The organism is Bradyrhizobium sp. B124 (assembly GCF_038967635.1).
Taxonomy (GTDB): domain Bacteria; phylum Pseudomonadota; class Alphaproteobacteria; order Rhizobiales; family Xanthobacteraceae; genus Bradyrhizobium.
On sequence record NZ_CP152413.1, the window covers coordinates 4,870,887 to 5,101,572 of the forward strand.

Annotated in this window: 204 protein-coding genes, 1 tRNA gene, 1 other RNA gene and 1 riboswitch (2 of these 207 only partly in view); of the genes, 115 read left to right on the forward strand and 91 right to left on the reverse strand. The window is 65.1% G+C overall.

Annotated features, from left to right (window positions below; all coding sequences use genetic code 11):
- Positions 1-346: the 3' portion of a DUF1801 domain-containing protein gene (locus AAFG13_RS23300; RefSeq protein WP_342708335.1), read on the forward strand. It extends 101 nt beyond the left edge of the window; only the last 346 of its 447 coding nucleotides appear in the window; its start codon lies off the left edge, out of view; its stop codon occupies positions 344-346.
- A 216-nt stretch (positions 347-562) separates the two neighbouring features.
- On the opposite strand, the gene AAFG13_RS23305 is transcribed toward AAFG13_RS23300, so the two are convergent.
- Both AAFG13_RS23305 and AAFG13_RS23310 read right to left on the reverse strand, forming a co-directional pair.
- Positions 563-2,755 (reverse strand): EAL domain-containing protein, encoded by a 2,193-nt coding sequence (locus AAFG13_RS23305; RefSeq protein ID WP_212317010.1) that lies wholly within the window; start codon positions 2,753-2,755, stop codon positions 563-565.
- Positions 2,756-3,196: 441 nt separating this feature from the next.
- Positions 3,197-3,634, reverse strand: a complete 438-nt coding sequence (locus AAFG13_RS23310; protein WP_342708336.1) for a L,D-transpeptidase — start codon at positions 3,632-3,634, stop codon at positions 3,197-3,199.
- A 192-nt stretch (positions 3,635-3,826) separates the two neighbouring features.
- Here AAFG13_RS23310 and mepA point away from each other — a divergent pair, with 192 nt between their 5' ends.
- The 6 genes from mepA to AAFG13_RS23340 all read left to right on the forward strand — a co-directional run bounded on the left by mepA (position 3,827) and on the right by AAFG13_RS23340 (position 9,233).
- Positions 3,827-4,774, forward strand: coding sequence for a penicillin-insensitive murein endopeptidase (mepA, locus tag AAFG13_RS23315; RefSeq protein WP_342708337.1), 948 nt, complete (start codon positions 3,827-3,829; stop codon positions 4,772-4,774).
- A 149-nt stretch (positions 4,775-4,923) separates the two neighbouring features.
- Entirely contained in the window at positions 4,924-5,433 is a 510-nt protein-coding gene (locus AAFG13_RS23320; protein ID WP_212317008.1) for a hypothetical protein, read from the forward strand.
- 191 nt (positions 5,434-5,624) lie between these two features.
- Positions 5,625-6,410 (forward strand): molybdate ABC transporter substrate-binding protein, encoded by a 786-nt coding sequence (gene modA, locus AAFG13_RS23325; protein ID WP_342708338.1) that lies wholly within the window; start codon positions 5,625-5,627, stop codon positions 6,408-6,410.
- Between the two features lie 163 nt (positions 6,411-6,573).
- Positions 6,574-7,269, forward strand: a complete 696-nt coding sequence (gene modB, locus AAFG13_RS23330) for a molybdate ABC transporter permease subunit (protein ID WP_342708339.1) — start codon at positions 6,574-6,576, stop codon at positions 7,267-7,269.
- Between the two features lie 2 nt (positions 7,270-7,271).
- Positions 7,272-7,943, forward strand: coding sequence for a molybdenum ABC transporter ATP-binding protein (gene modC, locus AAFG13_RS23335; protein ID WP_212317005.1), 672 nt, complete (start codon positions 7,272-7,274; stop codon positions 7,941-7,943).
- 93 nt (positions 7,944-8,036) lie between these two features.
- A complete protein-coding gene (locus AAFG13_RS23340; protein ID WP_212317003.1) occupies positions 8,037-9,233 on the forward strand; it encodes a hypothetical protein in 1,197 nt (398 codons plus the stop codon).
- Between the two features lie 66 nt (positions 9,234-9,299).
- Here the strand turns inward: AAFG13_RS23340 and AAFG13_RS23345 are convergent, their stop codons facing one another.
- A complete protein-coding gene (locus AAFG13_RS23345) occupies positions 9,300-11,093 on the reverse strand; it encodes a potassium/proton antiporter (RefSeq protein ID WP_342708340.1) in 1,794 nt (597 codons plus the stop codon).
- A gap of 239 nt (positions 11,094-11,332) precedes the next feature.
- Here AAFG13_RS23345 and AAFG13_RS23350 point away from each other — a divergent pair, with 239 nt between their 5' ends.
- Together AAFG13_RS23350 and map are read left to right on the forward strand one after the other, a co-directional pair.
- Positions 11,333-12,649: a mechanosensitive ion channel domain-containing protein gene (locus AAFG13_RS23350; protein WP_342708342.1), complete on the forward strand. Its 1,317-nt coding sequence runs from the start codon at positions 11,333-11,335 to the stop codon at positions 12,647-12,649.
- A gap of 168 nt (positions 12,650-12,817) precedes the next feature.
- Positions 12,818-13,642, forward strand: coding sequence for a type I methionyl aminopeptidase (gene map / locus AAFG13_RS23355; RefSeq protein ID WP_092122802.1), 825 nt, complete (start codon positions 12,818-12,820; stop codon positions 13,640-13,642).
- Between the two features lie 18 nt (positions 13,643-13,660).
- Here map and AAFG13_RS23360 read toward each other — a convergent pair whose 3' ends face one another.
- Positions 13,661-14,380 carry a DNA-3-methyladenine glycosylase I gene (locus AAFG13_RS23360; protein WP_342708343.1) on the reverse strand — a complete coding sequence of 240 codons (720 nt, stop codon included), beginning with the start codon at positions 14,378-14,380 and terminating at the stop codon, positions 13,661-13,663.
- 124 nt (positions 14,381-14,504) lie between these two features.
- Between AAFG13_RS23360 and radC the strand changes: the two genes are divergently transcribed.
- From radC to AAFG13_RS23390, 6 genes are all read left to right on the forward strand, one after another.
- A complete protein-coding gene (radC, locus tag AAFG13_RS23365; RefSeq protein ID WP_342708344.1) occupies positions 14,505-15,218 on the forward strand; it encodes a DNA repair protein RadC in 714 nt (237 codons plus the stop codon).
- A 70-nt stretch (positions 15,219-15,288) separates the two neighbouring features.
- The gene (locus AAFG13_RS23370; protein WP_342708345.1) at positions 15,289-16,650 is read left to right on the forward strand and encodes a prenyltransferase; all 1,362 of its coding nucleotides are present in this window, start codon (positions 15,289-15,291) and stop codon (positions 16,648-16,650) included.
- 360 nt (positions 16,651-17,010) lie between these two features.
- Positions 17,011-19,125 carry a glycogen debranching protein GlgX gene (glgX, locus tag AAFG13_RS23375; protein WP_342708346.1) on the forward strand — a complete coding sequence of 705 codons (2,115 nt, stop codon included), beginning with the start codon at positions 17,011-17,013 and terminating at the stop codon, positions 19,123-19,125.
- A 175-nt stretch (positions 19,126-19,300) separates the two neighbouring features.
- Complete coding sequence (locus AAFG13_RS23380; protein ID WP_342708347.1) at positions 19,301-21,166, forward strand: sigma-54-dependent Fis family transcriptional regulator; 1,866 nt, start codon at positions 19,301-19,303, stop codon at positions 21,164-21,166.
- An 81-nt stretch (positions 21,167-21,247) separates the two neighbouring features.
- Positions 21,248-22,831 carry a hypothetical protein gene (locus tag AAFG13_RS23385; RefSeq protein ID WP_249132082.1) on the forward strand — a complete coding sequence of 528 codons (1,584 nt, stop codon included), beginning with the start codon at positions 21,248-21,250 and terminating at the stop codon, positions 22,829-22,831.
- Positions 22,831-23,235 (forward strand): hypothetical protein, encoded by a 405-nt coding sequence (locus tag AAFG13_RS23390; protein WP_342708348.1) that lies wholly within the window; start codon positions 22,831-22,833, stop codon positions 23,233-23,235. The genes AAFG13_RS23385 and AAFG13_RS23390 overlap by 1 nt, the downstream gene beginning before the upstream one ends.
- A 9-nt stretch (positions 23,236-23,244) precedes the next feature.
- Here the strand turns inward: AAFG13_RS23390 and AAFG13_RS23395 are convergent, their stop codons facing one another.
- The 4 genes from AAFG13_RS23395 to AAFG13_RS23410 all read right to left on the reverse strand — a co-directional run bounded on the left by AAFG13_RS23395 (position 23,245) and on the right by AAFG13_RS23410 (position 28,789).
- Positions 23,245-24,000: an SDR family oxidoreductase gene (locus tag AAFG13_RS23395; RefSeq protein WP_342708349.1), complete on the reverse strand. Its 756-nt coding sequence runs from the start codon at positions 23,998-24,000 to the stop codon at positions 23,245-23,247.
- Between the two features lie 316 nt (positions 24,001-24,316).
- Entirely contained in the window at positions 24,317-24,871 is a 555-nt protein-coding gene (locus AAFG13_RS23400; RefSeq protein ID WP_092122778.1) for a flavin reductase family protein, read from the reverse strand.
- 80 nt (positions 24,872-24,951) lie between these two features.
- Positions 24,952-26,052, reverse strand: a complete 1,101-nt coding sequence (locus AAFG13_RS23405) for an LLM class flavin-dependent oxidoreductase (RefSeq protein ID WP_342708350.1) — start codon at positions 26,050-26,052, stop codon at positions 24,952-24,954.
- A gap of 397 nt (positions 26,053-26,449) precedes the next feature.
- A complete protein-coding gene (locus AAFG13_RS23410; protein WP_212316981.1) occupies positions 26,450-28,789 on the reverse strand; it encodes a mechanosensitive ion channel domain-containing protein in 2,340 nt (779 codons plus the stop codon).
- Between the two features lie 325 nt (positions 28,790-29,114).
- Between AAFG13_RS23410 and AAFG13_RS23415 the strand changes: the two genes are divergently transcribed.
- The gene (locus AAFG13_RS23415) at positions 29,115-30,845 is read left to right on the forward strand and encodes an ATP-dependent Clp protease adaptor ClpS (RefSeq protein WP_342708351.1); all 1,731 of its coding nucleotides are present in this window, start codon (positions 29,115-29,117) and stop codon (positions 30,843-30,845) included.
- A 24-nt stretch (positions 30,846-30,869) separates the two neighbouring features.
- Here the strand turns inward: AAFG13_RS23415 and AAFG13_RS23420 are convergent, their stop codons facing one another.
- On the reverse strand, positions 30,870-32,960 hold the full coding sequence (locus AAFG13_RS23420; protein ID WP_342713380.1) for a tetratricopeptide repeat protein: 2,091 nt from the start codon (positions 32,958-32,960) through the stop codon (positions 30,870-30,872).
- 297 nt (positions 32,961-33,257) lie between these two features.
- On the opposite strand from AAFG13_RS23420, the gene AAFG13_RS23425 reads away from it, so the two are divergent.
- The 3 genes from AAFG13_RS23425 to AAFG13_RS23435 all read left to right on the forward strand — a co-directional run bounded on the left by AAFG13_RS23425 (position 33,258) and on the right by AAFG13_RS23435 (position 36,967).
- Positions 33,258-33,722, forward strand: coding sequence for an Rrf2 family transcriptional regulator (locus AAFG13_RS23425; protein ID WP_342708352.1), 465 nt, complete (start codon positions 33,258-33,260; stop codon positions 33,720-33,722).
- The gene (locus AAFG13_RS23430; RefSeq protein ID WP_342708353.1) at positions 33,709-34,527 is read left to right on the forward strand and encodes a class I SAM-dependent methyltransferase; all 819 of its coding nucleotides are present in this window, start codon (positions 33,709-33,711) and stop codon (positions 34,525-34,527) included. Before AAFG13_RS23425 ends, AAFG13_RS23430 begins: the two co-directional genes overlap by 14 nt.
- Before the next feature lie 304 nt (positions 34,528-34,831).
- Complete coding sequence (locus AAFG13_RS23435) at positions 34,832-36,967, forward strand: Ig-like domain repeat protein (RefSeq protein WP_342708354.1); 2,136 nt, start codon at positions 34,832-34,834, stop codon at positions 36,965-36,967.
- A 57-nt stretch (positions 36,968-37,024) separates the two neighbouring features.
- Here the strand turns inward: AAFG13_RS23435 and AAFG13_RS23440 are convergent, their stop codons facing one another.
- From AAFG13_RS23440 to AAFG13_RS23475, 8 genes are all read right to left on the reverse strand, one after another.
- Positions 37,025-37,201 carry a hypothetical protein gene (locus AAFG13_RS23440; protein WP_342708355.1) on the reverse strand — a complete coding sequence of 59 codons (177 nt, stop codon included), beginning with the start codon at positions 37,199-37,201 and terminating at the stop codon, positions 37,025-37,027.
- Between the two features lie 92 nt (positions 37,202-37,293).
- A complete protein-coding gene (locus AAFG13_RS23445) occupies positions 37,294-37,578 on the reverse strand; it encodes a hypothetical protein (RefSeq protein WP_342708356.1) in 285 nt (94 codons plus the stop codon).
- Between the two features lie 184 nt (positions 37,579-37,762).
- Positions 37,763-38,191, reverse strand: coding sequence for a DUF3597 domain-containing protein (locus AAFG13_RS23450; protein ID WP_171947961.1), 429 nt, complete (start codon positions 38,189-38,191; stop codon positions 37,763-37,765).
- Positions 38,192-38,467: 276 nt separating this feature from the next.
- The gene (locus AAFG13_RS23455; RefSeq protein WP_092122751.1) at positions 38,468-38,968 is read right to left on the reverse strand and encodes a Rab family GTPase; all 501 of its coding nucleotides are present in this window, start codon (positions 38,966-38,968) and stop codon (positions 38,468-38,470) included.
- The gene (locus tag AAFG13_RS23460) at positions 38,968-40,719 is read right to left on the reverse strand and encodes an OmpA family protein (protein WP_342708357.1); all 1,752 of its coding nucleotides are present in this window, start codon (positions 40,717-40,719) and stop codon (positions 38,968-38,970) included. Before AAFG13_RS23460 ends, AAFG13_RS23455 begins: the two co-directional genes overlap by 1 nt.
- A gap of 1 nt (position 40,720) precedes the next feature.
- Positions 40,721-41,083, reverse strand: coding sequence for a hypothetical protein (locus AAFG13_RS23465; protein WP_231168749.1), 363 nt, complete (start codon positions 41,081-41,083; stop codon positions 40,721-40,723).
- Positions 41,084-41,242: 159 nt separating this feature from the next.
- Positions 41,243-41,899, reverse strand: coding sequence for a response regulator transcription factor (locus tag AAFG13_RS23470; RefSeq protein WP_050406118.1), 657 nt, complete (start codon positions 41,897-41,899; stop codon positions 41,243-41,245).
- 46 nt (positions 41,900-41,945) lie between these two features.
- Complete coding sequence (locus tag AAFG13_RS23475; protein WP_342708358.1) at positions 41,946-43,016, reverse strand: histidine kinase; 1,071 nt, start codon at positions 43,014-43,016, stop codon at positions 41,946-41,948.
- 272 nt (positions 43,017-43,288) lie between these two features.
- Here AAFG13_RS23475 and AAFG13_RS23480 point away from each other — a divergent pair, with 272 nt between their 5' ends.
- Entirely contained in the window at positions 43,289-43,564 is a 276-nt protein-coding gene (locus AAFG13_RS23480; protein WP_342708359.1) for a hypothetical protein, read from the forward strand.
- A gap of 56 nt (positions 43,565-43,620) precedes the next feature.
- On the opposite strand, the gene AAFG13_RS23485 is transcribed toward AAFG13_RS23480, so the two are convergent.
- Genes AAFG13_RS23485 through AAFG13_RS23495 form a run of 3 tightly spaced genes read right to left on the reverse strand, consistent with a single transcriptional unit; the run spans position 43,621 to position 47,182 of the window.
- The gene (locus AAFG13_RS23485; RefSeq protein ID WP_212316967.1) at positions 43,621-44,982 is read right to left on the reverse strand and encodes a hypothetical protein; all 1,362 of its coding nucleotides are present in this window, start codon (positions 44,980-44,982) and stop codon (positions 43,621-43,623) included.
- Between the two features lie 33 nt (positions 44,983-45,015).
- Complete coding sequence (locus tag AAFG13_RS23490; protein WP_212316965.1) at positions 45,016-46,173, reverse strand: hypothetical protein; 1,158 nt, start codon at positions 46,171-46,173, stop codon at positions 45,016-45,018.
- A gap of 55 nt (positions 46,174-46,228) precedes the next feature.
- On the reverse strand, positions 46,229-47,182 hold the full coding sequence (locus AAFG13_RS23495) for an alginate lyase family protein (protein ID WP_342708360.1): 954 nt from the start codon (positions 47,180-47,182) through the stop codon (positions 46,229-46,231).
- Positions 47,183-47,432: 250 nt separating this feature from the next.
- On the opposite strand from AAFG13_RS23495, the gene AAFG13_RS23500 reads away from it, so the two are divergent.
- From AAFG13_RS23500 to AAFG13_RS23515, 4 genes are read left to right on the forward strand one after another with little or no spacing between them, the layout of a single operon-like run.
- Positions 47,433-47,885 (forward strand): MarR family transcriptional regulator, encoded by a 453-nt coding sequence (locus AAFG13_RS23500; protein WP_212316961.1) that lies wholly within the window; start codon positions 47,433-47,435, stop codon positions 47,883-47,885.
- Positions 47,886-47,926: 41 nt separating this feature from the next.
- Positions 47,927-48,502: an isochorismatase family protein gene (locus AAFG13_RS23505; protein WP_342708361.1), complete on the forward strand. Its 576-nt coding sequence runs from the start codon at positions 47,927-47,929 to the stop codon at positions 48,500-48,502.
- A complete protein-coding gene (locus AAFG13_RS23510; protein ID WP_342708362.1) occupies positions 48,489-48,818 on the forward strand; it encodes a hypothetical protein in 330 nt (109 codons plus the stop codon). The genes AAFG13_RS23505 and AAFG13_RS23510 overlap by 14 nt, the downstream gene beginning before the upstream one ends.
- A complete protein-coding gene (locus tag AAFG13_RS23515) occupies positions 48,815-50,050 on the forward strand; it encodes an MFS transporter (RefSeq protein ID WP_212316956.1) in 1,236 nt (411 codons plus the stop codon). Before AAFG13_RS23510 ends, AAFG13_RS23515 begins: the two co-directional genes overlap by 4 nt.
- A 36-nt stretch (positions 50,051-50,086) precedes the next feature.
- Here the strand turns inward: AAFG13_RS23515 and AAFG13_RS23520 are convergent, their stop codons facing one another.
- The 6 genes from AAFG13_RS23520 to AAFG13_RS23545 all read right to left on the reverse strand — a co-directional run bounded on the left by AAFG13_RS23520 (position 50,087) and on the right by AAFG13_RS23545 (position 56,661).
- Positions 50,087-51,304 (reverse strand): acyl-CoA dehydrogenase family protein, encoded by a 1,218-nt coding sequence (locus tag AAFG13_RS23520; protein ID WP_342708363.1) that lies wholly within the window; start codon positions 51,302-51,304, stop codon positions 50,087-50,089.
- Positions 51,305-51,394: 90 nt separating this feature from the next.
- On the reverse strand, positions 51,395-51,823 hold the full coding sequence (gene phaP / locus AAFG13_RS23525) for a TIGR01841 family phasin (protein ID WP_143046799.1): 429 nt from the start codon (positions 51,821-51,823) through the stop codon (positions 51,395-51,397).
- Between the two features lie 23 nt (positions 51,824-51,846).
- Positions 51,847-52,797: a poly(3-hydroxyalkanoate) depolymerase gene (gene phaZ / locus AAFG13_RS23530; protein WP_249132077.1), complete on the reverse strand. Its 951-nt coding sequence runs from the start codon at positions 52,795-52,797 to the stop codon at positions 51,847-51,849.
- A complete protein-coding gene (locus tag AAFG13_RS23535; protein WP_342708364.1) occupies positions 52,790-54,493 on the reverse strand; it encodes an alpha/beta fold hydrolase in 1,704 nt (567 codons plus the stop codon). The genes phaZ and AAFG13_RS23535 overlap by 8 nt, the downstream gene beginning before the upstream one ends.
- Positions 54,490-54,966, reverse strand: coding sequence for a MaoC family dehydratase (locus tag AAFG13_RS23540; RefSeq protein WP_342708365.1), 477 nt, complete (start codon positions 54,964-54,966; stop codon positions 54,490-54,492). The genes AAFG13_RS23535 and AAFG13_RS23540 overlap by 4 nt, the downstream gene beginning before the upstream one ends.
- A gap of 42 nt (positions 54,967-55,008) precedes the next feature.
- Complete coding sequence (locus tag AAFG13_RS23545) at positions 55,009-56,661, reverse strand: fatty acid--CoA ligase (protein ID WP_212316952.1); 1,653 nt, start codon at positions 56,659-56,661, stop codon at positions 55,009-55,011.
- Positions 56,662-57,046: 385 nt separating this feature from the next.
- Here AAFG13_RS23545 and AAFG13_RS23550 point away from each other — a divergent pair, with 385 nt between their 5' ends.
- Entirely contained in the window at positions 57,047-58,087 is a 1,041-nt protein-coding gene (locus AAFG13_RS23550) for an AraC family transcriptional regulator (protein ID WP_342708366.1), read from the forward strand.
- 46 nt (positions 58,088-58,133) lie between these two features.
- Here the strand turns inward: AAFG13_RS23550 and AAFG13_RS23555 are convergent, their stop codons facing one another.
- The 16 genes from AAFG13_RS23555 to AAFG13_RS23630 form a co-directional block, all read right to left on the reverse strand.
- The gene (locus AAFG13_RS23555) at positions 58,134-58,310 is read right to left on the reverse strand and encodes a hypothetical protein (protein ID WP_224924689.1); all 177 of its coding nucleotides are present in this window, start codon (positions 58,308-58,310) and stop codon (positions 58,134-58,136) included.
- Positions 58,311-58,425: 115 nt separating this feature from the next.
- A complete protein-coding gene (locus tag AAFG13_RS23560; protein WP_342708367.1) occupies positions 58,426-58,842 on the reverse strand; it encodes a hypothetical protein in 417 nt (138 codons plus the stop codon).
- 105 nt (positions 58,843-58,947) lie between these two features.
- A complete protein-coding gene (locus tag AAFG13_RS23565) occupies positions 58,948-59,754 on the reverse strand; it encodes a transglycosylase SLT domain-containing protein (RefSeq protein ID WP_342713381.1) in 807 nt (268 codons plus the stop codon).
- A gap of 126 nt (positions 59,755-59,880) precedes the next feature.
- On the reverse strand, positions 59,881-60,411 hold the full coding sequence (locus AAFG13_RS23570) for a YbjN domain-containing protein (RefSeq protein ID WP_342708368.1): 531 nt from the start codon (positions 60,409-60,411) through the stop codon (positions 59,881-59,883).
- Positions 60,412-60,424: 13 nt separating this feature from the next.
- Positions 60,425-61,480, reverse strand: a complete 1,056-nt coding sequence (locus AAFG13_RS23575) for a peptidylprolyl isomerase (RefSeq protein ID WP_212316947.1) — start codon at positions 61,478-61,480, stop codon at positions 60,425-60,427.
- The gene (locus tag AAFG13_RS23580) at positions 61,477-62,070 is read right to left on the reverse strand and encodes a hypothetical protein (protein WP_342708369.1); all 594 of its coding nucleotides are present in this window, start codon (positions 62,068-62,070) and stop codon (positions 61,477-61,479) included. The genes AAFG13_RS23575 and AAFG13_RS23580 overlap by 4 nt, the downstream gene beginning before the upstream one ends.
- Before the next feature lie 2 nt (positions 62,071-62,072).
- Positions 62,073-63,971 carry a putative porin gene (locus AAFG13_RS23585; RefSeq protein WP_212316943.1) on the reverse strand — a complete coding sequence of 633 codons (1,899 nt, stop codon included), beginning with the start codon at positions 63,969-63,971 and terminating at the stop codon, positions 62,073-62,075.
- A gap of 63 nt (positions 63,972-64,034) precedes the next feature.
- A complete protein-coding gene (locus tag AAFG13_RS23590) occupies positions 64,035-64,844 on the reverse strand; it encodes a TonB C-terminal domain-containing protein (protein ID WP_342708370.1) in 810 nt (269 codons plus the stop codon).
- A complete protein-coding gene (locus AAFG13_RS23595; RefSeq protein ID WP_342708371.1) occupies positions 64,841-65,374 on the reverse strand; it encodes a hypothetical protein in 534 nt (177 codons plus the stop codon). The genes AAFG13_RS23590 and AAFG13_RS23595 overlap by 4 nt, the downstream gene beginning before the upstream one ends.
- Before the next feature lie 20 nt (positions 65,375-65,394).
- A complete protein-coding gene (locus AAFG13_RS23600) occupies positions 65,395-65,799 on the reverse strand; it encodes a biopolymer transporter ExbD (RefSeq protein ID WP_092122695.1) in 405 nt (134 codons plus the stop codon).
- Between the two features lie 5 nt (positions 65,800-65,804).
- On the reverse strand, positions 65,805-67,838 hold the full coding sequence (locus AAFG13_RS23605) for a DUF2341 domain-containing protein (RefSeq protein WP_342708372.1): 2,034 nt from the start codon (positions 67,836-67,838) through the stop codon (positions 65,805-65,807).
- Between the two features lie 5 nt (positions 67,839-67,843).
- Positions 67,844-69,502: a ShlB/FhaC/HecB family hemolysin secretion/activation protein gene (locus tag AAFG13_RS23610; protein ID WP_342708373.1), complete on the reverse strand. Its 1,659-nt coding sequence runs from the start codon at positions 69,500-69,502 to the stop codon at positions 67,844-67,846.
- Positions 69,503-69,891: 389 nt separating this feature from the next.
- Positions 69,892-70,875, reverse strand: a complete 984-nt coding sequence (locus AAFG13_RS23615) for a FecR domain-containing protein (RefSeq protein ID WP_342708374.1) — start codon at positions 70,873-70,875, stop codon at positions 69,892-69,894.
- A 462-nt stretch (positions 70,876-71,337) separates the two neighbouring features.
- The gene (locus AAFG13_RS23620) at positions 71,338-71,880 is read right to left on the reverse strand and encodes an RNA polymerase sigma factor (RefSeq protein WP_342708375.1); all 543 of its coding nucleotides are present in this window, start codon (positions 71,878-71,880) and stop codon (positions 71,338-71,340) included.
- A 201-nt stretch (positions 71,881-72,081) separates the two neighbouring features.
- Positions 72,082-72,759 carry an energy transducer TonB gene (locus AAFG13_RS23625; RefSeq protein WP_342708376.1) on the reverse strand — a complete coding sequence of 226 codons (678 nt, stop codon included), beginning with the start codon at positions 72,757-72,759 and terminating at the stop codon, positions 72,082-72,084.
- A gap of 47 nt (positions 72,760-72,806) precedes the next feature.
- Positions 72,807-73,577 (reverse strand): STN domain-containing protein, encoded by a 771-nt coding sequence (locus AAFG13_RS23630; protein WP_212316934.1) that lies wholly within the window; start codon positions 73,575-73,577, stop codon positions 72,807-72,809.
- Between the two features lie 419 nt (positions 73,578-73,996).
- Here AAFG13_RS23630 and AAFG13_RS23635 point away from each other — a divergent pair, with 419 nt between their 5' ends.
- The 6 genes from AAFG13_RS23635 to AAFG13_RS23660 all read left to right on the forward strand — a co-directional run bounded on the left by AAFG13_RS23635 (position 73,997) and on the right by AAFG13_RS23660 (position 81,541).
- Positions 73,997-74,704, forward strand: a complete 708-nt coding sequence (locus AAFG13_RS23635; protein WP_212317264.1) for a TetR/AcrR family transcriptional regulator — start codon at positions 73,997-73,999, stop codon at positions 74,702-74,704.
- 18 nt (positions 74,705-74,722) lie between these two features.
- Positions 74,723-75,694, forward strand: a complete 972-nt coding sequence (locus AAFG13_RS23640) for an ABC transporter permease (protein WP_207833677.1) — start codon at positions 74,723-74,725, stop codon at positions 75,692-75,694.
- Positions 75,695-75,735: 41 nt separating this feature from the next.
- Positions 75,736-76,752, forward strand: a complete 1,017-nt coding sequence (locus AAFG13_RS23645; protein WP_342708377.1) for a sugar ABC transporter substrate-binding protein — start codon at positions 75,736-75,738, stop codon at positions 76,750-76,752.
- Positions 76,753-76,830: 78 nt separating this feature from the next.
- Entirely contained in the window at positions 76,831-78,954 is a 2,124-nt protein-coding gene (locus tag AAFG13_RS23650) for an SMP-30/gluconolactonase/LRE family protein (protein WP_342708378.1), read from the forward strand.
- A complete protein-coding gene (locus tag AAFG13_RS23655) occupies positions 78,951-80,048 on the forward strand; it encodes a hypothetical protein (RefSeq protein WP_342708379.1) in 1,098 nt (365 codons plus the stop codon). Before AAFG13_RS23650 ends, AAFG13_RS23655 begins: the two co-directional genes overlap by 4 nt.
- The gene (locus AAFG13_RS23660; protein WP_342708380.1) at positions 80,045-81,541 is read left to right on the forward strand and encodes a sugar ABC transporter ATP-binding protein; all 1,497 of its coding nucleotides are present in this window, start codon (positions 80,045-80,047) and stop codon (positions 81,539-81,541) included. Before AAFG13_RS23655 ends, AAFG13_RS23660 begins: the two co-directional genes overlap by 4 nt.
- Before the next feature lie 18 nt (positions 81,542-81,559).
- Here the strand turns inward: AAFG13_RS23660 and AAFG13_RS23665 are convergent, their stop codons facing one another.
- The 4 genes from AAFG13_RS23665 to AAFG13_RS23680 form a co-directional block, all read right to left on the reverse strand.
- Entirely contained in the window at positions 81,560-81,751 is a 192-nt protein-coding gene (locus AAFG13_RS23665; protein ID WP_342708381.1) for a hypothetical protein, read from the reverse strand.
- Positions 81,752-81,760: 9 nt separating this feature from the next.
- Positions 81,761-82,027 (reverse strand): hypothetical protein, encoded by a 267-nt coding sequence (locus tag AAFG13_RS23670; protein ID WP_092122664.1) that lies wholly within the window; start codon positions 82,025-82,027, stop codon positions 81,761-81,763.
- Positions 82,028-82,220: 193 nt separating this feature from the next.
- Positions 82,221-82,297, reverse strand: a tRNA-Arg gene (locus AAFG13_RS23675).
- Between the two features lie 152 nt (positions 82,298-82,449).
- Positions 82,450-83,928 carry a HAMP domain-containing sensor histidine kinase gene (locus AAFG13_RS23680; RefSeq protein ID WP_212316929.1) on the reverse strand — a complete coding sequence of 493 codons (1,479 nt, stop codon included), beginning with the start codon at positions 83,926-83,928 and terminating at the stop codon, positions 82,450-82,452.
- A 364-nt stretch (positions 83,929-84,292) separates the two neighbouring features.
- Here AAFG13_RS23680 and rpmH point away from each other — a divergent pair, with 364 nt between their 5' ends.
- The 11 genes from rpmH (at position 84,293) to dapE (ending at position 93,934) form a co-directional block, all read left to right on the forward strand.
- Positions 84,293-84,427, forward strand: a complete 135-nt coding sequence (rpmH, locus tag AAFG13_RS23685) for a 50S ribosomal protein L34 (RefSeq protein ID WP_008542748.1) — start codon at positions 84,293-84,295, stop codon at positions 84,425-84,427.
- Between the two features lie 32 nt (positions 84,428-84,459).
- Complete coding sequence (gene rnpA, locus AAFG13_RS23690; RefSeq protein WP_342708382.1) at positions 84,460-84,855, forward strand: ribonuclease P protein component; 396 nt, start codon at positions 84,460-84,462, stop codon at positions 84,853-84,855.
- A 3-nt stretch (positions 84,856-84,858) separates the two neighbouring features.
- Positions 84,859-86,730: a membrane protein insertase YidC gene (gene yidC / locus AAFG13_RS23695; protein WP_342708383.1), complete on the forward strand. Its 1,872-nt coding sequence runs from the start codon at positions 84,859-84,861 to the stop codon at positions 86,728-86,730.
- 158 nt (positions 86,731-86,888) lie between these two features.
- Complete coding sequence (yihA, locus tag AAFG13_RS23700; protein WP_212316924.1) at positions 86,889-87,542, forward strand: ribosome biogenesis GTP-binding protein YihA/YsxC; 654 nt, start codon at positions 86,889-86,891, stop codon at positions 87,540-87,542.
- The gene (locus AAFG13_RS23705; protein WP_342708384.1) at positions 87,539-87,907 is read left to right on the forward strand and encodes a DUF423 domain-containing protein; all 369 of its coding nucleotides are present in this window, start codon (positions 87,539-87,541) and stop codon (positions 87,905-87,907) included. The genes yihA and AAFG13_RS23705 overlap by 4 nt, the downstream gene beginning before the upstream one ends.
- 208 nt (positions 87,908-88,115) lie before the next feature.
- The gene (gene argB, locus AAFG13_RS23710) at positions 88,116-89,009 is read left to right on the forward strand and encodes an acetylglutamate kinase (protein ID WP_092122647.1); all 894 of its coding nucleotides are present in this window, start codon (positions 88,116-88,118) and stop codon (positions 89,007-89,009) included.
- A 71-nt stretch (positions 89,010-89,080) separates the two neighbouring features.
- On the forward strand, positions 89,081-90,067 hold the full coding sequence (locus AAFG13_RS23715; protein ID WP_342713382.1) for a DUF1036 domain-containing protein: 987 nt from the start codon (positions 89,081-89,083) through the stop codon (positions 90,065-90,067).
- A gap of 185 nt (positions 90,068-90,252) precedes the next feature.
- Positions 90,253-90,942: a pyrimidine 5'-nucleotidase gene (locus AAFG13_RS23720; protein WP_342708385.1), complete on the forward strand. Its 690-nt coding sequence runs from the start codon at positions 90,253-90,255 to the stop codon at positions 90,940-90,942.
- Between the two features lie 129 nt (positions 90,943-91,071).
- The gene (gene dapD / locus AAFG13_RS23725) at positions 91,072-91,917 is read left to right on the forward strand and encodes a 2,3,4,5-tetrahydropyridine-2,6-dicarboxylate N-succinyltransferase (protein ID WP_342708386.1); all 846 of its coding nucleotides are present in this window, start codon (positions 91,072-91,074) and stop codon (positions 91,915-91,917) included.
- 213 nt (positions 91,918-92,130) lie between these two features.
- Positions 92,131-92,718, forward strand: coding sequence for a DUF805 domain-containing protein (locus tag AAFG13_RS23730; protein WP_342708387.1), 588 nt, complete (start codon positions 92,131-92,133; stop codon positions 92,716-92,718).
- Positions 92,719-92,767: 49 nt separating this feature from the next.
- On the forward strand, positions 92,768-93,934 hold the full coding sequence (dapE, locus tag AAFG13_RS23735) for a succinyl-diaminopimelate desuccinylase (RefSeq protein WP_342708388.1): 1,167 nt from the start codon (positions 92,768-92,770) through the stop codon (positions 93,932-93,934).
- A 202-nt stretch (positions 93,935-94,136) separates the two neighbouring features.
- On the opposite strand, the gene truA is transcribed toward dapE, so the two are convergent.
- The 3 genes from truA to def all read right to left on the reverse strand — a co-directional run bounded on the left by truA (position 94,137) and on the right by def (position 96,580).
- Positions 94,137-94,874: a tRNA pseudouridine(38-40) synthase TruA gene (truA, locus tag AAFG13_RS23740; RefSeq protein ID WP_342708389.1), complete on the reverse strand. Its 738-nt coding sequence runs from the start codon at positions 94,872-94,874 to the stop codon at positions 94,137-94,139.
- A gap of 110 nt (positions 94,875-94,984) precedes the next feature.
- Complete coding sequence (fmt, locus tag AAFG13_RS23745) at positions 94,985-95,920, reverse strand: methionyl-tRNA formyltransferase (protein WP_342708390.1); 936 nt, start codon at positions 95,918-95,920, stop codon at positions 94,985-94,987.
- Positions 95,921-96,052: 132 nt separating this feature from the next.
- Positions 96,053-96,580 (reverse strand): peptide deformylase, encoded by a 528-nt coding sequence (def, locus tag AAFG13_RS23750; RefSeq protein WP_342708391.1) that lies wholly within the window; start codon positions 96,578-96,580, stop codon positions 96,053-96,055.
- 170 nt (positions 96,581-96,750) lie between these two features.
- Here def and rmuC point away from each other — a divergent pair, with 170 nt between their 5' ends.
- From rmuC to AAFG13_RS23765, 3 genes are all read left to right on the forward strand, one after another.
- Positions 96,751-97,959, forward strand: a complete 1,209-nt coding sequence (gene rmuC, locus AAFG13_RS23755; RefSeq protein ID WP_342708392.1) for a DNA recombination protein RmuC — start codon at positions 96,751-96,753, stop codon at positions 97,957-97,959.
- Between the two features lie 272 nt (positions 97,960-98,231).
- Positions 98,232-98,537: a GIY-YIG nuclease family protein gene (locus AAFG13_RS23760; RefSeq protein WP_342708393.1), complete on the forward strand. Its 306-nt coding sequence runs from the start codon at positions 98,232-98,234 to the stop codon at positions 98,535-98,537.
- Positions 98,538-98,615: 78 nt separating this feature from the next.
- The gene (locus AAFG13_RS23765) at positions 98,616-99,992 is read left to right on the forward strand and encodes an AmpG family muropeptide MFS transporter (RefSeq protein ID WP_342708394.1); all 1,377 of its coding nucleotides are present in this window, start codon (positions 98,616-98,618) and stop codon (positions 99,990-99,992) included.
- Between the two features lie 312 nt (positions 99,993-100,304).
- Here the strand turns inward: AAFG13_RS23765 and AAFG13_RS23770 are convergent, their stop codons facing one another.
- From AAFG13_RS23770 to ffs, 5 genes are all read right to left on the reverse strand, one after another.
- The gene (locus AAFG13_RS23770; protein ID WP_212316902.1) at positions 100,305-100,733 is read right to left on the reverse strand and encodes a hypothetical protein; all 429 of its coding nucleotides are present in this window, start codon (positions 100,731-100,733) and stop codon (positions 100,305-100,307) included.
- A gap of 147 nt (positions 100,734-100,880) precedes the next feature.
- Positions 100,881-101,486 (reverse strand): recombination mediator RecR, encoded by a 606-nt coding sequence (gene recR, locus AAFG13_RS23775; RefSeq protein WP_028335942.1) that lies wholly within the window; start codon positions 101,484-101,486, stop codon positions 100,881-100,883.
- Positions 101,487-101,807 carry a YbaB/EbfC family nucleoid-associated protein gene (locus AAFG13_RS23780; RefSeq protein ID WP_092122614.1) on the reverse strand — a complete coding sequence of 107 codons (321 nt, stop codon included), beginning with the start codon at positions 101,805-101,807 and terminating at the stop codon, positions 101,487-101,489.
- 21 nt (positions 101,808-101,828) lie between these two features.
- Positions 101,829-103,679, reverse strand: coding sequence for a DNA polymerase III subunit gamma/tau (locus AAFG13_RS23785; protein WP_342708395.1), 1,851 nt, complete (start codon positions 103,677-103,679; stop codon positions 101,829-101,831).
- Positions 103,680-103,791: 112 nt separating this feature from the next.
- Positions 103,792-103,888: signal recognition particle sRNA small type (gene ffs, locus AAFG13_RS23790), an RNA gene on the reverse strand.
- 111 nt (positions 103,889-103,999) lie between these two features.
- On the opposite strand from ffs, the gene AAFG13_RS23795 reads away from it, so the two are divergent.
- The 4 genes from AAFG13_RS23795 (at position 104,000) to AAFG13_RS23810 (ending at position 106,979) form a co-directional block, all read left to right on the forward strand.
- The gene (locus AAFG13_RS23795; RefSeq protein WP_212317260.1) at positions 104,000-104,419 is read left to right on the forward strand and encodes an HIT family protein; all 420 of its coding nucleotides are present in this window, start codon (positions 104,000-104,002) and stop codon (positions 104,417-104,419) included.
- Positions 104,420-104,425: 6 nt separating this feature from the next.
- The gene (gene nudC / locus AAFG13_RS23800; protein ID WP_212316896.1) at positions 104,426-105,376 is read left to right on the forward strand and encodes an NAD(+) diphosphatase; all 951 of its coding nucleotides are present in this window, start codon (positions 104,426-104,428) and stop codon (positions 105,374-105,376) included.
- A 78-nt stretch (positions 105,377-105,454) separates the two neighbouring features.
- Positions 105,455-106,402: a sugar kinase gene (locus AAFG13_RS23805; RefSeq protein WP_342708397.1), complete on the forward strand. Its 948-nt coding sequence runs from the start codon at positions 105,455-105,457 to the stop codon at positions 106,400-106,402.
- 76 nt (positions 106,403-106,478) lie between these two features.
- On the forward strand, positions 106,479-106,979 hold the full coding sequence (locus AAFG13_RS23810) for an Lrp/AsnC family transcriptional regulator (protein ID WP_342708399.1): 501 nt from the start codon (positions 106,479-106,481) through the stop codon (positions 106,977-106,979).
- 85 nt (positions 106,980-107,064) lie between these two features.
- Here AAFG13_RS23810 and AAFG13_RS23815 read toward each other — a convergent pair whose 3' ends face one another.
- On the reverse strand, positions 107,065-108,564 hold the full coding sequence (locus AAFG13_RS23815) for a phosphomannomutase/phosphoglucomutase (RefSeq protein ID WP_342708400.1): 1,500 nt from the start codon (positions 108,562-108,564) through the stop codon (positions 107,065-107,067).
- A gap of 668 nt (positions 108,565-109,232) precedes the next feature.
- Between AAFG13_RS23815 and AAFG13_RS23820 the strand changes: the two genes are divergently transcribed.
- Both AAFG13_RS23820 and AAFG13_RS23825 read left to right on the forward strand, forming a co-directional pair.
- Positions 109,233-109,799: a hypothetical protein gene (locus tag AAFG13_RS23820; protein ID WP_342708401.1), complete on the forward strand. Its 567-nt coding sequence runs from the start codon at positions 109,233-109,235 to the stop codon at positions 109,797-109,799.
- Between the two features lie 170 nt (positions 109,800-109,969).
- Positions 109,970-110,362: a hypothetical protein gene (locus tag AAFG13_RS23825; RefSeq protein WP_342708402.1), complete on the forward strand. Its 393-nt coding sequence runs from the start codon at positions 109,970-109,972 to the stop codon at positions 110,360-110,362.
- 184 nt (positions 110,363-110,546) lie between these two features.
- Here the strand turns inward: AAFG13_RS23825 and AAFG13_RS23830 are convergent, their stop codons facing one another.
- The 3 genes from AAFG13_RS23830 to hrpB all read right to left on the reverse strand — a co-directional run bounded on the left by AAFG13_RS23830 (position 110,547) and on the right by hrpB (position 115,352).
- On the reverse strand, positions 110,547-111,059 hold the full coding sequence (locus AAFG13_RS23830) for a TIGR02281 family clan AA aspartic protease (protein ID WP_342708403.1): 513 nt from the start codon (positions 111,057-111,059) through the stop codon (positions 110,547-110,549).
- A 189-nt stretch (positions 111,060-111,248) separates the two neighbouring features.
- Entirely contained in the window at positions 111,249-112,700 is a 1,452-nt protein-coding gene (locus AAFG13_RS23835; RefSeq protein WP_212316887.1) for an NCS1 family nucleobase:cation symporter-1, read from the reverse strand.
- A 183-nt stretch (positions 112,701-112,883) separates the two neighbouring features.
- On the reverse strand, positions 112,884-115,352 hold the full coding sequence (gene hrpB, locus AAFG13_RS23840) for an ATP-dependent helicase HrpB (RefSeq protein WP_342708404.1): 2,469 nt from the start codon (positions 115,350-115,352) through the stop codon (positions 112,884-112,886).
- A gap of 213 nt (positions 115,353-115,565) precedes the next feature.
- On the opposite strand from hrpB, the gene AAFG13_RS23845 reads away from it, so the two are divergent.
- From AAFG13_RS23845 to AAFG13_RS23885, 9 genes are all read left to right on the forward strand, one after another.
- Positions 115,566-116,657: an acyltransferase family protein gene (locus AAFG13_RS23845; protein ID WP_212316885.1), complete on the forward strand. Its 1,092-nt coding sequence runs from the start codon at positions 115,566-115,568 to the stop codon at positions 116,655-116,657.
- Between the two features lie 235 nt (positions 116,658-116,892).
- Positions 116,893-117,504: a sigma-70 family RNA polymerase sigma factor gene (locus AAFG13_RS23850; RefSeq protein ID WP_092122590.1), complete on the forward strand. Its 612-nt coding sequence runs from the start codon at positions 116,893-116,895 to the stop codon at positions 117,502-117,504.
- A gap of 409 nt (positions 117,505-117,913) precedes the next feature.
- Positions 117,914-118,609 carry a cytochrome c biogenesis CcdA family protein gene (locus AAFG13_RS23855; RefSeq protein WP_342708405.1) on the forward strand — a complete coding sequence of 232 codons (696 nt, stop codon included), beginning with the start codon at positions 117,914-117,916 and terminating at the stop codon, positions 118,607-118,609.
- Positions 118,610-118,627: 18 nt separating this feature from the next.
- Positions 118,628-119,206, forward strand: coding sequence for a thioredoxin family protein (locus AAFG13_RS23860; RefSeq protein WP_342708406.1), 579 nt, complete (start codon positions 118,628-118,630; stop codon positions 119,204-119,206).
- Between the two features lie 119 nt (positions 119,207-119,325).
- Positions 119,326-120,732 carry a cytochrome ubiquinol oxidase subunit I gene (locus AAFG13_RS23865; protein ID WP_342708407.1) on the forward strand — a complete coding sequence of 469 codons (1,407 nt, stop codon included), beginning with the start codon at positions 119,326-119,328 and terminating at the stop codon, positions 120,730-120,732.
- Positions 120,729-121,739: a cytochrome d ubiquinol oxidase subunit II gene (cydB, locus tag AAFG13_RS23870; RefSeq protein WP_212316881.1), complete on the forward strand. Its 1,011-nt coding sequence runs from the start codon at positions 120,729-120,731 to the stop codon at positions 121,737-121,739. Before AAFG13_RS23865 ends, cydB begins: the two co-directional genes overlap by 4 nt.
- Positions 121,739-121,870, forward strand: coding sequence for a DUF2474 domain-containing protein (locus AAFG13_RS23875; RefSeq protein WP_342708408.1), 132 nt, complete (start codon positions 121,739-121,741; stop codon positions 121,868-121,870). The genes cydB and AAFG13_RS23875 overlap by 1 nt, the downstream gene beginning before the upstream one ends.
- A 165-nt stretch (positions 121,871-122,035) precedes the next feature.
- Entirely contained in the window at positions 122,036-122,629 is a 594-nt protein-coding gene (locus tag AAFG13_RS23880; RefSeq protein ID WP_176534117.1) for a L,D-transpeptidase, read from the forward strand.
- Between the two features lie 63 nt (positions 122,630-122,692).
- The gene (locus AAFG13_RS23885) at positions 122,693-123,730 is read left to right on the forward strand and encodes an amino acid ABC transporter substrate-binding protein (RefSeq protein WP_092122571.1); all 1,038 of its coding nucleotides are present in this window, start codon (positions 122,693-122,695) and stop codon (positions 123,728-123,730) included.
- Positions 123,731-124,277: 547 nt separating this feature from the next.
- Here the strand turns inward: AAFG13_RS23885 and AAFG13_RS23890 are convergent.
- Positions 124,278-125,417: an acyl-CoA dehydrogenase gene (locus AAFG13_RS23890; protein ID WP_342708409.1), complete on the reverse strand. Its 1,140-nt coding sequence runs from the start codon at positions 125,415-125,417 to the stop codon at positions 124,278-124,280.
- Between the two features lie 164 nt (positions 125,418-125,581).
- Entirely contained in the window at positions 125,582-126,766 is a 1,185-nt protein-coding gene (locus AAFG13_RS23895) for an acyl-CoA dehydrogenase family protein (RefSeq protein ID WP_342708410.1), read from the reverse strand.
- Positions 126,767-126,934: 168 nt separating this feature from the next.
- On the opposite strand from AAFG13_RS23895, the gene AAFG13_RS23900 reads away from it, so the two are divergent.
- Both AAFG13_RS23900 and AAFG13_RS23905 read left to right on the forward strand, forming a co-directional pair.
- Complete coding sequence (locus AAFG13_RS23900; protein WP_212316876.1) at positions 126,935-127,480, forward strand: carboxymuconolactone decarboxylase family protein; 546 nt, start codon at positions 126,935-126,937, stop codon at positions 127,478-127,480.
- A gap of 135 nt (positions 127,481-127,615) precedes the next feature.
- Positions 127,616-128,110 (forward strand): VOC family protein, encoded by a 495-nt coding sequence (locus AAFG13_RS23905; protein WP_212316875.1) that lies wholly within the window; start codon positions 127,616-127,618, stop codon positions 128,108-128,110.
- 137 nt (positions 128,111-128,247) lie between these two features.
- On the opposite strand, the gene AAFG13_RS23910 is transcribed toward AAFG13_RS23905, so the two are convergent.
- Both AAFG13_RS23910 and AAFG13_RS23915 read right to left on the reverse strand, forming a co-directional pair.
- On the reverse strand, positions 128,248-128,751 hold the full coding sequence (locus tag AAFG13_RS23910; protein ID WP_342708411.1) for a DUF2938 domain-containing protein: 504 nt from the start codon (positions 128,749-128,751) through the stop codon (positions 128,248-128,250).
- Entirely contained in the window at positions 128,744-129,607 is an 864-nt protein-coding gene (locus AAFG13_RS23915) for a class I SAM-dependent methyltransferase (protein ID WP_342708412.1), read from the reverse strand. The genes AAFG13_RS23910 and AAFG13_RS23915 overlap by 8 nt, the downstream gene beginning before the upstream one ends.
- A 95-nt stretch (positions 129,608-129,702) precedes the next feature.
- Between AAFG13_RS23915 and AAFG13_RS23920 the strand changes: the two genes are divergently transcribed.
- Complete coding sequence (locus AAFG13_RS23920) at positions 129,703-130,143, forward strand: helix-turn-helix domain-containing protein (protein ID WP_342708413.1); 441 nt, start codon at positions 129,703-129,705, stop codon at positions 130,141-130,143.
- Between the two features lie 78 nt (positions 130,144-130,221).
- Here AAFG13_RS23920 and AAFG13_RS23925 read toward each other — a convergent pair whose 3' ends face one another.
- The 3 genes from AAFG13_RS23925 to AAFG13_RS23935 form a co-directional block, all read right to left on the reverse strand.
- A complete protein-coding gene (locus AAFG13_RS23925; protein ID WP_342708414.1) occupies positions 130,222-131,439 on the reverse strand; it encodes an MFS transporter in 1,218 nt (405 codons plus the stop codon).
- Positions 131,440-131,557: 118 nt separating this feature from the next.
- On the reverse strand, positions 131,558-132,802 hold the full coding sequence (locus AAFG13_RS23930; RefSeq protein ID WP_342708415.1) for an MFS transporter: 1,245 nt from the start codon (positions 132,800-132,802) through the stop codon (positions 131,558-131,560).
- Between the two features lie 293 nt (positions 132,803-133,095).
- On the reverse strand, positions 133,096-133,593 hold the full coding sequence (locus tag AAFG13_RS23935) for a type II toxin-antitoxin system HicB family antitoxin (RefSeq protein ID WP_212316867.1): 498 nt from the start codon (positions 133,591-133,593) through the stop codon (positions 133,096-133,098).
- An 88-nt stretch (positions 133,594-133,681) separates the two neighbouring features.
- Between AAFG13_RS23935 and AAFG13_RS23940 the strand changes: the two genes are divergently transcribed.
- On the forward strand, positions 133,682-134,554 hold the full coding sequence (locus AAFG13_RS23940; RefSeq protein ID WP_342708416.1) for a methyltransferase domain-containing protein: 873 nt from the start codon (positions 133,682-133,684) through the stop codon (positions 134,552-134,554).
- A 123-nt stretch (positions 134,555-134,677) separates the two neighbouring features.
- Here the strand turns inward: AAFG13_RS23940 and AAFG13_RS23945 are convergent, their stop codons facing one another.
- Positions 134,678-135,367, reverse strand: a complete 690-nt coding sequence (locus AAFG13_RS23945) for a DUF938 domain-containing protein (RefSeq protein WP_342708418.1) — start codon at positions 135,365-135,367, stop codon at positions 134,678-134,680.
- 401 nt (positions 135,368-135,768) lie between these two features.
- Here AAFG13_RS23945 and soxX point away from each other — a divergent pair, with 401 nt between their 5' ends.
- The 9 genes from soxX to AAFG13_RS23990 all read left to right on the forward strand — a co-directional run bounded on the left by soxX (position 135,769) and on the right by AAFG13_RS23990 (position 142,287).
- Positions 135,769-136,059 (forward strand): sulfur oxidation c-type cytochrome SoxX, encoded by a 291-nt coding sequence (gene soxX / locus AAFG13_RS23950; RefSeq protein WP_092126535.1) that lies wholly within the window; start codon positions 135,769-135,771, stop codon positions 136,057-136,059.
- 32 nt (positions 136,060-136,091) lie between these two features.
- Positions 136,092-136,586, forward strand: a complete 495-nt coding sequence (gene soxY, locus AAFG13_RS23955) for a thiosulfate oxidation carrier protein SoxY (protein WP_212316861.1) — start codon at positions 136,092-136,094, stop codon at positions 136,584-136,586.
- A 22-nt stretch (positions 136,587-136,608) separates the two neighbouring features.
- Positions 136,609-136,920: a thiosulfate oxidation carrier complex protein SoxZ gene (gene soxZ / locus AAFG13_RS23960; RefSeq protein WP_212316859.1), complete on the forward strand. Its 312-nt coding sequence runs from the start codon at positions 136,609-136,611 to the stop codon at positions 136,918-136,920.
- The gene (soxA, locus tag AAFG13_RS23965; protein ID WP_212316857.1) at positions 136,917-137,777 is read left to right on the forward strand and encodes a sulfur oxidation c-type cytochrome SoxA; all 861 of its coding nucleotides are present in this window, start codon (positions 136,917-136,919) and stop codon (positions 137,775-137,777) included. The genes soxZ and soxA overlap by 4 nt, the downstream gene beginning before the upstream one ends.
- The gene (locus tag AAFG13_RS23970; RefSeq protein WP_212316855.1) at positions 137,774-138,088 is read left to right on the forward strand and encodes a hypothetical protein; all 315 of its coding nucleotides are present in this window, start codon (positions 137,774-137,776) and stop codon (positions 138,086-138,088) included. Before soxA ends, AAFG13_RS23970 begins: the two co-directional genes overlap by 4 nt.
- A 36-nt stretch (positions 138,089-138,124) precedes the next feature.
- A complete protein-coding gene (soxB, locus tag AAFG13_RS23975) occupies positions 138,125-139,873 on the forward strand; it encodes a thiosulfohydrolase SoxB (protein ID WP_212316853.1) in 1,749 nt (582 codons plus the stop codon).
- Positions 139,870-140,325, forward strand: a complete 456-nt coding sequence (locus AAFG13_RS23980; protein ID WP_212316851.1) for a hypothetical protein — start codon at positions 139,870-139,872, stop codon at positions 140,323-140,325. The genes soxB and AAFG13_RS23980 overlap by 4 nt, the downstream gene beginning before the upstream one ends.
- A gap of 136 nt (positions 140,326-140,461) precedes the next feature.
- On the forward strand, positions 140,462-140,920 hold the full coding sequence (locus AAFG13_RS23985; protein WP_342708420.1) for a DsrE family protein: 459 nt from the start codon (positions 140,462-140,464) through the stop codon (positions 140,918-140,920).
- 326 nt (positions 140,921-141,246) lie between these two features.
- Positions 141,247-142,287, forward strand: coding sequence for an MBL fold metallo-hydrolase (locus tag AAFG13_RS23990; protein WP_342708421.1), 1,041 nt, complete (start codon positions 141,247-141,249; stop codon positions 142,285-142,287).
- A gap of 179 nt (positions 142,288-142,466) precedes the next feature.
- Here AAFG13_RS23990 and AAFG13_RS23995 read toward each other — a convergent pair whose 3' ends face one another.
- Genes AAFG13_RS23995 through AAFG13_RS24005 form a run of 3 tightly spaced genes read right to left on the reverse strand, consistent with a single transcriptional unit; the run spans position 142,467 to position 145,116 of the window.
- Entirely contained in the window at positions 142,467-143,297 is an 831-nt protein-coding gene (locus tag AAFG13_RS23995) for an ABC transporter substrate-binding protein (protein ID WP_342713383.1), read from the reverse strand.
- 5 nt (positions 143,298-143,302) lie between these two features.
- On the reverse strand, positions 143,303-144,076 hold the full coding sequence (locus tag AAFG13_RS24000) for an ABC transporter ATP-binding protein (protein WP_342708422.1): 774 nt from the start codon (positions 144,074-144,076) through the stop codon (positions 143,303-143,305).
- The gene (locus AAFG13_RS24005) at positions 144,073-145,116 is read right to left on the reverse strand and encodes an iron ABC transporter permease (RefSeq protein WP_342708423.1); all 1,044 of its coding nucleotides are present in this window, start codon (positions 145,114-145,116) and stop codon (positions 144,073-144,075) included. Before AAFG13_RS24005 ends, AAFG13_RS24000 begins: the two co-directional genes overlap by 4 nt.
- Before the next feature lie 112 nt (positions 145,117-145,228).
- Positions 145,229-145,427, forward strand: a riboswitch (cobalamin riboswitch).
- 180 nt (positions 145,428-145,607) lie between these two features.
- Here AAFG13_RS24005 and AAFG13_RS24010 point away from each other — a divergent pair.
- Entirely contained in the window at positions 145,608-147,824 is a 2,217-nt protein-coding gene (locus tag AAFG13_RS24010; protein WP_342708424.1) for a TonB-dependent receptor, read from the forward strand.
- Between the two features lie 112 nt (positions 147,825-147,936).
- Positions 147,937-148,110 carry a hypothetical protein gene (locus AAFG13_RS24015; protein WP_212316837.1) on the forward strand — a complete coding sequence of 58 codons (174 nt, stop codon included), beginning with the start codon at positions 147,937-147,939 and terminating at the stop codon, positions 148,108-148,110.
- 111 nt (positions 148,111-148,221) lie between these two features.
- Here AAFG13_RS24015 and AAFG13_RS24020 read toward each other — a convergent pair whose 3' ends face one another.
- Positions 148,222-149,511: a hypothetical protein gene (locus AAFG13_RS24020; RefSeq protein WP_342708425.1), complete on the reverse strand. Its 1,290-nt coding sequence runs from the start codon at positions 149,509-149,511 to the stop codon at positions 148,222-148,224.
- Positions 149,512-149,735: 224 nt separating this feature from the next.
- On the opposite strand from AAFG13_RS24020, the gene AAFG13_RS24025 reads away from it, so the two are divergent.
- Positions 149,736-150,968, forward strand: a complete 1,233-nt coding sequence (locus AAFG13_RS24025) for an MFS transporter (RefSeq protein ID WP_342708426.1) — start codon at positions 149,736-149,738, stop codon at positions 150,966-150,968.
- 33 nt (positions 150,969-151,001) lie between these two features.
- Here AAFG13_RS24025 and AAFG13_RS24030 read toward each other — a convergent pair whose 3' ends face one another.
- Both AAFG13_RS24030 and AAFG13_RS24035 read right to left on the reverse strand, forming a co-directional pair.
- Entirely contained in the window at positions 151,002-152,570 is a 1,569-nt protein-coding gene (locus AAFG13_RS24030; protein WP_212316830.1) for a CYTH and CHAD domain-containing protein, read from the reverse strand.
- A gap of 205 nt (positions 152,571-152,775) precedes the next feature.
- On the reverse strand, positions 152,776-153,240 hold the full coding sequence (locus AAFG13_RS24035; protein ID WP_212316828.1) for a helix-turn-helix domain-containing protein: 465 nt from the start codon (positions 153,238-153,240) through the stop codon (positions 152,776-152,778).
- A 74-nt stretch (positions 153,241-153,314) separates the two neighbouring features.
- On the opposite strand from AAFG13_RS24035, the gene AAFG13_RS24040 reads away from it, so the two are divergent.
- Both AAFG13_RS24040 and AAFG13_RS24045 read left to right on the forward strand, forming a co-directional pair.
- Positions 153,315-155,111, forward strand: coding sequence for a chloride channel protein (locus AAFG13_RS24040; protein WP_342708427.1), 1,797 nt, complete (start codon positions 153,315-153,317; stop codon positions 155,109-155,111).
- 365 nt (positions 155,112-155,476) lie between these two features.
- Positions 155,477-157,195 carry an amidohydrolase family protein gene (locus AAFG13_RS24045; protein WP_342708428.1) on the forward strand — a complete coding sequence of 573 codons (1,719 nt, stop codon included), beginning with the start codon at positions 155,477-155,479 and terminating at the stop codon, positions 157,193-157,195.
- Positions 157,196-157,517: 322 nt separating this feature from the next.
- Here the strand turns inward: AAFG13_RS24045 and AAFG13_RS24050 are convergent, their stop codons facing one another.
- Entirely contained in the window at positions 157,518-158,834 is a 1,317-nt protein-coding gene (locus AAFG13_RS24050; protein WP_342708429.1) for an MFS transporter, read from the reverse strand.
- A 245-nt stretch (positions 158,835-159,079) separates the two neighbouring features.
- Here AAFG13_RS24050 and AAFG13_RS24055 point away from each other — a divergent pair, with 245 nt between their 5' ends.
- From AAFG13_RS24055 to AAFG13_RS24075, 5 genes are all read left to right on the forward strand, one after another.
- A complete protein-coding gene (locus tag AAFG13_RS24055) occupies positions 159,080-159,838 on the forward strand; it encodes a class I SAM-dependent methyltransferase (protein WP_342708430.1) in 759 nt (252 codons plus the stop codon).
- 40 nt (positions 159,839-159,878) lie between these two features.
- Positions 159,879-160,532 (forward strand): ABC transporter ATP-binding protein, encoded by a 654-nt coding sequence (locus AAFG13_RS24060; RefSeq protein ID WP_342708431.1) that lies wholly within the window; start codon positions 159,879-159,881, stop codon positions 160,530-160,532.
- The gene (locus tag AAFG13_RS24065; RefSeq protein ID WP_342708432.1) at positions 160,529-162,988 is read left to right on the forward strand and encodes an ABC transporter permease; all 2,460 of its coding nucleotides are present in this window, start codon (positions 160,529-160,531) and stop codon (positions 162,986-162,988) included. Before AAFG13_RS24060 ends, AAFG13_RS24065 begins: the two co-directional genes overlap by 4 nt.
- Positions 162,978-164,063 carry a lipocalin-like domain-containing protein gene (locus AAFG13_RS24070; protein ID WP_342708433.1) on the forward strand — a complete coding sequence of 362 codons (1,086 nt, stop codon included), beginning with the start codon at positions 162,978-162,980 and terminating at the stop codon, positions 164,061-164,063. The genes AAFG13_RS24065 and AAFG13_RS24070 overlap by 11 nt, the downstream gene beginning before the upstream one ends.
- Positions 164,064-164,169: 106 nt before the next feature.
- Entirely contained in the window at positions 164,170-164,559 is a 390-nt protein-coding gene (locus AAFG13_RS24075; protein ID WP_212317256.1) for an MAPEG family protein, read from the forward strand.
- A 276-nt stretch (positions 164,560-164,835) separates the two neighbouring features.
- Here AAFG13_RS24075 and AAFG13_RS24080 read toward each other — a convergent pair whose 3' ends face one another.
- From AAFG13_RS24080 to AAFG13_RS24090, 3 genes are all read right to left on the reverse strand, one after another.
- Entirely contained in the window at positions 164,836-166,026 is a 1,191-nt protein-coding gene (locus AAFG13_RS24080) for an ABC transporter substrate-binding protein (RefSeq protein WP_212316812.1), read from the reverse strand.
- 296 nt (positions 166,027-166,322) lie between these two features.
- Positions 166,323-169,496 (reverse strand): multidrug efflux RND transporter permease subunit, encoded by a 3,174-nt coding sequence (locus AAFG13_RS24085; protein WP_212316811.1) that lies wholly within the window; start codon positions 169,494-169,496, stop codon positions 166,323-166,325.
- Complete coding sequence (locus AAFG13_RS24090; protein ID WP_342713384.1) at positions 169,493-170,731, reverse strand: efflux RND transporter periplasmic adaptor subunit; 1,239 nt, start codon at positions 170,729-170,731, stop codon at positions 169,493-169,495. Before AAFG13_RS24090 ends, AAFG13_RS24085 begins: the two co-directional genes overlap by 4 nt.
- Positions 170,732-171,604: 873 nt before the next feature.
- Between AAFG13_RS24090 and AAFG13_RS24095 the strand changes: the two genes are divergently transcribed.
- The 5 genes from AAFG13_RS24095 (at position 171,605) to AAFG13_RS24115 (ending at position 182,034) form a co-directional block, all read left to right on the forward strand.
- Positions 171,605-179,680 (forward strand): cadherin domain-containing protein, encoded by an 8,076-nt coding sequence (locus tag AAFG13_RS24095; protein ID WP_342708434.1) that lies wholly within the window; start codon positions 171,605-171,607, stop codon positions 179,678-179,680.
- Positions 179,681-179,915: 235 nt separating this feature from the next.
- Complete coding sequence (locus tag AAFG13_RS24100; protein ID WP_342708435.1) at positions 179,916-180,413, forward strand: tail fiber protein; 498 nt, start codon at positions 179,916-179,918, stop codon at positions 180,411-180,413.
- A 12-nt stretch (positions 180,414-180,425) separates the two neighbouring features.
- Positions 180,426-180,929: a tail fiber protein gene (locus AAFG13_RS24105; RefSeq protein ID WP_212316807.1), complete on the forward strand. Its 504-nt coding sequence runs from the start codon at positions 180,426-180,428 to the stop codon at positions 180,927-180,929.
- 9 nt (positions 180,930-180,938) lie between these two features.
- Entirely contained in the window at positions 180,939-181,466 is a 528-nt protein-coding gene (locus AAFG13_RS24110) for a tail fiber protein (RefSeq protein ID WP_212316805.1), read from the forward strand.
- A gap of 7 nt (positions 181,467-181,473) precedes the next feature.
- Entirely contained in the window at positions 181,474-182,034 is a 561-nt protein-coding gene (locus AAFG13_RS24115; protein WP_342708436.1) for a GNAT family N-acetyltransferase, read from the forward strand.
- On the opposite strand, the gene AAFG13_RS24120 is transcribed toward AAFG13_RS24115, so the two are convergent.
- Positions 182,016-182,450 carry a hypothetical protein gene (locus tag AAFG13_RS24120; RefSeq protein ID WP_342708437.1) on the reverse strand — a complete coding sequence of 145 codons (435 nt, stop codon included), beginning with the start codon at positions 182,448-182,450 and terminating at the stop codon, positions 182,016-182,018. The genes AAFG13_RS24115 and AAFG13_RS24120 overlap by 19 nt on opposite strands.
- Before the next feature lie 485 nt (positions 182,451-182,935).
- Here AAFG13_RS24120 and AAFG13_RS24125 point away from each other — a divergent pair, with 485 nt between their 5' ends.
- From AAFG13_RS24125 to AAFG13_RS24165, 9 genes are all read left to right on the forward strand, one after another.
- Complete coding sequence (locus AAFG13_RS24125) at positions 182,936-184,090, forward strand: iron-containing alcohol dehydrogenase (protein WP_342708438.1); 1,155 nt, start codon at positions 182,936-182,938, stop codon at positions 184,088-184,090.
- Positions 184,091-184,204: 114 nt separating this feature from the next.
- On the forward strand, positions 184,205-185,755 hold the full coding sequence (locus AAFG13_RS24130) for an AMP-binding protein (RefSeq protein WP_342708439.1): 1,551 nt from the start codon (positions 184,205-184,207) through the stop codon (positions 185,753-185,755).
- A gap of 122 nt (positions 185,756-185,877) precedes the next feature.
- Positions 185,878-186,576, forward strand: coding sequence for a DUF2270 domain-containing protein (locus AAFG13_RS24135; protein ID WP_249132057.1), 699 nt, complete (start codon positions 185,878-185,880; stop codon positions 186,574-186,576).
- A gap of 79 nt (positions 186,577-186,655) precedes the next feature.
- Positions 186,656-187,543 carry a TauD/TfdA family dioxygenase gene (locus tag AAFG13_RS24140; protein WP_342708440.1) on the forward strand — a complete coding sequence of 296 codons (888 nt, stop codon included), beginning with the start codon at positions 186,656-186,658 and terminating at the stop codon, positions 187,541-187,543.
- Between the two features lie 414 nt (positions 187,544-187,957).
- The gene (locus AAFG13_RS24145; protein ID WP_342708441.1) at positions 187,958-189,553 is read left to right on the forward strand and encodes an ABC transporter substrate-binding protein; all 1,596 of its coding nucleotides are present in this window, start codon (positions 187,958-187,960) and stop codon (positions 189,551-189,553) included.
- 85 nt (positions 189,554-189,638) lie between these two features.
- Positions 189,639-190,586 (forward strand): ABC transporter permease, encoded by a 948-nt coding sequence (locus AAFG13_RS24150; protein WP_229166369.1) that lies wholly within the window; start codon positions 189,639-189,641, stop codon positions 190,584-190,586.
- A 4-nt stretch (positions 190,587-190,590) separates the two neighbouring features.
- On the forward strand, positions 190,591-191,484 hold the full coding sequence (locus tag AAFG13_RS24155) for an ABC transporter permease (protein ID WP_342708442.1): 894 nt from the start codon (positions 190,591-190,593) through the stop codon (positions 191,482-191,484).
- Entirely contained in the window at positions 191,484-192,497 is a 1,014-nt protein-coding gene (locus AAFG13_RS24160; protein ID WP_342708444.1) for an ABC transporter ATP-binding protein, read from the forward strand. The genes AAFG13_RS24155 and AAFG13_RS24160 overlap by 1 nt, the downstream gene beginning before the upstream one ends.
- Positions 192,494-193,486, forward strand: a complete 993-nt coding sequence (locus AAFG13_RS24165; RefSeq protein WP_212316791.1) for a dipeptide ABC transporter ATP-binding protein — start codon at positions 192,494-192,496, stop codon at positions 193,484-193,486. Before AAFG13_RS24160 ends, AAFG13_RS24165 begins: the two co-directional genes overlap by 4 nt.
- Positions 193,487-193,619: 133 nt before the next feature.
- Here the strand turns inward: AAFG13_RS24165 and AAFG13_RS24170 are convergent, their stop codons facing one another.
- The 4 genes from AAFG13_RS24170 to AAFG13_RS24185 all read right to left on the reverse strand — a co-directional run bounded on the left by AAFG13_RS24170 (position 193,620) and on the right by AAFG13_RS24185 (position 199,923).
- Positions 193,620-195,599, reverse strand: a complete 1,980-nt coding sequence (locus AAFG13_RS24170; protein ID WP_342708445.1) for an acetyl-CoA carboxylase biotin carboxylase subunit — start codon at positions 195,597-195,599, stop codon at positions 193,620-193,622.
- Entirely contained in the window at positions 195,596-197,212 is a 1,617-nt protein-coding gene (locus tag AAFG13_RS24175) for an acyl-CoA carboxylase subunit beta (protein WP_342708446.1), read from the reverse strand. The genes AAFG13_RS24170 and AAFG13_RS24175 overlap by 4 nt, the downstream gene beginning before the upstream one ends.
- 129 nt (positions 197,213-197,341) lie before the next feature.
- Complete coding sequence (locus AAFG13_RS24180) at positions 197,342-198,943, reverse strand: AMP-binding protein (protein ID WP_342708447.1); 1,602 nt, start codon at positions 198,941-198,943, stop codon at positions 197,342-197,344.
- A 113-nt stretch (positions 198,944-199,056) separates the two neighbouring features.
- Positions 199,057-199,923 carry a 3-keto-5-aminohexanoate cleavage protein gene (locus tag AAFG13_RS24185; RefSeq protein WP_212316783.1) on the reverse strand — a complete coding sequence of 289 codons (867 nt, stop codon included), beginning with the start codon at positions 199,921-199,923 and terminating at the stop codon, positions 199,057-199,059.
- Positions 199,924-200,138: 215 nt separating this feature from the next.
- Here AAFG13_RS24185 and AAFG13_RS24190 point away from each other — a divergent pair, with 215 nt between their 5' ends.
- Together AAFG13_RS24190 and AAFG13_RS24195 are read left to right on the forward strand one after the other, a co-directional pair.
- Positions 200,139-201,362 carry an ABC transporter substrate-binding protein gene (locus AAFG13_RS24190; protein ID WP_342708448.1) on the forward strand — a complete coding sequence of 408 codons (1,224 nt, stop codon included), beginning with the start codon at positions 200,139-200,141 and terminating at the stop codon, positions 201,360-201,362.
- A gap of 171 nt (positions 201,363-201,533) precedes the next feature.
- Entirely contained in the window at positions 201,534-202,349 is an 816-nt protein-coding gene (locus AAFG13_RS24195; protein WP_342708449.1) for a hypothetical protein, read from the forward strand.
- A 57-nt stretch (positions 202,350-202,406) separates the two neighbouring features.
- Here the strand turns inward: AAFG13_RS24195 and AAFG13_RS24200 are convergent, their stop codons facing one another.
- The 5 genes from AAFG13_RS24200 to AAFG13_RS24220 form a co-directional block, all read right to left on the reverse strand.
- Positions 202,407-203,234, reverse strand: coding sequence for a helix-turn-helix domain-containing protein (locus tag AAFG13_RS24200; protein ID WP_212316779.1), 828 nt, complete (start codon positions 203,232-203,234; stop codon positions 202,407-202,409).
- Between the two features lie 206 nt (positions 203,235-203,440).
- Positions 203,441-204,097, reverse strand: a complete 657-nt coding sequence (locus tag AAFG13_RS24205; protein WP_212316778.1) for a glutathione S-transferase family protein — start codon at positions 204,095-204,097, stop codon at positions 203,441-203,443.
- Positions 204,098-204,196: 99 nt separating this feature from the next.
- On the reverse strand, positions 204,197-205,408 hold the full coding sequence (locus tag AAFG13_RS24210) for an acyl-CoA dehydrogenase family protein (RefSeq protein WP_342708450.1): 1,212 nt from the start codon (positions 205,406-205,408) through the stop codon (positions 204,197-204,199).
- A 50-nt stretch (positions 205,409-205,458) separates the two neighbouring features.
- Positions 205,459-206,616 carry an acyl-CoA dehydrogenase family protein gene (locus AAFG13_RS24215; RefSeq protein WP_097676527.1) on the reverse strand — a complete coding sequence of 386 codons (1,158 nt, stop codon included), beginning with the start codon at positions 206,614-206,616 and terminating at the stop codon, positions 205,459-205,461.
- Positions 206,617-206,757: 141 nt separating this feature from the next.
- On the reverse strand, positions 206,758-207,894 hold the full coding sequence (locus AAFG13_RS24220; protein ID WP_342708451.1) for an acyl-CoA dehydrogenase family protein: 1,137 nt from the start codon (positions 207,892-207,894) through the stop codon (positions 206,758-206,760).
- Between the two features lie 215 nt (positions 207,895-208,109).
- Between AAFG13_RS24220 and AAFG13_RS24225 the strand changes: the two genes are divergently transcribed.
- Together AAFG13_RS24225 and AAFG13_RS24230 are read left to right on the forward strand one after the other, a co-directional pair.
- Complete coding sequence (locus tag AAFG13_RS24225) at positions 208,110-209,651, forward strand: long-chain fatty acid--CoA ligase (protein ID WP_212316774.1); 1,542 nt, start codon at positions 208,110-208,112, stop codon at positions 209,649-209,651.
- A 127-nt stretch (positions 209,652-209,778) separates the two neighbouring features.
- Complete coding sequence (locus AAFG13_RS24230; protein WP_212316772.1) at positions 209,779-210,999, forward strand: ABC transporter substrate-binding protein; 1,221 nt, start codon at positions 209,779-209,781, stop codon at positions 210,997-210,999.
- Positions 211,000-211,241: 242 nt separating this feature from the next.
- On the opposite strand, the gene AAFG13_RS24235 is transcribed toward AAFG13_RS24230, so the two are convergent.
- Positions 211,242-212,066 carry an IS5 family transposase gene (locus AAFG13_RS24235; protein ID WP_342708452.1) on the reverse strand — a complete coding sequence of 275 codons (825 nt, stop codon included), beginning with the start codon at positions 212,064-212,066 and terminating at the stop codon, positions 211,242-211,244.
- Positions 212,067-212,209: 143 nt separating this feature from the next.
- A complete protein-coding gene (locus tag AAFG13_RS24240; protein WP_342708453.1) occupies positions 212,210-212,974 on the reverse strand; it encodes a helix-turn-helix transcriptional regulator in 765 nt (254 codons plus the stop codon).
- 199 nt (positions 212,975-213,173) lie between these two features.
- On the opposite strand from AAFG13_RS24240, the gene AAFG13_RS24245 reads away from it, so the two are divergent.
- The 3 genes from AAFG13_RS24245 to AAFG13_RS24255 all read left to right on the forward strand — a co-directional run bounded on the left by AAFG13_RS24245 (position 213,174) and on the right by AAFG13_RS24255 (position 218,619).
- On the forward strand, positions 213,174-215,444 hold the full coding sequence (locus AAFG13_RS24245; RefSeq protein ID WP_342708454.1) for a marine proteobacterial sortase target protein: 2,271 nt from the start codon (positions 213,174-213,176) through the stop codon (positions 215,442-215,444).
- Positions 215,445-215,643: 199 nt separating this feature from the next.
- Positions 215,644-216,228: a class GN sortase gene (locus AAFG13_RS24250; protein ID WP_342708455.1), complete on the forward strand. Its 585-nt coding sequence runs from the start codon at positions 215,644-215,646 to the stop codon at positions 216,226-216,228.
- Between the two features lie 168 nt (positions 216,229-216,396).
- A complete protein-coding gene (locus AAFG13_RS24255; RefSeq protein ID WP_342708456.1) occupies positions 216,397-218,619 on the forward strand; it encodes an acetate--CoA ligase family protein in 2,223 nt (740 codons plus the stop codon).
- Positions 218,620-218,783: 164 nt separating this feature from the next.
- Here the strand turns inward: AAFG13_RS24255 and AAFG13_RS24260 are convergent, their stop codons facing one another.
- Positions 218,784-219,545 (reverse strand): trypsin-like serine protease, encoded by a 762-nt coding sequence (locus AAFG13_RS24260; RefSeq protein WP_212316761.1) that lies wholly within the window; start codon positions 219,543-219,545, stop codon positions 218,784-218,786.
- 439 nt (positions 219,546-219,984) lie between these two features.
- Between AAFG13_RS24260 and AAFG13_RS24265 the strand changes: the two genes are divergently transcribed.
- Entirely contained in the window at positions 219,985-220,659 is a 675-nt protein-coding gene (locus AAFG13_RS24265) for a response regulator transcription factor (protein WP_212316759.1), read from the forward strand.
- 162 nt (positions 220,660-220,821) lie between these two features.
- On the opposite strand, the gene AAFG13_RS24270 is transcribed toward AAFG13_RS24265, so the two are convergent.
- Positions 220,822-221,121: a hypothetical protein gene (locus tag AAFG13_RS24270; RefSeq protein WP_212317303.1), complete on the reverse strand. Its 300-nt coding sequence runs from the start codon at positions 221,119-221,121 to the stop codon at positions 220,822-220,824.
- Here AAFG13_RS24270 and AAFG13_RS24275 point away from each other — a divergent pair.
- The 9 genes from AAFG13_RS24275 (at position 221,080) to AAFG13_RS24315 (ending at position 229,032) form a co-directional block, all read left to right on the forward strand.
- On the forward strand, positions 221,080-223,470 hold the full coding sequence (locus AAFG13_RS24275) for a S8 family serine peptidase (protein WP_342708457.1): 2,391 nt from the start codon (positions 221,080-221,082) through the stop codon (positions 223,468-223,470). The genes AAFG13_RS24270 and AAFG13_RS24275 overlap by 42 nt on opposite strands.
- 174 nt (positions 223,471-223,644) lie before the next feature.
- Positions 223,645-223,836, forward strand: coding sequence for a hypothetical protein (locus AAFG13_RS24280; protein WP_029080476.1), 192 nt, complete (start codon positions 223,645-223,647; stop codon positions 223,834-223,836).
- Between the two features lie 59 nt (positions 223,837-223,895).
- Positions 223,896-224,075: a hypothetical protein gene (locus tag AAFG13_RS24285; protein WP_092126523.1), complete on the forward strand. Its 180-nt coding sequence runs from the start codon at positions 223,896-223,898 to the stop codon at positions 224,073-224,075.
- 36 nt (positions 224,076-224,111) lie between these two features.
- Positions 224,112-224,453, forward strand: coding sequence for a hypothetical protein (locus AAFG13_RS24290; protein ID WP_212316755.1), 342 nt, complete (start codon positions 224,112-224,114; stop codon positions 224,451-224,453).
- 99 nt (positions 224,454-224,552) lie between these two features.
- The gene (locus tag AAFG13_RS24295; RefSeq protein ID WP_342708458.1) at positions 224,553-225,251 is read left to right on the forward strand and encodes an isoprenylcysteine carboxylmethyltransferase family protein; all 699 of its coding nucleotides are present in this window, start codon (positions 224,553-224,555) and stop codon (positions 225,249-225,251) included.
- Positions 225,252-225,402: 151 nt separating this feature from the next.
- Complete coding sequence (locus AAFG13_RS24300; protein WP_342708459.1) at positions 225,403-226,038, forward strand: HAD-IA family hydrolase; 636 nt, start codon at positions 225,403-225,405, stop codon at positions 226,036-226,038.
- Positions 226,039-226,213: 175 nt separating this feature from the next.
- On the forward strand, positions 226,214-226,537 hold the full coding sequence (locus AAFG13_RS24305; protein ID WP_342708460.1) for a hypothetical protein: 324 nt from the start codon (positions 226,214-226,216) through the stop codon (positions 226,535-226,537).
- Positions 226,538-226,701: 164 nt separating this feature from the next.
- The gene (locus tag AAFG13_RS24310) at positions 226,702-227,649 is read left to right on the forward strand and encodes a MoxR family ATPase (RefSeq protein WP_173639425.1); all 948 of its coding nucleotides are present in this window, start codon (positions 226,702-226,704) and stop codon (positions 227,647-227,649) included.
- 6 nt (positions 227,650-227,655) lie between these two features.
- Positions 227,656-229,032 (forward strand): VWA domain-containing protein, encoded by a 1,377-nt coding sequence (locus AAFG13_RS24315; protein WP_212316748.1) that lies wholly within the window; start codon positions 227,656-227,658, stop codon positions 229,030-229,032.
- 113 nt (positions 229,033-229,145) lie between these two features.
- Here AAFG13_RS24315 and AAFG13_RS24320 read toward each other — a convergent pair whose 3' ends face one another.
- The gene (locus tag AAFG13_RS24320) at positions 229,146-229,673 is read right to left on the reverse strand and encodes a hypothetical protein (protein WP_342708462.1); all 528 of its coding nucleotides are present in this window, start codon (positions 229,671-229,673) and stop codon (positions 229,146-229,148) included.
- Positions 229,674-230,004: 331 nt separating this feature from the next.
- On the opposite strand from AAFG13_RS24320, the gene AAFG13_RS24325 reads away from it, so the two are divergent.
- A protein-coding gene (locus AAFG13_RS24325) for a DUF2235 domain-containing protein (RefSeq protein WP_342708463.1) crosses the window boundary here: on the forward strand, positions 230,005-230,686 show its 5' portion. Its footprint extends 539 nt past the window's final position; only the first 682 of its 1,221 coding nucleotides appear in the window; it begins with the start codon at positions 230,005-230,007; its stop codon lies beyond the right edge, outside the window.

A 230,686-nucleotide genomic window follows, 5' to 3' on the forward strand; every position in this document is an offset into this window, starting at 1 on the left:
GCTGCTGGCGCTGCGGCGCCTGATCTTCGACACCGCGAAGGCAACCAGGGGCGTTGGCGCGCTGGAAGAGACGCTGAAGTGGGGGCAGCCGAGCTACCTTACGCCGGAGACCGGCAGCGGCAGCACGGTCCGGATCGATCAGGTGAAGCCCGCCGCCGACCAGGTCGCGGTCTACTTCCACTGCCAGACCAATCTGGTCGAGACCTTCCGCGAGCTCTATCCCGAGCTCAGCTACAGTGGCAACCGCGCGATCCTGCTCGATGTCGCGGCCAAGCTTCCGGAGCCCGCGCTGCGCCACTGCGTGGCGCTGGCGCTGACTTATCACCTGAAGAAGAAAGCGACGTAGGGCGTGATAGCGACGGCGGCACCTCCCTCTCCCCGTTCTTACGGGGAGAGGGTTGGCGAGGTGCCGTCTCCGCGCAAACGGTGACAGCTGTGTTTGCGGAGGCTCCCCCTCACCCGGAACGCATCTAACGATCCGTTCCGACCTCTCCCCGCACGCGGGGCGAGGTAAGCCGAGCGCAACGCTCGGTCGAGGTAACATTTCTCGCTCAAGGCTTCGCTACGCCGCCGTCGCGACGCGCTGCGCCTTCAGCAGGCTGATGACCTCGGCATTCGGCCGCGCGCGGCTGAACAGGAAGCCCTGGCCCTCGTGGCAGCCCTCGGCGCGCAGGCAGCTCAGCTCCGCCTCGGTCTCGACGCCCTCGGCAGTGATGGTGACGCCGAGTCCCACGCCGAGGCTGACGATCGAGCGCACGATCGCCTGCGCGTCCGGGTTCGCGCCGAGGTCGCGCACGAACGACTGGTCGATCTTGATCTTGTCGAACGGAAAGCTGCGCAGATAGCTGAGGCTCGAATAGCCGGTGCCGAAATCGTCCATCGACATCCGCACCCCGAGCGCGCGCAGCGCATGCAGCGTCGCCAGCACCTGGCTGCTCTTCTCGAGCAGCAGCGTCTCGGTGATTTCGAGCTCGAGCCGCCGCGCCGGCAGGCCGGATTGCCGCAAGGCGTCGGTGATCAGGGCCAGCAGATTGCCGGTGCGGAATTGCAGCGGCGACAGATTGACCGCGACGCGGACGTCGTCGGGCCATTGCGCCGCGTCCCTGCAGGCGCGATGCAGCATCAGCGCGCCCAACGGATTGATCAGGCCGGTCTCCTCTGCCACCGGGATGAACTCGCCGGGCGAGATCATGCCGCGCTCCGGATGCGGCCAACGCACCAGCGCCTCGAAGCCGGTGATGCGTCCGCTGGTGAGATCGACCAGCGGCTGGTAATAGGGCCGCAGACCTTCGTTCTGAATCGCATCGCGCAGATCGATCTCGATCTTGCGGCGGCTCTGAGCGCGTGCATCCATCTCGGCTTCAAAGAAGGAGAAGGTGCCGCGGAATTCGCTCTTGGCACGCGACAGCGCCATGTCGGCGCTCTTCAAGAGCTTTTCGGAATCCTCGCCGTCGCCGGGCGACATCGCGATCCCGATGCTGGCGCCGACCACCACCGAATGGCCATCGAGCAGATAGGGCTCGCCGATCGCATCCAGGATCCGCCGCGCCAGCAGCACCGCGTCCTCAGGCCGCATCACGCCGCCCTGCACGATGGTGAATTCATCGGAGTTGAGCCGGGCCAGCGCGTCTTCCTCGCGCAGCGTCGAGCGCAGGCGCTTGGCGACCCCGCGCAACAGCTTGTCGCCGATGCCGTGGCCGAGCGTGTCGTTGACCGCCTTGAAATTGTCGAGCCCGAGCATCAGCACCGCGACCTTGTCGGTCGAGCGGCGGGTGTGCTGCAGCATATCTTCCATCTGCTGGCGCAGCAGATTGCGGTTCGGCAGGCCGGTCAGGCTATCGTGCTGGGCCATGAAGGCCAGCCGCGCCTCGGCGCGCTTGCGTTCGGTGATGTCCATCAGCGCGAGCAGCATCGCCGGCTGATCGCCATGCATCAATTGGCGCGAATAGATCGCCAGGTCGATCAGCGTGCCGTCCGCGCGCACATGCTTCCAGGTTCGCGCCGCCTGCTCGTCGCTGCTGCGGCCGGCGGCCCAGGGCAGCTCGGCATCGAACGCCTGCAGGCTCTTGATCGTCATCTTCTCGAATTCGGCGCGGACATAGCCGTAATGCGCGATCGCGGCGTCGTTGACTGCGAGGATCTTTTCACCATCGAGCGCGCACAGGATCATCGGCACCGGATTGCCGTCGAACAGCAGGCGGAACGACGCCTCGCGCTGTTTCAGTTCGGTGATGTCGACGCGCAGCCCGACGATGCCGCCATCTGCGGTCAACCGCTCCTCGATCAGGACCACGCGGCCATCGGCCAGGACCTGCTCATGCCGCTCGCCCGGCTGGTACATCTTCTCGAGCCGCTCGGCGATCCACTCCTCTTCGCGACCGGCCGCCTCGGGATAGTCGCCGCGCGCGACGCCGACGCGGATGGTGTCTTCCAGGCGCGCACCTTGCTCGAACAGGTCGGAACTGCGCTTGTAGATTTCCGAGTATTTCTTGTTCCAGAGGGTGTAGCGGCCTTCGGGGTCCAGGAACACGATGCCTTGCGGCAGGATGTCGATCGCCTCACGCAGCCGCGCATTGGACTTGCGGGCCTCGGCGATCGCCGCATCGGCCTGCGCGCGCTGGCGCACCAGTTCGCCGATCTCGACGGCGGTCCGGCGCGAACTGCCGGACATCTTCGGCATCGGCCTGGGCCGGCGGCCCTGAGGACCGGACAGTTTGGCCTGCTTCGGTTTCTTGGTCTTTTTCGGCCGCATCATCGGTATCGCACGCCCCACGCGCATTCCAGTTCGACGGCATTTCTGCGATAAGTGTCTGAAAAATTGGTATCTCTCGGCGAATAGCTGCGCTGCCTGAGAAAGCCGTACCTGCCCGCTTTGCAGGCGAGCTCACGCCGGATGCGAGTAGCTCGCGGGTGTGCACGCGGCGAACAGCGCAGATTTGCGGCGTGGACCCGCCGGAGCATGGTGAAGAAAGGGTAAATCGGCGCGCAACTGCACAATGAACGCGCCGGATGCGGCTCAAGCGCATCAATGTTTGTCAGCGTGTGACAGGGTTATCGCAGGGTTAAGGCACCGCCCGTTTGCGCGCGAGCGGCGAGCCAGAGCTTGGGTTCTGATTGAATCAGAACCGAAGCTCTAGATTCTTGTTTTGACGCGTTTTCCTCACGCGAACCGATGTCCACTTCGCTCGCAAACGCTTTAGTTGGTGATCTCGATCCGCGTGCCGCCGCGGCCACTGCGCTCGACCAGCCCGTAGAGCTGTGCGGCGTGCGAGGGATGCAGGCGCACGCAGCCATGCGAGGCCGGTCCGCCGAGACGCGTGAGTTCGTAGGTGCCGTGGATGGCGAAGCCGCCGTGGAAGAAGATCGCGTACGGCATCGGCGAGTTGTAGTATTTGCGCGAGTACCAGCGGCGCGCCATCATCTGCGGGCGGAACACGCCGTTCGGCGTGCCGTAACCGCGGCGCCCGGTCGACACCGGCCAGTTATAGCGCGTCGCGCCGTCGACGCTGACCGCCATACGCTGCGCTGATTTGTCGATGTGAACGACGACGTCGGCTCGCGCCGGAGAGAGTGCCAATGTCGACGCGGCAATCGCGGCGGCAAACACCGGCCGTACGCAACATACGCTTGTCATCAAAACGCCTGCCTGAAATGATTGCGCGCATGATGTCGCCTGCCACGCGCGCTTGTAAAGTGGCGTGGATCACATGCGCCGGGAAGCCGCGGGTCATCTTGATCCGCCTTGTGGGCGATCAAGCAAATGGGATGAAAGCGCGGTTGGCCTGCTTCGAATCCATGTTAGCCTTGCGCCGACAGAGTGATCCGAATGACACCCCGCCCGCGTCTGATCCCGCTCCTGATCTCGACCCTCCTCGCCTGCAGCATCTCCGCGCGTGCGCAGGACAAGGGCTCGCTCAATCCGCAGCCATTGCCGCCGCTCGCTAACCCCAGCGATCCAACGATCGGGGCGAAGCAGCTGTTCGCGCGCAAGGTGCTGCCGGCGGCGCTGCCGACCCAATCGATCGGCGGCTACACCAAGGGCTGTCTTGCCGGCGCCGCGCAGATGCCGCTCAACGGCGACACCTGGCAAGTGATGCGCCTGTCGCGCAACCGCTATTGGGGTCACCCCAACATGATCGCGCTCCTGAAGCGGCTGGCGGCCAACGCACACAGGGACGCCGGCTGGCCCGGCATCCTGGTCGGCGACATCGGCCAGCCGCGCGGCGGCCCCGCGCTCTCCGGCCATGCCAGTCACCAGATCGGGCTCGACGCCGACATCTGGCTGACGCCGATGCCCGATCGCAAATTGTCGCGCGAGGACCGCGAGGAGATGTCGGCGGTGATGATGGTGCGCGACGACCGGCTCGATATCGATCCGCGCGTGTTCACGCCGGCTCATGTGCTGGTCCTCCGCGACGCGGCGCGCGAGCCTGCCGTGCAGCGCATCTTCGTAAACCCGGCGATCAAGAAGGCGCTATGCCGCGAGGCCAAGGGCGACCGCGGCTGGTTGTCAAAGATCCGGCCGTGGTGGGGCCACGACTACCACTTCCACATCCGCATGCGGTGTCCGTCCGGCAGCCCGGCATGCGAGGGGCAGAAACCGCAGACGGAGGGCGAGGGCTGCAAGCCGTCCGATCTCGCCTTCTGGTTCAAGGACTCGGTGCTGCATCCGAAGCCTCCGCCGAAGCCGCCGAAGCCGCGCCCGCCGATGACGCTGGCGCAGATGCCGGCGGCCTGCAAGACGGTGCTGAACGGAGCCGACGCCAAGCAGTAATATTCAAAGCAATAACATCTTTGTCAGGCGGCTTTTCCGGCCGGCTCGAACTGCGTTATGATTGCGCGTCGTCGCGCCGTAAGCGCGTTCGAGCGATGGATCGGGGCCGCTGATCTCTCTTCATCCGTCACAATTGCATTGGACCAGTCTTGCGCAAATCGCTCCTCGCCGCATCGCTCCTGCTTGCCTCAGTTCCCGCCTTCGCGGCGGAAGAGCCGAGCGGCTGCGACAAATTCAAATGGTCGATCGACCGCGCACGCGCCGCGCTCACCGCGCCCGATCGCGCCAAGCTTGCCTCGGGCAGCGAACAGGCCGCACTGCTGCCGACCGCCATCACGCTGGCGCTGGTCGCGCCCGGCGAGGCCAAACTGCCGAGCCCGCCCGAGCGCGCACCGAAGGACGGCACCTTCGCCGGCTTCACCAGCTTCAAAGCCGCCCCGAAGGCCGGGCTCTATACCGTCAGCCTGTCGGCCGGGGCCTGGGTCGACCTGGTGCAGGACGGGCATTTCCTGAAGCCGAAGGCCTTCAGCGGCGCGACCGACTGCGACGGGATCCGCAAGACCATGAAATATGACCTCGCCGCCAGCCCCTTCGTGCTGCAGGTCAGCGGCTCAAAAGAGAACTCGCTGTCGATCGCGATCCAGCCGTCGGACGAATAGCACGACCGGTTAGACAAACGGTCGCCTTTACCGTAAGTCCCAGCCTGCTATGTTTGCAGTGCGATATCCCCGAGGACCGTAAGTCCTTCGGGGACCAGCGGAACAGCGCTTCCGTCCGTCGCGCCCAGAACCCACCCAACGCCTGGTTTGCGCGCGCTTGTTCGTGCGTGAGCTCGCACGGAGCGCTTTCCATGTCACGACTTGCCGGACTTTTCACTGCCTTCGTCATCCTGCTCGGTGCGATCCATTCGCCCGCGCGCGCCGAAGACAAGACGCTCACCGTCTTTGCCGCCGCTTCGATGAAGAATGCGCTCGACGAGATCGATGCGGCCTATACCGCCAAGACCGGCGTCAAGATCAGCGCCAGCTATGCCGCGAGTTCGGCATTGGCAAAGCAGATCGAGCAGGGCGCCCCGGCCGACGTGTTCGTCTCCGCCGACACCGACTGGATGGACTATGCGATCAAGCAGAAGAACATCAATGAGCCGACGCGGGTGAACCTGCTCGGCAACTCGATCGTGCTGATCGCGCCGAAGGATTCCATGATCGGCAATGTCAGCATCGGACCTGGCTTCGATCTCGCCAAGCTCGCCGGCGACGGCAAGATCGCAACCGGCGACGTCAAGGCGGTGCCGGTCGGCAAATACGCCAAGGCCGCGCTCGAGAAGCTCGGCGCCTGGCAGGCGGCGGAACCGAAATTCGCGATGGCGGAAAGCGTTCGCGCGGCACTGACGCTGGTGGCGCGCGGCGAGGCCGTGCTCGGCATCGTCTATTCGACCGACGCCAAGGTCGAGCCGGGCGTCAAGATCATCGGCACCTTCCCGGCCGACACCCATCCCGCGATCATCTACCCGGTTGCGGCGACCACGACCGCCAAGCCCGAGACCGCTGACTATCTCGCCTTCCTGCGCTCGTCCGCGGCGAAGACGATCCTCGAGAAGTACGGCTTCAAGTTCCTGATCAGCCCGACGACCTGAGCCCAGCGCCGCCGATTTGACGTTCCTCCAGCGATTGCCGCACGCACCGTGAGGAACGTCAAATCGACCAGCGGCACTGGCCTATTGACTCTGACTGGTGTCTGTTCCCGAAGTTCGTAACTGAGGAGCCGCACTTGCATACGAACTTCGGGAATAGACGCTAGTGTTTGAGATCTCGCCGACCGAATGGACGGCGATCCTGCTGTCGCTGCGGGTCGCCGTCATCGCAACGCTGGTGGCGACCCCGTTCGGTATCGCGCTCGCCTGGCTGCTGGCGCGGCGCGATTTCTGGGGCAAGTCGCTGCTTGATGCCGCCGTGCATCTGCCGCTGGTGCTGCCGCCCGTCGTCACCGGCTATCTGCTGCTGCTGACCTTCGGCAAGCGCGGCCTGGTCGGCGGTTGGCTGGCCGATCATCTCGGCATCGTCTTCGCGTTCCGCTGGACCGGCGCTGCGCTCGCCTGCGGCGTGATGTCGTTTCCGCTTCTGGTGCGCCCGATCCGGCTTTCGATCGAAGCGGTCGACCGCCGCCTCGAGCAGGCCGCCGAGACGCTCGGCGCCGCGCCCTGGCGGGTGTTCGCAACGGTGACGCTGCCGCTCGCGCTGCCGGGCGTGCTGGCCGGCATGGTGCTCGGCTTTGCCAAGGCGATCGGCGAGTTCGGCGCGACCATCACCTTCGTCTCCAACATTCCCGGCGAGACCCAGACCATTTCATCGGCGATCTATTCGCTGATCCAGACGCCTGACGGCGACACCGCCGCGGCGCGGCTCGTGATCATCTCGATCGTGCTCGCGGTCGGCGCATTGGTCGCGGCTGAAGTATTTGCGCGCCGCGCCACGGCGCGCCTGCACGGGCAATAGCGATGCTGCGCGTCGACATCACCAAGCAGCTCGGCGAGTTCTCGCTGGCGGCATCGTTCAGCAGCGAGGGCCGTGTCACCGGCCTGTTCGGCGCGTCCGGCTCCGGCAAGACGTCGCTGATCAACACCATCGCCGGGCTGGTTCGTCCTGATCGCGGCACCATCGTGATCGACGGCGAGACGGTCGACGATACCGTAGCCGGCATCCATGTCCCGACCTACCGGCGGCGCATTGGCTACGTCTTCCAGGACGCCCGGCTGTTTCCGCATCTCGATATCAGGCAGAACCTCGATTACGGCCGCCGGATGAACGGGCTCACGGAGGATCCTGCGCAACACAAACGCGTCGTCGATCTGCTCGACATCGGCGCCCTGCTCGACCGGCGCCCCGGAAAGCTCTCCGGCGGCGAGCGGCAGCGCGTCGCGCTCGGCCGGGCCCTCTTGTCCAAGCCGCGGCTATTGCTGCTGGATGAGCCGCTGGGGGCGCTCGACGAGAGCCGCAAGCTCGAGATCCTGCCCTATCTGGTGCGGCTGCGTGACGAGGCCGGCGTCCCGATGGTCTATGTCAGCCACGACGCGGCCGAGCTTCGCCAACTCGCCACCCAGATCGTGATGCTGCGCCGCGGCCAGGTCACCGCGTTCGGCGGTGTTAAGGTGTTGACGGGCGGCGCGTAGCTGGCCGTTTTTCCGAAAGTCGGCATAAGATAGCCCATCTTGTCTGCTAGGCCCGGATCGGGGCGTCCGATCGGGCATGGGGAAAGGTGCACTTTGCGACTGACTGGCTGGGTATTGCTGCTGATCGGCGGGCTGCTGTGCGCCACGATTTCGTGGGCCGCCCTGGGCTTCCTGCTGATGGGCATCGGCCTGATCTCGCTGCAGGTCGCCGAGCGCCGCCGACGCCTCGGTGATGATACCGTGCCGGCCGGGGCTGGGGGATTTACCCCCCCGCGCCTCAGTGCCGGGCTACAGCCGCCGACCCTCGACCCGGTCAACGGCCAAGACACTGGCCGAGACACTGACCAGGACGCCGGACCGCAGCGCCAGCCGCGCCGGGTGGCCTGGCCCGACAAGAACGGCGACGCGCCCTATGACCGGCAGGCCTGGCGCCGGCTGGTCGAGAACGATCCCGATCTCGCCCAGCTTGCCAAGGTGCTGGCCGATTACGGCCCGCAATATGTCGATGAGCTCGCGGCCAGCTATCTCGCCGCCCCCGACAAGAGCCGCCTGGGTGCGATCGTCGACGGCATCATCGCGCGCGCCCGCGACGGCCAGCCGGCGCCGCCGCCCGCACCGGTCGAAGGATCGCGGCCACCGCCGCTGCCGCCCCGGCCGCCTCAGGTGGCCGCCCCGGCCGCCAAGCCAGCGACTTCGGCGAGCAATCCCGCCGATGCGCTGGAAGCGTCCCTGCTCGCCACGGTCGAGCAGGCTTCCGCCAGGGTCGCCGCCGAACGCGCGGGTCTCTTCAAGCCGGTCAAGGAGCCTGGCAAGACCACCGACAGCCGGCCGTCGACGGCGGGCCAGCGAGAACCGCTGTTCGGTCGCGCACCCCGGGACGCGAAGCCCGCCGAGCCGCCGCCGATGCCGGCGGAGACGCCCGCCGACCTCGAAGCATCGTTGATCACGGCCATCAGCGAGGCGGCCGCCAGACGGGCGGACATATTCAAGCCGGAGCCGGTGTCGGAGCTGCCGAAGCCGCCACCAGCGAAGGCCGAGATCGGCGCCAATCCGCCGCAGCCCGTTCCGCCTCCGCCCGCCACCACGCCGCCCGCGAAGACGGCACCTACAAAAACAGCGGCCGACAATCTGGACGAGACGCTGCTCGCAGCGCTGGCTGAAATTTCCGGCCAGAAGTTCAAGGACGAGCCCAAGCCGGACGCTGCGTCCAAAGGGCCGCCGGCGGACGACGGCCTGTCCGACATGATCAAGAAGTTCGCCCCGGATTCGAGCTTCCTGCGCAAGCAGTGACGGCGCGGCTCAGATTCTGACGCGTTTTCTTCACGCGAACCGGCATCCACTTCGCTCGAAAACGCTTTAGACGCCGGCGACCGACGCCCAGATATCGGCGAGCTTGCGCCGGACGGTCTGCATCCGCGTCTGCGGCACGACCTCCTCGTCTTCCTCCGGCAGGCGCAGGCCGACGACATTGACGCGGCCGCCGCTGATGCTGCGCGCCACCAGCACGATCTCGTCGAGCGCGAGCTCCGCACCTTCCTTCGGCGCGCGGTCGAGATTGATGTCGAAATAATCCGCCAGCGTCAGCTTGGCCTGGTGCTCGTCGACCTTGACGCCGTAGATCTCGGCGAGCTCACCGAGCGTATGCTCGCCCGACACCATGAAGTCGCCGAGCAGATGCGGATCGGGCGCGCTCGACGGCGCCATGTCGACGAAGAAGCGATCGAGCGCCTCGGCGCGCTCCGGCGGCGCCAGCAGATAGATGTAGTCGCCCGGCGCGACCGGATCGGCCTCGACAGGCATCAAGATCCGCTGGTCGCGGATCACCAGCGTCGGCTTCGACCACGATGGGATCAGGCCGCGGCGGAAATACAGGCTCTTCGGCCGCACCGGATAGCCGACCAGCTGCTGCTCGAGCTGGCCGGGCAGGTCCAGTTCGACACGGCGCGGACCGCGTTCGGCGCGCGGCAGCGCGACGTGCAGCCGCCGCGCCGCCGGCGCCAGCGTCCAGCCCTGCAGCAGCAGCGAGATGATGACGACGACGAAGGCGACGTCGAAATAGAGATAGGCCTTCGACAGGCCGACCAGCATCGGGATCGAGGCGAGGAAGATCGCGACCGCGCCGCGCAAGCCGGTCCAGGCGATGAAGACCTTCTCCCGCCAGTTGAACTTGAACGGCGCAAGACAGATCAAAACCGCCAGCGGCCGCGCCACCAGCATCAGCGCGAATGCCACCAGCACCGCGCCGCCGGCGCTGGAGAGCAGGCGATGCGGCGACACCAGGAGGCCGAGCAGCACGAACATCACGATCTGCGCCAGCCAGGTCGCGGCGTCGAGGAACGTCACCACCGAATTATGCGCGCGGGTCGGCCGGTTGCCGATGATGATACCGGCGAGATAGACCGCGAGGAATCCCGAGGCATGCACGATCTGGGCGCCGCCGAAGATCACCAGCGCCGCGGTCGTGACGAACGGCGCATGCAGGCCCTGCGGCAGCGCGACGCGATTCAGCGCGATCACCACCAGCCGGCCGCCGATCACCCCGATGATGGCGCCGAGCACGGCTTCCTGGATGAACTCCATTGCGATGTGCGAGGCCGAGCTCTGGCCGACCGAGATGAACTCGACCAGCATCAAAGTGAGGAAGATCGCAAACGGGTCGTTGGTGCCGGATTCCGCCTCCAGCGTCGCGCCGACACGTGGGCGCAGGCGCAGACCCTGGGTGTGCACCAGCAGGAACACCGCCGCGGCGTCGGTCGAGGCCACGACGGCGCCCACTAAAAGCGACTCGGTCCAATTGAGGTCGAGCACATAGCGCGCGACCGGCGCCGTGATCAGCGCAGTCAGCAGCACGCCGGCGGTCGCCAGCATCATCGAGGGCGCCAGCACCGTGCGGATGCTGGCAAACCGCGTCTTCAGTCCGCCGTCGAACAGGATCAGCGCCAGCGCCACCGAGCCGACCAGATAGGTGGTGCGGACGTCGTCGAACTGCAGCCGGCCCGGGCCGGAATCGCCCGCCAGCATGCCGACCAGCAAGAACACCAGCAGCAAGGGGGCGCCGAACCGCAGCGCAAGCAGGCTGGACAGGATGCCGGCCATCACCAGCACCGCACCGAGCAGGATCGCTATACTGACGGAGTCGAGGGATGCCATGCGCCTTTGGAGGTCTCAAGGACTTGGGAGGTCTCAAATACTTGCAATTGCATCCTTATCGTCGCCACACTGGGACGCCAACCGAATTCTGAGATAAGCGGCAATGTGCCCGGTCTTTCCTCCCCTAGGTCGCCTCGACACTGTGTTGTATCGATGGTCGCGTGCGCGCCTTTGTGGGAATCTGCGTGGGCATTCGAATCACATTTGCCTGACCCGCGCTGCAAGTTGAGACTTTGCCGATGGACATGAGCTGGAAGGACGTCCTGGAATCGATCCAGATGGCAGCGCGCTCGGTCGGGGCCGAGGTCGCCTCACCCTGGTTCTATCTGCAGTTCGGCATCATCCTCGCCGCCGCGGGCCTCGCCTACGCCGCCGATACCGCCATTCATGCGCGGGTCAACATGTCGTCGCTGGCGAGCCGCTGGCCGCTGCCGCTCCGGCACTTTGCCCGTGTGATGGTATCGAGCGCCTCCACCGCCGTGTTCGCGATCCTGATGGTGATCTCGCGCATCGTGATGTGGCACGCGACCTGGCCGAGCCGCAGCTATCTGATCGCGGTCTCCGCCAAGTTGGCGCTGGCTTGGCTCGTGATCCGCCTCGTGACCTCGGTGATCGACAACGCCTTCATCGTCAAACTGGTCTCGGTCGCGGCCTGGGTGGTCGCCGCCCTCAGCATCATCGGCCAGCTCGACTGGGCGGCCGATACGCTGGATTCGTTCGCGGTCGTCGTGGGCGGTCTGCGGCTGAGCCCGCTGCTGCTGATCAAGGCCGGCGCGGTGCTGATCCTGGCGCTGTGGCTGAGCAATATCGCCAGCAATTTCATCGACGGCCAGATCACCCGCTCGACCGACCTGACCCCGTCGATCCAGGTGTTGCTGGTCAAGATCATCCGCATCGGCCTGATGGTGGTCGCGGTCGCCATTGCCTTGAGCGCCGTCGGGATCAACCTGTCGGCGCTGGCGGTGCTGTCCGGCGCCGTCGGCGTCGGCATCGGTTTCGGCCTGCAGAAGATCGTCGCCAACTTCATCTCGGGCATCATCCTGCTGGTCGACAAGTCGGTGAAGCCGGGCGACCTCGTCACCATCGGCGACAGCCAGGGCCGCATCAGCGCGATGAAGACCCGCTACATCTCGGTCGCCGCCGGCGACGGCCGCGAGTTCCTGATCCCGAACGAGGACCTGGTGACGCAGAAGGTCACCAACTGGACCTACACCGACAAGAACACGCTGGTGAAGATCGCGTTCGCCGCCAATTACGACGCCGATCCGAGGCTGGTCTGCAAGCTCGCGATCAATACCGCCACCGCCCACGCCCGCGCGCTCAAGGGCAAGCCGCCGAACTGCATCCTGACCGAATTCGCCGAGCTCGGCATGAAGTTCTCGCTGACCTTCTGGATCGCCGATCCCGACGGCATGGACGGCGTGAAGAGCGACGTCATGCTGTCGCTGTGGGACGCCTTCAAGCAGCAGGGCATCAAGGTGCCCTACCCGGTACGGGAACTCCGGATCCGCGGCGGCGCGCTGCCGGTCGAGAGCGTGGTCGAGGTCTCCAGCTAGCGCCTCGTCACGGCTTTTTCGGACAAGCGGCCGCGGCTGTTCCGGATTTGGCCGGAAAATCAAGCCGCTTAAGCATTGTCCCCATGCCCAACCTTGGCTTGCGCCGGGCGCGCCGATCATTAAATTAGGGCCTGAAATCAGCCCCTTGCCCGCAGAAACGCCCCGCCCATGAGCTATATCGACGCCACCGACACCTCGCTTCGCAAGACCGGCCAGATCAAGCTGCACGGACCGAGCGGCTTTGCCGGCATGCGCAAGGCCGGCGCCCTGGTGTCGAAATGCCTCGACGCGCTCACCGACATCGTCAAGCCGGGCGTCCCGACCTCGGTCATCGACGACTTCGTCCGCAAGTTCGCCTTCGACCACGGCGCCTATCCGGCGACGCTGATGTATCGCGGCTATCGCTACTCGACCTGCACCTCGATCAATCACGTGGTCTGCCACGGCATGCCGGGCGACCGCCCGCTGAAGGAAGGCGACATCGTCAATGTCGACGTCACCTTCATCGTCGACGGCTGGTACGGCGATTCCAGCCGCATGTATGCGATCGGCGCCATCGCGCGGAAGGCCGAGCGGCTGATCGAGGTGACCTATGAGGCGATGATGCGCGGCATCGCCGCCGTCAAGCCCGGCGCCACCACCGGCGATATCGGCCACGCCATCCAGAGCTTCGTCGAACCGCAAGGCATGAGCGTGGTGCGCGACTTCTGTGGCCACGGCCTCGGCCGCCTGTTCCACGACGAGCCGAACATCATCCATATCGGCCGCCCCGGCGAAGGCGCGCCGCTGAAGCCCGGCATGTTCTTCACCATCGAGCCGATGATCAATCTCGGCAAGCCGCATGTGAAGATCCTGTCCGACGGCTGGACCGCGGTGACCCGCGACCGCTCGCTGTCGGCACAGTTCGAGCACTCGGTCGGCGTCACCGCCGACGGCGTCGAGATCTTCACGCTGTCGGAGCGCCATGGCGAGAAGCCGTGGGTTCAGGTGTAAGCGCATTCCTCGACGAGTTCAGTAGTCGCTCCGCGTCCGCTCGACGATCTCCTCGGGCGTGTGATTCTCGCCGATCGACATTGCGCAGATCCGCGACAGGTGCAGATAGGAAAGCCCGGTTTCTTCCGCCCAGGCGTTGAACTGCGCCTGCACCTTGGCGAGATCGCGCTTCGACTTGACCTCCTCGGCAATATCGAGCCCGGCATCGCGCAGGCAGGCGACGACGTCGCGCGAGGTGACGAAACCGTCCCAGCCGAGGAAGCGCAGCAGCATCTGCCCGGTGTTGCCGCCGAGCCGGCTGCCGCGCTTGGTCAGCAGATCGAGCAGCCCGACCTCGTCCGATGACGGCCAAGCTGCGAGGAATTTGCCGAAGCTGCCGTGCTCGCGCGCGATCTCCTGCACGAAGCGGCCGTTGTCGCGCACCGACATGATCTTGGCGCCGTTGCGCACGATCCTGGTGTCGCTGGTCAGCTTCTCCCAATATTCGTCGGGCCTGAAGGCGAGCTTGGCGGGCTGGAAGCCGAGGAAGGCGTCCTCGAAGCCCGGCCATTTGGCGTCGATCACGCTCCAGGCGAAGCCCGCGCAGAACACGCGCCTGGTCATCTCGGCCAGCACGCGGTCGTCGCCGAGCTTTGCCAGCGCCTTGGCGCCCGCCGGCGGCCGCAGCAGTTTCTCGAGCGCCTTCGGCCCGCCCTTGCGCTTCTCCGCGCGCGAGCGGATCACCTTGAATGATGTCACGCCGCCCTCCCCCTTTTTGATCCTGAACGTCGCAGGTAACGGTAATTCGCCCGTCGCATCGTGGCAAACCGGGAAGTTGCTTCAGCCCTTGCAAAACGCGGCAGGCACGGCATGGTTGTGGCCGATGCCCGCCAAACCCGACGCCAGCAACGACGACACCAGTGAGACGCCGCATTATCACGGCCATCGCGAACGGCTGCGCGAGCGCTTCTACGCCGCCGGGCCGGACGCGCTGACCGACTATGAGCTGCTGGAGATGGCGCTGTTCGCCGCCATCCCGCGCCGCGACACCAAGCCGCTCGCCAAGGCGCTGTTGAAGAAGTTCGGCTCGTTCGCCGAGGTCGTGCATGCGCCGGTGGCGCGGCTGCGCGAGGTCGAGGGCGTCAAGGATGCCTCGATCAACCAGCTCAAGCTGCTCGCCGCGGCTGCGGGCCGGATCGCCAAGGGCGAGATCAAGCGCAGCATCGCGCTGTCGTCGTGGAACGACGTCATCGACTATTGCCGCACCGGCATGGCGTTCGCCGACAAGGAGCAGTTCCGCCTGCTGTTCCTCGACAAGCGCAACCAGCTGATCGCCGACGAGGTGCAGCAGACCGGCACCGTCGATCACACCCCGGTCTACCCGCGCGAGGTGATCAAGCGCGCGCTGGAGCTATCCGCGACCGCGCTGATCCTGGTGCACAACCATCCCTCCGGCGACCCGACGCCGTCGCAGGCCGACATCCAGATGACGAAAGCCATCGTCGACATCGCCAAGCCGCTCGGCATCGCCGTGCATGATCACATCATTGTCGGCAAGAACGGGCATACCAGCCTGAAGGGGATGAAATTGATGTAGTCTCGCTGCGTTGAGATGCGTCACACCACCGCCGGTCCCTGCCCACATCCAGGCCTCCACGGAGATGATCATGTCGAATGGTCCCAGCGCGGTTCTCTCTTTCGACGAGATCGACGCGATTGCACGTGACGCCGTTGCGGAAGGACAGGCGGACCGCAAGCAGGCTGCATCGGAGAAGATTCAACCGTTGCGAAAGGCCCAGCGTCACCAGCCTGAGGCCGCGATGGCGTTGTTATGGATTGTCGACGAACGAAGCCTCGCGAGGGAAGAGGCGGCAGACGTTCTTTCAGAGATCGCAGACGCTCACGATGACGACATAGGCATCCTCTCAGCGCTTGGCATGTGCCTCGAAGCCGTCCGCGACATTGATGATCTGAACGCGCCGCCGCCGGAACACCCAATATTTCAGACGATGGTCGAGAAGCTGCACCGCTTGTCCAAGCTCAATGAAGGGCGGCCTGAGCAGGAGCGGATCCTGCGCGGGCTCGCCACGTCGGCGCGAATGATGGCGCGCCAGCACGATGCGATCGCCGAGGACAGTCTTCGGAGACTGACCGAAATCGATCCGCAAAAGAGCGCACACCATTACAATCTGGGGCTGTTCTACAAGACGCGCGGCAGATTCGCCGAAGGCGTGGCGGCGAACCGTGCCGCTGCAAGCCTGTCACAGGAGGCTGTCGATAGCACCGAATGGAACCTCGGCATCTGCGCCACGGGCGCAAGCGACGCCGCGACCGCGTTGGGCGTGTGGAAGGGCATGGAGCAGAAAATCGAGCATGGACGCTTTGGGTTGCCGGAGGGTGGATATCCGGCTTGCAAGGTGAGACTTGCCGCGCGACCCCTTGCTGAGCGGACGGCAGATCGTGATGACCCCGGTGAAGAGGAGACCGTCTGGATCGAACGGTTGAGTCCGTGCCATGGCATTATCCGCAGCGTGCTGTACCGCGATCTCGGCGTCGATTATGGCGACGTCATCCTCATCGACGGCGCTCCGATTACGCATCACACCTATGGCGAGCAGCAGATCCCGGTCTTCCCCCATCTGGCAACGCTGCTGCGCCGGAATTACCAGTTCTTCGCTTTCGCGGGCACGCAGCAGACGGCACGGCAATTGGCCGATATCAGCGAAGAATTGGACGGGGACGCCGTGATCTATTCGCACTCGGAGAGCTTCAAGATCATGTGCGCAAATTGCTGGCGCAACCCCGATATCGATCACGCTGAACACGAGACAATGGAAAAGCACGTCGTCGCCGGCCGCATTGCCGCGTCTCCCGACATCGCGCCTGCGCGACTTTTGGATCTGATCGACAAGGCAATCGAAAAGCGAGGAACCTGCCAGCTCTATGCACCCGATCTTTGCGCCGCAGCGGGACAATCGGCGCGCGAGCGGATCGACCGACGGCGGTTTGCGCTGCTGACGGGCAACTAGCGCGATGGCCAAAGCAACAATGGGCTTGCGACTTAAGGGGATGCGGCTGATGTAGCCCCCGTCGTCCTGGCGAAAGCCAGGACCCATTACCACCGCATTCGGTGATGGAGCGGGTCGTCGCCCCAGCGTTACGCGACAATCGAGATTTGGGGTAATGGGTCCTGGCTTTCGCCAGGACGACGCCGAGTGTGTCGAACGGCCTGTGGATCAAACATCGGCATTCTTGCGACATGACGCGCTCGGCCTGCCCGGACGTCATACGAACCACCGGCAACTGCCGCTAAGCTAGCCCATGCAACGTTTTCCGCGCGGCGGCGTTTGTTGCTGGTTGATTTGCCCGTTCCAGAGTTTGGGGGACCGATGTCCGATTTCGTGATTGAGGAAGGGCTGCCCTATCCGCTGGGCACCCATTGGAGCGGCCACGGCACCAACTTCGCGGTGTTTTCCGCCAACGCCACCAAGGTCGAGGTTTGCCTGTTCGACGGCGAGCGCGAGACGCATCGCTTCGAGCTGCCGGAATATACCGACCAGGTGTTTCACGGCTTCATCAACGGCGTACAGCCCGGCACGTTCTACGGCTATCGCGTCTACGGCCCCTACCAGCCCGAGGGCGGCCACCGATTCAATCCGAACAAGCTGCTGCTCGACCCCTATGCCTGTGCCCATGCCGGCAGCCTGACATGGAATCCGGCGGTGTTCGGCTACAAGATGGAAACGGGCGACGACCTGACCTTCGACGAGCGCGACAGCGCGCCGTTCATGCCGAAATGCGTGGTGGTCGATCCCGGCTTCGACTGGGTCCAGGAGGCGCAGCGGCAGGACGTGCACTGGGACGAGACCGTGGTCTACGAGACCCACGTCAAGGGTTTCACCAGGCAGAATCCGGGCGTCGCTGAAAACCTGCGCGGCACGTACGCCGGCTTCGGCTCGAACGCCGCGATCGATCATCTGAAGGCGCTCGGCATCACTTCGGTCGAGCTGCTGCCGGTGCATTCCTTCATCAACGACAGCAATCTGCTGGACAAGCACCTCACCAATTACTGGGGCTACAACACGATCGGCTTCTTCGCGCCGGATCCGCGCTATGCCGCCGACGTGCCGAACAGCCTGCGCGAATTCAAGGAGATGGTGTCGCGGCTGCATGGCGCCGGGCTCGAAGTCATTCTGGATGTCGTCTACAACCACACCGCCGAAGGCAATGAGCGCGGCCCGACGCTGTCGTTCAAGGGCATCGACAATGCGAGCTATTATCGCCTCTTGCCCGACAAGAGGCGCTACTACATCAACGATACCGGCACCGGCAACACGGTGAACCTGTCGCATCCCCGCGTGATCCAGCTGGTGATGGACAGCCTGCGCTACTGGGCCGGCCACATGCATGTCGACGGCTTCCGCTTCGATCTCGGCACCATCCTCGCGCGTGAGGTCTACGGCTTCGACGAGCAGTCCGGCTTCCTGAAGGCAATGAACCAGGACCCGTTGCTGGCCACGGTCAAGCTGATCGCCGAGCCCTGGGACTGCGGCCCCGGCGGCTACCAGGTCGGCGGCTTCCCGCCGGGCTGGGCGGAATGGAACGACAAGTACCGCAACACCGTGCGCGATTTCTGGCGCGGCGAGGCCGCGCCCGGCGCGCTCGCGCCGCGGCTGCTCGGCTCGCACGACGTGTTCAATCGCGAGGGCCGTCGCACCTGGGCCAGCGTCAACTTCATCACGGCGCATGACGGCTTCACGCTGAACGACTGGGCGAGCTACAACAACAAGCACAACGAAGCCAACGGCGAGAACAACAACGACGGCTCGTCCGACAACCACTCCTGGAATTGCGGCGCCGAGGGCCCGACCGACAACCCCGATATCCGCACATTGCGCGAACGCCAGAAGCGCAACATGCTGGCGACCCTATTGGCCTCGCAGGGCACGCCGATGCTGCTCGGCGGCGACGAGTTCGGCCGCACCCAACGCGGCAACAACAACGCCTATTGCCAGGACAACGACATCTCCTGGTTCGACTGGAATTTTTCCGACGACGCCAACAAACTGCTCGCCTTCACCAGGCGGATGATCAAGCTGCGGCGCGACTATCCGATCCTGCGCCGCAGCCGCTTCCTCTCCGGCGATCGCGATCCCCAGCTCGAGATCCGCGACGTGGTCTGGATCAGCACCTCAGGCGTGGAGATGGCGCAGGCCGACTGGACCACCGGCTGGATCAAGTGCTTCGGCGCCGTGCTCGACGGCCGCGCGCGCAAGACCGCGATCGCGCGCGCGGGCGAGGACGACACCGTGCTTGTGATCCTCAACAGCTATGAGGGCGAGGTCGACTTCAAGCTGCCGCCGACGTCCGCGGGACCACAGTGGTCGCTGCTGCTCGATACCAACGCGCCGGAGGAGCCGGCAGGTGCGCAGTTTGCGTTCGAGAGTATGTACAAGACGGCCGGACGTTCGTTCGTGCTGCTCACGGCCGGTGAGATCAGGTAGGGCGGATTAGCCGAAGGCGTAATCCGCCGCAGACCGACCGGGATGGCGGATTACGCTTCGCTAATCCGCCCTACAAACATCCCTCCAAGGTCCCCTCCCCGCGACGCCGTCGGCCAATTGACATTCGCCGTCGGGGTGCCAGACTTCGCGGAAAATGAGGGGTGGAGACCTCTGGATGGCCAATCTTTCGGCCTCGAATCACGTCGCCCGTGTTTTATCGGCGGCCAATCAGGTGGCCGGCGTCGACACCGAGGCGCGGATCGCCGCGTCCTGGCGGCGCTGCGTGGTCAATCACAACCTCGACCCGGCCCGGCGCGGGCCGCCGCAGACCCTGACCGAAGCCGAGGTCCGGCACATCGCCGAACCGATGGAAGATTTGATCCAGGTCGCGATCCCCGAGCTCGAGGACCTTGCCCGGGTGCTCCACGACTCCGGCTACTGCGTCAACCTCGCCGACCCCAACGCCACGATGCTGGTGAGCCGCCTGCCTGGGGGCGACTACGCGCGGATGTTCCTGGAATGGAAGATCTACACCGGCTCGAACTTCGCCGAGACCTTCGAGGGCACCAACGGGCTCGGCACCGCGCTCGCCGAGCAGCGGCCGATCATCGTGCATGGCGACGAGCATTTCCGCGAGCAGTGGCACATGTTCACCTGCGCGGTGTCGCCGCTGTTCGATCATGCCGGGCGGCTGGCCGGCGCCGTCAACATCTCCTCCTGCCGCAGCGATCTCGGCCGCAGCGCGCATGAACTGGCGCTCGCCGTCACCGCGGAGGCGACGCGGCGGATCGAGCAGTCGTTCTTCCGCCGGCGCTACCGCGCCTCCTGGATCGCGACACTGCCCGGCGATGGCCACGGCATGCTCGCCTATGACGACGACCGCCGCGTGGTCGGCGCCTGCCGCACCGCGCGCGGCGAGTTCGGCCTGACCGATGCGATGATCGATGACGGCATCGACCTGTCGCGCCTGATCCAACTGGACGATCGCGCGACGCGGGCCGTTGACGAGCCGGTCACATTGCGCCGGGCCGACGGCACGCCATGGGGTCGCGGCCGCGTGGCGCCACCGGCGCGCGCGCGTGTCTCCCGCCCGCTGCCGGCATCGTCGCGCGAAATGCCGGCCGGACAGTTTTCAGGCCTGCACCGGCTCGCGGGCCGCGATCCCGCGCTGATCAAGGGCGTGAAGCGGCTGATGACGGTCGGCAATCTCGATCTGCCGATCCTGCTGCGGGGCGAGACCGGCGCTGGGAAGGACGTGTTCGCGCGCGCCATTCATGCGGCCAGCAATCGCGCCGGCCGCAACTACGTTGCGCTGAACTGCGCCGCGATGCCCGAGAGCCTGATCGACGCCGAGCTGTTCGGCTACGAGGCCGGCGCCTTCACCGGCGCGCGGCGCGAGGGATCGAAGGGGCTGATCGTGCAGGCCTCTGGCGGCACGCTGTTCCTCGACGAGATCGGCGACATGCCGCTTTCGCTGCAAACCCGGCTGCTCCGCGTGCTGGAGAATCGCGAGGTCTGGCCGCTCGGCGCGCTGAAGCCGGTACCCGTCGACATCCGCCTGATCAGCGCCACCCATCGCGACCTCGCGCGGATGGCGGACGACGGCAGCTTCCGCTCCGATCTGTATTACCGGCTGCGCGGCATGGAGATCCGGCTGCCCGCCTTGCGCGAACGCGCCGACCGCAGGGACATCATCACGCAGATCGCCGGCGAGGAAGCGCCGCACTGCCGCATCTCGCCGGATGCCTGGGCGCAGCTGCTGACCTATCCCTTCCCCGGCAACATGCGCCAGCTTCGTCACGTGCTGCGCCTCGCGGGTGCCACCGCCGAAGGTGGCGTCATCACCGAGGCCGATCTCGACCTGCCGCCGTTCGGCACGCGCAGCGTGGAGGCCGATCACACAGCGAGCGAGCGCGCCGCGATCGTCGATGCGTTGCGGACCAATGACGGAAGAGTGACGGACGCTGCCAAGGCGCTAGGGCTCAGCCGCGCGACGTTGTACCGGAAGATCAAGGCGTTAGGGATCGAGCTGGACAGCTAGACCGGAAGCGCACCTTCTGTTCCGGCCGCGCGGGAACGGTGTTATCATACGCCCTTCATTCAACGCCACGGAGCGGGTCCCATGACACGGTTTCCCCTCGCTGTGGTCGTTGGCCTGGTTGCCGCGACCATTTCGCAGCCTGCCGCCTCGGATTCTACTGAACAACGATTGGGCAAAGTCCATTTTGCGACATCCTGCAAACCGGAGGCGCAGGAGGCGTTCGATCGCGCCATGCTGTATCAGCATTCGTTCTGGTACAGCGCATCGCGACGCACCTTCGAGGAAGTCCTCGAGGCCGACCCGCAATGCGCCATCGCCTACTGGGGGATCGCGCTCAGCTATCTCTACAATCCGCACGGGCCGCCACCGCCGGAGAACCTTCCGCTCGGCCTCGAAGCCGTGAAGAAAGGCCAGGCGCTGAATGCGAGCACGCAGCGCGAGCGGGACTACATCGACGCGATCGCCGCGATGTATGTCGACTATGACAAGGTCGATCACCGCACCCGCGTGCAGAGATTCCTCGCAGCCGAAGAGCAGGTCGCGACGCACTATGCCGACGATGACGAGGCGCAGATCGCCTATGCGATCACGCTCAACGTCGCGGCATCCCCTACCGACAAGACCTATGCCAACCAGCTGAAGGGTGCGGCGCTGCTCGAGCCGATCTTCAAGCGCCAGCCCGAGCACCCCGGCATCGCCCACTATCTGATCCATCTCTACGACTATCCGGCGCTCGCGGAGAAGGGCCTGCCCGCGGCGATGCGCTATGCCAAGATCGCCGAACGCGCGCCGCATGCCCAGCACATGCCGTCGCACATCTTCACCCGCGTCGGCTACTGGAAGGAGTCGATCGCCTCGAACAAGGAATCCGCACGCATCGCCAAGGAAGACGGCGAACAGCAGGATCAGGCGCACGCGATGGACTACCTCGTCTACGCCTATCTGCAGTTGGGCCAGGACAAGGAGGCGCGCGCGGTGGTCGACGAGCTCGGCAGGCTCGAGTTCAAGCTCGACCGGTTCGCCGGCCCTTACGCGGTGGCGGCAAGCCAAGCCCGCTATGTTTTCGAGCGCGGCGACTGGAAGGGAGCTGCTGCGCTTCAGGTCCGTCCGACCAAGTACGCCTACGCGGATGCCATCACATATTTCGCGCGGGCGGTCGGCGCCGCGCGCTCCGGTGACCCGGCCGCGGCCAAGGCCGACATCGCCAAGCTCGTCGGGCTGCGCGACAAGCTGAAGGACGCGAAGGACGCCTACTGGTCCAACATCATCGACATCCAGCAGCAGATCGCGAGCGCATGGGTGCTGTACGCCGAAGGCAAATTCGACGAGGCGCTCAGCGCAATGGATGCCGCCGCGGAGGCGGAAGACAAGACCGAGAAGCATCCCGTCACGCCGGGACCGCTCGCGCCGGCGCGCGAGCTCTATGCCGCCATGCTGCTCGATCGCGGCAAGGCCGCCGACGCGCTCGCCGCCTACGAGGCCGTGCTCAAGAAGGAGCCCAACCGGCTGGCGGCCTATCTCGGGATGATCAAGAGTGCCAGGGCGTCCGGCGATCAGGCCAAGACCCGGGAATGCGCTGATCAGATCGCCCGGCTCACTGCGGATGCGGATCTGTCGAGGCCGGAGCTGATCGAATTGCGCCAGACAACCGGAAGCAAGCTGTGATGCCGCTGACGACATGGCGCAACGGTGGTGCAGCGCTGCTCGGCGCCGTTGCGCTCTGTCTTTGCCACGTGCCGCCGCTCGGTGCGATGGAGATCCTCGGCCAGGCCGGCGTGCTCGGCGAATGGGAGCTGACCGGGCATCTCACCGAAAGCGGACTGGATGCGCGCAAGCAGTTCTCCGGACCGCTGAAGATGAAGCATGTCGGAATCTGCGTCCAGGATGGACCCGAGGAACGCGCCGGCGAGATCCGGCTGCAATTCACGGGTGCGGATTCGCAGGTGACGGCCGAACTCGTGCTGGACGGCGCGCCCTGCACCTACAGCGCCCGCAAGACGCACAATTACGAGGGCACGCTGTCCTGCGAGGGCCGCGCGCCTGTCCCGCTGCTGGTGTGGCTCAAGTAGCTGCTACCGTCAGCCTGCCGGCCGCGAGCGCCGCAGCCATTCGTTCAGATCGATGCGGCCGAGGCGCGCCTCGCCCAACGGCACCAGCGAGTGCTCCTCGACCCGGCCGCCCCAGTAGAGGGCGTCAGGGTCTCGCACCACCTGACGCGGGTCGCCGATCGTCTTCAGGTAGCGGGCCACGATTTCGTTGAACGGCGCGCGTTCCGGTCCGGCAATCTCAACGATGCCGTTGCGCGGCGGCTCGAGCGCCACATCGGCCACAAGGGCGGAAACATCCTCCGCCGCGATCGGCTGGAACAGGCCGGGCGAGAGTCTGACGGTGTTTCCAACTGCACCCGCATCAGCGATGGCTCCGACGAATTCCATGAACTGCGTCGCGCGGATGATGGTGTAGGGAATGCCGGACGCCTCGATCAGTTTCTCCTGCGCGACCTTGGCGCGGAAGTATCCGTTCTCGGGCGTGCGGTCGGTTCCGACGATCGAGAGCGCGACATGGTGCTTGACGCCGGCCGGCGCCTCCGCCGCCAGCAGGTTGCGTCCGGAAGTCTCGAAGAACGCCATCACCGCCTTGTCCTCGAATGATGGCGAGTTGGCCAGGTCGATCACGACGGCCGCGCCGGCCAGTGCCTCCTTCAACCCCTCGCCGGTGATGGTGTTGACGCCGCTCTTCGGCGAAGCGGCGACAACGTCGTGGCCGCGTTGACGCAGAATGGCAACGGTCCTGGAGCCGATCACTCCGGTGCCTCCGATCACAACGATCTTCATGATTTGGTCTCCCTTGTCGATGACTAGAGATTTGGCGATCTCGGGACGCGCTCGTGGTTCAAGCTTGCTGGCGGCAAGCGCGATGAGCGCAGCGATTGATCGACATATCGACGAACGTTGCGGGCTCGCAAAGCGAGATCGCGCGGACGTCCGGCTGACGAGGAGAGTTGAAGAACTCGCGCCGCCGTATCGATCGCTCCTGCATGCGCGACGGCAGTTATATCATGCCGCTCGCGTCGATGGCGCGTTCGTCAAATTGATCAGGATTGGTCAGCAGTGCTGATTGACTCGGGGAGCCATGCCGCTCGTCGCGGCTTCACGAAAACTCGTTCCAGCTGACGCGCCGCGCGTCGATGTCGCCGAGCACGACAGGATCGTGGATGTTGCGCACGCTCTGGAAGCCAGAGCGCAGATAGATCAGCGGATCGACCGTGGTCACGGCGCGGACATGCTGCACTTCGCCGATGAAGATCGAATGGGTCTTGGTCTCGAGCTCCTGCGCCAGCACACAGTCGAACGCCGCGACGGCATCCTCCAGCACCGGAGCGCCGGTGGCGCCGGTGGTCCAGCGGCCGAAGCCAAAGCGGTCGTCACCGTTGACGCCCTTCTGGCCGGAGAAGGTCAGCGCCAGCAGCGCATGGTCCTCGTTGAGGAAGTTGATGACGAAATGGCGCTCCGCGCGGATGCGCTCATGCGCGCTGGCATTACGGTTAACGCAGACCAGCACCGAGGGCGGATTGTCCGACAACGAGCAGGCCGAGGTCACCGTCAGGCCGGTGCGCTGCCCCGGCTCGCGGCCGACCGTCACCAGCGCCACCGCGCCCGCGCAATGCCGCATCGCCTGCTTGAAACTCTGTGCGTCGACCGTCATGCCCTGACCCTGAACCGGAATAGTTCCCTCAAAGATATGCGAGACAGGGTGCGAGGCAAGCCCCGCACCCTGCCTATCTGTCATGCAGCCTTCTCGAACTCGGCGCCGAGGTGCTTGAGCCGCGGCATCACCTCGTTCTTGAGCAGGTCCAGCGAGTGCCACCAGGCTTCCGGCTTGTGCTTGTAGTCGAAGCCGAACACGCAGAGCACGCCGAAGCCGCCGACCTCCCGGTAGATCTTCTCGATCTTCTCGGTGACGGTCGCGGGCGAGCCGACGATCCAATTCCGGCGCGCGCAATATTCGACGGTGACGTCGCTGTCGGGCACGTCGGGCGCGTGCTTCAGATAGTCCTTGAAGCCGAAATGGCCGAGCAGCGGCAGGAAATACTCGCCCATCATCCGGCCCATCATGTCGCCGGTCGACAGCCTCCACGCCTCCTCATCGGTATCAGCCACGAACACCTCGCGCACCAGCCGCCAATCCTTGCGGCTCGGCTTGCGGCCGGTCTTGGCGGCGCCGGCTTCCACCGAGTCCCAGTGGCTGCCGACATAGGCCGGGTTGAGGTTGAGGCTCATCGGGATGAAGCCGCGCTCGCCGGCGAGCTTGAGCGTGTCGGAATTCTTCGACAGGCCGGCGACGCCGATCGGCGGATGCGGTGCTTGCAACGGTTTGATGTGCGGCTTGAGGAAGTCGAACATCGTGTCCGGCTTTGACACCGTCCAATACTTGCCCTTGTGGGTCCAGGGTCCGGGCTCGGACCACATCTTCAGGATGATCTCGAGCGCCTCGCGGGTCATGTCGCGGTTCTGGCCCGACATGCCGTCGACATTGAACATCGCCCAGTCGCTCGGCAGGCCCGAGGCCGCGACGCCGAAATTCAGCCGCCCATTCGAGAGATGGTCGAGCATCGCAACGCGGTTCGCGAGCTCCGCCGGGTGATGATACGGCAGCAGGAAGCCGCCGGGCCCGATGCGGATGTTCTTGGTCTGCAGCAGCGCCTGCGCGACCAGCAGGTCGGGCGACGGATGCGGCTCCCACGGCGCGGTGTGATGCTCGCCGATCCAGGCTTCCTGATAGCCGAGCTCGTCGAGCCAGCGCAGCGTCTGCAGGTCCCAGTCGTGGCCCTCTTTCAATCCGCACTCCGGCGGGTGCGAGGGCATGGTGAAGTAGCCAAGCTCCATGTGCGTTTCCTTCCTTCGCTTGTGATTCAGTCATGCAATGCGTCTTGCCGCGCATTCGAAGATGCGTTGAGCAAGCGCTGTGCCAGCGCGGAAATCGCAGGAGAGGAGGAGAAAGGCGGCGTTTTCGGCCAGGTGCAAGCCATGCCTCGGGCCCGGCGAGGCCCTTGCCGTCTCATCGTCGCGAGACGGTGTCGCATGCCATGAGACTCGCCGATCAGCATTCAGCTAGTTTGCTCCCTCTCCCCGTTCTGACGGGGAGAGGGTTGGGGTGAGGGGCTTTCTCCCCACACACGGTAGCAGTTGAACTCGCGGAGACTCCCCCTCACCCGGATCGCATCTCCGATGCGATCCGACCTCTCCCCGCACGCGGGGCGAGGTGAAGCGGAGTTTCTCTATCCTAGCCCGCCGCGCGGCGCGGCAGCTTGTTGGAATCCGGCTCCGACGGCGCGGGAAGCTGCATCAGGATGGTCTGGCCCATCGAGGCAATCTCGATGCCTTCCTCCTGGAAGCGCCGCTTCATGCGGCGGTTGAATTCACGCTGCACCGACCAGCGGCCGCCGTCGGTGCAGCGGATCTGGCCGACGATGGTCACGACCGAGCCGTCGACCTTGTCGACGCCCCACAATTCGAGATCGCCGCGGATCAGCGCGCGATACGCCGTCTCCTGGCGCATCCCGGCGACGATGTCCTTCAGCACCTCGCCGGCGCGGTCGGTGTCCTCCTTGTAGGACACGTTGACGCTGACCGCGGCATTGCCGGCGCCGCGGCTGGCATTGGTGATCGTCGTCACCGCGCTGAACGGCACGATATGCACCGAGCCGTCGCCGGCGCGCAGCCGCATGGTGCGGATCGAGACGTTCTCGACCACGCCCGACAGGCCCGACACCGTCACGGTGTCGCCGACCTGCACGGTATTCTCAAGCAGCAGGAACAGCCCGGTGATGAGATCCTGCACCAGCTTCTGCGAACCGAAGCCGATCGCGATGCCGACGATGCCGGCGCCGGCGAGCAGCGGTGCGACATTGACGCCGATCTCGCTGAGCGCGGTGAGCCCGACCACCGCGACGATGATGCAGAACAGCGCGGTGCGCAGCATCGGCTGGAAGGTGCGCAGGCGCGCCGCGCGGGCGAAATGGCCCTCGCGCGACAGGGTGTCGATCTGCCGGTCCATCAGCGCATTGGCGACTTCCCAGATCACGGCCGCGGCGAGCGCGGCAATGCCGATCGTCACCAGCGCCGAGATCAGGCGAGAGCCGATCTGGCCGCCATAGAACCAGACGATGGCATCGACACCCCAGACCTCGAGCAGCGCGACGAAACCGACCAGGGCGATCACCGCCGTGACCACCTTGCGCAGCAGCGGCAGATAGCGGTTGGCGCGGGTCTCCAGCCCCGGGAAGCGCTGCATCAGGTCCGGGCTGATGCGGAAGCCGCGATCGATCAGGCTCAGCACCACCATGGTGACGAGCCGGGTGACCAGCAGCACCGCGACGGTGCCGACGAAATATTGCAGCAGCAGCGAATAGCCGTTGCGGATGTTCAGCGCCCACACCGCCCACAGCGCGAGATCGAGCGCGATCGCCAGCACATGCCACAGCGAAGCGAGACGATTGCGCGTCCGTGCCGCAAGGCCGGTGCGATCGGCCGGCGCGCGGATGACGTCGGCGACCTGGCGGCGGCATTGCAGGATGATGACGACGATGAAGAGGTGCACCACCAGCATCACAAGCCGGAGCAGCGCGGCGTAGCCGGCGTGGGACAGCCCAAGCAGCAATGCGACGTTGGCCAAGCAGATCCCCGAGACCCCGACGGCGACGATGCGCCGCGCCCATATCTCGATATAGGCCGCGGTCTCGGCACGGACGCGGACCAGGCCGAACGGGCCGGCCAGCGCGCGCACCGCGCAGATCAGCGCGCGCGAGAAGGCATAGGCGTTGATCACCGCGAGGATCACGAGCCGCGTGGTCGACTGATTGCCGATCTCGGTGCTGAGCAGCGCGGCGGCCACGCTGAGAAACACGACCACCGGCAGCAGCTCGAGCACGAGGCGCCCGAGCACGAAAGGCAGCCGGACCAGCGACTGCCAGGCCCGCGCGAGGCTGAGCCGGCGGCGATGCAGATCGCCCTCCGGCGTGACGTCGGCAACCGACGACGGCGGATCGGCGCTGGCGAGCGCCTGCACCGGCACGCGCGCGGTCTGCGGCAGCCGCGCTTCAAGGAACGCGACTGGCCGCTTGATCAGGCGGAACACCACCCATTCGGCTGCCAGCGCGCAGCCGAGCACCAGCGCCAGCTTCCAGGCGATGTCGATCATGAGGCCATAGGCGGCCGGATCGTTGGCGGTGCGAAGGAACCAGTAATAGAATGCCGGGAAATGCGTCAGCGTGCGCGCGACGTCGGCGACCTCGCGCGACATCTCACCGACCTGCTCCGAGACCATCAGCAGAAGCTGCGCGCCGAGGCTGTCCGCGCTGAGCGGGATCGGCGACTGCTGCTCGGGCGCCGGCTGCGCGGCCGCCTGCGGCGAGGCATTGGCGATCGCGCGCAGCGTGTTGATGATCTCGCCGCGCTTCTTGTCGTCCTGCAGCGTCTCGAGCGCACGCTTCGCCTGCTCTGGCGTCAATGCGTCGCTGGTACTGGGTTGCGGCGGCGCCGGCTTGGCGGCCGGCTGCGCAAGCGCGGGTGAGACGAACAGGGTGAGGATGAGGAGAAGCGCAAAGCGAAATTTGTGCGACACGAGGGCCTCTTATTAAAATAATTGCGCGACCGCAGATCCCCGGGAGGACTCTGCTCTCGCGCTCGCGCCATGTCGGATCGCCCCTTTTCGCCTTGATCATGTGTCGGAAGTTTGCTGCCGCAGCGACCATCTCTTGGCATTTGCCGTAACACGATCGTCACAGGTGTTGAGCGGCGTTTACGCATGCGGGCGTTCCGGGCCGAGCCGGCCCGATCGGCCCCCCACACGCCAGGGCTGAGGCGGGACAATCTTTCGCTTGACGCACAGGGGTCGTCATGATGTTCTTATTTTGTTCTTTTGGTCACAGTTGCGTTTCGGAGGTCTCATGCACGACGTCTTTGCCGATGACGGTCCGGTCCAGCTCTTCATTCACGACGACGGCGAGACGCCGCTGGAATTCGTGCAGTATCTATTGCGCACGGTTTTCGGGAAGTCCCAACAGGAAGCCATCGCCACCGCTGCCTTGATCGAGGCCAGGGGCGCTGTTCCGTGCGGCCCCTATCCGGGCGCCGTCGCACGGGCCATGTTCAACAGCGCCAAGTGGCTGATCCGCTCCAACGGCCACCCGTTGATGATCACGAGCGAGTCCGCCGATGCCAGCCGCCCCTGCGATCTCTGCGAAGCCCCGAAGGCCGTGACGGAGATTATTCTCTCCGGCACGACGGCCTCGCTGTGCAGCGACTGCCTGCTCGCCGCGCGTCGCAGCTCGGAAGAATTGCCGAGCCAAGAGTTTCGATACGCCTTTGTTGCGCTCGACTGGCATTTCGCCGGCGTGCCGCGCAACCTGATCGTGACGCGGGCACGCCAGTTTCCGGGCCACATGCGCGCCGACGTTCAGGTCGCGATCGACAGCCTGCTCACCGACCCGATCCACTTCTTCGGCATCCACGAGGAATATCGTTACGAGACGATTGGATTTGCGTCCTTGATGAAGGACAGCCGCAATGCGCCGGCGATCGCGCCGCCGCAGTATCAGGACGTCGATATCGGCGAGCCCGAGCCGGTGAAATGTCTCGTCAACGGTTTGTGGCTGTGCCGGTCCGGCGCGTTACGCTACGCCGTGCTGCTGACCTATCATCGTGAATATGACCGCGAACCCGCCGTTCGGATCGAGATCGCATTGCCGGCGGGCACGGCAGGCGATGCCTTCGTACAGCCGACCTTTGCCGCGCTGGAAGCCGCTGTCCACGCCGCGCGATCCTACCGCGGCAAGATACTCTCGCTCGAGGGTGGTTCGGACTATCGCGGCCGTTCGCGCGGCGTGACCGTGCATCGGCTGCCGACGGTTGCCCGCGATGACGTGATCCTGCCGGAACGGACACTGCGGCTGCTCGACCGCAACGTGCTCGGCTTTGTCGAAAGCCGCGATCTGCTGCGCAAGCTCGGACAGTCGACCCGCAAGGGCATCCTGCTCTACGGCCCGCCCGGCACCGGCAAGACCCACACCATTCGCTATCTCGCCACCAACCTGCCTGATCACACCACGCTGATCATCACCGCCGAACAGGTCGGCCTGCTCGGCGCTTACATGAACCTCGCCCGCCTGCTGCAGCCGACCATGGTCGTGATCGAGGATGTCGACCTGATCGCGCGCGACCGCGAGGACATGGGCGGACCGTGCGAGGAATCGCTGCTCAACAAGCTGCTGAACGAGATGGACGGCCTGAAGGAGGATTGCGACATCCTGTTCCTGCTGACCACCAACCGCCCCGAAGAGCTCGAGAGTGCGCTGGCCGGCCGGCCCGGCCGCATCGACCAAGCGATCGAAGTGCCGCTGCCTGACGAGACCGGACGCGGCAAGCTGATCAGGCTCTATGGCAAGGGCCTGCCGCTCGCGCAGCCCGTCATCGACGAGGCCGTGCGACGCACCGAAGGCGTCAGCGCCGCCTTCATCAAGGAGCTGATGCGCCGTCTCGCCCAGGCCAGCATCGTCAGCGACGGTGGCGGGCAGGTCACCACCTCCGACCTCGACGGCGCAGTCAGTGAAATGCTGTTCGACGGCGGCCGACTCAACGCCAAGCTGCTCGGCGGCGCACAGGGGATGAGCGTGGGGTGATGGACCGGAAGGCTCGGCTGGTCGTCAGTCGTGCGTCGTTTGCGGCAGCAGCAGGTGCCGCTCCCCCCGTGCGACGCGTGCAAGCTCGTCGGCCATCCGCGTCAGCACGCCCTCCCAGGCCTGCGGTCTGTCCTGGCGGAACAGCCGCATGGTCGGATACCAGGGCGTGTCGGCGCGGTCGCGCAGCCAGCGCCAGTCGAGCGCATAGGGACACAGCATCCAGACCGGGCGGCCGAGCGCGCCGGCGAGATGCGCCACCGAGGTGTCGACGGCGATGACGAGATCGAGCGCGCAGACGGCAGCGGCGGTGTCGGCGAAATCGCCCAGCGTCGGCGCGAGGTCGACAATATCGGCACCAAGACGCCGCAGCATCGGCGCATCGTCCGGCCGCGGTTCCTTCTGCAGGCTGTAGAGCTGGACGCCAGGCGTGACCAGCCGCGGCAGCACGGCATCGGCCGGCAGCGAGCGCTGGCGGTCGCCCTTGTGCCTGGCATTGCCGGCCCAGACCACACCGACCTTCAGCGCGGACACACCGGCGAGCGCCTCGCGCCAGCGTGCGAGCTTGGTGGCGTTCGCCTGCAGATAGGACACGGCGGCGGGAATGGTCTCGACGGTGGTGCGGAAGATCCGCGGCAGGCTCAGCAGCGGCAGTTGCAGGTCGAATGGCGGCAAGGGCTCGCCGCGCGCGAACATCGCGACATCGGGCAGCATCGGCCGCAGCAGCGAGACCAGCGCCGGCTGCACCTGCAGAATGATCCGGCCGCCGCTGCCCGCCAGCATCGGCACATAGCGGACGAAATTGATGGCATCGCCGAGCCCGTATTCGGCAAACAGCAGCAGCGTGCGTTCCGCCAGCGGCTCACCCTGCCATTCCGGCTCGTCGAACACCGGATCGCCTTCGCTCAGCATCTTGGTCTTGCGGCGCCACTGATACTCCTCAAAGCCCTCCTCGAACTCGCCGTTCATCAGAAGGAAATGCGCGTGGTTGTAATGCGCCAGCGGCTGTTCGGGATCGAGCGCGATGGCCCGGCGCGAGGCCACCAGCGCCGCATCGATCTCGCCGGCATTGCGCAGCGCGACCGCAAGATTGGCGTGGCCCTTGGCGTAACTGGGTTCGAGCTCGATGGCCCGCCGATGCGCGGCGACCGCCGCCTCGACCAGGTTCTGCGCCTCGAAGATGATTCCAAGATTGGTGTGCGCGGCCGCGTAGTCCGGCTTGAGCGCCAGCGCCAGCTCGGCGCAGGCGATGGCGTCGTCGACCTGTCCGAGCTCGAACAGGCAGGCGCCGAGATTGTTGAGGATGACGTGATCGGACGGATCGCGGGCCGAGACCTGCCGATAGATGCGGACCGCCTCCTCGCGCTCGCCCAGTTCGTGCAGCACCATGGCGAGCAGGCGCCGCGGCGCGAAATTGTCGGGCTCGAGCGCGATCGCGCGGCGATAGTGCAGAACTGAGTCCTCCAGCCGGCCCAGCCGGTAGAGCGCCGCTCCGAGGCCGCTATGCAGGCCGGGATGATCGGGATCCGCGCCGAGCCCGCGGCGATAGGCGGTGGCGGCGGCGTCGTGCTTCTTCTGATCGGTCAACGCATTGCCGAGGTTGAGCCAAACCCCGCGATAGGCCGGATCGCGCGCGATCACCTCGCGATAGGCCTGTTCCGCCTCGACCGGCCGCTGCTGTCCGGCCAGCGCAACCGCGAGATTGAACCGCGCCCGCGTCAGGCCGCCATCGAGTGCGATCGCGCGGCGAAACGCCGCCTCGGCCTCGTCGAAGCGCGACAGCTCGCACAGCGCAACGCCGAGCTTGATGTGCAGGCCGGCATCCTTCGGCCGCAATGTGACGCCGCGCTGGAACGCCGCCACCGCGCCCTCGTGCTCGCCCTTCACGGCGAGCGCATCGCCGAGCGTGGCGAACGCCGGTCCGTGATGCGGATCGAGGCTGAACACCCGGTTCAGCAGCACCGCGCCTTCCGCGGCGCGATCGGTCACAAAGGCGATGACGGCAGACAGATGCAGCGCCGGAACATGGTCGGGATCGGCGGTGAGAATATCGCCGCACAGCGTGCCGGCCTCCATCGCGCGGCCCGCACCATAATGCGCCACCGCATCCAGCAACATCCGATCAACAGCCACACTGCCCACGATACCGCCCCCGCTCCTCAAGACCCCGATGGGGATTAAACGGTCGGCGTCGCCAAATCCGGCACGCGAATCCGGATTGCTCCCTTACCTCCCCTTGAAAAGGGGAGGTCGCTTTTCTCGGTAGAGCAAAGCGGGTGGGGATCAGCTCTCTCCGCGAACAGCGGTGCCTGTGGCTGCCCCCCCATCCCGACCTTCCCCCTTTCAGGGGGAAGGAGAAGAGATCAGGGCCTGCACCTCTTGACGCTCACCCCATCATGTAACATATCAAGTTACATGATACGCGACAGCCGTCTATCTGGTGTCCTGCACGGCCTGCTCCACATGATCGGAGCGGGCGAACCGGTCACGTCGGTGCAACTTGCACAGGCGATGGCCACCAACCCGGTGGTCGTGCGCCGCGTGATGGCCGGCTTGCGCGAGCAAGGCCTGGTCCGTTCCGAGAAGGGCCATGGCGGCGGCTGGACGCTCGCGCGCGATCCCGCCGACATCACGCTCGCCGACATCTATCGCGCGGTCGGTGCGCCCACGATCGTCGCGATGGGCCATCGTTCGGAAAATCCCGGCTGCCTGGTCGAACAGGCCGTCAACGACGCGCTGTCAGGCACGTTTCGCGAGGTCGAGGCGATCTTCCTGAAGCGGCTCGGCGCGGTGACGCTCGACGCGCTCGCGAAGGATTTCAAGCGCCGGCTCGCCAAACACAAACAAAGTCTCGAGGACCAGATTCATGCAGCAAAGTGAACAGGCGAGCCGCCTTCCGTTCAACGATCCCGCGCACTGGGACAAGATGGTCGCGACCTACGAGGCACAGTCGCAGCCGTTCACGACACACTTCGCCGAGGCCGCGGTCGCGATGCTCCCGATCGGCCCGTCATCGAAGGTGCTCGACGTCGCCACCGGTACCGGGGCCGCGGCGCTTGCGGCCGCGCGCAGGGGCGCCGACGTCACCGCGATCGACTTCTCGGCCGGCATGGTGGCACGGGTCCGCGCACATGATGTGGCGAATATCGCGGCACGGCAGATGGACGGCCAGGCGCTCGACTTGCCGAATGCGGCGTTCGATGCGGCGGTGTCCGTATTCGGCGTGATGCTGTTTCCGGATTGGCGCGCCGGACTGCGCGAGATGGCGCGGGTGACGCGGCCGGGCGGATCGGCGGCGATTGCGGTCTGGAAGAGCGCCGACGGCGCCGCCGTGTATCTGCTGCTCTCGCAGATCATCCGGCGGCTCTACCCCGATAACGTCACGCCGATGCCGTGCACGGGCCTCGCCGAACTCGCCGATCCCGGTCGCCTCGCTGCGGCGGTCGTCGCGGCCGGCTTCTGCGATCCTGTCGTCGCCGAGATCACCCACGACTTCAAGCTCGATGTCGCCAATCCTGCCGACGTCGACAAACTGTTCGAGTTCATGCCGCATTGGAGCGGGCTCGATGCAGAGCAGAGCGCCACGGTTGCGCGCGCTTTCCGGAGCGAGATTGAGCGCGGCCGGGTCGGAGACACCTTCGCGATTCCATCGACCGCACTGATCGCGACGGCGCGGCGGCCGTAGCCGCAGCGATCCGGCAATAATCACGACGCTCGACCGGCGATCGACGCGCAGGCGTTATCGATCGCCGGTTTTTCATGCGCTGAATGAGAATGATCCGCCGCGGGATCGCCTGACCGCGGCAATCCCTCGCGCTATTTCCTTCTCAGATTGTGCAATGGCGTAGCGGCCCGGCAACGGCGCGTCACAAAAGCAGATGCGCGCGGAGATTCCGCGGCGTGCGCCGCGAGCCGCGTACTACAATAAACCCGTATTATTTGGGATGTGCGCCTCCTGCTGCAGGCCGGCGCGACGGGGGTTACCTTTGTTGCCGATTGCAAACCTTGCGCGGACTCGTTTCCGCTACGCCACCTCGCGTCTTGCATCCGAGCTGCGCAACAGACTGCCATCGATGGCGATCGCGCGCCGCGCCGGATGCGGCCTCGTCCTGATCGCCGCCGCGCTGTTCGGCTCGGTCGGCGCGGCCAGCGCGCAGGCACCGGCGGTGGCCTCGATCTCCCCGACATCAGGTCCCGCCGCGGGCGGCACCACGGTCATCATCTCGGGCGGCAGTTTCAGCACTGCCACCGCGGTGCGTTTCGGCGCCGTCAACGCAACGAGCTTTGTCGTCAATTCGAGCGAGCGGATCACCGCAGTCGCGCCGGCAGGGACCGGCACGGTCGATGTCACCGTGACCAACCCGTCCGGGACATCATCTTCGTCTCCCGTGGATAAGTTCACCTATACGGCGTCCGCGCCGACGGTGACATCGATCTCGCCGGCCGCAGGCCCGACCAGCGGTGGGACGACGGTCATCATAACAGGCACAGCTTTCACCGCCGCGACGGCCGTGACGTTCGGCGCAACCCCTGCAACCGGCTTCACCGTCAATTCCAGCACCCAGATCACAGCGACCTCGCCGGCCGGAACGGGAACGGTGGATATCACGGTGACGACCGCAGTTGGGACATCAGCAACGTCAGCGGCGGACCGCTTCACCTTTGCAGCCGCAACGACGACCCAGACCGCGCTGACCTCGTCGCAGAATCCGAGCAGTTTTGGCCAATCGGTGACCTTCACGGCGAACGTCACCGCCTCAGCCGGCACGCCGACCGGCACAGTGACCTTCAGCGACAATGGATCGCCGATCGGCACCGTGACGCTCGCCGCAGGCACCGCGAGCGTCGCGATCTCGACCCTCAAGATCGGCAGCCACACCATCACGGCGAGCTATGCCGGCAGCGGCGCGTTCAACGCCAGCACCTCGCCGGCGCTGGCGCAGAGCGTGAACGTCCCGGCCGACAGCGTGAAGCTGCGTGCATTGCAGATCGACATCACCAAGCTGGTGGCACAGAACTCCGGCCAGGCGATCTCGGGCGCGATCGACAACGCGATCTCGGAAGGGTTCAGCGAAGGCGGCAGCTTCATGACGCCGAGCGGCGCCGGCATGCGCTTCAACTTCGCGGCCGATCCGTCAGACGGCGTGGCGCAGACGGACACGGAGAATCGTGGTGCCTACGCCTCGGATCGCAATTCGGGCGCACGCAGCGGCGGCAATTCGCGAATCGACAATGCCTTTGCGGCGATCGATCGGCAGATGCCGACCAAGGCGGCGCTCAAAACCCAGACGACGATCAATCGTGAACCGCACGACTGGCTGTTCTGGATCGATGTCAGGGGCACAGGCATCGACCGCTGGTCGTCGCCGACCTCGCCGGGCGTCGGGACAACAGGTTCATCGATCTACGGCAACCAGCTCAATGCCCTGATGGGACTGACCTACCGGGCAATGCCGAACCTCCTGGTCGGCGCGGTCGCCGGCTATGAGACGTTCAACTACACGGCCCAGGAGATCAACGGAAAGCTCACCGGCGACGGCTGGACCGCAGGCAGCTATCTCGGCTGGATGATCACGCCGACGCTGCGCTACGACGCCGCCGTGACCTTCTCGCAGATCGGCTACAACGGCGTGGCCGGAACGGCGCAGGGCAATTTCAACGGCGACCGCTGGATGTTCGCGACCGGTCTGACCGGCAGCTACAAGATGAGCAACCTGCTGATCGAGCCGTCCGCGCGCCTCTACACGCTGTGGGAGCATGAGAACGCCTATGTCGATACGCTCGGCACGCTGCAGACGGCGCGTGACTTCGTCACCGGCCGCGCATCCGGCGGCGTCAAGCTGAGCTATCCGCTGGCAACGACCGACGCCGCGGTGGTCTCGCCCTATCTCGGCGTCTATGGCGACTACTATTTCAGCAGGGACGATGCCGCGGCACTTTCCGTGAGCGGCATCCCGGTCAACCCGACGCTGGTGCTGGAGGGCTGGTCGGCCCGCGTCACCGGTGGGCTGAACGCCAGGCTCGCGGGCGGCATGATGCTCGGCCTCGGCGCGGAGTATGGCGGGCTCGGCGGCACGGCCCGGCTCTGGACGTTCTCGGCCAGGGCGCGCGTACCGTTCAACTGATTGAAGACGGCGCCACCGGCTCGCATCCTCGGCGATGCAGGTCCATCGGCGGCACGCTTACTTGCGCTGGCGCTTGTCGTCGGCTTGCTTTTCTCCATCACTCGGCGGCTGCAGGCCGGGGCTGTTGGCCCAGCGGTCGAGGTCCTCGATGACCCGCCGGTGGCTCGGCCGCAGCGACGGCGGACCGCCGGGCTCTTGCGACAATTTTCGGGGCAGCTTGACCTGTTCTGGCATGGCGAGGCTCCAGAGCTGGGCGGTGTGCGGGCCATTCGCGGCGACCGTTACGCAAATGCGCGGATCGCCGGCCGCAACGAAGGCGCGAAGATTTATTTGTGGTCTGCCGGATTCGCCGGTGCTGTGACCGGCTGCGCGGGAGCGGCCTGCTCCCACGGCGCCGGCAGGATGACCCGCGCCGGCGGCAGGTTCTGCGCGGCGCGCTGCACGGTGGCATTCGCGTTCGCCGGCCGCGGCTCCTCGCCCGCGCTATCGGCGCGTGCGATGGCGGTCGTGATGCCGAGCGCCAATGCCGCGAGGCCGAGTCCCGCGCCGATCGAGGCGGCAACGACGCCGGTCCGCGGTCTGTTCATGGTGGCAAGATGAGATGGGGTCATCGCAACTGCTCCTCACGCAATACACATGGTTCGGAGCCGTGCGCGACGCTAAAGCGCGATGTCGCGCTTTAGCCCTTTGCTTGAGCATGATCTCCGCGCAAACGCTACGCGTTTGTCGCGAGGGAAAACCGCTTCGCACTTTTCCGGATCATGCTTAGCGCCGCGCACGACTCAAGGCGAATGATCAGGTCTTGATATCGGCCGGCAGCTTGCCGCCATTGGCGGCGAGCTTGGCCATCACCTGCTGATGCAGCCAGACGTTCATGGTGGCGGTGTTGTTGGTATCGCCGGTGTAGTGCAGCTCCTTGGCGAGCTCCTTGCGCGCAGCAAGGCTGCTGTCGAGCCCGAGCGCCTTCATCAGGTCGACGATCGAGGTGCGCCAGTCGAGCTTCTCGCCGGTGGCAGCCGCCGCCTTGTCGACGATCGCCGCGACGTCGACCGTCTGCGCCGCGGATGTGCCGGGTGCCGGCGATGCAGATGCAGACGTTGACGTCGATGCCGGTGCGGCGCCGGGTGCTGCCGTCGCTGTCGTCTCAGCGGTTTTGCCGTCAGGTGTCTTGGCCTGGGCGCCGTGGCCGAAGATTGCACCCATGATGCTTCCAAAAATGCTCATGATCTCTCACTCCGTGCGCCCGGGACACCGTTGGTCCCGTGACTGGTTCCAGTGACGAGTGGACGATAGGCAGGCCATTGGCCGAGCGGAAGATGACCATCGTCACTATCGGAGTGTGGGACGGCGTGGTGCAGTTGGAGAGAGAATCGTGCGGTTCTGCACCGTACGTCGAGCGCGTTTCATCGTACGCCCCACGTGCGATGAAGTCAGCCGTCCCGGCCCGATTCGCCAGCCCCGAGAAGTCGGGGCGGCTGACACAAACGTGTGCGGAGTGAACTAGAGCTGACGGCGGCGGATGGTCTGGGCCAGCTCGACAAAGCTTTCGGCGATGCCGACGCCGGTCTTGGCGCTGACCGGTTTGACACTCGACTTGGCGAGCTCGGCAATCGCGCCGGCGCTGCCGGCAGCCTCCGGCAGGTCGATCTTGTTGAGCAGCGCCCGGTAGGGCCGGCCCGGGAAGCGCTCCTCGAAACCGCGGACCAGCTCGACCATGCGGGTCACGGTCTGCGGCCGCGTGACATCGGACACGATGATGGCAGCGGATGCACCGGTGACATAGACGGTGTCGAAAATCTGCGTACCGAAATCGCCGTCGGTGTCCCACAGCACGAGGCGCATCGGGTCGCTGCCATCCGCCGGCACCACGTCATGGCTCAGGATCTCGACGCCCAGCGTCGATTTGTACTGACCCTCGAACCGGTTGTAGATCAGCCGATAGAGGATCGACGTCTTGCCGACCCCCATATCGCCGAGCAGCATGACTTTTGCGGTGAGCATCAGCGGGCCACTTCGCCTCGGTAGACCGTCTCGAACGCCACGCGGCGGTTGCCGCCGGCGGTGGCGTCGAGCCGGTCGGTGATCGGCATCGTCGCGGCGCGCGACACCAAAATCAGCCGCGACGGGTCGACCCCGAGCGCGGTCAGCTTGCGCTGCACCTGCTCCGCCCGCTTGCGTCCCAGCGTCTTGTTGGTGCCTTCGGTGCCGCTCTGATCGGCGTAGCCGACGATCCGCAGCCTGAGATCATTGTTCGTCAGCAGCCCGGCGAGCTCGCGCAGTTGCTGCTCGGCCTGGTCGTTGTCGAGGAATTCGTCTGAATTGTTGACGAAGAAGATCGCGGTCGTGGCGATGAAGCGGTCAAGCCGCGCCGCCGGACCGTCGGCCACGGATTGCAGCTTCGCATATTGCTCGCTCAACTTCGCGTACTGCTCGCCGAGCTTGTCATATTGCGCGGTCAGCGCGGCATATTTCTGGTCGCCCGACTTCGCCTGCGCGCCCATCGCCTCGCGCATCTGGTCGAGGTTCGCCTGCAGGCGCGTCAGGCTCTGCTGCAGGCCTGCAATGCCGGCCTGCGATGCCGCCGCCTGCTCCGGCGTGGACACCAGTCCGATGCGGTCGACCACCTTGTACGGCGCTGCGGCCGCAGCGAGCGCGTCGATCAACGGCGCGGTTTGCAGCTGGCTCGGCTCGATGCCAGAGACGGCCACGCTTCGGCTGCCGTGATCGAAGTCGAGCCGCAGCGGGAAGGTGGCCAGCAACGGCTGCTCCGCGGCAAGCTCCTCCAGCGCGGCATGGGTTCGCCGCTCCAAGAGAGCGCGCGTCACCGTGGTCGCGGCAAAATAAAGCAACAGTGCGGCCACAGCGGCGAGCACGGCAAACAGGATCACCTTGCCGCGCCGGCTTGCGATCCGCCGCGGCGTGTCGTCGGTCTCGATCGCGGTTGCGAGCGAGGCGAGCATCGGCGCATCGCAATCCGCGCCGCGATCGATCCGCTCGATCGCATCGAAGAACAGCGAATTGATCCTGGCATTGTCGGCGGGGCGCAGCGGCCCCAGGCACTCCGCCGCCAGGATGAAGCGGGGCGAGGCGCGCAGCGCGAGCTGCCGTCCGCCGAAATCGAGCGTTTGCAGATTGCCTTCGCCGGCCAGCGCCTGCACGGAGAATTCGAGGATCGCCGCAACCATGGCGCTGAGCAGGTCGGCGCGCTCGTCGACGGTCGCCTCGCGCTTCCAGTCGGCGACCAGGCGGCCATTGCCGCGTTCGATGATCAGGAGCCGGTTGATCTGCGGCGGACTGTCGGCGAGCACGAACTCGCTGATCGGTCGTCCCGTCACCAGCGACTTGACCCGCCCGCCCCACAATTGCGCCGAGGTCAGCGCATTGATGCGCTGCTCGAGCGAGGCAACCAGTTCCCGGAACGCGTTCGCGACCGCGGCGCTGACCAGCCGGCCGACGATCGGATAGAGCGCCTCGATCATCTGCTCGCGCGAATTCTTGATCTCGCTGCGGATCGCCGAGACCACGACCGGCGCAATCGCGGTGGCGAGCTCGCGCGGCCGGTTGACCTCGGCGCGCTCCAGCGCCTCGACCAGAATGCCGGCGGTGGCCGTCTCCAGGCGATCGGCGTTGCCGACATAGCGCTGCAGCGAGTCGAGATCGGCCTCCAGCGACGTCAGACGCGTCGCCTCGGGCTGAAACAGCAATGTCTTGAGCTGCTCGATCTCGCGATTCTGGCCGGCAGCAGCTGCCATGCTATTTGCCCGTGCGGCCGGATCCCAATCCGCTGATCGCAGCGCCGAGCTGGGTGATGGCCGCACCGACATCCTTCAGCGAGTCGAGGCGCTTCTGCTCGGTATCGCGTTCGAGGTCGGAGAGCCGCGCCTGCAGCGCGGTGAGCTCGTTGTTGAAGTCCGCCTGCATCTGCTTCAGCGATGCCTGCATCTCCTCCCGCAGACCCGAGAGGTTGGTCTCAATCGAGCGTTGCGCGCCGCCGAACAGGAGATCGCGGACCTGATCGATCGCCGCCATGCCATGCGCCGCGGCATCCGCGCCATTGCCGGCCGCCGCGTTTGCCAGTCCATCCGTATCCTTGGTCTGGCGCTCGATACCCTTCATGGTCATTCCCTGTTTAGTCAAAGCCGCGCAATCCGGACCTGCCGTGTCAAAAAGCAAATCCGAAACAATCCTATAGCCAATTTTGTGGGCGCGGCCCAGAGAAAGGCGAGCAATCTCAGCCGGATCAACCGCGTGGTGTGCGATTGGGGGCAGTTATTTCTAGTAAGTTATTGCCTTTATTGCCAGTTCCGTACGGTTCTTGACCTGGCATTTCTCCAGGATGGTGCTGACATAGTTCTTCACCGTGCCCTCGGCCAAATGCAGCCGCTCGCCGATCTCGGTGTTGCTCTTGCCCTCGACGATCAGCGTGAGAATTTCATTCTCCCGCGCCGTCAGCCCGTCGCGAACCGGCAGCTTCGCCGAGACGCGCGGGCCGCGCAGCCGCTTGAACTCGTCGAGGATGCGCGCGGCAACGCTCGGCGACAGCCCGGACTGGCCGTTGATCACCGCGCGGATGGTCGATGCGATCTCCTCCATCCTGGCGTCCTTGAGCAGATACGCCTTGGCGCCGGCGCTGACAGCCTCGAAGATCAGGTCGTTGGTCTCGAATGTCGTCAGCACGACGATATGGGTCTGCGGCAGCTCGCGCAGGATCCGCTGGGTCGCCGCGATGCCATCGACACGCGGCATCTGCAGGTCCATCAGGATGACGTCCGGCCGATAGCGCCGCGCGAATTCGATGGCCTGCTCGCCGTCGGACGCACCGGGAAGGATCTCGAAATCGTCGTTCTGCTGGGCAAGCAGTGTGGCGATACCTTCCCTGATCAGGGTCTGATCCTCGGCGATCAGCACCCGCACCTTCTCAATTCTGCTCACGGGCTTCAGTCATCCTCTCGAAGGTCTTGAATGCGCGGCAACGACATCAATCGGCCAGCAGGCCGGCAGATGCTGCCGGCGGCACCGCCACGGGGAGCGATATCCGGACCAGCGTTCCCTGTCCGGGCGCGCTCTCCACCGCGCAGCTTCCGCCGACGAGTTCAGCAAATTCGGTCATCCCGATCAATCCGAAATGTCCGGGAGTGGGCACCGCGAGATCGAAGCCGCGGCCGTCGTCGCGGATCTCGACAACGAGCTTGCGACCGACCGCAGCCGGCGCTTCGAAGGCGTGAAAGGAGACACGGCGTGCCTTCGCATGTGCCTGAACGTTGCGCAATGCCTCGCTGAGGATGCGTTGAACCGTCAAGCCGCAATCGCGCAAGCCGGGACGCGCCTCTTCGTCGATCTGGATCGACACCCTGACGCCGCTGCGCGCGGCGAAGTCGCTGAGCAGTCCCTCGACATCGGGATCAAGCTTCAAATCGTCGGGCGTGCGCAGGCGATCGATGGCCTCGCGGGCGCGCGAGAGGCCGCTCGCTGCGGCGTCTTCGGCGGTCGCAAGGCTGTCCGCCACGCGCGCCGGGTCGGCCGACAGATAATGCCTGATCAGCCGGATCTGGGTCAGCAGCGCCACGATCGAATGCACCAGCGTATCGTGCAGATCGCGCGCCAGCCGCAGCCGCGTCCGCGCCAGCGAGGCAAAGCGCACTTCCGCGCTTGCCGCCTCGAGCTGCTGCTCCATCAGGCGGCGGGCCCGGCGCTCGCTGCCGAGCAGCGTTTCGACCTGACGTCCCGCGAAGTCCGGCATGGCGATGACGAAGTAATGCGCCTGCGCGCCGTTCCACAGCACGACCGCCGTCATCGGCTGCGCGATGTCAGGCGAGGCACCGCGGACACCGGCCAGCGCGATCATATCCCGCTGGCCTCCGGCAAGCGCCGCGAGCTCGGCCTCCATGCCGACCAGCAGCATGCATTCGCAACAATCGACGCCGATCGCGGGAAGCCATTCGACCAGCCGCCCGATCTTCCGCTGCATGCTTCGGTCGGCACCGATGACGGCGAGACCGATGACGTCGGCTCCTGCGGCCGCAAGCAAATCCGCGCTCAAATCGATCATGCGTTGCCCATCAACTCAGCGAGCAGCCCACTCTGGCGTAAGCCGGCAGCGGCCGCAAACGAATATGACTTTCGTCATAACTGATCCTGACTTTCGTCAGATGCCACTGCTGCTCGAAATGCGGTTCTGTCTTACGAATGAGCAACAGCGCAAGCCATGATGTGCCACATGCCGGCGTCCATGGCGATGCCGGCCGGGCGCCGCGCCTCGCGGAAGGTCGCGCCAGTCGGCCGGAGTGTGAGCTGACAATGAAGGCCGCGCCACGGAAATCGTTGGGTACCGAGCTCATGTTGGCGGAAGCGGAAAAGCCTGCGCGGCGCCGGCGCCTGAGCGCGACCCAGAAGCTGGCGTTGCAGGAAGCGCTCGCCGGCCGCCTGCAGCTCTACCCTCGCGGATATGCCGCGAGCAAGACCGGGCCGTTCCACTCGCGCCGCGCCATCCTCGGACTGGTGCGCGCCGGCCTGATGAGCCTCAGCGCGACCGCGCGCTATGCGGCCGTGACCCGGCGCGCACGGGACATGTATGCGGCACCGGCGACCAGCGAGTAGCCGCGACTATAGGTGCCAGCAGCGGCTCCGGTGCAGTCCGGCTTATACACGCTGGACTAATGTATTTCGGCCAGGCCCTGAATCTGAATAATCGAATCGTGAAGCTGCGCACCCGCTCCGAGGCGGATATATGCCCGTGACGGGATGTCCTGAATATCCGGCCCGACGATGGCGTGATGACCTGTGGCAGTGGGAAAGAAAAAGCCGACCGGTGCGCCCTTGTTCATGGAGATCATTGCTCCCCCGGTCCAAACCAGCCCGTCCTCATCGCTGCGCACGCCGGCCTCCGATGCACCGTCGACCTCGCAATTGGTGAACTGCACCTTGCCTCGTGTCCAGAATTCGTAGCGTGGTTGGCCCCATGCATGCACGTTCGCATAGAAATTGTGAGCAGAGCCGGTATCGCGCACGTTGGCGACCGAGGCATGAGCAACGACCATGTCGCTGAAATGGCTGTCGCCTGCCGAGTTGAGGATGCCGAACAGCGGCGCGCCATGCCGCATGATCGACGTCGTGTCCGCCGTGATCGTGCTGTGGTCGGCCATGAACTCCCAGACATTTGTGTACCAGCTTTTCGGGTTGGTCAGCGTGCCGTCCGGGTTGACGGCGATGGTCCCGAGATGCAGGCCCGCGATCCGGCTGTCGTTGTAATAGAGGTTGGCGTGATGGCCGGCATGACCGCCCTGGATGTCTGCGCCAAAGTCCGCTAGGCCGGAACCATCGATACCGAAGTCGAACAAGTTAGCCTGGTTGTGCTCACCGGCCGGTTCCTCTATCACCGCGCGCATCGGCGCCAATGCCACGAGCCACGATACGCCGCGGCCACCGCCACGCAGCGTGACCTGCTCCATGCCGAACGTGCCCCTCTCGCGGCCGCCCGGCAACGCGATGGTCGCGCCGACGCCACATACGCCGTGCGGCAGGCGCAGCTCACCGAGGTCCCATTGCGGGATCGAAGCGCCCGAGAAGATCGCATTGATCGCCGGTGCGTCGTCCGTGCCATAGGCAGCATAGCCGTCATGCGCATCAACCTCCGCTTGCGCCGGACGAGAGAGCTCGATCTGCGATTTGGATTCGACCTGCGCGATGCTGGCGGCCAGATTGGCGCCGCCCGCACCCGCACCGGCAACAACGATCAGCTTGCCAACATCGCCCGGCGCGAACCACGCATCAGGCACTGTCAACCGGGTGGAACCCGCGGCAATCGACATGCGATGCCATCTCAGCACCACCGTGTCACAGACCGCGCCGTAGTCGAGCACACTCGGCACGTCATGCAGCTTGTCACCGAGCCGACGCGCGGTCCGCGCGTTCTTGATGGTTACCGTATCGCCGGAGACGTCGGGCGCGGCGGCGAATGCAGGGAAAAGGGCGATCAAGGTGAGAGACAGCGTGAGAAGCCGAACAAGGCGCGCCATGGTCTGAATGCTCCGTGAGCTTGTTGGAGGCCGTCAGTGCAGCAAGCGGGCGTCGGTCGCCGATCGCCCGGCTTTCGTGAGGCCGCCGCAGCGCCATATGCTGCTGGCCGGCACGGAGCCGGCTCCGGGAGTGCTGTTCCACGCAAAATAGAGCAGACCGGCAACACTGCCTGCGCGGGCATAGGGGCGGAAATCGCCCATGATCTCCTCGACAAGCTGCGCGCTTTGGTCGTCATCGATCGGGCAACTCGTGGCCTTGTTGTCGATTCCCCATTCGGTGATCCAGCATGGCTTTCCATCGCGACTTCCCGGGGGGCGGCAATCGGTCAGATCGTATTTGGCGATGCGCTGTTCCCTCACCGCCGGTGCATTGACGATCGCATGCGTCGTGTCGGGATAGATGTGAACGGCATAGGCATCGACCAGACTGTCGAGGCCGTGCGCACGCAGATAGCTCAAGGTGGTATGGATGCCGACGATGTCGCCCTTTGCCCAACCCGGCAGGAAGCCATCATCCTGGTCATAGGTTCCGAGCCCCGCCGTCGTGATTGGGGTGCTGCGATTCAGCTTCGAATGGTCGCGGAGCTCCTTCAAGACACCGAGCATCTTCAGATACTGGCGAAATCCGCGCGCAACGCGCCGACCTTGCGGGTCCTTGTCGAGGTCCAGCAGGCTGAGCTGGCGCGCCCGGCCCGCAGGCTTGGCGAATTCCGGATTGGTCCCCGACAGGTTGATCTCGTTGCCGAGTTCGAAGGCTGCCAGCACAACTCCCTTTGCCTCCAGCCGATCAAGGATCGGCTGGAGTGTGGCGCGGAAACGTGCCGGGTCGGCGGCGGAAAGCGGCGTCGTCCCGAATGAATCGTAACCGCCGAAATGATAGATCAGCCACTCGATCCTGATGCCGCGTTGCCAGGCGCGCTCGGCGTAGTCGAAGCCCTTGTCGTCAAGGGTGATCGACGCGCGGATCGTCGACACGCCGGCTGCGTGGATGGCATCCAGCATCGCATCCTGATCCGCCACGCTGAGGACGTAGGGATTGATCACATTGACGCCGGCAACGACACCTGCTGCCTGAGCGGACAGGATTGGCGAGAGAAAGCCGAAGCTAGCGATACTCATCGTCCCACAGCGTCGAACGCGTCTTGCGACGAGCGACGCCCACACGCGCATCGGGAAACGATAGAAGCGCATCCTAAATGCTCCAGCAATTGGCGATCGATCGATAGCTCTCGCCGGTTTCGGCCATCTAGTTTGGCAAACCAGCACTCCACGCGGCCGTCACGTTGCCGCCAAGCCTCGGATTATTCAAAGGCCTTCTGGAGCTGAGAATTGTCGGCAAGCGCGGATCGTGAAACCGGGCGTAATACGGCTCCATCCAGGCTAGGTCTCCCTGAAACGTCCAGGGGAAAAGCTGCTGCGGAACGTTGGTGAGAGCGCCGAAGCTGCGCTCGTCCTGCACCGCGCGAACGATCAGGTCGGCGAGCCGACGGATCGCTCCATTGTTCTCCGCGTAGAGGTCGACCTTCCGGCGGCTGGCGAGTTCGGCGCAGAACACCAGCGGGATCAGCGCAAAGTTGTGGTAGTGCAGCGCGCGCTCGCCACGCTTCAACTCGCGCTCCAATTCGCCGTGGGCGCCGATGTCCCTGATGCCCTGGCGCGCCCGGGAAATGCCGGCATCGACCAGATCACCGCGATCCGTCAGGGTGCCGATCGACATCAGATCGAGCCCGGCCCAATAGACCAGATTGTTGTCGAGGTGATTGATGCGATCGGCATCGCGGGTTTCCTCGGCGATCCGGATCAGCCACGGCTTGACCTGCGGGAATCGATGATCGGCCTCGATGGACGCGTTGGGGAAGCGCAGCAACGCCAGCGCGAAATCGGTCCCGGCCCAGGAGCGTTCGAAATCGCCCTGATAATTCGCGCCTGTTGTCAGCAGCGCACTTCCGCTGGCCCAGCCTGCGAGCAAGTCCATGACGCAATCCAGATCGCGTTCATCGGCGGCCTTGTTGACCTGCGCAATGAATGCATGCAGCGGCTTGATCGCTTCCGCGTAACCGCCTGCATCCCGGTAGAAGCCGGGCGGATCGACCGATGTCAGCGCCGGTGGCGCCTCGCAGGTCCGGGCCGCTGCCGGCTGCGCGAGGCAAGCAAGGACGATCGATACGCCGATCGCCGTGAAACGAACATCAAGCTTCATTCCAAACAACTCCGCGAGCCACCGCGGGGACGACACGCCACGTCGTGGGCGCAGCGCAGTCATCGACAAACGCGCGCAACATGACAACCAAATCTAATGTGATGCGCACCAGAACCGAGTTCAGCTGCGGTTCAGATTTTGAAGCATCGACCAACAATGCTGTGTCGCGCGCTGACGATCACGGGAATATGAAGGTAATCTGCGAAGACAATCTTTACAGTTTATCTTCATATATGCCAGGGTGATCGGCATGAACAATTCAGCGGCCCGTACCGGATCAGCGCGCACATCGGCGCTCGCCGAGGATCTTCGTTTGTTGATCGGAACGCTGAAGCGCCGGCTGCGCGAGCAGGGCCAGCGTGAGGATCTTCCGCCGTCCCAGGTCGCGGTGCTGCTGCGCCTCGAAAAGAACGGTCCCGCGACCGTGTCCAGCCTGGCGCGGTCCGAAGGCATGCGTCCGCAGTCGATGAGCTCGGCGATATCGGCGCTCGAGGCCGCGGGCCTGGTCCGCGGCGCGCCCGATCCGGACGACGGCCGGCAAACCATCATGTCGCTCACCGATACCTGCCGCGAGCGGCTGCGCACCGGCCGCGCCGCGCGGCAGGACTGGCTGTCGCGCACCATCGCCGCGCGGTTGTCGGCACGGGAGCAGGACGAACTCGCCGCCGCCGTCGGCCTGCTGAAACGGCTGGTCGCGGATTGATGCCGGCCGCGCCGCGCCAATTGTGAGAACAGGAAGCGATCATGGCTCTGACGACGCTCGATCCGATCACCGCCCTTATTGTCGTCGATCTGCAATCAGGGCTCGTCGGCGCACCGTTCGTGCATCCGTTCGCAGACGTCGTGGTTCGCGCCTGCGCCCTCATCAGCGCGTTTCGACGACGTGGATTGCCGATCGTGCTGGTCAATGTCGACGGCACGGCACCCGGACGAACCGAACGGCCGCGCCACAGCGGACAGTTTCGCGACGGCTGGACCGACTTGATTCCGGAGCTCAATCGGCAACCGGGCGACATCGTCGTGACCAAGCGGACATGGGGCGCGTTCGCCAGCACCGATCTCGAGAAGCAGTTGCGCGCCCGCGGCGTCACGCAGGTCGTGGTCGCCGGCGTTGCGACCGGCACCGGCGTCGAATCCACGGCGCGGCAGGCCTATGAGGCCGGCTTCAACGTCACGCTTGCGATCGACGCCATGACCGATGCGCGGCCGAACGCACATGACTACAGCATCGAACAGGTGTTCCCGCGGCTCGGCGAAACCGGCTCGACGCAGGCGATCATCGATCTGCTTGAAAGGACCAACGCGCATGAATTGGCTTGACCTCGTCGCCTATTTCTTCGGCGGCGCCTTCCTCACCAACGCGATTCCGCACGTCGTCGCCGGCATGATGGGCGAGCCGTTCCAGAGCCCGTTCGCAAAGCCGCCCGGCGAGGGTCTGTCGTCGTCGACCGTCAACATCGTGTGGGGCTTCTTCAACCTCGCGGTCGGATATCTGCTGGTTTGCCGCGTCGGCGACTTCGGCTTGAGAACGACAAGCGACGTTGCAGCGCTCGGTCTCGGCGGCCTCCTGATCGGTCTGATCCTGGCGCGGCGATTCGGACGGTTTCACGGCGGGAATGAACCGCAGAGAACATGAGACGCGTCTTTCGATCACTCGCAAGCTTCAACTACCGGGTCTGGGCGGCCGGCGCGCTGGTGTCCAACATCGGCACCTGGATGCAGCGGGCCGCCCAGGACTGGCTGGTTCTCACCCAGCTCACACAACATAGCGCATCCGCCGTCGGCATCGTGATGGCGCTGCAATTCGGCCCGCAGCTGCTACTGATGCCGTGGAGCGGCTTTGCCGCCGATCATTTCAACCAGCGCAAGCTGCTGATAGCGACCCAGGCGACGATGGGCGTGCTCGCGCTGGTCCTCGGGATTCTCACCGTCACCGGACTGGTGCAACTCTGGCATGTCTATGTATTCGCGTTCCTGTTCGGCTGCGCGGCAGCGCTCGACGCGCCGGTGCGCCAGACCTTCGTGGCCGAGCTGGTCAGCGACACCAACCTGTCGAACGCGATCGCGCTGAATTCGACCTCGTTCAATGCCGCGCGCATGATCGGCCCCGCCGTCGCCGGCCTGATCATCGCCTCCGTCGGCACCGGCTGGGCGTTCCTGTTCAACGGCGCATCGTTCCTGGCGGTGCTGACCTCGCTGACCCTGCTGCGCACCTCCGAGTTGCGCCCGAACGCGCGGGCGCATCCCACCAAGGGCAGCGTCATGCAGGGTTTTCACTATGTGTGGTCCCGCCCCGATCTCCGGGCGACGCTGATCATGCTGTTCCTGATCGGCACCTTCGGGCTGAACTTTCCGATCTTCATCTCCACCATGGCGGTTGGCGTGTTCCACACCGATGCGCGCGGCTTCGGCCTGCTGTCCTCGGTGATGGCGCTCGGCACGATGTCGGGCGCGCTGCTCGCCGCGAGCCGCGACCAGCCGCGGTTCTCCTCGCTGATGCTGGGCTCGGCGATCTTTGGCCTCGGCTGCACGCTCGCCGCCCTGGCGCCGAGCTATTGGCTGTTCGCCGCCGCGCTGGTCGTGATCGGCGTCGCCGCGCTGACCGTCGCCAACACCTCGAACGCGCTGATGCAGCTCGCGACCGAGCCCGCGATGCGCGGCCGCGTGATGGCGCTGCGGCTCGGCGTGGCGCTGGGCGGCACGCCGATCGGCGCACCGATCGTCGGCTGGGTCGCCGATCACCTCGGCCCGCGCTGGGCACTCGGGGTCGGCGCCGCCGCCGGCTTTGCCGCCGCACTCGTTGCCCTCGGCATGCTGTCGCGGACAACCGCCGAAGCCGGCCATGGCAGTCTGCCCCCGGCGGAGTGAGCCAGGTCTCCTTCGACGGCGTGACTGCGCCGCGCCTCAGACGAAGGCGCTCAGTCCCGTGATCGACTTGCCGACGATCAGGGTGTTCATCTCGCGGGTGCCCTCGTAGGAATAGATCGCCTCGGCATCGGCCACGAAGCGGCCGATATGATTCTCGAGCAGGATGCCGTTGCCGCCGAGCAGCTCGCGCGCATAGCCGACGGTCTCACGGCATTTGACGGTACAGAACGCCTTCGCCAGCGAGGCGTGCTCGTCCAGCATCACGCCTTCGTCCTGCATCTGTCCGAGCCGCAGCATCATCGCCTGCGTCGCGGTGACATTGCCGAGCATCCGGACCAGGAGATCCTGCACCAGCTGGAAGCCGCCGATCGGCCTGCCGAACTGCTGCCGCTCGGTTGCATAACGCAGCGCATGCTCATAGGCGCCCATCGCGCAGCCGACGGCAAACCACGCCACGCCGGTGCGGGTCATGCGCAGCACCTTGGCGGTGTCCTTGAAGGAGTTGGCGTTCTGCAGCCGGTCCGCCTCGGGCACGCGGCAGTCCTTCAGCGTGATCAGGCCGTTCTGCACCACGCGCAGCGCCATCTTGGTCTTGATCTTCTCGACCGAGAAACCGGGATTGTCCTTGGCCACGACAAAGCCCTTGACCTGGTTCGAGCCTTCCTCGCGCGCCCAGATCACGTTGATGTCCGCGAAGGTGGCGTTGCCGATCCACTTCTTCTGGCCGTTGAGAATCCAGACGTCACCCTCGCGCCGGCAGGTGGTCAGCATCCCGCCCGACGTCGCGGAGCCGACCAGCGGCTCCGTGAGACCAAACGAGCCGATCTTCTCGAAGCGCATCATCGCAGGCAGCCAGCGTTGCTTCTGGGTCTCGTCGCCGCACAGATAGATCGAGCCCGCCGAAAGTCCGGTGTGCACGCCCCAGAAGGTCGCGACCGAGGAATCGACCCGCGCCAGCTCCATCGCGACAAAGCCGTTCAGCAGCCAGCTGCCGCCGGCCGCGCCATAGCCCTGGTAGCCGACGCCGCCGATGCCGATCTCGGCCATGTCAGGGATGATCGCGAACGGAAATTCGTCGCGGCTCCAGAACTCCTCGATGATCGGCGCGACCACACCCTCGGTGAATGCGCGCACACGCCGCACCAGAGCGCGCTCCGTGTCGTTGAGGACGGTGGCAATGCCGTAGAAGTCGCCGTTGATCGGCGGCGGCGCGTAATCCGGCTTGGCTGACCGTGTCGCCTGCGCGTTAGCCATGGTGTCCTCCCTGATGCATGGCGATGCTTCGCCTTTGTCTCGCGCTCCCGACAGGACCGACGCCCTGCCGGGATTCGTCTCATCGTGACGTCAGGTTGGCTTGTTCGGGCGGACGCTGGCGCGGAACTCCTCAAAATTCTCCTTCATCCGGTCCTGGATGATCTTCACCGCTTCCGTGGTCGACTGCCGCGCCGTCGACGCGCTGTCCTGCGCGCCCTTGACCGCGATGTCGAATACCTTCCGCGCGAATTCGGTTTGCAGAGCGAGGTTCTCATGAATCTTGCCGAGCGGCTTGTACTCGCGCGCCAAGGTCGAGGCCTCGCGCAAGCCCGCCTCAATCACCTCGCGCTGCTTCTGCGCCACCGATTGCGCGCCCTGGGCCGCAACCTTCGCGCTCTGGCCGAGCGCCTCGAGGTTCTTCTTCTGGGCTTGCAGCAATTCGTCGACGTTCAGCTTCGGCAGACCGAGATCACTGCCGAACTTGCGCAGCATATCGATGTAAGAGGTATTGTCGGTCACGATATCCTCCCTGGTTGCTGTGTTTAGGGCTTCTGCTGTCCGCCTCCGGACGTTGGAACGAGATCCCTGAAGTAACTCGTCGTGCGCGAGAGCAGGGATGACGACGCGGCCTGACGGCTCTCGTCAGCCAGAAACGCTTCGATCAAGTCGGCGGTTTCCTTTGGCCGCGTCACCATGAACAGATGTCCGTCGTCGATCAGGCGCAGCTCGGCGTTCGGGATCAGGCTCGCCATGATCTGACCGTTGACCGGAGGGACCAGCGGATCGTCGCTGCCCATCAGGATCAGCGTCGGCTGCGGCAGCGACCAGAGCCAGGGCAGGCTAGTCCAGCCGGTCATCGCGAGCAGCTGATAGAGGTAACCCATGCTGCGCGCGCCGTGCATCGCGGCGGCATGCCGGCCGATCAAGGACGGATCGTCGCGAAACGCCCCGCCATAGATGTCGGCGGCGATCGCTTTCATGTAGCCCTTGTCGGTGTAGCGGCGCGGCGTCGCCATTTTCCACAGCACCGACGGGCTTGCCGGCACCATGGTGAAACCAGGCGCGGTCGCGGCAAGCACCAGGCGGCGGCAGCGCTTTGGAAACTGATGCGCGAATTGCTGCGCGATGCCACCGCCCCAGGACACGCCGGCGACATCGACCTCGGCGCAGCCCAGCTCCGCAACGAGCCCGGCGGCGAGCCGCGCCAGGGTCGACGGACGATACGGCCATGCCGGCCTTGGCGATCCGCCGACCCCGGGCACGTCGAAGATGATGGCGGTGGTGCCGGTCAGCGCGTCGAGGAACGGCTTCGCCAGCTCCCAATTAGCGCCGATGCCATTGAACAGCAGTAATGGCGGCCGGCTGCCGCCGCCATGCCGGATCGCGACCTGAAGCAACTGGCCGTCGATCGTGATTTGCCGCGTCTCGATGGTGCCGGGCTGCGTTACCGCCGCCGGCCGAGCCTCGTCAGCGCTGGTGAGATCGTCAGTCAAAGACGTAGGTCCCCGGTGCCGCGCCAAGGGATGGATAGCGCGCGCTGCCGAGCGAGGCCGGCGCCGCCACCTCGTCGCCCGAACGCGCCTGCAGCCAGTCGCGCCAGTCGAGCCACCAGCTGCCCTTGCGCTTTTCGGCCGAGGCCATGAACGCATCGGGCTTGTCCGTGGAGATCGGCCCGATCATGAAAGACGCCTTCGGATTGCTCGGCGGATTGAGCAGGCTCTGCAGGTGCCCGCTGTTCGACAGCACGAAGGTGGTGCCCTCGCCCATGATCTGCGCGGTCTTGTAGACGCCCTTCCACGGCGTGATGTGGTCGGTCACCCCTGCGACGACGTAGCTATCGGCCTTGACCTTGCTCATGTCGATGGTCTTGTCGTTCAGCGTCAGCTTGCCGGCGTTGACGAACGGGTTGGAGAAATAGAGATCGAGATAGTCGCCGTGCAGCGCCGCCGGCAGGCGGGTCGTGTCGGCGTTCCAATAGAGAATGTCGAAGGCCGGTGGCTGATTGCCGAGCAGGTAGTTGTTGACCCAGTAGTTCCAGATCAGGTCGTTGGGCCGCATCCAGGCGAACATCCGCGCCAGGTCGTGGCCATCGACAATGCCGCGCAACTGCGACGTCGCCTTGGCCGCGCGCATGGTCTCCGGCGTCATCAGGCAGCCGAACGTGCTCTCCTCGGCCGAGTTCGGATCGAGCAGGCAGACCGCCAGCACCAGGTTCTTGATCTTCTTCTCAGTGGCGCTGCCGAGCGTGGCAAAATAGGCCGTCGAGGTGATGCCGCCGGAGCAGGATCCCATCATCGAGATGTCCGCGCTGCCGGAGATCTCGCGCGCCGCGTCGACCGCCTCGTCGAGCGCCGCGACATAGGTGTCGAGCCCCCAGTCGCGGTACGCCGCGGTCGGGTTGCGCCAGCTCACGGCAAAGACCTGGAAGCCGCTCTCGAGCAGGAAGCGGACCATGCTCTTGTCCGGCGACAGGTCGAGCGCGTAGTACTTGTTGATCTGCGGCGGCGTGATCAGCAGCGGCCGCTTCCTGACCGTCGGCGTCGTCGGGGTGTACTGGATCAACTCCAGCAGCTCGTTGCGGAAGATGACTGCGCCCGGCGTGATCGCAAGGTTCTCGCCGACTTTGAACGCGCTCATGTCGACCATCGACGGCATGCCGCGATTCTGCGTCAGATCGCCGATGTAGTTCTTCAGGCCGCTCCACAGGCTCTGCCCGCCGGTGTCGATGAACTTGCGGACTGCCGCCGGGTTGGTGAGCATCGTGTTGGTCGGCGCGACCGCATCGATCAGGATATCCGTGATCAGATGCGCGCGCTGCTTGTCGATGTCGCTGAGGCTGGTCTTATCGACCAGCCCGTTGACCGCCTCGCCCCACGCCAGATAGGCCTTGAGCAGGCCGGAGTGCAGCGAGCTCTCCTTCCAGGTCGGATCGGCAAACCGCTTGTCGCCTGCCTTCGGCGCGCGCTCGGACTTGCCGGCGGCGATCGAGCCGAGCTCGCCGACGAAAGACAGCCACTGCTCGGTCGCGACCTTCGGCTCGTTGATGACCGCCTTGAACAGGATGCCGGCGCCCTCGACCAGGTCCTGGCCCTGGATGCCGACCAGCGGATTGAGCGCCAGCGTGTTGCGCGACGCCGCCTCGGACATGTCAGACGCCGAGGACTCCGGGCTGCGATTTTCCGTGCTCATTGCTTTGCTCCCGCCGCGGGGATCAGAAGGGCCAGCGTTTCGGCGATCAGCGCCGGCTTCTCGGAGCCTTCGACCTCCAGCGTGTTCAGGGTTTTCATGATCACCTGGCCACTGTCCCGCGGCTCGATGCCGGACAGCACGACCCGCAGCCGCACCCGCGCACCTGATGGCACCGGCGCCAGGAAGCGCACCTTGTCGACGCCGTAGTTCAGCCCGGCGGCCGCATCGCGCGGGATGATGCCGACCTGCATCGCCAGCGGCGCCACCATCGCGAGCGTCAGATAGCCATGCGCGATCGGACCGCGGAACGGGCTCTCCCGTTTCGCGCGTTCGACATCGACGTGAATCCATTGATGGTCGCCGGTGCAGGCCGCAAAATTGTCGATACGCTGCTGATCGATCGCGACCCAGTCGGAAAGTCCGAGCTCCTTGCCAACGTGCTCGCCGAGGCCGGCAAGTGTGAGGTTGCTCATGACATCGTCCTCCACGATCTTTTCTCGACTGCACCCGACCCGTCACATGTCGCCGTACAGCTCGCGCAGCTCCTTCTTGTTGATCTTGCCGACGCTGGTCTTGGGAATGCTGTCGATGAACAGGATCTTGCCGGGGATGCCGTATTTCGAGATCACGCCCTTGTCGGCGAACAGCTTGAGATGGTCCTTGATGGCCTCGTCGCTGAGGCCGTCGGCACCGGACGGTTTCTTGACCACCAGCGCGAGCGGCCGCTCGCCCCATTTCTCGTCCTTGACGCCGATCACCGCGGCCTCGGCCACGCCGGCGCATTGCGAGATCAGATCCTCGATCTGCAGCGAGGAGACCCATTCGCCGCCGGTCTTGATCACATCCTTGATTCGGTCGGTGATCTGGACGTAGCCGCCCGGGCTGACCACGGCGATATCGCTGGTGTGCAGATAGCCGCCCTCCCAGAGCTGCTCCGAGCCTTCAGGATTGTTGAAGTAGCCCTGGGTGAGCCAGGGCGCCCGCAGCACGATCTCGCCGGGCGACTTGCCGTCATGCGGCACGTCCTTCATGTCGGGATCGACGATGCGGAGGTCGACCAGCGGGCCGGCCATGCCGGCGCGGGTGCGGAATTCGACCTCGCCGTCAGGATCGCCGCTGAGATCCCTGGATTGGACATGGGAGACCGCGGCAAGCGGGCCGGTCTCCGACATGCCGTAACCCGCGAAGATGTCGATGCCGGCCTCCATCGCCTGCTTGGCGAGCGCCTTCGGTAACGCAGAGCCGCCGATCACCATCTTGAGGCCCTTGAGATCGACCTTGGCCGCAGCGGCGGCGTTGAGCAGCATCTGCAGGATGGTCGGCACGCCGTGAGTGAAGGTGACGCCTTCGCTCTTGATCAGCTTGACCAGCATCGCCGGCTCGTAGCGGCCGGGATAGACCTGCTTGGTGCCGGCCAGCGTCGCCGACCATGGAAAGCCCCAGGCGTGAACGTGGAACATCGGTGTGATCGGCATGTAGACGTCGTCGCGCGAGAAGCGCCCCTGCGACCCGGCCATGCCGAACAGCGCAAGCCCGGCGATCGTGTGCAGCACGAGCTGGCGATGGCTGTAATAGACCCCCTTCGGCAGACCGGTCGTCCCTGTCGTGTAGAAGGTGGTGGCCTGGGTGTTCTCGTCGAAATCGGGAAAGTCGTAGTCCGGCGAGGCCGCCGCAAGCAGGCCCTCATACTCGCCGATGAAGGACAGGCTGCCGGTCTGCGGCGACGGCTTGTCCGACATTACGATCATCCGCTTGACATTGGGCAGCTGCGCCTTGATGCCTTCCAGCAATCCGACGAACTCTTCATTGACGAGCAGCGTCGATGCGCCGGCGTGATCGATCGTGTAGGCGATCTGCTCCGGCGACAGGCGGACGTTCACCGTCTGCAGCACAGCGCCCATCATCGGGATCGCGAAGAAGGCTTCGAGGAAGCGATGGCTGTCCCATTCGAGCACGCCGACGGTGTCGCCGGGCTCGACGCCGGCCTTGCTGAGCGCCGAGGCGAGACGGCCGATCCGCTCTCGGGTCTGTCGATAGGTCTGGCGCTTGAGATCGCGATAGACGATCTCCTGGTCCGGCGCCTGGACGCTCGGCGTGTGCCAAAGCTGCTTGAAGATGAGCGGATAGTGATAGGCGGATTGGGCAGTCTGAATCAGCCTTCCAACCATGGAAGCCTCCCTCGACCTGGCATGTCCTCCGACCGTTGCGTCCGCAGTTCTAAGCGAGCGGATCGTGTGGTCTGCCGTGCTGCATCACGACGGTCTGACCGTGTGACATTAGGACGAAGCCTCGCGTGACGCCCGAGATTTGTGAAGGTCCGAAACGGACATCGGCGGGGTCTCAACCGGACAAGGTGCTCTCAATCAATGGCGGCGGTCTTGCTGCTTCGCAACAAGGGAGGCCCATTGATGAGTCTTGGGTTTTGGCGCGAACCGGCTATGTTCCAAGGGCTCGCGAACGGAAATCCACTCGGGCCAGGTTTGCGGCGCACTGCTTTCCGACCGAAGGAAAGGCTGGTTCACTTTGCAACCAACCACGCGACTGAAGAGGCCTGTGGGCTCCCGCAACGATATCCTGACCGTCGGCACCGGCGACAAGGTCTATGAGACGACCAAGCTTGGCGCTGTCTTCGACATGCTGGCCGGCGCCGGCGTCCCGGCCGACGCCATCCTGCGCGACACCCGCATTCCGCTGGCCGATGTCCACTCACCGCAGGCGCGGATCTCGCTGACGCAGCTGATGACGGTTTGTCAAAACGCGTTGCGCCTGTCGACCGACCGTCACCTGCCCTATCGCATCGGCGCATCGGTCCACATCTCGACCTACGGAATGTACGGCTATGCTTTGCTGTGTTGCCCGGACTTTCGCAAGGCAATGGAATTTGCGATGCGCTACCACGCGCTCGCCGCACCGCTGGCGACGATCGAATTCAGCGAGGACAAGGCCCATGCGAGATGGACCATCGAGCCCAATCTGCACGCACTTGCCGATTCCGCGCTGTACCGGTTCGTCGCCGAGATGCAGATCGGCATCCACATTTCGCTGATGCGCGACATCATGGGACCAAGCTTCGCTCCCTTTGAAATCACGCTCGCCTATCCGCAAGCACAGGACTTCGAGCTTCCGCTCGATCACGTCGGATGCCCGGTGCGTTTCGATCAGCCGGCCAACCAGATCGTCTTCAAGGCGCAGTTGCTGGACCGGAGAGCCGATCTCGGCAACAAGACGACGTACCCGACCATCGTCGCGCTCTGCGACGACTTGCTCGGAGACTTGAGATTGCGGACCGGCATTGCCGGAAAAATCCGCGCCATCCTGCTTCGCGACATCGCAAACCCGCCGACCTTCGAGGCGATCGCCAAGCTGCTCGGCGTGAACGACCGGTCGTTGCGGCGCCAGCTTCGCCAGCAGGGCTTTTCCTTCCGGGGGCTGCACGACGAGTTGCGGACCCAGATTGCGCTGAAATATCTCCGCAGCACGACGCTTGCCAATGACGACATCGCACTGGCACTCGGCTTCAGCGATGCGGCAAACTTCAGGCGTGCGTTCCACCGCTGGACCAAGAAGGCCCCGAGCGACATCCGCGGCGAATGATTGCGGACCGCGACCGTTGACCGCCTCGCTTGCGCGGACGCCCGCGCTAATACGCGTAGGACGTCTTGCCCGGCTGCACGGTCAGCCGAAAGGCGACGTCGGTCGAACCGTCCATCAGCTCGATCAACTGGTCACACACCAGGCATCGAAACTCGCCGGCGATGCCGCCCTTCGACGTCAATTCGATCCGGCGATAGCCGGCCTGGCAATGAGGGCACGTCACGTCAGATTTTCGCATGGAATCAGCAAACCGTTGCTCTCTCTATTTTCCATATGCCCATCGTCAGAAATGTGACGGCGTCACGATCTGTGCGAAACAGACGGTGTCTTCGCTGACGTTATCGATGACTGTAGACGGGTGCTGGCGGGCGATACGGAAACGCCGAGACCCCGAAGTTGCGGCCATATTGCTGCTGCACCGCCGGGATGTTGACCACGCCCACCTTGAGATCCTGCGATTTCGCGTCGATCGGCGGCGTGTTCGTCACGGGCGGGTTGACCTGATCGACCTGCTTCTTGAGCCGCTCGTTGATACAGCCAAGCGAGGCCGCATCGCCGCAGCGCTCGGCGGGCGCGCCGCCGCTGCCTCTTGCCGCAGCCCGGCCGGTGCCACCACTGGTGTCGCGGTTAAGGTTGAGCGCCGGCGGCGGTGTGCCGACGACAATTTCCGGCAGCGGCGTGTGTTGCTGCGTCTGCGCCTGCGCCTGCATCGCCGACAATCCGGCAACGGCGACCGCCAACATGATCACTTTCATCGGTGCTGCTCCTTGCAGAACCACAACTGTTTCAAACGATAGGAAGCCAAGGGCAGATATCAAGCGAGGGTGGGCAACGAGATGAATTCGGGCGGCGCGGGCTTGCTATTTCCCTCCCCGGGCCTGGGTCACAAGCGCGTTGAGCCGCGTGTTGAGTGCGACGAGATCGACGCGGCCGATGCGTCCGCCGCCGCCGAGGCATTTGCGGCCACATCCGCCGCCACCGCCACCGGCACGGCCCGGTTCGCCGAAGGTCGCGACCGGTACGGTGCCGGTCACCCGAAAGCCGCGGGCAAACAGCCGGGCGCGCACCGCCACGCAATAATTCACCGACAGATAGGAGAAGCGGGTCTCGCCATGACCTGCGCGGTACTTCATGACCGCGGTGCACAGGTCGCCGCCGGCAAGGCGCCATGCCTGCGCAAGATACATGACGCCGAAGTGAATGTTGTTCTCGGGAATCGCGAGTTCGGCAAGCGAGCCGGAAAAGCCGAGCATGCGCGCGGTCGACGGCAGCAGCTGCATCAGACCGATTTCACCGACGCCGCCGATCACGTCGGGATTGTAGCCGCTCTCCACGCCCATCACCGCCTCGGCGATCTCGGGCGCGAGCCCGCTTCCCGCCGCCTCCTTCTCGATCAGCGCGCGATAGCGCATGCGCGCGTCCGATACCGCGGGCTGGCCCACGGGCAGAGGCGGGAGCGTTTTCCCGCCGGCGTCCTTCGCCGCATCTTTGGCCGGTACGGCCGGCTTCGCCGTCGCCTCGGCCGGCGGCTTTTCCGTGGCGTCGGCTGAAGGGTCTGCCGACTCGACGGCGGCAAAGCGCGTGCTGAATGACGACGCCGGCCTCTCTCCCTCGGCATGGGCGGGCTGGACAAGACAAAGCGCGAGCACAAGACCGCCGGCTGCGATGCGGCTGCCCCGGTGACGAGCAGGATCAAGCAGCTTCCGCCATCGGCTGAAGCTGCCCGCCTTCGTCGCTGAGGCACCGTCATTCATCGGTCGCTTACGGCCCTGATCGTCGCGTGTCCGCATGATTTACTGGATCGTCGGAACTGCCCCCGCTTCCGCGGCGTGCTCATGGGACGGCTGCGGGGCCGGCGCACTTGGCTGCGGGACAGCCGCCGCGCCATTGCGGGCGACGATCTTCGGCAGCTCCTCGCGCAGATAGGCGATCAGCTCCTGAACCAGCCGGTCCCAGACCTCGATCTGCGCCCGCATAAAGTTCGGCGCCACGCCGCCGGCCACGGAGACATCGAGGCAGAACATCAGGAACGGCTGGCTGAACTGCAGCCGCCCGAACCGCCGCGTCGTGTTCCAGCGATTGACGAGGTCGAGCGGCAGCTCGCCCTGCACCTGAAGCGTGGTGACCAGCATGGCGTCGACAAAGCTCTGCTCCTCGCCGACGAGCTGGTTTCCCGGCCGGATCTCGAAGCCGAGCCCCGCCGTCGCCGAGCGCAGATAGGTCGTGTTGGCGACCGGATCGGTCAGCGTTTCGACGCGATAGCCGACATTCTGGAAGCTGTCGCGCAACCCGTCGATGGTGAGCTTGGTGATGATCTCGGACATGTTGGTCTCCGTATTACTTTTTCGACGCGTCGAGCAGGCTCGACAGGGCAAGCTCGTTGAGAACGGGCGGATGTTGCTTCAGCAGTTCGGCAAGATAGGCCCGCCGCATCATGTTCGACCGCTCGGAGCGGATCTGCAGCACCAGCTGGTCGCGCACTTCCGGCAAGGTGCGGGTATAGGACGCCTTGGTGTCGAGCAGCTTGATGATGTGCCAGCCGTCGTCGAGCTTGATCGGCTCGGACACGCTGTTCTTGGCGAGCCCCATCACCTGGTTGCGGATCTCCGGGCGGATCTGGCTTTCGGCAACCCAGCCGAGGTCGCCGGCATCCTTGGCGGCGTTGTTGTCGCCGCGCGCGATCGCCGCGAAGTCGGCTCCCGGCGCTTTCAGCTTGCGCTGCACGTCGTCGAGCTCCTGCTTCGCCTTGTCCTCGGCGGCCTTGTCGCCCTCCTTCGGGGCGGCGACGAAGATCTGCGCGAGCTGGAATTGCCGCGGCATCAGGAATGCGGCGCGATTGGCCTCATAGACCTTCTGCAAATCGTCCTCGCTCGGGAAATTGGCCGGCGGCGTCGACACCGATTGCAGGTAGAGCTCGACCACCGCGCCCTCGCGCGCCCGGTCGAGCTGCGCGGCGACGGCGGGTTGCTGATCCCACTTCTTCGCCACCGCCTCCTGCAGCACGAGGCGGTTGGCAAGCAGCAGCCGGACCGTCTGGCTGAGCATGGCCGGATCCTTGGCCAGCGCAGCCTGCTCGCGCGGCGCGAGGGCTGCGACATAGCTGCGGAGATCATCGGCCGAGATATTGGTCTCGCCGACCCGCGCGATGACGTTCTCGGGCGCGGTGGGCTTCGGCGCGACCGCGACCGGAGCCGGCGCGGGCGTGGCGGCGGCTTGCGCCTGAGCCGCGGGCTGTGGCTGCGGCTTCCTGACCGGAGCCTGCACGGCGCGCGGCGCGGGAGCCTGCGTCTGCGCCGAGGCATCGAGCGGCGCAACGAAAGCCGCCAAGGCGACGGCGATTCCGGCGGCGAGACCGATCGACCGAAGCGGCTTCACGATAGTGGCGGTCGTCATGGATTCACCTTCTGATCGAGGAATTTGTCCTGGCTTTCCTGCAGCTGATTCTGGATTTCGACCCGGCGCTGCTGAATCATCGGCTCGCGCGAGACCACGATCTCGCCGATAGTCAGGTCCTTGTAGCGCTGCACCATCTCCTTGCCGGCCTTGATCAGCTGGGTGTTCTTGGCAACGCAGCTCTTGGTGCTGGCCTTGTAGGCGGTGGCCTCGCCTTCGAACTTGGCTCGCTCGGCGTCCTTGGTGCGAGCAACGGTAGCCGCCTCCTCATACGCCGACTTCCACTTCTCCAGCGTCTCGTCGCGTTCGGCGAGCCGCTGATTGAACTCGTCAACGGCGTCGCGATGCTCCTTGTCGGCCTTCTTCAGCTGCGCCTTGAGGTCGTCGACCTCCTTCTTGGCCGCCGCCTTTTCGCGATCGGCGTCGGCGACCTTGGCCTGCAACGCCGTGCGCTGGTCTTCCAGCGCACGGGTCTGCGCCGTCGCGCTGCGCAGGGCGTCGCGCAGGCGGTCGGTCTCGGACTGGGCGAATGCGGTGCCAGAGCTCAATGCTCCGAACACCATCATCAGGACGAAGAGTGCGATGCGCATGGTCAGAACTTCGCGTTGAGGTCGACTTGCAGGACGTCGACGGCATAGGGGCTGCCGGCGATGCTGTTGGCGCTCATCCAGCGCAAGGTCGCCCAGACATTCTCGCCGAGACCGATATTGCCGCCGACGAAATAGCCCTTGAGGTTGGTGCCGCCGAGGCCGAAGTCGGAGTCGGCGAACGCATCGATGGTGGCGTCGGATTCGAGGTATTTGTAGCCAGCGTGGACGTTCCAATCCCAGAGATGCTTGATCTCCCTGTTGCCGACGGTGACACGGCCGAGCCAGCCCTGATTGCCGCCGTTGAACGCGCCAGGCGTGGTGCCGCCATCCGGGCTCGGCCCGCGATTGTTCATCAGCACGCCGTAGGTTGCCGCAGCCGCGTTCATGAAGGAGCGGCTGAACGCGGTGTTGTAGACATACTCGCCGTCGAGCACGATGTGGGTCGGATGGAATTGTCCGAGATCGAGCTGTCCGCTGACAACGACTGGCCGATATTGGCTGACCAAGCCGAAATATTCGAACTGGTTGATCGTGCCGCCATTGTTACCGGTGCCCGGAGGATCGGCGATGATGTTACGCAGCGGGAAATAGGTATTGCCCTTCTGCGCGAAGGACGGCCGGGTCAGGTCGGTGTCGCAGACGTCGGATGCGGACGTGACCCTGCAGGGGCTCGAGAACTGGCCCTGAACATTGTCGAAGTCGTAGAAGGCAACGCCGAACCGGAATGAGTATTCCGGGCTGAACCGGGCATTGAAGCCGACCTGGCCTCCGAACAGCCACTTGTCGTGGCTGGCAAATTTGCTGGGCGGCGAGTTCAGGTTGCTCGGATCGGCCGGTAGATTGCTGCCGGCATTGAAATCGGTGTTGTAGATCGGGAACGCACCGCCCACCGCAAACGGCGTGAAGCCTTCCCAAACCTCGTGCTTGGCCTGAACGGCAAAACCATCGAAGCCGAGCTCCTTGTACCAGACCAGATCGGTCGGCGACCAGAATGGATTGTCGATGCGACCCGCGGAGATCCTCAGATCGTCGCCCCAGGTCTGCCAGTTGATGTAGCCGCGATCGAGCCAGACGCCATACTTCGAGAAGTTGCCGCCACCGCCGCCAAGGGTCTGGTTGGTCGACACCGGCGAGTTGTTCTCGCCGGTCGCAATGCGCAGGCCGGCAGTGAACCCGTACAGCAGGTCGGCTTCCATGCCGAGCCGGCCGCGGAAGCGGAACTGGTTGCGATCCTGCGTGGCATCGTAGGTCGGACCAAACGCAGTGCTCGAAATGTCATACGGCGATCCGGTATTGATCGCATTGAAGTTGGCGGCGCCGGCCTGGTCGTTGCCGGTCGGGAAATAGGCACCCTGATAGCGCACGCGTGCATCGCCGTAGAAGCGGATGCGTTGCGCCCATTCCGGGTAGGTTCCGGGCGACGCCCAGTTTTCTTTCTGCGCCTTGGCCATCACCTCCTGCTTAATCTCTTCCCGTAACTGTCGTTTGACGACTTCGGGAACGTAGGTGACGTGCCGGGTGCCCGGCGGCTGCGCCGCCGCGGCGGCAGCCGTTGCGGCCTTGGTGGCGTCGTCGGCCTTGGTCGTGGCGTCCTTGGCGGCCTGGCGGGAGACATAGGCCTCGTCCTCGGCCTGCTTGATCAGCGCCTGGGCCTGCTCTTCCTTGAGGACACCCTGCTGCACCAAGAGATTGACGAGATTGACGGTGGCATTCGACGATGTCGGCTTGGTGCTCGATACCTTCGGCTTCTTCGCGTCGGTCCGCTTCGCCGCGGCGGCGGGACCCTGCTCGGCAGCCTGGTCCGCGGTCTGGCCCACGGCCGGCGTTGCGCAGGCGAGCGCGCTCAGCGACACCGCAAGCGGCAACGCGCGCCATTCTGCGTGAGCTCGTTTCTTAAACATCAGTCCCCCAGTTCTCACTCGCACATTGAATCTCGAAGGTTGGTCGTTCGTCAGTCGGTCTCGTCAGCTCGGCCGTCGCGCGGTGACGCGCGTGACCACCGGCATCGGCATGTCCTTGGGTGGCGGTTCGCGCAGCGTCAGACTGCCGATCACCTCGTTGCGAAGCGCCGCATCGATCTCCGGATTGCCGGAGGACGGCGTCAGGACGACGCGGGTGACGTGGCCGGAGCCATCCACCCACAGCCGCACCTGGATTTGCGTCGCCATGTTGCGGGTCTTCGGATTGGCGCGGATCGCCGCCTCGACCTGCGAGGTGATGATCGTGGTGTACCAACCCCAGCGACTGCCACCGCCGCCGCCTCCGCCATACGGGTTGCCGCCGGGCTTGCCGCCGAGATTGAACAGATCGCCGGGTCCCGTCGGCTTGGCATCGAGCGACAGCGGACCGGGCGGCTCGTCGTTCTTGGCGTCCTTGGCCGGCTCGTCCTTCGGCTTGTCGACCGGCTTCTCTTCCTTGAACTCGGGCTCCGCCATCTTGGGCTGCTCGATCATCTTCTGCTCGGGCTGCGGCTGTGGCGGCGGAGGCGGAGGTGGCGGCGGCAGCGTCACATTGACAATGGTGAGATCGCGCACCTGACGCGGCGGCGGCAGATCGTCGTGACCGAGAAAGAAGTAGACGATGCCGCCAAGGAACAGCGCGACCACCGCCACCACTGCGCCGTAGCGCAGCAGCGCACTGCGTTCGCCCTTCCGGGCGGCCGTGTTGCGGGCAGCCGACGGCGGCGCCGCGGCTGTTGCGGGCGCGACGGCAACATCGTGATCGTCGGCTGACGGCGCGGCGCGCGCGTTCTGGTCCCGCATCGGCGCGTTCATGGCGCGGCCTCCACCGCGGCGCGGTCGAGCAGCCTGTCATTGACGTATTGCATGACGAAGCTGGCAAGCGCGTCGAAGTCCGTGGTCTTCAGGATGACCTTGGTATCGGGGCCTGCTTCGATCGCTGCGTGAAAGGTCTCAACCTCGCTCAGATAGTCGACATAGGCCGTCGCGTCGATCGACAGGCGGGCCCACGGGCATCGCGAGATTGTCAGCCGCAGCGGGTTGTCGGCGGGCTCGCGGCCTGCGACGTGCCGGCGCAGCACATCCGCGAGCTTGACCAGCAGGGCCTCGCCATGAACGGGAAATGCCACCACCTCGCCGCGCTGCTCTTCGCGCACGTCCGCGGCGATCGGTATCACACCGAGTTCCGCGCCAATACCGGCGCGGATCGGCACCTGCGAAACGGGCTCGGCGCGCGTGACGTCCGCGGCACCGCAGCCGTGATCGAATGATCGCATCATGCCGCTCAGCCACGACCGTAGCGTCCTGCGCTCGGTCAGCGGGAAAGGTGATGGCTGCGTGATCATGGCGTCGCTTCCCGACTGGCTCACTTCACGAGCGGCTTGGTGGCGAGCCCGACCTGGCTCAGGCCGATACGGCTGAGCAGATCGAACACATCCATCACGCTCTGGTACTGCGCCTGCGCATCGCCGCGCAGCACCACGGGAAATTCCGGCGTCAGCGCCTTCTGCTGGATCAGCCGCTGCTCGAGCTCGGCCAAGGTCACCGGTATAGTGTCGAGGAAGATCTTGCCGTCATTGGCGACCGTGATTGCCTTGGTGGTCTGGGTCGCAAGGCTCGGCGCCGCCGAGGCCTTCGGCAGATTGACCTTCTGGCCCTGCACGGTCGCCGTCGTCATGATGATGAAGATCACCAGCAGCACGTAGGCGAGGTCCAGCATCGGCGTGATGTTGATGTCGTCATAGGGCTTGGAGTCGGCCTGGATCTGCATGGCCGTTACTCCGCAGCGATACGGTGTTCGATCGGGTCCGGCCGGTCGGCGGAATAGAATTCCGCCATCTTGGTCACGAACTCGTCGACGAAGACCTGAATGTCGTTGGTCAGGTCCTTGATCCGGGAGATCAGGTAGTTGTAGCCGAACAGCGCCGGGATCGCGACGCCGAGACCGGCGACGGTTGCGACCAGCGCCGCGGCGATGCCGGGCGCGATCGCGTTGACGTTGACGTCGCCGCTCGCCGCGATCGCCGCGAAGGTGATCATGACGCCGACCACGGTGCCGAGCAGGCCGAGGAACGGTCCGCCGGAGATCGCGATGGTCAGCACCACCATCAGGCGGTTGAGGCGCTGCATCTCCTTGACGACGCCGCTATCGAGCGCCGCGCGGATCGCCGCGATCGAGACCGCCGACAGCACCGGAGCGCGCTGCGAGTTGCTGAAGCGGTGACGGATTTCCGCGGCGCCGATGTGGTAGATGCGGTAGAGCGAGGACGAGCGCATCATCTTGGCGTCGGCCTCGGTGAGGCGTCCGCCCAGCGTCGAGATGTCGTCGGCATCGCCGCGATCCAGCATGGTGAGATCGGCCGCGATCTCGCGGAACCCCTTCATGAACTGGGCATTCGCCCTGGCCTGCTTGCTGAGATACGAGGCTCTGTCGAACATCACCACCCAGCTGACCGCGGCCATGATCAGCAGAATGCCGATCACCACCCAGCCGTCGAGCGTCACCGACTTCAGGATCACCGCGAAGTAGCCGGACAGCCAGCTTGCAGTCTCCTCGTCGACGCTGAATGCCATCAGCTTGGCCTGGTCGGGCCCCTGCCCGATCGCCATCACCTTGATCAGTCCGGCGGGGCGCGCGACCTTGCTGATCTGCAGCTCGTCGATGTCGCCGACGAAGCCGGCCATCGCTACGGCAGCAGGCGCAGGTGCCGGTGTTGCCGCCGCATCCGGCGTCGCCGCGGGCGCGGCGCCACCGTCCGCAGCCGGCGCATCAGGGGGCACTGATGGTGTTGCTGCGGACGGGGCCGTCGCAGGCGCGATCGGAGAGGCACTGGAGGTCGACGAGTCTCCTCCGATCAGGCCAACGGTATTGAGGGCGGGCAGGCTCGCGCTGAGCGCGGCGTAGGATACGCCGTCGAGATAGAGCGTGACCTGACCGTTTCCGGCAACGACGGCGACATGATGCCAGCTACCGGCCGCGACCGGCGCTCCGGCGCTCGAGCGCTGCACGGAGCCCGCGTTGGTGACTTCGACAAACGGACTGCCATTGTCGACCCCGACCACCAGTGCGTTGGCGCCGTCACGCCGGCTGAACAGCGCGGCGTTGGGCTGCAAGGCAGCCGGCTTGATCCAGGCCGACCAGGTCAGCGCGGCACCATCCGGCGACGCGAGCGACGGCGAGGCCGGCACCGTGACCGGTGTGCGGCCGTCGAGCCGCAAGCCGGTCCCGATCAGCGAACCGTCCGCCGGCTGGCCGACACTTTGGGCGTTATTGGCCCACACCGAGGAATCGATTGCCGGCGTGCCGCGCTCGTTGAAGTGATAGACCGTCAACGTATCCGGATCGTAAGTGCCCTTCGGATCGCTGGTCGCGAGCGCTTTCTTGTTGCCGTAATAGAGCCAGATATCGGTCCGCGCGCCCGGCGCGATGTTCGGCACCGCGACCCAGACCAGGCCTTCGCCGAGCAGCGAATCGAACTTCTCGATATGATGCTTCAACGGCGTCTTGTCGTCACCGGCGACGAACCGCAGATCGCTGCCGTCGTCCTTCGCCGAGCTGAAGCGGAAGTTGCCGACATGCAGGCGCACCAGCACCGGCACCCCGCCGATCGGATCGGTGACGTTGGCGCCCGACGCGCTGACGTCGACCGTGATCTTCTTGCGCAGCGACCATTCGTCGTTCCACCACGCATTGGCCGGCGCGAGCGACGCCACCAGGGCGACGAGCCCGAACAACAACGCCGTCGCGACGTTCGCAACGCCTCGGCGCAGCGCCGGCCGGCGCGTGCGTCGCTCGAGAGTAAGACCCATGCCCATTAGAATTCACCCCAGATTCGGAAGTTCACGCGCGGACTGTTTGCGTGCGTGTATTGTTGAGCGACCCCTGGCACCGAAAGCGCGACCATGCCGTTGAAATATTCGAAGGTCTTGAATCGCGTGCCGAGGCCGTAGCTCCATGCGACGAATGACGATTGCTGATCAGGCAGCGGCTGCTGGATCGACGCGTAGCCGGCATCGAAGAACGTGAAGAAGCGCCAATCGTTGAAGGTGATGAAGCGCGGCTTGCCGTCGCCGGTTTCGCTCTTGAGCTCGCCTTGCAGCATGCTGCCGACATTGGGCGTGCGCAGCTCGAAATTGGCGACCGCGCCGTTGTCGCCGAGCACCTCGGATTCGAGGTAGCCGCGAACGGTATCGAGACCGCCGAGGCTGAACTGCTCGCTCGAGACCAGCGGGCCGTCGGCAATCTGGCCCTGCACCTTGCCGTAGAGCTGGAAGCCTTCCGGCAGCTCCTGGGTATGCGAGACGTCGAGGTTGAGGTGGGTGAAGCTCGGCGAAGCCTTGAAGCGCTTCGCGTCGAACTCGTCCCACGGGCTGCTCAGCGTCCGGATGTTGTAGGTCACGCCGGCATTGAACTGCGTCGTGAACTTCTCTTCCTGGAACGTCGCCCCATAAGTCGCGACGACGGGATAGTAAGTGACAGGTGACGAGAACCCGTCGGTGCCGAGCTTCACGGTCTGGTCGAAATGCTTGTAGTCCATGCCGACCGACAGCGTGTGGAACAGGCCCTCGCGCGTCGGCAGCGTGATCACGGCGCGCTCGCCGATGATCGTGCCGGGACCGACCACATTGGTGCCGCCGATCGTCGCGACATTGCTGTTCGACTTCACGCTGTAGAACAGCAGATTGAGCCAATCGGCATTCGGCACGCGCGCCATATACGAGCCGGAGAACACCTCGGCATCACTCGGGCGCTCCGGCGCAACCTGATAGGTGAAGCTCAGCGAATGCCCGAGCTGCCACAGATTGTCGTAGTGCACGGTGGCGGAGACGCGGCTCGCCGTAGTGGACGGCGATTGCCGGTTGTTGGCTTCGAGGCTGGCGTGGAACGGCGCCTTGTCCTCGACATTGAGATCGACGTCGACGGTGCCCGGCGCAACGCCGGCGCGCAGCGCCGGAGTCACGCGGCGATCCGGCCATTGGTTGAGCGACACAATGTCCTTGGTGACGTCACCGAAATTGGGAACGGTGCCCTCCTTCAGCGAAGGCGCGCTGTCCTTGATCCGGTCGAGATCGAAATAGCGCGAATTCTTCACCCGCAGGCGCCCGACCTTCAACTCGGTCACCTTGAGGGTGACCACACCGCCGGTCACGTTCTGCTGCGGGACCGCAACGCTGACGGTCTGGAAGCCCTTGTCGTGATACGCCTTCTCCAGCGCGGCCCGCGCCTTCTCGACGTCCTCCGAGGTCTTGCCCGGACCGAGGAAGGGATAGATCGCCTCCTCGATCTCGACCTGCGGCAGCCTATCGGCGCCCTGTACGGCGAAGTCGTCGATGTCGAAGCGCTGCAGCGGCGCTGACGGCTTTTGCGCCGGTGCATTCGCCTGCGCCGGCTGCTTGCCCGCCGCCGGCGCTGCGGCCGCAGCCGCATCCTTCGCTGCTTCCTTCGCCGCGCGCGCCGGAACGATGGCTGCCACGGAGCCAACCACGGTGAGTGCCGCAGCCGACACACGCAACCCGATCCGACATCGCTGACGATGCCCGAAAATCCGATGATCTCTTCGACTACGCACAGACGTCCCACTTACTTCGCGCAGACGCGCGCCATCGCGACAGGAAGGCCGCGATGACGACGCCTTACTCAGAAGACGACTGGGCGAACGCAAACCCGCAAAAGAATCTGCGGCGGCGCAAAAGAAATTTTTGGTTTGTTAGGAAATCGAGCGTGCGGCGCCGATTCGTTCGGCTTTAGCCCCGTTCCGATTGCAGCGGACGGGGCTAAAGACTTTTGACGCGTTTTCTTCACGCGAACCGATATCCATCCCGCATCAAGTGCGCGACAGGCTTCGCTCGAAAACGCTCCAGGTCAACTCATCAGCACCACACCGCCGGGCAGCGATGTGATCCGTGCGCCGAACAGTTGCTCGACCTGGGCGACGAAATTGTCGAGCTTGTCGACCTGGAATGTGCCGTTGACGAGCCGGCGTTTCAGTTCCGCGTTGGTAATGATGATCTTTCCGGCGCGGTACCGGTTCACTTCGTCGACGACGCTCGCCAGCGGCCGGTCGCGGAAGATCAACAATCCGGTCTGCCAGGCCGCGACCTGCTTGGCGTCGACCGGAAGCGATGCCTGTAGGCCCGCGCGCGAATAGGTGACCTGTTCTGCCTTGCGAAGCTGCACGGAACGGCCGTCCTGCTCGACAGTGACGATACCGTCGAGGCACGTCACCGAAACCACGCCATCGAGGCAGCGCGCATTGAAATCGGCCTGCAGCGCGCTGATGCGTCCGTCGCGCGCCAGCATCACCAACGGCGTCGACGACGATCTTCTTGCGACCACCGAGGCCTCGCCCGAGATCAACTCTACCCGAGTCTCGTTCGGCGCAGGCCGCAGCGCCAGGCTGGTCTGGGTGTTCAATTCAACCGAAATGTCGGGCGCCAGCATCACCTTGCGCTGTTCGCCCTTTCCGGTCCGGTAGTCGGCCGAGAGCTCTTCGATCGACGGCCACATGTCGAGTGGCGGGCGAATCATCACATAGCCGGCTGCGGCTGCGATCGCACCGCCGAGCACGATGCGGCGCGTCAAGAAGCGTGATGGCCGGGGCGGCAACGCCACCACGGGGGCCGCCGCGGCCTGCTCATCGGCGAGTTCCTTCGCCGCGGCGCTGGCGCTGCGGAGCAGCCGGGCAGCCGCCCTGAAAGCATCCTCGTGGTCTGGACTTTGCGCGCGCCAGCGTTGCAACGCGTCGACGTCGGCGCGGGTCGGCACGCCGGCTTTCAGCCGAACTACCCAGTCAAGCGCCTCATCCAGCAACGGATCGGGCCCGGAAGTGCGGGTCGGCTCGGTCACGACGGATCGCTCATCACCCTGCTCGCCAAACCTCAACCTCCCAATCGCGTCGAGCACATAGCGAAGTTCGCTATATAGACGATTCCGACGGCAGCAGGGCACCGCAATCGGCCGTTGCGCACAACGCAGGCAGAAACATCCGGCAATCGCGGCTTGCTCCGGGTCGCGCGCCGGGAGGCCGCGCGGCGATCGCATGCCGGGCCGATCAGGTCTGCACGTGTTTTCAAGCGGCGCAACACTTCCGGCGAACCTTTCCCAGGCACCCAACGGTCCTTGTGAGATCGCTCTCTACCCTATAGACGACGGAAAGCCCGCTATCCCGCAGAACAGAGGTTGAGAATCCTGCAGCTTGTGCCCCCTGATTTCAGGTCAAGCGCCTGCAGTTGTTGGAAATAGTTCCGGCAACAAATTTCGACGGCCGGCTCCGCGCGACGGCGCGCGTCGCGGCCGCGGCGAATGCGATCACGTACGGGGACGAGGACCGCCGAGACGACGGATCAGAGTATAATCGAGGCAATCGGCACAATGGCTCAGGGCCAACTTCAAATCGCTTTCCACCGTTCGCACGCTGACACCGAGGCGGGTTGCCACATCGCTCGGCGTCCGTCCCTCGATCGTAATACCATAAAGCACATCGCGCGGCCGCTCCGGCAATTCGGCCAACGCCCGCTTGAAGGCATCAATATCGGAGCGCGCCTCGACGATTCGCGCCGGGCTCGGTCCGTCGTCGCTGACGTCGAGCAATGAATCGATTTCGGCCGCACTGACGCGGAGATTCTGCGCCTTCTGGCGATCCCTGGCGATGTTGATCGCGATACGGAAGATATAGTCGGCGGGGCTGCGGATCGGCACCGCGTCAGTGACCCGCTCCAGCCGCAGGAACGTCTCGTGCAGGGCTTCGTACGCGAAGTCCGACGATCCCAGACGGCGGGTCAATTTCTTGACCAGGCCGTCGTAGTTATCTGCAAGCTGGCCCCGCAGCCGCATTCGATTGATTTCAGCCACGTTCCGCGGCCTCCCAGACACCAGCCCGATATCCAGATTGAATTGTTCTTGAAGCTGCCCATCTCGTAACGGCCGCGCACAACACATTTATGACGGCAACAAGTCGACACCGAACGACACGCAGGCTGGTGCATCGCGGTCACATCCAACCAATGAACTGCCGCTCGCGCTCGCGAAGCCGAACGCGACCGCGCAATTGGATCAGGCCGGGTCGAAGACCAAAGTGATCTGAATATTGAGCCGGTCGGGCAGCGCCGACGGGATCAACGGCAGCGGCTGCGCCCGCCGGATCGCGTCGACCGCAGCCTTGTCGAGCACGGCCTGTCCGGAACTGGTCTTGACCCAGACCTCGAGCAGGGTGCCGTCCCGCTGCATGGAGAACAGCGTCTCGACCGCCCCGTGCAGCCGACCGAGCCGCGCCGCGTTCGGATAGCGCTGGTAGCGTGCCACGTGACGAAGCAGCGCCTGCTGAAATTTCACGGCGACAGTGTTGGGCGGCGCATCGGCGGGCGACGGCGTCGGACGCAAGCTCGGCACGGTTGGCTCCGCCGGCATCGGCTCCCGCGCCGGGGCCGCGGTCAGATTGTCGAGCGGCGGGTCAGAGCTCTCCAGCGACACCTCGGTCCGGCTCGCGAGGGTCGCGGTTTGCGGCTGCGACACGGGCGCAACCGGAATCGGCGCAGGCGACGGGCTCGGCAGCAACCGAACCTGGACGATCGAGCTCTGCTCCCGGCTTGCCGATCCAGCCGGCGGCTGCAACCGGATCCAGTAAATTCCCCCGACGAACAACAGGGCCGCGATGGCCGGCACCAGGAGCAGACGCAGCACCTCGCCCGAGGTCCACGCGCTCGGATCCTCGGGATGAAACAGCAGCGTCATCGGCCTCAAGCCGCGCACGCCATCCGCTCCGCTGGCGTCGTTGTCAATCATTGGAACGATTTCACCCGGATTGCGATCCGCACCGGCTGCGACGCATTCGCAGGCGTCGTCCGGCTGACGGTCAATCCTTGCAGCGCCGCCGTCACGGCGGCATCACGGTTCTGATCGCCGGTCGATCGCAACAGCTGGGTTCGCTGGATCGTGCGCGAGGGATCGATCCACAGATCGACAACGAGCTGATAGCTGCCGCCGCGAGACCCGATATTCTTCTGCAACGCTTTCTGAAGGTCGAACTGCAGGCTTTCGCTGTAGTCGCGCAGCGCGCCGGTATCGTTGCCGTCACTGCTCGCCCGCACCTGCAGCGTGCCGAGCGACAGATCCGCGGTCGCAAGCGGGCTCAACGGCGGATGGTCGGCCCGCGCGGCGCGCGAAGCAAGCGTGATGGCATCCGGACGAATGTACTGGACCTTCAGATCGGTTCCCGCCAGCAGCACATTCAATGCATCCTCGGGCGTGAGGCTGCCTTCGACCGATGTCGACTTCCGGCCCGTCGCAGAATTGCTCTCATAGAGCACCTGAACGCCGGTTCGTTCGCCATAAGCCTGCAGCGCACTCGCAAGCTGCTGGGCCGGGATGTTGAATTCGATCGCTGCGGATGCCGTGACGGTGTCGCGCTGCTGCGCGGCAACCGCGCAGATGCTGCCAATCAGCAGCGCAGCACAAATCCCGAACAGATACCGCGACGTTGCGGAGGCTCCCGGAGCGTGAGCGCCGATCGCAGCGCCCGCGCGTGCACCATATGATCCAACTGCCGTCATAACCTTGCTTCGGCCCAAAGTGACCGTGGGTGAAATTCGGCCAGCATGTCTGTGCGGGTTGACCTTACGGCCAGCGAGCCTGCGTTCTTTATATCTGGAATGTGACGGCCGTCTAACCGGCAACATGATCGGCGGGAGTGCCGGGAATTTGTGCTGACCTTTCAGCGCGAAAAGTTCCCGAACAGCGCCGGAGCGGCGCCGCGCTCAAGGCAAGCGACGCGGCGCGGGCCAAAAAACGAGCGAGCGCTCTCTCAGAAAAATTGATCATCCCCCTTTTCCGAACGGCAGTTCGTGGGCTAGGAATTAAGCAAGGGCGCAAAGCCCGGCCCGGATCGGCAACCAAATGAATGGTCCGGGGACATAGCCAGGGAGGCAACGTGGGTCTCGCGCGTCAGCGGCCGGGGACGAATGCGTTCGCGATGGACGTGCTTTGCGCACGCATTCTCGAACGTCATCGGGATTCCATCCGGGTCCAGAAGCCGCATCTCGCCGTTCCGAACCTCACGCGCATCATCGGCGCCACACTCACGCTGTCCAACAAGCACGGCTTTCACGCCACCACGCTGCGCCAGCTCGCGGAGGCGTCCGGCCTCAGCATGGGCGGCCTCTATACCTATTTCGACAGCAAGCCGACGCTGCTGTCGATGATCCTCGGCGAGGTCGCCGAGACGGCCGCCGAGGTCCTCACCGCACCGCCCGCCAGCGTGAAGCAGGATGCGCGCAAGCATCTGCACTGGATCATCGCCACCCATGTTCGCATGAGCGAGGCGATGCAACCCTGGTTCGTGTTCTCCTTCATGGAAGCGAAGTCGTTTCCGCCCGCCGAACGCCAGCGCGCCATCGAGATGGAGGTGATGACCGAGAAGATCATCGCCGACGTCCTCAAACAAGGTGTCGCCAGCGGGATGTTCGCCATCGACCAGGTCACGCTGACGGCCTCGCTGATCAAGCCGCTGCTGCAGGACTGGTACGTCAAGCGCGCGAAGTACCGCAGACGCGGCACCTCGATCGAGGCCTACATCAACGCCGTCGGCGCCTTCGTCGACGCCGCGGTCGCCGGCCGGGCGCGGCCCGGCCGCGTCGCGACCGGCTCGCGCACGAGATCCAGGCCGACGGCGCAGCCATAGCAGCAGGAAGGACGAGGAATGAAGCGATTGCGGTTCAATCAACAGGAGATCGTCTTCGCCGTATTCGCCGTGCTCTTCCTGGCGTTCTCGATTTTCCTGCGCGGCTTTCTGACACCGGAGAACATGCTGACCCTGCTGCAGAACGTGGCGGTGCTCGGCATCCTCGGGCTTGCCATGGCGCTGGTCGTGATCGGGCGCGGCATCGACATCTCGCTGATCGCAGCGCTCGCGGTGCCTCCGGGGCTCGTGCTGCAGATGGTGCAAAACGGCCACTCGCTGCCGGCCTCGCTGCTCACGGCCGTGCTGCTCACGATCGCCTTCGGCCTGGTCAACGGCTGGCTGATTGCCTACGCCGAGGTCCCTTCGCTGTTTGCGACGCTGGCGACCGGCCTGCTGCTCGCCGGCCTCGGACAGGCCGCGCTGTTTCAGCTCGACGTCGTGCAGTGGAGCGACGGCATGCAGGGCTTCGAGCGGCTCGGACAAGGCACCATCCTCGGTATCCCGACCTCGATCGTGATGTTTGCGATCGCCTGCGTGGTGGTCGCCTTCCTGCTGCGCCAGACGCGCTGGGGCGCCTATATCTACGCGATCGGCGACAATCCCTATGCGGCCCGCGTCACCGGCATCCCCTCGCGGCCGATCATCGTGCTGCAATATGTCGTCGCGGCCCTGATCGGCTGCTTTGCAGGCCTGGTGATGGCGGCGTCGGTCAACTCGATGCCGACCCGCGTCTTCAATTCGACCCTGATCTACGACGTCATTCTCGTCGTCGTGCTCGGCGGCATCGGCCTGTCGGGCGGCCGCGGCGGCGTGCTCAACGTCATCATCGGAACGCTGCTGATCGGCACCATGCTGAACGGCATGACCATCATGGACATCTCCTACGCCGGACAGAACCTCGTCAAGGGCGTCGTGCTGCTGCTCGCCGTCATCACCGATTCATTCCTGAATCCGCGCAACGAAGAAACGGCACAGCAGGGCGACATCTGAACCAGGCTACAAAAAGATCAATCACGACCAAGGAGGAAGCAATGAAATACGCTGTCAGGACTGCCAAGGTGATCGCCGCAGCGCTCGGGCTCGCGGCCATCGCCGCCCCGGCTCTGGCCCAGCAGGGCCTCGACGAGCCGTTCCAGAAGCCGTTCAAGGAGGCCCTTGCCGGCAAGACGGTGGCCTACGTTCCGGTCGCCATGAACTTCGACCTCACCGAAGGCTGGTATGCCGGCATGAAGAAGGAGCTCGAGCCGCTCGGCGTCAAGTTCGAGATCCGCGATCCCAACTGGAACACCAATGCCGGCGCGCAGGCGGTGACCTCACTGATCTCGGAGAAGCCGGCCGTGATGGTGATCCACAATCCGGACGTACAGACCTACGCCAAGCTGCTGCAGCGCGCCGAGAACGAAGGCATCTACGTCATCCAGATCAACATGGGATCGGCCTATCGCTCTTCGGCCTTTGTCGGCGCCAACTGGATCGAGATCGGCGAGAAGGACGCTGAAGCCGTGGTCAAGGCGTGCCAGGGCAAGTCGAACAAGATCGCCATCGTGCAGGGCGCGCTCTCGGCCGCCGCCAGCGCCTACACGCTCAAGGGCGTCGAGAACGTGCTCGCCAAGCATCCGGAGATCAAGGTGGTCTCGAGCCAGGCCGCGGACTGGGATGCGGCAAAGGCCAAGGCGATCACCCAGACAGTGCTGAAGCAGAATCCCGATCTCTGCGGCATCGTCGGCTTCTGGGACGGCATGGACATCGGCACCGCGGCCGCGGTGAAGGAAGCCGGCCTGACCGGCAAGGTGTTCGTCGCCACCTCCGGCGGCGGTGAGCGCAAGGGCGCCTGCGAGCTCGTGAAGTCCGGCGCCTTCGATCTCAACCTGAGCTACGACGTGCCGACCCAGGCCGCGCAGATGGCAGGCACCATCAAATGGCTGCTGTCGTCCGGCGCCAAGGCCGGCTCGATCAAGGGTTCGGAATACACGACCCTGATTCCGATCACCAAGGAGAACGCCGACAGCCAGACCGCGTGCTGGAATCTCAGTGACCTGAAGAAATAGCCCGGCCACGTCCGCTTGACGTCCCGGGTGCACCCCGCCCCGGGACGTCGATCTCCCGAAATCCAACGCCCTGCTGGAATGCCGATGCGCGATACCCTGACGAGCCTGCGTTACCGCTATTGGCCGGATCATCTCCTCGGCGAGATCCTGTCCAAGCGTTGGACCGAGACCGCTATTCCGGTGATCCTGCTCTTGATCGTCGGCTTCGCGCTCAGCCGCTCCATCGATCACTTCCTCTCGCCGGCGAGCCTTGCCGACACCGCGCGGCAGGCCGGCGAGATCGGCTTCATCGGGCTCGGCATGGCGCTGGTCGTCATCGTCGGCGGCATCGATCTGTCGGTCGGCTCGATCTTCGCGCTGACGGATTTCTGCGCGCTCTATCTGCTCGACGTGCTGAACTGGCCGGTGCCTGCGGTGGTGGTCGCCACCCTCGCCTGCGGTGCGCTTCTCGGCGCCGTCAACGGCGTGCTGATCGGCTACTTGAGGCTGCGCGCCTTCATCACCACGCTGATCACCTTGATCATTTACCGGTCGGCGTTCGACCTCCTGATCCAGCGCTACTCCAATTCAATCGCCGCGGCCTTCCCCGACATCCCGTCCTGGAATTTCATCGGCGGCGGCGACGTGTTCGGCATTCCGAGCGTCGCTTTGGTCTACATCGCGATCGCGATCTTCGGCCATATCTTCATGACGCGGCTGCGCCCGGGCTGGCACATCACCGCGATCGGCGGCTCGCGCCGTTCGGCCTACAATTCCGGCATTCCGGTTCGCCGCACCATCGCGCTGTGCTATGTCGCGAGCGGCGTGCTGACCAGCATCGCTGCGCTGTTCTTCGCAGCCAGGCTCGGCACCGTCGGCGGCGACATCGGCGTCGGCCTCGAGGTGATCGTGCTGACCGCGACCGTGCTCGGCGGCATCACGCTTGGCGGCGGCAAGGGCTCGGTCGCCAAATCGCTGGTCGGCGTGCTGATCGTGCTCTTGATCACCAACGGCCTGACCACGCTCAATGCGCGCGGCGGCATCAACCGCATGGCGCTCGCAGGCATCCTGCTGGTCGCCGCGATGGTCGACATCCGCTGGCAGAAGAACCGCACCCGCATCATCAGCAAGGTCTATGTCGCGCCGACCTATCACGCGTTGCCGCCGCCCCCGGCCACCGAGATCGGCCAGGGCGGCCCGTTCGAGCAGAACGACAAGCTGCGCGATGTGGAACTGATCGGTCTCGGCCGCATCGAGGCGCCGGAGGACGTGATCCTCGATCGCAACAACAACCTCTACGCCGGCTCGCGCCATGGCGACATCATGCGCTTCTTCGCGCCCGACTATCAGCGCATGGAAGTGTTCGCCCATATCGGCGGCCAGCCGCTCGGCATGGCGTTCGACCGGCAGGACAATCTCTATGTCTGCATCGGCGGCATGGGCCTGTACCGGATCACGCCCGACGGCACCGTGGAAAAGGCGACCGACGAGACCAACCGCAGCATGCATTCGGTGAACGACGACAGCCGGCTGCGGCTCGCCGACGACCTCGACATCACCGATGACGGCCTGATCTTCTTCTCGGAAGCCACCGTGCGCTACGAGATGGACGAATGGCCGATCGACGGCCTCGAGGCCCGCGGCAACGGCCGCATCATCTGCTACGACACCAAGACCGGCGCGACGCATACGGCGCTGCGCGGCCTCAAATTCCCCAACGGCATCTGTGTCGCCAGCGATGGCCAGTCGATCCTGTTCGCTGAAACCTTCGGCTGCTCGATCAAGCGGCTGTGGTTCGCGGGGCCGAAGAAGGGCCAGGTCGAGGTGGTGATGGACAATCTGCCGGGCTACCCCGACAACATCAACCTCGCCTCCGACGGCAATTACTGGCTGGCGCTGGTCGGCATGCGTAGCCCCTCGCTCGACCTCGCCTGGAAGATGCCGGGCTTCCGCCGCCGCATGGCCAAACGCGTCCCGGTCGACGAATGGCTGTTCCCGAACATCAACACCGGCTGCGTCGTCAAATTCAACGAGCAGGGCAAGATCCTCGAATCGTTCTGGGACCTGCGTGGCGAGAACCACCCGATGATCACCTCGATGCGCGAGCATCGCGGCTATCTCTATCTCGGCGGCATCATGAACAACCGGATCGGCCGCTACAAGCTCGACAATGCCGACCCGAACTATGTGCAGTATGACAAGCGCTGGGGGAAGCTGTCGTGATTGCGGCCGTCAGGGAATTCGCCAACCGCTTCCTCGGCCGCGGCGAGGCCACCATCACCGTGCCGTCGTTCGACGGCGCGCTCAAGCCGAACCAGAAACTGGAGGCGGCGACCACCTTGCTGGAATGCGAGGCGCCCGAGGATCTCGCAACCGACGGCCGCAACCTTTATGTCGCCGACGGCCGCCGCCTGCTGCGCCTCGACGGCAGCGCCGCGACCGAGCTGCGCAGCTTCGAGCAGCCGATTTCCGCACTCTGTATGCTCGCCGACGGCGGCATCGCGGTCGCGCTCGGCGGCCGCGAGGTGCGCCTCTACGCCAATCCCTCATCGGGGGAGCCGAGCGTGACGTTCAGCGACGCCGCCTTCAATGCGATCAATGCGCTGACGCTGGCGGACGACGGAGCCTTGATCGCGACCGACGGCTCGACAACTTGCGGCGTCGACGATTGGGCGCGCGACCTGATGGAGATCAACCGGAGCGGCCGCGTGTTCCGGCTCGATCCCAGGAACCGATCGGTGAAGCCGCTGGCCTCGAAGCTCGGCTACGCTTTCGGCGCCTGTGCGCGCGGCGATGGCGTGCTGGTCAGCGAGAGCTGGCGGCATCGTCTCGTGCTTGTTGCGGATGGCAGGCCGCCGCAGATCGTGCTCGGCCACCTGCCGGTCTATCCGTCGCGGCTGTCGAAGGCTGCCGGCGGCGGCTATTGGCTCACGGCGTTCACCGCACGCACCCAGCTGATCGAATTCGTGCTGCGCGAGCCGGGCTACCGGCGCCGCATGATGGCCGAGATCGAGCCGGCCTATTGGGTGGCGCCGCGGCTGCGCTCGGGCTTCTCGTTCAAGGAGCCGATGCAGGGCGCGCACATCAAGACGATGGGCGTCATCAAGCCGTGGGCGCCGCCGCGCTCCTACGGCCTCGTGATCCGGCTGGGCGAAGACGGCAAGCCGCTCTATTCGCTGCATAGCCGGGTCGACGGCATCAATCACGGCGTCGTCGCGGCACTCGAGCTGGGCAGCGACCTTGTGCTGATCGCCAAGGGACCGGGCCGCGTGCTGAAACTGCCCCTCGCCGGGCTTGCCGAGGAGGTCGGCTCATGAGCGACACCGTGCTGTCCCTGCGCAAGGCCACCAAGCTCTACGCCGGCGTGCCCGCCATCGAGGGCGTCGACTTCGAGCTTCGCCGCGGCGAGATCCACGCACTGGTCGGCGAGAACGGCGCCGGCAAGTCGACCCTGACCAAGGTGATGGCCGGCGTCGTGACATTGACCTCGGGCAGCATGACGGTCGACGGCTCTGACGTCGCGCCGCGCACGCCGCTCGAGGCCCGTAATCTCGGGATCGCCATGGTGTTCCAGGAGAACAGCCTGGTGCCGACCATGACCGTGGCGCAGAACCTGTTTCTCGGGCAGGAGAAGTTCTACAACCGGCTGCGCGGCATCTACATCGCCGCCCAGCAATTCTTGCAGTCGCTGAATTTCGACGTGACGCCGACCGCGACCGTGAGCGGACTCGGCGCGGCCAAGAAGCAGATGGTGGAGATCGCGCGTGCGGTCTTGCACAAGGCCAAGGTCATCATCTTCGACGAGCCGACCGCGTCGCTGACGCCGGAAGAGAAGAAGTATTTCTTCGACCTCGTCCGTGACCTCAAGAAACGCGGCGTCTCGATCATCTTCATCTCGCACGCGCTGGAAGAAGCCTTGCTGCTCGCCGACCGGATCACCGTGCTGCGCGACGGCAAGCATGTCATAACCGACGATGCGGCGAAATTCGATCGCGCCGCGATCGTGCAGGCGATGGTCGGACGCGACCTCTCCAACACGCTGTATGGCGCCAGGAAGGCCAGCGTGCGACCTGCCGGGGCGCGCGTGCTCACGGTGCAGAACCTCAAGATGGCGCCGATGGTGAAGAACAATTCGCTGTCGGTGTTCGCCGGGCAGATCACCGGCGTGTTCGGCCTGGTCGGCGCGGGCCGCACCGAAACCTTCAAGATCGTATCCGGCGTGTTGAAGCGCGACTTCTTCCATGGCGGCGAGATCCTGCTGCATGACAAGCCGGTGCGCTATCGCGTCCCGGCACCGGCAGTGAAGGCCGGCATCGCCTATGTGACCGAGGATCGCAAGGTCGAGGGCTTCTTCGAGACCGCCTCGATCGCCCGCAACATCTATCTCGGTCTGCTCTCGAAATTCCCCGCGGGCCGAATGATGCTGTCGCGGCGCGAGACCAACACGGTGGGCAAGACCTGGACCCAGCGGCTGAAGGTCCGCGCCATTGGCGACGAGGCCAAGGTGGTCGAGCTTTCAGGCGGCAACCAGCAGAAAGTGGTGATCGCCAAGTCGCTGGTGCAGGAGCCCGAGCTGATCATCTTCGACGAGCCGACCCGCGGCGTCGACGTCGGCGCCATTGTCGAGATCCACGAGCTGATCAACCAGCTCGCTGACGAAGGCAAGGCGGTGGTGGTGATCTCATCCTATTTGCCCGAGATCATGGCCCTCTCCGACCGCATCCTGGTCTCGCGCCAGGGCAAGGTGGTCGAGGAATTCTCCGCGGTCGAGGCCACCGAGGAGAAGATCATGTATGCGGCGATCCATTGACGCCGCTTTGCGCATGCGTCACGGCCGGCTCGCCACGCCATGCCGGAACACGATCGCACGGCCAAACATGATCATCGGGCGCTCGACCAGCCGGTAGACCAGCCAGGATACCAGCAAGGTGAGGATGCGGATAAACGCGCCGGAGGCTGCCGTTGCCTCACATATGAAAAAGCCCGCGACGTTGTCGCGGGCCTTCCGGAGTTGGACCACCTATGCCGGTCAGTGCAACGCGCGGTCCGTCCGGACAGAAGCGCGCGCGGTCGTGATCTTGCTTCGCGGTGTCAGAACATTGAGCTGATGCGGGGTGGCCGACGTCGCGGCTACCGGCGCCTGCTCGTGGACATTGGCGGCGCCAAGCACACCAGCCTGCACCGGCGAGATCGGCAGGCCCGCGGCTTCGAAAGTCGGACGCTCCGCAGCGGATGCGACCGTCGCGCTCGCGATTGCGAGGGTGGCGGCTACGACGGACAGAGAAATCTTGGTCACTTGGTGGCTCCTCGATGGGACTCGAGCAGCACAGGTAGACGCATTTTGTTGCAATGCAATAAAATCATACTGCGTCGCACAAGTATTTGATCATCGCGACAAGCCCGGCGCCGGCGGTCAACGGCGTCGCTCTCGCTCCGGCCATGAGCGAGCGCGGCAAGCGACGCGAAACTTCAATGAAAACAAAGGCAAATGGCGCGCCCGGAACGATTCGAACGTCCGACCCTCAGATTCGTAGTCTGATGCTCTATCCAGCTGAGCTACGGGCGCATTTTCGCAGGTGGGCTTAAGCCCGCACGGCCCCGGGAGCCCCGGAGCGTCGCGAAAGAGCGCTCTAGCTACAGGCTCCCGGTCCGGTTGGCAAGGTCTGGAAGCGCCAATTTCGGCCGAGGTTTTAGCCGCGCTGGGTTACCGGAATGGCCTCAGGCCCTCGCCCGCTCACTGCGGACCGACAGCAGTTCCACCGGGCGATCCGGGATCGATATCTGGAACGTGGCGCCGATGGTGCCCTCGACCAGATGGATATGGCCGCCATGGGCGCGGATCAGCTCGGCGGCAATCGCAAGGCCCAGCCCGCTGCCGCCGGGGCGGCCGGAGGTCTGGAACGCCTCGAACAGATGCTCGCGCGCCTTGGCCGGAACACCGGGGCCGGTGTCGGAGACCTCCAGGATCGCAACCGTACCCTCACGGCGGCCGGTGATTCGGATCTGCTGGGCACCGCCATCGCTGTCCTGCCGGCTTTCCAGCGCCTGGGCCGCGTTACGCACCAGGTTGAGCAGCACGCGGAACAACTGATCCGGATCGGCGTCGATGGTGAGGCCGCGCTCGATTGCACTGATCCAGGTGATCGAGACATCGGTCGCAAGCCCGGCAGACTCGCGCACCTCGGCCACCGCAGGCTCCACCATGATGACGCGGCGGTCGGGCGCCGCCTCCTGCGCGCGGCCATAGGACAAGGTCGACTGGCAGAAGGCGATGGCGCGCTCCAGCGAGCGCAGCAGTTTCGGCGCGAAGCGCTGCACCCGCGGATCGGGCACGCTGGCGAGCTGGTCCGATAGCAGTTGCGAGGACGCCAGCAGGTTGCGCAGGTCGTGATTGATCTTGGAGACGGCGAGCCCGAGCGCGGCAAGCCGGCTCTTCTGATGCAGCATCGAGACGAGGTCGCGCTGCATGTCCGACAGCTCGCGCTCGGCAACGCCGATCTCGTCGCCGCGCTGGCTGGGCACGATGATTCGTGCCGAACTCTCCGGATTCTCGTGGAAGCCGACCAGGCTCGCGGTCAGCCGCCGCATCGGGCGGACGAACAGATAATGCAGTGCCAGATAGACCAGGCCGGCGGTCAGGCCGGCGATCAGGAGCGCGACCACCAGAACGTTGCGCGAGAAGCGGTACATCGCCTGCCGCAGCGGTTTCTCGTCGATCACGACCTCGATGAATTGCGCCTGGCCCGGCGCGGGTCCGACCACGCGGATGGTCTGGTCACCGTGCTCGAGCATGATCTCGAAGGCATCGACGATCGCCGACCACACCGTCATGGCCCGCATGTCGACATCGTGGTCGATCGAGGCCGGCAGGTCGGCGCTGGCGAGCAGGCGGCGCTGCTGCCCGAGCTTGATGGCGACGGCGCGAGCGCCGATGCTGGTCAGTATCTGCCGGGCCAACGAATCCGGCACCAGGCCGGAGGGGGCGGCATCGAGCACCAGCGCCGCGGTGTTGGCGGCGGCCAGGCGGTCATTGAGCCGGTTCATCCGGAAGTTGGCGATGGCGGGCACGTAGATCAGGAGCCCGGCGATCATCACCAGCGGAATCGTCAGCAGCAAAAGCTTGCCCGACAGCCCGAGCCGATGGGACGGCTTGGGCCGCTGCTTCTGCGCGGTCGCCTGATCGTCAGTTAGAGCCACAAGATAAGGCCTTGTTGGGCTTAGGGGTCGGAGGATGCGGCCCGGCCCCCAAGCCGGTCAAATTACGGATCGCTAATGTCGGCGGTTCCCCGAACGCCCCAAAGCGCTCCTCACCGTCAAAAACCCCGCGAAAACAGTTATATTCGCCGCAATTGCGACGTTTCAAAGAAGCCTCTTTGCGACGCCCTGTGACATTGACGAAAACAGGGCGCTCCCTTATAAGCCGCGCCAACTGTCCGCGATGGCCCGGTTCTTGACCGGGGGCGGCTCATTTGGGGCCGTAATCGGCTCGCTTGGGCCTGCCAGCATCATCGGACTCCATCTCAATACAACGGCAAATTGCCCGGTCAGCGGAGAATTACCCGTGAAGCGGACTTATCAACCCAGCAAACTGGTGCGCAAGCGCCGTCACGGCTTCCGCGCCCGTCTCGCCACGGCCGGCGGCCGCAAGGTCCTCGCTGCGCGCCGTGCGCGCGGCCGCAAGCGCCTGAGCGCCTGAGCCCGGACGTCTCCTCTCCGGAGATACCCATTATGGATCGGCTGAGGCAGCGGGCGGATTTCCTCGCCGTTGCCAATGGCGCACGGGCGAATACCGCGGCTTTTGTGCTGCAGGGCCGCCGTCGCGACGATCAGGGCCCGATCCGCGTCGGCTATACCGTCACCAAGAAGAACGGCACCGCGACCGAGCGGAACCGCATCCGCCGCCGGCTTCGCGAAGTGATAAGACGGGTCGATGCCGTATTCATGCGGCCGCACCATGATTATGTGCTAGTCGGCCGTCGTGACGCGCTGACCCGCGACTTTGCGACCATGATTGACGACCTGCGGTCGGCGCTGCGCCGCCTCGACCGGCCTGCGCCCAAGACTGGTACCAACAAGGCGGGTAACAAGAGCGCGCCCAATCCGAATGGAATGACGAGACCCTAAGAGATGTCCGACAACCGCAACACGATCATCGCCGTCATTCTGTCGGGCCTCGTCCTGATCGCCTGGCAATATTTCTATAACGTGCCGCAGATGGAGAAGCAGCGCGAGGCGCAGAAGCAGGCCGAGCTGCTGAAGCCGACGCCGCAGGCGACCCCGGGTGCCGCTGCTGGCGCCGCTCCGGGAAGCGCAACGACGCCGTCACCGACGGCCGCCGCGCCCGCTGCCGACGCGCCGGTGGCGAGCCGAGAGACCGTGCTCGCGGCCGGCCCGCGCATCAAGATCGAGAGCCCGCGCATCATCGGCAGCATCGCGCTGAAGGGCGCCCGGATCGACGATCTGGCGCTGGTCCAGTTCCGTGAGACCGTCGACCCCACATCGCCGGCCGTCGTGCTGCTTTCGCCGTCGGGCACCGCCGAGCCGTATTATGCCGAGTTCCTGTGGCTGACCGCCAGCGGCTCGTCGGTGAAGACGCCGAACGCCGACACCGTCTGGCAGCAGGAAGGTTCGAACAGCCTGTCGCCGAGCACCCCGGTGACGCTGAAATACGACAACGGCCAGGGCCTGACCTTCCGCCGCACCCTCTCGATCGACGATCGCTACCTCTTCAGCATCAAGGACGAGGTCGTCAATCAAGGCAGCGCGCCGGTGACGTTGTATCCGTTCGGCCTGATCTCGCGCGGCGGCAAGCCGCCGGTCTCCGGCTACGCGATCCTGCACGAAGGCCCGATCGGCTATCTCGGCGAACAGGGCCTGCAGGAATTCACCTACAAGAACCTCGACGAGGCCAAGACCCCGACCGGTGGAAACTCGCGCGGCATCGTGTTCTCGAAGATCACCGACGGCTGGCTCGGCATCACCGACAAATACTGGGCCACCGCGCTGCTGCCGGATACCAATGCGACGCTGGACACCGCCCGCTTCACCACCGGCGACAAGCGCTACCAGGCCGACTACATGCTGGGCGCGCAGACCATTCCGATCGGCGGCACCGGCGTTGCCAATGGGCGGCTGTTCGCCGGCGCGAAGGAAGCCGCCACAGTCGGCCTCAACTTCCCGCTGGTCGGCTTCGGCGGCTACAACAAGCAGCTCGGCCTCAACCATTTCGATCTGCTGATCGACTGGGGCCATTTCTACTTCATCACCAAGCCGATGTTCCTGGCGCTCGACTGGTTCTATCGCCTGGTCGGCAATTTCGGCATCGCGATCCTGTTGGTGACCGTGATCGTGAAGCTCTTGTTCTTCCCGCTCGCCAACAAGTCCTACGCCTCGATGGCGAAGATGAAGTCGGTGCAGCCGCAGCTGGCCGCGCTGAAGGAGCGCTATCCTGACGACCGCGTGAAGCAGCAGCAGGAGATGATGGAGATCTACAAGAAGGAGAAGATCAACCCGATCGCCGGTTGTCTTCCCGTCGCCTTGCAGATCCCGGTGTTCTTCTCGCTCTACAAGGTGCTGTTCATCACCATCGAAATGCGGCACGCGCCGTTCTTCGGCTGGATCAAGGACCTCTCCGCGCCCGATCCGACCAATCTGTTCACGCTGTTCGGGCTGATTCCGTTCGACCCGATCGCGCTGCTCGGACCGCATTTCGGCGCCTATCTGGTGATGGGCATCTGGCCGATCATCATGGGCATCACGATGTGGGTCCAGATGAAGCTCAACCCGGCGCCGCCGGATCCGACCCAGAAGATGATCTTCGACTGGATGCCGCTGATCTTCACCTTCATGCTGGCCGGCTTCCCGGCGGGTCTCGTGATCTACTGGGCCTGGAACAACACGCTCTCGGTGCTGCAGCAGAGCTTCATCATGCGCAAGAACGGCGTCAAGGTGGAGTTATTCGACAATCTGAAGTCGACCTTCGCCAAGAAGCCGACATAGCCTCCTGCGCCCGCTCTATCACTGCGTCATGCCCGGCCTCGTGCCGGGCATCGACATATTTGGCGGCCAGCAAAACGTTGACGCGGATGGCCGGGTCGTCTTACGCCAAAGCTGCGCCTCGGGCTTTCGCCCGGCCACGATGAAATGGGATACTTCGCATGACCGCCGAATCTGATGCGGAGCTGATCGAGCAGGGGCGAAAGCTGTTCGCCGGCGACTGGCGCTTCATCTGGGCCTCGCCCTCGATCGAGACCCTGCCGCCGATGGCCGGCCTCGAGGTCGCCTTTGCCGGCCGCTCCAATGTCGGCAAGTCGAGCCTGATCAACGCGCTGACCGGCCGCAATGCGCTAGCTCGCACCTCGCATACGCCGGGCCGCACCCAGGAACTGATCTTCTTCGAGGGCCCGGAAAACGCTGACATTCGTCTCGTCGACATGCCCGGTTACGGCTACGCCTCGGCGCCGAAGACCAAGGTGGCGTCATGGACGGCGCTGATCCACAAATTCCTGCTCGGGCGCGCGACGCTGGCGCGGGTCTATGTGCTGATCGACGCCCGCCACGGCATCAAGGACGTCGATCAAGACGTGCTGAAGACGCTGGACAAGTCGGCGGTCAGCTACCAGGTCGTGCTGACCAAGGCCGACCAGGTCAAGGCCGGCGAACTCAAGACCGTCACCGCCGAAACCATCGCGACGCTGGCAAAACATCCCGCCGCGTTCCCCGAAGTGCTAGTGACCTCGTCGCGCACCGGCGACGGCATGCCGGAGCTGCGTGCCGCCATGGTGCGCCTGATCGATGAGCGGCGTCGATGAACGGCGCATCCCGCCTCCTGATCGGCGTTGCCGCCATCATGGGCGCCTGCGGCGTGATATTGGCGGCGGCCGCGGCCCATCTGCCGGACGCCACGCGGCTGGCGGCAGCGTCCTCGATGCTGCTGTTCCATGCCACCGCCGCCATCGCAACCATTGCGGTTGCGGAGCGCTCGATCATCCATCTGAAGCTCGGTGTCGTGGCGGCGGCCGGCTTCGTCATCGCGGCGTCATTGTTCGCGGGCGACCTGGTGCTGCGCCAATATGGCGGCCATGGCCTGTTTCCGATGGCGGCTCCATCAGGCGGAACGCTGCTGATCCTGAGCTGGCTGGTGCTGGCGGTTTCGGCCATGTGGCCGAGGCGCTGAACGGTAGCCCGTAGCCCGGATGCAGCGAAGCGAAATCCGAGAATCGTGCCGCGGGTGCAAGCCCCGGATTGCGCGGAGCCTGTCATGGGCGCGCATTCGCGCGACCCGTTGGCTCCATCCGGGCTACGAATCGCGATCCCCACTTTGCGCCCTGCCCGGCAATCAGATAGAAACGCGCCCGTCCCTCCGCTGACGTGAGACCAGCCCCATGACCGACCAGCACATCAGCCCGCTCGATCAGGCCCGCATCCTGTCCGAGGCACTGCCGCACATGCAGGAATATGACGAGGAAACCATCGTCATTAAATATGGCGGCCATGCCATGGGCGCCGAGGACACCGCCAAGGCGTTCGCGCGCGACATCGTGCTGCTCGAGCAGACCGCGATCAATCCGGTGGTCGTGCATGGCGGCGGGCCGCAGATCGCGACCATGCTGAAGCGCCTCGGCATCCAGTCGGAATTCGCCGCCGGCCTGCGCATCACCGATGCCGCGACCATCGAGATCGTCGAGATGGTGCTGGCGGGCTCGGTCAACAAGCAGATCGTCGGCTACATCAACGAAGCCGGCGGCAAGGCCGTGGGCCTCTCCGGCAAGGACGGCAACATGGTGAAGGCGTCGAAGACGACGCGCACCATGGTCGATCCCGATTCCAACATCGAGAAGGCGGTCGATCTCGGCTTCGTCGGCGACCCCGAAAAGGTCGATCTCACGCTGCTCAATCAGCTGATCGGCTATGAGCTGATCCCGGTGCTAGCGCCGCTGGCGACCTCGCAGGACGGCCTGACGCTGAACGTCAACGCCGATACCTTTGCCGGTGCGATCGCTGGCGCGCTGAAAGCCAAGCGCCTGCTGCTGCTGACCGACGTGCCCGGCGTGCTCGACAAGTCCAAGAAGCTGATTCCGGATCTGTCGATCAAGGAGGCCCGCAAGCTGATCGCCGACGGCACGATCTCCGGCGGCATGATCCCGAAGGTCGAGACCTGCATCTACGCGCTCGAACAGGGCGTACAGGGCGTCGTCATCATCGACGGCAAGACCCAGCACGCCGTGCTGCTCGAGCTCTTCACCAACCAGGGCACCGGCACGCTGATCCACAAGTAATGGCAGACGAGGTCGTCATCGCGGGACGCGCGGCGAGGATACCTCGCCGGTCGCCGCCGGCGCGGCTCGCGATGTCGCTGCCGGCCGCGCTGGTGTCGTTTCTGTTCTCGGCGGCGCCGGCGCATGCCGATCTCAAGCTCTGCAACCGCATGAGCTACGTGATCGAGGCCGCGATCGGCATCGACGACAAGGCCGCGACGGCGACACGCGGCTGGTTCCGGATCGATCCCGCGACCTGCCGGGTCGTGGTGCAGGGCGCGCTCACCGCGGACCGCGTGCTGCTCAATGCGCGCGCGCTCGGCGTCTACGGCGCGTCACCGATCCCGCAGAGCGGCACCGACACGCTGTGCGTCGCGCCGGACAATTTCGTGATCGCCGCCGCGCGCCAATGCCGCTCCGGCCAGACACCGGCGCAATTCACCCAGATCACGCCGACGCAGAGCGATGACGGCAATCTCGTCGCCTATCTCGCCGAGGACAGCGAGTATGACGACGAGCAGGCGCGGCTCGCCGGCATCCAGCGCCTCCTGGTGATCGCAGGCTACGACGCGGCGCCGATCGACGGCGTCGACGGGCCGAAGACCCAGAGCGCGCTCTCCGCATTCCTCAAGAGCCGCGGGCTTGCCAGCGACATCGTGCAGTCGCCGAACTTCTTCACCACCATGGTCGATGCCGTGCAGAAGCCCTCGCCGTCGGGACTGACCTGGTGCAACGACACGCCGCACAAGGTGATGGCCGCGGTTGCGACCGACGACGGCAAGATGGTGACCAGCCGCGGCTGGTATCGGATCGACCCCGGCAAATGCCTGCATCCCGACGTGTCGGGCGCGCCGAAGCAGATCTATTCTTTCGCCGAGGCGGTCGACGGCGACAACCGCGCCATCCGCATCAAGGACAAGCCGCTGAACTGGGGCGGCGCGGTGCAGCTCTGCACCCGCGAAAGCAAGTTCGAGGTCAACGAGCAGGGCGACTGCGCCACCCGCGGCCTCACCGCGCTCGGCTTCACCACCGTCGACATGACCAGCGGCGGCAAGACGCTGCGCTTTGCGATGCCGTGATGAAGACAGTGGCGCCACATGGATCACCGTCGTCCTGGCGAAAGCCAGGACCCATTACCACAGGCAATCATTTGGCGAAGACAGGTAGTGACCGGCCGTTGCGCGGTATTGGCGCACCGCGCTTCATTTGATGGATCACGCGGTATGGGTCCTGGCCTTCGCCAGGACGACGACGGAAAGATAACATGAAAACTCCCCGCAGCTTCGGCCATGTCGAGACCTGGGTGTTCGACCTCGACAACACGTTGTACCCGCATCACGTCAACCTGTGGCAGCAGGTCGATGCGCGGATCGGCGAGTTCGTCGGTAACTCGCTGAAGATCTCGCCCGAGGAGGCACGGCGGCTGCAGAAGGACTATTACCTGCGCTACGGCACCACGATGCGCGGCATGATGACCGAGCACGGCGTGCAGGCCGACGACTATCTCGCCTATGTGCACAAGATCGACCATTCGCCGCTACAGCCGAATCCGGCGATGGGCGCTGCGATCGCAAAACTGCCGGGACGCAAGCTGATCCTGACCAACGGCTCGGTCGACCATGTCGATGCGGTGCTGGGCCGGCTCGGCATCTCCAACCATTTCGACGGCGTGTTCGACATCATCGCCGCCGATCTCGAGCCGAAGCCGGCGCCGCAGACCTACCAGAAGTTCCTCAGGCTTCACGACGTCGATCCGTCGAAGGCTGCGATGTTCGAGGACCTCGCGCGCAATCTGGTCGTGCCGCATGAGCTCGGCATGACCACCGTGCTGGTGGTGCCCGACGGCAGCCAGGAAGTGGTGCGCGAAACCTGGGAGCTCGAAGGCCGCGACGCCGCTCATGTCGACCACGTCACGGACGATCTCACGGGTTTCTTGCAGCGGCTGAAGCCCTGATCTCTCCCCACCTCGACCCGCCGTAGGCCGGGACGACGGTGGGGGTTTGCCTTGACTCCATGGCCCCAAATTCCGAAAAAGCCCTGCAAAACTCCCCTCATATCCCCGATACGCCCAAGGATTGTCCCGATGTCGCTGTCCGCCCTCGAAACCACCGTCAACACCGCGTTCGACGCCCGCGATGGCATTTCGACGTCGACCAAGGGTGAGGTCCGCGAGGCCGTCGACCACGCGCTGGATCTGCTCGACAAGGGCGAGGCCCGCGTCGCCGAGCGCGAGGCGAGCGGCAAGTGGAAGGTCAATCAGTGGCTGAAGAAGGCGGTGCTGCTCTCGTTCCGCCTCAACGACATGGGCCAGATCGCGGGCGGCCCGGGCAGGGCCTCGTGGTGGGACAAGGTGCCCTCGAAGTTCGAGGGCTGGGGCGAGAACCGCTTCCGCGACGCCGGCTTCCGCGCGGTGCCGGGCGCGATCGTGCGCCGCTCGGCCTTCATCGCCCGCAACGTCGTGCTGATGCCCTCCTTCGTCAATCTCGGCGCCTATGTCGATGAAGCCACCATGATCGACACCTGGTCGACGGTCGGCTCCTGCGCCCAGATCGGCAAGCGCGTGCACATCTCCGGCGGCGTCGGCATCGGCGGCGTGCTCGAGCCGCTGCAGGCCGAGCCCGTGATCGTCGAGGACGACTGCTTCATCGGCGCGCGCAGCGAGGTCGCCGAAGGCGTGATCGTGCGCAAGGGCGCGGTGCTGTCGATGGGCGTGTTCCTGGGCGCCTCGACCAAGATCGTCGACCGCGAGACCGGCGAGATCTTCGTCGGCGAGGTCCCGGAATATGCCGTCGTCGTCCCCGGCACGCTGCCGGCCAAGCCGCTGAAGAACGGCCAGCCGGGACCTGCCACCGCCTGCGCCGTGATCGTCAAGCGCGTCGACGAGCGCACCCGCGCCAAGACCAGCATCAACGAGTTGCTGCGGGACTGATCGGTCTTCCGCCGCAACAATCTATCACCGTCACCCTGAGGTGGCCGCTTCTTCAGCGGCCCTCGAAGGGTCGACGGCCCTACTGTGGCCGTTCACCCTTCGAGGCTCGCTCTGCTTGCACCTCAGGGTGACGGGTCACAATTCGAACCAAGCCCACCTCCAAAACGACAAAACTCCGGGCCGCGAAACATTGCCGCTGCCCGGAGTTTTTTCATGGACTGGGCCAATTACCTGTTCGGCTTCAAGGGCCGCGTCAACCGGGCCAAATTCTGGCTCGCAGCACTGATCATCGTGTGCTGGATGATGTTCCTGGCCGCGCTGGTGATCCTGGCCGGCCTCGGCGGCAAACATGCGTCGTTTGGCTTCAATGTCGACGACATCTTCCGGGCGTTCGACCCTGACAGCTACAGATCGCTGACCCTTGCCGGTTTGCCCGCGCTGCTGGTCAAGGCCAGCGGGACGGCGTTGTTCGTCTGGGTCTATGTCGCGGTCTCGATCAAGCGCCTGCACGACCGCGACAGGAGCGGCTGGTGGATGGTCCCGTTCTTCGCGATCCCCGGGCTCATGAGCCAATTCGCGGACCGGCTTCCCGATGAGTCCTATTGGGTGATGGCGGCGGGCGCGATCGTCTCCGTGCTCTATATCTGGGGCTTCATCGAGCTGGCGTTTCTGCGCGGCACCTCTTACCCCAATCGCTATGGTCCCAATCCGCTTGGGAAAATCCACGCGCGACAACGCGGCGACCGCGGCAACGGGTCGCGCTCCAGGCAGGGCTGGGATCAGCAGAGCGAGCTCGAATGATGCCGCACAAAGCTGGTCCACCCGCGGTGTGACGTGTTAAGCGAGGCGCATGAGTGATGCTGTCTCGATTACCCGCGATCTGGTTCGCTGCCCCTCCGTCACCCCGGCCGACGCCGGCGCCCTTGGCGTTCTTGAAAATTTGCTGAAAAGCGCAGGCTTCGACGTCCACCGCGTGACGTTCTCCGAGCCCGGCACCGCCGACATCGACAATCTCTATGCCCGCATCGGCAGCGCGGCGCCGCATATCACCTTTGCCGGCCACACCGACGTGGTGCCGCCCGGCGATGAGGCGGCGTGGACGCTCGGCGCGTTCTCCGGCAAGGTCAAGGACGGCTATCTCTACGGCCGCGGCGCCGTCGACATGAAGGGCGGCATCGCCTGCAGCGTCGCCGCCGTGCTGCAATATCTCGGCGACCATGGCGGCAAGCCGCGAGAAGACGGCAACGGCTCGATCTCCTTCCTGATCACCGGCGATGAGGAAGACGTCTCGATCAACGGCACCGTCAAGCTGTTGAAATGGTGCGCCGAGCGCGGCGAGAAATTCGACCATTGCGTGCTCGGCGAGCCGTCGAATGTCGAGGTGCTCGGCGACATGATCAAGATCGGCCGGCGCGGCTCGCAGTCCGGCACGCTCGTCGTCGATGGCGTGCAGGGCCACGTCGCCTATCCGCACCGCGCCTCGAACCCGGTGCCCGATATCTCGCGGCTGATCGTCGCGCTGAGCGACGAGCCGCTCGATCACGGCAGCGCGCAATTCCAGGCCAGCAACCTCGAATTCACCACGGTCGATGTCGGCAACACCGCGAGCAATGTGATCCCGGGCCAGGCGCGGGCGAAGTTCAACATCCGCTACAACGACAACCACACCCAGGAAAGCCTGCGGCAGCTGGTCGACGAGCGGCTGGCGAAGGCCTGCGGCAACCGCATCCGTGCTCACATCGACTGGCAGCCGTCGAACTCCAACGTGTTCGTGACCCAGCCCGGGCCGTTCACCGATCTCGCGGTCGCCGCGATCGAGGAGGTCACCGGCCGCAAGCCGGAGCTGTCCACCTCCGGCGGCACCTCGGACGCGCGCTTCATCTCGAGCTATTGCCCGGTGATCGAATTCGGCCTGGTCGGCCAGACCATGCACCAGATCGACGAGCGCACGCCGGTGGCCGATCTGGAGAAGTTGACGCGGATCTATCGGGGCGTGTTGGACAGGTATTTTGCGTAGTCCGGCCGCTCGGCTGGACAAAAATATCGAAAACAACCCCATGCACAGTAGGGATTGGGGCCGTTCGTCATCCACCCGCACCAGATGCAGCGTGCTAATCCGTAGGATGGGTAGAGCGCAGCGAAACCCATCATCTCACCGCGCAGATACAAGTGATGGGTTTCGCTTCGCTCTACCCATCCTACCAGATCATTCACACCGCCTAATAATCCACCCGCATCAGATAGAGCCCGTCCGGCGGCGCCACGGGGCCGCAGGCGGCGCGGTTGCGGGCGGCGAGTGCACCAAAGAGATCGTCCGCACTCCAGCGGCCCTCGCCGACCCAGACCAGCGATCCCACCATCGAACGCACCTGACTGTGCAGGAACGAGCGCGCCGACGTCACGATGTTGATGGCGTCGCCCTCGCGCGTGACGTCGAGCTGATCGAGCGTCTTCTCCGGCGACCTGGCCTGGCACTCGGTGTCGCGGAAGGTGGTAAAATCGTGCTTGCCGAGGAGGCGCCGCGCGGCGGCGTGCATCGCGTCGGCATCGAGCGCACGCGGCACGCGCCAGACGCGACTGACGTCCAGCGCGAGGTTCGCGCGGGTGTTGGTGATGCGATAGAGATAGTGCCGCTTGATCGCCGAGAACCGTGCCTCGAAATCGTCGGGCACGACGTCAGCCGCGAGCACGCCGATCGGATTGGGCCGCAGATGCGCGTTCAGCCCGTCGCGGAAGCGGCCGGGCGGAAAATGCTTGGCGATGTCGCAATGCGCGACCTGGCCGCGCGCATGCACGCCGGCGTCGGTACGTCCTGCGCCATGGACGCGCACGTCCTCGCCGCAGATCGCCTTGACCGCCGTCTCCAGCGCGCCCTGCACGGTCGGCGCGGTGTCCTGGATCTGCCAGCCGGAGAACGGCGTGCCGTCATATTCGATGGTGAGCTTGTAGCGGGGCATCGTTCAATCTGGTTTGGCCGTCATTGCCGGGCTTGACCCGGCAATCCATCCTCTTCAGGACAAGCTTCTTTTCGAGATGGATGCGCGGGTCAAGCCCGCGCATGACAATCTCAGGACACCTTCGCCCCCGGCTTCAGCGGCGTGCCGCGCAAAAAGTCCGCCGCCTTCATCGGCGCCTTGCCGGCGCGCTGCAGTTCGAGAATCCGGACCGCGCCATCGCCGCAGGCGATCGCAAAGGTATCGTCGAGCACATCGCCCGGTTGGCCCGAGCCTTTGGCAAGCTCGCAGCGCAGGATTTTCAGCCGCACTGGCTCGCCCTCGCCAGCGAGCTCGCACCAGGCGCCGGGGAACGGCGAAAGCCCGTGAATGTGCCGCAGCACCGCATGCGCGGGCTGCTTCCAGTCGATCCGCGCCTCGGCCTTCTCGATCTTGGCGGCGTAGGTGACGCCGGCCTCGCTCTGCTTCGTCAGCTGCAACCCGCCGCGCTGCAGCGCGCCCATCGCGCGCACCATCAGATCGGCGCCGAGCGGCGCCAGCGCGTCGTGCAGGTCGGATGCCGTCATGCTGTCCGAGATCGGCAGCCGCTCGGCCATCGCGACGTCGCCGGTGTCGAGGCCGACATCCATCTTCATCACCATCACGCCGCTCTCGGCATCGCCCGCCATGATGGCGCGGTTGATCGGCGCGGCGCCGCGCCAGCGCGGCAATAGCGAGGCATGGAGGTTGAAGCAGCCGAGCTTCGGCGAATCGAGGATGGCCTGCGGCAGGATCATGCCGTAGGCCACGACGACAGCGGCATCCGCGTCAAACGCGCGAAACTCCTCGAGCGCTTCCGGTGTCTTCAAGGTTTTCGGCGTCAGCACGGGAATGCCGAGGCGGCGCGCCTCCTGCTCGACCGGTGTCGGCTGCAACTGCAGGCCGCGCCGCCCGCCCGGCTTCGGCGCGCGGGTATAGACCGCCACGACCTCGTGGCCATGGGCCACCAGCTCCAGCAGCGTCGGCACCGCGAAGTCGGGCGTGCCCATGAAGATCAGACGGAGAGGCATGCGGTCAGATTCTTCCGGGAGGATCCAATCTTCGTCATGGCCGGGCTTGTCCCGGCCATCCACGTCTTTGGTCTCCCAGAAGGAAGACGTGGATGCCCGGGTCAAGCCCGGGCATGACGGCGGAGTGCGCGGCTACTCCGCCGCGCGCTTGGCGGCCTTCTCGAATTTCTTGAAGACGCGGTCGCGCTTCAGCTTCGACAGATAGTCCACGAACAGAACACCGTTGAGATGGTCGATCTCGTGCTGGATGCAGGTGGCATAGAGCCCATCCGCATCCTCCTCGTGCAGCTTGCCGTCGAGGTCGGTGAAGCGCAGGCGCACCCGCGCCGGGCGCTCGACCTCCTCGTAATATTCGGGGATCGACAGGCAGCCCTCTTCGTAGACCGACAGCTCCTCCGAATGCGAAATGATCTCCGGATTGATGAACACCCGCGGCTGCGGCGTGGTCTCGCCGTTCTCGTCGCGCTTGGCGAGGTCCATGGTGATCAGCCGCAGCGGCTGCGCGACCTGGATCGCCGCGAGCCCGATGCCGGGCGCGTCATACATGGTCTCGAGCATGTCGTCGGCGAGCTTGCGGATCTCCGGCGTCACCTTCTCGATCGGTTTCGACACCAGACGCAACTGCTTGTCCGGCAGGATGATGATTTCTCGTAATGCCATGGCGGCGATTTAAGCTGCTGACTTCATGGGGTCAATGCGCTCAGGAACCGGTTAAGGCAGCCTTAACCACGTTTCTTCACGCAAGATTAACCAAGGAATTTAAGGGACTGTTTACCATAAATGTTCCCTTTTCGTTCGGCGGCAACGCCGAATCGGCTACAACTGCCGACATGAACGAGATTCTCCTCACGATTGGCGACCTTCCCGTCCGTGTCTCCGACGCGTTGATCGGCCTTGGCGCACTGGCGCTGATCCTGCTGTTCGCCATCGCCGTGGTGATCGCGCGCGCCAGCCGGCGCGGCGCGGAACTGGCGATGGCCCAGGCCGTCCGCGCCGACGAGCTGGAGGAGCGGCTTGCCGACATGCTGCGGGCCCAGAGCGAGGCCTCGGGGCGGGTCGACGCGATGGGGCAGGCACTGGCCGGCCGTCAGGCCGAGATGGCCCGTGCCGTCAACGAGCGGCTGGATTCGGTGACCCACCGGGTCGGCCAATCGATGGAACAGACCACGCGCAACACGATGGATTCGCTGCGCGTGCTGCACGAGCGGCTCGGCATCATCGATCACGCCCACAAGAACCTCAACGAGCTCACCACCCAGGTGACGACGTTGCGCGACGTGCTCGCCAACAAGCAATCCCGCGGCGCGTTCGGCCAGGCGCGGATGGAGGCGATCGTCCAGGACGGCATGCCGAAGGGCTCGTTCGAGTTCCAGTACACGCTGACCACGGGCAAGCGGCCGGACTGCGTCGTGTTCCTGCCCGACCAGCGTCCGCTCTGCATCGACGCGAAATTCCCGCTCGAGGCCATGACCGCGCTGCACGACGCGCGCAGCGACGAGGAGCGCAAATTCGCCAGCCAGCGGCTGCGCGCCGACGTGCTGAAGCATGTCAGCGACATCGCGGAGAAATACCTGATCCCGGGCGAGACCCAGGACACCGCGCTGATGTTCGTACCCTCGGAATCGGTCTATGCCGAAATCCATGACGGCTTCGACGACGTGGTCCAGAAGGCCTATCGCGCCCGGGTCGTGCTGGTGTCGCCCTCGCTGCTGATGCTGGCGATCCAGGTGATGCAGCAGATCCTGAAGGACGCCCGCATCCGCGACGCCGCCGACCAGATCCGCAACGAGGTGATGCATCTCGGCGACGACCTCAGCCGCCTGCGTGATCGCGTGCTCAAGCTGCAAAACCACTTCGGCCAGGTCAACGAGGACGTCAGGCAGATCCTGATCTCCGCCGACAAGATCGAAAAGCGCGCCGGCCGCATCGAGGAACTCGACTTCAGCAAGTCCGAGACCCCGATCGAGGTCCCGCGCTTCGTAAAGGCCAGCACGCCCGAGCTGTTCCCCGCCCCGCGCAAGCTGCAGGCGGGGGAGTGAATGTTGCTTTAGAATTTGCGTGGCGCGCTTGCGCCGCCCAATCGGTGTGTCATCGCCCGGCTTTATCCAAAAATAGCCGCAGGTGGCGGATAGGCCTCTGGAATACTGGATCGCCCGGTCGAGCCGGGCGATGACAGTCTTTTTGGGGCCGAATCCGGTAGCAACTTCTCTGTGACCGCACCTGGAGAATGTTGATGACCGCAGATCGCACGGCATAATCAGGTGTCATCGCCCGGCTCGACCGGGCGATCCAGTATCCCAGAGGCGGAAATTTGGGAGCACGCAGCTACTACGTCTACATTCTCGCCAGCCGCATCGGCGGCACGCTCTACATCGGTGTGACAAATGATCTCATTCGTCGCGTCGGCGAGCACAAGCTGAAACTCGTCCAAAGTTTCACTGAGAAATATGATGTGGTGAAGCTCGTTTATTTCGAGCAGTTCGACGATCCCGAGAACGCGATAAAGCGCGAGAAGCGGCTCAAGAAATGGCCACGCGCATGGAAAATCTCCTTAATCGAGAAGGACAATCCGGACTGGGACGATCTCTATCCGGAGATCGCCGGTGGCGGCGGATAGGCCTCTGGGATACTGGATCGCCCGGTCAAGCCGGGCGATGACAGTCTTTTTGGAGCCGAATCTGCTACCAACTCTTCTATGACAGCCCCCGAAACGACGTCTGACGCGTCTGCAAAGCCGGAGCCGAAGCCCGCCGCCACCTCCTGGCGCGACAGCTTCGCCGTGTATCTGCAGCCGCGGGTGCTGATCGTGCTGCTGCTCGGCTTCTCCTCGGGCCTGCCGCTGGCGCTGTCGGGCTCGACGCTGCAGGTGTGGATGAAGGAGGCCGGGGTCGATCTCGGCACCATCGGGCTGCTGGCGCTGATCGGCACGCCCTACACGCTGAAGTTCCTCTGGGCACCGCTGGTCGATGCGCTGCACGTGCCGCTGTTCACGCAGATCTTCGGTCGCCGCCGCGGCTGGCTGCTGCTCTCGCAGCTGTTGCTGATCGCGACGATCCTGGTGCTGGCGATGGCCGATCCCGCGCGGTCGCCGTGGTTCGCGGCGTTCGCCGCGTTGCTGGTCGCGACCGCGTCGTCGACGCAGGACATCGTGGTCGATGCCTTCCGCGTCGAAAGCCTGCCGGAGAGCGAGCAGGCTGCCGGCATGGCATCCTATGTCGCGGCCTATCGCATCGGCATGCTGGTCTCGACCGCCGGCGCGCTGTTCATCGTCAGCGGGTTCGAGTCGGCCGGAGTGGCGCGTCCGTCGGCATGGATGTGGGGCTATGTGGTGATGGCCGCGCTGGTCGTGATCGGCATCGTCACGGCGCTGGCTGCGACCGAGCCGGCGCAATCGAAGGGCGCGGAGGCCGCCACGCATGCGCAGACCGCGGCCGAACGCGTCTTGCACGCGGCGCTCGGCGCATTCTCCGAGTTCCTCAGCCGCAAGGACGCATTGGCGGCGCTCGCCTTCGTGGTGCTGTTCAAGTTCACCGACGCGTTCTCGGGCACCATGACCGCACCGTTCGTGATCGACATCGGCTTTTCCAAGGTCGATTACGCGGCGATCGTGAAGGGCGTCGGCCTTGCCGCGACCTTGATCGGCGGCTTTGCCGGCGGCTTCGTGGCGCGGCGTTATTCGCTCGCGACCAGCCTCTGGATCGGCGGCGTGCTGCAGGCGGTCGCCAACCTTTCGTTCTCCTGGCTCGCGCATGTCGGCGTCGATCAATGGGCGCTGGCGCTTGCGATCACCGCGGAGAATTTCACCAGCGCGATCGGCACCGTGATCTTCGTCGCCTACCTTTCGGCGCTGTGCCGCAATCCGCTGCACACCGCGACCCAGTATGCGCTGCTCACGGCGCTCGCCGCGGTCGGCCGCACCTATCTGTCGTCGGGCGCGGGCTATGTGGCCAAGGCCGTCGGCTGGCAAATGTTCTTCGTGATCTGCGTGCTGGTCGCGATCCCGAGCCTGATCCTGCTCGCCTGGCTGCAGCGGCGCGGACATTTCGATGAGCTGGGGCCGGTCAGGGTTTAGCTCAGCCGCCGTAGCCCGGATGAAGCGAAGCGCAATCCGGGAAACCTCTCGACTGCAACGACCGTCCCGGATTTCGCTTCGCTCCATCCGGGCTACGGGCTCTCTGCGTGCGTCGTCCTGGCGAAAGCCAGGACCCATTACCCCAAATGCAAATTGTTGCGCGACGTTGGGGCCACAATCCATCCGACAACCAAGGCCGGTGGTTATGGGTCCTGGCCTTCGCCAGGACGACGATGAGGATGGGTCGCAACTCAAGAAACACCGCAGTGTCATCACCTACGCATCCGGGCGATGACGCCGCAATTGAGGCAGCTACTTCGCCACCACGCTCCACTTGGTGACGATGGCTTCGCTCATCTCGCCAGCGTCCTTGGCGCAGGCGATCTCGTCGACCTTCACCGAGATGGCCTTGCCGGAGAGGCTCTTGAGCTGCGCGGCCTGGGCGTCGTTGGTCGGAATCAGCTGGAAGGTTTCCGGCCCGGTTTCGAGGTTGCAGAGACCGTTCGGCGGTGGCAGTCGGCGCGGCTCGCTGGTGATCTGGTAGGTCGCGACGCGCTTGCCGCGGTTCTTGGTGTCGCGCACCTTCATGACGCCGAGTTCCCCCGACAGCACGTCGCCGGCCCGGATCATCTTGCCGGGCTTCTGCGGTGTGTCGCTCTGCTGTGCGAGCGCGCAGGGCGCAGCAAAGGCTGTCGCCAGAAGCGCAACGGCCAAGCGTACGCCGAATCGGTGTGTCGTCATTTGCAGTGGTTCCGTACTTGATTCGTCAGAGCGTGGATGACCGTCCCCAAATCGTCATCCACCCTATCATTTTGTTTCGGCGCGATCTTTTTGGATTGTCGCCGATCGCCTGGCGAACAATGCCGCGTCCGGCTCCCGGATCGCTTGCTAGAACAGCGTCCGCTGCCGCATCGCAGCCGATAGCGTACCTTCGTCGAGGTAATCAAGCTCTCCGCCGACCGGCACGCCATGCGCCAGCCGCGTCACCCGCACATTGGCCTCCGACAAGAGGTCGGTGATGTAATGCGCGGTGGTCTGGCCATCGACGGTCGCATTGAGCGCCAGAATGATCTCGCTGACCTCGGGCGCATGCGCGCGCGCCACCAGCTGATCGATGGTGAGATCCTGCGGACCGACGCCGTCGAGCGGCGACAGCGTTGCGCCGAGCACGTGATAACGTCCATTGGTCGCATTGGCGCGTTCCAGCGCCCAGAGATCGGCGACATCGGCGACCACGACGATGATCGAGGGATCGCGGCGCGGATCGGTGCAGACCGTGCAGGGGTTTTGTGTATCGATGTTTCCGCAGGTCTTGCAGACCTGGATCTTGTCGATCGCAACCTGCAGCGCTGCGGTCAGCGGCGTCATCAGGGCTTCGCGCTTCTTGATCAGATGCAGCGCCGCGCGCCGCGCCGAACGCGGCCCGAGCCCGGGCAGCCGCGCCAGCAACTGGATCAGGCGTTCAATCTCGGGGCCGGCAACGCTCGCAGCCATTTAGGTCGGACCAAATCCCGGCGGCAGGCCGAGCCCGCCGGTGAGCGCCATCATCTTCTCCTGCATCGCCGTCTCGGCCTTGCGGCGCGCATCGCCATGCGCGGTGACGAGCAGATCCTCGAGCACTTCGCGCTCCTCCGGCTTCATCAGCGACGGATCGATCTTGATGCCCTTCACTTCCATCTTCGCGGTCATGCGCACGGCGACCAGGCCGCCGCCGGAGATGCCCTCGACCTCGACATTGCCGAGCTCTTCCTGCATCGCCTGCATCTTGGATTGCAGCTGTGCTGCCTGTTTCATCATGCCGAGAAAATCAGCCATGCGTGCGTTCCTATCGCCAGATCAATCGTCGTCGCTGTCGGAAGTTTCAATCGGGTCTTCGCCGGTCGCATCCGCTACCGGAACCTCGGCGGCAAGGCGGCGGACCTCGACCACCTTGGTGCCGGGGAAGCGCGCCAGTACCTCCTGCACGCGCGGATCGGCCTCGGCAGTACGCTGATGCTCGCTGCGCGCCAATTCGTTCTGCGAACGCACCGTAGGCTGGCCGGCCTCGTTGGAGATGATCACGGTCCAGCGCCGCCCGGTCCATAGTTCGAGCTTGCGCGACAGATCGGTGACGAGCGCGCGCTGCGCCTTCGGCTCAAGGCCGATCTCGAGCTGGCCATCCTCGATGCGCACCAGCCGCACATCGGCCTCCAGCGCGCTCTTGGTCATGATGTCGCGCTTCTCGCCGGCGAGCGCGATCAATTGCGGAAAGCTGGTGATGCGCAGCGCCGGCGCGGCATCGGCGACTGGGGCCGCCATCTGCGGACGCGCGGCGAGATCGGCGCGCGGCGCACCCTGCGGTGCCCGCGCAGACGGCATGGCCGACATCGTCGAGGCCGGCGCGCCGCGTGGCGATGACGAGGCCGTAGAACCCGACGTCGCGGGCGCCCCGCCGCCGCCATTCTGCTCGACCATCATCCGGATCGCTTCATCCGGCGTCGGCAGGTCGGCGACATAGGCGATCCGCACCAGCACCATCTCGGCGGCGGCGGCAGGCCGCGTCGCGGTCTGCACTTCTGCGATGCCCTTGAGCAGCATCTGCCACATCCGCGACAGCACCCGCGTCGATAGCTTTGCGGCGAATTCGCGCGCGCGCACCCGCTCGGTCTCGCCGAACGCGACGTTGTCCGCGGTTCCCGGCACGAACTTGACGCGGGTGACGAAATTGACGAACTCGGCAAGGTCGGACAGCACCACGACCGGATCGGCGCCGACATCGTATTGCGCGCGGAATTCGGCAAAGGCGCTGGCGAGATCGCCGCGCGCCAGCGAATCGAACAGATCGATGACGCGGGTGCGGTCGGCGAGGCCGAGCATCTGCCTGACCGCATCGGCCTTCACGAGGCCTGCGGCATGCGCGATCGCCTGGTCGAAGAGCGACAGCGAATCGCGCACCGAGCCTTCGGCGGCGCGCGCGATGATGCCGAGCGCCTCGGGCTCGACCTCGACGTTTTCCTTGGCCGCGATGTTGCCGAGATGCTTCATCAGCACGTCGGCCTCGACGCGGCGCAGGTCGAAGCGCTGGCAGCGCGACAGCACCGTGATCGGAACCTTGCGGATTTCGGTGGTGGCGAACACGAACTTGGCGTGCTCCGGCGGCTCCTCCAGCGTCTTCAGGAAGGCGTTGAAGGCCGCCGTCGACAGCATGTGGACTTCGTCGATGATGTAGACCTTGTAGCGCGCGCTGGCCGGCGCATAGCGCACACTGTCATTGATCTGGCGGACATCGTCGACGCCGGTGTGGGACGCAGCGTCCATCTCCAGCACGTCCATGTGCCGGCTTTCCATGATCGCCTGGCAGTGCACGCCGAGGTCGGGCATGTGGATGGTCGGCCCCTTCACCGAGCCGTCCGGCTTCGCGTAATTCAGGGCGCGGGCGAGGATGCGCGCGGTGGTGGTCTTGCCGACCCCGCGGACGCCGGTGAGGATCCAGGCCTGCGGAATCCGCCCGGTCTCGAACGCGTTCGAGACGGTGCGGACCATGGCCTCCTGGCCGATCAGATCCTCGAAGCTGGAGGGGCGGTATTTGCGGGCGAGAACGCGGTACGGCTTGGCCGTATCAGGCGCGCCACCCAAATCAAAACCGCCGTCAAGGCTTGCCTTGCCTGCGCCGTCGGACGGTTGGGAGGGGTCGCCAGCGTCATTCATGCATCGATCCGCAACTTGGGAATTGTCTCTTCGGCCGGCGTGCGGATAGGAGCCGAAATCGAGCGCCGGGCGCGGAGACCGCCATTCCAGCACGATTCGCTCGGAAAAACAGATAGGAGACTGACGAGCGACCCGATCCGGACCTCGTTAGGGCTGCTTCCTTCCGGACCTGACCCGGTTGGCGAGTGGCTCGTCCACCGCCAATCTCCCGGTCCCTATTTGGGGCCAAAACCGCCGGAAAGCAAGCGGCCTGACCCGGCTTTGTAAGGCTGGCTTTGTGGGGCTTGTCTGGGAACACGGAAAGGCATTACTTGCGCCTCATGCCCGCCACCAACTGGTCGCTGCATTCGCAGCTCAAGAAAGACACCGTCGACATCGGCGACCTGCCGCTGTGCAAGGTGCTCGTCATCAAGGATGCGCATTATCCCTGGCTGCTGCTGGTGCCGCGGCGCGACGGCGCGGTCGAGATCATCGACCTCGACGAGGTCGAGCAGGCGCAGCTGATGACGGAGATCACCCGCGTCTCGCGGGCCCTGAAGGAGGTCACCAAGTGCGACAAGCTGAATGTCGCAGCCCTCGGCAACCTCGTCCCGCAACTGCACGTCCACGTCATCGCGCGCCGCACCAGCGACGCTGCATGGCCGCGTCCCGTTTGGGGCGTAATGCCGCCGCTGGCGCATGACGCCGAGGAAGTGCAGAATTTCATCAGCGCGCTTCGCCGCAAGATCTGGTTGGGTTGATTTTCGATGTCCGCATCCGATTCATTTCCGCTTGGCCAGCCGGCCTTCGTCACCCATGTGCTGGACCGCGCCGCGCATCTGCGCAGCAATGACGAGAAGCTGTTCGCCCTGGAGGGCCACCGCGAGGCCAGAGCCTACGTGATCTACCGCGACTCGCTGGTCGTGAAGCAGGAGGATGGCGGGGCCCGCGCGCTGCTCTCGCTGGAGGAGGCCCGCGGCTTTGGCGCCAATCCCGGCACGATCTTCCTGGGCTTGCGCGATGCTGCGCCGGTCTTCGGCATGGGGATCGCGCCGCAGGCGGCCGAGAAGCTGGTCGGGCGTCCTGATGTTGCGATCACCGAATTGCGCGGCATGGCGATGCAGGGCGTGGTGCCGCCGGAGCAGCTCTCGGCCATCGCGATGGCGAAATCGATGGTGACCTGGCACCAGCGCCACGGCTTCTGCGCGAACTGCGGCACCCGCACGACGATGAAGGACGGCGGCTGGAAGCGCGAATGTCCGAGCTGCAAGGCCGAGCACTTCCCGCGCACCGATCCGGTCGTGATCATGCTGGTCACCTCTGGCGACAAGGTGCTGCTCGGCCGGCAGAAGCAGTTCATGCCCGGGATGTATTCCTGCCTCGCCGGCTTCGTCGAAGCTGCCGAAACCATCGAGGATGCGGTACGGCGCGAGATTTTCGAGGAGTCCGGCATCCGCTGCACCGACGTCAATTATTACATGACGCAGCCCTGGCCCTATCCGTCATCGCTGATGATCGGCTGCACCGCGCGTGCGACCAACGAGGACATCGTGGTCGACCGCACCGAGCTGGAGGATGCGCGCTGGTTCGACCATGCGGAGGCGACGCTGATGCTCAAGCGCCAGCATCCCGACGGCCTGGCCGGCCCGCATCCGTTCGCGATTGCCCATCATTTGCTCGGCCGCTGGGTGCATCACCGAAATCCGTTGGACCAATAGCGGGAACCGGACATCGTTCTGCCGATTAGATCTGCGTACTGCTTGGCAGTAGACGGAACCATTGCGACGGACCTTTGCATGAATTTTCAAGACGGCGCCCCGAAAGTCCCGCCCCGCATCCTATGCATCGGCCTGCCGGTGCGCGACCTGACCTTCCGCGTCAACGTTCCGGCCCGCGGCTCCAAGGAGAACGCGACCCATTTCGACGAGATCTGCGGCGGCAACGCGCTGAACGCCGCCATCGGCATCGTCCGACTGGGCGGCCGCGCCGCGATCTGCGGACCGATGGGTGATTCGCGGGAGACCTCGAGCCGCTACATCTTCGACAAGATGGCCCAGGAGGGCATCGAGACCAACCATCTCATCCACATGCCGGACCTGGTCACCCCGATCTCGGCGATCATGATCGACGACACCGGCGAGCGCACCATCGTCACCTTCCGCGATCCCGAGCTGTGGAAGGTCAAGCTGCCGCCGACCGAGCTGCTGCTGGAGGATTGCGCGGCGATCCTGACCGAGAGCCGCTGCGCGCCGTTCTGCACCGAGCTGTGCGCCGAGGCCGTCAAACGCGGCATTCCCGTGGTGGTCGACGTCGATCGCGCGATGTCGATGCGGGAAGGACTGCTGACCGCCTCGTCCCATCTGGTGTTTTCCAGCGAGCCGCTGCAGCAGACCGCCGATGTCACCGACGACGGCCAGGCGCTGCAAAAGCTCGCCAAGCTCACCCCCTCCTTCCTGGCCGGCACCCGCGGCCCGCAGGGCACGATCTGGCTCAATGAGAAGGGCGGGCTCGAGGAGACGGCGGCCTTCCCGGTCCATACCGTCGACACGCTGGGCGCCGGCGACGTCTTCCACGGGGCGTTTGCGCTGGCCATCACCGAGAAGCAGGAGTTGCGGCAGGCGCTTCGCTTCGCGTCCGCCGCCGCAGCGCTGAAATGCACCCGGTTCGGGGGCGCTTATGCCGCACCGCAACGTACTGAAGTTGAAGCGTTTTTGGGCGAACACGCCGACGCCCGGCTGGCCTGAGCGGCCACGACCCGCTTGATTTGGAAGATTTTTCTCTATATGAGGGAGTTTGAACCTTCATGTGGAACTTTCTTCTATGAACGATGTCGCCATTCAGCTTCATGACAACAACCGCCGCCTCGACGCCATCGATCGCAAGATCCTGACCGTGCTGCAGGAGGATGCTTCGCTTTCCGTCGCCGAAATCGGCGACCGGGTCGGGCTGTCGTCGACGCCGTGCTGGAAGCGCATCCAGCGGCTCGAGGCCGACGGCGTGATCCTGCGCCGCGTGGCGCTGGTCGATCAGAACAAGATCGGGCTCGGGATTTCCGTGTTCGTCTCGGTCGAGAGCGCCGACCATTCGGAAGCCTGGCTGCGCAAATTCGCCGACGCCGTGAGCGCCATGCCCGAAGTGATGGAGTTCTACCGGATGGCCGGCGACGTCGACTACATGCTGCGCGTCGTGGTCGCCGACATGCAGGCCTATGACGTGTTCTACAAGAAGCTGATCTCGGCCGTGCCGCTGAAGAACGTCACCTCGCGCTTCGCGATGGAGAAGATCAAGTCGGTGACCGCGCTGCCGGTGCCGGCGGCGTAAGCCGAGAGCGCGATCGCCGATCCACATCGCCGTCATCGCCCGGCTCGACCGGGCGATGACGAGTTGATTTGCGGAAAGTCCCGCCTCAGATCTTCTGATTGTATTCGCCGACCTCGGGGTGCGTGCGCAGCACGGAATCCATCGCCTCGAACATGTCGCGCATGCGCTGTTCGCTGACCGGGCTTTCCACCACGACCACGAGCTCCGGCTTGTTCGAGGACGCGCGCACCAGGCCCCAGCTGCCGTCCGCGACCGTGACGCGCACACCGTTGACGGTGACGAGATCACGGATGTTCTGGCCCGCGACCTGCGCGCCCTGCTGCTGCAGCGTCTCGAAGTGCTTCACGACCGCGTCGGCCACGCCGTATTTCGCCTCGTCGGCACAATGCGGCGACATGGTCGGCGACGACCAGGTCTTCGGCAGCGCGTCCTTCAGGTCGGCCATCGACTTGCCGGGCGCGCGATCGAGCATCTCGCAGATCGCGATCGCCGACACCAGGCCGTCGTCATAGCCGCGGCCGAACGGCTTGTTGAAGAAGAAGTGGCCGGACTTCTCGAAGCCGGCGAGCGCGCCCAATTCGTTGGTGCGGCGCTTCATGTAGGAATGCCCGGTCTTCCAGTAGACGGTGTTGGCACCCTGCTTCTGCAAGACGGGATCGGTCACGAACAGCCCGGTCGACTTCACATCGACGACGAACTGCGCGTTGGCGTTGATCGCCGACATGTCGCGCGCCAACATGACGCCGACCTTGTCGGCAAAGATCTCCTCGCCGGTGTTGTCGACCACGCCGCAGCGGTCACCGTCGCCATCGAAGCCGAGGCCGACATCGGCCTTGTGCGCCAGCACCGCATCGCGGATCGCGTGCAGCATCTCCATGTCTTCGGGATTCGGATTGTATTTCGGAAAGGTGTGATCGAGCTCGGTGTCGAGCGGAATCACCTCGCAGCCGATCGCCTCCAGCACCTGCGGCGCGAACGCGCCCGCGGTGCCGTTGCCGCAGGCCGCCACCACCTTCAGCTTGCGCTTCAGCTTCGGCCGGCTGGTGAGGTCGGCGATGTAGCGCGCCGGATAGTTTTCATGGAATTGATAGGAGCCGCCGGCCTTGTTGTCGAATGCGGCGTTGAGCACGATCTCCTTCAGCCGCGTCATCTCGTCGGGGCCGAAGGTGAGCGGACGGTTGGCGCCCATCTTGACGCCGGTCCAGCCATTGTCGTTGTGCGAGGCGGTGACCATCGCGACGCAGGGCACGTCGAGATCGAACTGCGCGAAATAGGCCATCGGCGTCACCGCGAGCCCGATGTCGTGCACCTTGCAGCCCGCCGCCATCAGGCCCGAGATCAGCGCGTATTTGATCGAGGCGGAATAGCCGCGGAAATCGTGACCGGTGACGATCTCCTGTTTGACGCCGAGCTCCGCGATCAGCGCGCCGAGCCCCATGCCCAGCGCCTGCACGCCCATCAAATTGATCTCCTTGTTGAACAGCCAGCGCGCGTCGTATTCGCGAAACCCGGTCGGCTTCACCATCGGCTCGGATTCGAAAGCATAGGTATTCGGAATCAGTGCGGGTTTCGGCTTGGGAAACATCAGGAATGGCCTCGTGGAAATGCGGAGGGACAATGCCGCTGGCTTTAGCGAATGCATCGCCGCGGCGGAAGGCAGGATTGACGGCTTATGGCTAATAATTACGGCAGATTTGGCGTCGGGTCATCCACCCATCCTTGCGCGGCGGCGCAACACGCCGCGCTGTTGCGCCCGACGAGTTGCTTGACCGCTCATCGCTCCGACCCCGCATGGTTTCTGCAGGGGTGGCGCCAGGCAAGGACAGGCATTGCCGTGCGGTTGTGATTTCAGCCGCGCCCGGCGCTTTGCAATCTGCGCGTCGAATAGTTGACACGTCGGGCAACTCACCGGTACATTTTCATCGTCGCAACAATTGAGCCCGCACCGGAAAATCCGCTGCGGGCTTTTTGAATCGGACAGGACGCTGTCGGCCAATACACTGCCGAGCGCGCCGCAATTGACCACCGCAGCGAACCGAACTGGCTGACAGCCAGGGCCGACCCCGCCGACAGGCGGGCGCCCGGCGAGCACGATGGGCAAGCCGAGCCGGAAGCGACACTTCCGCGCCCTCGCGCAAGCCATCACTCAAGCACTTGCCTTCAACACATAAAGCCAACCCAGCCTTCTCCGCGAGGGTGCGGTCACGCACGCACGCGCCCGAAGGCGTGCGCAATATCTACAGGTGATGATCGATGCCCAATTACTCTCTGGTGCCGGTGGACCATCAGCCGGATTTCGATGACTACTCGCTCGTTCCCGTTGACCACGATCCGTTCGCCGCGGATAGCGTAATTCAACAGGCACAGATTCAACAAGATCAAGCGCAGCCGCAAGGCCCGGCGCAGCAACAGCCCCCAGCGGGAGCCGGTCCGACTTTGGATCAAGGCGCCGCCAAAACCGCTCCGTTTAGCGGCCACGCCAATCCGACGCCAACAGACGCTCTTCCATCACACGGTCGCGCAATTCCCTTGCTTGAGAATGGTAAAGTTGACAGCTACATTTACGCAAGAAACTCGACTGGCACTCCGCCAGAAGGCCCTCAGGTTACTACTGCGAACCGTAATCTCACAATTGCTGCCACTGACAGCGCCAAACCCACGAATTTCGGTGGGGTTTATGGACGCACGCTAACGTTCTCAGAACCCGGTAGCAATAATTTGAGAACAATCACCGCTGCCGACCCAACTGGCTTGTTGGTAGCGACCCCGGTAGAAGATAATCCAAACCTCCTGAGTGTCAGAGAGTACAAGGGCTACTGAATAACCGCCGGCCGAGCGGGCACATTCCCGATGTATTGTCGATGGCGGCCGAACACATACAGACCAATGCCAATTGGCAAGATGTGAGTTGGCGAAACGGGACCAAGGGCCGGCTAGAAGCTCGCTTCGCCGAGGTTCGCGCTTCACAGGGGAGGACATGGAGAGGTCTTATGAAGCTTCTGAAGACCGGGATACTCGCACTTTCGCTAACCGTGACGGCGACCGTTGGGCTCGCCGCGGATTACGAAATTTTCGCTGAGTTTGCGACTGTGGAGACTGGGGTAAACCATTATGCTGTCGAACGCCTCGACCACAAGAACCAGAAGCTTCATCATTGCACCGCAGTCCTCGACGCCGAGACCAAGCAATTGACCGGTCAATGCACCGAGAGGCCCGGCTTTCCAGAGAAACCAACCAGCAAAGGACCTAACGTACAGGGAGGGATTTCAAACATTTTTGGCGGATTGCCAGTGTTAGGCTCTTGGAAAATCGATCAGACTACCGGGAAAACTGAGTTCTGCATTTCAGACCCCGTTCAGTGCGTGGAGGTAATTCCGCAATAGAGTTGTACGGTGAGTCCGCCGGGAGACCAGCTCGACACTCTGCGCAAGCGCCTCAGGTCTGATGTTGCCCGCGAACGTCTGGCGCAAATGCCGCGCCGCTGCGAAGATCGACTCGACTACCCTCTCATTCCCAAAATGTGAACAAGCAGCGCCCTGAATTCCCCCCTCAGCGTGAAAGTGCTGCCTATTGCTCCAGCAACAATTTGCCGTTGGCATATTCGAAGCGCTTCAGCTTCGATAGGAAGGACAGGCCGAGCAGGTTTTCGGACAGCGCCTCGTCCGGCAGCACCAGCGCATCGACGTCGCGCACGGTGAGGCCGCCGATCTCGATCATGGCGAGGTGGGCCCGCGCCGCCCTGATGGTGCCGTTGGCGGTGGTGACGCGCGAGGTGTAATCGCCCGGCACCGGACGCAGGCCGAAGCGCGCGGCCGAGGTCTCGTTCAGGGCCACCACAGAGGCGCCGGTGTCGACCATGAAGTTGATGCGCTGGCCGTCGATCCGACCGTCGGTCGCGAAGTGACCGCGCGGATCGGGCGCGATGCTGAGCGTGCGGGCGCTGACCTGCGCCACCGTGACGGCGGGGGTGATGCTCTGCTTGGCGGTGGTCGCGGCGGCGGGCGCCATCTTGCTGGCCATCTGGGCCATGAAGGTGCCCAGCCCGATCAGGATGGCCGCGAAAATCATCAGGTTACGCATGACACCATACTCGGAAAACCGAACACGCAATTTCACCACGCCGGACGCCCCGCCGCGAGCGAGGGTGGCGGCGCGAGCCTGCCATTTTGGCGAAAAGGATGAGCGAACAGTTAATGCGAGCCCGCTGAGGCGGCCGAATGTCATCGACCGCCTCGCCCGGACCGAATTTGCCGCCCCTCAGGCGGTCTTTCAGGCCGTCTTGGCGACCGGGCTCGGCATCGCCACGCGCAGCGCGTAATAGACCGCGCCCGCGATCCCGACGCCGAAGAACCAGCCATAGACCGCCCACCAGGCCGGCAGGAGCGAGGTGAAGTTCGGCAGCACCGACGAGAACAGCGCGCCGACGGCGGCTGCAATCAGGGCGCTGACGTTCCAGCCGTTCTGGAAGCGATATTCGCCGTTCTCCTGATACAGCGCCGGCACGTTCACGCGGCCTTTGGCGATCAGATAATAGTCGACCATCATGATTCCGTAGATCGGCCCCATGGTCGCGCCGATCAGCCCGACGAACGAGGCGGCGCTGCCCTCCCAGGGCGCGAACGGATACAGCGCGAGCGCGATCAGCGCCGCAATGTAGCCGCCTTTCTTGAAGTCGATATGGCGCGGAAACACGTTGGAAAAATCGAACGCCGGCGAGACGAAGTTGGCGACCACGTTGATGCCGAGCGTCGCCACCGCGAAGGTGACCGCGGCGAGCAGCGCCAGGAACCAGCTGTCGAACTTGGCCGAGATCTGGTCGGGATGCAGCAGCACCTCGTGATAGACGTTGAACGCCGCGATCGTGGTGACGCCGGCGACCAGCGAGAACAGGATCAGGTTGACCGGCAGGCCCCAGATATTGCCCTTGCGCAGCGCGTGCACGTCGGGCGCGTAGCGCGAGAAGTCGCAGAAATTGAGATAGAGCGCGGCGAAATAGGTGATCCAGGTCGCAGCGACGGCGCATAGCGCCGGGAAGGAGCCGGGCACGCCGGGCACGCCGGCCTCCTTGGTCTTCTCCAGCAGCACATCCTGCGGGATCGGCGCGGTGAGCGAGATGCCGCCGGCCGCGATGCAGAGGTAGATCGCAAGGATCAACATCATCAGCCACACCGCCGGCCCTGCCCAGTCCTGGAAGCGCCGCACCGTCTCCATGCCGCGCTGGATGATCAGGAGCTGCAATGCCCAGATCACCACGAAGCAGATCACCTCGAGCGTGGAATGGCCGAGCACGTGGCTCGTCTGGTGGAACGCCTTGAAGCTGTCGATGCGGGTCAGCAGCGCGACGATCGCGCCCGAGGCCGCCGCGGTCTGCGCGCCGTACCAGAAGCAGGCGACGATGGCACGCACCAGCGCCGGAATGTTGGCGCCCCAGATCCCGAACGAGGCCCGCGCCAGCACCGGATAGGGCACGCCGGTCCTGACGCCGGCGTTGCCGATCAGGCTCATCAGCACGAAGATCACCAGCGAGCCGGCGCCGATCGCGATGATGAAGTTGACGAAGCTGCCGCAAAGCAGGAACAGGCTGGCGGCGAGATAATAGCCCCACAGGCTATGCACGTCCGAGGTCCAGACGTTGAAGATGCTGAAGGCGCCCCAATTGCGTTCCTTGGCCGGCGCCAGGTCTTCGTTGTACAGCGAAGGCGATGCGTTCTTGATCTCCATGGCAGCGTCCCCAATATGCGAGCCCGTGATCCCATCCCAGCCCGCAAATCTAACCACCGTTTGCCGGCGCTCGCCAGCGCAACCGATCAAGCATGCGCCGGAAAAGGGAGACTCGGAGTCGTCCCGGCGAATAAAGGAAATGCAACCCTTCAGGCGCAACCACGCTGCGCGTTTGCGCCGGCATCAAGTGCCGCGGGGTTTCACGCGCCTTGTCGGCATCGCGCTGGCGGGGTCTTCCGGCCAGGGATGGCGCGGATAGCGGCCGCGCAGGTCGGAACGCACCGCAGCGTAACTGCCGCGCCAAAAGCCCGGCAGATCGCGCGTCACCTGCACCGGCCGCTGCGCCGGCGACAGCAGTTCCAGCACCAGCGGCACCGCGCCCTTGGCGATCGAGGGATGGGTGTTGAGCCCGAACAGTTCCTGCAGCCGCACTGCGATGGTCGGGCCCTGCTCGGCCTCGTAGTCGATCGCAAGCTGCGTTCCGGTCGGCGCCTCGAAATGGGTCGGCGCCTCGCGATCGAGCCGCGCGCGCAAGTCCCACGGCAACAGCGTCATCAACGCGTTCGACAGGTCGCCGGCGGACAGATCCTTCAGCGCGGTCTTGTCGTACAGCGCGGGCACCAGCCAGTCGTCGGCGCGCGCGGCGAGTGCAGTGTCCGACAGATCGGGCCAGCTGTCGTCCTCGGCCTTGCGCAGGAACATGATCCGGTCGCGCCACTGCTTCGAATGCTTCGACCACGGCAGCCGGTCGAGACCGACAGCGATCAAACCGTCGGCGAACACGCGCGCGGTCTCGGCCGATGGCTTGAGCGGCATCGGCGCTTCCGACAGCGTGATCGCGTGCAGCAAACGCCGGCGGCGCGCGCGCAGTGCCATCGCGCCGCGGTCGAACGTCACCTCTTCGACGTTTTCGATCTGGTCGGCGAAGCGCTGCTCGATCTCGTCCTGGGTGATCGGCGCCGCCAGCAGGATGCGGCCGTTCGCAGCCGTCCCCGTCAGTTCGGCAACCGCGATAGTGGGCAGCCGCGCCAGCGCCGCGGTCTGCTCGACGGCAGCGCCGCGGCCATTGGCCAGCACGAAGCTGCCATTGCCACGGTTCTTCGCGACACGGTCCGGAAACGCGAAGGCCAGCATGACGCCGGTCGAGAGATCCTTCTGCTCGCTCACCGCCGCCTTCACCTGCGAAGCCCAGCGCGCGGCCATGCTGCGCGCGCTCGATGCCCGCTGCGAGCGGTCGCGGCGGAACTGATCGAGCCTGACGTCGAGATCGACGCTGTCACCGCCGAGCCCGCGCTCGCTCAGCACCGCGGCGATCTCGGCCGCCTCCTCGCCTGCACCGAAGCGCGCGGAATCCACGATCATGCGCGCCAGCCGCGGTGGCAGCGCCAGCGCGCGCAGGCTCTTGCCCTCCTCGGTGATACGGCCGTCGCCGTCGAGCGCACCGAGCTCGTCGAGCAGCGATCTCGCTTCCTTCAGCGCCGGCCCGGGCGGCGGATCGAGGAAGGCAAGGCTTGCGGGATCGCTGACGCCCCATTGCGCGAGGTCGAGCACCAGCGAGGACAGATCGGCGGAAAGGATTTCCGGCGCGGTGTAGGCCGGAAGCGACGCGGTCTGCGGCTCGTCCCACAGACGGTAGCAGACGCCGGGCTCGGTACGGCCGGCGCGGCCGCGCCGCTGATCGACCGCGGCGCGCGAGGCCCGCACGGTCTCGAGCCGGGTCAGCGCAATATCCGGTTCGTAGCGCGGCACCCGCGCCAGGCCGGAATCGACCACGATGCGCACGCCCTCGATGGTCAGTGAGGTCTCGGCGATCGAGGTCGCCAGCACCACCTTGCGGATCCCCTTCGGCGCCGGCGCAATGGCGCGATCCTGCACGGCGGCATCGAGCGCGCCGAACAGCGGCACGATCTCGACCGAGGCGTCATGCACGCGCTCGGCGAGAAACATCTGCGTGCGGCGGATCTCGGCCGCGCCCGGCAGGAAGGCAAGCACCGAGCCGGCATCGGCGCGCAACGCGGTCGCGATCGTCTCGGCCATCTGCCGCTCCAGCGGCGCGTCGACCTTGCGGCCGACGTAGCGGGTCTCGACCGGGAAGGCGCGCCCCTCGCTCTCGACCACAGGCGCGTCGCCGAGCAGCCTTGCAACGCGCGCGCCGTCGAGCGTTGCCGACATCACGAGGATGCGCAGGTCCTCGCGCAGGCCGGTTTGCGCATCGCGCGCCAGCGCCAGCCCGAGATCGGCATCGAGCGAGCGCTCGTGGAATTCGTCGAACAGAACGGCGGCGACGCCGGTGAGCTCGGGATCGTTGAGGATCTGGCGCGAGAAGATGCCTTCGGTCACGACCTCGATCCGCGTCGCGCGCGATACTTTCGAGCCGAAGCGCACCCGATAGCCGACGGTCTCCCCGGGCCGTTCGCCGAGCGTCTTCGCCATCCGCTCGGCGCTGGCGCGCGCGGCGATGCGGCGCGGCTCCAGCACGATGATCTTTTTGCCTTTGGCCCACGGCGCATCGAGCAATGCCAGCGGCACGCGCGTGGTCTTGCCGGCGCCCGGCGGCGCGACCAGCACGGCGGCATTGTGGCGATCGAGCGTGCGGTCGAGCTCATCGAGCACGGCGTCGATCGGCAGCGGGCTATCGAATTGGTGCGGCAAGGAGTCTCATCGCGGCAGCGGCCCTCGGCCGACCTGCGTCCTGTGGTTAACGAAGCACGGCTTCTTCTAGGATTTCCGGGCCTCTTAGACCATTCGCCGGTGACAGGGAACCGGGGATAGCGCCGGGTTCGGCGGCACATCCTTTGTATGGATAAAGGAGAAAGCAACCGATCGGGCCGATGATGCGCCCGATCACGCCGGAACGGGACAAGGATGACCACAAACGGCACACAGGCTGCGACAGATCGTTCCCTTGATCGATCACTTGATCGATCACTTGGGAACGCGGCCGCGCGCGTCGATTGGGTCGACTATGCCAAGGGCATCTGCATCGTCATGGTGGTGATGATGCATTCGGTGCTGGGGGTCGAGAAGGCCTTCGAGCAGACCGGCTTCATGCATTATGTCGTGATGTTCGCAAAACCGTTCCGGATGCCGGACTTCTTCCTGATCTCGGGACTGTTCCTGTCGGTCGTGATCGATCGCGATTGGCGCACCTATCTCGACCGCAAAGTGATGCACTTCGCTTATTTCTACGTGCTGTGGGTGACGATCCAGTTCGGCTTCAAGGCGCCGTCGCTGGCCGCCGAGGCGGGCTGGGCCGCTGTCGGGCTGCAATATCTCGAGGCCTTCATCGAGCCGTTCGGCACGCTCTGGTTCATCTATCTGCTGCCGATCTTCTTCGTCGTCACCAAGCTCACGCGCAACATCCACCCGCTCGCGATCTGGCTGGTTGCCGCGGCGCTGGAGAGCGCGCATGTCGTGACCGGCTGGACCGTGATCGACGAGTTCTGCGCCCGCTTCGTCTACTTCTTCGCCGGCTATGTGCTCGCTGCTTACGTGTTCGCGCTGTCGGACCGCGCGCGGGCGCGGCCTGCATTTGCGCTGCTCGGGCTTGGGCTCTGGGCGCTCGTCAATGGTAGCCTGGTCGCGCTCGATATCAGTGAATGGCCGGTCGTCTCGCTGGCGCTCGGCCTGGCCGGTGCCTGCGCGATCATCGTGACCGGCACGCTGCTGGCGCGCGCGCACTGGCTCGGCTTCCTGCGCTTCTGCGGCGAGCACTCGATCGTGATCTACCTCGCCTTCTTCCTGCCGATGGCCGCGACCCGCACCCTTCTGCTGCGGTTCGATGTCATCCACGACATCGGCCTGGTCGCGCTGATCGTCACTGCAATCGGCGTCGCAGGCTCCCTCCTGATCTGGCGGTTGGCGCTGGCGGTCCGGGCCAATTTCCTGTTCGAGCGGCCCGATGCGTTCTGGATTGCCCCGAAAAAGGCAGCGCCCGCGCTGCAGGCGGCCGAATAGTGCCAAAAGTCATGGCCCGGATTCGTTCCACCGAGGGCGAACCGGCCTGTTCCAATTTTCCGTACATTGAAATGACTGGCTTTTTGGTCCCGAATGTTTCGTCGCCGGAGCCGCGACGAAACAATTCTCCCGGTCACGAAACCATTTTCCGCTTTTCGCGCAGACATCCGGAAACGGGCGCTAACTAACGTTTCTCCCAACGAACCGCCGCCCAACGGCGAACTGGGAGCCTGTCATGCCGAACGTCATCGCCATCAACTCTGCAGCCAAGAAGCACATCGACGCTGCACGCGCGACCTCGGATGAAACGCTGCTCGCGCATATCGCCAAGAATAACCGCACCTCGATGCACACGCTCTATGCCCGTCACAACGTGCGGGTTTACCGCTTCGTGCTCCGCATGGTGCGCGACACCACGATGGCCGAGGACCTGGTGAGCCAGGTGTTCCTCGACGTCTGGCGCACCGCGGCCCAGTTCGAGGGCCGCTCGCAGGTCTCGACCTGGCTGCTGTCGATCGCCCGCTTCAAGGCGCTGACCGCACTGCGCCAGCGCCGGCATGAGGATATCGACCAGGACGACGTGCTGGAGATCGCCGACGGTGCCGACACGCCGGAAACCTCGCTCGATCGCGCCACCACCAGCGAGATCCTGCGCGCCTGCGTCGCCAAGCTGTCACCGGCCCACCGCGAGATCATCAATCTGGTCTACTACCATGAGAAGTCGGTCGAGGAGGCCGGCCAGATCATCGGTATCCCGCAGAGCACGGTGAAGACCCGCATGTTCTATGCCCGCAAGCAGCTCGCCGACCTCCTGAGGGGCGCCGGCGTGGACAGCGTCGCGGCATAAAATAAAGCAAATTCAGGTATTTAAGAGGAGATCAAGCAACCCGGGCAATTGTCCACGAAGCCAAAAAAGTTCGGCGACGAAACAATTGAAACAATCGACGACATCACCCGGAAAAACGCGATCTCTATACCCATATCCAACGACGCAACCCCAATTCACTGACCCAGGTTTCGATACCTCCTTAAGTTCTAACCTCCCAAGTAACCTCCAACGACCCGGCCGGGATGCCCCCCAGCCGGGTCGCTCTGTTTTTGGCGCGCAGTCGTGAGGCCGAACACGGCTCGTCTCACACGGACGTGACGGCGTCCGCGGCCAACTCTCCGTAACGGCCACGCCGTCGTCGCGAAGAACATCAGGCGTACCCGGCACGGCCCTCTGGCGCGCCGGGACTTCTGATGGACGGACGACGATGCTCAGCCTTGCCCTAGCCCTGCTTGCCGGTGTCGCCACCGTCGCCGCCCCTTGCACCCTGCCGATGCTGCCGATCCTGCTCGGGGTATCGATAGGCCAGACCGGCAAGGCGCGGCCCACGATGATCGCGCTCGGCTTCGTGATGTCATTCTCTGCCGTGGCATTGCTGCTGAGTGCGATCACGCGCGCCTTCGATTTCGATCCGAACCTGCTGCGGACCGGCGCGGCGATCCTGCTCGCGGGCTTCGGCCTGTTGATGATCTGGCCGGCGCCGTTCGAGTGGCTGGCGATCCGGCTGACCGGCGCCGCCGGCAGCGTGGGCCAGGCCGTGCCGTCGCAGAGCCTGTTCGGCGGCTTCGTGCTCGGCTCTACGCTCGGCCTGGTGTGGACGCCGTGCGCCGGTCCCGTGCTCGGCTCGATCCTGACCATCGTCGCGACCTCGAAGGACACGGCGTGGGCGAGCCTGCAGCTCGTGACCTACGCGATCGGCGCCGCGATCCCGATGCTTGCCATTGCCTATGGCGGGCAAGCCGTCACCACCCGCGTGCGCAGCATGGCGCGGATCGCGCCGCGCCTCCAACAAGGCTTCGGCGTCGTGATCATCGCCTTCGCCGCGCTGTCCTACCTGCAATACGACACGCTGATCGTGGCGTGGCTGACCCAGTTCTATCCCAACGGCCAGATCGGCCTGTGAGCTCATAAGGAGAGATCAATGTCCCTGCGCTTGATTGCTGTATCCGCTCTTGTGGCGGGCCTTGGCCTCGGCGGCGCCGTCATCCCCGGCCTCTGCACCGAGTCCAACGCGCCGGCCGTGCCCGTTCCGATGGCCACCGCGATGACCGCCGCGCAGAGCCAGACCGCGCCCGAATTCGCCGGGATCAGCAACTGGTTCAATTCGCAGCCGCTGAAGCTTGCCGATTTGCGCGGCAAGGTCGTGCTGGTGGATTTCTGGACCTATGGCTGCGTCAACTGCGTCAACACGCTGCCGCACGTCACCCAACTTTATTCAAAGTACCGGGATCGCGGCCTCGTCGTGATCGGGGTCCACACGCCGGAATTCCCGTTCGAGCATTCGGCCTCCAACGTGCAGGCGGCGCTGAAGCGGCACGGCATCCTCTATCCGGTGGCGCAGGACAACAATTCGCAGACCTGGAACGCCTACGGCAACCAGTATTGGCCGGCGCAATACATCATCGACCAGAACGGCAAGATCGTGTTCCAGCACGCCGGCGAGGGCCAGTACGACGAGATCGACCGCACCGTCGCCCGGCTGCTCAACGCCAATAGCTGATTGGACAATTTGTCAGCTAATTGGACAATCCGCCGTCATTCCCGGCATGATAGGCTCAACGCCGGGAATGCGCGATCCCGAACGTGATCGCGCCCGAAATTGACGACGGACGGTGCGTGATGTTCGAAGGCTGGGATGCGGTCGTACTCGCCCGCGCGCAATTCGCTTTCACGATGTCGTTCCACATCGTGTTTCCCGCATTCTCCATCGGGCTTGCGAGCTACCTCGCCGTGCTTGAAGCGCTGTGGCTGGCCACCAAGCGCGAGGTCTACATCAACCTGTTCAATTACTGGCTGAAGATCTTCGCGGTCGCGTTCGGCATGGGCGTGGTCTCGGGCATCGTGATGTCCTACCAGTTCGGCACCAACTGGTCGGCCTTTGCCGACAAGACTGGTCCCGTGATCGGCCCGATGATGGCCTACGAGGTCTTGACCGCATTCTTCCTCGAGGCAGGCTTTCTCGGCGTGATGCTGTTCGGGCTCGAACGCGTCGGCCCCAGGCTGCATTTCGTGGCAACGTTGATGGTCGCGATCGGCACGCTGATCTCCGCGTTCTGGATTCTTTCGGCCAATTCCTGGATGCAGACGCCGACTGGTCATGCCGTCAATGCCGACGGCCAGTTCGTCGCCGCCGACTGGCTGAAGGTGATCTTCAATCCGTCATTCCCCTATCGCCTCGTGCACATGGTGCTGGCGGCGTATCTCACCACCTCGCTGGTGGTCGGCGGGGTCGGCGCCTGGCACCTGCTGCGCGACCAGCATCTCGCCGGCCCGCGCGTGATGTTCTCGATGGCAATGTGGATGGCGACCCTGGTGGCGCCGATCCAGATCCTCGCCGGCGACCAGCACGGCCTCAACACGCTGGAGCACCAGCCGGCCAAGGTGATGGCGATGGAAGGCCACTTCCAGAGCCACAAGGACGGCGCGCCGCTGATCCTGTTCGGCTGGCCCGACCAGCGTGAGGCGAAGGTGAAATACGCGATCGAGGTGCCGAAACTGTCGTCGCTGATCCTGAAGCATTCGCTCGATGCACCGCTCGCCGGCCTCGACACCGTGCCGCGCGAGAACTGGCCGCCGGTGCCGATCACCTTCTGGTCGTTCCGCATCATGGTCGGGCTCGGCTTCCTGATCCTCGGGCTCGGGCTGTTCAGCCTGCTGATGCGCTGGCGCGGCATGATGTACCAGTCACAGCTGCTGCATCGCTTCGCGGTCCTGATGGGCCCGGCGGGCTTCATCGCGGTGCTCGCCGGCTGGATCACCACCGAGACCGGGCGGCAACCGTTCACCGTCTACGGGCTGCTGCGCACCACCGATTCGGCATCGCCGCTGGCCGCGCCGGCGGTGGGCTCGTCTCTGATCGCCTTCATCATCGTCTATTTCGCGGTGTTCACCGCCGGCGTGATCTACATCCTGCGGCTGATGGCGCAGCCGCCGCATCCCGGCGAGCAAGGCCCGACAAAGGACCTTCCCGCCCGTGCGGCCGGCATCACGCCGGCGGCAGGTGCAGCCGTGGAGGGCGTGCGATGAGCATCCCCATCGACCTCGCCACGATCTGGGCCTTCATCATCGCCTTCGCCGTGTTCGTCTATGTCGTGATGGACGGCTTCGATCTCGGCCTCGGCATCCTGTTTCCGCTGTTTCCGCAAAAGGCCGATCGCGACGTCATCATGAACACGGTGGCGCCGGTGTGGGACGGCAACGAGACCTGGCTGGTGCTCGGCGGCGGCGGCATGATGGCGGCGTTTCCGCTGGCCTATGCGGTGCTGATGCCGGCGCTCTACACGCCAATGATCGCGATGCTGCTCGGCCTCGTGTTCCGCGGCGTCGCCTTCGAATTCCGCTGGCGCACCCAGAAGGCGCGCAACAAATGGGACCTCGCCTTCGCCGGCGGCTCGCTGGTCGCGACGCTGGCGCAAGGGATCGCGCTCGGCGCCATCCTGCAAGGCATCCATGTCGAGGGACGCCACTACGCCGGCGGCTGGTGGGACTGGCTGACGGCGTTCAGCGTCCTGACCGGCATCGCGCTGGTGATCGGCTATGCGCTGCTGGGCGCGACCTGGCTGGTGATGAAGACCGAAGGCGAGCTGCGCGAGCGCGCCTATCATCTGAGCTGGATGTTGCTGGTCGCGATGCTGTGCGCGATCGGCGCCGTCAGCATCGCAACGCCGTTCCTGGCCGTGCAGTACACCCAGCGCTGGTTCGCCTGGCCCAACATCATCCTCACCGCGCCGGTACCGATCGCGGTCGCCGCCGTCACCGCGCTCTTGCTGCGCGCACTCAGCAACAAGAACGACCACCAGCCGTTCTTCCTGACGCTCGCCCTGTTCGCACTGTCCTATGCCGGGCTCGGCATCAGCATGTACCCGTACATCGTACCGCAGAGCATCACGATCTGGCAGGCGGCGTCGCCCGCGAACAGCCAGATCTTCATGCTGTTCGGGGTCTCGATCCTGGTGCCGCTGATCCTCGGCTACACCGCCTGGGCCTATTGGGTGTTCCGCGGCAAGGTGCGCCCCGGCCACGGATACCACTGATGGCGCCACCCGGTTCGAATCAGCGGCCGCTCGGCCAGCGCCTGTTGTGGTTCGCAGCGCTCTGGCTCGGCGGCGTCGGCACCGTGACCCTGGTCTCTTTCGCGTTGCGGCTCTGGATTGCGCCGAAATAAGGCCGCCGACGCGACGTGCCACGGGCCCAATGACAAAAAACAGAAGCATTACAGTGATATAGTGTGACGCCCGCCCTAAACTTGCCATCAAGCTGCCGCTGAGTTTTGATGCTGCCGCGATTTGGGCGGAGCCATTGGCCGCTGCGCCAACAAGGAGAGCTTTGCATGACGAAACTTCGTCACCTGGTCTGGATGTTGATCGCCACGGGCGCGCTCGTGCTGTCGACGTCGCAAGGCTTTGCCCAGAGCCGCCCGGACGCCGACGAGCCGGGCTTGGTCGCCGACGACAGCTACGAGCTCGACCCGGAATGGCAGAAGCAGGTCGTGTACTATCGGACCAACGAGGCGCCGGGCACCATTATCGTCTCCACCGCCGAACGCCATCTCTACCTCGTGCAGGGCAACGGCCGCGCGCTCCGCTACGGCATCGGCGTCGGCCGCGACGGCTTCCAGTGGCAGGGGCTGGTGACCATCACCCGCAAGGCCGAGTGGCCGGATTGGACCCCGCCGCCGGAAATGATCGCCCGCCAGCCCTATCTGCCGCGCTTCATGGCGGGCGGCCCGGGCAATCCGCTCGGCGCACGCGCGATGTATCTCGGCACCACGGTGTACCGCATCCACGGCACCAACCGGCCCGACACCATCGGCACCGCGATCTCGTCCGGCTGTTTCCGCCTGGTCAACGCCGACGTCGCCGATCTCTACAATCGCGTTCCCGTCGGCACCAAGGTGATCATCCGGCAGAAGCCTGAACTGTAATCTCGACCCACCCGCCTTCGATATCCGACCTGTTTTTCCCCGATCATTCGCGAGAGAGAACCCATGCGTACATTTCGAGGCGGCCTGACGATCGGGCTCGCGGTCGCCGCGCTGGTTGCGGCCGCCGCCATCACCTATGAGCGTTACGACACCCGCACGCTGAAGCGCACCGTCCGCCGCGGCGACGTGCTGTGCGGCGTCAACAAAGGCCTGCCGGGCTTCTCGATCCCGGACGACAAGGGCAACTGGACCGGCTTTGACGTCGACTTCTGCCGCGCGGTGGCCTCGGCGATCTTCGACGATCCATCGAAGGCGAAGTTCGTTCCGCTCGACGCCAGCGAACGCTTCAAGGAGCTGCAGAACCGCAAGGTCGACATCCTCTCGCGCAACTCCACCTGGAGCATGTCGCGCGAGACCAATTACGACCTCTATTTCCCGGCGGTCGCCTATTATGACGGTCAGGGCTTCATGCTGCCGCGCTCGCGCAACATCGATTCCGCGCTCGACCTGAACGGCAGCAAGGTCTGCGTGCAGGCCAACACCACGACGCAGCTCAACCTCGCCGACTATTTCCGTGCCAACAACATGAAATACACGGAGATGAAGTTCGACAAGCTGGAGGATGTCGTGAAGGCCTATGACACCGGCCAGTGCGATACGCTGACGTCAGACGCCTCGCAGCTCTATGCGCTGCGGCTCAACCTCTCCAAGCCGAGCGACCACACCATCCTGGCCGACATCATCTCCAAGGAGCCGCTGGCGCCGGTGGTCCGGCTGCGCGACGACGACTGGATGATGATCGTGAAGTGGACGCTCTACGCCATGATCAATGCCGAGGAACTCGGCATCACCTCGAAGAATATCGACGAGGCGCTGAAGTCGAAGAAGCCGGAGGTGATGCGGCTGGTCGGCACCGAGGGTTCCTATGGCGAGGATCTCGGCCTGACCAAGGACTGGGCCGTGCGCATCATCCGCCATGTCGGCAATTACGGCGAGGTCTACGACCGCAACGTCGGCGCCGATTCCAGGCTGAAGATTCCGCGCGGCATGAACCAGCTCTGGAACGCCGGCGGCGTCCAGTACGCGCCGCCGATTCGTTGACGACACGCAGCCAGGCTACAGCCGCCACCGCATCCGCAGTTGTCATCGCCCGCGAAAGCGGGCGATCCAGTACGCCGCGGCTTCTCCGCTCAAGCACTGACGTCTCTGCAATACTGGATCGCCCGGTCGAAGCCGGGCGATGACAGTGAGTTGTGCGGAGATGTCGCCGCCGCTGATCGACAGCGCGGCCTAGACCTCCGCTGTTACCGCGCTCTCAATTGTCATCACCCGCGAACGCGGGTGATCCAGTACGCCGCGGCTTCTCGGCTCAAGCACTGACGTCTCTGGAATACTGGATCGCCCGGTCGAGCCGGGCGATGACAGTGAGTTGTGCGGAGATGTCGCCGCCGCTGATCGACAGCGCGGCCTAGACCTCCGCTGTTACCGCGCTCTCAACTGTCATCGCCCGCGAAAGTGGGTGATCCAGTACGCCGCGGCTTCTCGGCTCAAGCACTGACGTCTCTGGAATACTGGATCGCCCGGTCGAGCCGGGCGATGACAGGGTGTTGCGTGGCGATGACGGTGAGTCGTGCGGCGGCGCCCTCGATCAGTACCCCTTGCCGCTCGCGAGCTGGTCGGTGTGGAAATTGCTGTCGCCGAACAGCTCCTGGCAGACGCGGGCGCGCTTCATGAAGAAGCCGATGTCGAACTGGTCGGTCATGCCCATGCCGCCATGCATCTGCACGCCCTCCTGGACGGCCAGCGTCGCGGTGGTGCCGGCGCGCGCCTTGGCTACCGCGACCGCAGTGGCAGCCTTGGCCAGATCGGCGTCGAGCGCCTGCAGCGCCTTGAGAACGGCGGCGCGGGTGATCTCGATATCGATGTAGAGTTCGGCGGCCCGGTGCTGCAGCGCCTGGAATTCGCCGATCGCCTTGCCGAACTGCTTGCGCTCCTTCAGGTAGGTCACGGTGCGGCCGAACACCTCTTCGGAGAGACCGACCATTTCGGACGCGACCGCGCCGCGGCCGATATTGAGCACGCCCTCGAGCAGCCCGAAACCCTGATCGACCTCGCCGAGCACACTGTCGGCGTTGACCTCGACATTGTCGAACACGATGCGCGCCGCATTGTGCGAATCGACCATCGCGGTGCGCTCGACCGCGAGCCCCTTGGCCTTCGGATCGACAAGGAACAGCGTCAAGCCGTTCTTGTCGCCGGCGCTGCCGGCCGTGCGCGCCGCCACGATCAAAAGATCGGCGGTGTGGCCGTCGACAACGAAGGCCTTGTCGCCGGACAGCTTGAAGCCGTTGCCGGAACGCGTCGCCTGCAATTTCGTCTGCAGCGGGCGGTGCTTCGCGCCCTCGTCGACCGCGAGCGCTGCGAGCAGCGAGCCGTCGGCGATGCCAGGCAGATGCTGCGCCTTCTGCGCCTCGCTGCCGCCGCGCGACAGCGCTGAGGCGGCAAGCACCGAGGTCGCGAGGAATGGCGAGGGCATCAAGGTGCGGCCGATCTCCTCCATGACGATGCCGGCCTCGACGCAGCCGAGCCCGCTGCCGCCGAACTGGTCCGGCACCAGGAGACCGGAGAAGCCCATCTCGGCAAAGGTCTTCCAGAGCTCGCGCGAGAAGCCGGTAGAGTCCTTGCTGTCGCGCAAAGAACGCAGATGCGCCACCGGCGCCTTGTCGCTGATGAGACCGCGCGCACTGTCGCGCAGCATGGATTGTTCTTCGGTGAGGACGAGGGCCATGGATGGATTCCGCTCTTCGATAATTCAAATTCAGACGATGTTGAGTTCGTCATTCCGGGATGGCCCGAAGGGCCAGGCCCGGAATCCATAACCACGATCGGGAGTATGGATTCCGGGCTCGCGACTGCGTCGCGCCCCGGAATGACGCGTGGTGAAACGGTGCCTCACGCCCCCGGCAGATCGAGGATGCGCTTGGCGACGATGCCGAGCATCACCTCCGAGGTGCCGCCCTCGATCGAGTTGGCCTTGGTGCGCAGCCAGGCGCGCGGACGGGCGCCGCCCCGGGAGCGGTCGCTCTCCCATTCCAGCGCGTCGATGCCGCCCGCCGACATCAGGATCTCGTAGCGCCGCTTGTTGAGCTCGGTGCCGTAATATTTCATCGCCGACGAGAACGACGGATGCGACTGGCCCGCCTTGGCGAGATCGACCGCGCGCTCCGCCGCAGCAGCAAGCGCGGCCTCGTCGACCTCGAAGTTCGCGATCTGGCTGCGCAGCTGGGCGTCGTCGAGCCGACCCTGCGCATCCGCGCCGACCGAGTCGGCTGCGATCTGGCCGAGTGGACGGCCGACGCCGCGCTCGCCCATGCCCGAGATCATCGCGCGCTCGTGCTGCAACAGGTATTTCGCGACATCCCAGCCGCGATTGACGGTGCCCACGACATGCGACTTCGGCACGCGGACATTATCGAAGAAGGTTTCGCAGAACGGCGAATAGCCGGAGATCAGCAGGATCGGTTTCGTGGACACGCCCTTCGACGTCATGTCGAAGAGAATAAAACTGATGCCGTCGTGCTTCTTGGCCGCCGGATCGGTGCGCACCAGGCAGAAGATCCAGTCGGCATAGTTGGCGTAGGAGGTCCAGATCTTCTGGCCGTTGATGATGTAGTCGTCGCCGTCGCCGACCGCGCGGGTCTGCAACGAGGCGAGATCGGAGCCGGCGTTCGGCTCGGAATAGCCCTGGCACCAGCGGATCAGGCCCGCGGTGATCTTCGGCAGATGTTCCTTCTTCTGCTCCTCGGTGCCGTATTTCAGCAGCGCCGGCCCGAGCATCGAGATGCCGAACGAGGTCAGCGGCTGGCGCGCGCCGATCGCCGCCATCTCCTGGCGCACGATCTTGGCTTCCTCGCCGTCAAGGCCGCCGCCGCCATATTCCTTCGGCCAATGCGGCACGGTCCAACCCTTGTCGCGCATCCGCTCGAACCAGACCCGCTGCGCGTCCGACGAGAATTTCGCGTTGCGGCCACCCCAGAAGGTGTCGCCATCGGAGGTCATCGGTTTACGCATCTCGGCCGGGCAGTTCTGCTCCAGCCAGGCGCGGGTCTCCGCGCGGAATTTCTCAAGGTCAGCCATGGTGCGTTTCCAATCAAATTCGACGAATTGGATTCGACCTTAGACCTACGCAGCCGCCGAGTTCAATATGCCTCGCAGCCGCGCCATGCTCTGGCGTCGCTACTCACCTTGCGCGATCGGGTGTATCGCCGAAGCGGGGTAACGATTGAAAAACAAGAGGAAACGGACATGCGGCTGAAGCTGCTTTCGCCTAGCGAAATGAACCCCGCCCAGAAAGAAACCTACGACGAGTCGATCGCCGGCAAGCGCGGCGCGCCACCGGCGCCGATGATGGCCTGGCTCAACAGCCCGGAGATGGCGCGGCATGCCACGCGGCTCGGCGAGGTGCTGCGCTTCGACACGGTCTTCCCGCCGAAGCTGTCGGAGATCGCGATCCTCGTCACCGCGCGGCACTGGACCGCGCATTACGAATGGTATGCCCACAAGCGCCTCGCGCTGAAGGGCGGCCTCGATCAGAAGATCATCGAGGACATTCGGGTGCGCCGGACGCCGACTTTCGACGATCCCAAGGCCAAGATGATCTACGACGTCGCCAAGGCGCTGCACGAAGGTCATGGCCTGCCGAAGGGACTGTATGACGAGGCGGTCGAGGTGCTGAGCCTGCGCGGGCTGGTCGAGGTGATCGGGCTCTGCGGCTACTACACCATGGTGTCGATGACGCTGAACACATTCGATTTCCAGCTGCCGGGCGGCGAGTTGTCGGAGCTCTGCTAGGCTCAGCCGGCCGTGGCGCCGTTCGGAAACGCTGGGTTTCCGGATGGATCGCTCCGGCGCCGGCAAATCCGGACTATATCAGGCGGCGAAGCCTTGCCCCTGACGGCAAGGCGTTGATGCCAACGGAGCCAGTTCATGCCAGAAAATCCCCCCATCATCGCGGGCACGCGGATCGGGCATGTGCACCTCAAGGTCGCCGATCTCGAGCGCGCGCTCGGCTTCTATTGCGGCGTGCTCGGTTTCGAGCTGCAGCAGCGCTTGGGGACGGACGCCGCCTTCATCTCGGCCGGCGGCTATCACCATCACATCGGCCTCAACACCTGGGAGAGCAAGGGCGGCCACCCGCCACCGCCGGGCACGACGGGCCTGTTCCACACCGCCATCCTGTATCCGACCCGCCCGGCGCTCGCCGACGCGCTGCATCGGGTGCTGTCGGCCGGCATCCAGCTCGACGGCGCCAGCGACCACGGCGTCAGCCAGGCGCTCTACCTGCGCGACCCCGACGAGAACGGCGTCGAGCTCTATTGGGACCGGCCCGCAGCCGAATGGCCGCGCAGCGCGGACGGCAAGCTTTCGATGTTCACGCGCCGGCTGGACCTCGAGGATCTGCTGAAGCAGCGGGCGGCGTAATTCCGTAGCCCGGATTGAATTGTAGCCCGGATGAGCGAAGCGACATCCGGGGACTGGCGCAAGTCGAGGGACCGGTCCCGGATATCGCGGAGCCTGTCATCGGGCGCGCGTTCGCGCAACCCGTTGGCTCATCCGGGCTACGGGTGCAGCAAGAGGCGCGTGATCCAGCCGGCCGCGTAGAGCCCAACGCCGAACACCGCATGCGTCAGGAGGCTCTGCAGCCTCGCCGCCCATGGACGGGGCGTGCGGCTCGCGGCAATGCCGGCGCCCATCGCGGGCTGCATCACCAGAAACGGCGCGGCCACGCTGCCGATCCCGACGATCAGAGCCGGAGCAATGCTGGGCTGCCGCGCCCAGCCAAGGCCGAAGATCGCAAGCAGGGCGCCGGCAAAGCCGATCCCGATCAGATAATGCGCCGCCCATCCGATCGCCCGTTCGCCCGCGACCCGCGGCGACGCGGCGATGCGGTCGTGGCGCAGGCGGCCGGATGCGAGATGGCCGAGCCACCGGCCGACCAGGGTATAGTCCAGCGGCGGGATGCCGAGCAGCCGCTTGCGGACCATGCCCCAGACGTCCATCACGACCGTGGCGCCGGTCCCGATCAGCACCGCGCGCGCCAGAAGATCCACGGCGTCAACCATGCGCAGCCTCCACCGGTGCTCGTGCTGCAACCATCCAGCAGGCCGCGGTGAAGCGAATTTCGTTGCCGTGGACGTAGCGATCGAAGGCGCCGCGCACGGTCTCGATCACCTGCGTGCGACGCGGCTCCTCCATGCCCTGCAGCACCGTGCCGACCGGGCCGAGCCAGCTCACATAACGGGTCAGCTCCGATGCCGGAAAGCGCAATGCGACATCGAGCGGCTCGATCGCGATCGCGCCCCAACCGCTGTCCTCCAGGATGCGCGCGACCCGGTTCCGGTCCGCGAAGCCGAACTGCCCCGGCGCGTCGGGGCGTCGCGCCGGAAGATCCGGCAGCAGCGGCTTCGCCGCCCGCTCCGCCGTCGTCATGAACGGGTTCTCGGCGGCACCGCGCCACGCGATGAAGCGAAGCGCCGCACCCGGCCGGGCCGCGCGGCGCAGATTGGCGAAGGCCTGCACCGGATCGGCAAAGAACATCACGCCGAGACGCGAGATGATGATGTCGAAGCTCGCCGGTGCAAAGCCGTGGGTCTGCGCGTCGGCGCAGATGAAGTCGGCAGGCCACCCTTCCCGCTCCGCGCGGTCACGCGCCGCCGCGATCATCGGTTCGGAGATGTCGATGCCGGTGCAATGCCCTTGCGGGCCGAGCACGTGAGCGACGGCGAATGTCGTGGCACCCGTGCCGCAGCCGATATCGAGCACATGGCTGGCCGCGGCATCGGCCACCGCCCGAACGAGCAGCTCTTCGAGCGGCTTGAACATCCCTTCCAGCACGTCGCGTGTCTCGACCCAGGCGCGCCCGGCAGCGCCGTTCCAGAGTTTGGCCTGCTCGTCGTCGGCCTGCGGTGCGATACTCATGATCTCGTCCTTTTGCTATTTGCGTGTCCTGATGCTTGCCTTAGGCAAGCGCCTGGCGGCACACTGCCAGTTCAAGTGAACTTGAGGTCAAGGCCATGCGGGACATCGACATCGCGGAGGTGGCGCAATTGTCGGGCGTTCGCGCCTCGACCTTGCGCTTCTACGAGGAAAAAGGGCTGATCGCCTCGCATGGAAGGCGCGGGCTGCGCCGGCTGTTCGATCCGGCCGTGCTGGATCGGCTGGCGCTGATCGCGCTCGGGCGCGCCTCCGGCTTCTCGCTCGACGAGATCGCGAAGATGTTCGCGCCCGACGGGAGGCCGCGCATCGACAGGAAATTGCTCGCGGCCAAGGCCGACGACCTGGACCGCACCATCCGCCGGCTCAACGCGATGCGCGACGGCCTGCGCCACGCCGCCGTGTGTCCCGCACCGAGCCACATGGAATGTCCGACCTTCCGACGCCTGCTGCGGGTCGCAGCGGCCGGCAAGATCGGCGAGAAGAAGGCGAGGAAGGCGCCGCGCAAGTCGAGATCGTAGCCCGGATGAAGCGTAGCGAAATCCGGGGAGTCCCTCCGCGGGTCGACCTGCCCCGGATTACGCTTCGCTCCATCCGGGCTACGTTTTTCGGCCGATCATGATCGTCACCGCCGCGATCAGTTCGAGACCGATACAGCCGTAGAACGGCAGCGTGTAGCTGCCGGAAAGGTCGTGCAGCAGCCCGATCACGCCGGGGCCGAACGCGTAAGTGATCTGGTTGATCGCGGTGATCAGGCTGACCAGCACGCCGAATGCGCGCGGATCGAACTCGCGCTGCACGATCAGCGCCGGCAGCGTGATCAGATTGCCGACCGAGAAACCGAACAGCGCGCAGGCGGCGATCTGCGCGACGTCGTTGTGCACATTGATGATGATGACGAGCGCGATCGCCTGGCTGACAAAGGACAGCGCCGACGCCAGCCGCTGGTTGAGACGGTCGATCACGAAGGAGAACGAGACGCGGCCGACCACGGCCATCGCGGTCAACAGTGCCATCGCCACCGTCGCGCGCTCGCGGCCGATCACCTGATCGAGATAGGCGATCAGATGCACGATGAAGCCGACCTGGGCGAACAGCACCAGCGCGAAGGCAATCGAGACCGAGAGGAAACGGATGTCGCGCAGCGCCCGGGCGCGCACCTGGGTCGCCGACGGCGCGTCGGCCGCCGCTGAAGTCACCGCGTGCAGATGCACCGGCGGCTGCCCGACGAAGATCAGGATGACAGGCACCATCACCACGACGAGCGCCACCGCGGCTGCGATCATCGCGCCGGAGAAGCCGAAAGTGCCGATGCCGGCAACCAGCAGCGGCACGCCGATAATCCCGCCAAAACTTGCGCCGTTCAGCGCCAGGCTGATCGCCATGCCGCGCTTCTTGTCGAACCACAGGCCGAGCGTGTTGGTGATGATGCTGAGGCTGGTGCCGGCCCAGCCGAACGCCAGCAGCGCATCGGCGAGATAGAGCTGCCACGGCTCGCGCACCTCGCCGATCGCAACCGCCGCGACCGCCATCGCGAGGGTGCCCGCGATCAGGCAGCTGCGCGCACCGAACGCCTTGATCGCCTCGCTGACGAAGGCGACCAGCGCGGCGCCGAACAAATAGAAGAAGGTGGTGCCCGACGAGATCAGCGACGCCGGCCAACCGTGCAGCCGTTGCAGCTCGGCGACGTAGACGCTCTGGCCGTAGAAGCCCAATCCCCAGCCGAAGGTCGCAAGCAGGAAGCAGACGACGACGATGCGCCAGCCCTCGTAACCGAGCGAGGATTCGTCATGCAGCCTGGGTGATGATGCGTCCATTTCTTGCTCTTGCTTCTCACATCGTCAGGACCGGACCAATCCGTTCCCACGATGTGAGCAGCCTTGCAAGCCGGTCATTTCGAAGCCGGTCGAAGTGTCAGCAATTGGCAGCAGGAGATCAGATGCTGGGATCCGGGATTTCTTCCACCGCGCGCAATTTCGCCCGCCGCTTGGCGAATGACGCCAGCGACAGCACGGCAAGCCCGAGCAGCACCGGCGGAAACACCACCATGTTGACGGCGTGCCAGCCGTAATGCGCGAGCAGCTGGCCCGACGAGAACGAGCCGATCGCCATCATGCCGAACACCAGGAAATCGTTGAACGCCTGCACCTTGTTGCGTTCCTGCGGCCGGTGCGTTTCCAGCACCAGCGCGGAGGCGCCCACGAACGCAAAGTTCCAGCCGATGCCGAGCACGAACAGCGTGGCCCAGAAGTGCGGTGCCGTGATGCCGGATAGCCCGATCATCGCGGCGACCGCCTCCAGCGCCAGCCCGAGCGCGACAATGACGGGCGCACCGAAGCGGGCGATCAGCGAGCCTGTGAAGAAGCTCGGGCCGTACATCGCCACGATGTGCCACTGGATGCCGAAATTGGAATCGCTGACCGACAGCCCGCACATCTTCATGGCGAGCGGCGCCGAGGTCATCACCAGATTCATCATCGGATAGGCGATCACGCCGCACAGCGCGGCGGCAATGAAGCGCGGTTGCCGGGCGATCTCGCGCAGCGGACGCCCGCCGTGCAGATCCGCCGCCGCGGGCTTCGGCGCGTCGACACCCGACAGCACCGCCATCGCCACCAGCGCGACCAGCGCCTGCATCACGAACGAGAACGCGAACAGATAAGGCGGCCAGATGTCCATGGTCCATTGCACGAGCTGTGGCCCGAGCACGCCGGCGAACACGCCGCCGGCCATCACCCACGACACCGCCTTGGGCCGGAACGCGACGCTGGCGCCGTCGGCGGCGGCAAAGCGATAGGACTGCGCGACGGCGCCATAGAGCCCGCCGAGGAAGGTGGCGCCGCAGAACAGCCAGAACGATGAGTGCAGGATCGCCCAGGCGCCGAGCGCGCCGGTGAGCGTGCCGCAGAAGGTGCCGACGATGAATGCGACGCGCCGGCCATAGGCGCGCGAGATCGCGCCGGTCGGCAGCGTGCCGGCGGCCAGCCCGAGCACATACATCGAGAGCGGCACCGTCGCGAGCGAGATGTCGGGCGCCAGCGTCGCGCCGACGATCGAGCCGGTGGCGAAGATCACGGCCGAATTGGCGCCGGTCAGCGCCTGCGCCGCCGCAAGCCGCCACACATTGCTGCGCGCCCGCGCGTCATCGCTGATTTCATCCGCAGCTGTCACGTCGATCATCGGTCGTCCCGCCTTGAAGCCCCGGCGGGAGCCTCCAATCGCGCGCACTATGGAGAGCAGGTGCAGGCCGATCAACCATCGCAAACGGACGTAGGCCATGCGGGAGGCGCACGGTTGTTGGCCAGGTCGAACACCCACACTCCGGCGTCGTCCTGGCGAAGGCCAGGACCCATAATCACCGAGTCTTGTTGCGAGAGGGATCGCGGCCCCAGTTACGCGCAACAACCAGCATTTGGGGTAATGGGTCCTGGCTTTCGCCAGGACGACGTCACGCGTGTTGCATCGCGCGTCGCCTACCGCACGGGCTTCTTGCCCGGCCGCTTCTCGGCGCGCAGCGCGCCGGTCTTGTGCACCTTGGAGCGCGGTGCGATCGGGGCGCCGCGCGGATATCCGCCCGGCCATTCGAGCGCGAGCGAGCTCGCAAAGCCGAAGAAGCTCGAACGGCTCATGCCGAGCTCGGCGGCGCGCTTGTCGATCCGCGTGATCAGGCTTTTCGGCAGATAGACATTCACCCGCTCGGACGGATCGGGCGGATCGACGCCGACCATGAAGAAGGCGGCGACGTCGGAGCCCTTGGGCGGCACGATCCGCTCGATCGGCGTCGGCTCCGGTAGCGCGCGACCCTGCTCGACCCAGCCGTCCACCGCCTGCGCCAGGGCCCGCTCGGCCCGCTCGATCGCCTCTTCCTGCGACTTGCCGCCGGCGACGCAGCCGGGAAAGTCCGGAAACCACGCCCCGAACGCGCCGCGCGGACCGCGCTCCAGCACAGCCGGATAAAGCCGTCTCTTCATTCTGGCCTCCGTCGTCGAAGTATGCTATTTCACACACTTCGGTGTGTCAAATCACACAATTTGCGAAATCGTGGGAGAGCGCCCCGCCATGGACCCGCAAACCGAACTCGGCATCGTCCGCGCGGCCTATGCCAGGCAGATCCTGGCCGCGGCCAACGTCGTCGATACGCGGGTGATGGAGGCCTTCGCCGCCGTTCCCCGCGAGGACTTCGTCGGCCCGGGACCGTGGTTGATGCTGCGCGGGTGGCGCAGCGACTACATGCCGACGCCGGATGCCGATCCGGTCTATCTCTACACCAACGATCTGGTCGCGTTGCTGCCCGAGCGGCGGCTCAACAACGGCCAGCCGTCGCTGCACGCCTACCTCATGCACCAGGCCGCGCCCGCGGCCGGCGAGCATGTGGTGCATATCGGAACGGGCACCGGCTACTACACGGCGCTCCTCGCGCATCTGGCCGGACCGACCGGCCGCGTCACTGGGATCGAATACGACCCTGAGCTTGCCGCGCGCGCCCGCGCCAATCTCGCCCCCTATCCGAATGTCGAGATCATCGCGGGGGACGGCACGCGCGCATCGTTCGATCCAGCCGACGTGATCTATGTCAACGCCGGCTGCACCCGGCCGGCCGCGCAATGGCTCGACGGGCTTGCCGACGGCGGCCGCCTGATCCTGCCGCTGACGTCGGACGAGGGCTTCAAGGGCGGCGCGCCGGAGCAGATCGCGCGCTCCGGCGCGGTGTTCCGTGTCCGGCACGAGGGAGCACAGTATCAAGCCACCTGGATCTCACCGGTCGCGATCATTCCGTGCGACGGTGGCCGCGACGAGGCGTCTGAAAAGCTGTTGGCCGAAGCCTTCGCGCGCGGTGGTTGGCAGAAGGTGACGCGGCTCTACCGCGACGCCGACATCCCCGATGAGCGCTGCTGGCTGCGCGGCGACGGCTGGTGCCTGGCTTCCGATTGACCCGACGGTTCGTGGTCTTGTAGGGCGGGTCAGCGAAGCGTAACCCGCATCATACGACGGCAGTGGATTACGCCTTCCGCCTTCGCTCGTTGAGCTACGGCGGACGTAGTCGGCTAATCCACCCTACGATTGCGGGCCATCCTTCCGCACAAACATCAGGATCATGTTGTTGGCCGGCAACTCGAACGTCGCGGCCAATTGCAGCCCGACACTGTCAGCGAGCTTTTCAAGATCGGCGATGTCGCGGACGCCCCATTCGGGGTCGCGTTCGCGCAGCGAGGTGTCGAACACGGCGTTGCTGAGCGCGGTGTGCTTGCCGCCGCGCTTGAACGGGCCGTAGAGGAACAGCCGGCCGTCGGCGCGCAGATGCCGCGCGGCGCCGGCGAACAGGCCCTCGGCCACGCGCCACGGCGCGATGTGGATCACATTGGCGCAGAAGATCGCGAGCAGTTTGTCCGGACCTTTGCCGTCCGCTGGCGCCGGCGACCAGGCGGGGTCGGACAGATCGATCGGCTGCGGCGGCTGGATGTTGGCAAGGGCGGCATGCGCGCGCCAGGCTTCGATGCTGCGCAGGTGCGCAGCATGGAGGTCGCTCGGCCACCAAGTGATATCGGGCGTCTGACCGGCGAAATGGACGACATGCTGGCCGGTGCCGCTGCCGGCCTCCAGCACGTCGCCCGATTGGCCGGCAAGGTAGTCCTTCAGCACCGCCCAGATCGGCTGGTGATTGCGGTGGAACGCTGCCGCGTCGAGCCGCCCGTCCGCCTCGACCGGCCTGCCGTCCTTGCCGAACTCCACCACAAACTCCGCCACCGCGCCTTCTCCTGTTAGCCATGTCTAGATCAGACTGCTCCCATCGGCAAAGCCGGAACCGGCATGCCGACACTGCCTGATCCGTCATCCTGAGGTGCGAGCGCTTGCGAGCCTCGAAGGATGAATCGGCCACAGCCGGGCCGTCGACCCTTCGAGGCTCGCTCCGCTCGCACCTCCAGCGACAACGGCAAAGCCGTTGCGCGGGGGTGACGGAGAGATATCCTCGCAAGGGCATTAACCCCGTCGCGACGCGCCTATTCTCCGAGTTGCCAGCCGATGGCCTTTGTGCTTTCCACTCTTTATATTGCGATGGGATCATCGAGATTGAAGCCCGGGAAACGTCCTTGATCGCCACTTTCTCCAAGCCAGCCCTCGTCCTGGCGCTGCTGGCGGGCACCGCCATGGCCGCGCCCGCGCAGGCCCAATCCGCCGCCGAGGGCCAAAAGCTCGCCTTCGACCGCGGCAAGGGCAATTGCCTGACCTGCCATGTCATCAAGGGCGGCGAGCTGCCCGGCACGATCGGCCCCGAATTGACCGGCCTCAAGGCGAAATACAGCCGCGACGAGCTGATCGCGATCGTGACCGATGAGACCAAGCGCAACCCGCAGACGGTGATGCCGCCGTTCGGCCGAAACCGGATCTTGAGCGAGAAGGAAATCGGCGCGGTGGTGGACTTCCTGCAGACGCTGTGACGCGGCGACATCAGCTTGAGGAGATTTTTTCGATGAACATCACGACCAGCGAATTTTCCGGAACGCGCCGCCTGGTGTTGAAGGGCGCGGGCGTCGCCGCGCTGATCGGCCTCGGCGTCATTCCGTTCGACGTGCCGCAGGCGCTCGCCGCCGCCAACGACAAATATCCGGAAGAGGCGTTCAAGCAGAAGAACGAGGCCGATGCGATCAAGGCGCTCTACGGCAAGACCGCCGAGCCCTCGGACAAGGTCAAGATGGACGCACCCGAGATCGCCGAGAACGGCGCGGTGGTGCCGATCTCCGCCACCACGACGCTGGCCGACGTCACCTCGATCTCGTTTTTGGTCAGCGAGAACCCGATCTCGCTGATCGCGACGTACAGGATTCCGGCCGGCACGCTGCCGAGCGTCGCCAACCGCATCAAGATGGCCAAGACCAGCAACGTCACCGTGATCGTCGAGGCCGGCGGCAAGCTCTACAGCGCCCAAAAGGAAATCAAGGTCACCGTCGGCGGCTGCGGCGGCTGAGCTCAATCAAGGGACAATCAAGATGGCATCGAGCATTCGCGTGCGCGCCACGTCAAACGGCGACACCACCGAGGTGCAGGCGCTGATCCAGCATCCGATGGATTCCGGCTTCGTCAAGGACGCCAAGGGCGCGATCATCCCGCCGCACTTCATCCAGGTGCTGACCTTCGAGTATGACGGCAAACCAGTGTTCGTCGCCGACTGGGGCGGCGGCGTCTCCAAGGATCCCTATGTCAAATTCGCCTTCAAGGGCGGCAAGAAGGGCGACGACCTGACGGTCAGCTGGGTCGACAACAAGGGCGCGACCGACACCACCACGGCGAAGATTCAATGACGCGGCGCTCGGCAATCCGCGCAGCAATTGCCACGCTTGCGCTCGGCGTGCTGGCGCTGGCGCCAGCCGCGCACGCAGCCGGCGCCGTCGATCCCGCCGCCGACAAGGCCGCCTTCCAGAAATTCTTCACCAACAAATTCCCCAAGCTGAAGCCCGAGGATTTCGTCAACGGTCCCTATTCGATGAATGAGGACCTGCACAAGCAGTGGGAGGAGAAGGAACAGTTTCCGCCCTACGAGTTTTCGCTCGAGGCCGGCAAGGAGATGTTCTCGACGCCGTTCAAGAACGGCAAGACCTACGCCGACTGCTTCGAGAACAAGGGCATCGGCATCCGCCAGAACTATCCTTATTTTGACGAGAAGGAAGGCAAGGTCGTCACGCTCGAGCTCGCGCTCAACCGTTGCCGCGAGGCCAATGGCGAGGCGCCGTTCTCCTATGTGAAGGACGACATGGCGGCACTCACCGCCTACATGGCCTTCACCTCGCGCGGCAAGCCGATGGACATCAAGATCCCGGACGATCCGCGTGCGCTCGAGGCCTATCAGAAGGGCAAGGAGTATTTCTACACCCGCCGCGGTCAGCTCAATTTCTCCTGCGCCACCTGCCATATCCAGAGCCCGGGCGAGCGGATTCGCGCCGAGGTGCTGGCGCCGGCACTCGGCATCCTGAATGCGATGCCGATCTACCGCTCGGAATGGTCGGGCATGGGCACCACCAGCCGCCGCTTCACCACCTGCAACAGCCAGATCCGCGGCGTGCCGCTCAATCCGCAGGACGACGAGTACCGCAATCTCGAATATTACCTGTCCTATGTCAGCAATGGCCTGCCGATCTCGGGGCCGGGAGCCAGGCCATGAGCGCGGCCGTGAGAGCGATTTTCGCGGCATCGGCCCTGCTGATCGCGACGGCTACCACAGCCCTCGCCGCCTCCGAGGCCGACTACAAGGCGGCCTATGCTGCGGCTGAGGCCGCCAACAAGGAAGCAGGCCTGCTGCGCAACCAGTGGACTACGACAGCCTCGACGCTCGCCGCCGCAAAAAAGGCCGGTGAGGCTGGTGATTTCGATACCGCAGTCGCCCAGGCCAAGGAGGCCGAGGCGCTGGCAAAGGCATCGATCTTCCAGGCGACCAGCGAAAAGGAACGCTGGAAGGACATGGAAGTTCGCTAAAGGCGCGCAGGCCACGGGGGCCGCGCGGAGAGAGTGATGATCGTCCGCCGCCGGGATTTCCTGACAGCTTCGGCCGCCGCAACGCTTGTGGCCGGCCTGCCCCGCCTCGCGCGCAGTGCCGATACCGCCAGCGTCTACGACTTCGAACGCTTCGGCAACGCCCGCATCCTGCACATGACCGACACCCATGCGCAGCTGAAGCCGGTGTTCTTCCGCGAGCCCGGCGTCAATATCGGCGTCGGTGCGATGGCCGGCCAGCCGCCGCATCTGGTCGGCAAGGCGTTCCTCGACCGTTTCGGCATCCGGCCCGATAGCGCCGATGCCTATGCCTTTACCTGCGTCGAGTTCGAGAAGGCCGCCGTCCGCTTCGGCCGGCTCGGCGGCTTTGCCCATCTGAAGACGCTGATCGACAAGCTGCGCGCCGATGTCGGCGAAAAGCGCTCGATCCTGCTCGACGGCGGCGACCTCTGGCAGGGCACCGGGCTCGCCAACGCCATGAACGGCGCCGACATGGTGGAGGCCGCGAACCTGCTCGGCATCGAGGCGATGACCGGGCATTGGGAATTCACCTATGGCGAAGAGGTGCTGCGCGACAATCTCTCGCGCTTCAAGGGCGAGTTCCTGGCGCAGAACGTGTTCCTGACCGAGGAAGCGGCGTTCAACGACGCCAAGGCGTTCGATCCGGCTTCGGGGCGGGTGTTCAAGCCGTCCACGATCAAGGAGATCGGTGGCCATCGCGTCGCGATCATCGGCCAGGCCTTTCCTTACGTGCCGATCGCGCATCCCAAGCGTTTCACGCCGGACTGGAAGTTCGGCATCCGCGACGAGGAACTGCAAAAGCTCGTCGACGGCCATCGCAACAACGACAAGGTCGAGGCGGTGATCCTGCTGTCGCATAACGGCATGGACGTCGACCTCAAGCTCGCGAGCCGCGTCACCGGCATCGACGTCATCCTCGGCGGCCACACCCATGACGCGATCCCGATCCCGATCACGGTGACCAATGCCGGCGGCGTCACACTGGTCACCAATGCCGGCTCCAACGGCAAGTTCATTGGTGTGCTCGATCTCGATCTTACCAAGGGCAAGGTCGCCAATGTCCGCTACCGACTGCTGCCGGTGTTCGCCGAGCTCTTGAAGCCCGATCCGGCGATGCAGACGCTGATCGACAAGATGCGCGATCCGCATGCCGACGAGTGGAGCGACAAGCTCGGCACGGCCGATCGTCTGCTCTACCGGCGCGGCAATTTCACCGGCACCGTCGACCAGCTGATCTGCGACGCGCTGCTGAACGAGCTCAACGCCGAGATCGCGCTGTCGCCCGGTTTCCGCTGGGGCCTCACCACGCTCGCCGGCCAGCCGCTGACCATGGAAGACGTGCTGTCGGAAACCGCGATCACCTATCCCGAGACCTACGTCGCGACCATGACCGGCAGCCAGATCAAGGATGTGCTGGAGGACGTCTGCGACAACCTGTTCAACGTCGATCCCTATTATCAGCAAGGCGGCGACATGGTCCGCGTCGGCGGCCTCGCCTACACCTGCACGCCGGGCGAGAGCGTCGGCAAGCGCATTTCCGAGCTGAAGCTCGGCAACGGCAAGCACCTCGAAGCCGGCAAGCACTACAAGGTCGCGGGCTGGGCCTCGGTCAACCAGCAGAACGGCGCACCGATCTGGGATGTGGTGGCCAAGCATCTGCGCTCCGGCCGGCCGCCGAACCGCGCCGAACCCGGCGTGACGCTGCAAGGCGTCGAGGACAACCCGGGCATTGCGAGGCACGGATGACGCGGCGCGCGTTCATCGCGGCGCTCGGCCTTGCGGCGATTGCGCTGGCAACGCCGCCGGCCCGCGCCCAGCTCGCGTCGTTGCAGGACAAGCCGTTCGCCGAGCACAAGGTCGTGCTGCAGCTCTCCGACAACGATCCGAAGAAGCAGGGCCTCGTCATCAGCGTCGCGAGCAATCTAATGAAGCACTACGACCCCGACAAGGTCGCGGTCGAGATCGTCGCCTTCGGCCCGGGCATCGAGCTGCTCAGGCCCGACAATGCGAACCGCAAGCTGGTCGAGAGCCTGGTCGCGCAGGGCGCGCGGGTCGACATCTGCCTCAATACCGTCGACACGATCGAGCGCGACACCGGCGAGCGGCCGGACTACATCGCCGCCGCCACCCCCGTGCAGGTCGGCGTCGCGCAGATTTTGTTCCTCACCGAGAACGGATACACGCTGGTCCGTCCTTAACCCCGCCGTCCTTGCGAGCGAAGCGAAGCAATCCATGCTTTGCCGCAAGGACACAATGGATTGCTTCGTCGCTTCGCTCCCGTGCGCAAACGCTATTGCGTTTGTCGCAGACAATGACGGAGAGAGCGGCAGTCACATGAAAGCCCCTGCCATGCTTCGCCGTCTCGCCGCCGCCGCCGTGCTTTCGCTTGCCTTCACAGCGAGCGCACTGGCCGCCGACAAGCCGCACCGCATCACGATCCAGGTCGACCAGAACGACCCGCAAATCATGAATCTCGCGCTCAACAACGCGACCAACGTGATCGAATATTACCGCGCCAGGAAGGAGGACGTGGAGGTCGACATCGTCACCTACGGCCCCGGCGTGCACATGCTGCGCAGCGATACTTCGCCGGTGCAGGACCGCATCAGGCGGCTCAAGGATTTCGTGTTTCCGGGCAAGATCCAGTTCTCCGCCTGCAACAACACCAGGCAGGGCATGGAGAAGGCCGAGGGCCACGCAATCTCCGTCGTCCCCGACGCCACCATCGTACCGTCGGGCGTGGTCCATCTGATGGAGCTGCAGGAGCAGGGCTGGAGTTACGTCCGGCCTTGATTGTGCGCTCCATCCAGAACCGTCATCCTGCGAGGATGTGAGGCTATATCCTCGTCCACCGCCGTCATCGCCCGGCCTGTGCGCAATTGCGCACATGGACCGGGCGATCCAGTACGCCGCGGCCTCTCGGCTCATGCACCGGCGTCTCTGGGATACTGGATCACCCGCATGCGCGGGTGATGACACCGAGCAAGCTGAGCAATCACCCTGTCATCCTGAGCTGACGAAGCCGGATTGGTCCCCGGGGGATGGATTTGCTTTGAATCCACCCTATCTATGGAATAATATCCTCTTCACGACTCGCCCCGGAGAACAGGTAAGCCGTCATGATCTTTCGCCAGCTCTTTGACAGCGTGTCCGGCACTTACAGCTATCTGCTCGCGAGCCGCGCCGGCGGCGAGGCGCTGATTCTCGATCCCGTGCTGGAGAAGGCCGACCGCTACTGCAAGCTGCTGCAGGAACTCGACCTCCGACTGGTGAAAGCCGTCGATACGCACCTGCATGCCGATCACATCACGGGCCTCGGCGAGCTGCGCGACCGCACCCAGTGCATCACCATCATGGGCGAGCAGAGCAAGGCCGACGTGGTGTCGATGCGCGTCGCCGACGGCGACAGAGTGACGATCGAGGGGCTCTGCCTCGAGGCGCTGTACACGCCCGGCCACACCGACGATTCCTATAGCTATCTGATGGGCGACCGCGTCTTCACCGGCGACACGCTCCTGATCCGCGGCACCGGCCGCACCGACTTCCAGAACGGCAGCGCGCGGGCGCAGTATGATTCGATCTTCAACCGCCTGCTCAAGCTGCCGGAGGAAACCCTGGTATTCCCCGCGCATGACTACAAGGGCGACACCGTCTCCACGATCGGCGAGGAGAAGCGCTACAATCCGCGGCTGCAGGTGAAATCGATCGACGACTATGTCGAGCTGATGAACAACCTTCATCTCCCGAATCCAAAGATGATGGACGTCGCGGTGCCCGCCAACATGCATGTCGGCCTGCATCAGGACCAGTTGGCCAAGGAAGGCCTCTCCCTCAGCGCGCGAGACGCCATCGCGAGCCTCGGCCGGCCCGATATCCTGCTGGTCGATTTGCGCGAGAGCGGCGAGCGGGCCAAGCACGGCATGCTGCCCGGCGCCCTGCACGCGCCCTATCCCGGGATTTGCGCCACGTTGCAGCCCGGCGGCATGCTGCGCGAAGTCGCGGCCGCGACCGGCCGCCGCGTCGTGTTCTTCTGCGCCTTCGGTGAGCGCTCGGCGATGGCCGTAGCCGCCGCGAAGAAAGCAGGGCTGGCGAACACCGCCCATATCGAAGGCGGCATCGATGCGTGGAAGAAGGCCGGCGGGCCGGTGGTGATGGGGTAAGCCGTTAGCCGCGCACAATTTCTATCACCGTCACCCTGAGGTGCGAGCGAAGCGAGCCTCGAAGGGCGACGGTCCCGCTCCCTCCGCGAACATTTGGAGATATCCGGGCCGTGCATCCTTCGAGGCTCGCAAGGGCTCGCACCTCAGGATGACGGGACGTAGATCGCGGGGCACATCAACTACCGCGCCACGCGCTTGAGTTCTTCCGTCAGCCGATCCAACGCATCCGCCAGCATCACGCCGCCGCACACCGTGAGCCGCTCCGGCAGCACGATCCGCTTGTCGGCCGGATAGAAGCGCTCCAGCGCCGGATGCAGCAGGAAGGCGCGGCCCTCATCCTCGGCGCGATCGCCCGCCTCCGACACCAGGATGAAATCCGGCCGCAGCTTTACAATTACCTCCAGCGAGGCAAATCCACCTGCGCCGACGCCGAGTTCGCCGGCCGCGTTGGTGAGGCCGGTTGCCGTCAGCAGCGAGCTGATCAGGCTGCTGTCACCGGAGACAAAGCCGCGGCGCTCCACCGGCAGCACCCGATAGTGATGACCATCCGCCACCGCCCGGGCCCGCGCGATCGCCGCATCGAGGCGCGAGATCTCGGCCTCTGCGCGATCCGGATGCCGCACGACATCGCCCATCGCGCGGATCTGATCTTTTACCTCGTCCAGCGTGCGCGGCACCGTGAGTTCGACGAGGTGCAATCCGTTGGCCTTCAGGAGATCGCGCGTCGCGCGCTTGTCGAACAGGCTGACCACGACGCGGTCGGGCTTGAGCAGCAGTACGTCCTCGGCCTCGCCGGACAGAAGTGGATAGTTTCGCGCCTGCTCGGCGGCCCAGGATTGCCAGGCATCACGGGAAAAGCGGCTGAGGCCGAGGATCTGGTCCGGGTCGGCCAGCGACAGCACGAGCTGGTCGCTGCAGACATTCATCGAGACGATGCGCGGTCCGGCGGCGGACGCGGCAGCGCACAAGATCAGCCATGCCGCTGCGGCCATCGCTGCGAGACGCTGCATCCTCATCAGACATCCGCCCATGGCACGATGACGGCCTCGCGCTGAAATTCGGCGCGGTAGGCGCTGACGCGGAACACGCCGGCCAGCACGCTCTCGGACAGCGCTTCAGCGGGCGCGCCTTGCGCCGCCAGCCGCCCGTCCGACAGCACCAGCACGTGATCGGCAAAGCGCGCGGCAAGCCCGAGATCGTGCGTTACCACGATGACGAGCACGCCGGTGTCGGCGACATTGCGCAGCTTCTGCATCACATCGATCTGGTGGCGCGGATCGAGCGAGGCGGTCGGCTCGTCGGCGAGGATCACCGGCGCCTCCACGGCCAGCACCCGGGCCAGCGCGACGCGGCTGCGCTCGCCGCCGGAGAGCTCGGTGACGCGGCGATCGCCGAATTCGGTGACGTCGACCGCCTGCATCGCCCGCAGCACCGCCTCGATATCCCTCGGCGACAGCCGCGCCGGATCGGTCGCGCCATGCGGATAGCGACCGAGCGCCACGATATCGCGCGCCGGCAGCGGCCAGTGCACCGTGTGCCCCTGCGGCAAATAGGCGAAACGCTTCGCCCGCTCGCGCAGCGCAAGCGACGCCAGTGCGTCGCCGCCGATGCTGATGTCGCCGTCGGATGGAATCAGCCCGGCCAGCACGCGCAGCAGCGTGGTCTTGCCGGCGCCGTTCGGACCGACCAGCGCGACCAGATGGCCCGCTTCCAGCGACAGCGAGACATCGTGCAACACCTTGCGGCTGCCGAGAGAAGCGTTGAGAGCGGTGGCGGAGAGTAGCGTCATGCCACGCCTCCGCCGAGCGCGCGGCGTTCGCGCATGATCAGATAGAGGAAGAACGGCACGCCGATGATCGAGGTCAGCACGCCGACCTTGATATCCGACGTCGAGGGGATGATGCGCACCGCGATATCGGCGGCGAGCAGCAGCGCCGAGCCGGTGAGCGCGCTCGGCACCAACAGCCGCGTCGGATCGTGACCGATCAGGGGGCGCATCAGATGCGGCGCGACGAGGCCGATGAAGCCGATCGTGCCGGTGACGGCGACCGCGCCGCCGACACCGAGCGCCACGCCCGTGATCACAAGCAACCTTAGCCGCCCGACATCGACGCCGAGGCTCTGTGCTGCTTCCTCGCCGAGCGTCAGCGCACGGAACGCGTTCGCCTGGCTGAGCAGGACGGCGGCGCCCGCGATGATGAAGGGCAGCGCCAGCGCCACGTGCTGGAAGCTGCGGTCCTCCAGCGAACCGAGCAGCCAGAATGCGATCTCCAGCACCACGAACGGATTGCTCGAGAGATTCATCACCAGCGCCGTCGCAGCTCCCGCAAAGCTCGAGATCGCGAGTCCCGCGAGGATCAGAATCAGCAGCCCGGAATTGCGGCCGGCGATCGCAAGCAGCGCGAACACCGAGCCGAACGCGGCGATGATCGCCACCACCGGCAGTGCATAGGAACGCACATCGGCGAGGACCAGCGCGATCACCAGCACCGCGCCGAACGCCGCCGATTGCGGCGCGCCGAACAGCGACGGCGAGGCCAGCGGATTGCGCAGCAGGCCCTGCAGCGCTGCGCCCGATAACCCGAGAATACCGCCGATCGCGAACGCCAGAATGGTGCGCGGCAGCCGGATCTCGCGCACGATCACCTGCGCCACGTCGCTGCCGCCGCCGAACAGCGCCTCGATCACCGCAAGCGGCGACAGCCTCACCGGCCCGATGCCGAGCGAGAGCACTAGCAGCAGCACCACGAGCGCGAGCAGCGCCGCGGTGGCGCCCCACCGGCGCCGCGCCGCGACCTCGGCCGCCAAGGCAAAATCCTGCACGCTCATTGGATCCATGCTCTTACAGCGATCGCCGTGGCAGACAAGCGACACTCAACAAAAACCGTGGCCACCTGGCAGCCGCCCGACCTCCGCCGGATTGACTTTGCTGCCCAGCCGAACCCTAGATGAACATGACGGTTCTTTCATGAGATGAAAAGGGAATGCGGTGCGGGGAAACTTCCCCAACGCCGCGGCTGCCCCCGCAACTGTATGCGGTGAATCCTTCGTCACAGGCCACTGGGAATCTCGGTCCTGGGAAGGCGACGAAGGGTAACGACCCGCGAGCCAGGAGACCTGCCGTCAGCCGTGGTCACACGCGAAGATGCCGGTCGGGGAGTACAGGCATGAGCTTCACTTGAGGCTGCAAGCAGCTGAGCCTGCGAGCACGATGGTGAGACTGGTTCGCGGTGACGTGCCACTGACGTTACCGAGGTCTCACTTAGATGTTCTCCAACTCTTCCTCCCGGCGCCGCCGCGCGCTTCTGCTCGCGTCGACGATGATCGCGCCGACAATCGTTCTCTCGACCGCACGGGCGCAGCAGGTGCTCTCTCCCAATCAGCTGCCGGCCATCGAAATCACCAAGCCGGGCGACCAGAATTTTACGCGCGCCAAGCCGGCCGCTGACGAAGCGCCGGCGCCGCGCCGCCCGGCGCCGGGCACCGCGCAAGGCAACAATGTGGGCAGCGGAGCAGGATCGAACACGACAGGGACCGGACCGGCCACCGGAACGGGCGGCACCGGTGGCGGCGGCCGCCAGTTCGCCGGCATCGTCGGCTCTTCCTCGACGGTGATCACGGCCGACGACATCGCGCATTCGCCGGTGCAATCGCTGCCCGAGATTCTCGCGCAGGCGCCGGGCGTGCAGCTGCAATCGCTTTATGGCAGCCCGAACGGCGCCAAGACCGCGGTCGACCTGCGCGGCTTCGGCGCATTCGCCTCCGACAATACCCTGTTCCTGCTCAACGGCCGCCGCCTCAACGACGTCGACAAGGCCGGCTTCGATCTCACCACGATCCCGCTCGATTCGATCGAACGCATCGAGATCACGCGCGGCAACAGCGGCGCGGTTCTCTACGGCGACAACGCGGTAGGCGGCGTGGTCAACATCATCACCAAGACCGGCGCCGGCGGTCCGCCGGCCACGATCCGGGCCGAAGGCGGCTTCGGCTCGTTCAACACCCGCATGGCCGCGGTGTCCGCGGCACTCAATTCCGGACCGTGGTCGACCTCGTTCTACGGCAACGGCATCAAGTCCGACGGCTACCGCGTCAACAACGCGCTCGACCAGCGCAACGCCGTCGGCAACGTCAACTACACGACATCGGATCTCACCGCCTTCCTCACCGTCACCGGCAGCGACCAGAAGCTCGGCCTGCCCGGCGGACGGCTGGTCGATCCGTCGATCGGCGTCAACGAGCTGCTCACCGACCGCCGCGGCGCGGCGACGCCGTTCGACTACGCCAATCAGCAAACCGCCAGCGTCACTGCCGGCTTCACCAAGACGCTGATGAACGGCGTCGACCTCATCGTCGATGGCGGCTGGCGCCAGCGCGAGACGCAAAGCGGCTTCTTCGGCACCGTGCCGACGATCAGCTTCGCCTCGACCTACAATGATGCCGCGCTGCAGACCTGGTCGATCACGCCGCGACTCAGCGTCAAGAACGTCGTGCTGGGCATGCCGTCCACGATCCTGACCGGCATCGACTATTACGATTCGACGTTCCGCGAGGCACGCGGCGCCTATCAGGGCGTCGATCCCTACCACATCTACAATATCGAGCAGCAGACCGTGGCCGGGTACTGGCAGCACACGATCGGCCTGCTGCCGACGACCGACTTCTCCTACGGCGCGCGCGTCCAGAACACGAGCGTGTCGGCACGCGACCGCTACGATCCGAATGCACCGTTTGCGTTCGACACGCAGGCGGCGCCGCTCGACAGCAACGAGACCCAATACGCGCTGCATGTCGGCGCCGAGCATCGCTTCACCGAGACCTTCTCGGTGTTCGGCCGCGCCGCGCGCGCATTTCGCACGCCCGATGTCGACGAGCGCGTCGCATCGGGTCCGTCATTCGACCCGCTGACCTTCGCCCCGATCCCGCAGAACTTCCAACTCAAGACCCAGACGTCGCAGGACGTCGAGGGCGGCTTCCGCGTCAAGACCAACCTGTTTCAGGTGCAGAGCAGCGTCTATCTGATGGATCTCGAGAACGAGATCCATTTCAACCCGGTGTTGTTCTACAACGTCAACCTCGACCCCACCCGCCGCTACGGCTCGGAGACCAGCGCCTCGCTCAAGGTCAGCGACACCGTGACGTTGCGCGGCGGCATGGCGATCACCCGCGCCGTGTTCCGCGAAGGCATGTGGGCCGGCAACGACGTTCCGCTGGTGTCGCGCTTTACCGGCAATCTCGGCGTGACCTGGAACATCTGGCAGAACTATCTGGTGTTCGATGCCACGGTGCGGGCCTGGAGCTCGCGCATCATGGACAACGACCAGGCCAACACCCAGAACCGGATTCCTGGCAACGCCACCGCCGATATCAAGCTCAGCGGGCAGGTTGACCGCTTCTTCTGGTCGCTCAGCGTGAACAATCTGTTCAATGCGCTGTACTACGACTACGCCATCGCGAGCTCGTTCACGGCCGGCCGCTTCTCGGCCTATCCGCTGCCCGGCCGCACCTACATGGTCAAGGCGGGCGCGACGTTCTAGGGCATGATGGTCGTGGCGGGTGTGACCCGGCCGCGCCATCTCCTCACGTTACAAGCACCGGCGAACTGGGGTAGAATTCCGGCTGCTGATTTGACCCGCGCAGGGGAAACGCATGGCCAAGGCCGGAAAGAAGAGCAAGGGCAGCGGCAAGATCGACGACAAGACCGACGACAAGTCGAAAAAGCCTCCGCCGCCCGCGGCGCCACAGGACGACGATTATTACGAGGACGGCGACATCGCCACGCCGAAGGTCGATCGCTACGGCAATGACGACGAGCCGTTGTGAGGGCTATACCCATCCACGATGTCGTCCTGGCGAAAGCCAGGACCCATTACCGTTGAAGCGAGTTAGCGGGTGAGCTGCCGCCCCAGCGTGCCGCCAAACTTGCAGCGGTGGTTATGGGTCCTGGCTTTCGCCAGGACGACGTGGTGAGGTATCGCGCAGAAAATTCTCGCCCTCGATCTTCCTGATACTCGCGCGATCGAGCAGATGCGCGCCAAAGCCACCGCGCGCCAGCGATGAGGCGATCGGCGGCGATGCCAGTAGCAGCACTGTCGTCATCGCCAGCGGCACGGCACTGAGCCAATCGAGCCGCACCGGCGTCAACTCCTCGCTGCTTCCCCGATAGAGACCCTCGCCCGCGGCGATGCGGCCGCATTCCCTGATCAGGTCGCGCCGCGTGCCGTCGCGCGATGCGCTGCCGAGCAGCGCCTGCATCGCGAGATGCGTCCGCACCCCGGCACGGCTCTCGGCCAGCTGCGCCGGTGTCTCGCCGAGCGAGACGCGCAGCAGCAGGTCGACCAGATCGGTGCCCGACCGGTACGCGTTGACAGGTTCGACCAGCCGCGGATTGCAGTCGATCAACAGCGGCGTTGCGCTGTCGAGCGGCATGATGACGTCGACCGAGAGCGCGCCGTGCCAGCCGAGATGCGCGCCGATGGTCTCGAGCGCGGCGCGGATCGCCGGCCGGCTCACGCTCTCCTTGATCGCCTCGCCGCCGCCGACGCCGGCCGCGATCTGCCGGTAGGCGTGGAAGCCAGTCAGCGTACCGCGGCAGAACACCGACTGGGCCTTCTCGACCGTGCCGGTAATGAGATCCTGCGCCAGCACCTCGCCGGCAAAGTCACCGGCGGATTCGAGATCATAGAGCGCGCGATTGAGATCACCTGCATCGCGCACGAACCAGACGCCGCGGCTGGCGGTGCCGACCGATGTCTTGACCACGGATGGAAACCGCACCGCCTCGCGCAGTCCGTCGGCCGAGCGCACGATCCGGGTCGGCGGCTGCGGCAGGCCGAGTTGGTCGAGCAGCCGGCTGAAGCCAGCCTTGCTGTGCACCGCGCGATAGCTGTCGAAATCCGGCAGCGCCAGGCCGCTCCGCGATGTCAGCCGCGCCGCGGCGCGGGCGAACAGGAAGCCTTGTTCATGGGTCGGCAGCAGCACATCGAAATGCCGCGCCGCCAATAGCCGCTCGATGAAGCGGAGGAAGCCGGCAGGATCTGACCGCAGCGGCGGACAATGATGGTATTTGCGGACAAAGCGGGAATAACGCGCCAGGCACCAGCGCGAGGGGTCACAGATCTCGACGTGATGGCCGGCCAGCCCCAGGATCGTGATCGCCTCGCGGCCGGAGGTGCTGGAGCCCTCTGACACAAGCACCCGGAGCGGCTTTTTGGCGTCGATCATGGCCGATCATCACCGCAGGACCACACTTTGTCGCCGCCTTTAATGCCGCATGTGTCGATCCGGCACGCCCGCGCCGGGGGCAGCCATGCGCCCGCGTTCATGGACAATTAGCGGCCAGCCTTTATTTTCTGCCGGCCCTGCCGGGCTTTTTTTTGACGCGTTTTCGTCACGCGAACCGGTACCCACTTCGCTCGAAAACGCTTTGGAATTGGGGCTTCACTGACATGGTCGACATTCTGGCCGCACCGCAGCAAGCGAAGGCCGACAGCGCGCTGCGCACGCTGACGGGAATTTCGGTCGCCCATTGGGTCAGCCATTTCCATATCTTCGTGCTGCCGATGCTGTTCCCGTTCCTGAAGCAGCAGCTCGGCGTCGGCTATGTCGAACTCGGGTTCGCGCTGACGGTGTTTGCGGTGGTGTCGGGCTTGACCCAGGCGCCGATCGGCTACCTCGCCGACCATATCGGCGCGCGCAAGATCCTGCTGATCGGGCTGACCATCGGCGGCTGCGCGCTGATCGGGCTCGGCCTGCATCTGAGCTATACGTCGCTGATCGTCTGTGCCGTGGTGCTTGGCCTCGCCAACAGCGTCTATCATCCGGCTGACTACGCGATCCTCTCGGCCCATATGGACGAGGCGCGGATGGGCCGCGCCTTCTCGATCCACACCTTTGCCGGCTTCCTCGGCGGCGCGGTGGCGCCTGCGATCATGGCGGCGCTGGTCGCCTCGATCGGCGGCCCCGGCGCGCTGATCGTGGCCGGCGCGGTCGGCCCGCTGGTGGCGCTGTTCCTGATCGTGCTCGGCATTCCCGATGCCGGCGCCAACAAGAACAAGCCGAAGGACGACGCGGCAGCGAAGGCCAGCGTGATCACGCCGGCGCTGATGGTGCTGACGGCGTTCTTCACGCTGCTCAGCCTGTCGACCTCGGGCATCAACAATTTCGGCGTGGTCGCGCTGATGGGCGGCTACGGCGCGTCGTTCTCGACCGCCAACATCGCGCTCACCGCGTTCCTCGGCGCCAGCGCGGCGGGCGTGCTCGCCGGCGGCTATCTCGCCGACTGGACCCATCGCCACAGCCAGCTCGCCGCGGCCTGCTTCGCGGTCAATGCCGTGCTGGTCGTGCTGGTCGCACTGGCGAACCTGCCGCCGGTGGCGCTCACGCTTGTGATGGGGCTTGCCGGATTCCTTGGCGGCGTGATCGCGCCGTCCCGCGACATGATGGTGCGCAATGCCGCCCCGCCCGGCGCCGCGGGCCGCGCCTTCGGCATCGTCTCCACCGGCTTCAACTTCGGCGGCATCGTCAGCCCGCTGCTGTTCGGCTGGATCATGGATCAGCACATGCCGCACTGGGTGTTCGGCGCCTCGGCGGTCTTCATGGTGCTGACCGTGCTGCTTGCGTTGGTCACCGAGCGCAAGCCACAGGCCTCTGCACTTGCGATCCAGGCGCAGCCCCGTTAGGGCGCCCGCGCGGATCGCCTTCGGCTGCCAAACTCACCGGCCCCAGAATGCGGGCGTCGTCTTGAACCGCCGCCAGCTCTTGCGCAGCGCTTTCGCCACCGCGATCTGATCGCGGGCCAGCCAGCCGGCCATCGCGCCGATGCCGAGGTGAAGCGCAGGCTGGTCGTCCTGCGCGATGGTGTGGAGCAACACGCGCGTGCTGCCGATGTCGCAGACCCGCCCCAGGCTGGTCTGCAGCCCGGCGAGCCGCTTCACGTAGCGCTTCGCCGGCGCGTGGGCCGCATAGAGCGGCAGGAAGAACTCCGCCGCATAGCGCAACTTCTTGAGGTTGATCCTGAGATTGTGCTGTGCGTGGATATCGAGCCGCCGGAAGCGCGCACCACGCTTCAATGTCTTGCGATGCAATCGTTCCAGAATTTGATCGGCGAGCACCGGCATTGGCTGCGACAGCACAGCCAGCGCTTCGCTGTCGATCTCGTTGCGCCAGCCGCGGCGTTCCACCAAATGCCCGAGCGAGAGCAGGAAACGGCTGCATCGGGGGTCAGCCAGGACGCTTTGCAAGGTCCCGTAGCTCGACTTCCGTTGCTGTTGAACTGCCTGGCGGAGGCCATCCAGATCGATATCCGGAACCGCGCTGACCAGGCGGTTGATCGTCGTCTCGGCGAACACGTCCCAATCCCGGGCCTTGCCGAGTTGCCGCATCAGCCATTTTGCTTCGCTGTTGATCGCCAGGAATGCCGGCGATGGAATGTCGCGCCGGAACAGCGCGCAGATCGTCCGCAAGCGTCGCAAGGCCACGCGCATCTGGTGCACGCCTTCGGGGTCCGATCCCTGCTCGGCCACCGCGTGATTTCTCAAAAGATGGTGCCAGCAGGAGCCCACCAACAGCGCGATGACGTCGTCGACCGCAAGCTCCGCGGTGATGCCTGGCAACTCGGCCTTCGCTGCCGACGGAGCGACATCGAACGCGAGCGCGTAGCCGCGTTCCGCCTTGCTGCGCGTGCCGATCTGCAGCGGTGCTGCATCGAGCAACTGGGTTCCGAGATCGAACAGGACGCCGGCATTGCCGCTCTTCAGTTCAAGCTCGATTTCCGACAGCACCTCCCGGCGCGCGTCGGCCTCGATCGTGCCCTCGTCGAATGCGATCTCAACCGACGCATCGGGCAGATCGAGCTGCCGCGCGTGGCGGCGCACTTTTGTCGCGAACACCGGCACCAGTGCAACGTTGCTCAGCGCCGCCACGGGATCGCCGATCTCGTCGGCGGGGAACCGCGCCAGATCAGGGGCGATGCCTTCAACCGCCGCCTCCCATTGGCGTCGCATCAGGGGCTGCGCGCCATTCGGCGCAAGCTTCAGCGTCTGGACGAAGGTCTTGCCGCTGCGTCGCACGCGCAGCGACATGCCATGCTGAAACAGCAGCCGCTCCGGCGTGTCGTAATAGACCGTCTCCAGCCGGTGAAATGCACCGCGATTGCGCGCATGCTGCACGATGCAGGCTGCCTCGCGCAGTTTTTCGAGGCTTCCTTGCGGCGCAAGCAGCTTGAGTTCGATTTCCGCCTGATCGCCATGCCTGACGGCAATGGGAGTCCCCGCATCGGTCACGACCGGCCGCCGTCCATTCAATGATATCGCCCCCGCCATGGTCTATGAAGGTTTCATGACAATGACAAGGCATAACGCGCCGTTGCAGTCTGCGTTGGCAGCGAATTGTATCTAAAACTACGCCTTTAGGTTGGATTTGGCCGCATCGCGATCCAAGCGCGAGAAGCGCGCTGCGCGGGCGCGAAGCGTTATGCGCAGCACGAATTCATTCCGATCGCCGCGACAGCACCTGCTTCAAGAGCGGCTCGATCCGCGACAGCTCATCGAGATGAACCGCAGACAGTTCGGCGAGATGATCGGCCGCGAGGCCTGTTAGCTTCAGCAGCACCCGTCGCTGGTCGGCGGGATCGAGCACGCGCTCGACCAGCCCGGCCTCCGACAACCGGTCGGCGAGTTCGACCGTGGTGTGGTGACGAAGCCGCAGCCGCTCGGCCAGATCGCCGATCGTCACCGGCCCGCCGCCCGGATAGCCCCTGATCGCCAGAAGAGCCTGATGCTGCCGCGGCGTCAGGCCCTCGGCTTTCGCCGCGTCCTGGCTGAATTCCAGAAAACGACGGATCAGATAGCGAAATTGCGACAGTGCCTCGTAATCGGCCTGGCTGGGAACCCGTTTTCGGGCCCTGTTCGGTGTCTTGGCCTGCGATTTCGCGGGTCTTTTCAACGCTGCCATTCGATGTCTCCTTGTAATTATATCGCAATGCGATATGACGCCCGCGTCCACGTCACCCGAGTCTTACGCCACCCATGAGCATCATTTCCACCAAGTCGAGCACCTCCGCCAAAATCGGCGACAAGGCCAGCCACCTGCTAAGCGATTTCACCACCGATCCGCGCGTCGTGGTGATCTCGGCGATCGCCGTGTTCGTCTCCGCCGCCGGCGTGCTGGCCGGTGCGGGACTGCTGCAACTGATCAAGCTTGCCACCAACATCGCCTATTTCGGCCAATTCAGCTTCGCCGACCTGAAATTGCAGGACTCGCCGCTTGGCCTCTGGACCGTGCTGGTGCCAGTCGCGGGTTCGCTGATCATCGGCCTGATGGCACGCTTCGGCAGCGAGAAGATCCGCGGGCACGGCATTCCGGAAGCCATCGAGGCCATCTTGCTGGGTCGTTCGCGGCTCGATCCCAAGGTGGCGATCCTGAAGCCTTTGTCGTCGGCGGTATCAATCGGCACCGGCGGCCCGTTCGGCGCTGAGGGCCCGATCATCATGACGGGCGGCGCGATCGGCTCGCTGATCGCGCAGATGCTCCCCGTCACGGACAACGAGCGCAAGACCCTGCTTGTGGCCGGCGCCGCCGCCGGCATGACCACGGTGTTCGGAACGCCGATCGCCGCGATCATGCTGGCGGTCGAACTCCTGCTGTTCGAATGGACGCCGCGCAGCTTCATTCCCGTCACCGTCGCCGCCGTGGTGGCAGCGGTCGGGCGCACCTTCCTGCACATGCCTGCGCCGCTGTTTCCGTTCACGGGCAGCGTCGACATCTCCTTGCTCCAGCTCGGCGCCTGGATGCTGATCGGAATCCTCTCCGGGCTGCTGTCGGGTGTGCTCACCCAGCTGGTCTATGGCTGCGAGGACACTTTCCTCAAGCTGCCGATCCACTGGATGTGGTGGCCACTGATCGGCGGCCTGGTCGTCGGCCTCGGCGGGCTGATCGAACCGCAGGCGCTCGGTGTCGGCTATGACAATTTGGCTTCGATGCTGCAAGGCGACGTGGTGCTGAAAGCCGCGCTGCTGCTGCTCGTGGTGAAGGCGGTGATCTGGTCGGTCGCGCTCGGCTCGGGCACGTCGGGTGGCGTGCTGGCGCCGCTGCTGATCATGGGCGGCGCGATGGGCACGGCGCTGAGCGGCTATTTGCCGGCCGCGAGCCCCGGCTTCTGGGCGCTGCTGGCGATGGCGGCGACGATGGGCGGCACGATGCGCTCGCCACTGACCGCGACCTTCTTCGCGGTCGAGCTCACCGGCAACACCCATGTGCTGCTGCCGCTGATCGCGGCCTGCGGCACCGCGCACGGCGTCACGGTGCTGCTGATGCGGCGCTCGATCCTGACCGAGAAGGTCGCGCGGCGCGGCCACCATCTCGTGCGCGAGTACCGGGTCGATCCCTTTGCGCTGACACGCGTGCGCGACGTGATGACCAAGGCGGTCGAAACCGTTTCCGACACCATGACGCTGCACGGCGCGGCAGCCTTCCTGACCAACCCGAAGACCGGTCACCCGAGCTTCCCGGTCGTCGACGCCAACCATCACGTGCTCGGGGTGATCGATCCGCCGTCCGTGCTGCGCTGGCGCCGCGCCGGCAAGCATCGCACCGCGACGCTCAACCAGCTGCTGGCGGGCGGCAAGATCACCGTCGCCTATCCCGATGAGTATCTCGACCGGCTCGCCGACCGCCTGATGCAGGTCAACGTCTCGCATCTGCCTGTCATCTCGCGCGAGGATCAGCGCCTCGTCGGCTACATCGGCTGGAAGGACCTGATGCGGGTGCGCGCCAGGCTGCAGGCCGAGGAAACCCAGAAGACATCCTTCTTCGGCGCGCGATAGCGCAACACGAATCCAGCCGTGGACTCCGTTTCACCTCGCCCCGCGTGCGGGGAGAGGTCGGAACGCATCGTTAGATGCGTTCCGGGTGAGGGGGAGCCTCCACGAACGTAGCTATCACCGCATCTGCGGAGACGGCCCCTCACCCCAACCCTCTAAGAGCGAGCTTCGCTCGTCTCGGCCCCGTAAGAACGGGGAGAGGGAGTGCAGCGCCGCGCGTCGCGGAACAAATTTCCGCCGGGCGCAACGCGCGATCCTCGCGGGCAAATCACCGCCAGCGCATCCCAGAGCTTCACCGGCGATGGTTGACAGCATCAAGGGCTCACCCATGATGCCGGCAACCAAGAACAGCCACGGGATGAAACGCCATGACCTCGACCCCAGACCTCGTGATCCGCGGCGGCAACATCGCCGACGGCAAGGGCGGCGACCTCTATGAAGCCGATGTCGCGATCTCAGGCGGCAAGATCACCGAAGTCGGCAAGGTCGCCGCAAAAGGCAAGGAAGAGATCGACGCGCGCGGCAGACTGGTGGCGCCCGGCTTCGTCGACGTCCACACCCATTACGACGGCCAGGTGACCTGGAGCCAGGACATCACGCCGTCGTCGCAGAACGGCGTCACGACAGCGATCATGGGCAATTGCGGCGTCGGCTTCGCGCCGTGCCGGCCGAGCGATCACGGCAGGCTGATCGAGCTGATGGAAGGCGTCGAGGACATTCCGGAGCCGGTGCTCTCCGCCGGCATTCCTTGGGCGTGGGAAAGCTTCCCCGATTACATGGAGTGGCTGTCGAAGCGCAGCTTCGACATGGACATCGGCGCGCAACTGCCGCACGCGGCGCTGCGGGTCTATGTGATGGGCGAGCGCGGCGCGCGCCGCGATCCCGCGACGCCCGAGGACAATCAGGCCATGGCGGCGCTCGCCGGTGATGCGGTGCGGTCCGGCGCGCTGGGCTTCTCGACCTCGCGCACGCTCAACCACCGCACTTCGACCGGCGACTACACGCCGACGCTGAAAGCGGGCGAAGATGAATTGACCGCGATCGCCGGCGCGATGCACGGCGTCGGCCGCAGCGTGCTGCAATTCGTGCTCGACCAGAGCACCGTCCACGAAGATCTGCCGATGATGCTGCGGGTCGCCGAGAACACGAGGTGCCCGATCTCGTTCTCCGTCGCCCAGGCCGACAAGGCGCCGCGGCGCTGGCGGCAGACCATGGACACCATCAATGAGGCCGCCGCCCGCGGCCTGTCGATCACGACCCAGATCGCGGCGCGGCCGGTCGGGCTGCTGCTCGGGCTGGAATTGTCGCGCAACCCGTTCCAGACCCATCCGAGCTATCGCGAAATCGCCAGGCTGCCGCTGGCCGAGCGGCTGACGCAGTTGCGGCGGCCCGAAGTGCGCGCGGCGATCCTGAGCGAGAGCGCGACGGCGACCGACGATCCGCTGTTCTTCCGGCCGAACTACGACAAGATGTATCTGCTGGGTAATCCGCCGGACTATGAGCAGCCGCCGGAGAACGCGCTCGGCCCGCAGGCGCGCCGCCAGGGCCGGCAGCCGGAAGAGCTCGCCTATGACGCGATGCTGACCGACGAGGGCCGCGGCATGCTCTATGTGCCGTTCCTGAATTATGCCGACGGCAATCTCGATGCCGTGCATGAGATGCTGCGCGAACCCAGCGCCGTGCCCGGCCTGTCCGACGGCGGTGCGCATTGCGGCATCATCTGCGATGCCAGCTTCCCGACCTATCTGCTGACGCACTGGACGCGCGACCGCAGTCGCGGCGAGAAGCTCTCGATCCCGTTCGTGATCGCGGCGCAGTCGCGCAAGACCGCGCTTTCGGTCGGCCTCACCGATCGTGGCGTGATCGCGCCCGGCTTCAAGGCCGACGTCAACGTGATCGACTACGACCGGCTGCATCTGCATCCTCCGAAGGTGCATTACGACCTGCCGGTCGGCGGCCGCCGCCTGTTGCAACAGGTCGACGGCTACGACGCCACCATCGTCTCCGGCGTGGTCACCCAGCGCGAGGGCAAGGCCACCGGCGCGCGGCCGGGCAGGCTGGTGCGCGGCGCGCAGGGCATGAATTGAGGTAGCTTGTAGCCCGGATGAAGCGAAGCGCAATCCGGGGCAGCTCGATCCGAGGATAGCAAGGCCCCGGATTTCGCTGCGCTTCATCCGGGCTACAGAGAGCTCGACATTGACGCGAACCGCGGCCGCCGCGTCCACCCTCCCCTGGAGGGGGAGGGTCGCTGGGCATGTAGCGAAGCGGAATGCGCAGCGGGGTGGGGTGACGGTCTCTCCACACGGATGCTGCCCGTGTTGAGAGATCACCCCACCCCGTCTCACATTTCGTTGCGCTCAATGTGATCCGACCCTCCCCCTCCAGGGGAGGGTCGAAGCAGCACGTCCCTTACGTCGGCGACATCGCGCCCTTGATCGTGCCCGCTTGCTGCGAGCTGCCGGTCAGCCGCGCACGCTCGGTGTTGGGCCACAGCAGCAGCAATCCGAGCAGGCCGGAGCCGACCATGATTGCGGCGTTGATGGTGAAGCCGCTCATATAGCCGGCCATCGGCGTGGCAGCGTGCTGGATCACACTGCCCATCACCGTCGGCGCCAGGATGCCTGAGATGGTGTACAGCGCGCCGTAGATCGCGATGATCGCGCCGCGCTGCGACACCGGCGTGAACTCGCCGAGCATCGGCGGACACACCACATAGATCGAGCCGCACAGGCCGGAGCCGATCACCAGCAGTGCGATCATCAGCGCGCCGGGCGGCGCATAGGGCAGCGTTGCGAGAATGGCGCCGCCGATGATCAGAGGCACCGAGCCGAGCACGCCGCGCGCGCCGCGGGTGGTGAAGCCGCGCGCCAGCATCAGCTGCGAGATCCAGCCGGTCAGGAGCACGATCGTCGCACCGAAGATCCAGGGCAGGATCGAGACGAAGCCGGCCTGCTGCTGCGAGAAGCCGAGCCCCTCGATGATGAAGGAGGTGAACCAGGTCAGCCCGAGCGACAACGCCCAGTAGGCGCCGAAGGTCGCGACCACGCAGCCGACGAAGGTGCGCGACGTCAGCAGCTTCCAGTAGGGAATCCGTGGCTCGTCGGCAAGAACGGCAGCCGTCGACACCAGCGGCCCTTCCTTGCCGAGCGCGAACCAGGCGACGCTCCAGAGCAGGCCGACGATGCCGAGCGCGCCGAAGGCGTGATGCCAGCTGTGATTGACGATGATCCAGTTCAGCGCGGGCACCGCGAGGATCACGCCAAACGCCGACCCCTGCGACAGGATCGCGGTCGGCAGCGTGCGCTTCTCATCCGGAAACCATTTGTAGATCGCGTGCGCGGCGACCGAGAAGGCCGGTCCCTCGCCGGCGCCGAGGATGATGCGGCAGATCGTGAGCGTCGTGAGGCTGACGGTGCCGATCATCGGAAATTGCGTCAGCGACCAGATCACCGCCAGGATCAGCAGCACCCAACGCGTGTCGACGCGGTTGACGATGAAGCCGACCACGATCGCCGAGATCGAGAACAGATAGAAGAAGGATGAGCCGAGATCGCCGAACTGCTCCGGGGTGAGACCCATCTCCTTCCGGATCGGCACGCCGGCAAGCCCGACCACGATCTTGTCCGCAAAGTTCACCACCATGTACAGGAACAGAAGGAAGGTGATTTGCCAGGCGCCTTTGGGCGTCCCCTTCGACATCCCCTTGGGCGTCGGTTGCGTCGTCATGTCTGGCTCCCCGTCGTTTCGTTTTTTGGCTCGTAAGATCGGCCCCGCCGGGATGCTAGCCACGCCTCGCCGCGCAACGCAACCCGCATTTCCTCGGGTTCTGTGGCCGGCGCGACACGACGGCCGGGCAAGCGCGCCCCGATCACGATCGCGTCGTCGCGGCCAGTGAAGCGGTGATCTGTCATGGGCCGGCTGCTATGCTCGGGGCAACGAAAAGCCGAGGTTATTGAAGGTTGGGTTATTTCATGAACAGATCGATCCTTCGCGCGGCCGCCTGCGCTGCGCTTATGTCCGCCACGCTGCTCGCCGTGCCTGAAGTCCGCGCCGAGGACGCCGCCGGTCCCGACTATGCGGCGATCGTCGCCGCGCCCGATCGCAGCGATGCGGATCGCCAGGTCGACCAGCGCCGCCAGCCGGCCAAGATGCTCGCCTTTGCCGGCGTCAAGCCCGGCATGACCATTCTCGACATGGCCGCGAGCGCCGGCTACAGCACCGAATTGCTCGCGCGCACCGTCGCCCCTTCGGGCAAGGTCTACGCGCAGGATTCGGCGACCGTGCTCGAGCGCTTCGTCAAGGACAAGTTCGACACCCGTGCCAAGGCGCCGGCGATGAAGAACGTCGTCCATGTCGTGCGCGACTATGACGATCCGATCCCGCCCGAGGTCAACAACCTCGACATGATCACCTTGTTCTTTTTCTATCACGACATCAGCTATCTGCCGGTCGACCGCGCCGCGATGAACAAGAAGATGTTCGCCGCGCTCAAACCCGGCGGCTTCCTGGTCATCGCGGACCACTCGGCCAAGGCGGGCGAAGGCGTAAGCGTCGCCAAGACGCTGCACCGGATCGAGGAGAGCACCCTGAAGCAGGAGATCGAGGCGGCCGGCTTCAAGCTGGTGGCCGAGGCCGATTTCCTGCATCATGCGGAGGACCCGAAGGACATTCCCGTCTTCAAGGCGCCGGTGCCGATCGACGAGTTCGTCCTGAAATACCAGAAGCCTTGAATGAGGCACGGCCATCGCTTCATCTGACCAGACCGTCGCGGTGCTTCGCGTCACCGGCCTGACCAAGAGTTACCGCTCTGCCAGTGAAGACGTCGCGGTGCTGCGCGGCGTCGATCTGGCCGTTGCAACCGGCGAGAGCGTGGCGCTGTCAGGCGAATCCGGCAGCGGCAAGAGCACGCTGCTGCATCTGATCGCGGGGCTGGACGCCGCCGACAGCGGCGAGATCAGGCTTGCCGATATCACGGTCTCCGCCCTCAGCGACGCCGGCCGCGCCGAGCTGCGCCGCGACCGGCTCGGCCTCGTGTTCCAGCAATTCAACCTGATCCCGAGTCTGACGGTTGCGGACAATCTCGTGTTCCAGTCCCGCATCGCCGGCCGGCACGATTCCGCCTGGCATGACGAGCTGGTCGAGCGGCTCGGGCTCAAGCAGCTCCTCAAGCGCTATCCCGAGCAATTGTCCGGCGGCCAGCAGCAGCGCGTCGCGATCGGCCGCGCGCTGGCGCCGAAGCCGCTGTTGCTGCTCGCCGATGAGCCGACCGGCAATCTCGACGAGGACACCGCCGACGAGGTGCTGCGGCTGGCACGCGATCTGGTTGCTCGCACCGGCTGCGGCTTCCTGATGGTCACCCACAGCGCGCGGCTCGCCGCGACGCTCGACCGCCAGGTCACCCTGCATGCCGGTATAATCGCATGAGGCGGGCGCTGTGGATTCTTGCGGTGCTGCTGAGCCATTGGCGGCGGCATCCGATGCAGCTCGCGACGCTGTTGATCGGGCTGATCTCGGCCACCGCGCTGTGGAGCGGCGTGCAGGCGCTGAACCAGCAGGCCCGCATCGCCTATAACCGCGCCGCCGCGACCTTCGGCGGCTCGCGCACCGCCATGCTGGTGAGCCGCGACAGCGCGACCTTCCCGCAAAAACTGTTCGTCGATCTGCGCCGCGCCGGCTGGCCGGTGTCACCGACGCTGGAGGGCCGGGTCCAGATCGACGGGCGCAGCTTGCGCCTGCTCGGCGTCGAGCCGGTGACGCTGCCGTCCGAGGTCGGCAACGCACCGGCGGTCGGACGCGGCAGCCTGCTATCCTTCGTCACGCCGCCCGGCGAGATGCTGGTGGCGGGCGAGACGCTGCGCGATCTCGGCCTCAAGGAAGGCGAACGGCCGCAGGCCAACGGCATCACCTTGCCGCCGCTGCGCGTGCAGGCGGAGCTCGCACCCGGCGCGCTGGTCGTCGATATCGGCATCGCGCAGGACATCCTGAAGATGCCCGGCCAGGTGTCGCGCCTGCTGGTCGGCAAATCGAAAACGCCGCGCGCGACGCTTGAAAGCGTGGCCGGCGAAAAACTTCGGCTGGTGGAGCCGAGCGCCGAGAGCGACCTCGAGCGCCTGACCGACAGTTTCCATCTCAACCTCACCGCATTCGGCCTGCTGTCGTTCTTCGTCGGCCTGTTCATCGTCAACTCCGCGGTCGGCCTCGCTTTCGAACAGCGGCTGCCGATGCTGCGCACCTTGCGCGCCTGTGGCGCCTCGGCACGGCTGCTCAACACCGTGCTGGTGATCGAGCTGGTGTCGCTGGCGCTGGTCGCCGGCCTGATTGGCCTCGTCTGCGGCTACTTCATTGCGGCAGCCTTGCTGCCCGATGTCGCGGCCTCGCTGCGCGGGCTCTATGGCGCGCAGATCCCCGGACAGCTTTCGCTCAAGCCCGCCTGGTGGTTCGCCGGCATCGCCATCAGCATCCTGGGCGCGCTCGCAGCCGCCGCCGCGAGCCTTGCCAAGGCGATCCGGATGCCGGTGCTTACGACGGCGCAGCCGCAGGCCTGGCAGCAGGCGCAACGGCGCTGGCTCATGTTCCAGAGTGCCGCGGCACTCGCGGTGTTTGCGGTCGCCGCGGCTCTGATTCAGTTCGGCGATTCCCTGATCGCGGGCTTTGCCGTGCTGGCTGCGCTGATGCTGGGCGCGGCGCTGATCCTGCCGATGGTGCTGCAGATCGCGCTCGCGTTCGGCCAGCGCAGCGCGCGGGCGCCGGTCGGCATGTGGTTCTGGGCCGACAGCCGCCAGCAGCTCTCGGGCCTCTCGCTGGCGCTGATGGCGCTGTTGCTCGCGCTCGCGGTCAATGTCGGCGTCAGCACCATGGTGGAGAGTTTTAGCCGCACCTTCCTGGTCTGGCTCGACGGCCGCCTCGCCGCCGACGTCTACATCAGCGCCGCCAGCGATCAGCAGGCGAAAGAGATCAAGGCGTGGTTACGTGACCGGCCCGAGGTTCAGGCCATCCTGCCCGGCGGCCGCGCCGACACCCAGCTTGGCGGCGCGCCGATCGAGGTGCTCGGCCTGCCCGACCACGTCACCTATCGCGACAACTGGCCATTGCTGGAAAGCACGGCGAATGCCTGGGTGCGCTTGCGTCCCGGCGACACTTGTCTGGTCAGCGAGCAGCTGTCGCGGCGGATGAAGCTTGCGATTGGCGATCATATCGAGGTGCCTGCCCCGGGCGGCAACTGGCCGCTCGAGATCGTCGGCATCTATGCCGATTACGGCAACCCCAAAGGCCAGATCGCGGTCAACTTCGCCGCGCTGACCCGGCGCTTTCCGCTGACGCCGCAGACCCGGATCGGGCTCCGCGTCGCGCCCGATCACATCGCCCCGCTGATCACAGCATTGCAGGAGAAGTTCGGCCTCGACGACCGCAACGTCGCCGACCAGGCGACGATGAAGCGGGAATCCAGGCGGGTGTTCAACCGCACCTTCTCGGTGACCGCGGCGCTCAACGCCTTCACGCTCGGCGTCGCCGGCATCGCGCTCCTGACCAGCCTGCTCACGCTGGCCAATTCGCGGCTGCCGCAGCTTGCGCCGCTGTGGGCGATCGGCCTGACGCGGCGGCGGCTCGCGGCGCTCGAACTGTTGAAGACCATGGCGGTCGCATTGATCACCGCGCTGTTCGCACTGCCGCTCGGCCTTCTGGTTGCGTGGTGCCTGCTTGCGATCGTCAATGTGAAAGCATTCGGCTGGCGGCTGCCGTTCCACGTCTTCCCATTGCAGCTGATCGAGCTGCTCGCCGTGGCACTCACCGCCGCCTTCTGTGCGGCGGCGCTGCCGGTCGCTAGACTGGCGCGCATGCAGCCAGCCAGCCTGATCAGGATCTTCGTCAATGAGCGCTAGCGGCATGATCACGCGGCGCGCGTTTGCCGGCGGCGCGCTGGCGCTCGCGCTCGGCGGCAAGAGCCGTGCGCAGGGCTTCGCCGGGCTCGGCGAGAATGCCGAAGGTTTTGCCGCCGTCACGCCGGGCAAGCCATTCGTATTCCCAATCGATCACGGCCCGCATCCGGAATTCCGGATCGAATGGTGGTACGTGACGGCGAATCTCTCCGACGCGAATGGCGCGGCCTATGGCGCGCAATGGACGTTGTTCCGCCAGACGATGAAGCCGGGCGGACCTGCCGAGGGCTGGGCCAACCAGCAGGTCTGGATGGGCCACGCCGCCGTGACCAACGCCACCACGCATCGCTTCAGCGAGACCTTTGCGCGCGGCGGCGTTGGGCAGGCCGGCGTCGAGGCCACGCCGTTCCGCGCCTGGATCGACGCCTGGGAGATGCACGGGATCGATCCATTCGATACGCAGCGCATCGCGCCGCTCGAGCTGAAGGCTTCGGCTGCCGACTTCAGCACCGCGCTCCGCCTCGACGCCAATCGCCCGCTGGTGCTGCAGGGCGACCATGGCTACAGCCGCAAGTCGGATCGCGGACAAGCCTCCTATTACTACAGCCAGCCGTTCTACCAGGCATCCGGCCGCATCGTGATCGACGACAGACCGATCGACGTCACGGGCATGGCCTGGATGGATCGCGAATGGAGCAGCCAGCCATTGGCGGTGGATCAAACCGGCTGGGACTGGTTCTCGCTGCATCTGCCCGGCGACGAGAAGCTGATGCTATACCGGCTGCGCCAGAAGGATGGCCGCGAGAACCTGTTCGGCAACTGGTTCACGCCGGACGGCCGCTCGGCCGAGATCGCCGGCCCCGGCAACAGCATCACGCCAGTTGCGACCACCGAGATCGACGGCCGCAAGCTGCCGACGTCATGGCACGTCGCCGTTCCGGCGCGCGGCCTTGCCGTCGAAACCACGCCGCTCAATCCGAAGGCCTGGATGGGGACCAGCTTCCCCTATTGGGAAGGCCCGATCCGCTTTGCGGGCAGCCACGCGGGAATCGGCTATCTTGAGATGACCGGGTACTGAAACGCCGACAGAAGATCGGCGCGCCCAAATTCGTCCAGCCCGTCACACCGGTCGCTGCCGCCCCGTCATGACATCGGGGCCAATGAAACAAGAGGACACGCCTGACATGTATCACTACACGGCCATCGTCACCTGCCTTGCGGTCGCGTTCTATTTCTACACCTCGACACAGGTCGCGCGCGCCCGTGCCGCCTACGGCGTCAAGCTGCCGGCGATCTCAGGCCATCCGGATTTCGAGCGCATCTTCCGCATCCAGATGAACACGCTGGAATGGATGCCGATCTTCCTGCCGTCGCTGTGGCTGTTTGCGATCTATGTCGGCGATGCCGCGGCGGCCGCGATCGGTGCACTCTGGGTGATCGGCCGCATCGTCTACTTCATCGGCTATCGCGAGGCGGTGGCGAAGCGCAGCCGAGGTTTCGCCATTCAGGCAGTGGCGTGCATCATCCTGTGGATCGGCGCGCTCGGCGGCGCGGTGTGGCGGCTGGTGCATTGAGGGCGCGATCGCGCCACACACGCCGTCGTCGTCCCGGGCTTGACCCGGGACCCGTAACCACGGGATCGAGTTTTGCGATGGCTGGGGCCCCAGCGCGGCAGAATAGCTAACATCGGTGGTTATGGGTCCCGGCTTTCGCCGGGACGACACCGATATTTGTTGCCCTAAAGCGCGATGAGATCAGGTTGAATCGTCATCGCGCTTTAGCTCCTTGTTTAAGCATGATCTTTTCGGAAAACCGCTTCGCACTTTTCCGGATCATGCTTTAGCTAGGCGTCACTTGGTCAGCGGGCAGCCGCTGTCCTTTGCGGTGAAGAACGCCTTGTCGCCCGGCACCACGGCGAGCTGCTTGTAATAGTCCCACGGCTTCTTCGATTCCGACGGCTTCTTGACCTCGAACAGATAGAGGTCATGGACCATGCGGCCGTTGGCGAGCACCTTGCCCTTGGCAAAGGCGTCGTCGACCGGCAGCTCCTTCAGCTTCGCGGCGACCGCTTCGCTGTCCTTGGTGCCGGCGGCCTTCACCGCCTTCAAATAGCTCAGCGTCGCCGAATAGGTGCCGGCATGGATCATGCTCGGCATGTGGCCGGTGCGCTTGATGAAGCGCTCGCTGAAAGCGCGCGAGGCGTCGTCGTGATCCCAGTAGAACCCTTCGGTGAGGACAAGACCCTGGGCTGCCTCCAACCCGAGACCGTGCACCTCCGACAGCGTCATCAGCAGGCCGGCGAGTTTCTGGCCGCCCCTGACGATGCCGAACTCGGCTGCCTGCTTGATCGAGTTGGTGGTGTCGAGCCCGGCATTGGCAAGCCCGATGATCTTGGCCTTCGAGCTCTGCGCCTGCAGCAGGAAGGACGAGAAGTCCGACGAGTTGAGCGGCACGCGGACCGAACCGACCACCTTGCCGCCCTTCGAGGCGACGATGTCGCTGGTGTCCTTTTCCAGCGCGTAGCCGAAAGCGTAGTCGGCGGTCAGAAAGAACCACGTGTCGCCGCCCGCTTCCGTCAGCGCTCCGCCGGTACCGACCGCCAGCGCGCGAGTGTCGTAGGCCCAGTGGAAGCTGTAGGGCGTGCAGGCGTCGCCTGAAATGCGCGAGGTTGCCGCACCCACCACGATGTCGATCTTCTTCTTTTCCTTGGACAGCTCCTGCACCGCGAGCGCGACCGACGAAGTTGTGAGCTCGGTGATCATGTCGACGTTCTCGACCTCGTACCAGCGTCGCGCGATCGCGGTCGCGAGATCCGGCTTGTTCTGATGATCGGCGGTGACGATCTCGATCTTCTGGCCCAGCACCTCGCCGCCGAAATCCTCGACCGCCATCCGCGCCGCCTCGAGCGAATACTTTCCGCCGTAGTCGGCGTAGACGCCGGACTGATCGTTCAGGATGCCGATCTTGACACCTTGTGCCGACGCCGGCGCCGCCAGCATCAGGCTGCACGCCGCGACCGCAGCCAAAAATCCCGACTTCATTTTTGTGCTCTCCCAGCAGTCTCTCATCAGGAAAAATCGGCGCGACATTATTTTATAACCCCGCGCCTGCCCATCTCTTTCCGCTCAGCCGTTAGTATGGGCTGCCGACGCAAGTCCGCACAATATCTGCTCCGTCACCCTGAGGTGCGAGCCTTGCGGCGCAATTGCGCCGCTGAGCGAGCCTCGAAGGGTCGACGGCCCGGCTGGTGGCCGTGCATCCTTCGAGACGCCTGCTTCGCAGGCTCCTCAGGATGACGGGGAAGGACTTGCTGCCGCGGTACGCCGAATGCCGCCCGCTACCCCGCCACGTTCGCTGCGGGTTCCTTCGGCTTGCCCTCGTTCTTTCCTTCCGCGAGGTTGCGCACCACCATGTAGAAGATCGGCGTGAAGACGAGGCCGAACAGGGTGACGCCGAGCATGCCGAAGAACACGGCGACACCGACCGCCTGGCGCATCTCCGAGCCCGAGCCGGTCGACAGCACCAGCGGCAGCACGCCGAGGATGAAGGCGAACGACGTCATCAGAATCGGCCGCAGGCGGAGCCGGCAGGCCTCGATGACCGCCTCCAGCCGTGGCCGGCCCTCGAGCTCGATATCGCGCGCAAACTCGACGATCAGGATCGCGTTCTTGGCGGCGAGGCCTACCAGCACCACGAAGCCGATCTGGGTCAGGATATTGACGTCCTGGCCCATGATGCGCACGCCGATGGTGGCCGCGAACAGGCACATCGGCACGATCAGGATCACCGCGAACGGCAGTGTCCAGCTGCCATATTGCGCGGCCAGCACCAGATAGACGAACAGCACGCAGATCGGGAACACGTAGAGGCCCGCATTGGCGCCGTTGACCTGCTGGTAGGACAGGTCGGTCCATTCGAACGAGAAGCCGCTCGGCAGGGTTTCGTCGGCGAGCTTCTTGATGGTGTTGAGCGCCGTCGTCGAGCTGACGCCCGGCGCCGGCTCACCCTGCAGTTCAGACGCCGAGTAGAGATTGTAGCGCGCGACTCGGTCGGGGCCCGAGATGTCCTTGAAGTCCACGACGCTGCCGAGCATCACCATGTCGCCGGCGGCGTTGCGGGTGCGCAGCCGCGAAAGATCGGTGGTCTCCTTGCGGAACGGCAGATCGGCCTGCGCCGTGACGTGATAGGTGCGCCCGAACAGGTTGAAGTCGTTGACATAGGTCGAGCCGAAATAGGTCTCGATCGTGTCGGTGATGTTGGCGATGGGAACGCCGAGCTTCTGCGCCTTGACGCGATCGATATCGACGAACAGCTGCGGGGTGTTCGCGGAGTAAGGCGAGAACACCGATGTGAGGCTCGGCGACTTGCGCGCGGCCAACACCAGTTCGTCGGTCGCGGACGCCAGCAGTTCGGGCCCGCGCCCCTGTCGATCCTGGACGCGGATGGTGAAACCACCGCCGGTGCCGATACCGGGCACGGCCGGCGGCGGAATGACGATGATGAAGGCGCCCTGGATCACCGACAGGCGCTTGCGCAGGTCGGCCGTGATCGCGGTCGCCGTCAGTCCCTTCTTCAGCCGCGCCTCCGGCTCATCGAACACCGGGAACAGCGCCGCGGCATTACCCGCCTGCGTGCGCGTCGCGCCGGAGAAGCCGGCGAACGCCGCGACGCGGACGATACCCGGCGTATCCAGCGCGATCCGCTCGATCTCGCGCACCACAGCCGTCGTGCGCGCCAGCGACGCCGCGCCCGGCAGTTGCGCGGAGATGATGACGTAGCCGCGGTCCTGCGCCGGGATGAAGCCCTGCGAGGTGGTCGCGAGCAGCCAGCCGGCGCTGCCGATCAACACGAGGTAGATCGCGACCATCACCACGGTGTGCCGGATCACGAAGTCGGCGACCGCCGCATAGCCATGCGCCAGCCGGTCGAACACGCGGTTGAACAGCGCGGTGAAGCTGTCCCAGCCGCGCGCGATGATGTTCCAGCGCGCCGGCGGGCGTTTCTCCTCGTGCGGGACCAGGATCTGCGAGGCCAGCGCCGGGGACAGCGTCAGCGAGCAGAAGCAGGAGATCGCGGTCGCGACCGCGATCGTCACGGCGAATTGCTGGAAGAACTGCCCGGAGATGCCGCCGAGGAAGGCGGTCGGCACGAACACCGCGCACAGCACCAGCGCGATCGAGACCAGCGCGCCGCCGACCTCCTCCATGGTCTTGAGCGCAGCCTCGCGCCGGCTCATGCCGTGCTCGAGATGCCGTTCGACATTCTCGACCACCACGATGGCGTCGTCGACCACGATGCCGACCGCGAGAACCAGGCCGAACAAGGTCAGATTGTTGATCGAGAAGCCGAGCGCGGCCATCACCGCGAAGGTGCCGACCAGCGACACCGGGATCGCGATGATCGGGATGATCGCAGGCCGCCAGCCCTGCAGGAACACCAGCACCACGATGACGACGAGCGCCATCGCTTCGTAGATCGTCTTGATCAGCTCATGGACCGATTGGGCGATGAATTCGGTCGGGTTATAGCCGATATTGTAGTCGAGCCCCTTCGGGAAACTCGCCTTCATCCGCTCCATCGTGTCGGAGATGTTCTTTGCGGTGGCGAGCGCGTTCGATCCGGGCCGTTGCGTCACCAGCAGCGCGACCGCCGATTTGCGCAGCAGGAAGCTGTTGGTGGCGTAGGACAGCGCACCGAGCTCGACGCGGGCAACGTCGCGCAGGCGCACGGTGCGGCCGTCGGAGCCGGCCTTCACCACGATGTCCTCGAACTGCCTGATGTCCTTGAGGCGGCCGGTGAAGACGAGGTTCGGCTGGAATGCGCGATCGGCGATCGGCGGCTCGGCGATCTGGCCGCCCGCGATCTGCAGGTTCTGCGCCCGGATCGCCGCCAGCACCTCGCCCGAGGTCAGGCCGAGATTGGCGATCCGGTCGGGATCGAGCCACAGCCGCATCGAGTAGTCGCGCGCGCCGAACATCTGGATGTCGCCGACGCCGTCGAGCCGCAACAGCTGGTCGCGGACCTGCAGCAGCGCGTAGTTGGAGATGTAGAGCTGGTCGAACGTGTCGTCGGGCGACAGCATGAACACGACCATCAGGATGTCGGGCGAGTTCTTGCGGGTGACGACGCCGTTGCGCTGCACTTCTTCAGGCAGCCGCGGCTGCGCGATCGCGACGCGGTTCTGCACCAGCACCTGGGCCTTGTCGAGGTCGGTGCCGAGCTTGAAGGTCGCGGTGATGGTGAGCTGGCCGTTCGAGGTCGCCTGGCTGTAGAGATACAGCATGTCCTCGACGCCGTTGACCTCCTGCTCGATCGGAGCGGCGACGGTGTCGGACACGGTCTGCGCCGAGGCGCCCGGGTACTGCGTGGTCACCGTGACGGTCGGCGGCACGACCTGCGGATATTCCGAGACCGGCAGCGTCGGATAGGCAATCGCGCCGACGATCAGCAGCACGATCGACAGCACCATCGCGAGGATGGGCTGGTTGATGGAAAGCCTGCCGAGATTCATGGCTTGGCACCTGCCGCGGGCTTGTCTGCTGCCGGGGGCTTGGCAGCTTCCGCGGGCTTGTCGCCTGCCGGAGGCTTATCACCCGCCGGCGGCTTGTCCCCTGCCGAGGGCTTGGCTTCGGCCGGAGCCTGGGCCATTTTCGGCGTCACCTTGGCGCCGACGCGGGCACGTTGCAGCCCGTCGACGATCACATGGTCCTCCGGCTTGAGGCCTTCGCGGATCACGCGCAGACCCTCATCCAGCGGTCCGAGCGTAACTGTCCTTGCTTCCACCGTGTTGTCGTCCTTGACCACGAACACGATCTTGCGCGACTGGTCGGTGGCGATGGCGGTATCCGGGATCAGCAGCGCCTCGTAGGGCGAGGAGCCGATCAGACGGACGCGGCCGAACTGGCCGGGCAGGATCGAGAGGTCCTTGTTCGGGATCACCGCGCGGCTGCGCAGCGTCGCGGTGGAGACGTCGAGGCGGTTGTCGATGAAGTCCATCTTGCCTTCATGCGAGGGTTTGGTCTCGCCGGTCAGCGTCACCTGCACCGGGTTCGCGGTATCGCGCGAGCTCGGCCGCCGGCCTTCGAACCACAGCTTGCTGTTGCGCTGATAGGTCGCCTCGTCGACGTCGAAATAGATGTAGATCGGATCGAGCGACACGATCGAGGTCAACAGCGTCGAACCGCTCTCGCTGCCCTGCACGAGATTGCCCGGCGTCACCAGATGCCGGCTGACGCGGCCGGTGATCGGCGCCAGCACATGGGTGAATTCGACGTTGAGCTGCGCGGCCTTCAGCGAGCCCTCGGCCTGCGTCTCGGCGGCGCGTGCCGCCTGCAATGCCTGGCGGCGCTGGTCGACGACCTGCTCCGAGACCGCGCTGGTCTGCACCAGATTGAGCCCGCGCTCGAGATCCCGCTTGGCAAGCTCGCCCTTGGCGCGTGCGTCGGCGAGCTGACCTTCGGCCTGCAGCACGACCGCCTCGAACGGCCGCGGATCGATGATGTAAAGCAGATCGCCGGTGTGGACGATGTCACCATCCTTGAACTCGACACTGTTGACGAAGCCGCCGACGCGGGCGCGGACCTGAACCTCCTCGACCGCCTCGAAGCGGCCGGTGAATTCGTCCCAGTCGGTGACGGTGCGTTTGACCGGCTGCGCGACGGTCACGGGCGGCGCCGGAGGCGCGGCCGGCGATTGCGCGGTCTTGTCGTCGCAGCCGCCGACCGTCAGCGCGGCCAACAGCCCGATCGGCGCGAGGCCGCGCCGGCACGCCCTGACGAATCCCTGGCGGCGGAGCGAACGACGCTCGACACCGGTCACCGGAGCCGGACGCCCCGTTCTGTCAATCGAACTCAATTCGCTCTCCCCCAAAAGACTACGAAGCACGCCGACCAAAGCAGGGCTACGAAAGTCGCAACTGAAATTGCGGTGATTCAACACGGATGGACCACCGCAATGTCGCGGCAGCGGACGTCACAGATGTAGCCGCACCCCAGTCTGTTCAAGATGGCCGCCGGATCAAGCGAATAGTTGCGCAATCTGAAAGCCTTACGACACGCTCGCGAAACCGTGACGACGAAAAGGGGCAGTTTGGCTGGCCTATCGGAGCTGCGAGGTCACAGACAGGCCGCCCCGAATCAATCACAACGCGAGTTCGCTTCACAGATTCGTCACACTGCACCCGATTCCACTTTTGGCACAGAAACCTCCGGCCCGCTGACAGCAGGACCAACCAAGTTCCCGCACTCTACCTCCCGCTGCACGAGCGGAATCATAGTTAACGGCGCGGTTGTCATCCGGACACACATTGACACCCGGTAGTATCGCCAATACGGTCATGGTTGCCAAAGCATGAATATTCTTGGCCGGCCGCATTTTTCTCGAACATTGATAGTGTTTTGTCGCGGCGCGAGTGTGTGAAAGCGACTACGTAAATGGCACGCGCATTTGAACTCGCTGATGCCACGGCTCCGCGAACATCGCGGCCTTCTCAAATTGCAGGCGGCTTGGCGCGATCGCGCGTCGCGGGTAGTCAACCTAAACGTGTGAACGGCTTCACACGTCATCGTCCCCAACAATTGTAAATATTGACCGGCTTCCACGCCGGTCGCAGGAGTGCGCATGTCGACCATACCCGCTTATACAATCGGTGGTTTAACGCGCCCCGAACTTCACCTCGATCCGACCGGACATATCATTCTTGATCCGGCCGCGCAGGCGTTCGCCGACACGCATGGTCTGCAATATCTCTACCTCGGCTGCCCTCCCGGTACGCTCTGGCCGCCGGTCCAGGGCTTCCTGGCGCCGCCTACCGATGCCAATTCCAGCACCAACACGGTCGTTGAAGGCGCGGCAGCCAACACCTCGGTCGGCATCACCGCGCAGTCGAGCAGCCTGATCGGCCTTCCGGTCACCTATTCGCTGACATCAGATTCCTCCCATGGCGGCTTCAAGGTCGATCCGAACACCGGCGTGATCTCGGTCGCTGATCCCACCAAGGTCGACTTCGAGAGCTCCGGCGGCAGCTACATCGTCAATGTGCAGGCAACCGACGGCATCTTCGCCTCGTCGCAGAGCTTCGTGATCGCGGTCAGCAATGCGCCGCCATCGACACCGGTCGACAGCAACGCCGCCGCGAACGCCGTCAACGAGGGCGCCGCTGTCAACACCCTGGTCGGCATCACCGCATCGTCGGCCGACGTCAACGGCCCCGGCGTCACTTATTCGCTGACCGGCGATACGTCCGGCGGCGGCTTCAAGATCGATCCCAACACCGGCGTCGTCACCGTCGCCGATTCCACCAAACTCGACTTCGAGACCGCGCCGGGCCACGCCTACACCATCACCGTGCAGGCCAGCGACGGCCATGGCGGCTTTAGCTCGCAGAGCTTCACGATCAACGTCAACGACGTTCCGGTCTCTACGCCGGTCGACACCAATCCCGCCGCCAACAGCGTCGTCGAAGGCGCCGCCGTCAACACGCTGGTCGGCATCACGGCGTCCGCGGTCGATCCGAACGGTCCCGCAACCACCTACTCGCTGACCGGCGACACCTCCGGCGGCGGCTTCAAGATCGATCCCAATACCGGCGTCGTCACGGTCGCCGATCCGACCAAGCTCGACTACGAGAGCGCGCCCGGTCACGCCTACACCATCACCGTGCACGCGATCGCCGGCGCGACCTCGTCGACCCAGACCTTCACCATCGGCGTCACCGACGCACCGCCGTCGGCGCCCACCGATACCGACATCACGGCCAATTCGGTGGTCGAAGGCGCGGCCATCGGTATCGCGGTCGGGATCACCGCTCACGCCACCGACATCAATGGCGGCGCCGTGACCTATTCGCTGGTCGGCGATGCGCACGGCTTCACCATCGACGCTGCGACCGGCATCGTCACCGTCGCCGATCCGACCAAGATCGATTTCGAAACTGCCCCCGGCCACGCCTACACCATCACCGCGCAGGCCAGCGACGGCACGCTGACCAGCACGCAGAATTTCACCATCAACGTCACCGACGTCGCGCCATCGACCCCGGTCGACAGCAACGCCGCAGCCAACACCGTCGTCGAAGGCGCAACCGCCGGCACCGCGGTCGGCATCACCGCGCATGCGGTCGACATCAACGGCCCGGCGGTGACCTATTCGCTGACCGGCGATACCTCCGGCGGCGGCTTCGCGATCGATCCGGCGACCGGCATCATCACCGTCGCCGACCCGACCAAGATCAACTATGAAAGCGCGCCCGGCCACGCCTACACCGTGACGGCGACCGCCAGCGACGGCACGCTCGCGAGTTCGCAGACCTTCACCATTGGCGTCACCAACGCCCCGCCGTCGGCCCCGGTCGACGCCGACGCCAACCCCAATGCGATCGCCGAAGGCGCGGCCAACGGCTCGACTGTCGGCGTCACTGCGTCGGCGATCGACGTCAACGGCCCGCCCGTCACTTACTCGCTGGTCGGCGACACCTCCGGCGGCGGCTTCACCATCGACGCGACGACGGGTGTCGTCACCGTCGCCGACGGCACCAAGATCGATTACGAAAGCGCGCCCGGTCACGCCTACACCATCACCGCGCAGGCCAGCGACGGCCAGGGCGGCACCAGCACGCAGAGCTTCACCATCGCCGTCACGGACGTTGCGCCATCGACCCCGGTCGATAGCGACGTCGGCGCCAACACGGTCGTCGAAGGCGCCGCCGCCGGCAGCACGGTCGGCATCACCGCGTCGGCGATCGACGTCAACGGCCCGGCCGTGACCTATTCGCTGGTCGGCGACACCTCGGGTGGCGGCTTCACCATCAACGCCGCGACCGGCGTCGTCACCGTCGCCGATCCCACCAAGATCGATTACGAAACCAGCGGCGCGGGTCACAGCTATACCATCACCGCACAGGCGAGCGACGGCACGCTGTCGAGTTCGCAGACCTTCACCATCGCCGTCAGCGACGCGGCGCCGTCGATTCCGGTCGACAGCAATGCCGCCGCCAACAGTGTCGTCGAAGGCGCCGCCGCCGGCAGCACGGTCGGCGTCACCGCGTCATCGACCGACGTCAATGGCCCGGCCGTCACCTATTCGCTGGTCGGCGACACCTCGGGCGGCGGCTTCACCATCAACGCGACAACGGGTGTCATCACCGTCGCCGACCCCACCAAGATCGACTACGAGAGCAGCGGCCCGACTCATTCCTACGCGGTGACCGCGCAAGCCAGCGACGGCACGCTCACGAGCTCGCAGACGTTCACCATCGCTGTCGCTGACGCTCCGCCGTCGACCCCGGTCGATGCCGACGCCACCCCCAATTCGATCGCCGAAGGCGCGGCCAACGGCTCGACCGTCGGCATCACCACATCGTCGGTCGACGTCAACGGCCCGGCCGTGACCTATTCGCTGATCGGCGACACCTCCGGCGGCGGCTTCACCATCAACGCGGCAACGGGCGTCATCAGCGTCGCGGACTCGACCAAGATCGACTACGAAAGCGCGGCCGGGCACGCCTACACCGTCACCGCCCAGGCGAGCGACGGCACGCTCGCGAGCTCGCAGACCTTCACCATCGCCGTTACCGACGTCGCGCCATCGACCCCGGTCGACAGCGACGGCGCCATCAACCGCGTCGCGGTCGGCGCACCGGTCGGCTCGGGAACCGGCGTGACGGCATCCTCGACCGACGTCAACGGCCCCGCCGTGACCTATTCGCTGGTCGGCGACACCTCCGGCGGCGCCTTCACCATCAATGCGGCCACCGGCAAGGTCACGGTCGCCGATCCCACCAAGATTGTCTTCAACCCCGCCAGCCCATCCTACGACATCACGGTCGATTCCTCCGACGGCACGCTGCACAGCCAGCAAACCTTCACCATCGGCGTCGTCATCGACGCAGCCCCGGTCGTCACCGCCGGCCACACCCTGAACTACACCGAAAACCAGGTTGCGATCGCGATCGATTCGGCGATCACCGTCACCGATTCCGACAACGCCACGCTCGACCACGCGACGGTGCAGATCACCGATCACTATGTGAGCGGCGAGGACGTCCTCGCCTTCGTCAACACCGCCACGATCACCGGCACGTTCAATGCCGCGACCGGAACGCTGACGCTGACCGGTACCGATTCCGTCGCCAACTATCAGGCCGCGCTCGCGTCGGTGACCTATTTCAACACCAGCGACAATCCGTCCGGGCTGGCGCGCACCGTCACGATCACAGCCAATGACGGCACGCTCGACAGCACGCCGGTCACCGACACCATCAACGTCACTCCGGTCAACGACCCGCCCGTCGTCACCGCCGGCCACACGCTGAACTACACCGAGAATCAGGTCGCGACGGCGTTCGATCCGGCGATCACGGTAACCGACGTCGACAACACCACGCTGGCCGGCGCGACGGTGCAGATCACCGGCAACTACGCCAACGGCCAGGATGTCCTGGGCTTCACCACCATCGGCAACATCACCGGCACGTTCGATGCCGCGACCGGCAAACTGACGTTGACCGGCACCGACACGGTCGCCAACTACCAGGCCGCGCTGGCCTCGGTGACCTATTTCAACACCAGCGACAACCCGTCGGGCCTGGCGCGCACGGTGACGATAACAGCCAATGACGGCGCCGCGAATTCCACGGCAGTCACCGACACCATCCACGTCACGCCGGTCAACGATCCGCCGATCACGTCAGCCGGCGGCACGCTGAACTACATCGAGAACCAAGCCGCGACCGCGATCGACACGTCGGTCAACGTGTCCGACGTCGACAGCGCCAACATGGCCAGCGCCACGGTTGCTATTACCGGCGGCTTCGCCGCGGGCCAGGACGTGCTCGGCTTCACCCCCCAGAACGGCATCATCGGATCGTACAACGCTCTGACCGGCGTTTTGACCTTGACCGGCTCCTCCAGCGTCGCGAACTACAAGGCCGCGCTCGACTCCATCACCTATTTCAACACCAGCGACAATCCGTCCGGGGCGGATCGTACCGTCAGCTTTACGGTCAATGACGGCTCGCTGGACAGCAACACCTCAACCTCGACCATCCATGTCACACCGGTCAACGACGCGCCGGTGATCAGCTTCGGCGCCATCGCCGGATTCACCGAACCGCCGAACGGCACGCCGGCGGTGAGTTCGACGCCGGTGACGATCACGCCAAACCTGACGATATCAGATGCCGAAGGCAACAACCTGACCGATGCGACCTTCGTGCTGAACGATCTGAAGCCATCGGACGCGCTCTCGATCGCGGGTCACGCCGGCACTAGCGGCGACATCGGCGGGATCCACTTCGACATCACCAGCACCGCCGGCACCGAAACGATCAGCTTCACCGGCACCGACACGCTGGCGCACTACAATGCGGCGCTCGACCAGATCCAGTTCAACAACACCAGCGAGAACCCCGACACCACCGCGCGTTCCTATACCCTGACCGTGCACGATGACGGCGGCACCGCGAACGGCGGCAACAACACCGGGACAGCATCGACGACGGGAAGCGTGACCGCCGTCAACGATGCGCCCACCGCGACGGTGCCGGCGGACAATTCGATCGGCACCGCCTTCTCGCACACCAATCTTGCGATCTCCGGCCTGTCGGTCGCCGACGTCGACGCCGGCAGCGGCAACGTCACCGCAACGATCGCCTCAAACCACGCCGCCCTGAGCTTCGACACCGCGGGGCTCGCGAGCTTCACCAACAACGCCAGCCACACCGTCACGCTCACCGGCACGACGGCACAGGTCAATACCGCGCTGGCGACGCTGACCTACAACAGCGACGACGGCTTCACCGGCTCGGATACCGTCACGCTGAACGTCAACGACAACGGCAACACCGGCACGCCCGGCGCGCAGACCTCCGGCGCGCAGACCTTTCATGTCGGCGTCGTGCCGCAGGTGTTCTACATCGACAACTCGACGACAGGCACCAGCCTCAACCTCGGTACCCAGCACGATCCCTACACCTCGATCGCGGCCTTCAACGCGGCGAATCCGGCCGGCTCCGGCGACTATGTCGTGCTCGAGCACGGCACCGGCACCTACAGCGAAGCCAACGGCATCAACCTCGCCAGCGGCGTCAACCTGATCGGCGGCAGCCATACCCTGACGTTCACCAATCCGGTGACCAACGCCACGGTGACCGCGAATGTCGGCTCCGGCACCGATCCGGTCATCCATGTCACCGGCGCCGACAACGGCATCGACCTGCTCGGCACGTCGGGCCACACCATCACCGGCGTCAGCATCGACACCTCGGCCTCGACCGGCATCGGCATCAGCGACGACGGCAACAATGTCGGCACCGTCACGATGTCCGACATCACGGTCAAGACGGCCAGCGGTGCCGGCTTGAGCTTCACCCATGGCGGCACCATCGCCGTCACAGGCAGCAACAACACCATCACGTCGACGATCGGCACCGCCCTCGATGTCGAGCACACCAACATCGGCGCCGGCAATCTCACCTTCAAGAGCATTTCGGCGACAGGCTCGTCGGGCAATGCCGGCATCATCCTCGACACGACGGGAACGGCCGGCGGGCTCACGGTCACCGGGACCGGCTCCGCGGGATCCGGTGGCACGATCAACAACAAGACCGGCGGCGATATCCTGAGCGGCACCGACGCCGGCGGGCAAACCACATCGGGCGACGGCGGTACCGGCATTTTCCTGCACAACACCGCCAACGTGTCGCTGACTGACATGACGCTGCACGACTTCAGCAACTTCGCGATCTACGGCAATGGCGTCACCAATTTCACGCTCGCCAACAGCGCGATCAGCGGCACCAATGGCACCACCAATGCCGGCGACCGCGAGGAAAGCAGCATCCGGTTCGACAATTTGCTCGGCACCGCGTCGATCACGGGATCGAGCATTTCGGGCGGCTTCACCCAGAATGTCGATCTCTACAACACCAGCGGCACGCTGAACCGCCTGACCATGGACAGCGACACGTTCGGCCTGATCGGCTCGAGCGGCAACGACAACGTCCTCGGCCAAGTCTACAACTCCGCGACCGCCAACTACACGGTGACCAACAGCACGTTTGCCGGCACGCGGTCCGACTTCATCGCGCTCGCCGCCAACAACAATTCGTCGATGGACGCCGTGGTGCGGAGCAACACCTTCCACAACGGCCAGGCGATCGTTCCCGGCGGCGGCACGGCCGTCCATATCGCCAGCGGATCCGGTGGCCTCGTCTCCGCCGCGACCACCGCGTTCGACATCTCGCACAACATCCTGACCGACGGCGGCACCAACGCCTTCGACACCGTCGGCATCTTCGTCTCGAAAGGCCAGGACAACGGCACGATGTCCGGCACCATCGCCAGCAACGATATCGGCCCGGCGAAGGTGGGATCCAACTCCGACGGCATCTTCGTCCGCGACGCCGGCGCCGGCAGCCTGACGACGCTGATCCAGAACAACACCATCACCGGCGTCGGCGACGCCGGCATCGCGCTGCAGAACAACGACGGCAGCTCGACCCTGAACGCCACGCTCTACGGCAACTCGGTGTCGTCTCCGACTTCCGCCAGTCCCTTCGCCGCGCTCGATGTCGAGAACGGCGCGACCGCGACCGACACCAGCACGACGAATGTCGCCATCGGCATGGGTTCCGGCGGCACCGGCAGCAAGAACACGCTGAACCATAGCGCGCTCTACGCTACCGATGTCGAGCTGAGCAACTTCGGCGCCAGCACCCATCTGAACCTCTCGAAGAACGGTTCGACGTCGGGCAACGCCGCAGGCGTGATCACCGACGACAACACCAGCACCACGGGCGGCATCACCGTCGACACCACCGGTGGCAACGGCACGACGACATTGGTCAGCACGCTGCCGACGCTGCCCGCGGTGGTCGCGCCGCTGCTTGCCGAAGCGGGCGGCGTTCAGGCGTCGACCCCGAACGCGGGCGAGACGCACCTGACGCAGGCCGAGCTCAGTTCGGTGGTGTCGGCGGCGATCGCCGAATGGGCGAGTGCGGGCGCCAACGCGACGCAGCTCGCCCTCCTGCATGCCGCGACCTTCAGCATCGCCGACCTCGCCGGCCAGATTGTCGGTCAGGAAGGCGCCTTGCATATCACGATCGACACCGATGCCGCCGGCCACGGCTGGTTCATCGACCCGACCCCGTCGGACAATTTCGAGTTCACCCATGCCGTCAACGCCGCCGGCACCGATCTCCTGACCGATCCGTCGACGGCCGCGGCAGGTCATCTCGATCTGCTGACCACCGTGGTCCACGAATTGGGCCACGTGCTCGGCCTCCCCGACTCGATTTCGCCATCGGATGCCAGCAGCCTGATGTATATCGGCCTCGCCGACGGCGAGCGCCGGCTTGCCACTACCTCGGATGTCGCCCAATCCAATGCGGCCCTGCAAAAGGCGATGCCGACGCAAGGCACCGCAACCTCGAACCAGCAAACCGCCACTTTGCAGACCACCGGTACGCTCAAGGTGACCAGCGGTGACAGCTTCGACTTCTCGTCATTGACCCAGACGCAGTCGCAGACCAACACAAACCACGTGGATGTAGCCACGAACACCCAGACCTTGTCCGATCTGTTCAGCGGACAGTCCAGTGCCGCGACACCATGGTGGGTCGGCCACGAGATGACCTACGCCGCCATGGGCGGCAACCCGACCGATCATCTCCAGACCCATCACGATCTGGTGGTTTGATCGAACGGCGATTCGGTCGCGCAGCATTCGCATCGGTCGTTGTGGCGAAGCGAACGTCATCGCAACGACATCTGCGCGTCACCCATCCAGACAAAAAATCACGAAACTCCGACAATCGTTTAGGTTGCACTTCGCGTAGAACACGCTATCGTGCATTCGTAATCGCGCGACCGCATTTGCCTTGCATTTTCATTAATTGAGTCACTGACGAGACGGATCGTCTGACGGAGGATCGATGTCCCTACCGTTTCTCTCTGAAATCAGGATGATGTCGTTCAACTTCCCGCCGAAAGGCTGGGCCTTTTGCAATGGCCAGTTGCTGCCGATCAATCAGAACCAGGCGCTGTTCGCATTGCTCGGCACCGTCTATGGCGGCAACGGCCAGACGACCTTCGCGCTGCCCAACCTGCAGGGAAAAGTGCCGCTGCATGCGGGCTCGGGCTTCACGCTCGGGCAATCCGGCGGTGAAACGTCTCACACGCTGTCGATCCCCGAGATGCCCCAGCATCCGCATATTTTTCAGGGCACCACCAACGGCGCCGACAATGCCGCGGTCACCAACAATCTGATGGCGACGTCGGCCAATCTCTATACCGCTGCCAGCAATTTGACGACGCTGGCTCCGAGCACCGTCGGCAATGCCGGCGGCTCACAGCCGCACGAGAACATGCAGCCCTATCTCACGCTCAGCTTCTGCATCGCGTTGCAGGGCATCTTCCCCTCCCGGACCTGAAGGACGCGCGCCATGGGCCAGCCTTACGTGGGCGAGATTCGCATGTTCGGCGGCAATTTCGCGCCGGCCGGCTGGATGCTCTGCCAGGGACAGATCCTGCCAATCGACCAGTACGCCACCTTGTACAATCTGATCGGGACCACCTATGGCGGTGACGGCCAGCAGACGTTCGCCCTGCCGAACCTGCAAGGCCGTCTGCCGTTGCACCAGACCAGTGGCTTCGTCATCGGGCAGACCGGGGGCTCCGAACAGGTAACGCTGATCACCCAGCAACTGCCCACCCACAACCACCCGATGGCTGCGTCCCTGAACAATGCGACCGGCAACACGGTGACGGGCAATGTCGTGGGCGCGGTGGGAGCGACCCAGATCTACCGCGAGGTCGCGGCCGCCTCGCCGATGGCGAGCCAGGCGTGCTCGTTCGTCGGCGGCAGCCAGCCGCACGACAACATGCAACCCTACCTCTGCTACAACTTCATCATTTCACTGTTCGGCGTTTACCCGAGCCAAAACTAGGACGGGACCATGTCTGATCAATTCCTGGCCGAGATCCGCATTTTCCCGTTCGACTTCGCGCCGTTGGGGTGGGCCGTCTGCAACGGGCAACTCATACCGATCTCGCAGAACACCGCACTTTTCTCCCTGCTCGGCACCTATTATGGCGGCGACGGCAAGAGCAACTTTGCGTTGCCCAACCTGCAAGGCAGCGCGCCGATGCAGCAGGGGCAGAGCTCCTCCGGCACTTTCTACGACATCGGACAGTCCGCCGGTACGACGACTGTGACCCTGCTGCAAAGCCAGATGCCCCAGCACAACCACGGGGTTCTGGGCAATATCAATCAGTCTCAGCTTGCCACGCCCGGTCCGGCACGATCCCTTGCACGCGCAAACCCGGGGCAAGCCTACACGGCGACGCTGACCAACGTTTCGCCGTTCTCGGCAACCAGTTCAATTCTGCCGAACGGCGGCAGCCAGCCCCATAACAACCTGATGCCCTATCTCACGTTGAATTTCTGCATCGCGTTGCAGGGCATTTTCCCGCCGCGCAGCTAGACCGGCCATGACGGATGGTTTGAGCACTGATGCGGCTGCAGCGGCGTTCGGATGGACGCGCGCCGCGGATGCCGGCCTGAGCTTCCGTCGTATCGCCGATGCCGATTTGCCCTTCCTGTCGCGGCTCTATGCTTCGACGCGCACCGATGAACTGGCAGTGACACCGTGGAGCGCGGAGCAGAAGGCCGCCTTCCTGGCGATGCAGTTCCAGGCGCAGCATGCGCATTACCAGCAGCACTATCCGACGGCCGACTGGCTGGTGACGATGCGCGGTGGAGAGGATATCGGCCGCCTCTATGTCGACCGCTGGCCGAGCGAGCATTGCGTCATCGATATCGCCTTCCTGCCCGAACATCGCGGATCGGGTCTCGGCGGCGTGCTGATGCGCGACCTGCTCGACGAGGCCGCCGGCGCAGGCAAGGCGATGTCAATCCATGTCGAGAAGTTCAATCCGGCGATGCGGCTCTACCGCCGGCTCGGTTTCGTCACCGAGGAAGACAAGGGCGTCTACGACCTGATGCGCTGGCGCGGGACCGCAGCTTCCGGCCATCAGGTGAAGACCGCCTGATAGCCGTTGCCGTCTCCGAGCGGGCCGATCGGCACCAGGAAGATCTCGATCACGCCGAGTGCCGGATGCCGCACCGGATAGATCGCCTGCGGCAACCAGGCTCCCTTCGGCGTCGTGAACAGCAGCGAGAACGCACCGCCCGGCCGGCCGCTGTTGCCCGCGGCCTCGACCTTAGCGAGCTTCAACGCCACGACGCCTTCCGCCGTCTGCATCTCGAACTCCGCATCTCGATGCGGCATGAAGTCGTCAAGATGCAGTTCGGCCAGATCGACGGTGGATGACATGCGCACGTCCCTGTTGCTTTCGAGGTGTAACACACGCCGCGATGTTGCCGTCAAGATTTCTGCCAGGCATCCATTCTTCGATCCGAAGCCCTTGCCGCCCTCACGTCGAGAGGTCCTGTCGTCGACCGTCATTCCGGGGCTCGCGAAGCGAGAACCCGGAATCCATTCATCCACTTGTTCGGTGGCACAATGGATTCCGGGCTCGGCGCTTCGCGCCGCCCCGGAACGACGGGTGGATGGAGCGGTGCCCCCAAGCGCACCCGGCTTTCCCTGCGCCCTCTGCCCAAGAGGAGGGTAAGTAAACGCAAGACTCGGGTGCATCGCGCCGCGAGGATGCGGAAGCATGACTCACAGAATGCGCAACACACTCGGCGTCGTCCTGGCGAAAGCCAGGACCCACTACCCCAGATTTCGATTGCTGCGCGACGCTGCGGCCGCGTCCCTTTCATCACCAAATGCGGTGGTTATGGGTCCCGGCCTTCGCCGGGACGACTGCGTTGAACGCGGAGCCTCCGACCGTGCAACCCAGGAGCCCTGATGACGGCCCCGATTTCCTCCGCTAACCTCCCCGCAAAGGGCCGCCGGCAAGGCGGGCCATCTTGAGGGAGGACAGCCGCGTGCATCGAGGCCGTGTCGTATTCGGCGCCATGGACGAGGTCGTGTTCGGGCGGCCCGCTCGTGAGGCCATCGTCGAGCAACTGGACCGGCTTGGCGCCCAGCGCGCCTTCCTGATGGTGTCGGGTACGCTGAACCGCGAGACCGACGAGATCGAAAAAGTCCGCCAGGCGCTCGGCGCCCGCTGCGTCGGTACATTCGACCAGATGCCAGCGCACACGCCGCGTGCCGCCGTCATCGCGGCGGCGGAACAGGCGCGTGACGCGAAGGCCGACCTGATCGTCACCATCGGCGGCGGCTCGATCACCGACGGCGCCAAGGCGGTGCAGCTTTGCCTCGCCAACAACGTCACGACATCCGACGGTATCGACACGATCCGCACCCGTGGCGGCGTCTCGCCCGAGATGAATCCTCCCACCGTGCGCCAGATCAGCGTGCCGACCACGATCGCCGGCGGCGAGTTCTCCTCGATCGCAGGCGTCACCAACGAGGCCAAGCGGCAGAAGGAGATGCTGCGCCATCCCCTGGTGATGCCGCGCGCCACCATCCTCGATCCGGACCTGTCGGTGCACACGCCGGACTGGCTGTTCCTGTCGACCGGCATCCGCGCGGTCGATCATTGCGTCGAGGGCATCTGCTCGCGCGAGGCGCATCCTTACGGCGATGCACAGGCGCTGAAGGGGCTGGAGATGCTGGCGCAGGGCCTGCCGCGGGTGAAGGCCGATCCGAAGGACATCCCGGCGCGGATGGATTGCCAGATCGGCACCTGGCTGTCGACCGGCCCGCTCGCCTCCGGCGTGCCGATGGGCGCGAGCCACGGCATAGGCTATGTGCTCGGCGCCGAATTCGACGTGCCGCACGGCTACACGTCATGCGTGATGCTGCCGGCGGTGATGCGCTGGAACAAGCGCGACAATGCCGACCGGCAGGCGCTGGTCGCGGCCGCGATGGGCCATCCGGGCGCGGACGCCGGCGACGTGCTCGACCGCTTCATCCGCGACCTCGGCATGCCGCGCAGCCTGCAGGAGGTCCGTGTTGGCCCTGAGCATTTCGACCGCATCGCGGCGGGTGCGATGCGCACGCCCTGGGTGCCGCGCAATCCGCGCAAGATCGACGGTCCATCCCAGGTCCGCGAGATTCTGATGATGGCCGCTTAAAGCATGATCCGGAAAAGTGCGAAGCGGTTTTCCCTCGCGACAAACGCGAAGCGTTTGCGCGGAGATCATGCTCAAACAGGAAGCAAAGCAACACTGAGGGAGATCTGAGCTTCGATGTACACCGGCAAGCATGCTTACCTGCGCCCGCTGCAACCGGCCTTCATCATGGCCGGGACCGGCGAGATCGTCACCTATCGCGAGCTCGAGGCGCGCAACAACCGTCTCGCGCATCTGTTCCGCAACCGCGGCATGAAGCGGCTCGACCACTATTCGATCTTCATGGAGAACAACAACCGCTACCTCGAGGCCTGCGGCGCCGGTGAACGTTCCGGCCTCTACTTCACCTGCGTCAATTCCTACCTCACGGCCGGCGAGCTCGCCTACATCCTGACCAACAGCCAGTCGCGGATCCTGATCACCTCGAAGCTGAAGCTCGACATCGCGCGCGAGGCGCTGAAGGAGTGCCCGCAGGTCGAGCTCTGCATCGTGGTCGACGGCGACAGTGAGAGCGATCGCATCGTCGGACTGCAACAGGCCACCGCGGGGCTGCCGGCGACGCCGATCGCGGACGAATATGCGGGCACCGCGATGCTCTATTCGTCCGGCACGACCGGCCGGCCGAAGGGCATCGTGCGGCCGCTGCCCGAGCAGCCGCCGTCGCAAAACCTGCCGCTGTTCGATTTCCTGACCAAGCTCTGGCACTACCGCGAGGGCATGGTCTATCTGTCGCCGGCGCCGCTCTATCACTCGGCGCCGCAGGCCGCGGTCAATCTCACCATCCGGATGGGGGGCACCGTCGTCATCATGGAAAGCTTCGATCCCGAGCGCTATCTCCAGCTCGTCGAAAAATGGGGCATCACCCACAGCCAGCTGGTGCCGACGATGTTCTCGCGCCTGTTGAAGCTGCCCGAGGAGATTCGTACCCGCTACGATCTGTCGACGCTCGAGATCGCGATCCATGCCGCGGCGCCCTGCCCGGCGCTGGTCAAGGACGACATGATCAAATGGTGGGGCCCGATCATTCACGAATATTACGGCGCGACCGAGGGCCTCGGCTTCACCGCCTGCAACAGCGAGGAATGGCTCGCGCATCGCGGCACCGTCGGCAAGGTGCTGCTCGGCGACCTCCATATCCTCGACGAGAACATGCAGCCCTGCCCGAAGGGCACGCCCGGCACCGTGTGGTTCAAGACCGCCACGCCGTTCGAGTATTTCAACGATCCGGCCAAGACCAGCGAGGCCCGCTCGGCGGACGGCAGCATGAGCACGGTCGGCGACGTCGGCTATGTCGACGACGACAACTTCCTCTATCTGACCGATCGCGCCACCTTCATGATCATCTCCGGCGGCGTGAATATCTACCCGCAGGAATGCGAGAACCTCCTGATCACCCATCCCAAGGTCGCCGACGCCGCGGTGTTCGGCGTGCCCAATGTCGATCTCGGCGAGGAGGTGAAAGCGGTGGTGCAGCCGGTCGACGGCGTCGCACCCGGACCTGATCTCGCCGAGGAGTTGATCGCGTTCTGCGCAAGCGCGCTGTCGCGCCAGAAGGTGCCGCGCTCGGTCGATTTCGAGGCCGAGCTGCCGCGGCTGCCGACCGGAAAACTCTACAAGCGCCTGCTGCGCGATCGCTATTGGGGCAACAAGACCTCACGGATCGTCTGAACAGGCGATGCGGCGCGCCGAGCCCTCGCAGCCATGGACGCCGCACGGCGTAACGGACTCGCCCGTCGCGCGGATTTCGCGCTATGCTCCGGGATCGCAAGCCCGCTTCGCCGGAGGCCGCCATGCCGTCGCCCCAGCCGCGCGAGCCCGAGCCGGGACAGGCCGGAAGGCTCGAATTCACTGCCGCCGAGATCGGTGCGCTCGCCCATCTCTATCGTGGCGAGGTCTACCGCAGCACGGTCTGGCGCACCCGCCTCGACAGCTCCACCAACTGGGCGGTAGTCACGACCGGCATCGCGCTGTCGGCGACCTACAGCAGCGCGGAGGCTTCGCCTTTGCCGATGGTGCTGGTCGGGCTGCTGGTCACGGTCTTTCTGTTGTTCGAGGCGCGGCGCTACCGCTACTTCAACGTCTGGCGTGCCCGGGCGCGGTTGCTCGAAACCGATTTCTACGCGCCGATGATCCGCGGCGAAGGTCCCTCGCCGGGCTCGGCCTGGACCGAGCTGCTCGCCAACGACTACCGCCACCCGAGGTATCACATCAGCCTTGCACGGGCGATCGGCCGGCGGCTGCGCCGAACCTATGGCTGGATCTTCGCGATCCAGGCCATCGCCTATTACGGCAAGCTGGCGATCCATCCGCTGCCGCTGACCACGCTGAGCGAGATCTGGGACCGCGCCTCGATCGGCCCGATTCCCGGAGCCATCGTTGTTCTGGCCGGCGTCGCCTTCCATTCCAGCTGGGCGCTGTTCGCCTTCGTCACGCATCGCATGGAGGTCGCTGACCGCCGGACGCGGCACAATCTGATCGCGATGGGGTGAGGCGGCGCGAGCCGCGTTGCCGCTGGCGGGCTTTTCCCCTAACCTCGCCTCAAGAAGAAACGTCAGGGAGGATTTGCCGATGGAAGTGATCCCACTGCGCGAGGGATTCGGAGCCGAACTGCGCGGCGTCACACTTTCGGATGTTGCCGGCAGCGATGCCGCCTATGCCGCGGTGCGCGCGGCGTTCGAGGAACACTCGGTGCTGGTGTTCCGCGGCCAGGAGCTCAGCGACGACATCCAGCTCGCGTTCTCGCGCCGCTTCGGTCCGCCCGAGACGACCAAGGTCGGCTCGATGGGCACCGGCTCGCATTTCGTGATCCTGTCGACCTTCGGACCCGACGGCAAGGTAGTTCCATCGGACCATCGGCAGCAGCTGCGCGCCAAGGCCAATCAGCTCTGGCACACCGACTCCTCCTTCAAGCGCGTGCCGGCGCTGACCTCGATCCTGTCCGCGCGCATCATCCCCGAACATGGCGGCGAGACCGAGTTCGTCTCGATGCGGCTTGCGTTCGAGCGGCTCGACAAGGACGTGGCGAAGCGGCTGGAGAACTCGTTCGCCTGGCACTCCTACGCGCATTCGCGCAGCAAGGTGGCAACCGGACTCGCGACATCGGAAGAAGTCGACGCACTGCCGCCGGTGTGCTGGCGCATGGTCTGGCGCAATCCCGTCAACGGCCGCGGCGCACTGTATCTGGCCTCCCACGCCTATGGCGTCGAGGGCATGGAGGCCGATGCCGGCAAGACGCTGATCGAGCAATTGACCGAAGCCGCCACCGCGCCCGGCGTCAGCTATCTGCATCAGTGGAAGCAGGGTGACGTCGTGATGTGGGACAACCGCGCCACCATGCATCGCGGCCGCCCCTGGCCGGCGCATGAGGGCCGCCTGATGATCCGCACCACGATCTCGGCGACCGAGGCCGATGGTGTCGCGAACATGCAGCCGCCCTCAACGCAGGCGGCGGAATGAAGCGAATGTTTCCCCGTCATCCTGAGGAGCGAGCGCAGCGAGCCTCGAAGGATGAATCGGCCCGGCCGGTGGCCGTCGATCCTTCGAGACGCGCGTTCCGCGCTCCTCAGGATGACGGAGAACAAGTATGCGGCGACGGTCGCAATCGGCGACAAACTGTCGCTGATTGCGGAAGGTCTCACATCGCACGCATCGGCGCTATCAATCGAATTCGAACGGAGATTCGTAGCTTCATAGCAAAACAGACTGAGTTCCCCGCAATCACAGCCATTATTCCCCGTCCGTGGAAATTTCAATGCTGCCACGTCATCCGAATTGCCAATCCCCGCACGGCCCTCGCTTGTTGCCCGACAGCCTCACCGTGGTATCGTCGATGCCAATCGGCCATTGAGACCGAAATTTGTGGAGGGGACCATGCGGAGCGTGCAAGCGCTGGCCGTCGCGGTGTTGTCTGTACTGACCATCAGCGACGTTTCGTGCGCAGCCGAGCCGAAATCCGGCGGCATCTTCAGGATCTACCACCGCGATAGCCCCGGCAGTGCCTCGATCCACGAGGGCGCGACCTATTCGGTGAATATTCCGTTCATGCCGATATTCAACAACCTCGTCATCTTCGACCAGCATATCGCGCAGAACAGCGCCGACACGATCCGGCCCGAGCTTGCGGAGAGCTGGGCCTGGAGCGGCGACAACAAGACGCTGACCTTCAAGCTGCGCAAGGACGTGAAGTGGCACGACGGCAAGCCGTTCACCGCGGCTGACGTCAAATGCACCTTCGACATGCTGATGGGCAAGTCGCAGCAGAAGTTCCGGCAGAACCCGCGCAAATCCTGGTACGACCAGGTCGACGAGATCACCACCAACGGCGACTATGAGGCATCGTTCAAGCTGAAGCGGCCGCAGCCCGCGCTCTTGTCGCTGCTCGCCTCGGGCTATTCGCCGGTCTATCCCTGTCACGTGTCGCCAGCGGAGATGCGCACCAAGCCTGTTGGCACCGGCCCGTTCAAGTTCGTCGAGTTCAAGGCCAACGAATCGATCAAGCTCACCAAGAACCCCGATTACTTCAAGAAGGGCCTGCCCTATCTCGACGGCATCGAGTTCACCATTATCACCAACCGCTCGACGGCGATCCTCGGCTTCGTCTCGGGCAAGTTCGACATGACATTCCCGACCGAGGTCTCGATCCCGCTGCTCAAGGACGTCAAGTCGCAGGACCCCAAGGCGGTCTGTATGGTGGAACCGAACAATGTCTCCACCAACATCATCATCAATTCGAGCGGACCGCCGTTCGACAATCTCGACATCCGTCGCGCGCTGGCGCTGGCGCTCGATCGCAAGGCGTTCATCCAGATCATGTTCGAGGGCCAGGGCGACATCGGCGGCACCATGGAGCCGGCACCCGACGGCTTGTGGGCGATGCCGAAGGAGATGCTGGAGCAGATCCCCGGCTACGGTCCCGACATCGAGAAGAATCGCGAGGAAGCCCGCAAGCTGATGCAGAAAGCAGGTTATGGCCCGGACAAGCACCTGCAGATCAAGGTGTCGACCCGCAACATCGCGGTCTACCGCGATCCCGCGATCATCCTGATCGACCAGATCAAGAGCATCTATATCGACGCCGAGCTCGACGTCGTCGACACCGCGCAATGGTTCCCGAAGATCGCACGCAAGGACTATTCGCTCGGCCTCAACCTCACGGGTAACGCCGTCGACGAGCCCGATCAGTCCTTCTACGAAAACTATGCCTGCGGCTCGGAGCGGAACTACACCAATTATTGCAACAAGGACATCGAGAAGCTGTTCGACCAGCAATCCGAGGAGACCAACATCGACAAGCGCAAGAAGCTGGTCTGGGAGATCGACAAGAAGCTGCAGGAAGACGTCGCGCGTCCGATCATCTTCCATGCCCGCACCGGCACTTGCTGGAAGCCTTACGTGAAGAATGTCACGATCATGTCCAACAGCTCCTATAACGGCTATCGCTACGAAGACGTCTGGTTGGACAAGTAGGCATAGCGTCTTCGAGCGAAGTGGATACCGGTTCGCGTCAAGAAAACGCGTCAAGAGAAGATTCGGGATCAGGGAGAGAGCCAGGGTGTTTGCCTATATCGTGCGGCGGCTGTTCCTGATGCTCGTGACCCTGTTCGGGATCTCGGTCATCATCTTCGTGCTGCTGCGCGTCGTTCCGGGCAACATCGTTGATATCCTGTTCGACGCCGCGGGCTTCGTCGATCCCGCCGATAAGGCCAATCTCGAGCGCGAGCTCGGCCTCAACCAGCCGATCGTGATCCAGTATCTGCACTGGATCGGCGGCTTGCTGCATGGCGATCTCGGCTATTCCTATGTGTCCGAGAAGCCGGCGCTGGAGGAGATCCTGCCGCGGATACCGATCACCGCGCGGCTTGCGGGGCTGGCGCTATTGTTCTCTGCCTCGATCGGCATTCCGCTCGGCGTCATCAGCGCCGTGCATCAGGGCTCGAAGCTTGATTATGCGCTGCGCGTCGTCAGCCTCAGCGGCCTGTCGCTGCCGTCATTCTGGCTCGGCCTCTTGATCCTGATGGCCTCGGTCTCGCTGTTCGGCACCATGCCGATCTTCAATCCGAACCCGAAGACATGGCTCGAGGCGCTGACCATCTATGCGGTGCCGGCGATGGCGGTCGGCTTCCGCAGCGCGGCGCTGACCATGCGCATCACCCGCTCCTCGATGCTGGAGATCCTGCGTCAGGACTACATCCGCACCGCGCGCGCCAAGGGCGCCTCCGAGGCCTCCGTGAACTACCGCCACGCGCTCAAGAACGCGGTGCTGCCGGTCATCACCGTGATCGGCATCGAGGCCGCATTCCTGATCGGCGGGCTTATCGTGACGGAAACCGTGTTCAACATCCCCGGCATCGCCCGCTTCCTGGTCGAGGCGCTGCGCTGGCGCGACTACCCGATCGTGCAGAACCTCGTCATGTTCATCGCTGTCGTCGTGGTGGTCGTGAATTTCATCGTCGACATGCTCTATGCCGCAATCGACCCGCGCATTCGGTTTGGGGACTAGCCCGATGGCGACGATCAATTTCGACAGCGAACTGCGACGCGCCGGGGCCAACGCCAGCGGCGGGTGGGGACGGTTTGCCTTCCTTGCGCAGCGCCACGTGCTCGGCACCATCGGCCTGACCATCATGCTGCTGTTCGTGCTGACCGCGATATCAGCCGATCTGATCAGCCGCTACGATCCACTTACCGTCGATTCCGCGCACCGGCTCGCCGCCCCCTCCACGCTGCACTGGTTCGGCACCGATTCCTTCGGTCGCGACGTCTGGAGCCGCATCGTCCATGGCGCGCGGATCTCGCTTGCGGTCGGCATCGGCTCGACGACCTTGGGCGCCACGCTCGGCGTCATTGTGGGTCTCACCTCAGGCTATCTCTCCGGCTGGGTCGACCTCGTGTTCCAGCGCGTGACCGACATCCTGCAATCGCTGCCGCTCTTGGTGCTCGCGCTGGTGATGACCGCGGCGCTTGGCCCGTCGCTGCCGAACGTGATCCTTGCCATCGCCATTCCCTTGATCCCGACGGTCGCCCGCGTGATCCGCGCCAACACGCTGGCGCTGCGCGAGCAGCCGTTCGTGGAGGCCGCCAAATCGATCGGCATGAGCGAGACGCGCATCGCGCTGCGCCACGTGCTGCCGAACACGATCGCACCGCTGATCGTGCTGGCCACCGCGCAGCTCGGCGCGACCATCCTGACCGAGGCGTCGCTGTCGTTCCTCGGCCTCGGAATCCCCGAGCCCTATCCGTCCTGGGGCCGCATGCTGTCGGAATCCGCCGCTGAATATGTCCGCACTGCGCCGTGGCTGGTGATCTTCCCCGGTATCGCGATCAGTCTCGCGGTGTTCGGCACCAATCTGTTCGGCGACGCACTGCGCGATATCCTCGATCCGAGGCAGCGCGGCTGATGAGCGAGGCAGTTCCGGCAGAGACGGTTCTCGACGTGAAGAACCTGCAGACGGTGTTCTTCACCAACTCCGGCCTGTTCCGCGCGGTCGACGATGTCTCGTTCTCGGTCCGCCGCGGCGAGACGCTTGCGATCGTCGGCGAGTCCGGCTGCGGCAAGAGCGTCAGCGCGCTCTCGATCATGCGCCTGGTGCCCGATCCGCCCGGCCGCATTGTCGGCGGCTCGGTGACGCTCGAAGGCACCGACCTGCTAAAGCTCGACGATGCCGCGATGCGCGCCATCCGCGGCAACCGCATCTCGATGATCTTCCAGGAGCCGATGACCTCGCTCAATCCGGTGATGCGGATCGGCGACCAGATCACCGAGGCCGTGCGCCTGCATCGGAAGATGAGCAGCAAGGAGGCGTGGGCGCAGGCGGTCGACATGCTGCGGCTGGTGCGCATCCCCGAACCGGAGCGCCGCGCGCAGGAATATCCGCATCAGCTCTCCGGCGGCATGCGCCAGCGCGCCATGATCGCGATGGCGCTGGCGTGCCGGCCGGCGCTCTTGATCGCGGACGAGCCGACCACCGCGCTCGACGTCACCATCCAGGCGCAGATCCTCGCGCTGATCGTCGATCTGCAGCAGCGGCTCGGCACCGGGCTGATCCTGATCACCCATGATCTCGGCGTCGTCGCGCAGACCGCGCAGCGCGTGATCGTGATGTATGCCGGCAAGAAGGTCGAGGAGGCGACGGTCGAGTCGCTGTTCGAAACGCCGCTGCATCCCTATACGCGCGGGCTGATGGCCTCGATGCCGGCGGTGATCGCGCTGGGCGCGAAGACCGATGCGCGGCTGACCGAAATTCCCGGCATGGTGCCGTCGCTGACCAATCTGCCACCCGGCTGCGCCTTCGCGCCGCGCTGCAAGTTCGCGATCGACCGCTGCCTCAAGGAGTATCCGCCGCTCGACGAGGTCAAGAGCAAGCACTGGGCGGCATGCTGGCGCGCCGGCGAGATGGCGGAGGCGCCATGACCGAGCAACGGCCGCTCCTCGAGGTGACCGATCTCGTCAAGCACTACGCGGTGCGCGGCGGCGTGCTGCGCCGTCAGGTCGGCACCGTGCATGCGGTCGACGGCGTCAGCTTCGCGCTCGGCGCAGGCGAGACGCTCGGCCTGGTCGGCGAATCCGGCTGCGGCAAGTCGACGGTGGCGCGCACCGTGCTGCGGCTGGTCGAGCCGACCAGCGGCGCGATCAGGCTGGACGGCGAGGACATCGCACCGCTCAGCAAGAGCGCGCTGCGGCCGTACCGCCGCTCGATGCAGATCGTGTTCCAGGACCCGTTCGCCTCGCTCAATCCACGCATGACGGCCGGCGACATCGTCGGTGAGCCCCTGATCGTGCATGGGCTCGCGACCGGCGCGAAGAAGCAGGAGCGCGTCGCGGAACTGTTCCAGCAGGTCGGTCTCCGGCCCGACCAGATGAAGAACTTTCCGCATCAGTTCTCCGGCGGGCAGCGTCAGCGCATCTGCATCGCGCGGGCGCTGTCGCTCGGTCCGCGGCTGATCGTCTGCGACGAGCCGGTCTCCGCGCTCGACGTCTCGATCCAGGCGCAGGTGATCAATCTCTTGATCGACCTGCAGCGCAAGCAGAACTTCTCCTACCTGTTCATCGCGCACGACCTCGCGGTCGTCGCCCATATCAGCCACCGCGTCGCCGTGATGTATCTCGGCCGCATCGTCGAGATCGCCGACAAGCACGAGCTGTTCGCCAACCCGCGGCATCCCTATACGCAAGCACTGCTCGCCTCGGTGCCGATCGCCGACCCCAAGGCCAGGCGGCTGGCGCCGATGATCGACGGCGACGTGCCGAGCCCGATCAACCCGCCCTCGGGCTGCGCCTTCCATACCCGCTGCCGCTACGCGATCGATCGCTGCAAGACCGAGCGCCCCACGCTGCAGGCGGCCGGCACCGCGCATCAGGTCGCCTGCTGGCTGAATGACGGGACGGGGCGTGGGGAATAATTTCATCGTCGTCCCGGCGAAGGCCGGGACCCATAACCACGACGGCTGATCGTTGCGCGCCGCTGCACGACGAGTCCCCTTCACAACTCCGGCCGCGGAGTATGGGTCCCGGCCTTCGCCGGGACGACAATCGCTACGCCGCCGCCTCGATCTCCACCACGATCTTCCCCGTCGTCACCTGCTCACCCTCGGCGACATCGATCGACGACACCGTGCCCGCGACACCGGCGGTGTGCACGTGCTCCATCTTCATCGCCTCCAGCGTCATCACCGGCTGACCGGCCGCGACCTTGTCGCCGGCCTTCACCAGCACCGCGACGACCCGGCCGTTCATCGCCGCACGGACCTTGCCGTCACCGCCGGCGGCCGCAGCACTCTCCGGCGGCGCGAGGGTGAGATCGCGCACCGACAGCGTGACGCCGCGATGCAGGATGTAAAGCCGGTCGCCGTCGCGCAGGAACTTGGCCTGCTCCATCAGGCCATCGTGGTGGAAGCGGATGCTGTCCTGAACCAGTTCGTCGATCTCGAAGCTGAAGCGATCGCCATTGCGGGTCGCGAGGTAGCTGCCGTCGCGCTCGCGGACGATCTCGATCTCCTGCACGCCTTGGCCGAGGTCGATCCGCAAGCCGAGCGGGAATGTCGCTGACAACGACCGTCCGCGCTGCCATGGCGGCGCGTGCGGATTGGTGACATAGAGCAGCAGCGCCGCAAGCGCGAGATCACCGCCGCGATCGAGCCGGGACGCCAGCAGGGCATCGCGGTTGCTGCCGATGAAGGCTGTGGTCGCCTCGCCCTTGGCAAACACCGGATGGCGCAGGCAATCGATCAGGAAGCCCTGATTGGTGGTGACGCCGAAGGCCGTGACCTGCTCCAGGGCGCAGATCAGCTTCCCGCGCGCCTCATCGCGGGTTGCGCCGTGGCTGATCACCTTGGCGATCATCGAATCATAGAACGGCGGAATCTCCGAGCCGGACTGCAGCGCGTGCTCGACGCGGATGCCTTCAGGCATCTGCCACCGCGCCATGGTGCCGGATTGCGGCATGAAGTCGTGTCCGGCATCCTCCGAGCAGAGCCGGACCTCGATGGCGTGACCGGAGAAGGTGACGTCCTCCTGCCTCAGGCCGAGCGGCTCGCCCCGGGCGACACGAAGCTGCAATTCAACCAGATCGAGCCCGGTGATCGCCTCGGTGACGGGATGCTCGACCTGCAGCCGCGTGTTCATCTCCATGAAGTAGAAATTGCCGGCGCGATCGAGCAGGAATTCCAGCGTGCCCGCACCCTCATAGCCGATCGCCTTGACCGCCTGCACGGCAACCGCACCCATCCGCGCGCGCAGCTCCGGCGTCACCGCGGGCGACGGGGCCTCCTCGATCAGCTTCTGATGCCGCCGCTGCACCGAGCAATCGCGTTCGCCGAGATGGACGGCGTTGCCATAGCGATCGCCGAACACCTGGATCTCGATGTGGCGGGCATCGACAATGGCGCGCTCGAGGATGACGGTAGGATCGCCGAACGCCCCCTGCGCCTCCGACCGCGCGCTGCGTAGCGCATCCGGAAATGCCGACGCATCCGCGACCAGCCGCATGCCGCGGCCACCGCCACCGGCGACCGCCTTGATCATTACCGGAAAACCAATCGCCTTGGCCTCCGCCAGCATCACAGTGTCGCTCTGATCGGCGCCCTGATAGCCGGGCACGCAGGGCACGCCGGCCTTTTGCATGATCTCCTTGGCGCCGGCCTTGTTGCCCATCGCGAGGATCGCCTCCGGCGACGGGCCGATGAACGCCAGTCCCGCATCGCCGCAGGCCTGCGCAAAGTCCTCGTTCTCGGCGAGGAAGCCGTAGCCGGGATGCACCGCGCCGGCGCCACTCGCCTTGGCGGCTGCGATGATCGCGTCGATCTTCAGATAGGATTGCGCCGGCAACGCCTCGCCGATCCGCACCGCCTGGTCGGCCTCGCGCACATGCAATGCGTCGCGGTCGGCGTCGGAGTAGACCGCGACCACGCCATAACCGAGCCGCCGCGCCGAGCGCATGATGCGCAGCGCGATCTCGCCGCGATTGGCGATCAGGATCTTGAAGAACGGTGTCCGCTTCACGATGGTACCGCTCATGGCCGCGCCACCGAGAACTGCATCCGCTGCGGACTGCGCGCCTCGGCCTCGCGGCAGATCGCCAGCACCTCTGACAGCACCGTCCGCGTATCGCGCGGATCGATCACGCCGTCATCGAGCACGCGGGCGCTGGTCGAGAACACGTCCATCTGGCTGTCGAACACACCTGATATCTGCGCCTTCATCGCCTCCAGCTTCTCCTTCTCGATCGGTTTGCCGCGCCGCGCGGCTGCCGCCTCGGTGACGATCGCCATGGTCTCGGCAGCCTGCTCGCCGCCCATCACGGCGGTCTTGGCATTCGGCCAGGAGAAGCAGAAGCGCGGATGGAAGCCGCGGCCGCACATGCCGTAATTGCCGGCGCCGAACGAAGCGCCGCAATACAGCGTGATCTGCGGCACCGTCGCCGAGGTCACCGCCTGGATCATCTTCGAGCCGTGCTTGATCATCCCGGCCTCTTCATAGGCGCGGCCGACCATGTAGCCGGTGGTGTTGTTCATGTAGAGGATCGGCGTGCGCGACTGGCAGCAGGCCTGGATGAAGTGCGTCGCCTTGTTGGCGCCGGGCACATCGAGCGGGCCGTTGTTGGTGATGATGCCGATCGCCCGCCCCTCGATGCGGGCATGACCGCAGACCGTCGCCGGGCTGTAATTGGCGCCGAACTCGGTGAAGTCGGAATCGTCGATGAAGCGGGCGATCGCCTGGCGCATGTCGACGGGCCGCTTGTGGTCCATCGGCATGATGCCGAGCAATTCTTCGGCGTCATAGCGCGGCGGCTTGAATGCAGCTGGTTCCGGTGCCGGACGGTCCCACGGCAGCTTGGCCATAATGTCGCGCGCGATGCGCAGCGCGTCGCGGTCGTCCTCGGCGAGATAGTCGCCAAGCCCGGATATCTGCGTATGCATCTCGGCGCCGCCGAGCTCCTCCTCGGTCGCGATCTCGCCGGTGGCAGCCTTGAGCAGAGGCGGGCCGGCAAGGAACGCGCGGGTACGACCCCGCACCATCACGATGTAGTCGGAAAGGCCCGTCTGGTAGGCGCCGCCTGCGGTCGAGGAGCCGTGGGTGACGGTGACGACGGGAAGCCCCGCCGCCGACAGCCGCGCCAAATTGCGGAAGATGTTGCCGCCGCGAACGAAGTCCTCGACGCGGTAGCGCAGCAGATTGGCGCCGGCGCTTTCGACCAGTTGCACATAGGGCAGCTTGTTCTCCAGCGCGAGCTCCTGCACCCGCAGCGTCTTGTCGAGGCCGTAGGGTTGCAGCGCGCCGGCGTCGATGCCGGCATCGTTGGCGCTGACCATGCAGCGGATGCCGGAGACGAAGCCGATGCCGGCAACCAGGCCGCCACCGGGGACGCTCTTGTCCGCGTCCGGCACGTCGAACATGTAGCCGGCGAGCGTGGAGAGTTCGAGGAACGGCGAGCCGGGATCGAGCACCAGCGCGACGCGCTCGCGCGGCAGCAGTTGGCCGCGTTTGTGGAAGCGGTCCTTGGCCGCGGCGGATGCCGTGCGCGTGCGCTCCTCCAGCCCCCGCATCCGGGCGATCAGCGTCAGCATGCCGTCGCGATTGCCCTGGAACACGGCGCTGCCGGTCGAAATCGTGCTCTCGATGATGGCCATGAATCTAACCTCCGTCATTCCGGGGCAGCCCGAAGGGCTGAGCCCGGAATCCATACTCTCGATCGTGGTTATGGATTCCGGGCTCGCGCTGCGCGCGCCCCGGAATGACGAAAGTGAGTGTGCCGCACATCATGCGCCCCCTCCGCTAAAGTACTTACTATACTGCTGCCGCAGCTCGACCTTGCGCAGCTTGCCGGTCGCGGTCATCGGCATCTCCTCGAGGATACGCACCAGTTTCGGCACCTGGAAGCCGCCGAGATGCTTTCTGCAATGCGCCTCGATGCCGGCCTCGTCGGCCACCGCACCGGGCTTCAGCTTGACGAAGGCGCAGACTGCCTCGCCCCATTGCGGATGCGGCAGGCCGACCACGGCGGCGTTCTGCACCGCGGGGTGCGCCAGCAGCGTCTCCTCGATCTTGACGGAAGCGACGTTCTCGCCACCCGACTTGATCATGTCCTTCTTGCGATCGAGGAACAGCACTTCGCCATTGGCGTCGATCAGGGCAAGGTCGCCGGTATGGTGCCAACCGAACTTGCGTGCCTCCTCGGTCGACTTCGGGTCCTTGTAATAGCCCATCATCACGTTGGGTCCGCGATGCACCAACTCGCCGATCTCACCGCGCGGCAACAGGTTGCCGTTGTCGTCCATGATCGCGGTCTCGTTGACGATCAGCGACTCGCCCCAGTAATTGCCGAAGCGGTCGAGCTGCACCTCCGGCCGCGACATCGTCGTCGCCGGGTACATTTCGGTCTGACCGCTAGTCAGCACAAAGTTCGGACAGAGATCGGCGATCGCACGCTCCAGCAGCGGCTTGCCCATCGGCGCCATGGTGTAGATACAGCAGCGCAGGCCCGACAGATCATATTCGCGCCGGCGCGGATGATCGAGGATCGCCTGGTACATCAGCGACAGGCCGACGAACACCGTCAACCGGTCGCGTACGATCGCCTCCATGCACACCACCGGATCGAAGCCGCGCATCAGCGCCATGCGGCCGCCGACCGAGAGATAGCTCAGCAGCAGCACGTGGCCAGCGCAGTGAAACAACGGAAACTGCCCGGTGATCCCGTCATCGCGCGAGAGCTGCATCTCGATGCAGTTGCTCATCACCGCCATGACCACGGCGAGGTGGCAATGCATCGCCCCCTTCGGTCGCGAGGTCGTGCCCGACGTATAGATGATCATTGCGAGATCGCGGTCGCTGATCTCGATGTCAGGCTCGATATCGGATTGCCCCTCGAGGAGGCCGTTAAACTCCTGCAATCCGGTCTTGCCGGCATTACTGGTCAGGTCGATCGCGATCATCTCCATGCCGCGCGCCTCCAGCGCGGCGCGCCGGTCTGCCTGGGCATGAAGATTGTCGTCGATGATGGCAAAGCGGACCTCGGCATGGCCGAGAATGTAGTCCGTGTCCGACGGCCCGAGCATGGTGTTGATCGGCACCCAGACCAGGCCGGCGCGGTGGATGCCGAACAGCGCTTTGACGAACTCGACGGAGTTATTGCAAATAGTTGAGACTTTCTCGCCCGGCTTCAGCCCGCGCTGCACCAGATAATTGGCGAAGCGATTGGCGTCGCGCTCCAACTCGGTGAAGGTGACCTGCCGGCCGCCATCGGTCAGGGCGACGCGATCCGGAAACCGCCGCGCGGCGCGCTTGAGGAGATCGCCGATCGCGACCCGTCCGATGCGGCCCGGGCCGGTGACGTCGCCGGTTGCTGCGAGATTGTCCATGTGTTTCCTCCTGCCTCGTCATTGCGAGGAGTGAAGCGACGAAGCAATCCACTCTATCTTCGAGTGGCAAGATGGATTGCTTCGCTTCGCTCGCAATGACGGCCGGGTTGACGTCAGTGCCTGACCCCAAAGATCTGCCGCGCTTCCGCGGGGCTCGCGATCTCGCGCCCAGCACGCCGCGCGCAGGCGGCGAGCCCTTCGACGAGCTGCCCGTTCGACGTCACCTTGGTGCCGTCGCCGAGATAGAACGTATCTTCCAGGCCGCTGCGCAGATGACCGCCGAGGTCGGCGGCGCGCTGGTGCAGCGGCCAGATCTCGGCGCGGCCGATCGCGGTGACCTGCCAATGCGCATCCGGCACCTTCAGCTTCAAGAGGATCGGCAGCAGCTCCGGATCGGCCGGCATGCCCGAGGCGACGCCCATGACGAAATTGTATTCGAGCGGGCCGGAATACATACCGGTCTGCCGGTACATGCCGACGCAACGCACGATGCCGACATCGAAGCACTCGAATTCGGGAATGGTGCCCGCGGCCTTCATCACGTCGAGATAGTCCTGCACTTTCTCGACGGCGTTATCGAACATCATCGGCGGCCACGCCCAGGTGTTGTCGGCCTTGACCTTGAGATAATTCAGCGAGCCGGCGTTGCAGGCGGCGATCTCGGGCTTGGTCTCGCGCACGCAATCGAGCGCGCCCTGATAGTTCGGGCCCGAGGTGCCGGTGGTGTGGTTGATGATCACGCCGGGACAGGCTTCACGGATTGCCTGCTGGATTTCCTTGCTGACGCCGACCTCCCATGACGGCAGGTGGCCCTTGTTCGGCGCCTGCTGGCGCAGATGGATGTGCATGATACTGGCGCCGGCGTTGAACGCGGCCTTGGCCTCACGCGCCATCTCTTCCGGCGTCACCGGAACGTTGTGCTGCTTCGGGTCGGTAAGCACGCCGTTCAGCGCGCAGGTGATGACGGCCTTGTCGCTCATGGGTCTCTCGTCCGGGTTGCGGCGCACCTGCGCGGCTGATTTTCCCATGATGAGAAATTTGTCTGTGCGCCATCTTGCGTTGACTGGCTAAGTGGATGCGCTCACGACGGAATCCGCCGTCAGCCGGTTAACACAAGACGCGACGGCCACGCGGCGCGTAGGGTTGCCTGCAAAGCAGAAGCGGCGCAACAAGCCGGCATCACGGGGAGAAAATTATGGTCTCGATCAACCGGCGCAGATGGCTTACCGGCGCCGCGGGTGCGGGCCTTGCCGCAGTCGCGGGTCTCAGGCCGTCGCTTGCCGAAGATACGCCCGGCGTCACCGCGACCGAGATCAGGATCGGCAGCACCACCTCGCTGAGCGGCCCGGTGTCGGCACTCGGCGTGCAGGCGCGCTGCCAGGAAGCCTATTTCAAGATGCTGAACGAGCAGGGCGGCATCGCCGGCCGGCAGATCAAATACATCTATTACGACGACGCGTTCAATCCGGCGAAGACGGTCGAGCAGGTGCGCCGCCTGATCGAGAGCGACAATGTCGCCTTCCTGTTCAACATGCTCGGCACCGCGCCGAACTCGTCGGTCGTCAAGTACATCAACGCCGCCAAGGTGCCGCATCTGTTCCTGTCGGTGAACGGCGACAAATGGGGCGACTACAAGAGCTATCCCTGGACCATGGGCTTTGCGCCGAGCGCGCGCACCGAGGCGCAGGTGTTCGTCAAATATGCGCTGAGCCAGAACAAGAACGCGAAATTCGCGGTGCTCTACCAGAATGACGATCTCGGCAAGGATTTCGTCGCCGGCGCCAGGGACGTGCTGGGCGAGCGGTTCGCGACATCGGCCGTGGTGGCCTCGCACGAGGTCACCGATCCGACGATCGATTCCCAGATCGTCGCGCTGCGCGGCGCCAATCCCGATGTGCTGATCTCGGGCACCACGGCGAAATTCTGCGCGCAGTCGATCCGCAAGATCTATGAGCTCGGCTGGAAGCCGATGCATTTCATCGCGAGCGGCGCGGCCTCGATCTCCTCGACCATTGCGCCTGTCGGCCTCGACAAGTCGCAGGGCACGATCTCATCGGCCTATGTCAAGGACGTTGCCGATCCGGCCTGGGCCAACGACCCCGGCGTCAAGGATTTCCTCGCCTTCATGGCGAAGTACTTCCCCGATGGCAATCCGAAGGAGGGCTACAGCCTCTACGCCTACACGGTGGCACAGGTGCTCAAGATCGTGCTTGAGCAGTGCAAGGGTAACTTCACCCGCGACAACATCATGGCGCAGGCGAACAACCTGAAAGACGTCGAGGTCCCGACGCTGTTGCCCGGCATTCGCGTCAACACCAGCCCGACCAATCATCACCCGCTGCAGCAGCTTCAGCTGCAGCGGATCGAAGGGCCCGGCTGGCTGCGATTCGGCGAGGTGATCCAGGGCGCGAATTTGTGATCAAGGCCGTCATGACGACCGAAACGAAGCGATCTATATCGCAACTGGTGAGCGATATAGGTGAATCCCTTGACGAATCCCAGATCCTTGTTTCTCGGCATCGCGCTCGGCGCCTGCTTGATCACGACGTCGGCGGCGGCGGCGCAGATCTGGCTTTCGGTCGTCGACCCCGTGGTTCAGGCCGATCGCGGCGGCGGCGCCACGGCGAGCGACTTCATGGGATTGTTCCAGCAGAACGCGCCGTGGCGCCGCGCGGCTGCGGCGATCCAGGTCTTCAAGCTCTCCACCCAGTTCCTGCATCGATCGAGCGACGCGGACCTCGCCGCCGTGATCCACGATCTTCGCCGCCGCCACATCGCACTCGCCATGGAGGCGGAGATTTTGGTCGCCACGACCCGGTGCGGAAATGGCATTCCCGGCTACACCACCACCGCGGTCATCAAGAAGGCGGCGGAGCGGGTCGCGGCCCAGGGCGGCGAGATCGCCTATGTCGCCTTCGACGAGCCCATGACCTGGGGACATTTCGCCCACCGCGCATGCCAGTACACGACTGAAGAGGTCGTCGACAACATCGCCCCGAGCGTCGAAGCCTTGAAGGCAGTGTTCCCGGCCGTTCAGTTCGGCGACATCGAGCCCGTGACAGACCAGACGTCCGGCCGCCTCAGCGAAATCCTGAGGTTCGCAGAGCTGTTCAAGGCGAAGACCGGCAAGCCTTTGGCCTTCCTGCAGGCTGACCTGATCTGGCAGAATAACTGGCGGCCACAACTCACGGTCTGGAAGAGCCGACTGCACGCGGCAGGCCTTAGCTATGGCGTCGTGATCGACGGCGATCCGGGCGACCACAGCGACCTCGCCTGGACCCGTCATGCCGTTCAGCGATATCACGAGCTCGTCGCAGATCCGACGATTTCGCCCGACGCATTTGTCATCCAGAGCTGGCAGGCTCGGCCAACCACACGCTCCCCGAGGACAAGCCAAGTACCCTGACCTCAGTGGTCGTCCAGACTGTGGTGCACTGACCGTGGCGTTGCCTGCGAGCTCAACTCACAGCGCCTGTTCGCCCACCGCCTGCCCGGTGCGGTAGATCGCCAGATCCCGCGAGCCGGAGAAGATCGCGCGCGGCTTTAAGCCATAGAAGCGGCGGATCGAGTGGCTGAAATGCGTGCTATCGGGATAGCCGATATCCTGCGCGAGATGCGCCAGATTGATGTCCTGGTTGGCGAAGTGCAGCAGATGCCGCGCGCGCTTCCAGGCGCGGAAGGAGCGGAACGAGATCCCGGTCTCCTCCTTGAACAGATGCAGGAAGCGCGACGGCGACAGCCCGGCCTCGGTGGCGCAGCCTGCCGCGGTCACCGGCTCGCCGGAGAACTGCCCGATGCGGCTGATCGCACGCACCACCCGCGGATCGAGCACACGCTGCGGCAGCGCGTCGCCGAAGCACATGGTGTCGAACTCGGCATTCGCGATCGCATCGCGATGCTGCATCTCGGCAAGCGTCGCATAGGCATTGCGAATCCGGTTCGCGAACAAATGCGAGTCGGATCCTTGCAGGCGGCGGGCGACGGCTTCGAGCGTACCGTCAGGCACGCTTTCCGGCTCGATCGCAACGCAGATCGCGGATCGATATTCGCTGGTGATGGTGTGGCGCAGGTTCGGCATCGTCACCGCGAGCTCGCCATGGGACTCGCGACCTTCGCTGGTCGACAGATGCAAGCCCTCGCGGATCGCAACATAGACATGGAATGCGCCCGGACAGCGTTCGCGCGGGCGGCCGAGCAGCCCGGCATAGAACACCCGTTCCGGCGTGATCAGCATCCGGTGGCCGGACGGCTGGCCGGACTCTTGGCACTTCGCGTCCACGATCGCGTCCATGGCGGTTCCTCCTCGCGCGGCTCTTTGGGCCGCTGCGGCGGAGCTACCATAGCGCAAATTCGCAAAAGCGATACGTTGTCATTCCGGGACGATGCGACGCATCGAACCCCAATGCGCAATTGCACATCGTGGGATCTCAATATTCCCCGATGCACAATTGTGCATTTGTGGTCTGGTCCTTCGGACCACCCTGGAACAACGCATCATCAGGGCCGCGCCCGCGGCGCAACGTTCTGTTCCTGCCCGGCTTTTTGCTCCGACGCCACCGCGCGCCTGTAACCATCGCGCTGCTGCAGCCGCGCCCAATAGGCCGCGACGTTCGGCCCGAAATCCTTGGCGAGGCCGATATTGCTGGCGAGCCGGAGCGCATAGCCATTGGTGATGTCGGCGGCCGTGAAGCGTTCCGCGCAGAGGAATTCAGAGTTCGCGGCAGCGGCCTCGACCGCGCGCAGGCGGCCCAGGAACCATTTTGCATAATCGCCCGCGACCTGCGGGTTGCGCCGCTCCTCCGGCTCGAGCTGGCTGTAGCGAAGCACCAGTGTCTGCGGAAAGGTCAGCGTCGCATCGGAAAAATACATCCAGTTCAAGAACGCGCCATAGGCCGGCTCGTCGGGACCTACGATCAGCGGCGTCGGGCCATATTTGGTGCCGAGGTAGTGGCAGATGCCCGAGGACTCCGTCATCTTCGTCTCGCCATCGACCATGAACGGGATGGTGCCGAGCGGATTGATGCCGAGATATTCCTTGGCGAACACGCGCGGCGGGAACGGCAGCATCTTCAGCTCATAAGGCAGCCCGAGCTCCTCCAGCATCCACAACGGACGGAACGAGCGCGCGGCATCGCAGTGATAGAGCGTGATCATCAGGCGTTTCCCGTGTTCTTGATCGCCGCCACCATGGAGCGCCGGCGCGGTGACTGCAACATTGTCGTGCGCGGTGGATTCATCGCGCAGGTTTCCGGTTCAGGCATTGCCGTATTTGCGCAGCTCGAGCCGCGCGATCTGGTTGCGATGGACCTCGTCCGGACCGTCGGCGAGACGCAGCAGACGGGCCGTCGCATAGGCCGCCGCGAGCCCGAAATCGTTGCTGGTGCCGCCGCCGCCATGCGCCTGGATCGCCCAGTCGATGACCTGGCACGCCATGTTGGGCACCGCGACCTTGATCATGGCGATCTCGGCCTTGGCCACCCTGTTGCCGACGGTGTCCATCATGTGGGCCGCGTTGAGCGTTAGGAGGCGCGCCTGCTCGATCATGATGCGCGATTCCGCGATCCGCTCCTGCGTGACGGTCTGCTCCGCGACCGGCTTGCCGAACGCGACCCGGCTCCTGGTCCTGACGCACATCTTCTCCAGCGTGCGTTCGGCAAGCCCGATCAGCCGCATGCAGTGATGAATGCGGCCAGGACCAAGGCGGCCCTGCGCGATCTCGAAGCCGCGGCCCTCGCCGAGCAGCATGTTGCTTGCGGGCACCCGTACATTGGTGAACACGACCTCCAAGGCGCGGTCCGGCACGCCATAGAAGCCGAACACCGGAAGCGGGCGCAGCACCTCGATCCCTTGCGCATCCATCGGCACCAGGATCATCGACTGCTGGCGATGCCGGTCCGGATTATTGGGATCGGTCTTGCCCATGAAGATGCAGATCTTGCAGCGCGGATCGGTGGCGTTGGTGGTGTACCATTTGCGGCCGTTGATGATGTAGTCATCGCCGTCGCGCACGATTGAGCTCTCGATGTTGGTCGCGTCGCTGGAAGCGACGGCCGGCTCAGTCATCGCAAAGCAGGACCGGATCTCGCCCGCAAGCAGCGGCTTCAGCCACCGCTCCTGATGCTCCCTGGTGCCGTAGCGCGCCAGCACCTCCATGTTGCCGGTATCAGGCGCCGAGCAATTGAAGAGTTCGGGCGCAAGATGCGATCGGCCCATGATCTCGCAGAGCGGCGCATATTCGAGATTGGTGAGGCCTGCGCCATGCTCGCTCTCGGGCAGGAACAGATTCCACAGCCCCTCTTCCTTCGCGATGGGCTTCAGCTCCTCGACGACCGGAAAGACCTTCCATGGGCCGAGCTCTTCCGCCTCACGGTAGAACCGCGCCTCGTTCGGATAGACATGGCGATCCATGAACGACTGAAGGCGATGCTTCAGCTCGACGACTTTCTGGCTCTCCTGAAAGAGCATAGCGGCCTCCATCTCTGCGCGGCGATGCAATCCGTCGGACCGGGTTCGCACTATTTCTTCATCCCGGGCAGCGTGCCCATCATCTTGCACAATACCATCAGCATCACCTCGTCGGCGCCGCCGCCGATCGAGGTCAGGCGGCTGTCGCGATAGGCGCGGCTGACCGGCGTCTCGTTGGTGAAACCCATGCCGCCCCAATATTGCAGGCAGGCGTCGGTGAGCTCGCGGCCGAGCCGGCCGGCCTTCAGCTTGGCCATGGTCGCGAGCCGCGTCACATCCTCGCCCGCCACCAGCGCCTCGCCGGCGCGATAGATCAGCGAGCGCAGCAGCTCGACCTCGGTCTGCATCTCCGCGAGCTTGAAGTGCACCACCTGGTTGTCGAGAATCGAACCGCCGAACGCCTTGCGGTTGCGTGTATAGTCGATGGTCTCGTTGATGATGAATTCATGCGCCTTCAGGCAGGCGGCCGCGCCCCACAGCCGCTCCTCCTGGAACTGGATCATCTGGTAGGTGAAGCCCTGCCCCTCCTCGCCGATCCGGTTGCGCTTTGGCACCCGGACATTGTCGAAGAAGATCTGCGCGGTGTCGGAGGAGCGCATGCCGAGCTTGTCGAGTTTGCGCGCGACCTGCACGCCTTTGGTCTTCATCGGCACGCAGATCAGCGACTTGTTGCGATGGACCTGGCCGTCGCTGGTGTTGGCGAGCAGGCAGATCCAGTCGGCCTGGGTGCCGTTGGTGATCCACATCTTGCCGCCATTGATGACGTAGTCGTCGCCGTCGGAGCGCGCATTGGTCTTGATCGAGGCGACGTCGGAGCCGGCGCCGGGCTCGGAGACGCCGATGCAGGCGACCTGGTCGCCCGCAATCGCCGGCACCAGGAATTCGCGCCGCACCTCATCGGAGCCGAACCGCGCCAGCGCGGGCGTCGCCATGTCGGTCTGCACCCCGATCGCCATCGGCACGCCGCCGCAGGTGATGGCTCCTAACTCTTCAGCCATCATCAGTGCGTAGGAGTAATCGAGCCCCTGGCCGCCGAATTCGACCGGCTTGTTGAGGCCGAGGAAGCCGAGATTGCCGAGCTTCTTGAACAGCTCATGCGCCGGGAAGATGTCGGCCTTCTCCCATTCGTCGACATGGGGATTGATCTCGGCTGCGATGAATTTTTGTAGAGCGCGGCGCGGTTCGTCGTGGTCGGCGGTGAAGAGCATGTTGCTTTAATCCTCGTCATTCCGAGGCGATGCGAAGCATCGAACCCGGAATCCATTTCACTTCGAATCTGCTGCCTGATGGATTCCGGGCTCGCCGCTTCGCGTCGCCCCGGAATGACGGCTGAGGGTGAGCGGCATCTCCTACAACCCCATCTGACGGCTCGCGAGATCCTTCATGATCTCCTCGGTGCCGCCGCCGATGGCGTTGACCTTGACCTCGCGGTAAATGCGCTCGACCTTGATGCCGCGCATGAAGCCGGCGCCGCCGAAGATCTGCACCGCCTCGGAGGCGCAGTGCGCCATGGTCTGCGTCGCCTGGTTCTTCATCATGCAGATCTCGGCAACCGGGCTTTCGCCCTGGCCGAGCCGCCACGCCAGCATTTCCAGCATCGCCTGCGAGGCCGCGACCTTCTGCGCCATGTCGACGATCTTGTGCCTGATCACCTGGTGCTGGGCGATCGGCTTGCCGAACGTCTTGCGCTCCTTGGCATAGGCGACCGCCTCGTCGAGACAGACGCGCGCATAGGCGGTGCAGCCCGCCGCCATGCCCATGCGCTCGCTGTTGAAGTTCTGCATGATGATCTTGAAGCCCTGGCCTTCCTCGCCGATCAGGTTCTCGACCGGCACGCGGCATTCGTCGAAATGCAAGGTCGCGGTATCCGACGCCCACCAGCCCATCTTCTTCAGCTTGGTGCGGGAGAGGCCCGGCGTATTGCCCTCGATCAGGAGCAGGCTGACGCCGCCGGGGCCCTCGCCGCCGGTGCGCACCGCGACCGTCAGATAGTCGGCGCGCATGCCCGAGGTGATGAAGGTCTTTTCACCGGAGACGACATAATGGTCGCCGTCGCGCCGCGCCTTGGTGCGCAGGTTCGCGACATCGGAGCCGCCGCTCGGCTCGGTGATCGCCAGCGCGGAGATCTTCTTGCCCGCAAGCACCTCCGGCAGCACCCGCGCCTTGACCTCCGGGCGGGCGGCGCGGGCGATCGGCGGCGAGCCGATCGTGTGGCTCATCAGGCTCGCGGAAACGCCGCCGGCGCCGGCGCGCGCCAGCTCCTGCGAGGCCACGATCTTCATGAACTGGTCGGCGGCGATCCCGCCATATTCTTCCGGGAAACCGAGGCCGAGCAGCCCGATTTCGGACGCCTTGGCATAGAGCGCGCGTGGAAACTCGCCCTCTTCGTCCCATTGATGGGCATAAGGCTCGATTTCCTTGGCCACAAAGCGCCGCATCACCTCGCGAAAGGCCTCATGTTCGCTGGTGTAGAATGGGTTTGCCATCCGCGTGCTCCGTTGATTCCCGCCTCCGACGATGTCCGGATTTTTCCCTGTTCACTTGCGTCGAGTGGCTGTTCGCCGGATCGGGTTTCCATCTGGCCACCCGCCAGCCACTAAACGCAAGACAGTATCCTAATACGCCCCCTCCACTGCCAATTCATGGCATCAATCGAGCCAGGAACAGGCGGCGCAAGACTGCCGTTCCAGAGGAGGGACATTTGCCGGTTCGTTATTACGACTGGATCGCGCATCATCGCCGGCGCACGCCGGACAAGATGGCGCTTGTCGATCTCGCAAGCGGTCGCCGCTTCAGCTATGCGGAACTCGACGCCCGCGTGTCGCGGCTCGCCGGCTGGCTGCGCGACACCCTCAAGGTCGCCAGTGGCGACCGGGTCGCGGTGCTGGCGCTGAACACCACCGATACGCTGGAGGTGCAGTTCGCCTGCTTCCGGATCGGGGCGGTCTTCCTGCCGCTCAACACCCGCCTCACCGTTCCCGAGCTGCGCTACATTACCGGCGACGCCGCGCCCAAGGTGATGATCCATGACGACGACCTCGCCGAGACCGCGCTTGCGGTCGCCAAGCTCTGCGACGTCGCATCGACCGTGCGGCTCGGCCCGGGCGGTGCCTATGAGGCCGGCATCGCGGCGGCGAAACCGCTCGAACGGTTCGAGGAGGTCACGCTCGATGACATCTCGACCATCATGTACACCTCGGGCACCACGGGCCAGCCCAAGGGCGCGATCATCACGCATGGGATGACGTTCTGGAATTGCGTCAATCTCGGCGGCCCCGCCTACATCTCGCCGGCCTCGGTGCTGCTGACGGTGCTACCACTGTTCCACACCGGCGGGCTGAATTGCTACACCAACCCGGTGCTGCATGCCGGCGGCACGGTGCTGATCATGCGCGCGTTCGATCCCGGCGAGGCGCTGAAGCTGATCGGCGATCCCTTGCAGGGCATCAACGTGTTCTTCGGCGTGCCCGCGATCTACCAGTTCATGGCGCAGCATCCGGCCTTCGCATCAGTGGACTTCAGCCGCCTGCTGATCGGCGGCGTCGGCGGCGCGCCGATGCCGGTGCCGCTGCTGAAAACCTGGGAGGCGCGCGGCGTCGCGCTGCAGCAGGGCTACGGCATGACCGAAACCTCGCCCGCGGTAATGGTGCTCGATCGCGAGGATGCCGCGCGCAAGGCCGGCTCGTCCGGCAAGCCCGTGCTGCATACCGAAGTTCGGATCGTACGGCCCGACGGCAGCGATGCCGCGGTCGGCGAACTCGGCGAGCTCTGGGTCAAGGGCCCGAACATCACGCCGGGCTACTGGAACAGGCCGGACGCCAACGCCTCGTCCTTCACCGACGGCTGGCTGCACACCGGCGACGCCACGCGGATCGACGAGGAAGGCTTCTACTACATCGTCGACCGCTGGAAGGACATGTACATTTCCGGCGGCGAGAACGTCTATCCGGCCGAGGTCGAGAGCGTGCTGCATCAATTGGCGGCCGTCGCCGAGGCCGCCGTCATCGGCATCCCGAACGAGCAATGGGGCGAGGTCGGGATGGCCGTGATCGCCGTGAAGCCGGGCCACACGCTGACGCCGGCCGAGATCCACGCGCATTGCCAAGCCAATCTGGCGCGGTTCAAGTGCCCGCGCCTGATCGAATTCATCGATGCCCTGCCGCGGAATGCGACAGGCAAAATTCATAAGCCGACGCTGCGGCAGCAATTCAGCCAGCCGAAGCCGACCGATACTGCCGCATGAGCCTGGGGACGCGTGTCGCGTCTCCCTGGCCATGTCGAGAGAAGTGTTGCCCGCAACCGTCTGCCCGAACCGGCTGCGGGTTCGTTGCGTAAGTCCCCAACCCGAATCAATCGAGGAAATTGCCTTTATGAAAACCACAAAATTGTCGCTGCTGGCCGCCGCCGCGGCGCTCTGCCTGCTCTCCACCCAGGCCACCTTTGCACAAAAGAAGTATGACACCGGCGCCTCCGACACCGAGATCAAGATCGGCAATGTCGAGGCCTATAGCGGTCCCGCCTCCGCCTACGGCGTCATCGGCAAGACCGAAGAAGCCTATTTCAAGATGATCAACGATCAGGGCGGCATCAACGGCCGCAAGATCAACTGGATCTCCTATGACGACGGCTACTCGCCGCCGAAGACCGTGGAGCAGATCCGCAAGCTGATCGAGAGCGACGAGGTGTTCCTGGTGTTCAACGCGCTGGGCACGCCGACCCAGACCGCGGTGCAGAAGTATCACAACGCCAAGAAGGTGCCGCAGCTGTTCCTTGCCACCGGCGCCAGCAAGTGGAACGATCCGAAGGATTTCCCGTGGACCATGGGCTTCCAGCCGAGCTATCGCGTCGAGGCGCGGATCTTCGGCAAGTACATCCTCAAGGCCAAGCCCGATGCCAAGGTCGTGATCTTCTATGCCAATGACGATTTCGGCAAGGACTACCTGGTCGGCCTCAAGGAGGTGCTCGACAAGTCGAGCGTCAAGATCGTCGCCGAGGAAAGCTACGAGACGACAGAGCCGTCGATCGATTCTCACATCGTCAAGCTGAAGGACACCGGCGCCGACGTGTTCGTCAACATCTCGACGCCGAAATTCGCCGCGCAGGCGATCAAGAAGATCGCCGAACTCGGCTGGAAGCCGATGCACGTAATGACCGACGTCTCGATCTCGATCGGCGCTGTCATGAAGCCCGCCGGCCTCGAAGCATCCGAAGGCGTACTGTCGGCCGGGTACCTCAAGGACGCGTCCGATCCGCAGTGGAAGAATGACGAGGGCATGAAGAAGTTCATGGCGTTCGCCGAGAAGTACATGCCGGGCGCCAACCTGTCCGACGCCAATCTGGTCTATGGCTACGCCGCGGCGCAGACCATGGTGCAGGTGCTGAAGCAGGCCGGTGACAATTTGACGCGTGAGAACGTGATGAAGCAGGCCGCCAGCCTGAAGGACTTCACACCCGACACGCTGATCCCCGGCATCCGGATCAACACCAGCGCGACCGACTTCGCTCCGGTCGAGCAGCTCAAGATGATGCAGTTCAAGAACGGACAGTGGGAGCTGTTCGGCGACATCATCAGCGCCGAGACCGGCGGTTAGTGTCAGCCGCTCGACGAGTGAACGTTATTGCGAAGCCGCCCATTCGGGCGGCTTCGTTATTTTGCAGGAGTGTTGAGGCCGAGGCCAGAGCAAGTGGGTCGCGCGCCCGTCTCTCTCACCGTCACCCTGAGGAACCGCAGAGCGGCGTCTCGAAGGGTCGACGGCCCCGCTGGCGGCCGTGCATCCTTCGAGGCTCGCTCCGCTCGCACCTCAGAGTCTGACTCCAAATGAGCTGAGTATTTTCAGGGCATAGCGAGGCGTCTGGTCAAGAGCCTGAGATGGGCTACGAGGAGCCAGGCGACCTCAGTTGAGGCGGAGCCCTCGAAATCTCTGGAGAGGCGGCGACACCTGCCGAACCACGCGAAGGTGCGCTCGACGACCCAGCGTCGTGGTAAGAGCTGGAAGCCTTTGACCCCAGGCGGCCGCTGAACGATCTCAATGGTCCATGGCCCGCAATGGGAGAGCGCGCCAACAAGCTGCTTTCCGCGATAAACCCGGTCAGCAAAGACATGACGCAGCTTCGGAAAGCGCTCTCGCACGCGCTCCAGTAAGGGGACTGCACCATGCACGTCCTGAACATTGGCTGGGTGAACGTGGACGGCCAGCAAGAGACCGTTGGTATCGGTGACGATGTGCCGCTTACGTCCGTTAACACGTTTGCCCGGATCGAAGCCGCGCGGGCCGCCGGCTTGTGTCGTCGAAGCGCTCTGACTGTCGATGACGGCCGCCGTCGGTGTCGGCTTGCGGCCGAGTTTGCGCCGTGCCTGTCGGACCAGAGCCTTCACGATCCTGTGCCATCGGCGAGTATCGCGCCAAGTATAGAAATAACCTTGCACCGTCGAGTACGGCGGGAACTCCCGCGGCAGAGCGCGCCATTGGCAGCCGGTGGACAGAATGAACAAAATCGCCTCGACCACCTTGCGCAGATCAACCTTCCGCGGTCGGCCCAATCGACGCCGACCTGGCAACTTCCTGGCTATCAGACGCCACTCCGCGTCGGTCATGTCGCTTGCATAGCGCAGTCCGTTCCGCAGATACTGAGCACGAGTGATTTTGGTCCATGGCATGGTGCACTCCCTCGAATCTTCGCAAATCCGAAGGAATCACAGCCGACTGAAATCACTCACTGCTTTTTCGGTCAGGCTCTCAGGATGACGGAACTAGCGGCGCGACGTGGTTAGTTGCGCAGCAACGATCGCCGCGACCGGCGCTACCCCGGCAAAAAAATCGCGAACGGCTCGTCGATCGTGCGGCGCAGGTGCTCGCGATAGAGGGCGTAGTTGACATCGTCGGCCGACACCCGGCCGAGGCTCGGCTTCGGCACGTTCTTGACCGGCAGGAATGCGATCGGCGCGGCGACCGGCGTCAGTAGCGAGCCGCGGCCGGCGAGCAGCGTCGTGATGATGCCGTACATCTCGCCGGAATTGCGCGGGCGCGAGACCGTGATCACGCGATGCTGGCCGTGCCGGTTGGTCACGAGATAGACGAAGCCCGATTCATTCGGCACCGCCACCTCGCCATACTGGGTGTAATCGGCATCCTGCCGCTCGCCCTCGCGGAAGCCGAGCGATGACGCCGCATCGTCCCAGGCGATCTCCGTCCGATAGGCATAGACCGCGCCCTGCTCGCCGAACGACGGGCGCACCGTGATGTAAGTGCCTTCGATCCGCGCCACCGAGCGGCGCGAATAGGATCCGAGGCTGTCGGGCGCGATCCCGCCATTGGCGGGCGCAGCCACCGCCATCGCCTCCGGCAGCTTGCGCAAGGGGACGCCGAGCGCCTGCTCGAGCCGCACGGTGGTCGCCAGCGTGAACGGGCGGCGGCCGCCGAGCACCTTCTCCAGTGTCGACAGGCTGAGCTTCGCCTGCTCGGCCAGGGTCTGCCGCGAGATGCGGCGGCGCGCGATTTCCTCGCGGATGGTCTCCGCGACCTGCTGGCTCTGCTCGGCTGAAAGCTGCTTGTCAGGCGTCGGCATCCTGATTCCTGCCCGGTTCCCCTTGATTCCGTGCAGTCTAGCAGACCGGACAATCCATCACAAAACCGCACAAACCCGCCTCAGCCGGTGGCGCGCCGCGCCGGACGGCGGCCAATCATTGCCGATCATTCTGCTCGCGCCAAAACCGCCACTCTCCATGATCGCGGGGCAGCGAAAGTCTCGCTCGGGAGTGACGAAAATGACGATTTACGATGCATGTGAGAGCGGCCGGCAGATCCGGCTGTCGCGCCGGATGCGCATTGCGCTGTTCTTCCTGGTGGAAGGCGTCGCCGCGCTGGTGATCGGCTTTGCGGCGCTGTTCGTGAGCTTCGATCCTGTGTGGTCAGCCGAGTTGCCGCAACAGGCGGTGCTGCGGCCAGGCGATGCGCGCTCCGGCTCGCTGCTGTTCAAGACCGACGACGGCTATAGGGGCGCGCTGAGGCTCGGCATCGATGTCGACCTCACCGTGTCGGGCCCGACGGTCCGCGCCCGCGTCACGCAGATCTTCCGCAATCCGACCAAGGACTGGGTGGAAGCGACCTATGTCTATCCGCTGCCGGCCGGCGCGGTCGACGCGCTGAAGATGGTGGTCGGCGACCGCATCGTGGTCGGCGACATCAAGGAACGGCAGCAAGCCCGCGCGATCTACGAGCAGGCCAAGCAGAACGGCCAGAAGGCCGCGCTCACCGAGCAGGAGCGGCCGAACATCTTCACCAACTCGGTCGCCAATATCGGCCCCGGCGAAACCGTGCTGGTGCAGATCGAATATCAGGAGCCGGTGCAGCAGAACGGCAACGAATTCTCGTTGCGGGTGCCGATGGTGATCGGCCCGCGCTACAATCCGCGCCCGGTGGTGCAGAGCGTCGACCTCCGCGCCGATGGCGGCGGCTGGGGCGCCACCACGACCGATCCGGTGCCGGACCGCGATCGCATCGCCTCTGAGGTACTCGATCCCGCGACGAATGCGCCGGTCAATCCGACCAACATCACCGTGCACCTCAACGCCGGCTTCCCGCTCGGCGAAGTGAAGAGCCATTTCCACCAGGTCAAGATCGAGAGCCCCGACAGCGCGACGCGCGTCGTCAAGCTCGCCGAAGGCCCGGTGCCGGCCGACCGCGATTTCGAGCTGAGCTGGAAGCCGGCCGCCGAGAAGGCGCCGTCGGTCGGGCTGTTCCGCGAGCATGTTGGCAATTCCGACTATCTGCTGGCCTTCGTGACCCCGCCAGCGGTCGAGCAGGCGCAACAGAAGGCCCTGTCGCGCGAAGTGATCTTCGTGATCGATAATTCCGGCTCGATGGGCGGCACCTCGATCATCCAGGCCAAGGCGAGCCTCATCTACGCACTCGGCCGATTGCAGCCGACCGACCGCTTCAACGTGATCCGCTTCGACGACACCATGGACACGCTGTTCCCGGCGCCGGTTGCGGCCAACAGTGCCAATATCGGCAACGCGACGTCGTTCGTCAGCGCGCTGCAGGCGCGCGGCGGCACCGAAATGGTGCCGGCGATGCGCGCGGCGCTCTCCGACACCAATCATGATGAGGCCGATCATGTCCGCCAGGTCGTGTTCCTGACCGACGGCGCCATCGGCAACGAGCAGCAATTGTTCGAAACCATCAGCGCGCTGCGTGGCCGCTCACGAATCTTCATGGTCGGCATCGGCTCGGCACCGAACACCTACCTGATGACGCGCGCTGCCGAGCTCGGCCGCGGCACCTTCACCCATATCGGCTCGGTCGAGCAGGTCGACGAGCGGATGCGCGACCTGTTCGGCAAGCTGGAGAATCCCGCGGTGACCAACCTCGCCGCAAAATTTTCCGACGCGACCGCCGACCTGACGCCGTCGGCACTGCCCGACGTCTACCGCGACGAGCCGCTGGTGCTGGCCGCGAAGCTCGACAAGCTTGCCGGCTCGGTGGAAATCAAGGGCCGCATCGGCGACCGTCCGTGGAGCGTGACGCTGCCGCTCGCCGGTGCGGCCGAAGGCAAGGGCCTGTCGAAGCTGTGGGCGCGCCGCAAGATCGCGGATGCCGAGGTTGCGCGCACCACGCGGCAGGCGAGCCCGGAGGATGCCGACAAGACCATCCTTGCGCTGGCGCTGGAGCATCAGCTTGTGACGCGGCTGACCAGCCTCGTTGCGGTCGACAAGACGCCGAGCCGTCCCGAAGGCGAGCCGCTCAGGCTTGCCGAACTGCCGCTCAACCTACCCGCCGGCTGGGATTTCGCAAAGGTGTTCGGTGAGCGTCCGCGTCTGCCGGCTGCACCGACCGAACGCCGCGCTGAAGCCGGCGATGGCAAGCTGCAGCTCGCCACGCTGAAGCGGTCACCGGTCGCGACGCAAGGTCCCGGCACGATCCAGCTGCCGAAGACTGCGACCGATGCCGAATTGAAGATGATCGCGGGTGTGATCCTGCTCACGGTCAGCCTTCTGCTTCTGGTGTTCAACCGACGTCAGACGTCGTCCCACTGACGTCGGATGAAAGGAGGAGGTGCCCCCGACCTCCTCTTTCAAGAGCGCGCGCGGCCTTCTCACCCGTCCCCCCGGGGGCCGCGCGCGCCACTCTTTCTCAACCATCATTGCGAGTGAAGCGAAGCAATCCATGTCACCACGCGGGGGAAGATGGATTGCTTCGTCGCTTCGCTCCTCGCAATGACGAGGATTGGTGAACATGCGCCGCTTCAGCCTCCCCCTCGCCGTCGCCCTCATCGGCCTGACCCTGTTTGGCCAGGGCGCCTATATCCATGCCAAGGCGTTGCTCGCGCAGGTGCTGCTGGAGCGCGCTTTCGCACAGAGCATCGCGACCGGACATTCCGTGAAGCCGTGGCGCTGGGCCGATACCTGGCCGGTGGCCCGGATCGAGGTGAAGCGCCTGCACGCTTCCGCGATTGCGCTGGCCGGCAGCAGCGGCCAGGCGCTGGCGTTCGGCCCCGGCCATGTCGAAGAGACCGTCGATGCCGGCGAGCCGGGCGTCGCGGTCTATTCCGCGCATCGCGACACCCATTTCCGGTTTCTGAAGGATGTCACAATCGGTGACGAGATCGACGTCACGAGAAGCGACGGCAAGATTTTTCGCTACCTCGCCGACCGCAGCGCGGTCGTCCGCTTCGATCAATCCGGCATCGATCCGCTCACCAACCGGCATGAGCTGGTGCTGTCGACCTGCTGGCCGTTCGACGCGCTGACATCCGGCCCCGAGCGCTATCTGCTGCACGGGACCATGATCGACCCGGGTTCTCCCGAATCAGGTTCCTGATACGCATCGATTTTGCGCCTGCCGGGATATTGCAAGCGATGCCCTGACTTGCAGCAGCGTGAGTTGCTACCCCCTTCCATCAGCCATAAAAACAATGAAAAATCGCGTTCTGCGGTACTCCGCCGTGGGCCAGAGGAAACAAGTAGAACAAGGATAAGGGCAGGCTCCATGGAAGCTTTCGCAGGCACCACGTCACATCCGTCCCGCAAATGGGCGCCGCCCGCTGACGCCAGCGACATCGTCAAGAGCATCCATGCGATGCTGCACCCGCGCAACATCGTGCTGGTCGGCGCGACCGATAAGCCCGGCAACTACGCCGAACGGATCTGGAACAATCTGATCAAATACCAATATGCCGGCGGCCTGTTTCCGATCAACGCCAAGCGCGAAACCATCTGGGGCGTCACCTGCTACAAGGATTTCGCGAGCCTTCCCGAAAAGCCCGACCATGTGCTGGTGCTGGTACCGGCCCGCTTTGCCGTGCAGGTGATCCGCGATGCGGCCGCTGCCGGCGCGCGCTCGGCGACCATCGTCACCTCCGGCTTCAGCGAGCTGCAGGACGAGGAAAGCCAGCGGCTCGCGGTCGAGCTGAAACAGGCGATCAAGGAGACCGGACTTGCGGTTACCGGTCCAAATTGCCTCGGCAATCTCAGCGCCGGCGAGAACCTGTTCACCAACATCGACGACCGCATCGTCACCATGGAGCCGGGCGCGGTGGCGATCGCCGGTCAATCCGGCGCGATCGTGATGGCGATCCGCCAGGCGCTGGAGGATCGCGGCGTCGGCGTCGGCTACATGGTCACGACCGGCAATGAATCCGGTCTCGAGACACCGGACCTGATGAGCTATTTCGCCGCCGATCCAAGCATCCGCGTCATCGTGGTCTATCTCGAAGGCGTCAGGAACACAAAGGTGTTCCGCGAAGCCTGCAAGGCCGCGCGCGCCGCAGGCAAGCCGGTGATCGCGCTCAAGCTCGGCTCCTCCGAAGGCGGCCGCGCCGCCGCAATGGCGCACACCGGCGCGCTCGCCGGCTCGATCGAGACATTCGATGCGATCTCGACCCGCGAAGGCGTGATCCGGGTGCGCGGGCTGGATGAATTGATCGAGACCACCGAGTGCTTCGTCCATGCCGATCCGCCAAAGGGCAACCGCCTCGCGGCGGTGTCGCTGTCGGGCGGGAAGCGCGGGCTGCTGATCGACGCGTTCTATTCCGCCGGCCTGAATTTCGCAGCCCTGAGCCCGAACGCGACGGAGCAGCTGGCGAAGATGCTCGGGCCCGGCAGCATCGTCGGCAACCCGCTCGACGCCGGCTTCGCCGCGGTGGTCGATCCCTCCGTCTACATGAAGTCGATCAAAATCATGATCGACGATCCCGACACCGACATCGTCATCATCGATGCCGAGCTGCCGAAGGCGCCGCATGAGCTGCGCGAGCGCAATCTGCGCATCGTCAACGAGATGGCGGGCCAGGCCAACAAGCCGGTGATCTATATCAGCGCGATGTCGATCGGCTTCACCGAGTTCACCAAGGGACTGCGCAAGTCGCTGCCCGATATCGCGGTCATGCAGGGGCTCGACCGCGCGGTCGGCGCGATCAAGTCGCTGATCGAGTACGCAGGTCTGCGCAAGGAAGTGCCCGACATCGTGTCGAGCTCGAAGGCATCCGCGCGCGCGGTGCTGGAGAAGACGCTGAAGGCGGCCAACGGCGCCGCCGCGCTCGACGAGGTTGCCTCGAAGCGGCTGCTCAAGGCCTATGGCATCCCGATCTCCAAGGAAGACGTCGCGCAGACCGCGGCGGAGGCCGTGAAGATCGCCAAGGCAATCGGCTTCCCGGTGGTCGCGAAAGTTGTCAGCCCCGACATCCTGCACAAGTCGGATATCGGCGGCGTGGTGCTGAACCTCGGCAATGCGGCGGAGGTGAAGAAGGCGTTCAACGACATCACCGCGCGGGTGAAGAAGCTGAAGGGCAAGCCGAAGCTCGAGGGCATCCTGATTGCGCAACAGGTCAAGGCCGACCTCGAGCTCGTGGTCGGCGCTTCGCTCGATGCCGAGATGGGCCCCGTGGTGCTGTTCGGCACCGGCGGCGTCGACATCGAACTGCTGAAGGACATCGCCCTTGCCGGCGCGCCGCTCGATGCCGCCGAGGCGAAAGAGCTGATCGCCAAGACCAAGGCCGGCGTCAAGCTGAAGGGCTATCGCGGCAAGCCCGCGCTGCACGAGCCGTCGGCGGTGAAGGCGCTGGTCGGGCTCTCCAACCTGATGGCCGACGCCAATGGCCGCATCGCCTCGATCGACGTCAATCCGTTCCTGATCAACAGCAAGCTCGGCGTCGCCGTCGACGGCCTGATCGTGCTGAACAACGCCGCCGCGAACAAGGCGGCGGGGCATTAGGTTCATCGCGAATTCATCACCGTCATCCTGAGGTGCGAGCGCAGCGAGCCTCGAAGGATGAATCGGCCACAGTGGGGCCGTGCATCCTTCGAGGCTCGCCGAAGAGGCTCGCACCTCAGGATGACGGATCGCGAGTGTCCGGCTGGCTCGAAAGCATCGCTCGGCTAGAAGCTCGCCCCCCACTGCAGCGCGGTCTGCATCACCCAGTCACGATAGAGCGTGAGCGGCGTCACCCCGGTGATGCCGCCGCAACCGGCGGTGCCGTTCGGGCCGGTGGACCAGCTCACCACGCCGACGATGACAGGCCCGCCTGGCTTGTCTTCGAACACGGGCGCACCGGAATCGCCGGTGCAGGCGCCGAGCCCGTCGCGCACGCCCTGCCCGACCGGATCGACCAGACGGATCTGCAGCGTGCCGGGCTTGCCGCTCGCGATCAGGCCAGCGACGCGAATGCTGCCGCCGCTCTTGCCGTCGCCGCGCACGGTGACACCGACGCCTGCGACGGTGAAGCGGCCGCCGACCTGGATCGGAATGTTGGGCATGCCGAGCACGGCCGGCGCCTTGCCTGCGGCCGGATCCGCAAGCTGCAGCAGCGCGACATCGGCGGTCGCGACATGATTGGTCATCGCCTGCATCCGAAAGCCGGGATGGATCGCAACCGTCTTGACGTCCTGCAGCTTCGGTTGCCGGTCCGGCCCATAGTCGACGATCTTGTAGTCGGCGCCGGCCTGCACGCAATGCGCCGCGGTCAGCACCACCTTCGGCGCGATCAGCGCGCCGGTGCAGAAATTGCCACGCGAGCCGACGATGGTGACGACGGCGCGCGCGACGCCATCGGTCGACGGCGCGCCACCACCGACGATCGCAAGGGCCGGCGTTGCCATCAACAGGGTCAGAAAGGCTGTCGCTCGAATCACGCTCGTCATGGAATCCTGTCGATCTGCATCTGGATTGAGCACATCCGAGGCGCGGCATTGCGTCGCTCACACTCGGCCGAAGAACACGCAATCTTGTACAGAGCACCCGCGCCCACACGCGTCAATTGTCTAAATATCTAGGCGTCGATCACTACGGCGTTGAAGCCGCCACGAGATTTCCTGCAGCCCATGGTGCGCACGCGCTGCGTGTCGCCAGCTTGCCGCGATATCCATCACATCGTATCCTGCGCTGCGCTGCCGGCACGACGTTCGAATGTGAACTGTATCTCTTGATCCCGCGCGCATCAGAGCCGTAATTTCGACCTGATAATATAATACAACCTCTGGCAGCATACCGCATACTTACCTTCATGACTTTCTGGATGCCGGTGCCGTTGACTTACAGACGGCTTTTCATCCGCCATTTCGTTGAGTTTCGAGGATAATCATGAGGATCGCGGTCGTCACGCCGATCAGGCTGTTCAGCGAGGGGCTTACCTCGAGTTTCCAGAACCACGCCGAGTTTGCCGTCGAGGCGGCGGTCGCCGATCTTGCCGGCCTGCGCGCGACCCTCGAGACCAACAGTGTGAGTGTCATTCTGATCGACGTCACACAGGGCATCGATCTCGACGAGGTGCGCGTGATTGCGAGCGAGCATGCGGAGATCGCGCTGGTGGCGCTCGGCCTCAATGAGGACCGGCGCGACGTGGTTCGCTGCGGCCGGGCCGGGTTTAGCGGCTACATTTCCCGGAATGCCAGCTTCGACGAGCTCTGCCGCGCACTGTCGGACGTGGCGTCAGGGCGGCTTGCCTGCAGCGCCGAGATTTCCGGCGGACTGCTGCGCGCGTTGTTTTGCATGGAACGTCAGGCAGATACGATCGATACGGACCAGGGACTGACGCGCCGCGAAGGCGAGGTTCTCAAGCTCATCGGGCAGGGCATGTCGAACAAGGAGATCGCGCGCGATCTCAATCTCAGTCTTGCCACCGTCAAGCATCACGTCCATCACGTGCTGCAAAAGCTCGGCCTGCCGCGCCGGGCGCAGGCGATGCGGCGGGTCCGCGAAGCGCCGTGGCTCGCATCATCTGCGCCGGCTCTCGATCGTCGCCGCGAGCTCGACTGACACCAGCGACCTGAATTCCGTATTCGACTGACCGCAGCGCGCGCATGCATTGCTGCGCAGATGCTGCGCGGCTTTGCGCGCATGAGAGCGCATCACGCCGTGAGACCGATCCCGACTAAACCCTTTGATCGATCTTTCGAGGCGCAGGATCGATCTCATGGATCAGTCGATCCGCATCATCGGCTCGATCCTTTCTGATCCACCGCGGTGAATAGGCCTTTCGCGGCACACCTGCCACAACAGCACCAACGCAGCGACGTGCCGCTCTTTTTGCTCGCTGCGCGGTTGCAGATTGCCGTGGAAGACGGATCGGCTGCACGAATTCGCAGCAGATCGGCCAGGATCGATTTCATGAATCCAGTTGCCGACATCGCTGGTCTGGCTGCCTTGTGGCAGAGAACGTCGGGTGGCGACCCCGCGGTGAAGATCGCGATCATCGACGGCCCCGTCGATCTCAATCATCCCTCGCTCAGGCAGGCCCGTGTCGCCATGGGCGGCGAGTTCGTCGCGCCGTCTTCATCGATCATCCAGTCCGAGCACGGCACGCATGTCACGAGCGTGCTGATGGGCACGCCCGGCAGCCCGGTGCTCGGCGTCGCGCCGAACTGCAACGCAACCGTGTTCTCGATCTATCGCGAGAATGCCGCCGGACAGATCGAGCCGTCCTCGCAAAGCACATTGGCGCTTGCGATCAACCAGGCGCTGGCGGTGGGCGCCGACATCATCAACATCAGCAGCGGTCAGCAATCCGCGACGGGACAGGCCGATCGCATTCTGGTCGACGCGGTGCGGGCCTGCGAGCGCGCCGGCAAGCTGATCGTCGCCGCCGCCGGCAATGATGGCTGCCGCTGCGTCCAGGTGCCGGGCAGCCTCGCTTCGGTGCTTGCGGTCGGCGCGTGCGATCTGGCCGGCAACCCGCTGCCGTTCAGCAATTTCGGCGACGCCTATCTCGAGAACGGCATCCTGGCGCCGGGCGAGAACATCGCCGGCGCCTCGCCGGTCCGCAACGTCAGCCTGCGTTCCGGAACGAGCTACGCGGCGCCAATCGTCACCGGCGTCGTCGCGCTGCTGCTCTCATGCCTGCGCCAGAACGGACGCAAGGCCGATCCGCAAGCCGTCCGTGCCGCGCTGCTCGAAAGCGCGGTGCCGTGCCGCAACGATGGCAGCGCCTCGCGCTGTCTCGCCGGACGGCTCGATATTCCCGCGGCTGTCGCCGCCCTGCTTGGCGAGCAGGCGGACGCCGTCATGCCGTCGGGTGCCACGGCCGCGCCTCCCCGCTTCTGGGGAGTGTCCGCGCGCCCTTTCGTCCAACCGTCATCCGCCGCTCAGCCAACTGCAACCAGAGAGGGTTCCATGGGAGATCTATCAGCAATGTCTGCACCATCGGCTCCGCGCATATTCGGGCCTGACGGCTCGGTCCTGCGAAGCAACGCCGGGATAATGCCAAGCGAGGCGCAGCCCGCCGCGCCGACGGCACCTGCGGCCATGGCCGTCCCCGTTGATCACGGCGTCGTCGCCGCGCCGATCGCCGCACCCGCGCCTTATCCGTATCACGCCCCCCATGCGGGCGGCGACATGGTCTGGATGCCGGCACCGGCACCCCAGATGGTGATGCCGCAGATGATGATGCCGCAGATGGCGATGCCGACGGCCGGCATGATGCCGCAAACCTGGCTGCAGCCGCAGCAACTGCACGCGCTGATGCCGAGCAATGCGCTTCCCGTCGCAATGCCCCAGGCGCTGCCGATGTACGAAGCGCCCGCGGTTCGAACCAGCGAGAAGAACTGCGGCTGTCGCGGCGGCATGCGTCCGCAGGGCGCGACGCCCGAGTCCACCGGACAGCTCGCCTTCCCGATCGGCCGGCTGTTCTATGATTTCGGCAAGGAAGCCCGCCTCGACTACTTCGTGCAGGCGATCGCCAACTGGCGCGACAGCCTGATCGGACGCGGCGATCCGGCGTTCGGACCGGAGCGCGATCACTCCGGCGATACCTCGGCGCCGTACAATCCGGCGATCATGGCGCGCTATCTGCTGAACCAGGCTGAAGGCGAGACCGCGACTCCGGCCGGCGCCGGCAACAACTTCCCGGACGCCGACGCCATCACCTGGACGATGACGATCGATTCGATCCCGATCTATGCGATCAAGCCGCTCGACGTGTTCGGTCTCGGATTCTTCGCCGCGCTGATCCTGGCGCTGTGGCATCAGGAGGTTTCGCACGACGATCCCGCGACGACCCGCACCGTGGTGCTGGCGAATGCGGCTGCCGCCGGCGCTGACGCACGACCGATCACGCCGCCCGCATTCCCGCCGCGCGGCGGCGTCGCGCGGGTCTCGATGGCCGGCTGGGTCGACAGCACCAACACGACCAAACTGCTCAACGGCACGGTCGTTCCGACGCTGGTGACCGATTGGCGCGGCTTCTACCAGTGGGATCTCTACACGCTGTTCGGGCCCGACCCCACCACCTGGCCGGACGGCGCCGAGGGCTTCCTCGAGCGGATCTACAACGAATTCCGCAATGTCGGACTTTCGCCGCAGGATCGCGCGCTGAACTACTCGGCGATGAATGCCTACAATACGCGGAAGATCTTCACCGACGTCGCCAAGAAGGGCTTGCGGCTCGACACCGTCGAGGTCGACCAGAGTCTCATCTGCCGTCCGGAATCGATTTGCCACGACGTGACCTACCGCTTCTTCAACCCGACGCAGGTCCTGACCCAGGCGCGCGAAGTCTATCAGTACACGATCGACGTGAGCGACGTGGTGCCGGTGGCGGTCGGGCCGCTGCGGCAGTGGCAGGTCTATTGACGCGATTGCTCCTCTGCGTCCGGAGGAGATCAGAACGTGGCGCGAATTAGCGTCACGTGGTCCAGGGGATCGACGCGATGAGCGATCCCCTGGGCGACGTCCAGCGACGGCTACCCCGGTCGGTGCCCACCTCCCGTAGTTGCCGTCAATTCAAACCGAAAGAAGGAGCTGAACATGTACGCAAGGAACGACTTTGAGACCTTCGGCAGCGTGCGTAGCCCGATCCAGTGTGAGGGCATCGAGCGCGGTCCGAAGCGGATTGCCGAAGTGGCGACCAACGGGTCGGTCAACCCGCAGGGTTGGCAGGACATCCTCGGTACGGCCGTGCAGGCGCTGCCGGGCGTCCTCGGTGCTTTCGGCATCTGATCGCCAAACTCGGGGCCCGGCGCTGTCGGGCCCCACCCCCTGCCCTCAAGGAGGCCGACATGATGCAGAAATCCACCGCCAGGAGCCCACAGCAACAGCAGCAGAACGGTCGCCGGATCGAGCCGTCCGGAAAGATCGTCGTGTCGTCAGTCGTGAGCCACGCCTCGCTGCTCGCCGCGATCAGCGACCGCAACCCGATCATCGCCAAACGCACCACATCCGACGAAGACAAATCCTGACGTCGTCGTCATCACCCAACCTATGGAGCCGATGCCATGGCAAAACCGCCCCGCAAATCCGGATCCGACAGCGCCGCCTCTCCGCCGCCGGCGGAATCAGCATCCGCAGCGTCAAGCCTTGCCGACGCGCGGCGCCCGTTGGAGGCGGCCGTTGTCGCCCGTCCGAAGATCGCCACCACGCCCGCCCCGCCGACAACGTCGGCCTACATGGCGCCTCCGCAGGGCCCCGGTGCTCCGCAGCAGATGCGCCATGATGGCTCGCCGCGTTCGGAGGAGCGCCTCAACACCGCGATGAAGATCCTGCTCGATCCCACGGCCCGCGGGTTGCCGAGCAAGGTCTATTCCGGACAGGCACGAAACTGGACCCGCAGACCGTGACCAGGTCCACGCACTGAGCGGCGCTTCGATCCGCTACCCGGACATGCAACGGCCCGCCCGATCCGGCGGCGCGGCCGTTGCCGCTCGTCGGAGAGAGACATGAACCAGAATGGCAATCCTAACGGCAATCCCCCTGGCATCAATCTGCGCCGCGCCGCCTGCACATTTGTGGGCCTCGGGACTCTCCTGTTTCTAGCGGCCGGCACCATGCGATGGGCCGGCGCCTGGATGTTCCTGCTCGAGATCACGATCGGCGGACTGATCACCGAGGCATGGCTCGCAAGACATGATCCGGGGCTGCTGGCGGAGCGCCGCACCGCGCGCGGCCAGGCCGGGTGGGATCGCGTCATCACGACGATCATGCCGCTGTTGTGGCTGACATGGCTGCCGCTGATGGCGCTCCACGCGGTGCGCTACCAGACATCGTTCATCCCGCTCTGGCTGCAATGCGCCGGCGCGGTGATGATCGCCGCGTCGTTCTACATCGTCTACCGGACCTACCGGGAAAACAGCTACGCCGCCCCGGTCGTGAAGATCCAGCGCGAGCGCGGACATGCTGCGGTGACGACGGGGCCGTACGCCTATGTGCGGCATCCGATCTATGCCAGCGGCCTGTTGACCTATATCGGCACGCCGTTGCTGCTCGGATCCTGGTATGGCCTTGGCATCGTGCCTGTCATGGCGGCGCTGCTCGGTTTGCGGTCCATGATGGAGGAGCGGATGCTCTCTGCCGAGCTCGACGGTTATGCCGAATATCTCGGGCGCGTGCGCTACCGCCTGGTTCCGATGGTCTGGTGAGCCGTTCCGTATGGCGGAGTTTGCCGCAAACTGGCGGCTTGCCTGATCGGCGGCAATTCCAATAAAGAAGGCTGAACGCGCGTTTCCCTGTCTTCGGCCAAAACGGCCGGACGACCCGAGGCGAAGCCGCCGCTTTGCAACGGGCAGGACATTGATGATCGAGGCAGTGATCTGGGATTTCGGCGGCGTCTTGACCACCTCGCCGTTCGAGGCCTTCGCGCGCTACGAGACCGAGCGCGGCCTGCCGGTCGACATCATCCGCCGCACCAACGCCGCCAACCATCTGGAAAACGCCTGGGCCAAGTTCGAGCGCGCCGAGATCGGCATCGACGCGTTCGACGAGCTGTTCGCGACGGAATCGAAGGCGCTCGGCGCCGAGGTGCGTGGCAAGGACGTGTTGCCGCTGCTGTCCGGCGACCTGCGCCCGGAAATGGTCGAGGCGCTGAAGCGCATCAAGGCGAAATTCAAGACCGGCTGCATCACCAACAATCTGCCGTCGAACGCAATCGGCAGCCATAGCGGACGCACGCTCTATGTTGCCGAGGTGATGTCGCTGTTCGACCACGTCATCGAGTCCGCGAAGATCGGCCTGCGCAAGCCGAACCCGCGCATCTACCAGATGATGGTGGAGACGCTGCGGGTGAACCCGAAGAACTGCGTCTATCTCGATGATCTCGGCGTCAACCTGAAGCCGGCGCGCGAGGTGGGCATGACCACGATCAAGGTCGCGAACGCCGCGCAGGCGATCTCCGAGCTCGAAGCGGCGACCGGCCTCACGCTGAGGTGAAGCGGCCTGGCGGCATATTCACTCCGCATTCAGGCGGCAGTCACTAATTCTCAGCCTCCCCTTGGGTCACGGCGCGACCATGAAATCGCATCGTGATCCCATTCCTGGTCTGAGCATGACGTTCCGGAAAAGCCGACGTTCACTTCTCCGGATCATGCCCGCGGAGGCACATCCCATGAAACACCTCGTCGTCGCCTTGGTCTCGGCTGGTTCGCCGCTGGTCTCGGTCGCAGCGTTCGCGCAATCGACTTCAACCCCCGCACCGGCGGCAGCGCCGGCGGCGGCTCCCGCGCAAGAGAATACGTCGGCGGCAGCGCCCGTCCCCGGTGCCAAGCGCGCGGCCTGCCAGAGCGCGGCGAAGGCGCTGAAGGGACAGGACCGGCATGACCAGATGCAGCTCTGCATGGCCCAGGCGCATCTCGACTGCCTGAAGCAGGCGATCGACCAGAAGATCGTCGGCCCACAGCGCAAGGATTTCGTGAAGAGCTGCGCGGGCTAGAGGCTGCCGCTCCTCCCGTATTGCGCTCGGCGGAAATAACCCCGGAACCATGCGCTAACCCCAGCCTTTAATCCTCATGCCGTTGCGGCCAAACGAGCCTTGTGCTTTGCCCGCAACGGGAGCAGAACAGGTCCGAGTTCAAGGCAAATTCGGAGCTGATCCTCGTGGCTGACACCAGGCCCACCGCCTCGATCGAGGCCGTGGAAAGCGGCCTCGCCGCGCAAGGCTATATTGCGAGCCGGCAGATCGCGACTGCGGTCTATCTGTCGCAGCAGATCGAGAAGCCGATCCTGGTTGAAGGCCCTGCCGGCGTCGGCAAGACCGAGCTTGCGAAGGCGATCGCCGCCTGGCGCGGCCTGAAGATGATCCGCCTGCAGTGCTATGAAGGCCTCGACGAAGCCAAGGCTCTGTATGAGTGGAAATATGCCAAGCAGCTGCTCTACACCCAGATCCTGAAGGACAAGCTCGGCGAGGTGCTCGGCGGCGCGCAGACGCTGGCCGCAGCGCTCGACCAGCTCCACACCTTCGGCGACGTGTTTTTCTCCAAGGAATTCGTCGAGCCGCGGCCACTGTTGCAGGCGCTGGAGCAGCCGGCCGGCTGCGTGCTGCTGATCGACGAGATCGACAAGTCGGACGCCGAATTCGAATCGCTGCTGCTGGAAATTCTCTCCGACTTCCAGGTCACGATCCCCGAGCTCGGCACCGTCTCCGCGGTGGCGCCGCCGACCGTGATCCTGACCTCCAACAGCGAACGCGATCTCGGCGATGCCTTGAAGCGGCGCTGCCTGCATCTGCATATCGGCTTCCCCGAGCAGAAGCTTGAAGAGCGCATCGTCGAGAGCCGGGTGCCCGGCATCTCGCAGACGCTGCGCAAGCAGATGGTCGGCTTCATCCACGAGATCCGCTCGCTCGACCTGAAGAAGCTGCCCTCGGTCAGCGAGGCGATCGACTGGGCCCGCGTGCTGGTTCTGCTACAAGCGAGCGAGCTCGACACCGAGATCGTCAAGGACACGCTCAACGTGCTCCTGAAATACGAGGCCGACATCGAGGCCGCGACGCCACAGATTTCGTCCTTCATCGCCAAGGCGTCGCGCCAAGGCGTGTTCAGCTAGACCAAGATGCGCGAGAACCTGCATCGCTTCTTTCGTGCGGCGCGGGGAGCCGGGGTCCGGGTCTCGCCCGCGGAAAGCATCGATGCGATGCGAGCGGTCGCCCAGGTCGGCTTTGCCGACCGCGACATCCTGCGCGACACGTTCCTGCTGACGCTTGCCAAGACCCAGGACGAGAAGCGCTCGCTCGGCGAATGCTTTGACCTGTTCTTCAGCCAGCCCGAGCCGCAGCAGGAAAGCGCCGAGCAGAACAAGACCGACGACAACAGCGAATCCGGCGCCAACCCGTCGGCCGATGAGCATGGCGATGCGGCGGGCGGCGCCGCCAACGAGAATGTCGGGCCGCTGGCGCAGATGCTGCTGTCGCAGGATCGCGCCGCGATATCGACGGCGATCGCCAATGCCTCCGGCGCCGCCTCGCTGCCCGACATCCGCTACTTCACCCAGCGCGGCATCTTCCAGACCCGCATCCTCGATGCGATGGGCATCCAGCGCCTGCGCGACGACATCGACGAGCAGACCACGCGCAATCCGGCGCTCGCCGAGCGGCTGCAGGAAGCGCTCAACGGCCTGCGCGGCACGGTTCGCGACGCGGTCTCGCAAGCCTTGCTGCTTTACGGGCGCGAAGAGACCGAAAATTTGCGCAACGAGATCCTGCGCAATGCGCCGCTGGCGCGGATCGAGCCGCGCCAGGTCGAGCAGATGCGCGCGCTGATCCGCCAGATCGCGCGCCGGCTGCGCGAGCGCTATTCCAAGCCGCGCAAGCGTCAGCGCCGCGGCCATCTCGACGTTCGCCGCACGCTGCGCCGGAACGCGGCCTGGGGCGGCGTGCCGTTCCTCACCGCGTGGAAGCGCAAGCATCGCGACCGGCCGAAGATCGTCGCGCTGTGCGACGTCTCGGGTTCGGTTGCCCGCGTGTCGGACTTCTTCCTGCTCCTGATCCACAGCCTGCACGAGGTGGTCGACGACGTCCGCTCGTTCGCCTTCTCGGGCCACCTGATCGAGGTCAGCGACATCCTGGAATCGAAATCGCCGGAAGAGGCGATGAAGGAGATCATGTCCAAGGTCGGCTTCGGCTCGTCCGACTATGGCAATTCGTTCGCCGATTTCGAGCACAATTGGATGAGCGCGATCACGCCGCAGACCACGGTGATCGTGCTCGGCGACGCCCGCAGCAACAATCTCGATCCGCGCGCCGACATCCTGCGTCGCATCGGCGAGCGCTCCAAGCGCCTGGTGTGGCTCAACCCCGAAGGCCGCATGGTCTGGGGCTTCGGCGATTCCGAGATGCCGCGCTACGCGACCTTCTGCACCGTGGTGCGCCAATGCGCGACCGCCCGGCAGCTCGAGCGCGCCGTCTCCGACATCGTGGCGACGTATCAGTAGATCGCCAGCGCTTTAGAGCGTTTTCGAGCGAAGTGGACACCGGTTCGCGTGAAGAAAAACGCGTCAAAACAGAAATCTAGAGCTTCGGTCCTGATTCAATCAGAACCGAAGCTCTAGAGGCGAAGCGAGTCGCTGTGGAATTGCCATCCGACGAACGCAACCAGCGTCAGCGCGATCGAGGCAAAGATGCTCACGAGCTTGATCGTCGTGATCGCCTTCAGGATCGAGACGGAACGTGCCGCCGCATGCGGGTCGCCGTGCAGCAACAACCAGGCCAGCAAGCAATCCTCGATCAGGTCGCTCAGCAGATACACGGCCGGCACGACCAGGCCGAGCCACGCTGCGGTCGGATAGATCTGGTTGAGCCAGTATGATGACGCCGCGCCCATCGCGCCCGCCAGCGCCAGCATGACGACGAGATCGAGCGGGAACAGAATCGGGAAGACATATTTCATCCGGAGATCGGATTGCACCAGCTCGCCGAGCTGATCGCCGGTGTAGCTCAGCGTCTTCTCTGGAAAGCGGGCCCGGAATCTATCGGCGAAAACGCGATCGGAGTAGCTGCCGACCCACCAGAACAGTCCGAACGCACTCACCACCAATCCCGCGAGAATGATCGTCACGAGAGCTTGGTGGCTCATGCCGATCCGTTCCTGTCCAGGCTGCGGAAGCTGCGGAAAGCAGCGGGCAAGATGATCGCGCGCACCGGCGAAATCCCTGAAGGGGAGAAAATATCGACGCAATATCGCAATGACTGTCGATGAGATTTCCACCTTTTCCAAAGTGTTGCAATTGAATTCTGCGGATCGCCGTGGAGTGCGCGCGCGCGACCGATGCCGGCCGCAGACTCCAGAACGACAGTCGGCGTTCATGCCGCGTACACAGAACCGCCTTCAATTGGAGATTGAATCATCCCCGTGTTCTGCCGTACATAGAGGTCGCGAATTTTCACGGCGGCCGCGGGGGCAACGGATGCCGAAGGATCTTGTGATTTGTTGCGACGGCACCGGCAACGAGATCGGCGCCAATATTTCCAACGTCCTGAAGCTGTTTCGCGTCGCCGACAAGGATGACCGGCAGCGGATCTACTATCATCCGGGTCTCGGCACGATCGGCCTGCAGAACAGCTGGGGCCGCTTCAAGCAGGAGGTGCGCGGCCTTTTCGGGCTGGCCTTCGGTGCCGGTCTCGACGAGGACACGCTTGGCGCCTACCAGTTTTTGTGCCGGCTCTGGGAGCCCGGCGACCGGGTCTGGATGTTCGGCTTCAGCCGCGGCGCCTATACCGTGCGCACGCTGGCGGCCTTCGTCCATGTGATGGGCCTCCTGCCGGTCGACCAGCTCGATATCGCGGACTACGCGTTCAACACCTACAAGAAAGCCAGCTCCGACTCCCAGAAATCGGACGGCACGTTCGACGATGCCCCGCTGAAGGAAGCCTGGCACTTCAGCCAGATCGCCGGCGGGCGCAACATCGACATCGAGTTCGTCGGAGTCTGGGACACCGTCGCCTCGATCATCGTGCCGCGGCAGGACAATTTCCTGTTCGACATCCAGACGCTGCTGTTCACCCGCACCAATTCCAGTGTCAGGCGATTCCGCCAGGCGATCTCGATCGATGAACGCAGGCGCATGTTCCGCCTCAACCGCTGGATCG

Coding starts and splice junctions, on each gene's coding strand:
- AAFG13_RS23305 (WP_212317010.1), bottom strand. CDS start 2,755: ATGATGCGGCCGAAAAAGACCAAGAAACCGAAGCAGGCCAAACTGTCC.
- AAFG13_RS23310 (WP_342708336.1), bottom strand. CDS start 3,634: ATGACAAGCGTATGTTGCGTACGGCCGGTGTTTGCCGCCGCGATTGCC.
- mepA (WP_342708337.1), top strand. CDS start 3,827: ATGACACCCCGCCCGCGTCTGATCCCGCTCCTGATCTCGACCCTCCTC.
- modA (WP_342708338.1), top strand. CDS start 5,625: ATGTCACGACTTGCCGGACTTTTCACTGCCTTCGTCATCCTGCTCGGT.
- modC (WP_212317005.1), top strand. CDS start 7,272: ATGCTGCGCGTCGACATCACCAAGCAGCTCGGCGAGTTCTCGCTGGCG.
- AAFG13_RS23345 (WP_342708340.1), bottom strand. CDS start 11,093: ATGGCATCCCTCGACTCCGTCAGTATAGCGATCCTGCTCGGTGCGGTG.
- AAFG13_RS23350 (WP_342708342.1), top strand. CDS start 11,333: ATGGACATGAGCTGGAAGGACGTCCTGGAATCGATCCAGATGGCAGCG.
- map (WP_092122802.1), top strand. CDS start 12,818: ATGAGCTATATCGACGCCACCGACACCTCGCTTCGCAAGACCGGCCAG.
- radC (WP_342708344.1), top strand. CDS start 14,505: ATGCCCGCCAAACCCGACGCCAGCAACGACGACACCAGTGAGACGCCG.
- AAFG13_RS23370 (WP_342708345.1), top strand. CDS start 15,289: ATGTCGAATGGTCCCAGCGCGGTTCTCTCTTTCGACGAGATCGACGCG.
- glgX (WP_342708346.1), top strand. CDS start 17,011: ATGTCCGATTTCGTGATTGAGGAAGGGCTGCCCTATCCGCTGGGCACC.
- AAFG13_RS23380 (WP_342708347.1), top strand. CDS start 19,301: ATGGCCAATCTTTCGGCCTCGAATCACGTCGCCCGTGTTTTATCGGCG.
- AAFG13_RS23385 (WP_249132082.1), top strand. CDS start 21,248: ATGACACGGTTTCCCCTCGCTGTGGTCGTTGGCCTGGTTGCCGCGACC.
- AAFG13_RS23390 (WP_342708348.1), top strand. CDS start 22,831: ATGCCGCTGACGACATGGCGCAACGGTGGTGCAGCGCTGCTCGGCGCC.
- AAFG13_RS23395 (WP_342708349.1), bottom strand. CDS start 24,000: ATGAAGATCGTTGTGATCGGAGGCACCGGAGTGATCGGCTCCAGGACC.
- AAFG13_RS23400 (WP_092122778.1), bottom strand. CDS start 24,871: ATGACGGTCGACGCACAGAGTTTCAAGCAGGCGATGCGGCATTGCGCG.
- AAFG13_RS23405 (WP_342708350.1), bottom strand. CDS start 26,052: ATGGAGCTTGGCTACTTCACCATGCCCTCGCACCCGCCGGAGTGCGGA.
- AAFG13_RS23415 (WP_342708351.1), top strand. CDS start 29,115: ATGCACGACGTCTTTGCCGATGACGGTCCGGTCCAGCTCTTCATTCAC.
- AAFG13_RS23420 (WP_342713380.1), bottom strand. CDS start 32,960: ATGTTGCTGGATGCGGTGGCGCATTATGGTGCGGGCCGCGCGATGGAG.
- AAFG13_RS23425 (WP_342708352.1), top strand. CDS start 33,258: ATGATACGCGACAGCCGTCTATCTGGTGTCCTGCACGGCCTGCTCCAC.
- AAFG13_RS23430 (WP_342708353.1), top strand. CDS start 33,709: ATGCAGCAAAGTGAACAGGCGAGCCGCCTTCCGTTCAACGATCCCGCG.
- AAFG13_RS23440 (WP_342708355.1), bottom strand. CDS start 37,201: ATGCCAGAACAGGTCAAGCTGCCCCGAAAATTGTCGCAAGAGCCCGGC.
- AAFG13_RS23445 (WP_342708356.1), bottom strand. CDS start 37,578: ATGACCCCATCTCATCTTGCCACCATGAACAGACCGCGGACCGGCGTC.
- AAFG13_RS23450 (WP_171947961.1), bottom strand. CDS start 38,191: ATGAGCATTTTTGGAAGCATCATGGGTGCAATCTTCGGCCACGGCGCC.
- AAFG13_RS23455 (WP_092122751.1), bottom strand. CDS start 38,968: ATGCTCACCGCAAAAGTCATGCTGCTCGGCGATATGGGGGTCGGCAAG.
- AAFG13_RS23460 (WP_342708357.1), bottom strand. CDS start 40,719: ATGGCAGCTGCTGCCGGCCAGAATCGCGAGATCGAGCAGCTCAAGACA.
- AAFG13_RS23465 (WP_231168749.1), bottom strand. CDS start 41,083: ATGAAGGGTATCGAGCGCCAGACCAAGGATACGGATGGACTGGCAAAC.
- AAFG13_RS23475 (WP_342708358.1), bottom strand. CDS start 43,016: ATGATCGATTTGAGCGCGGATTTGCTTGCGGCCGCAGGAGCCGACGTC.
- AAFG13_RS23485 (WP_212316967.1), bottom strand. CDS start 44,982: ATGGCGCGCCTTGTTCGGCTTCTCACGCTGTCTCTCACCTTGATCGCC.
- AAFG13_RS23490 (WP_212316965.1), bottom strand. CDS start 46,173: ATGCGCTTCTATCGTTTCCCGATGCGCGTGTGGGCGTCGCTCGTCGCA.
- AAFG13_RS23495 (WP_342708360.1), bottom strand. CDS start 47,182: ATGAAGCTTGATGTTCGTTTCACGGCGATCGGCGTATCGATCGTCCTT.
- AAFG13_RS23500 (WP_212316961.1), top strand. CDS start 47,433: ATGAACAATTCAGCGGCCCGTACCGGATCAGCGCGCACATCGGCGCTC.
- AAFG13_RS23505 (WP_342708361.1), top strand. CDS start 47,927: ATGGCTCTGACGACGCTCGATCCGATCACCGCCCTTATTGTCGTCGAT.
- AAFG13_RS23510 (WP_342708362.1), top strand. CDS start 48,489: ATGAATTGGCTTGACCTCGTCGCCTATTTCTTCGGCGGCGCCTTCCTC.
- AAFG13_RS23515 (WP_212316956.1), top strand. CDS start 48,815: ATGAGACGCGTCTTTCGATCACTCGCAAGCTTCAACTACCGGGTCTGG.
- AAFG13_RS23520 (WP_342708363.1), bottom strand. CDS start 51,304: ATGGCTAACGCGCAGGCGACACGGTCAGCCAAGCCGGATTACGCGCCG.
- AAFG13_RS23535 (WP_342708364.1), bottom strand. CDS start 54,493: ATGAGCACGGAAAATCGCAGCCCGGAGTCCTCGGCGTCTGACATGTCC.
- AAFG13_RS23540 (WP_342708365.1), bottom strand. CDS start 54,966: ATGAGCAACCTCACACTTGCCGGCCTCGGCGAGCACGTTGGCAAGGAG.
- AAFG13_RS23545 (WP_212316952.1), bottom strand. CDS start 56,661: ATGGTTGGAAGGCTGATTCAGACTGCCCAATCCGCCTATCACTATCCG.
- AAFG13_RS23560 (WP_342708367.1), bottom strand. CDS start 58,842: ATGAAAGTGATCATGTTGGCGGTCGCCGTTGCCGGATTGTCGGCGATG.
- AAFG13_RS23570 (WP_342708368.1), bottom strand. CDS start 60,411: ATGTCCGAGATCATCACCAAGCTCACCATCGACGGGTTGCGCGACAGC.
- AAFG13_RS23575 (WP_212316947.1), bottom strand. CDS start 61,480: ATGACGACCGCCACTATCGTGAAGCCGCTTCGGTCGATCGGTCTCGCC.
- AAFG13_RS23580 (WP_342708369.1), bottom strand. CDS start 62,070: ATGCGCATCGCACTCTTCGTCCTGATGATGGTGTTCGGAGCATTGAGC.
- AAFG13_RS23585 (WP_212316943.1), bottom strand. CDS start 63,971: ATGTTTAAGAAACGAGCTCACGCAGAATGGCGCGCGTTGCCGCTTGCG.
- AAFG13_RS23590 (WP_342708370.1), bottom strand. CDS start 64,844: ATGAACGCGCCGATGCGGGACCAGAACGCGCGCGCCGCGCCGTCAGCC.
- AAFG13_RS23595 (WP_342708371.1), bottom strand. CDS start 65,374: ATGATCACGCAGCCATCACCTTTCCCGCTGACCGAGCGCAGGACGCTA.
- AAFG13_RS23600 (WP_092122695.1), bottom strand. CDS start 65,799: ATGCAGATCCAGGCCGACTCCAAGCCCTATGACGACATCAACATCACG.
- AAFG13_RS23605 (WP_342708372.1), bottom strand. CDS start 67,838: ATGGGTCTTACTCTCGAGCGACGCACGCGCCGGCCGGCGCTGCGCCGA.
- AAFG13_RS23625 (WP_342708376.1), bottom strand. CDS start 72,759: ATGACGCTGCTGTTTCATCCCGAGGATCCGAGCGCGTGGACCTCGGGC.
- AAFG13_RS23630 (WP_212316934.1), bottom strand. CDS start 73,577: ATGACGGCAGTTGGATCATATGGTGCACGCGCGGGCGCTGCGATCGGC.
- AAFG13_RS23635 (WP_212317264.1), top strand. CDS start 73,997: ATGGACGTGCTTTGCGCACGCATTCTCGAACGTCATCGGGATTCCATC.
- AAFG13_RS23640 (WP_207833677.1), top strand. CDS start 74,723: ATGAAGCGATTGCGGTTCAATCAACAGGAGATCGTCTTCGCCGTATTC.
- AAFG13_RS23645 (WP_342708377.1), top strand. CDS start 75,736: ATGAAATACGCTGTCAGGACTGCCAAGGTGATCGCCGCAGCGCTCGGG.
- AAFG13_RS23650 (WP_342708378.1), top strand. CDS start 76,831: ATGCCGATGCGCGATACCCTGACGAGCCTGCGTTACCGCTATTGGCCG.
- AAFG13_RS23660 (WP_342708380.1), top strand. CDS start 80,045: ATGAGCGACACCGTGCTGTCCCTGCGCAAGGCCACCAAGCTCTACGCC.
- rnpA (WP_342708382.1), top strand. CDS start 84,460: ATGGATCGGCTGAGGCAGCGGGCGGATTTCCTCGCCGTTGCCAATGGC.
- yidC (WP_342708383.1), top strand. CDS start 84,859: ATGTCCGACAACCGCAACACGATCATCGCCGTCATTCTGTCGGGCCTC.
- yihA (WP_212316924.1), top strand. CDS start 86,889: ATGACCGCCGAATCTGATGCGGAGCTGATCGAGCAGGGGCGAAAGCTG.
- AAFG13_RS23705 (WP_342708384.1), top strand. CDS start 87,539: ATGAACGGCGCATCCCGCCTCCTGATCGGCGTTGCCGCCATCATGGGC.
- argB (WP_092122647.1), top strand. CDS start 88,116: ATGACCGACCAGCACATCAGCCCGCTCGATCAGGCCCGCATCCTGTCC.
- AAFG13_RS23715 (WP_342713382.1), top strand. CDS start 89,081: ATGTCGCTGCCGGCCGCGCTGGTGTCGTTTCTGTTCTCGGCGGCGCCG.
- AAFG13_RS23720 (WP_342708385.1), top strand. CDS start 90,253: ATGAAAACTCCCCGCAGCTTCGGCCATGTCGAGACCTGGGTGTTCGAC.
- dapD (WP_342708386.1), top strand. CDS start 91,072: ATGTCGCTGTCCGCCCTCGAAACCACCGTCAACACCGCGTTCGACGCC.
- AAFG13_RS23730 (WP_342708387.1), top strand. CDS start 92,131: ATGGACTGGGCCAATTACCTGTTCGGCTTCAAGGGCCGCGTCAACCGG.
- dapE (WP_342708388.1), top strand. CDS start 92,768: ATGAGTGATGCTGTCTCGATTACCCGCGATCTGGTTCGCTGCCCCTCC.
- truA (WP_342708389.1), bottom strand. CDS start 94,874: ATGCCCCGCTACAAGCTCACCATCGAATATGACGGCACGCCGTTCTCC.
- fmt (WP_342708390.1), bottom strand. CDS start 95,920: ATGCCTCTCCGTCTGATCTTCATGGGCACGCCCGACTTCGCGGTGCCG.
- def (WP_342708391.1), bottom strand. CDS start 96,580: ATGGCATTACGAGAAATCATCATCCTGCCGGACAAGCAGTTGCGTCTG.
- rmuC (WP_342708392.1), top strand. CDS start 96,751: ATGAACGAGATTCTCCTCACGATTGGCGACCTTCCCGTCCGTGTCTCC.
- AAFG13_RS23765 (WP_342708394.1), top strand. CDS start 98,616: ATGACAGCCCCCGAAACGACGTCTGACGCGTCTGCAAAGCCGGAGCCG.
- AAFG13_RS23770 (WP_212316902.1), bottom strand. CDS start 100,733: ATGACGACACACCGATTCGGCGTACGCTTGGCCGTTGCGCTTCTGGCG.
- recR (WP_028335942.1), bottom strand. CDS start 101,486: ATGGCTGCGAGCGTTGCCGGCCCCGAGATTGAACGCCTGATCCAGTTG.
- AAFG13_RS23780 (WP_092122614.1), bottom strand. CDS start 101,807: ATGGCTGATTTTCTCGGCATGATGAAACAGGCAGCACAGCTGCAATCC.
- AAFG13_RS23785 (WP_342708395.1), bottom strand. CDS start 103,679: ATGAATGACGCTGGCGACCCCTCCCAACCGTCCGACGGCGCAGGCAAG.
- AAFG13_RS23795 (WP_212317260.1), top strand. CDS start 104,000: ATGCCCGCCACCAACTGGTCGCTGCATTCGCAGCTCAAGAAAGACACC.
- nudC (WP_212316896.1), top strand. CDS start 104,426: ATGTCCGCATCCGATTCATTTCCGCTTGGCCAGCCGGCCTTCGTCACC.
- AAFG13_RS23805 (WP_342708397.1), top strand. CDS start 105,455: ATGAATTTTCAAGACGGCGCCCCGAAAGTCCCGCCCCGCATCCTATGC.
- AAFG13_RS23810 (WP_342708399.1), top strand. CDS start 106,479: ATGAACGATGTCGCCATTCAGCTTCATGACAACAACCGCCGCCTCGAC.
- AAFG13_RS23815 (WP_342708400.1), bottom strand. CDS start 108,564: ATGTTTCCCAAGCCGAAACCCGCACTGATTCCGAATACCTATGCTTTC.
- AAFG13_RS23820 (WP_342708401.1), top strand. CDS start 109,233: ATGCCCAATTACTCTCTGGTGCCGGTGGACCATCAGCCGGATTTCGAT.
- AAFG13_RS23825 (WP_342708402.1), top strand. CDS start 109,970: ATGAAGCTTCTGAAGACCGGGATACTCGCACTTTCGCTAACCGTGACG.
- AAFG13_RS23830 (WP_342708403.1), bottom strand. CDS start 111,059: ATGCGTAACCTGATGATTTTCGCGGCCATCCTGATCGGGCTGGGCACC.
- AAFG13_RS23835 (WP_212316887.1), bottom strand. CDS start 112,700: ATGGAGATCAAGAACGCATCGCCTTCGCTGTACAACGAAGACCTGGCG.
- AAFG13_RS23845 (WP_212316885.1), top strand. CDS start 115,566: ATGACCACAAACGGCACACAGGCTGCGACAGATCGTTCCCTTGATCGA.
- AAFG13_RS23850 (WP_092122590.1), top strand. CDS start 116,893: ATGCCGAACGTCATCGCCATCAACTCTGCAGCCAAGAAGCACATCGAC.
- AAFG13_RS23855 (WP_342708405.1), top strand. CDS start 117,914: ATGCTCAGCCTTGCCCTAGCCCTGCTTGCCGGTGTCGCCACCGTCGCC.
- AAFG13_RS23860 (WP_342708406.1), top strand. CDS start 118,628: ATGTCCCTGCGCTTGATTGCTGTATCCGCTCTTGTGGCGGGCCTTGGC.
- AAFG13_RS23865 (WP_342708407.1), top strand. CDS start 119,326: ATGTTCGAAGGCTGGGATGCGGTCGTACTCGCCCGCGCGCAATTCGCT.
- cydB (WP_212316881.1), top strand. CDS start 120,729: ATGAGCATCCCCATCGACCTCGCCACGATCTGGGCCTTCATCATCGCC.
- AAFG13_RS23875 (WP_342708408.1), top strand. CDS start 121,739: ATGGCGCCACCCGGTTCGAATCAGCGGCCGCTCGGCCAGCGCCTGTTG.
- AAFG13_RS23880 (WP_176534117.1), top strand. CDS start 122,036: ATGACGAAACTTCGTCACCTGGTCTGGATGTTGATCGCCACGGGCGCG.
- AAFG13_RS23885 (WP_092122571.1), top strand. CDS start 122,693: ATGCGTACATTTCGAGGCGGCCTGACGATCGGGCTCGCGGTCGCCGCG.
- AAFG13_RS23890 (WP_342708409.1), bottom strand. CDS start 125,417: ATGGCCCTCGTCCTCACCGAAGAACAATCCATGCTGCGCGACAGTGCG.
- AAFG13_RS23895 (WP_342708410.1), bottom strand. CDS start 126,766: ATGGCTGACCTTGAGAAATTCCGCGCGGAGACCCGCGCCTGGCTGGAG.
- AAFG13_RS23900 (WP_212316876.1), top strand. CDS start 126,935: ATGCGGCTGAAGCTGCTTTCGCCTAGCGAAATGAACCCCGCCCAGAAA.
- AAFG13_RS23905 (WP_212316875.1), top strand. CDS start 127,616: ATGCCAGAAAATCCCCCCATCATCGCGGGCACGCGGATCGGGCATGTG.
- AAFG13_RS23910 (WP_342708411.1), bottom strand. CDS start 128,751: ATGGTTGACGCCGTGGATCTTCTGGCGCGCGCGGTGCTGATCGGGACC.
- AAFG13_RS23915 (WP_342708412.1), bottom strand. CDS start 129,607: ATGAGTATCGCACCGCAGGCCGACGACGAGCAGGCCAAACTCTGGAAC.
- AAFG13_RS23920 (WP_342708413.1), top strand. CDS start 129,703: ATGCGGGACATCGACATCGCGGAGGTGGCGCAATTGTCGGGCGTTCGC.
- AAFG13_RS23925 (WP_342708414.1), bottom strand. CDS start 131,439: ATGGACGCATCATCACCCAGGCTGCATGACGAATCCTCGCTCGGTTAC.
- AAFG13_RS23930 (WP_342708415.1), bottom strand. CDS start 132,802: ATGATCGACGTGACAGCTGCGGATGAAATCAGCGATGACGCGCGGGCG.
- AAFG13_RS23935 (WP_212316867.1), bottom strand. CDS start 133,593: ATGAAGAGACGGCTTTATCCGGCTGTGCTGGAGCGCGGTCCGCGCGGC.
- AAFG13_RS23940 (WP_342708416.1), top strand. CDS start 133,682: ATGGACCCGCAAACCGAACTCGGCATCGTCCGCGCGGCCTATGCCAGG.
- soxX (WP_092126535.1), top strand. CDS start 135,769: ATGGCCGCGCCCGCGCAGGCCCAATCCGCCGCCGAGGGCCAAAAGCTC.
- soxY (WP_212316861.1), top strand. CDS start 136,092: ATGAACATCACGACCAGCGAATTTTCCGGAACGCGCCGCCTGGTGTTG.
- soxZ (WP_212316859.1), top strand. CDS start 136,609: ATGGCATCGAGCATTCGCGTGCGCGCCACGTCAAACGGCGACACCACC.
- soxA (WP_212316857.1), top strand. CDS start 136,917: ATGACGCGGCGCTCGGCAATCCGCGCAGCAATTGCCACGCTTGCGCTC.
- AAFG13_RS23970 (WP_212316855.1), top strand. CDS start 137,774: ATGAGCGCGGCCGTGAGAGCGATTTTCGCGGCATCGGCCCTGCTGATC.
- soxB (WP_212316853.1), top strand. CDS start 138,125: ATGATCGTCCGCCGCCGGGATTTCCTGACAGCTTCGGCCGCCGCAACG.
- AAFG13_RS23980 (WP_212316851.1), top strand. CDS start 139,870: ATGACGCGGCGCGCGTTCATCGCGGCGCTCGGCCTTGCGGCGATTGCG.
- AAFG13_RS23985 (WP_342708420.1), top strand. CDS start 140,462: ATGAAAGCCCCTGCCATGCTTCGCCGTCTCGCCGCCGCCGCCGTGCTT.
- AAFG13_RS23990 (WP_342708421.1), top strand. CDS start 141,247: ATGATCTTTCGCCAGCTCTTTGACAGCGTGTCCGGCACTTACAGCTAT.
- AAFG13_RS23995 (WP_342713383.1), bottom strand. CDS start 143,297: ATGCAGCGTCTCGCAGCGATGGCCGCAGCGGCATGGCTGATCTTGTGC.
- AAFG13_RS24000 (WP_342708422.1), bottom strand. CDS start 144,076: ATGACGCTACTCTCCGCCACCGCTCTCAACGCTTCTCTCGGCAGCCGC.
- AAFG13_RS24005 (WP_342708423.1), bottom strand. CDS start 145,116: ATGAGCGTGCAGGATTTTGCCTTGGCGGCCGAGGTCGCGGCGCGGCGC.
- AAFG13_RS24010 (WP_342708424.1), top strand. CDS start 145,608: ATGATCGCGCCGACAATCGTTCTCTCGACCGCACGGGCGCAGCAGGTG.
- AAFG13_RS24015 (WP_212316837.1), top strand. CDS start 147,937: ATGGCCAAGGCCGGAAAGAAGAGCAAGGGCAGCGGCAAGATCGACGAC.
- AAFG13_RS24020 (WP_342708425.1), bottom strand. CDS start 149,511: ATGATCGACGCCAAAAAGCCGCTCCGGGTGCTTGTGTCAGAGGGCTCC.
- AAFG13_RS24025 (WP_342708426.1), top strand. CDS start 149,736: ATGGTCGACATTCTGGCCGCACCGCAGCAAGCGAAGGCCGACAGCGCG.
- AAFG13_RS24035 (WP_212316828.1), bottom strand. CDS start 153,240: ATGGCAGCGTTGAAAAGACCCGCGAAATCGCAGGCCAAGACACCGAAC.
- AAFG13_RS24040 (WP_342708427.1), top strand. CDS start 153,315: ATGAGCATCATTTCCACCAAGTCGAGCACCTCCGCCAAAATCGGCGAC.
- AAFG13_RS24045 (WP_342708428.1), top strand. CDS start 155,477: ATGACCTCGACCCCAGACCTCGTGATCCGCGGCGGCAACATCGCCGAC.
- AAFG13_RS24050 (WP_342708429.1), bottom strand. CDS start 158,834: ATGACGACGCAACCGACGCCCAAGGGGATGTCGAAGGGGACGCCCAAA.
- AAFG13_RS24055 (WP_342708430.1), top strand. CDS start 159,080: ATGAACAGATCGATCCTTCGCGCGGCCGCCTGCGCTGCGCTTATGTCC.
- AAFG13_RS24065 (WP_342708432.1), top strand. CDS start 160,529: ATGAGGCGGGCGCTGTGGATTCTTGCGGTGCTGCTGAGCCATTGGCGG.
- AAFG13_RS24070 (WP_342708433.1), top strand. CDS start 162,978: ATGAGCGCTAGCGGCATGATCACGCGGCGCGCGTTTGCCGGCGGCGCG.
- AAFG13_RS24075 (WP_212317256.1), top strand. CDS start 164,170: ATGTATCACTACACGGCCATCGTCACCTGCCTTGCGGTCGCGTTCTAT.
- AAFG13_RS24080 (WP_212316812.1), bottom strand. CDS start 166,026: ATGAAGTCGGGATTTTTGGCTGCGGTCGCGGCGTGCAGCCTGATGCTG.
- AAFG13_RS24085 (WP_212316811.1), bottom strand. CDS start 169,496: ATGAATCTCGGCAGGCTTTCCATCAACCAGCCCATCCTCGCGATGGTG.
- AAFG13_RS24095 (WP_342708434.1), top strand. CDS start 171,605: ATGTCGACCATACCCGCTTATACAATCGGTGGTTTAACGCGCCCCGAA.
- AAFG13_RS24100 (WP_342708435.1), top strand. CDS start 179,916: ATGTCCCTACCGTTTCTCTCTGAAATCAGGATGATGTCGTTCAACTTC.
- AAFG13_RS24105 (WP_212316807.1), top strand. CDS start 180,426: ATGGGCCAGCCTTACGTGGGCGAGATTCGCATGTTCGGCGGCAATTTC.
- AAFG13_RS24110 (WP_212316805.1), top strand. CDS start 180,939: ATGTCTGATCAATTCCTGGCCGAGATCCGCATTTTCCCGTTCGACTTC.
- AAFG13_RS24115 (WP_342708436.1), top strand. CDS start 181,474: ATGACGGATGGTTTGAGCACTGATGCGGCTGCAGCGGCGTTCGGATGG.
- AAFG13_RS24120 (WP_342708437.1), bottom strand. CDS start 182,450: ATGACGGTCGACGACAGGACCTCTCGACGTGAGGGCGGCAAGGGCTTC.
- AAFG13_RS24130 (WP_342708439.1), top strand. CDS start 184,205: ATGTACACCGGCAAGCATGCTTACCTGCGCCCGCTGCAACCGGCCTTC.
- AAFG13_RS24135 (WP_249132057.1), top strand. CDS start 185,878: ATGCCGTCGCCCCAGCCGCGCGAGCCCGAGCCGGGACAGGCCGGAAGG.
- AAFG13_RS24140 (WP_342708440.1), top strand. CDS start 186,656: ATGGAAGTGATCCCACTGCGCGAGGGATTCGGAGCCGAACTGCGCGGC.
- AAFG13_RS24145 (WP_342708441.1), top strand. CDS start 187,958: ATGCGGAGCGTGCAAGCGCTGGCCGTCGCGGTGTTGTCTGTACTGACC.
- AAFG13_RS24155 (WP_342708442.1), top strand. CDS start 190,591: ATGGCGACGATCAATTTCGACAGCGAACTGCGACGCGCCGGGGCCAAC.
- AAFG13_RS24160 (WP_342708444.1), top strand. CDS start 191,484: ATGAGCGAGGCAGTTCCGGCAGAGACGGTTCTCGACGTGAAGAACCTG.
- AAFG13_RS24165 (WP_212316791.1), top strand. CDS start 192,494: ATGACCGAGCAACGGCCGCTCCTCGAGGTGACCGATCTCGTCAAGCAC.
- AAFG13_RS24170 (WP_342708445.1), bottom strand. CDS start 195,599: ATGAGCGGTACCATCGTGAAGCGGACACCGTTCTTCAAGATCCTGATC.
- AAFG13_RS24175 (WP_342708446.1), bottom strand. CDS start 197,212: ATGGCCATCATCGAGAGCACGATTTCGACCGGCAGCGCCGTGTTCCAG.
- AAFG13_RS24180 (WP_342708447.1), bottom strand. CDS start 198,943: ATGGACAATCTCGCAGCAACCGGCGACGTCACCGGCCCGGGCCGCATC.
- AAFG13_RS24185 (WP_212316783.1), bottom strand. CDS start 199,923: ATGAGCGACAAGGCCGTCATCACCTGCGCGCTGAACGGCGTGCTTACC.
- AAFG13_RS24190 (WP_342708448.1), top strand. CDS start 200,139: ATGGTCTCGATCAACCGGCGCAGATGGCTTACCGGCGCCGCGGGTGCG.
- AAFG13_RS24200 (WP_212316779.1), bottom strand. CDS start 203,234: ATGGACGCGATCGTGGACGCGAAGTGCCAAGAGTCCGGCCAGCCGTCC.
- AAFG13_RS24205 (WP_212316778.1), bottom strand. CDS start 204,097: ATGATCACGCTCTATCACTGCGATGCCGCGCGCTCGTTCCGTCCGTTG.
- AAFG13_RS24210 (WP_342708450.1), bottom strand. CDS start 205,408: ATGCTCTTTCAGGAGAGCCAGAAAGTCGTCGAGCTGAAGCATCGCCTT.
- AAFG13_RS24215 (WP_097676527.1), bottom strand. CDS start 206,616: ATGCTCTTCACCGCCGACCACGACGAACCGCGCCGCGCTCTACAAAAA.
- AAFG13_RS24220 (WP_342708451.1), bottom strand. CDS start 207,894: ATGGCAAACCCATTCTACACCAGCGAACATGAGGCCTTTCGCGAGGTG.
- AAFG13_RS24230 (WP_212316772.1), top strand. CDS start 209,779: ATGAAAACCACAAAATTGTCGCTGCTGGCCGCCGCCGCGGCGCTCTGC.
- AAFG13_RS24235 (WP_342708452.1), bottom strand. CDS start 212,066: ATGCCATGGACCAAAATCACTCGTGCTCAGTATCTGCGGAACGGACTG.
- AAFG13_RS24240 (WP_342708453.1), bottom strand. CDS start 212,974: ATGCCGACGCCTGACAAGCAGCTTTCAGCCGAGCAGAGCCAGCAGGTC.
- AAFG13_RS24245 (WP_342708454.1), top strand. CDS start 213,174: ATGACGATTTACGATGCATGTGAGAGCGGCCGGCAGATCCGGCTGTCG.
- AAFG13_RS24250 (WP_342708455.1), top strand. CDS start 215,644: ATGCGCCGCTTCAGCCTCCCCCTCGCCGTCGCCCTCATCGGCCTGACC.
- AAFG13_RS24255 (WP_342708456.1), top strand. CDS start 216,397: ATGGAAGCTTTCGCAGGCACCACGTCACATCCGTCCCGCAAATGGGCG.
- AAFG13_RS24260 (WP_212316761.1), bottom strand. CDS start 219,545: ATGACGAGCGTGATTCGAGCGACAGCCTTTCTGACCCTGTTGATGGCA.
- AAFG13_RS24265 (WP_212316759.1), top strand. CDS start 219,985: ATGAGGATCGCGGTCGTCACGCCGATCAGGCTGTTCAGCGAGGGGCTT.
- AAFG13_RS24270 (WP_212317303.1), bottom strand. CDS start 221,121: ATGATTGAGATCGACGGGGCCGTCGATGATCGCGATCTTCACCGCGGG.
- AAFG13_RS24280 (WP_029080476.1), top strand. CDS start 223,645: ATGTACGCAAGGAACGACTTTGAGACCTTCGGCAGCGTGCGTAGCCCG.
- AAFG13_RS24285 (WP_092126523.1), top strand. CDS start 223,896: ATGATGCAGAAATCCACCGCCAGGAGCCCACAGCAACAGCAGCAGAAC.
- AAFG13_RS24290 (WP_212316755.1), top strand. CDS start 224,112: ATGGCAAAACCGCCCCGCAAATCCGGATCCGACAGCGCCGCCTCTCCG.
- AAFG13_RS24295 (WP_342708458.1), top strand. CDS start 224,553: ATGAACCAGAATGGCAATCCTAACGGCAATCCCCCTGGCATCAATCTG.
- AAFG13_RS24305 (WP_342708460.1), top strand. CDS start 226,214: ATGAAACACCTCGTCGTCGCCTTGGTCTCGGCTGGTTCGCCGCTGGTC.
- AAFG13_RS24315 (WP_212316748.1), top strand. CDS start 227,656: ATGCGCGAGAACCTGCATCGCTTCTTTCGTGCGGCGCGGGGAGCCGGG.
- AAFG13_RS24320 (WP_342708462.1), bottom strand. CDS start 229,673: ATGAGCCACCAAGCTCTCGTGACGATCATTCTCGCGGGATTGGTGGTG.